This is a genomic window from Prevotella sp. P4-98, from assembly GCF_002251405.1.
GTDB lineage: Bacteria > Bacteroidota > Bacteroidia > Bacteroidales > Bacteroidaceae > Prevotella.
In genome coordinates, this window is sequence record NZ_NPJC01000006.1 from 1 (window position 1) to 173,801 (window position 173,801).

General features: G+C 45.1%; 135 protein-coding genes and 2 tRNA genes. 55 read left to right on the forward strand and 82 right to left on the reverse strand.

Annotation, left to right across the window (positions count from 1 at the left end):
* Positions 1-948: 948 nt before the first annotated feature.
* Positions 949-1,842 (forward strand): RluA family pseudouridine synthase, encoded by an 894-nt coding sequence (locus CIK96_RS00920; protein WP_094439247.1) that lies wholly within the window; start codon positions 949-951, stop codon positions 1,840-1,842.
* Positions 1,843-1,858: 16 nt separating this feature from the next.
* Entirely contained in the window at positions 1,859-2,026 is a 168-nt protein-coding gene (locus tag CIK96_RS13150) for a hypothetical protein (RefSeq protein WP_158214813.1), read from the forward strand.
* Here CIK96_RS13150 and menA read toward each other — a convergent pair.
* A complete protein-coding gene (menA, locus tag CIK96_RS00925; protein WP_094439098.1) occupies positions 1,995-2,906 on the reverse strand; it encodes a 1,4-dihydroxy-2-naphthoate octaprenyltransferase in 912 nt (303 codons plus the stop codon). The two genes, CIK96_RS13150 and menA, sit on opposite strands and share 32 nt — an antisense overlap.
* 77 nt (positions 2,907-2,983) lie before the next feature.
* Here menA and CIK96_RS00930 point away from each other — a divergent pair, with 77 nt between their 5' ends.
* Positions 2,984-3,625 carry an HD domain-containing protein gene (locus CIK96_RS00930; RefSeq protein ID WP_094435545.1) on the forward strand — a complete coding sequence of 214 codons (642 nt, stop codon included), beginning with the start codon at positions 2,984-2,986 and terminating at the stop codon, positions 3,623-3,625.
* A 60-nt stretch (positions 3,626-3,685) separates the two neighbouring features.
* Here the strand turns inward: CIK96_RS00930 and CIK96_RS00935 are convergent, their stop codons facing one another.
* The 4 genes from CIK96_RS00935 to uvrB all read right to left on the reverse strand — a co-directional run bounded on the left by CIK96_RS00935 (position 3,686) and on the right by uvrB (position 8,957).
* Complete coding sequence (locus CIK96_RS00935) at positions 3,686-6,067, reverse strand: putative porin (protein WP_254047047.1); 2,382 nt, start codon at positions 6,065-6,067, stop codon at positions 3,686-3,688.
* Positions 6,064-6,246, reverse strand: coding sequence for a hypothetical protein (locus tag CIK96_RS00940; protein ID WP_094390272.1), 183 nt, complete (start codon positions 6,244-6,246; stop codon positions 6,064-6,066). Before CIK96_RS00940 ends, CIK96_RS00935 begins: the two co-directional genes overlap by 4 nt.
* A complete protein-coding gene (locus CIK96_RS00945) occupies positions 6,243-6,860 on the reverse strand; it encodes a DUF4468 domain-containing protein (RefSeq protein ID WP_094439102.1) in 618 nt (205 codons plus the stop codon). Before CIK96_RS00945 ends, CIK96_RS00940 begins: the two co-directional genes overlap by 4 nt.
* A gap of 72 nt (positions 6,861-6,932) precedes the next feature.
* Complete coding sequence (gene uvrB / locus CIK96_RS00950) at positions 6,933-8,957, reverse strand: excinuclease ABC subunit UvrB (RefSeq protein ID WP_094390270.1); 2,025 nt, start codon at positions 8,955-8,957, stop codon at positions 6,933-6,935.
* A 130-nt stretch (positions 8,958-9,087) separates the two neighbouring features.
* Here uvrB and CIK96_RS00955 point away from each other — a divergent pair, with 130 nt between their 5' ends.
* The 3 genes from CIK96_RS00955 (at position 9,088) to CIK96_RS00965 (ending at position 10,781) form a co-directional block, all read left to right on the forward strand.
* Positions 9,088-9,915 (forward strand): outer membrane protein assembly factor BamD, encoded by an 828-nt coding sequence (locus CIK96_RS00955; protein WP_094390269.1) that lies wholly within the window; start codon positions 9,088-9,090, stop codon positions 9,913-9,915.
* 64 nt (positions 9,916-9,979) lie between these two features.
* Entirely contained in the window at positions 9,980-10,321 is a 342-nt protein-coding gene (locus CIK96_RS00960) for a DNA-directed RNA polymerase subunit omega (protein WP_094390268.1), read from the forward strand.
* 7 nt (positions 10,322-10,328) lie between these two features.
* A complete protein-coding gene (locus CIK96_RS00965; RefSeq protein ID WP_094439104.1) occupies positions 10,329-10,781 on the forward strand; it encodes a DUF4293 domain-containing protein in 453 nt (150 codons plus the stop codon).
* A 287-nt stretch (positions 10,782-11,068) separates the two neighbouring features.
* On the opposite strand, the gene CIK96_RS00970 is transcribed toward CIK96_RS00965, so the two are convergent.
* On the reverse strand, positions 11,069-13,012 hold the full coding sequence (locus CIK96_RS00970) for a glycoside hydrolase family 97 protein (protein ID WP_094439106.1): 1,944 nt from the start codon (positions 13,010-13,012) through the stop codon (positions 11,069-11,071).
* Positions 13,013-13,175: 163 nt separating this feature from the next.
* Here CIK96_RS00970 and CIK96_RS00975 point away from each other — a divergent pair, with 163 nt between their 5' ends.
* Positions 13,176-14,030: a patatin family protein gene (locus CIK96_RS00975; protein WP_094390265.1), complete on the forward strand. Its 855-nt coding sequence runs from the start codon at positions 13,176-13,178 to the stop codon at positions 14,028-14,030.
* Positions 14,031-14,101: 71 nt separating this feature from the next.
* On the opposite strand, the gene trmD is transcribed toward CIK96_RS00975, so the two are convergent.
* From trmD to trpS, 7 genes are all read right to left on the reverse strand, one after another.
* The gene (gene trmD, locus CIK96_RS00980) at positions 14,102-14,779 is read right to left on the reverse strand and encodes a tRNA (guanosine(37)-N1)-methyltransferase TrmD (protein ID WP_094390264.1); all 678 of its coding nucleotides are present in this window, start codon (positions 14,777-14,779) and stop codon (positions 14,102-14,104) included.
* A gap of 97 nt (positions 14,780-14,876) precedes the next feature.
* Positions 14,877-15,725, reverse strand: a complete 849-nt coding sequence (locus CIK96_RS00985) for a patatin family protein (RefSeq protein WP_094390263.1) — start codon at positions 15,723-15,725, stop codon at positions 14,877-14,879.
* Between the two features lie 4 nt (positions 15,726-15,729).
* The gene (locus tag CIK96_RS00990; RefSeq protein ID WP_144007464.1) at positions 15,730-16,341 is read right to left on the reverse strand and encodes a hypothetical protein; all 612 of its coding nucleotides are present in this window, start codon (positions 16,339-16,341) and stop codon (positions 15,730-15,732) included.
* Positions 16,342-16,349: 8 nt separating this feature from the next.
* A complete protein-coding gene (carB, locus tag CIK96_RS00995) occupies positions 16,350-19,610 on the reverse strand; it encodes a carbamoyl-phosphate synthase (glutamine-hydrolyzing) large subunit (protein WP_094435533.1) in 3,261 nt (1,086 codons plus the stop codon).
* Between the two features lie 54 nt (positions 19,611-19,664).
* Positions 19,665-20,627 (reverse strand): SPFH domain-containing protein, encoded by a 963-nt coding sequence (locus tag CIK96_RS01000; protein ID WP_094390260.1) that lies wholly within the window; start codon positions 20,625-20,627, stop codon positions 19,665-19,667.
* Positions 20,628-20,639: 12 nt separating this feature from the next.
* Entirely contained in the window at positions 20,640-21,104 is a 465-nt protein-coding gene (locus tag CIK96_RS01005; protein ID WP_094390259.1) for an NfeD family protein, read from the reverse strand.
* A gap of 84 nt (positions 21,105-21,188) precedes the next feature.
* Positions 21,189-22,274, reverse strand: a complete 1,086-nt coding sequence (gene trpS / locus CIK96_RS01010; protein WP_094390258.1) for a tryptophan--tRNA ligase — start codon at positions 22,272-22,274, stop codon at positions 21,189-21,191.
* A gap of 298 nt (positions 22,275-22,572) precedes the next feature.
* Between trpS and CIK96_RS01015 the strand changes: the two genes are divergently transcribed.
* The 6 genes from CIK96_RS01015 to CIK96_RS01040 all read left to right on the forward strand — a co-directional run bounded on the left by CIK96_RS01015 (position 22,573) and on the right by CIK96_RS01040 (position 28,488).
* Complete coding sequence (locus CIK96_RS01015) at positions 22,573-23,484, forward strand: M48 family metallopeptidase (protein WP_094435792.1); 912 nt, start codon at positions 22,573-22,575, stop codon at positions 23,482-23,484.
* 32 nt (positions 23,485-23,516) lie between these two features.
* A complete protein-coding gene (locus tag CIK96_RS01020; RefSeq protein ID WP_094390257.1) occupies positions 23,517-24,902 on the forward strand; it encodes an aminopeptidase C in 1,386 nt (461 codons plus the stop codon).
* A 219-nt stretch (positions 24,903-25,121) separates the two neighbouring features.
* Positions 25,122-25,553, forward strand: coding sequence for a lytic transglycosylase domain-containing protein (locus CIK96_RS01025; RefSeq protein WP_094390256.1), 432 nt, complete (start codon positions 25,122-25,124; stop codon positions 25,551-25,553).
* A gap of 274 nt (positions 25,554-25,827) precedes the next feature.
* Complete coding sequence (locus CIK96_RS01030) at positions 25,828-26,391, forward strand: LemA family protein (protein ID WP_094390435.1); 564 nt, start codon at positions 25,828-25,830, stop codon at positions 26,389-26,391.
* Between the two features lie 9 nt (positions 26,392-26,400).
* Positions 26,401-27,414, forward strand: a complete 1,014-nt coding sequence (locus CIK96_RS01035; RefSeq protein WP_094435527.1) for a M48 family metallopeptidase — start codon at positions 26,401-26,403, stop codon at positions 27,412-27,414.
* Positions 27,415-27,615: 201 nt separating this feature from the next.
* Positions 27,616-28,488, forward strand: a complete 873-nt coding sequence (locus CIK96_RS01040; RefSeq protein ID WP_094390437.1) for an aldose 1-epimerase family protein — start codon at positions 27,616-27,618, stop codon at positions 28,486-28,488.
* A 224-nt stretch (positions 28,489-28,712) separates the two neighbouring features.
* On the opposite strand, the gene rsgA is transcribed toward CIK96_RS01040, so the two are convergent.
* Positions 28,713-29,648 (reverse strand): ribosome small subunit-dependent GTPase A, encoded by a 936-nt coding sequence (gene rsgA / locus CIK96_RS01045; protein WP_094390438.1) that lies wholly within the window; start codon positions 29,646-29,648, stop codon positions 28,713-28,715.
* A 4-nt stretch (positions 29,649-29,652) separates the two neighbouring features.
* Positions 29,653-30,213, reverse strand: a complete 561-nt coding sequence (gene frr / locus CIK96_RS01050) for a ribosome recycling factor (RefSeq protein ID WP_094390439.1) — start codon at positions 30,211-30,213, stop codon at positions 29,653-29,655.
* Positions 30,214-30,368: 155 nt separating this feature from the next.
* Here frr and CIK96_RS01055 point away from each other — a divergent pair, with 155 nt between their 5' ends.
* The 3 genes from CIK96_RS01055 to nhaD are packed head-to-tail and all read left to right on the forward strand — an operon-like array spanning position 30,369 to position 35,544.
* On the forward strand, positions 30,369-31,517 hold the full coding sequence (locus CIK96_RS01055; RefSeq protein ID WP_094435525.1) for a glycoside hydrolase family 88 protein: 1,149 nt from the start codon (positions 30,369-30,371) through the stop codon (positions 31,515-31,517).
* Between the two features lie 46 nt (positions 31,518-31,563).
* On the forward strand, positions 31,564-34,176 hold the full coding sequence (locus CIK96_RS01060; protein ID WP_094439110.1) for a glycosyl hydrolase: 2,613 nt from the start codon (positions 31,564-31,566) through the stop codon (positions 34,174-34,176).
* A 36-nt stretch (positions 34,177-34,212) separates the two neighbouring features.
* The gene (gene nhaD / locus CIK96_RS01065; protein ID WP_094439112.1) at positions 34,213-35,544 is read left to right on the forward strand and encodes a sodium:proton antiporter NhaD; all 1,332 of its coding nucleotides are present in this window, start codon (positions 34,213-34,215) and stop codon (positions 35,542-35,544) included.
* 659 nt (positions 35,545-36,203) lie between these two features.
* Here nhaD and CIK96_RS01070 read toward each other — a convergent pair.
* From CIK96_RS01070 to CIK96_RS01100, 7 genes are all read right to left on the reverse strand, one after another.
* A complete protein-coding gene (locus CIK96_RS01070) occupies positions 36,204-39,002 on the reverse strand; it encodes an ATP-binding protein (protein ID WP_094439114.1) in 2,799 nt (932 codons plus the stop codon).
* Positions 39,003-39,004: 2 nt separating this feature from the next.
* Complete coding sequence (locus tag CIK96_RS01075) at positions 39,005-41,827, reverse strand: histidine kinase dimerization/phospho-acceptor domain-containing protein (RefSeq protein WP_094439116.1); 2,823 nt, start codon at positions 41,825-41,827, stop codon at positions 39,005-39,007.
* Between the two features lie 107 nt (positions 41,828-41,934).
* Positions 41,935-42,882 (reverse strand): cysteine synthase A, encoded by a 948-nt coding sequence (gene cysK, locus CIK96_RS01080; protein ID WP_094390445.1) that lies wholly within the window; start codon positions 42,880-42,882, stop codon positions 41,935-41,937.
* A gap of 20 nt (positions 42,883-42,902) precedes the next feature.
* Positions 42,903-44,195, reverse strand: coding sequence for an O-acetylhomoserine aminocarboxypropyltransferase/cysteine synthase family protein (locus CIK96_RS01085; protein WP_094439118.1), 1,293 nt, complete (start codon positions 44,193-44,195; stop codon positions 42,903-42,905).
* 287 nt (positions 44,196-44,482) lie between these two features.
* A complete protein-coding gene (locus CIK96_RS01090; RefSeq protein WP_094390447.1) occupies positions 44,483-45,733 on the reverse strand; it encodes an L-rhamnose isomerase in 1,251 nt (416 codons plus the stop codon).
* A 16-nt stretch (positions 45,734-45,749) separates the two neighbouring features.
* Positions 45,750-47,231, reverse strand: coding sequence for a rhamnulokinase family protein (locus CIK96_RS01095; RefSeq protein ID WP_094439120.1), 1,482 nt, complete (start codon positions 47,229-47,231; stop codon positions 45,750-45,752).
* Between the two features lie 98 nt (positions 47,232-47,329).
* Positions 47,330-48,580, reverse strand: a complete 1,251-nt coding sequence (locus CIK96_RS01100; protein WP_254046336.1) for a glycoside hydrolase family 28 protein — start codon at positions 48,578-48,580, stop codon at positions 47,330-47,332.
* A gap of 275 nt (positions 48,581-48,855) precedes the next feature.
* On the opposite strand from CIK96_RS01100, the gene CIK96_RS01105 reads away from it, so the two are divergent.
* Positions 48,856-52,389, forward strand: coding sequence for a DEAD/DEAH box helicase (locus CIK96_RS01105; RefSeq protein ID WP_094439122.1), 3,534 nt, complete (start codon positions 48,856-48,858; stop codon positions 52,387-52,389).
* Between the two features lie 125 nt (positions 52,390-52,514).
* On the opposite strand, the gene CIK96_RS01110 is transcribed toward CIK96_RS01105, so the two are convergent.
* The 5 genes from CIK96_RS01110 to CIK96_RS01130 form a co-directional block, all read right to left on the reverse strand.
* The gene (locus tag CIK96_RS01110) at positions 52,515-53,993 is read right to left on the reverse strand and encodes an L-fucose/L-arabinose isomerase family protein (protein WP_094390450.1); all 1,479 of its coding nucleotides are present in this window, start codon (positions 53,991-53,993) and stop codon (positions 52,515-52,517) included.
* 62 nt (positions 53,994-54,055) lie between these two features.
* Positions 54,056-55,639, reverse strand: a complete 1,584-nt coding sequence (locus tag CIK96_RS01115) for a ComEC/Rec2 family competence protein (RefSeq protein WP_094439125.1) — start codon at positions 55,637-55,639, stop codon at positions 54,056-54,058.
* Positions 55,640-55,678: 39 nt separating this feature from the next.
* Complete coding sequence (gene glf, locus CIK96_RS01120; RefSeq protein ID WP_094439127.1) at positions 55,679-56,824, reverse strand: UDP-galactopyranose mutase; 1,146 nt, start codon at positions 56,822-56,824, stop codon at positions 55,679-55,681.
* A gap of 370 nt (positions 56,825-57,194) precedes the next feature.
* The gene (locus CIK96_RS01125) at positions 57,195-58,349 is read right to left on the reverse strand and encodes an ROK family protein (RefSeq protein WP_254047048.1); all 1,155 of its coding nucleotides are present in this window, start codon (positions 58,347-58,349) and stop codon (positions 57,195-57,197) included.
* Positions 58,350-58,655: 306 nt separating this feature from the next.
* Positions 58,656-59,933, reverse strand: a complete 1,278-nt coding sequence (locus tag CIK96_RS01130; protein WP_094439131.1) for an ATP-binding protein — start codon at positions 59,931-59,933, stop codon at positions 58,656-58,658.
* Between the two features lie 254 nt (positions 59,934-60,187).
* Between CIK96_RS01130 and CIK96_RS01135 the strand changes: the two genes are divergently transcribed.
* The 7 genes from CIK96_RS01135 to CIK96_RS01170 all read left to right on the forward strand — a co-directional run bounded on the left by CIK96_RS01135 (position 60,188) and on the right by CIK96_RS01170 (position 66,933).
* Entirely contained in the window at positions 60,188-60,976 is a 789-nt protein-coding gene (locus tag CIK96_RS01135; protein ID WP_094439133.1) for a sialate O-acetylesterase, read from the forward strand.
* Between the two features lie 1,365 nt (positions 60,977-62,341).
* The gene (locus CIK96_RS01145) at positions 62,342-63,325 is read left to right on the forward strand and encodes a cellulase family glycosylhydrolase (RefSeq protein WP_094439137.1); all 984 of its coding nucleotides are present in this window, start codon (positions 62,342-62,344) and stop codon (positions 63,323-63,325) included.
* 127 nt (positions 63,326-63,452) lie between these two features.
* The gene (locus CIK96_RS13655; protein ID WP_216820938.1) at positions 63,453-63,557 is read left to right on the forward strand and encodes a DUF4160 domain-containing protein; all 105 of its coding nucleotides are present in this window, start codon (positions 63,453-63,455) and stop codon (positions 63,555-63,557) included.
* Between the two features lie 119 nt (positions 63,558-63,676).
* On the forward strand, positions 63,677-63,907 hold the full coding sequence (locus CIK96_RS01155; protein ID WP_094439139.1) for a DUF2442 domain-containing protein: 231 nt from the start codon (positions 63,677-63,679) through the stop codon (positions 63,905-63,907).
* A 48-nt stretch (positions 63,908-63,955) separates the two neighbouring features.
* Positions 63,956-64,810, forward strand: coding sequence for an ABC transporter permease (locus CIK96_RS01160; RefSeq protein WP_094439142.1), 855 nt, complete (start codon positions 63,956-63,958; stop codon positions 64,808-64,810).
* A 6-nt stretch (positions 64,811-64,816) separates the two neighbouring features.
* On the forward strand, positions 64,817-66,088 hold the full coding sequence (locus tag CIK96_RS01165; protein ID WP_094439144.1) for an ABC transporter ATP-binding protein: 1,272 nt from the start codon (positions 64,817-64,819) through the stop codon (positions 66,086-66,088).
* 2 nt (positions 66,089-66,090) lie between these two features.
* Positions 66,091-66,933, forward strand: coding sequence for a hypothetical protein (locus tag CIK96_RS01170; protein WP_094439146.1), 843 nt, complete (start codon positions 66,091-66,093; stop codon positions 66,931-66,933).
* 29 nt (positions 66,934-66,962) lie between these two features.
* On the opposite strand, the gene CIK96_RS01175 is transcribed toward CIK96_RS01170, so the two are convergent.
* On the reverse strand, positions 66,963-67,889 hold the full coding sequence (locus CIK96_RS01175; protein WP_094439148.1) for a glycosyltransferase family 2 protein: 927 nt from the start codon (positions 67,887-67,889) through the stop codon (positions 66,963-66,965).
* Between the two features lie 800 nt (positions 67,890-68,689).
* Here CIK96_RS01175 and CIK96_RS01180 point away from each other — a divergent pair.
* The gene (locus tag CIK96_RS01180) at positions 68,690-69,238 is read left to right on the forward strand and encodes a Panacea domain-containing protein (protein WP_094439150.1); all 549 of its coding nucleotides are present in this window, start codon (positions 68,690-68,692) and stop codon (positions 69,236-69,238) included.
* Complete coding sequence (locus tag CIK96_RS01185) at positions 69,235-69,690, forward strand: hypothetical protein (protein WP_094439152.1); 456 nt, start codon at positions 69,235-69,237, stop codon at positions 69,688-69,690. Before CIK96_RS01180 ends, CIK96_RS01185 begins: the two co-directional genes overlap by 4 nt.
* 104 nt (positions 69,691-69,794) lie before the next feature.
* Here the strand turns inward: CIK96_RS01185 and CIK96_RS01190 are convergent, their stop codons facing one another.
* Positions 69,795-70,712: an acyltransferase family protein gene (locus CIK96_RS01190; protein WP_094439154.1), complete on the reverse strand. Its 918-nt coding sequence runs from the start codon at positions 70,710-70,712 to the stop codon at positions 69,795-69,797.
* 659 nt (positions 70,713-71,371) lie between these two features.
* Between CIK96_RS01190 and CIK96_RS01195 the strand changes: the two genes are divergently transcribed.
* The 3 genes from CIK96_RS01195 to CIK96_RS01205 all read left to right on the forward strand — a co-directional run bounded on the left by CIK96_RS01195 (position 71,372) and on the right by CIK96_RS01205 (position 74,536).
* Complete coding sequence (locus tag CIK96_RS01195) at positions 71,372-72,625, forward strand: sialate O-acetylesterase (RefSeq protein ID WP_094439156.1); 1,254 nt, start codon at positions 71,372-71,374, stop codon at positions 72,623-72,625.
* 133 nt (positions 72,626-72,758) lie between these two features.
* On the forward strand, positions 72,759-73,550 hold the full coding sequence (locus CIK96_RS01200) for a glycosyltransferase family 2 protein (protein ID WP_094439158.1): 792 nt from the start codon (positions 72,759-72,761) through the stop codon (positions 73,548-73,550).
* Positions 73,551-73,555: 5 nt separating this feature from the next.
* Entirely contained in the window at positions 73,556-74,536 is a 981-nt protein-coding gene (locus tag CIK96_RS01205; RefSeq protein ID WP_094439161.1) for a glycosyltransferase, read from the forward strand.
* 3 nt (positions 74,537-74,539) lie between these two features.
* On the opposite strand, the gene CIK96_RS01210 is transcribed toward CIK96_RS01205, so the two are convergent.
* The 9 genes from CIK96_RS01210 to CIK96_RS01250 form a co-directional block, all read right to left on the reverse strand.
* Positions 74,540-75,493 carry a glycosyltransferase gene (locus CIK96_RS01210; RefSeq protein ID WP_094439163.1) on the reverse strand — a complete coding sequence of 318 codons (954 nt, stop codon included), beginning with the start codon at positions 75,491-75,493 and terminating at the stop codon, positions 74,540-74,542.
* Positions 75,494-75,589: 96 nt separating this feature from the next.
* Positions 75,590-76,765: a glycosyltransferase family 2 protein gene (locus CIK96_RS01215; RefSeq protein WP_094439165.1), complete on the reverse strand. Its 1,176-nt coding sequence runs from the start codon at positions 76,763-76,765 to the stop codon at positions 75,590-75,592.
* Between the two features lie 12 nt (positions 76,766-76,777).
* A complete protein-coding gene (locus tag CIK96_RS01220; RefSeq protein ID WP_158214814.1) occupies positions 76,778-77,881 on the reverse strand; it encodes a glycosyltransferase family 2 protein in 1,104 nt (367 codons plus the stop codon).
* 75 nt (positions 77,882-77,956) lie between these two features.
* The gene (locus CIK96_RS01225; protein WP_094439169.1) at positions 77,957-78,853 is read right to left on the reverse strand and encodes a glycosyltransferase family 2 protein; all 897 of its coding nucleotides are present in this window, start codon (positions 78,851-78,853) and stop codon (positions 77,957-77,959) included.
* A gap of 3 nt (positions 78,854-78,856) precedes the next feature.
* Positions 78,857-80,386: an O-antigen ligase family protein gene (locus tag CIK96_RS01230; RefSeq protein ID WP_094439171.1), complete on the reverse strand. Its 1,530-nt coding sequence runs from the start codon at positions 80,384-80,386 to the stop codon at positions 78,857-78,859.
* 4 nt (positions 80,387-80,390) lie between these two features.
* Entirely contained in the window at positions 80,391-82,574 is a 2,184-nt protein-coding gene (locus tag CIK96_RS01235; protein WP_094439173.1) for a hypothetical protein, read from the reverse strand.
* 17 nt (positions 82,575-82,591) lie between these two features.
* Positions 82,592-83,554, reverse strand: a complete 963-nt coding sequence (locus CIK96_RS01240) for a TolC family protein (RefSeq protein ID WP_094439175.1) — start codon at positions 83,552-83,554, stop codon at positions 82,592-82,594.
* Positions 83,555-83,576: 22 nt separating this feature from the next.
* A complete protein-coding gene (locus CIK96_RS01245; RefSeq protein ID WP_094439177.1) occupies positions 83,577-84,794 on the reverse strand; it encodes a sugar transferase in 1,218 nt (405 codons plus the stop codon).
* A gap of 23 nt (positions 84,795-84,817) precedes the next feature.
* A complete protein-coding gene (locus CIK96_RS01250; protein WP_027449457.1) occupies positions 84,818-85,186 on the reverse strand; it encodes a response regulator transcription factor in 369 nt (122 codons plus the stop codon).
* Positions 85,187-85,424: 238 nt separating this feature from the next.
* On the opposite strand from CIK96_RS01250, the gene CIK96_RS01255 reads away from it, so the two are divergent.
* Positions 85,425-86,915, forward strand: a complete 1,491-nt coding sequence (locus tag CIK96_RS01255) for a xylulokinase (protein ID WP_094435959.1) — start codon at positions 85,425-85,427, stop codon at positions 86,913-86,915.
* Between the two features lie 90 nt (positions 86,916-87,005).
* On the opposite strand, the gene buk is transcribed toward CIK96_RS01255, so the two are convergent.
* The 11 genes from buk to cobU all read right to left on the reverse strand — a co-directional run bounded on the left by buk (position 87,006) and on the right by cobU (position 99,311).
* Entirely contained in the window at positions 87,006-88,073 is a 1,068-nt protein-coding gene (gene buk / locus CIK96_RS01260) for a butyrate kinase (protein WP_094439179.1), read from the reverse strand.
* A gap of 109 nt (positions 88,074-88,182) precedes the next feature.
* Entirely contained in the window at positions 88,183-89,022 is an 840-nt protein-coding gene (locus tag CIK96_RS01265; RefSeq protein ID WP_094439181.1) for a phosphate acyltransferase, read from the reverse strand.
* A gap of 32 nt (positions 89,023-89,054) precedes the next feature.
* Complete coding sequence (locus CIK96_RS01270; RefSeq protein WP_173839786.1) at positions 89,055-90,260, reverse strand: GDP-L-fucose synthase; 1,206 nt, start codon at positions 90,258-90,260, stop codon at positions 89,055-89,057.
* A gap of 65 nt (positions 90,261-90,325) precedes the next feature.
* On the reverse strand, positions 90,326-91,414 hold the full coding sequence (gmd, locus tag CIK96_RS01275) for a GDP-mannose 4,6-dehydratase (RefSeq protein WP_094389416.1): 1,089 nt from the start codon (positions 91,412-91,414) through the stop codon (positions 90,326-90,328).
* 84 nt (positions 91,415-91,498) lie between these two features.
* The gene (locus CIK96_RS01280) at positions 91,499-92,566 is read right to left on the reverse strand and encodes a mannose-1-phosphate guanylyltransferase (RefSeq protein WP_094389415.1); all 1,068 of its coding nucleotides are present in this window, start codon (positions 92,564-92,566) and stop codon (positions 91,499-91,501) included.
* A gap of 117 nt (positions 92,567-92,683) precedes the next feature.
* The gene (locus CIK96_RS01285) at positions 92,684-93,313 is read right to left on the reverse strand and encodes a DedA family protein (protein ID WP_094389414.1); all 630 of its coding nucleotides are present in this window, start codon (positions 93,311-93,313) and stop codon (positions 92,684-92,686) included.
* Entirely contained in the window at positions 93,310-94,743 is a 1,434-nt protein-coding gene (locus CIK96_RS01290) for a lipopolysaccharide assembly protein LapB (RefSeq protein ID WP_094439183.1), read from the reverse strand. Before CIK96_RS01290 ends, CIK96_RS01285 begins: the two co-directional genes overlap by 4 nt.
* 17 nt (positions 94,744-94,760) lie before the next feature.
* Complete coding sequence (locus CIK96_RS01295) at positions 94,761-96,467, reverse strand: glutamine--tRNA ligase/YqeY domain fusion protein (RefSeq protein ID WP_094439185.1); 1,707 nt, start codon at positions 96,465-96,467, stop codon at positions 94,761-94,763.
* Positions 96,468-96,876: 409 nt separating this feature from the next.
* Positions 96,877-97,737, reverse strand: coding sequence for an adenosylcobinamide-GDP ribazoletransferase (locus tag CIK96_RS01300; RefSeq protein ID WP_094439187.1), 861 nt, complete (start codon positions 97,735-97,737; stop codon positions 96,877-96,879).
* Positions 97,738-97,758: 21 nt separating this feature from the next.
* Positions 97,759-98,808, reverse strand: a complete 1,050-nt coding sequence (gene cobT, locus CIK96_RS01305; protein ID WP_094389410.1) for a nicotinate-nucleotide--dimethylbenzimidazole phosphoribosyltransferase — start codon at positions 98,806-98,808, stop codon at positions 97,759-97,761.
* Complete coding sequence (gene cobU, locus CIK96_RS01310; protein WP_094439189.1) at positions 98,805-99,311, reverse strand: bifunctional adenosylcobinamide kinase/adenosylcobinamide-phosphate guanylyltransferase; 507 nt, start codon at positions 99,309-99,311, stop codon at positions 98,805-98,807. The genes cobT and cobU overlap by 4 nt, the downstream gene beginning before the upstream one ends.
* A 174-nt stretch (positions 99,312-99,485) precedes the next feature.
* On the opposite strand from cobU, the gene CIK96_RS01315 reads away from it, so the two are divergent.
* The 10 genes from CIK96_RS01315 (at position 99,486) to CIK96_RS01360 (ending at position 113,427) form a co-directional block, all read left to right on the forward strand.
* Positions 99,486-100,634: an OmpA family protein gene (locus CIK96_RS01315; protein ID WP_094439191.1), complete on the forward strand. Its 1,149-nt coding sequence runs from the start codon at positions 99,486-99,488 to the stop codon at positions 100,632-100,634.
* A gap of 462 nt (positions 100,635-101,096) precedes the next feature.
* The gene (locus tag CIK96_RS01320) at positions 101,097-103,616 is read left to right on the forward strand and encodes a glycosyl hydrolase 115 family protein (protein ID WP_094439194.1); all 2,520 of its coding nucleotides are present in this window, start codon (positions 101,097-101,099) and stop codon (positions 103,614-103,616) included.
* Positions 103,617-103,930: 314 nt separating this feature from the next.
* Entirely contained in the window at positions 103,931-105,715 is a 1,785-nt protein-coding gene (ilvD, locus tag CIK96_RS01325) for a dihydroxy-acid dehydratase (RefSeq protein WP_094389406.1), read from the forward strand.
* 55 nt (positions 105,716-105,770) lie between these two features.
* On the forward strand, positions 105,771-107,480 hold the full coding sequence (ilvB, locus tag CIK96_RS01330) for a biosynthetic-type acetolactate synthase large subunit (protein ID WP_173839787.1): 1,710 nt from the start codon (positions 105,771-105,773) through the stop codon (positions 107,478-107,480).
* 54 nt (positions 107,481-107,534) lie between these two features.
* Positions 107,535-108,077 (forward strand): acetolactate synthase small subunit, encoded by a 543-nt coding sequence (gene ilvN / locus CIK96_RS01335; RefSeq protein ID WP_094435986.1) that lies wholly within the window; start codon positions 107,535-107,537, stop codon positions 108,075-108,077.
* 81 nt (positions 108,078-108,158) lie between these two features.
* On the forward strand, positions 108,159-108,944 hold the full coding sequence (locus tag CIK96_RS01340; RefSeq protein ID WP_094389403.1) for an acyl-[acyl-carrier-protein] thioesterase: 786 nt from the start codon (positions 108,159-108,161) through the stop codon (positions 108,942-108,944).
* Positions 108,945-109,117: 173 nt separating this feature from the next.
* The gene (gene ilvC / locus CIK96_RS01345) at positions 109,118-110,167 is read left to right on the forward strand and encodes a ketol-acid reductoisomerase (RefSeq protein ID WP_094439199.1); all 1,050 of its coding nucleotides are present in this window, start codon (positions 109,118-109,120) and stop codon (positions 110,165-110,167) included.
* A gap of 223 nt (positions 110,168-110,390) precedes the next feature.
* Positions 110,391-111,695, forward strand: coding sequence for an NCS2 family permease (locus CIK96_RS01350; RefSeq protein ID WP_094439251.1), 1,305 nt, complete (start codon positions 110,391-110,393; stop codon positions 111,693-111,695).
* A gap of 59 nt (positions 111,696-111,754) precedes the next feature.
* Positions 111,755-112,531, forward strand: a complete 777-nt coding sequence (locus tag CIK96_RS01355) for a dihydroorotate dehydrogenase electron transfer subunit (RefSeq protein WP_094439253.1) — start codon at positions 111,755-111,757, stop codon at positions 112,529-112,531.
* Positions 112,519-113,427, forward strand: a complete 909-nt coding sequence (locus tag CIK96_RS01360; protein ID WP_094389401.1) for a dihydroorotate dehydrogenase — start codon at positions 112,519-112,521, stop codon at positions 113,425-113,427. The genes CIK96_RS01355 and CIK96_RS01360 overlap by 13 nt, the downstream gene beginning before the upstream one ends.
* Before the next feature lie 34 nt (positions 113,428-113,461).
* On the opposite strand, the gene CIK96_RS01365 is transcribed toward CIK96_RS01360, so the two are convergent.
* From CIK96_RS01365 to CIK96_RS01380, 4 genes are all read right to left on the reverse strand, one after another.
* Complete coding sequence (locus CIK96_RS01365; protein ID WP_094439201.1) at positions 113,462-115,357, reverse strand: ATP-dependent DNA helicase RecQ; 1,896 nt, start codon at positions 115,355-115,357, stop codon at positions 113,462-113,464.
* A 64-nt stretch (positions 115,358-115,421) separates the two neighbouring features.
* Complete coding sequence (recJ, locus tag CIK96_RS01370) at positions 115,422-117,158, reverse strand: single-stranded-DNA-specific exonuclease RecJ (RefSeq protein ID WP_094389399.1); 1,737 nt, start codon at positions 117,156-117,158, stop codon at positions 115,422-115,424.
* A 154-nt stretch (positions 117,159-117,312) separates the two neighbouring features.
* Entirely contained in the window at positions 117,313-118,512 is a 1,200-nt protein-coding gene (locus tag CIK96_RS01375; RefSeq protein ID WP_094439204.1) for an aminopeptidase C, read from the reverse strand.
* A 41-nt stretch (positions 118,513-118,553) separates the two neighbouring features.
* Positions 118,554-119,954, reverse strand: a complete 1,401-nt coding sequence (locus CIK96_RS01380) for an aminopeptidase P family protein (protein WP_094439206.1) — start codon at positions 119,952-119,954, stop codon at positions 118,554-118,556.
* A 124-nt stretch (positions 119,955-120,078) separates the two neighbouring features.
* On the opposite strand from CIK96_RS01380, the gene CIK96_RS01385 reads away from it, so the two are divergent.
* Genes CIK96_RS01385 through aat form a run of 3 tightly spaced genes read left to right on the forward strand, consistent with a single transcriptional unit; the run spans position 120,079 to position 123,341 of the window.
* A complete protein-coding gene (locus tag CIK96_RS01385) occupies positions 120,079-120,381 on the forward strand; it encodes an ATP-dependent Clp protease adaptor ClpS (RefSeq protein WP_094389396.1) in 303 nt (100 codons plus the stop codon).
* Positions 120,382-120,398: 17 nt separating this feature from the next.
* Entirely contained in the window at positions 120,399-122,681 is a 2,283-nt protein-coding gene (locus tag CIK96_RS01390) for an AAA family ATPase (protein ID WP_254046359.1), read from the forward strand.
* Between the two features lie 12 nt (positions 122,682-122,693).
* On the forward strand, positions 122,694-123,341 hold the full coding sequence (aat, locus tag CIK96_RS01395) for a leucyl/phenylalanyl-tRNA--protein transferase (protein WP_094439211.1): 648 nt from the start codon (positions 122,694-122,696) through the stop codon (positions 123,339-123,341).
* A 15-nt stretch (positions 123,342-123,356) separates the two neighbouring features.
* On the opposite strand, the gene CIK96_RS01400 is transcribed toward aat, so the two are convergent.
* The 4 genes from CIK96_RS01400 to CIK96_RS01415 form a co-directional block, all read right to left on the reverse strand.
* Complete coding sequence (locus CIK96_RS01400; RefSeq protein WP_094389393.1) at positions 123,357-125,528, reverse strand: HAMP domain-containing sensor histidine kinase; 2,172 nt, start codon at positions 125,526-125,528, stop codon at positions 123,357-123,359.
* Positions 125,525-127,693 carry an ATP-binding protein gene (locus tag CIK96_RS01405; protein ID WP_158214815.1) on the reverse strand — a complete coding sequence of 723 codons (2,169 nt, stop codon included), beginning with the start codon at positions 127,691-127,693 and terminating at the stop codon, positions 125,525-125,527. Before CIK96_RS01405 ends, CIK96_RS01400 begins: the two co-directional genes overlap by 4 nt.
* A gap of 206 nt (positions 127,694-127,899) precedes the next feature.
* Entirely contained in the window at positions 127,900-128,973 is a 1,074-nt protein-coding gene (locus tag CIK96_RS01410) for an AI-2E family transporter (RefSeq protein WP_094436004.1), read from the reverse strand.
* A gap of 3 nt (positions 128,974-128,976) precedes the next feature.
* The gene (locus CIK96_RS01415) at positions 128,977-130,875 is read right to left on the reverse strand and encodes a cation-translocating P-type ATPase (protein ID WP_094439213.1); all 1,899 of its coding nucleotides are present in this window, start codon (positions 130,873-130,875) and stop codon (positions 128,977-128,979) included.
* Positions 130,876-131,184: 309 nt separating this feature from the next.
* On the opposite strand from CIK96_RS01415, the gene CIK96_RS01420 reads away from it, so the two are divergent.
* Both CIK96_RS01420 and CIK96_RS01425 read left to right on the forward strand, forming a co-directional pair.
* Positions 131,185-131,258: transfer RNA gene (locus tag CIK96_RS01420), tRNA-Arg, on the forward strand.
* Between the two features lie 270 nt (positions 131,259-131,528).
* Positions 131,529-131,602, forward strand: a tRNA-Arg gene (locus CIK96_RS01425).
* A gap of 1,835 nt (positions 131,603-133,437) precedes the next feature.
* On the opposite strand, the gene CIK96_RS01430 is transcribed toward CIK96_RS01425, so the two are convergent.
* The 13 genes from CIK96_RS01430 to CIK96_RS01490 form a co-directional block, all read right to left on the reverse strand.
* Positions 133,438-134,205 (reverse strand): LytTR family DNA-binding domain-containing protein, encoded by a 768-nt coding sequence (locus CIK96_RS01430; protein ID WP_094436012.1) that lies wholly within the window; start codon positions 134,203-134,205, stop codon positions 133,438-133,440.
* Positions 134,206-134,446: 241 nt separating this feature from the next.
* Positions 134,447-135,415, reverse strand: coding sequence for a serine/threonine-protein kinase (locus CIK96_RS01435; protein ID WP_094439215.1), 969 nt, complete (start codon positions 135,413-135,415; stop codon positions 134,447-134,449).
* 36 nt (positions 135,416-135,451) lie between these two features.
* Positions 135,452-136,021 (reverse strand): hypothetical protein, encoded by a 570-nt coding sequence (locus CIK96_RS01440; RefSeq protein ID WP_094389434.1) that lies wholly within the window; start codon positions 136,019-136,021, stop codon positions 135,452-135,454.
* A gap of 35 nt (positions 136,022-136,056) precedes the next feature.
* Positions 136,057-137,703 carry a leucine-rich repeat domain-containing protein gene (locus CIK96_RS01445; RefSeq protein WP_094436016.1) on the reverse strand — a complete coding sequence of 549 codons (1,647 nt, stop codon included), beginning with the start codon at positions 137,701-137,703 and terminating at the stop codon, positions 136,057-136,059.
* Positions 137,704-137,706: 3 nt separating this feature from the next.
* Complete coding sequence (locus tag CIK96_RS01450) at positions 137,707-138,702, reverse strand: hypothetical protein (RefSeq protein ID WP_094389436.1); 996 nt, start codon at positions 138,700-138,702, stop codon at positions 137,707-137,709.
* A gap of 1 nt (position 138,703) precedes the next feature.
* On the reverse strand, positions 138,704-139,765 hold the full coding sequence (locus tag CIK96_RS01455; RefSeq protein ID WP_094436018.1) for a hypothetical protein: 1,062 nt from the start codon (positions 139,763-139,765) through the stop codon (positions 138,704-138,706).
* 56 nt (positions 139,766-139,821) lie between these two features.
* Positions 139,822-140,718: a fimbrillin family protein gene (locus CIK96_RS01460; protein ID WP_094436020.1), complete on the reverse strand. Its 897-nt coding sequence runs from the start codon at positions 140,716-140,718 to the stop codon at positions 139,822-139,824.
* 48 nt (positions 140,719-140,766) lie between these two features.
* Complete coding sequence (locus CIK96_RS01465) at positions 140,767-144,318, reverse strand: fimbrillin family protein (RefSeq protein WP_094439217.1); 3,552 nt, start codon at positions 144,316-144,318, stop codon at positions 140,767-140,769.
* An 83-nt stretch (positions 144,319-144,401) separates the two neighbouring features.
* A complete protein-coding gene (locus CIK96_RS01470) occupies positions 144,402-145,319 on the reverse strand; it encodes a fimbrillin family protein (RefSeq protein ID WP_094439219.1) in 918 nt (305 codons plus the stop codon).
* 579 nt (positions 145,320-145,898) lie between these two features.
* Entirely contained in the window at positions 145,899-148,010 is a 2,112-nt protein-coding gene (locus CIK96_RS01475; RefSeq protein WP_094439221.1) for a prolyl oligopeptidase family protein, read from the reverse strand.
* A gap of 59 nt (positions 148,011-148,069) precedes the next feature.
* The gene (locus CIK96_RS01480; protein ID WP_094439255.1) at positions 148,070-148,540 is read right to left on the reverse strand and encodes a PaaI family thioesterase; all 471 of its coding nucleotides are present in this window, start codon (positions 148,538-148,540) and stop codon (positions 148,070-148,072) included.
* 35 nt (positions 148,541-148,575) lie between these two features.
* Entirely contained in the window at positions 148,576-149,613 is a 1,038-nt protein-coding gene (locus CIK96_RS01485) for an alcohol dehydrogenase (RefSeq protein ID WP_094439223.1), read from the reverse strand.
* 32 nt (positions 149,614-149,645) lie between these two features.
* Positions 149,646-151,625: an alpha-L-arabinofuranosidase C-terminal domain-containing protein gene (locus CIK96_RS01490; protein ID WP_094439225.1), complete on the reverse strand. Its 1,980-nt coding sequence runs from the start codon at positions 151,623-151,625 to the stop codon at positions 149,646-149,648.
* Positions 151,626-151,957: 332 nt separating this feature from the next.
* Here CIK96_RS01490 and CIK96_RS01495 point away from each other — a divergent pair, with 332 nt between their 5' ends.
* Positions 151,958-152,662 carry a tRNA1(Val) (adenine(37)-N6)-methyltransferase gene (locus tag CIK96_RS01495; protein ID WP_094436033.1) on the forward strand — a complete coding sequence of 235 codons (705 nt, stop codon included), beginning with the start codon at positions 151,958-151,960 and terminating at the stop codon, positions 152,660-152,662.
* Between the two features lie 47 nt (positions 152,663-152,709).
* Here CIK96_RS01495 and CIK96_RS01500 read toward each other — a convergent pair whose 3' ends face one another.
* The 8 genes from CIK96_RS01500 to CIK96_RS01535 form a co-directional block, all read right to left on the reverse strand.
* Entirely contained in the window at positions 152,710-153,957 is a 1,248-nt protein-coding gene (locus CIK96_RS01500; protein ID WP_094439227.1) for an ABC transporter permease, read from the reverse strand.
* Positions 153,958-153,997: 40 nt separating this feature from the next.
* Positions 153,998-155,203, reverse strand: a complete 1,206-nt coding sequence (locus CIK96_RS01505) for a pyridoxal phosphate-dependent aminotransferase (protein ID WP_094389446.1) — start codon at positions 155,201-155,203, stop codon at positions 153,998-154,000.
* A 133-nt stretch (positions 155,204-155,336) separates the two neighbouring features.
* Positions 155,337-156,107, reverse strand: a complete 771-nt coding sequence (gene trmB / locus CIK96_RS01510; RefSeq protein WP_094389467.1) for a tRNA (guanosine(46)-N7)-methyltransferase TrmB — start codon at positions 156,105-156,107, stop codon at positions 155,337-155,339.
* A gap of 10 nt (positions 156,108-156,117) precedes the next feature.
* Complete coding sequence (locus CIK96_RS01515; protein ID WP_094439229.1) at positions 156,118-156,771, reverse strand: DUF975 family protein; 654 nt, start codon at positions 156,769-156,771, stop codon at positions 156,118-156,120.
* Between the two features lie 141 nt (positions 156,772-156,912).
* Positions 156,913-157,962, reverse strand: a complete 1,050-nt coding sequence (locus CIK96_RS01520; RefSeq protein WP_256387341.1) for a branched-chain amino acid aminotransferase — start codon at positions 157,960-157,962, stop codon at positions 156,913-156,915.
* 69 nt (positions 157,963-158,031) lie between these two features.
* On the reverse strand, positions 158,032-158,226 hold the full coding sequence (xseB, locus tag CIK96_RS01525) for an exodeoxyribonuclease VII small subunit (RefSeq protein WP_094389449.1): 195 nt from the start codon (positions 158,224-158,226) through the stop codon (positions 158,032-158,034).
* Positions 158,223-159,392, reverse strand: a complete 1,170-nt coding sequence (xseA, locus tag CIK96_RS01530) for an exodeoxyribonuclease VII large subunit (protein WP_094439231.1) — start codon at positions 159,390-159,392, stop codon at positions 158,223-158,225. Before xseA ends, xseB begins: the two co-directional genes overlap by 4 nt.
* A gap of 4 nt (positions 159,393-159,396) precedes the next feature.
* Entirely contained in the window at positions 159,397-160,836 is a 1,440-nt protein-coding gene (locus CIK96_RS01535; protein ID WP_094439234.1) for a S8 family serine peptidase, read from the reverse strand.
* A gap of 521 nt (positions 160,837-161,357) precedes the next feature.
* On the opposite strand from CIK96_RS01535, the gene CIK96_RS01540 reads away from it, so the two are divergent.
* Genes CIK96_RS01540 through CIK96_RS01575 form a run of 8 tightly spaced genes read left to right on the forward strand, consistent with a single transcriptional unit; the run spans position 161,358 to position 168,612 of the window.
* A complete protein-coding gene (locus tag CIK96_RS01540; protein ID WP_094439237.1) occupies positions 161,358-162,713 on the forward strand; it encodes an MATE family efflux transporter in 1,356 nt (451 codons plus the stop codon).
* Positions 162,700-163,326 (forward strand): AAA family ATPase, encoded by a 627-nt coding sequence (locus CIK96_RS01545; RefSeq protein ID WP_094389453.1) that lies wholly within the window; start codon positions 162,700-162,702, stop codon positions 163,324-163,326. Before CIK96_RS01540 ends, CIK96_RS01545 begins: the two co-directional genes overlap by 14 nt.
* A gap of 13 nt (positions 163,327-163,339) precedes the next feature.
* On the forward strand, positions 163,340-163,837 hold the full coding sequence (locus CIK96_RS01550; protein ID WP_094389454.1) for a metallophosphoesterase: 498 nt from the start codon (positions 163,340-163,342) through the stop codon (positions 163,835-163,837).
* 20 nt (positions 163,838-163,857) lie between these two features.
* Positions 163,858-164,994: a dTDP-glucose 4,6-dehydratase gene (locus CIK96_RS01555; protein WP_094389455.1), complete on the forward strand. Its 1,137-nt coding sequence runs from the start codon at positions 163,858-163,860 to the stop codon at positions 164,992-164,994.
* Positions 164,995-165,014: 20 nt separating this feature from the next.
* The gene (purT, locus tag CIK96_RS01560) at positions 165,015-166,202 is read left to right on the forward strand and encodes a formate-dependent phosphoribosylglycinamide formyltransferase (protein WP_094389456.1); all 1,188 of its coding nucleotides are present in this window, start codon (positions 165,015-165,017) and stop codon (positions 166,200-166,202) included.
* On the forward strand, positions 166,183-166,596 hold the full coding sequence (locus CIK96_RS01565; protein WP_094447328.1) for an FdtA/QdtA family cupin domain-containing protein: 414 nt from the start codon (positions 166,183-166,185) through the stop codon (positions 166,594-166,596). The genes purT and CIK96_RS01565 overlap by 20 nt, the downstream gene beginning before the upstream one ends.
* Positions 166,584-167,522, forward strand: a complete 939-nt coding sequence (locus tag CIK96_RS01570) for a GNAT family N-acetyltransferase (protein ID WP_094439239.1) — start codon at positions 166,584-166,586, stop codon at positions 167,520-167,522. Before CIK96_RS01565 ends, CIK96_RS01570 begins: the two co-directional genes overlap by 13 nt.
* Positions 167,497-168,612, forward strand: a complete 1,116-nt coding sequence (locus CIK96_RS01575) for a DegT/DnrJ/EryC1/StrS aminotransferase family protein (RefSeq protein ID WP_173815659.1) — start codon at positions 167,497-167,499, stop codon at positions 168,610-168,612. Before CIK96_RS01570 ends, CIK96_RS01575 begins: the two co-directional genes overlap by 26 nt.
* 43 nt (positions 168,613-168,655) lie before the next feature.
* Here the strand turns inward: CIK96_RS01575 and CIK96_RS01580 are convergent, their stop codons facing one another.
* Genes CIK96_RS01580 through CIK96_RS01595 form a run of 4 tightly spaced genes read right to left on the reverse strand, consistent with a single transcriptional unit; the run spans position 168,656 to position 172,259 of the window.
* Positions 168,656-169,249 carry an LUD domain-containing protein gene (locus tag CIK96_RS01580; RefSeq protein WP_094389459.1) on the reverse strand — a complete coding sequence of 198 codons (594 nt, stop codon included), beginning with the start codon at positions 169,247-169,249 and terminating at the stop codon, positions 168,656-168,658.
* A gap of 21 nt (positions 169,250-169,270) precedes the next feature.
* Positions 169,271-170,638 carry a lactate utilization protein B gene (locus tag CIK96_RS01585; protein WP_094389460.1) on the reverse strand — a complete coding sequence of 456 codons (1,368 nt, stop codon included), beginning with the start codon at positions 170,636-170,638 and terminating at the stop codon, positions 169,271-169,273.
* Between the two features lie 36 nt (positions 170,639-170,674).
* On the reverse strand, positions 170,675-171,412 hold the full coding sequence (locus CIK96_RS01590) for a (Fe-S)-binding protein (protein ID WP_094439241.1): 738 nt from the start codon (positions 171,410-171,412) through the stop codon (positions 170,675-170,677).
* A 31-nt stretch (positions 171,413-171,443) separates the two neighbouring features.
* A complete protein-coding gene (locus CIK96_RS01595) occupies positions 171,444-172,259 on the reverse strand; it encodes an SGNH/GDSL hydrolase family protein (protein WP_094439243.1) in 816 nt (271 codons plus the stop codon).
* A gap of 146 nt (positions 172,260-172,405) precedes the next feature.
* Between CIK96_RS01595 and CIK96_RS01600 the strand changes: the two genes are divergently transcribed.
* Complete coding sequence (locus CIK96_RS01600; protein ID WP_094439245.1) at positions 172,406-173,128, forward strand: Bax inhibitor-1/YccA family protein; 723 nt, start codon at positions 172,406-172,408, stop codon at positions 173,126-173,128.
* The last annotated feature ends 673 nt before the right edge of the window (positions 173,129-173,801 follow it).

Sequence of the window (173,801 nt, forward strand, 5' to 3'; positions counted from 1 at the left end):
TTGCCTTCATGGGATTTTTCACTCCGCCTACGGGCGAGATCAGCGTGTCGGTATTGTGGTTTGTGGCACAGTGTCTGATATTCTCCGGCAGCCTTATCGGAGTGGATTGCGTGATAGACCAACGGCTGGGCAAACACAGTTAGTTTGAGGTTTTGGTGGATTTTCTTAATCATATACTTTGTCGGAAAGCAGGGACGTGCGATGCGCCTCTGCTTTTTTAATGTCACACGAAAAATATTTTTGTTAAAGATTATTTTTTGAGATTTTCGTTAAGATTTACCATAGGTTATTTTTCTCGCGACTCGGCAAAGAATAAATTTTTAGATTTATTCTCTGCTCTCGCTGCTCCAAAAATTCGAGCATCTCCGATGCGATCCCCATTAAAATTCTTCCCAAAAGCGAGGTACTCGAGCGCATTTAGTCGAGGATTTTAGTTAAAAGATTTTTGTTTTCAACCAACCAGTATTTACTTTTGTCCTTACAGGACGTAGTTTAATATGCTACATCATGTCCGCAGGGCGTTGCCCTGGGCTAAGGAAGCCATTGGGCTTTCAGCCCGCCACAGCTTGTCGTTATTAGCACTCCGCCCTTGCTTGGCGTTATAACCATTTGTTGGGGTACTAACGCCCCGAATGGGGCAACATCTTCATAGCCCAGGGTAACACCCTGGGTGTGTATGGTTATTTTACCAAACGTCCTGTAAGGACAAAAGTAACAAACATGTTTTTATCCACGGAACGCAGAAATTTTCCTCTCCCTTTTTAATGTCACACGGATATTCTGGAGCAGCGAAGACAGAGTGAAAGCTCGGTTTCACTATGTTGAGTCGCGACAGAATAAGCCAAAGGTAAATCAGAAACGTTGGTGCTCCCTTTTTTTATTGTCGCTCGGAAAAACTCAAATATATTTGGTTTTTCACTCTCTTATTCGTACCTTTGCAATATGACAATGAAATATAATCCTTATAATCAGCAGGGCGATTATGCCCATTATACGGTGAAGAAGGAACAGCCACTACTGGAATTTCTACTCGATACCGTGGAACAGAGTCGCAACAAAATCAAACTGACACTGCAGGGCAGGGGAGTGAGAGTGGACCGGAAAACCGTCACCCAGTTCGACTTCCTGCTGAAACCAGGCATGAAAGTGGCAGTCAGTCGCACCAAACGCAACCAAACGCAGTTTAAGAGCCGATGGCTGAAAATAGTATATGAGGACCGATGGATTATCGTGATAGAAAAGAATATCGGCATACTCTCGATGGCAGCAGGACACAGTTCGCTGAACGTGAAAACGGTGCTCGACGACTATTTCAGGAAGAGTCACCAGAAATGTACTGCACACGTGGTGCATCGCCTCGACCGCGATACCAGCGGACTGATGGTATATGCCAAGGATATCGAGACAGAACAGGTTCTGGAACACAACTGGCACGATATCGTCTTCGACAGACGCTATGTGGCTGTGGTCAGCGGAGAGATGAAGGACGACAGCGGTACGGTGGCAAACTGGCTGAAAGACAATAAGGCGTATGTCACCTACTCATCGCCTGTGGATAACGGCGGAAAATATGCCGTGACACATTTCAAGGTGTTGCAGCGCACCACCGACCATACCCTCGCTGAGTTTAAACTGGAAACAGGACGCAAGAACCAAATCCGTGTGCATACGGCAGACATGGGACATCCCGTGTGTGGCGACGTGAAATACGGCAACGGCGACAATCCGCTCCACAGACTCTGCCTCCATGCCTATATGTTGTGCATGGTGCATCCCGTCACACGCGAACGGATGGAGTTTGAAACACCCATCCCCGCCTCATTCCGATCATTGTTTAAGTAATTGCTGAATAGAAACCATGCAAATATATATCATACTGTTGGTCATGATTATCATCGGCTTTGTGATAGTCAAGCGCATAGCAGGCTGTCTGCTGAAAACCCTTGTGACACTGGTGTTGCTGGCGATACTGGCGTGCCTCTACTTCTTCTGCTTCAAAGAAGGAGCAACCCCACCGACACCATGATGCCGTAGAGCAGCATGTTGCGGGCGGTCTCCCCCAGACACTCGTTGAGGCGACGACCATGATTGATGTGGCGCAGCTTCAACCAGGTGAACACATGGAGCACCAGATAGATCAGGGGCAGGAAGAAGGCGAGGGGATGACCCTGATACCAGAACACGATCCCCAACAGGCAGCTCGCCACGCCCAACAGCAGGTAGAGGTGCTCTGTCCAAAGCGGACCGATGCGCACCACAAGGGTGACCTTGCCGACGCGCCGGTCGTTGTCGCGGTCGCGATAGTTGTTGACGATGAGCAGACTGTCGATGACCAGTCCGCAGGCAACGGATGCTATAGCGACAGCAGGCGTGACGGTATGCAACTGGATATAGTAGGTGATGCAGACGGGGACGATGCCGAAGAAGAGCAACACGAGGATGTCGCCCAAGCCCAGGTAGGACAGGTGGGTGGTGTAGAGAAAACAAAAGGCTACGCAGCAGATGCCGACCAGAATCATTTCGAGACCGCCGAAGATGATAAGGGGCAGACCTGCCACACACGCCACGCATGTAGTTAGGGCGATGGCACGCTTCATGGCATCGAGAGACACCCAGCCCTGGGTGCAGGCACGCAAAGGACCGAGACGGGTGGCGCTGTCGTCGTTGCCATGGGCATAGTCGAAGAAGTCGTTGATGAGATTGGCGTCGATCTGCATGACCAATGCAAACAGCAGGCACAGGGATGCCGACAGCCAGTTGAAGACATCGTCACCATAGGCTTGGGCATCGACATACGCCAAGGCGCAACCTATCATGACGGGTACGGCGGCACCGGTGAGGGTCTTAGGACGGACTGCCAACAGCCAGGCCTTCCAGGAGTTTTGTTTGATATTCTCTTCGTTCATTATATGTTTTTTTGTCTGTAAAGTCTTGCAAAAGTACAGATTATTGCGTACATTTGCAAAAAATAAGCCCATTTTCTATGAACAACAATAATCCCAGTCTTGATTTGATTGATTTTGTGGAGACACAGATCCTCCCACGGTATGCTGATTTCGACCGTGCCCACGGCATGGAACACGTCACGAGAGTGGTGAGACGGTCGCTGGCGCTGGCGAAAACTACAGGTGCGGATATCAACATGGCGTATGTCGTGGCGGCATACCACGACCTCGGACTGTCGGGACCTCGCGCCGTGCATCATCTGACGAGTGGCAAGATACTGATGCAGGACGCCCGACTGAAACGATGGTTCTCGCCCGATCAGCTGAAAATCATGAAGGAGGCGGTGGAGGATCACCGCGCCTCTGCCTCACATGCCCCACGGAGCATCTACGGAAAGATTGTGGCAGAAGCAGACCGCGACCTTGCCCCTGAGGTGGTGTTCCGACGGGTGATACAGTTTGGGCTGGACAACTACCCGGACATTGACCGCGAAGGACAATGGAAGCGATTCAAATCGCACCTGGAAAACAAATATGCGGCAACGGGATATATACGACTCTGGATACAAGGGTCGGAAAACGAGCGCAACCTCAAGGCGCTGCGCGAAATACTGGTCAATCCGAAACAGTTGCGCCAATGGTTTGAACAGTGTTATGAACAAACCATTGGCGCTGAGTGACGGTATCTCTGGCAGGTAGGGTGATGCGAGGATTTCCTGTCGGTTAACCCCGATTGAGGTTTAGTTGTAGAAATTCCAGGAAACACCGATACGCAGTACTTTTCCGTTTTGTGGATAGTGGGGTGCAAGGAACATCATCTTGTTGCCCATACCCTTGTTGACATGGCTCATCATGACGAAGAAACGGGTGCGCTTCAGGTGCATGTTGGCATAGACGTCAACAAAAGGATAGCCGCCCAGTTCCACACGCGACCCGACATTCTTCTGTACGGCAAACTGGCCGATCTGAGGCAGATAGTCGGGCGCGTAGTATTTGGTGAAGAAGGTGGCATCGGCACCCAGTTCTACGGTCAACTGCTTCACGACCAGGAATTTGAAAAAGAGGTTGGTGAAGATATTGACAGTGGGCACGGGAAGCACGTCCTTGTTGCTCGAATTCTGATAAGTCACGATGTTCTCCCAATGCAAGGGTCCCAACTTGAAGTTCTGACGCAGTTGGGCTGTCAGGAGGTTGATGTTGCCACCCTCCTGATAGACACCGCCCTGCAGCCCTGTGAAGTTATGTTTTTCGTCGATGGCATACTCCATGCCGAAGTAGGTGTCGTTTTTGATCTCTTCGACAGCCACACGCAACTGGGTGTGGGTCTTGTCGATGGTGAAGATGCCTTCGATGCCGGAACGGATCTCCTTACTCATATCGCCGTTGTCCCACCACAGGTGTTTGGAGTGGTACTGGCGCTGGAAGAAGGTTGGCGTGATGCGGTCGAAATGGGCTTTGGCAGCCAGTCGCACAGTATCGCCAAACAAGGGGAAATTGACGTCGGTATTGAAATTAAGACTCACAGAACCAGCGTTGCTGCCCGTCAGGAAGAACTCACCGTCGAGGTTGTAATGGAGGGTGCGCCCCTGGGTCTTCGACAGCTGTCCGCCCACACTCACCAGACCTTCTGACCAACTGCGCATATAGTAGCCTTCGTCACCCTCCTGCAACAGGTCGGGCATCTGGTATTTACGATGGTCGTAGCTGACGAAGGCCTTGAGGCCGGCCTTGGCATACTTGTTGAAGCCCTCCATCAGCGCTACGGCAAAGGTATTCTTGACAGAGAGGTATTTCGTCTGGTCGTAGATGGAGTCGTTGCCATAGATGCCACGGTCATCATATTTATAATAGGTGTTGGCATAATAGCCGGCAGGAGAGGCATACGCCTGATTGATGCGACTGAAGCTATTGATGTCGAGGGTGTGGATGAAACTGGTGACGGGTACGTAGATGCGCTTGGTGTTGGCGTCGAGCGAATCCTTCCGGTGTTGCACAGCCAGCAAGCTGTCTGCCATCTGCTGGGAGGTGACCTGAATACGGGTGGAGTCTGGATCGGCAGGTTTCTCGCCAGTCTTGGGCAGATCGCCTGCGATGCGGGCTCCGTCGGGTCTGCCCGTGGCAACAGGATCGGTGGTGCGCCTGTTGTTGCGGCGCTTGTTGCCGTTAGCATCGTCACCATCCTGATTGTTGCGGAGGTTGTCGCGCTGCTTCCTGTCTTGGGCTGACGCCTTGGCAAACGCCCTGGCTTTCTTTTCCGCTTCGGTCAGCGCCACGCGCTTGTAGAAGCCGATATTGTAGCGATGGGAGAGAAACAGGTGGTTGGAATTGTTGCGGTTCCAGTTTTTAGAGAGCACCGTCGGTATCTCGTTCTCACTAAACTGGTCGTCGTAGCTCTCAGGGTGGGTGATATAGTTGTCGTCGGTGATACCGCCGTTCTCAGCCGCCTTGCGATGGTAGGTAGAGAACAGGGCATGCATCTGATATTTGTCGCCGATATACGAGGCAAAGAGCGATGCACCGAAGTGGGAGGTGCTTTGGTTCTGATAGTAACCTCTGGCATAGTGGTAGTCGAGGTCGAAACCGATGCCCAACCGCTTGTTGGCATTGACAGCAAATTTAGCGTCGATATGGTCTTCACCGTTCTGCTTGTCGCCACAGTTGTCGTAGCTTAGATTGGTGAACGGCGACAGCGTGTTGACAAACTGAAACGCATCGGGCTCCTTCATGGTGAAGTCGTAAGGCTGGGTGAAGAAGAACTCCGAGGTCTTCGGGCGATCCATGATGATACGGCTGATGCGCGGCGTATAGTTGTTGCCGAGGGTATTGTACTCGCCAAACACACCCGTGTTGAAGATGGAGTTCTGGTAGAGGTGGGGCAGGGTGTCGGTAACAGCCGGAGTGACATCGCCATAGCGTCTGTCAACCGTCCAGGTATGGACACCCATGGGGATCTCTTTGTCTGCCACGGAATCCCGATGGTTGGGATTGAAACTGCGGGTGGAGTTATCGTCGGTCACGTTGAAGCCGTCGCCCGTATCGGTGATGCGGGTGGGATTGCTCTGCGCCACGATGTTGAGGGTCATGCTCAGGGTGCATGCCAGCGTGATGATAAACTTGTTCAAAACTGTAGGTCTTTATCTTTATCTTTTTTGAAGAGGCGCAATGCCACTTCTACAAATTTGAAACCCATAGCCACCATGATAACGATGGTTCCGGCATCGTTTCCTTTATAATAAAGATACATGCCGATGATGGCTCCGAAAATGAAGATGGTGTTGAGTATGTTTTTTAGTGTTCTCATTGGAGTAATCCTTCTATTTGTTCAAAAAGGTAATCTTTTCTGTCGATAGTACATTTGCGGAATTTGCCGCTGTGTCGATACAGCTTGGTGTTCTTCTTGTTGACTGCCACACGGTCGGTAATCCAGTCTTCGGCGCTGATGCGGATGGGGGTGCGCTCCTCATCGTAATTATAGCGGATGTTGGACAGGGTGAGGGTGGCTTTGCCGTTGGCACACTGGGCTTTGATGGTGTAGAAGAAACGGGTCTGGTCGAGCACAAGGGCTGTCTTCTGGAAGACGAGCCACTCTTCCAGTTTGACGTCAATCTCATAGGTGGCGGTGTCGGCCTTGATGAGTTGGCTGTTGATCTGCTGGGGTTCGCGAGTCACGCCTTGCAGGTATTTTCCAAGGATGTTGTAAATCTGAAAAGCAGTCTTGCCCGGAGCGTCAAAGGTCTTGGTAAAAGTCACCTTGCCGTTCACTTCGGGAACTGCACCCTTGAGGTATTTCTCCATCGGATTCGTTTTGACAACGGCAACTTTCTCCTCCTTCTTTTCGGGTTCTTCCCAGGTGTTTTGCGCTGTGGCGGTCAGGGTCATTGCCATGACGACACACATCAATATACATTTCTTCATCTGTCTCGTTCTCTTTTATAATGGTGCAAAAGTACGAAATATCGTGCGAATGACCTAAAAAAATGTGATAATTTATTTTAATTCCAGTTCCTTTTGCAATCTGATAATCTCGTCGCGGTATTGCGCTGCCTGAAGGAAGTCCAGTTCTTTGGCGGCTGCCTTCATCAGTCGGGTGGTCTCTGCAATGCTCTTTTCCAGTTGTTCTTTCGTCATGTGAAGAATGATGGGGTCGGCGGCAAAGGCAGCGGATGCGACAGGTTCGGCATAGGCTTTGTAGCCCTTCTGTTCCGTACCCTCTGTCTCCTGGCGCAGGTCGCTCTGCTTCAGATTCTTCTTGATCTGTTGCGGGGTGATGCCGTGTTCCTCGTTGTAGTGCATCTGCTTCATGCGGCGGCGCAGCGTCTCGTCGATGGTCAGTTGCATGGATGCCGTGATGCGGTCTGCATACATGATGACTTTGCCGTTGACGTTACGGGCGGCACGGCCTGCCGTCTGGGTGAGTGAGCGGTGTGAACGAAGGAATCCCTCTTTGTCGGCATCGATGATGGCAACGAGCGATACTTCCGGGAGGTCGAGACCCTCACGGAGCAGGTTGACGCCTACCAAGACATCGAAGGTGCCGTTGCGCAGGTCTTCGAGTATCTTGATGCGGTCGAGCGTGGCCACTTCGCTATGGATATAGGCGGTTTGAATGCCGTGGTTGAGCAAGAAGGTGCTGAGCTCCTCTGCCATGCGCTTGGTGAGCGTTGTCACCAATACGCGTTCCTTGCGTTGGATGCGCTGCTGGATCTCTTCCATCAGGTCGTCAATCTGATTTTCGGTGGGTCTTACCTCAATCTCTGGGTCAAGCAGTCCGGTGGGTCTGATCAGCTGTTCGACGACGACACCCTCCGCCTGTTGGAGTTCATAGTCGGCTGGTGTTGCAGATACATAGATGACCTGATGGGTCATGGCTTGAAACTCATCGAAGGTCAGCGGACGGTTGTCGAAGGCGGCAGGAAGACGGAAACCAAATTCCACCAGATTGCGCTTTCGGGCGCGGTCGCCACCATACATGGCACTGATCTGCGGCACACTGACATGGCTTTCGTCAATCACCATCAGGTAGTCTTCGGGGAAGAAATCAAGCAGACAGTAGGGGCGCTCGCCCGCTTGTCTTCCGTCAAAATATCTCGAGTAGTTCTCGATACCCGAGCAATGGCCCAGCTCCTTGATCATCTCCATGTCGTATTCCACACGCTCTTTGATGCGCTGCGCCTTGATATCGTCGCCCAATTCCTCAAAATAGGCTATCTGCTTCATGAGGTCGTCCTGAATATGACGGACGGCGATGGAGGTCTGCTCTTCAGTAGTCATAAAGAGGTTGGCTGGGTAGAGCTTGTATTCGTCAAAGGAAGACAGCCGATCCATGGTCATGGCGTCCAGTTCCTCGATGGCATCAATCTCATCGTCCCAGAAGGTGATGCGCAGAATGACTTCGTTGTATGCCATGGCAATATCTACCGTGTCGCCTTTGACCCTGAAACAACCGCGTTTCAGTTCTATATCGTTGCGCACATAAAGTGCAGAGACGAGTCGGCGAAGGAGTGCATTGCGGTCTAATATCTGACCTTTGTGAACCTCTATCACGTTTTCCTGCATGGCAACAGGACTTCCCATACCATAGATGCAACTGACAGAAGAGACGATGACCACATCCTTTCGGCCAGAGAGTAATGCGCTGACAGCCCTCAGACGCAGTCGGTCGATCTCTTCGTTGATGGCGAGGTCTTTCTCGATATACGTATCAGTAGATGGCAGATAGGCTTCCGGCTGATAGTAGTCGTAATAGCTCACGTAGTATTCTACGGCATTGTGTGGGAAGAAACCCCGCATCTCTTCGTAGAGCTGGGCTGCTAATGTCTTGTTGTGTGACAGGATGAGGGTGGGCTTGTTGACATTGGCAATGACATTGGCCACGGTAAAGGTCTTTCCTGATCCTGTTACACCCAACAATACCTGAGCGGCATCGCCACGGGTGATACCGTCGGTCAGCTGGCGGATTGCCTCTGGCTGGTCACCCGTCGGTCGGTAGTTGGAGGTCAGTTCAAACTTCATAGAAATGCAAAATTACATATTTTCCTCGTAAAAAAAGTTATTGCAGCGCACTAATTGCTAAAAATCGTTTGAAAACCTTTGCTTTTCGGTAGAAAATGAGTAATTTTGCACGTCAAATCAAAGTATGAGAATGAACAAGAAGTCAATCATTATCTTCTGTATGGCTGCTCTGATGTGCAGTTGTGCCGCAGAGTTTAACAATGTCTATAAGTCACCAGACAATGATTATAAGTATGAATTTGCCAAGCAATGCTTTGCAGAAGGCAAGTTTCAACAGGCCATTTCGTTGCTGCAGGATGTGGTAACTTTCAGAAAAGGTACTGATACCGCAGAAGAGAGCCTCTATCTTTTGGCACTGTCACAATATTGCAACCACGACTTTGAAGCTGCCAGCGCTACCTTTAAGAAATATTATGCCACCTATCCAAAAGGTGTATTTGCAGAGCAGGCTGCCTTCAATGTGGGACAGTCGCTCTACGAAAGCACTCCTGAACCACGACTCGACCAGACGCCTACAGTAGGCGCTATCAATGCCTATCAGCAGTTCTTGGATGTGTTCCCTGATTCTAAATTGAGGGCAGAGGCACAGCAGCGCCTGTTCGACCTGCAGGACAATCTCGTGAAGAAAGAGTATCTCTCGGCTGAACTGTATTACAACCTCGGGGGATATTTCGGAAATATCAATGCCAATACAGAGAGTAACTATGAAGCATGTATCATTACCGCGCAGAATGCGTTGAAAACATACCCATATACCAAGTTGCGCGAAGAGTTTGCGGTACTTATCATGCGTAGCAAGTTTGACCTCGCAGAAAATTCCTCTGAAGAGAAAAAACTGGAGCGCTATCGCGATGCAGAGGATGAATGTTATGGATTTCTCAATGAGTATCCCGATTCTAAAGAAGCATCTCGTGCCAACAAGTATATTGCCAAGTGCAAGAAGATCACTGGCGATTGATGTTCCATCAGCAATAAACAGTAAGATAGTATTAACAGCGTAAAATAGTTTAAGATAAATATCAATGGATTACAAGAAATCAAAAGCACCGGTTAACACCGTTACCCGTAACATCATGGATCTCTGTGACGAGACAGGAAACCTTTATGAGAGTGTTGCTATCATCGCGAAGCGTGCCAACCAGATTAGCGTTCAGATCAAAGAAGACCTGTCGAAGAAACTGGCTGAGTTTGCCTCATATAACGACTCACTCGAGGAAGTGTTTGAAAACCGTGAGCAGATTGAAATCTCACGCTACTACGAGAAACTTCCGAAACCTACACTGCTCGCTACACAGGAGTTTGTAGATGGCGAAATCTACTGGCGTGATCCTGCTCGCGAACAGAATAGCGAAGAACTGAACTAATACAGTCATGATACAGCGTAAGCAGACCGTCTTTCTCTTCTTGGCTGCCGTGATGAGCGTCTTGGCATTGTGTTTCCCATTGGCTACTGTAAGTGCCGATGGATTTACTCTGCACCGTGTCTATAGCTTGTGGATGACAACTCCGAGTGGAGCGCTCAGCTACTTGCCGTGGCCATTGTTTATGGTCATGCTGTTGGCAGCATCACTGAGTGTCTATACCATCTTCCGCTATACGCAGCGCACTCTGCAGGCGAGCTTCTGCCTGATTAACATCATGCTCCATGTGATATGGTATGTGGCACTGGCTGTGCTCAGCAAGTTCCTGGCTCCTAATGCAGCAGATTTCCATGTTAATATTGCTGCTGTGTTCCCTGCTATTGCCATTATACTTTGTTTTATGGCGCGTCAGGGTATTCTCTCCGATGAACGTAAGGTTAGGGCAGCTGATCGCATCCGCTGATTCCCACCTTATTAATATATAACACGATGGATGGCTTTTCTTATGAAGGTCATCCATCGTGTTTTTTGTCTAAAAGGGTGATAAAGAGTGTCAAGGCGGGACAAAAGTGACAGTTATGCTATTTCGAGTAGTGTCATGATTGTTGCATGTTGCCTTATTTGTTTGATGACAAAGGCAAGGCAAGACAGTAGTGATTGTTGAAGCACTTTTACTTTGGACTGCAAAAAGAAGAGTTCGGTGGAAGCAATGATTCCATCGAACTCTTATCTCTTGATGATAGCTATATGTCAGCGGATGATGGCGGTCCATCCTCCACCCGGAGCCATATAGATGGGCAGACGGCTCTTGTCATCTACTTCAATGCGTTGATGTTGGTAGTCGGTTGCTTCGCGATCAGCATTGATGCCATCGGCAAAGATGTCGGCTGTGGCGCGGTGATCGCCAAGGAACGAACAGTCTATAGTCAGATGGCGTGCTGTCCAGTTGGTCATGGCTGCTACATACCAGGTGTTACCTTTGCGACGGGCAACTACAGCATATTCGCCCATCTCACCGGCCAGGGCGACTGTCTCGTCGAAGACGGTAGGAACGGCAGCAATGAAATCGGTACATTCTTGATTCTGCATGTATTTTGAAGGACTGTCAGCCAACATCTGGAGTGGAGCGTCAAACAGGGTGTACATAGCCATTTGATGAACACGGGTGCCTTGACTCATGGGATGGTCGTTGTTGCCGAAGAACTGTGATCGAACGGCATTGACCATAGCGCCTGGAGTATAGTCAAACGGACCAGGCAACGCACGGAGGTAGGGGATGGTGACGTCGTACATGGGTTGGTCGTGGAGTGGACCGTCACCGACACGTGGTTCCCATTTCGAGTTCTCCAGACCTTTCACTCCTTCGAAATTGACGATATTGGGATATGCTATCTGTACGCCGAAAGGACGCATGCCGTGAAGGTCGAGCAAAAGGTGATGGCGTGCTGCACATGCGGCTACTTCATAGACAGACTGGATGACACGTTGGTCGTCACGGTCGAAGAAGTCAACCTTGAAGCCTTTCACACCCATATCACCATAGTGTTTCATAATCTCTTCCATCTTTTCATGACCTCTTTGAATGAGGTTGCGCCATGACGACCAGAGAATGACACCGACACCCTGTTGACGGGCATAGTCGATGATGCCTGCCATATCCATCTTGTCAGAGAAGTGGAGTAGGTCTTCGGGATCACTCCATCCTTCATCAATGATGATGTATTCGAGTTTGTTCTTGCGGGCAAAGTCAATGAAGTATTTATAAGTCTCCGTATTGATGCCGGCACGGAAATCGACACCTGTCAGGTTGGTGTTGTTCCACCAGTCCCATGCTACCTTCCCGGGTTTAATCCATGAGGTGTCTGTCAGGCGGCATACAGGACCAAGGCGGCGTGCAATGTCGTTGCCCAATAGTTCACGGTCTGAGTCGCTGATCACAACGATGCGCCATGGCAGGCGACTTACGTTTTCGGCAATATGTTCTGCACGTTGTGTGGGTACAAGATTCAGACGATTGTAACCGCCTATCTCCTCTTCTAATGGCAGGGGAGGAAATGCTGCCTGAAGACTATTGCCTTTCCCCTTTTTGAGATACATGCCGGGATAGTTTTCTACGTCTGCCTCCATCACAACGGCTTTGCGCTTTTCTGGGAGACAGATGGCTGTGGGAGTGATAGCAAGTGAGTCTGCAAACATCTGAGAGAGACGCTGACGGTCGTAGTATGACTCAAACGAGTAGCACCAGCGCTCTCCTGCACGATTGTCGTTGACGTAAGGGATGAATGCTTCATAGTCTGCAGCGAAACGAAATTCTGCGGTCTCGTTGACTACCTTTGCCAAGGGTTTGGTGGGGACGATGCGATAGGCTGCTGCATCATTGAACACACGAAACTCGACAATCAGACCATTGCATACCATTTGCAGTAGGCCATAGTTGCCGGAAGACTTCCTCACGTTTGACGAACGAGTCTTCTTTACCTTGACGTTCTGTCCGAAATCCATGATGTCGGTTTTCAGTCCGATTGCGGATGGTTGCAGTATGACGGTATTATCCTTTCGGATATCCCATTGTAGTTGGTTGTCGGTGCACACATTGACGGTAATCAGTCCGTTGGGCGAACTGACGGAATAAGTCTTGGCGCTGACGGTCATTGTTGCCAGTGTTAGGCAGAGAGAAACGAGAATCTTTTTCATATCTTATAGAAATTGGTTTTCAGTATGCGCAAAGTTACGAAAAATAATCGATAGATATGCCATTTTTCAATGTTTTTATAGTTGTGATTTGTCTGTTAACTCAAAAAATACTACTTTTGCAGCCGAAATAAGATTGTATGAACAACGATAACGGGAGAGAAATATGAAAATAACCGCTAAAACAGGATTGGTATTGGAAGGTGGAGGAATGCGTGGCGTATTCACTTCGGGTGTTCTTGATGCCTTTATGAAACATGAGATATGGTTTCCATATGTTGTGGCAGTATCGGCGGGTGCCTGTAATGGATTGTCGTATATGAGCCATCAAGCACGAAGGGCACGTTACTCCAATATTGATATGTTGAAGAAATATGATTATATTTCGCTTAAGAAACTCATCAAAGATGGTACGATATTCGATGCAAACATTCTTTATGATCGTTTTCCAAATGAGATTGTGCCTTACGATTATGATACCTATGAACATAATCCAGCTGTGTTTGAAGCCGTCACCACAAATTGTTTGACGGGAAGGGCGGAATATCTCTCCGAGCGTTACGACCACCAGCGTCTTACACAGATTGTCAAGGCGAGTTCTTCTTTGCCTTTTGTGGCACAGATTACTAAGGTTGATGGAATACCGATGCTTGACGGAGGTATTGTAGATAGTATTCCGGTTGTGCGTTCCATGGATACTGGACATACTGAACATGTGGTGATATTGACGAGAAACCGTGGCTATCGCTCGTCGGAACCTGATTTGAAGGTGCCGCGTTTTGTATATTCTCGTTATCCCAGACTGCGTGTGGCATTGAGTCGTCGTGTTGCGGAATACAATCGCCAGTTGGAACTTATCGAACGTATGGAGGATTGGGGAGAGATCATGGTCATACGTCCAGAACGACCCATGGAGGTGGGAAGAGTAACACGTGATGTGGAAAAACTGGAACGGCTCTATGAGGAGGGCTTTATGCTTGGTGAACGCTTTGTCAATCAGGAACAATTGACTGGAGTATAACAATTCCATCTGACTTTGCATCTTGTTGATTGCAAAATCAGATGGAAATTATTTTGTAGGGGCTGTTTGGATTATTCGCCCAATAGGTCGGGGCGGAGACGGCGTGTGCGTTCTAAGGCCTGTTCCAATTCCCATTCTTTGATTTTGGCCTCGTTACCGCTAAGCAGAATCTCTGGTACTTTCCAACCTTTATAGTCGGCAGGGCGAGTATAGATTGGGGCTGCCAATAGATCATCCTGGAAACAGTCAGACAGAGCACTCTGTTCGTCACCAATCACGCCAGGCACTACACGTACAACAGCATCGGCAATGATGGCAGCTGCCAGTTCGCCTCCTGTCAGCACGTAATCGCCAACAGATATTTCCCTTGTGATGAGATGGTCGCGAACGCGCTGGTCAATACCTTTATAGTGACCGCAGAGGATGATAAGGTTGCCTTTCAATGATAGGTCGTTGGCAATATGTTGATTGAACTGCTCACCATCGGGTGAGGTAAATATCACCTCGTCGTAATCACGCTCAGCCTTCAGGGCAGTAATACATCGGTCAATAGGCTCACACTGCATGACCATTCCGGCAGAACCGCCATACGGATAGTCATCCACACGACGCCATTTGTCGAGCGTGTAGTCACGCAGGTTGTGCAGGCGGATTTCCGCCAGCCCTTTCTTTTCGGCACGTGCAAGAATGCTTTCGTGAACAAAGCCCTCAATCATTTCGGGTAATACACTGATAATGTCGATTCTCATATTCTACTGTTTCCTTCTAATTGATATTCTTTTATTCTGATTGCGCTATACACTAATTGTAATCGTCTGTATAGTGCGTATTGATGCAGAGGGGTATTTAACGGTAATATTCCTTGATGGCATCCAACTGCTTGTAACCTACTTCGCGTCCCAGTTCATAAACCAGTTGCATGCGTTTGGGGTCATGGCAGAGATGGCCAATGGGAATCTTGCCTTCCGGACGAATGACAAGGCATCGACCTTCCTTTTCTGCTTGTGTCACATAGTCCAATTGACTGTTATACATCAGATGGCGCTGATCCATGGCTTCTATCATATTGGGATAATGACGGAGTGCCAAACGCATGAGAGGCATCAGAGCGTTATGAGACTTGCGATAGCCTGCTGGTTGGGTTAGGATGACGATGTTACGTTTATAACCCTGACTCTCGTAATAGGCCAAAGGAATGGAGTCGCTGACACCACCGTCGAGCAGTTGGTGATTGCCGATAGAAACAACTCTTGAAACCATAGGCATGGAGGCAGAGGCACGTATCCACTCCAATGTTTCATAATCAATATGGTCTAATTGATGATAGACTGCTTTTCCTGTTGTTACATCTGTGCAGACCACAGTAAACTCAATGGGATTGTTGGCGAATGTCTCTGAATCGAAGATGTCGTAGTCGTGGGGAACGATATGGTAGGCAAATTCGGCATTGAAATAGTCGCCAGAGCGGAAGAGTGAATGCCAACCGCTGTAGCGCCTGTCTTTGGCGAATCGTTTGTTATAACGGATGGCGCGTCCTGGTTGCTGTGACTTATAGTTGCAACCGAATGCTGCGCCAGCAGATACGCCGATGATACCGTCGGGCTTAATGCCTGCTTCCATCATCACATCGATGACGCCAGCAGTCCATAGTCCGCGCATTGCACCGCCTTCAAGTACCAATCCTTTTTTCTCCATTGTCTTATCTGTTGTCGATAATTCCGTAATTGCTGTATTGCTGACGGGGGAATACAAATGCTTGATCGCTGATACCACCCGTTTTGAAATTGGTTATTTTTATTGTAGTGTGGAAAAAGCCTACCTTCACACGGATGCTGATGGGATTTCGTGTGTGGTGGTCGAGCAGTACATCAGCCTCTTTGATGCCCTTAACGCCCTTTTTTGCCTTTAGTGTGATGACATAACCACGCTTGTCGTTAGCAATATGGTAGTTGTAGTTGTCGGGCTTGAATGTGAATTTTGAGGCATATTTATCGCGTGATTCATCGTCAGAACGATAGATGGTAACGGTTCTCTTCTTCCGATCTACACGGGTGTAGGTGATTTGGTCGTTCCATGCTGTGTAGCGGTCTTCTACAAATTTACTGCTTTTCCCTTTGGTCCAGATAGTTCCTTGGGCTTTGTAGATGCCTATGATATTGACACTATAGCTTAAACGTGAACCTTGAGGACCATAAACCTTTTGATAGGCCTCGTTGAACATACGCCGCGCTTGACGTGAATTAGGAGACTCCTGTGCATGAAGCCCTATTGTGAACAACATGCACAGGAGTATGAGATAATATCTAATCATATTTGTTATTAAGCATTGTATTCCTGCCAACTCTTGATCTTGATGTCTTCAAGTCGGAGGGCAGTGAAGGCTTCAATGAAGGCTTTTGCCAGACGCACATTGGTCATCAAGGGGATGTTGTGGTCGATGGCGCCGCGACGAATGCGATAACCATTGGTCAATTCGCGCTTGGTGTGGTTCTTGGGAACGTTGACAATCAAGTCGAATTTGTGGTCAGCAATCATCTGCATGATATTGTTGTCGCCTTCCTCATCGGGCCAGTTGACGGCAGTGGCTTTCACACCATTCTCATTGAAAAACTTGGCTGTGCCTGGTGTGGCATATACCTCGTAACCCTTCTTGACGAGTTGCTTGGCTGGTTCGAGCAATGAAACCTTACCCTTTGCGGCTCCTGAAGAGATGAGAACGCTCTTCTTGGGAAGACGGTAGCCAGTGGCGATGAGTGCGTTGAGCAAAGCCTCGTTGAGGTCATCGCCCAGACAGCCTACCTCACCGGTAGAGCTCATATCAACACCGAGTACGGGATCGGCATTCTGCAGACGGGCAAATGAGAACTGTGATGCCTTGACACCGATGTGGTCGATGTCGAACTCGCTCTTGGCTGGACGAGAATAGGGAGCATCAAGCATAATCTTGGTTGCTGTCTCGATGAAGTTGCGCTTCAGAATCTTCGATACAAAGGGGAATGAGCGTGATGCACGCAGGTTACATTCGATAACCTTCACCTCACGGTTCTTGGCAAGGAACTGGATGTTGAATGGTCCGCTGATGTTGAGTTCCTGTGCAATCTTGCGGGAAATCTTCTTAATCTGGCGGATAGTTGAGAAATAGATATGCTGTGCGGGGAATACCATGGTTGCGTCACCAGAGTGGACACCGGCATATTCCACATGCTCAGAGATGGCATATTCAATAACCTCACCCTTGTCGGCAACAGCATCAAACTCAATCTCTTTGGTTTCCTGCATGAACTGGCTTACCACTACGGGGAACTCCTTGGATACTTCGGTTGCCATATTCAAGAAACGATGCAATTCTTCATCGTCGTAACATACGTTCATGGCTGCACCTGAGAGTACATAGGATGGACGTACCAGTACGGGATAACCAACTTCATCTACAAACTCCTTGACATCGTCGAACGAAGTCAGAGCGCGCCAACGTGGCTGGTCAATTCCTAGTTTATCGAGCATGGCAGAGAACTTGTCGCGGTTCTCTGCACGGTCAATATCAACTGGAGAGGTGCCCAATACAGGAACGCCCTGACGGTAGAGCTTCATTGCCAAGTTGTTTGGAATCTGTCCACCTACAGAGACGATGACACCGCGTGGCATTTCAAGATCGATGACGTCAAGAACACGCTCTAACGACAGTTCGTCGAAATAGAGGCGGTCACACATGTCGTAGTCGGTCGATACGGTTTCGGGGTTGTAGTTGATCATGATCGACTTGTAGCCGAGTTTGCGTGCAGTGTTGATTGCATTAACCGAACACCAGTCGAACTCTACGCTTGAACCGATGCGATAGGCGCCAGAACCGAGAACGATTACAGATTTCTCGTTCTTATAATAGCTGATGTCGTGTGCGGTCTTGTATGCTTTGCCGTCGGGGGTAGCAAATGCTGGTGTGTGTGTATAGGTGAAATACAAGTAGTTGGTCAGTTCTGGATGTTCAGATGCTACAGTAGGGATGCGTTTTACCGAAGGCATGATACCCATCTGTTTGCGGATCTCACGTACTTTGAGGTTTTCCTTCTCCATATTGCCACTCTGTGGCTTGAGTACGAAACGTGCAATCTGAAAGTCTGAGAATCCTGCCTGTTTCACTTCAAGCATAAGGGCGGCGGGTACGTCTTCTACGGCATTGTATTCCATCAACTGATGTTTCAGGTCAACAATATGCTTCAATCGTTCAAGGAACCATACGTCAATCTTGGTCAATTCCTCGATACGCTTGATAGTATATCCTTCTTCCATGGCCTGTGCGATGGCAAAGATACGGAGGTCTGTTGGGTTTGCCAATGCATCGTCGAGGTCATCGAAGCGTGTGTGGTCATTGCCTACAAATCCGTGCATACCCTGTCCAATCATGCGGAGTCCCTTTTGGATCATCTCTTCAAATGAACGTCCGATGCTCATAATCTCACCGACCGACTTCATGGATGAACCGAGGTGGCGTGATACGCCAGCAAATTTGGTAAGGTCCCAGCGTGGAATCTTACAAATCATATAGTCGAGGCTTGGAGCCACGTATGCTGATGATGTTGTTCCCATCTCGCCAATCTGATCGAGCGTGTAGCCCAAAGCAATCTTGGCAGCTACGAAGGCTAGGGGATAGCCCGTTGCTTTTGAAGCAAGTGCAGATGAACGGCTCAGACGTGCATTGATTTCAATGATGCGGTAGTCGTTAGTTTCTGCATTGAAGGCAAACTGGATGTTACACTCACCTACGATATTCAAGTGGCGTACACATTTAGTAGTGATATCCTGCAACATCTTCACCTGTTGCTCGGTCAATGAGCAGGTAGGAGCCACTACGATAGATTCACCAGTATGGATGCCCAGAGGGTCGAAGTTTTCCATTGAAGCTACGGTGAAACAGTGGTCGTTGGCATCGCGGATGCACTCGAACTCAATTTCCTTCCATCCTTTCAAACTCTCTTCTACGAGAATCTGTGGTGCGAAGGTGAATGCGCTTTCTGCCAGAGATATGAATGTTTTCTCGTCAGGGCAGATACCACTGCCCAGTCCGCCTAATGCGTAGGCAGAACGTACCATTACGGGGAATCCGATATTATGGGCTGCCTTGAGCGCATCGTCCATGTTTTCTACAGCGTGGCTCACGGGTACCTTCATGTCAATCTCTGCCAGTTTCTTGACGAAGAGGTCGCGGTCTTCGGTGTTCATAATGGCTTCTACGCTTGTGCCGAGCACTTCTACACCATATTCTTTAAGAACACCAGACAGATAGAGTTCGGTACCGCAGTTGAGGGCTGTCTGACCGCCGAATGCCAACAGGATGCCATCAGGACGTTCTTTCTTGATGATTTCTGTTACGAAATACGTATTGACGGGTTGAAAATACACTTTGTCGGCAACGCCTTCCGAGGTTTGGATAGTGGCAATGTTTGGATTTACCAGAACCGATGATATACCTTCTTCGCGCAGGGCTTTGAGTGCCTGTGAGCCTGAGTAGTCGAACTCTCCGGCTTGTCCGATTTTCAGGGCACCCGAACCGAGCACGAGTACCTTTTTGAGTTGTTTCTTCATATCTCTTTTATAGGGTTGTTTGTTTTTGCTCTATATATTATATTAAGGTGTTGGTTATTCTGTGGTCTTAAACAAGTCCTTTATACCTCCTATGCTTCCCAGGAGATTTGTGGCTTCGTATGGCAGATAGACAGTCTTGGTCTTGTCGCCATTTGCCAGCTCTTGCATCATTTGGATATATTTCTGTGCCAACAGATAGTTGGCAGGGTTAGTGCTCTTTCCTACGGCTTCGGTGATAAGTTCGATGGCCTTTGCTTCTGCTTCTGCTTTGCGGATGCGTGCCTGTGCTTCACCTTCTGCATGGAGAATGGCTTGCTGCTTCTGTGCTTCGGCACGGTTCACCATAGCGGTTTTCTCACCTTCTGATGCAAGAATCTCCGCAGCTTTTTCACCCTCTGAAGTCAGAATCTGTGCACGTTTGTTTCGTTCTGCCTGCATCTGTTTCTCCATGGCATTGAGCACACTTGTTGGTGGTGTGATGTCTTGGAGTTCTACGCGATTGACTTTTACACCCCATTTGTCGGTGGCATCGTCGAGTACGGCGCGAAGCTTGGTATTGATTGTGTCGCGTGAGGTGAGTGTCTCGTCCAGTTCCAGTTCACCAATGATATTACGGAGTGTGGTCTGTGTGAGTTTCTCGATAGCGTTGGGCAGGTTTGATATTTCATAGACAGCCTTGAAGGGATCAACAATCTGGAAGTAGAGTAGCGCGTTGATCTCCATCTGGATGTTATCTTTCGTAATTACGTTCTGTGATGGAAAATCATAAACCTGTTCACGGAGGTCAATATTGTCAGAGTAGGCATAGCGTCCACGTGTCAGCACGACGATGGCTTTGGCACGGTCAATGAATGGTATGATAACGTTGATGCCTGGTTTGAGTGTCGCATAGTAACGACCGAGACGTTCGATGATTTTTGTTTCCGACTGTGGAATGATAACCAGCGCCATCTTGGCGAAGACTACTACGCAGATGATGATGGCGATGAGCACATAGGTGAAAAAAGATGCTTCCATAATGTCTTGGTTTTATTCGTTTATACTTGTTGTTGATTCCACTTGGATGATGGTGCTTTTCCGATCCGTAACCTTTACGGTAGATCCTGCTGTGATGTCGGTGGCGCTATTGCTGACAGCTTTCCATACATCACCGTCAATGGCAACTCTTCCGTAGCCTCCCGTCTTGATGGTTTCTGTGACACGTCCTATTCGTCCGATAAGTGCATCGGCATTGCTAGGACGGTTGGGCTCGTTCTTGTGCAGATAGCGTAATGCTATCGGGCGCACAAAGAAGATGCTGGCCAACGCTACTGCTGCAAAGATTGCCAATTGCCAATAGATGTTCAATCCTATTGCAGCTCCAATAGCCGACGCCACAGCTCCTATGGAGAAACAGATGATAAAGAAATCACCAGACGATAATTCGAGTATGAGACAAATAACGGCCGCGATGGCCCATACCTGCCATACGTTGTTCATGATGTAATCTGCCATAACCCAATCGTTTTTTATGTTGCTGTATTATAATCTCTTTGGTGTCTGTTTTGTGTCGGCTATAGTCTCGGCCTATCAGAGTCCTTAACCCTTGAAACGTTCTGACTGCTGACGGATGAGTTCGGTATCGTCGAAGTAGTTGATCTGCATGGCAGAACGTACCTCACACATGGTCTGAGCTGCTGTCTCGCGCGCCTTTTCAGTACCCTTTTTCAGAATATTGTAGATCTCAGGAATATCCTGCTCGAATTCATGACGACGTTGGCGGATGGGCTCCATAAATTTATTGAGCACATTGTTGAGGAACTTTTTGGTTGTTCCGTCGCCGATACCACCTTTCACATATTGTGCCTTGAGTTCTTCAAGAGTCTTAAATTCTGGCCAGAACTCAGCAAAGTCTTCATCGCTACTGAAAGCTTCGAGGTAGGTGAAAACAGCATTTCCTTCAAGATGTCCCGGTTCGTCCAAGCTCATACGTGGCTCTCCGTTAGACATCTTCTTCACCTTCTTCCATACATCAGCAGCAGAGTCGCTGAGGTAGATGCAGTTTCCAAGTGATTTCGACATTTTCTCTTTACCATCGGTGCCGGGCAGACGACGTGCTGTTGCGTTTTCGGGCAACATGATTTCTGGTTCTACCAGTACCGGTGCATAAGTCTGGTTGAAGCGACGCACCAATTCGCGAGTCACTTCCAACATGGGTTCCTGGTCTTCTCCGGCAGGAACGGTAGTAGCTTTGAAGAGCGTGATATCTGCTGCTTGGCTGACAGGATAGCAGAAGAATCCGAGGGGAATGTTTGCCTCGAAGTTGCGCATCTTGATTTCTGTCTTCACAGTTGGGTTGCGCTGTACGCGACTTACGCTGATGAGATTCATCAGGTAGGTGGTCAATTCTGCCAGTTCTGGTATTTGACTTTGGATAAACAAGGTGCATTTCTCAGGGTCGAGTCCTGCTGAAAGGTAGTCGAGGGCCACCTCGATGATATTTTGTCTGATTTTCTCTGGATTGTCAGCATTGTCTGTCAGTGCCTGAACATCTGCCATGAATACGAACATCTTGTCGTAGCCTCCGGCATTTTGCAGTTCAACACGTCTGCGCAGCGAGCCAATGTAATGGCCTAAGTGCAGTTTTCCTGTAGGACGGTCGCCCGTCAGAATAATCTTTCCCATAATAGTTTTCTGAATTTCAGCACAAAGGTACAGCTTTTTTCTGAATCATGCAACAAATACGGTCTTATTCCCTATTTTATTTTATAGGTATGCGTATTTATGCGTTTTTGATACGCTGTAATATTTCCCCGTAGGGATCGTGCTGTTTTAGTAGTATAATAATGGTTTTTGAAGTGCTTTTTATGTAAATATTATGATGTTTTTCCTTTGTAAATAGCTAAAGTACAAAAAAAGTAGTATCTTTGCATTTGATATCAATTTAATGTCTATAAGAAAGAAGATACTAAGAATACAAAAAATGAATAAAGCTAAATTGATTGTTTTGATAGTTGCCGTAGCCGTACTGGCCAGTTGTGGAACCACCACGACGGTACCTATCACAGGACGAAAACAACACATGATGGTGAGCGACGAAAAAGTGCTCAGCCTCAGTAATCAACAGTATGCGGAATACATGAAAACCGCCAAACCTTCCACGAATGTGGCAAATACCAACATGGTGAAGCGAGTGGGGCAGAACCTTGCAAATGCCGTTGTGGCTTATCTCAACGCCAACGGCCTTTCCAGTGAGGTTGCCAACTACAAGTGGGAGTTCAATCTCGTACAAGACAAGCAGGTTAATGCTTTCTGTATGCCCGGTGGTAAGATTGTGGTCTATGAAGGACTGTTGCCTGTCACTCAAGACGAGACTTCGCTTGCGATAGTTCTCGGACATGAAATAGCCCATGCGGTGGCCAAGCACTCTGCCGAGCAGATGAGTACGCTCATCAGACAACAATATGGCGCACAAGCCCTCAGCGTTTTGATGCAAGGTGCAGGTGCCAGTAGCGGACTGCAGAATATAGCCGGAACGGTTTTCGGACTTGGAGCCAAGGGAGCAAGTGCGAAATATTCGCGCAACCACGAGAGTGAGGCCGACCATCTCGGTATTATCTTTGCAGCCATGGCAGGCTATGATCCACAGAAAGCTGTGGATTTTTGGAAACGCATGTCGCAAGCTACTGGTGGAGGCTCGAAATCATGGCTCAGCACTCACCCTACCGATGCCACACGTATAGCACAGATACAGGCCTGGATGCCTGAGGCTATGAAGTATTATAAGCCCCAAGCTGTTGTTTCCACAAACAAGAAAAATACTGTGCAAACCAAAAAGAAGAATACTACTACGCAAAAAAAGAAATCAATAACCAAAAAAGCAAGACACAAATGAAAATAACTACTCGACACTTCGTCAAATCAGCAATGGCAACAACCGCAGCCATGTTACTCGTCATCAATGCCGAGGCGCAAAATGCCGGTGGTATCTCTCCGCAGATGATGCAGCAATTTGAAAAGCAACATCAGGCAAATCCTGCCAGTCGTGCGCTGCAAAATGCAGTAGCTGTCAATTCTATCGACGGCTTGGCTGTCAACAAAGCCAATGCAGGAGCCTTCGATACCTATTTTAGTGTGGAGACACCCAGTCAGTCTATCACCAATCAAAAGTCAAGTGGAAGATGTTGGATGTTTAGCGGATTCAATGTGCTGCGTGGCAATTTTGCCAAACGCACAGACTCGTTGACCGTTTCGCTCTCGCAAAACTATCTGTTCTTCTACGACCAGCTTGAAAAGGCAAACTTGATGCTTCAAGGCGTGATAGATCATGCGAAGAAACCATTTGAAGACCAGCGCGTGCAGTTCTTCTTCCAAAGTCCTATCAATGACGGAGGAACATTCTGTGGTGTGGCAGACTTGGTAGAAAAGTACGGCCTTGTGCCCAGTAGTGTTCAACCTGAAAGCTTCTCGGCAGAAAATACGGCAAAGATGGCCTCTATCGTCAAGTCCAAACTGCGTGAACATGGTTTGAAACTGCGCCAGATGGTAGCAGATGGCAAGAAAACAGCCGATGTGCAGAAAGCTAAGGTAACCGCCCTTTCTGAAATCTACAATATCCTTGCCCTTACACTTGGTGAACCCGTCAAGGAGTTTGACTATGCTTTCAAAGGCAAGGACGGACGAGCAAAGACTCCTGTTAAACACTATACTCCAAAGACATTCGCAGAGGAAGTGGTTGGTGGACCTATCAATGGCACTTTTATCATGGTGATGAACGATCCGCGTCGTCCTTATTATAAGACCTATGAGGTGGAATACGACCGCCATACCTATGATGGGCACAACTGGAAGTACCTCAACTTGCCTATGGATGAGATAGAACAGCTCGCTGTAGCATCGCTCAAAGACGGTCGTAAACTCTATTCCAGCTATGATGTAGGCAAGCAACTTGACCGCAAACGTGGCTATGCCGATACAGAGAATTTCGACTATGCCTCTCTCTTCGGTACTTCATTCACCATGGACAAAGCCCAGCGCATTTCCACATTCGACAGTGGCTCTACCCATGCCATGACACTTACTGCCGTGGATCTTGATGCCAACGGAAAGGCCACAAAGTGGAAAGTTGAAAACTCCTGGGGAGGTGATTGGGGACAGAAAGGATGCCTCATTATGACCGACAGATGGTTCCGCGAATACATGTTCCGACTCGTAGTCAATAAGAAATATGTGAGCGAGAAACTCCTGAAAGACTATAATCAGAAACCCATCATGGTGATGCCAGAAGATCCACTCTTTCAGCAGGATAATTGATGATTTGTTAACATGCATAATTGGGGGCGAAAGCCCCCTTTTTTTATGCATTTCCATCTGTGAATAGCAGTTGATTTATGTTAATTAATTGATAATCAACGTCTCATTTCGGAGTAAAGTTTGGTAGTTCCAAAAAATAGTCGTACCTTTGTGCCCGTTAACAATAGTGTGACGGTTGAATGTCTCGTGGTGAGACGGTCATGCTTAACAGGATTATTTATGACAAAGATTGCTAGAAATGTATTGATTACATTGGCCATCATGATGGCCTGTTCCATCAATGCTTCGGCAGGAACGAAGAACAATGAACGCTCGTTTGACTGGACTCCTGTTATCAGCGCGATTATTCAGGTAGAAAGTCAAGGTAATCCTAAAGCCGTAAGTGGTAAGTCGTGCGGCATCATGCAGATTACACCTATCTGCGTTAAGGAATGCAATCGCATCCTGCAGATGAGGCAGAGCAAAAAGCGCTACACAATGAACGACCGATTCAATGCAAAGAAATCGAAAGAGATGTTTCTTCTCATACAGTCGTTCTACAACAAGGCAAACAACGTGGAGTATGCCATTCGTGCATGGAATGGAGGTCACAACTACTCGAAGCGAGCCACTCAAAACTATTATGAGAAAGTGTTGCGCCAGATGAATTAGACTATTATTTAAAGTCACTCTACAGAATCCGATTGACAGATTTCTCCTCGTAAAGGAAACTGCCAGTCGGATTTTTCCGTTTTCTCTCTTTGGAATACGAAGGTCCCATGTACCACCCATCTTTCTCCTATATAAATTTGCTGTATCTCCTATAAATTATCAGTAAAGATGTAAACAAAGCTTAATTTTTTTGTCAATCTGCAACTTTGGCAGTATCTTTGATGTCTATAATAGAAAAGAATTATATTCATTTAATAGATTAATAGAAAAAACTATGAGTACAACACTTGTTATTATCTTGGCAGTGGTAGGAATTGCATTGATTCTTATCTTCTTCTACAACAATCTCGTGAAACTGCGTAACAACCGTATCAACGCCTTTGCCAATATCGATGTACAACTCAAACAACGATTTGACCTCATACCGCAACTCGTGGCAACGGTTAAGGGATATGCAACCCACGAGAAGGAACTCCTGCAGCGTGTAACCGAAGCCCGTTCTGCTGCCATGGGCGCACAGACCATCAACGACAAGGTGCAGGCAGACAACCAGCTCTCTGCCGCTTTGTCAGGTTTGAAAGTTTCCCTTGAGGCTTATCCTGACCTTAAGGCCAATCAGAACTTCCTGCAACTGCAAGGTGAGATTTCGGATATCGAGAACAAACTTGCAGCATCACGCCGTTATTTCAACTCAGCCACTCGTGAACTCAACAATGCCGTACAGACATTCCCAGGCAATATCATCGCCGGCATGTTTGGCTTCCATGCTGAACCCATGTTTGAAGTACCCCAGGAACAACGTGCGCAGTTTGAGAAAGCTCCCGAAATCAAATTCTAAGTGAGAACGATGAGATACGTTGGTATTCAGACACAAATCCAGCGCAACAATTTTTATACCCTCTTGTTGCTCTTGCTGTTTCCCGCCATTCTTTTAGGGATGGTATGGATCTTTCTGGCATTGGTCAGCTATTTCGGCACATATTATTATGACGAATATGGCAATATGGTCAATGTCTTCGATGCAGCAGTAGTCAACGACTATTTCCTACAAACCATTCCTTGGGTCATTGGCGGTGTGGCCGTATGGTTTCTCATTGCCTATTGCTTCAACTCGTCTATGGTCAGACAAGCCACAGGCGCACGCCCTTTAGAGCGCAGGGAGAATCCGCGGGTATATAATATTGTGGAAAACCTCTGTATTGCAGGAGGTATGGACATGCCAAAAGTGTGTGTGGTTGACGATCCGCAGCTCAATGCCTTTGCCAGCGGTATCGACCGCAAGAGCTATACGGTCACCGTCACCACCGGACTGCTGAAGGTACTCAACGACGAGGAACTGGCTGGTGTGATAGGTCACGAACTGACCCATATCCGCAACCATGATACCCGCTTGCTTATCACGAGCATCATCTTCGTAGGTATAGTATCGGCTGTGATGAGCATGGTGATGCATGTCATACAAAACATATTCTGGTTTGGCGGCGGCAACCGTCATGTAAGTAGTGACGACGACAATAAGAACAGCGGACTCTCCGTCATCATCGTGCTGCTCATCGGCCTGCTTTGCTCAGCCATTGCCTATGTCTTTGTACTGCTGACCCGTTTTGCCATTTCGCGCAAACGTGAGTTTATGGCAGATGCCGGTGGTGCCGAACTGTGCCAGAATCCCCTGGCCTTGGCTTCCGCCTTGCGTAAAATTTCCAATAATCCAGGCCTCGGACGTGTGGAGCGTGAAGATGTAGCCCAACTCTTCATTATCCATCCCCGTCGTCACGCACAGAGTGTGATGAGTATGATTAACGGCCTCTTTGCCACACACCCCAGCACCGAAGAACGAATCCGATTGCTCGAACAGTTCTGATAGCGGAATCTTCCCGCGAACCATCGGTTATCGGTTACAACCGCAGTGTAGAGATTGTCCTTTGTGACATCCTACGCTGCGGTTGTTGTTTCGTTAATTTACACTAAAAGACTTACAGAAAGTTTGTCAATATCAAAAGTTTTTGCTACTTTCGTCATTCCAAACGAATAATGAAACATATCTAAAACAAATAACAACAATATGGTAGAACTTAAAAACGAACGGATAGCCATCAAGGTGGCACCGCTGGGAGCCGAACTCCAAAGCATCACAGACAACAACGGAAGAGAATACCTCTGGCAGGCAGATCCTGATTTCTGGCCGAGACATTCACCCATACTGTTTCCTATTGTTTGCAGCGTCAACAACGATACCTATACCGTTGATGGCAAGCAATATCATTTGCCACGTCATGGATTTGCCCGTGATACCGAGTTTACGCTGGTGAGACAATCCAAAGACCGCGTGACGTATGCCCTTCATGACAGTGAAGAGACCCTGAAGGTCTATCCCTATCATTTCAATCTCGCCATCAGCTATCGTCTTGATGGCAACAAGGTTGTTGTGACTTGGCATGTGGAGAATACTGACACCCAGGAGATCCATTTCCAGATTGGCGGTCATCCAGCTTTCAATGTGCCAGGCATGAAGAAAGGCGACGAACTGAAAGGTACCCTTGTATTGGACAACGCTCAGCCGATGACCAATCTGAAGAGTTTTGCCGATGGTAGTCATGAGATGACAGAGATTCCTGCAGAGACCGATCAAGGTGTGATTCGTTTCAACGATGAATATTTCAAGGACGACTCCGTTAAGTTCCATCGTTGCCAGACCCATCGTGTGTCTTTGCTCGACACCGACGGTCGTCCTGCTGTAACGCTCGACTACAAATGTCCGGTGATGGCTTTCTGGAGTCCCTATCAGAAAAAAGCCCCGTTTGTATGTCTTGAACCATGGTATGGATTGGGTGACCCACGCGGATGGGAAGGTGAATTTAAGGACAAAGTCTTAATGAACCATCTGCAGCCCGGTGCTTCATTCATGTCACAATACACCATTACAATAGGTGAGTAAAATGTGATATTTCAATATACCGTCAGTAGCTGTAGCCTCTGGGGTGCAGCGACTGATGCTTTTTGGGATGCATGCCTGCTTCATCCCAAAGAACCAAGTCGTTAGTCAGTACTCTAAAACCTTAAAAACACGACACTCCATTGGAATATCGTGCTTCGATAGGTGTCATCTGGTGTTTGTCTGTAAGCGAGTGGGGGCAGAAGGCTTCTCGATAGCGAGTGGAGTCAGAAGGCTTCGCGATAGCGATTCTCATCCTTATCGTCAAGCATAGAGAGATAACTCTGATAACGGCTTTGCGCAATGTAGTGATCCTCTACCGCCTTGATAACGGCACATCCCGGCTCATGGGTATGTGTGCAGTCGCTGAATCGACACTGTTTGGAGTACTCGAAGATTTCTTTGAAATAACTGGTGAGCTCTTTGCGCTCCATGTCGAAGGTGCCGAACCCTTTGATGCCCGGTGTGTCGATAAGCCAACCGCTCTGATCGGGCAGACGGAGCATCTCGCTGAAGGTAGTGGTGTGCATACCCGTGTTGTGTGCATCGCTGATTTCTGCTGTGCGCAGATTGACATCCGGAAGGATGCAGTTGATGAGGGTTGATTTTCCTACGCCGCTGTTGCCGCTGAGCAGGGTAATCTTTCCAGTGAGCTTTTCGGTTAGTGCAGCTACCCCGTCACCTGTTGCAGCCGAAATGGCATGACACTCATAGCCCACAGTTTCATAGAGGCTGATCATCATCTGCTGGTAATGCAGTTCATCGTCAGCCAAGGTGTCGGTCTTGTTGAATGTCAATATCACAGGCACCCGATAGGCCTCTGCCGAAGCCAGGAAACGGTCGATGAAGGTAGTGCTTGTCTCCGGTCGTGCCACGGTAATGACCAGTAGAGCCTGATCCACATTGGCAGCGAGGATGTGGCTTTGTTTGGAGAGATTGATAGACTTGCGGATGATATAGTTGCGTCGGTCTTCAATCTCGGTGATGAAGGCAGTGCCTTCCTGATTGGTGATGATTTCCACGCGGTCACCCACCGCCACCGGATTGGTGGAGCGAATCCCCCGTAGTCGGAAATTTCCTTTGATTTTACAGTCAACAGTTGGTCCATCGTCCGTAAGAACGGTGTACCAACTGCCGGTGTTTTTTATGACGAGTCCTTTCACGGGCTTATACTGTCATGATTTCCTTGTTCTTGGCCTCCATCAAGTCGTCGAGCTTTTTGATGAACTTGTCGTGCAATTTCTGCAAGTCGTTCTCGGCATCCTTCTCCAGGTCTTCTGAGAGTCCGTCTTTGATAGCCTTCTTCAGTTTGTCTTTGATGTCGGCACGCACGTTGCGCACTTCCACCTTGGCTCTTTCAGCAATCTTGTTACACTGCTTCACCAAGTCGCGACGACGCTCTTCGGTAGGCTGTGGGATACCCAGACGGATGATTTCACCGTTGTTCTCTGGTGTGATGCCCACATCCGAGTCCATGATGGCTTTCTCTATTTCGCGAATCTGCTTTTTGTCCCAAGGCTTGATAGCTATGGTGCGGGCATCGGGTGTAGAGATGTTAGCTACTTGGTTCAAGGGTACTTTCGAACCATAGGATTCTACACGCACGCCATCGAGGATGGCGACGTTGGCGCGACCGGCACGCACGCGGCTCAGTTCTTCTTCTAGAAACATGGTTGCCATCTCCATGCGCTCTTCGGCTGCGGATAATGTCTGCTTAACGTCTATCATATTATATACTGTTATCGTTTGTTTCGACAAAGATACGGAGAAATTCCGAAATGACAAACAATATAGGAAATAAAATTTTGTATTTCGATTATAATGTCGTACCTTTGAACCTTGAAAACAAACAAAACTACTGATAAAACCAATTTAACATGAGAATGAAACGATGTACCACAGGGGTGGTCTGTGTCTTCCTGGCACTGACTGCCGCACAGTCCCGTACCTGCGAAAAAGCAGAAACAATGCAGGTTTTGCGTCGCGTCAACAACTATTTCATGGGACGCTATGCCGACCCGACGTTGCCTACTATGGTGAAACGCAGCCGCACGAGCAATCTATGGACCCGTGCCGTATATTATGAAGGACTGATGGCGCTCTACGAGATAGATCCCGATGCGCGCTATGCCGACTATACCGACCGCTGGGCAGCGTCCCATCAGTGGACTCCCCGCTATGGTGTGACCACGTGCAATGCCGACGACCAGTGTTGCGGTCAGACCTACCTGATGCGCTATCTGCAGGTTGGAGGCGATGAGAAGATCAGTAAGGTGAGAGAGAATCTCGACCTGCAGATGAAAACCTACAATCCTAAAGCCAACAATGCGCTCTATGGCTGGTGGACATGGATTGATGCTATTCAGATGGCCATGCCGCTCTATTTCCAGATGACAGCCATCACCCACGATCAACGTTACCAGCAACATGCCATGATGATGTATCGTTGGAGCAGAAACATGCTGGCAGGCGGACTCTTCAATGCCAAAGACGGATTGTGGTGGCGCGATGCCGACTATGTGGCGCCCTATCATGAGCCGGATGGTAAACCCTGCTATTGGTCGAGAGGCAACGGATGGGTCTATGCCGCATTGGTGCGCTGCATGCAACAGGTGTCGCCGAAAGACAAGGTCTATAAGGAACTGAAAAAAGATTTCCTGGCCATGAGCCGCGCCTTGCTCAACTGTCAGCGTGAGGATGGCTTTTGGAATCCCAGTCTGGTGTCCACCCATTATGCCATGCCCGAAACAAGCGGTACTGCGCTTTTCCTCTATGGCATGGCATGGGGCATACGCCAGGGACTCCTTGACGAACGTAAATATGAGCCGGCATGCCGTCGGGCATGGCAGGGGATGGTGCAACAGGCGGTTCACAAGGATGGCTTCCTCGGATGGATGCAAGGCACGGGCAAAGATCCTTCTGCCGGTCAGCCTTTGAGTTACGACCGCGTACCCGATTTTGAAGACTACGGCACCGGATGCTTCCTCCTTGGCGGAGTGGAGTATTACCGCATGATCACCAGGGACGAATAAAACCCGTTTGTGATATGAACGATGTATATGATTAAGGTGTGAAACAATGAAAACAAAATATATCCTACTGCTGATCGCCATGATGACTGCCATTGGCACGACCGCACAGACATGGCCTTCACCCAAACCCGAAGCACGTCCAGGCACCCGATGGTGGTGGCTGGGATCTGCCGTTGACCACCAGGGACTGGAATGGAACCTTGGCGAGTATGCCCGTGTGGGCATTGGGGCAGTGGAAATCACACCGCTCTATGGTGTGAAGGGCAACGAAGCCCATGAACTCCCATTTCTCTCTCTGCAGTGGATGGCGGCATTGCGCGATGTGCAGCAGATTGCCGCCGCCCATCATATCGAGGTAGATATGAACTGCGGAACAGGATGGCCCTTCGGAGGTCCTGAGGTCACGATAGACGAGGCAGCCTGCAAGGCCGTGTTCGTTGACAGCATGATCACCTCCGACAAGCGCCCGTCCGACCAGCACCGACTGGCAGTGCCTGCCAAGGAGCGCCCCTATGCCCAATGGCAATGCACCAGAGTATATCCCACCAGTCAACCACGCCAGTGGCGCGTCATCAGCGTCTATGCCTCACGCACGCGTCAGAAGGTGAAACGCGCTGCACCCGGTGGTGAAGGACTCGTCATCGACCATTTTGACCGTCAGGCGGTGGCACATTATCTCAATAGGTTCACCCAAGCGTTTGAATACACCAAGACTCCTTATCCCCATACCTTCTTCAACGACTCCTATGAGGTGTATAAGGCCAACTGGACCCCTTCGCTCTTCGACGAATTTCTCAAACGCCGTGGCTACGACTTGCGCGACCATCTGCCCGAACTTCTTGACGGTGGTGACGGTAATAAGGCGCTCCACGACTATCGTGAGACGTTGAGCGACCTGCTCTATGAGAACTTCACCCAGCAGTGGGTGGCGTGGGCACACCGCCATGGGGTATTGGTGAGAAACCAAGCCCACGGTTCTCCTGCCAATCTGCTCGATCTTTATGCCGCCGTAGATATACCAGAGATAGAAGGCTTCGGACGCTCCGAGTTTGGCATCCGCGGACTGCGCAGAGACCCCGGCATGACCCTCAAGAACTACAGCGATGTGTCGATGCTGAAATACGCATCGTCGGCAGCACATGTGATGGGAAAGCCGCTGACCAGCAGCGAGACGCTCACTTGGTTGACCGAACACTTCCGCACCTCATTGTCGCAGATGAAGCCTGACATCGACCTGATGTTCTCATGCGGCATCAACCACATCTTCTTTCATGGTAGTTGCTACACCCCGGAGCATGATCCATGGCCCGGATGGAAATTCTATGCATCGGTCGATATGAGTCCCACCAACAGCATTTGGCGCGATGCCCCTTTCTTGATGCAGTATATCGAACGCTGCCAGTCGTTCCTGCAAATGGGACAGCCCGACAATGATTTTCTGGTCTATCTGCCCGTCCATGACATGTGGCGCATCCGCGGTTCTCGCAATGATGATGCTAAGTCGGAGAGCAAAGACCGCAGGGGCGGGGAAGACCTCCTCATGCAGTTCGACATCCATACCATGGACGAGAAATGTCCGCAGTTTATCCGGAGCATCCTCCGCATCGACAGCCTCGGCTACGATTGCGACTATATCAGCGACCGCCAACTGGCACAGGTCAAGGTCGATGGCGGACAGCTCGTCACCCCTGGCGGCACACGCTACAGGGGAATAATCATCCCCACAGGTACCACCGTTGACGACAGACTTCAGAGCCTGTTACAGAACCTCACACCTTATATTATTTATGGTGAAGACCGACAGGCGATGGCGCATCTTGCCAAACCCGAACCATGGCGAATGAATCCCGGTGTGCGTATGATCAGAAGAAAGACCGACGACGGCTACATCTATTTCGTTGTCAATCTCTCGCCCCGCGACTGTCGCTTAAACGCATCATGTCTCTCCGTACCTACGCAACACATCGTCTGCTACAATCCCATGACGGGCGACGTGAACCGTCTGCCTATGGTTGCCGACGCTCCTGTCGTCTGTCTTCAGTCGGGAGAGAGCATCATCCTGCAAACAGGAACAGCTGCCGACCGTCCCCTGTCAACAGGCCAATACGGTATGACAGTAGCGACAGAGACCCTGCCGCTGGACGGCCCCTGGACCCTGTCGTTCCTCGGCGAGACGCCACGCGTCAGCGAAACCTACACCATGCCGACTCCGCAGACCTGGGAGACGCTTGGCGAATCCGCCTCTGTGACCATGGGCACTGGAGTCTATGAGACCGCCTTCTGCCTGACCAGAAAGCAAGCCGCCCAGGCCTGCATCATCTCGCTGGGCGAAGTCTATGAGTCGGCACGCGTATATATCAACGGCAAGTTCATCGGCTGTGCATGGGCAGCACCCTTCCAGCTCGACTGCCGCGACGCCTTGCGCAAGGGCAAGAACACCCTGCGCATTGAAGTGACCAATCTGCCAGCCAACCGCATACGCGATCTCGATAGACGTGGTGTGGAATGGCGAAAATTCAAGGAAATCAACTTCGTGGATATCAACTATAAGAAGACACGCTACGACGGATGGCAACTGATGCGAAGCGGACTGCAGGGCGCACCCCTGTTGCACTTCTATTCCCAAACCCCTTCCGCCTGGCCTTCAAAAGAGGAATAAACAATATAAAACAATAAATAGAACTATTACATCAAAATGAGTACAATTACAATGTTCATCATCGTCGCCTTTGTTGCAGGCTACCTCTGTATAGCCCTTGAAAGTCTGACGAAAATCAACAAGGCAGCCATTGCTCTGCTCATGTGTGTGGTCTGCTGGACCCTGCTGATGGTATCACCTGGAGCATACTATCCCGATGTAGCCTCTGACGGCGTACTCCACCACATCTCCGAAGTGATCGAACACCATCTGGGCGATGCCGCAGGCACCCTCTTTTTCCTAATGGGCGCCATGACCATCGTAGAGATAGTCGATAGCAACGGCGGATTCAATTTTGTGCGCGACATCATGAAGACACGCTCCAAGCGCAAACTCCTGTGGCGTGTGGCTATTGCCACCTTCTTCCTCTCTTCCATCCTCGACAACCTCACCGCCTCCATCGTCATGATCATGGTACTCCGCAAACTGGTACAGTCGCGTGAAGAGCGTCTCATCTATGCCGCATTGATCATTATCTCCGCCAACTCAGGAGGCGCATTCTCGCCCATTGGCGACGTTACCACCATTATGCTGTGGATCAAGGGAGTGATCACCACTCAGGGCATCCTTACTGAAATCTTCATCCCCTCGTTGGTATCGATGTTGGTGCCCGCCTTCATCCTGCAATATTCGTTGAGTGGAAAGTTTGATAAAGAGCAGAACCTCGTCACCGCCGAAATCAGCCAGTTCACCAAGGTGCAACGCAACATCATCTTCTGGCTCGGCGTAGGCGGTTTGGTCTTTGTGCCCATCTTCAAGAGCATCACCCATCTTCCTCCGTTCATGGGCATCCTCCTCGTGCTCGGCGTACTGTGGACCGTGACCGAGATCTTCCATCACAATACTAGCGAAGACGACACTATGGCAAAGCGCGTCAGCGACCTCCTGTCGCGCATCGACCTCTCCACCATCATGTTCTTCCTCGGCATCCTCATGGCAGTAGCCGTGCTGCAGGAGATCGGCGTCCTCACCGCCTTGGGCACCGGACTCAACGAAGTCTTTGTCGGCAACTACTATGTCATCAACGGCATCATCGGTGTCCTCTCCAGCATAGTCGATAACGTGCCCCTGGTAGCAGGCTGTATGGGTATGTATCCCGTAGCCGAGACAGGTGCCATGGCCATCGACGGCTTATTCTGGCAGTTGCTCGCCTACTGTGCCGGAGTAGGCGGTTCGATGCTCATCATCGGTTCTGCAGCCGGTGTTGTTGTCATGGGCTTAGAGAAAATCACTTTTGGTTGGTACTTGAAGCGCATCACGTGGATTGCCTTCGTCGGCTATCTTGCAGGCATTGTGACCTATTGGTTGCAACAGGCATTGCTGGCATAACTTCCAGCCCATAAGTCCACACTGTCCAATGCTGATGTTGGATGATTCCTCATCAGTTGCTGTAGCCAATGTGGTGCAGCGTCTGATGAGGTTTATTTATGATTTTCAAAAATATTCGACCACTCGACCACCGCTGAGGCATAATGCGCTATTGCGCAATGCTTTAAGTGGTGGTCGATGACTTTATATTTACGTGTTTCGACCACACTTCGACCACCAGAGAATATCTTGCCCATGTTTATCAGGACTTTTGCCGATGCCTGATAAAAATATTATCCAACGTTTGATAAAGGTATTATCCAACGTTTGATAAAGGTGTTATCTAACGTTTGATAAAGGTGTTATCTAACGTTTGATAAAGGTGTTTTCCAACGTTGATAAAGGTGTTTTCCAACGTTGATAAAGGTGTTTTCCAACGTTGATAAAGGTGTTTTCCAACGTTTAGCAAGTGTATTGTCTAATGTTGGCAAAGATATTGCCAACACATGGGATTGATGTTGACAAAGAGTTCGCTTGTATGTGTGGCCGATAATCTAATAATCTACTGCTCTATAATAATCTCTATGTTAGTAAGTTACGTGGATACGTGGTCGAGTGGTTGAAATATTGTGAAAAACTATAACTTTGGTATATGAGAACGGGGTGAAGCGCCCTTACCTCTATTCCTTTTCAATAACCTCCACAGGAATCCAGAACCAGAATTTAGAACCATTATCCACTTCGCTCTCTACGCCGATGTCGCCATGGCAGGCGGTGACGATGGACTTACAGATGGAGAGGCCGAGGCCTGTGCCCTGCACAAACTCGTTGAGCTTGACGAAACGATCGAAAACTGCTTTTTGTTTGTCGTGGGGTATGCCCGTTCCGGTGTCTTCGCAGAAGGCATAGATGCCCATCTGACCGTTGCGCTTCTCCAGGCGATAGCCTACCCAGATGCTGCCCTTCTTCGTGTATTTCAATGCGTTGCTCACAAAATTGCTGAATATCTGGCGCACGCGACCGATGTCGATCGATACTCTGAGCTTCTTCAGGGGTTTGGAGGTGACAAAGCGCAGATGGTGGCGCTGCACGCGGATCTCGATGGACTGACAGAGGTATTCAAACTCTTCGGCAAAGTCAACTTCGGCGGGCTTGACGTCCATCGGGTTGTCGTTGATGGTGGAGGCTTCGAGGATGCCGTTGATGAGACGCACCAGGATGTCGCAATGGGTGCGGATGATGTGGACAAAGCGTTCACGCTCCCCGGCTGATTCTGCATATTTCAGCATGTCGGAGAAGCCTACAATGGAGTTGAGGGGCGTGCGCAGTTCGTGGGTCATCTGGGCGAGGAAGACGCTCTTCTGCTGGGCGCTGTTCTTGGTTTTCTCGCTGATCTCGCCCACTTCTTTCTTGATATTCTCCAGTCTGGTGATGTCGTGGAGCATGCCGCTGTAGCCCAGGGTGGATCCGTCGTCGCCTTTGCGCAGGCGACCGTAGATGTCGTGGGCGCACGGACCTTTGCTGAATGCGGAGGAGTTGAGCTGCCGCTTCACGTGGAATGGTCCTTGGAAGAGGCCGATGCTCTCGTCGCTGATCGTGTATTCGTCGTAGAGTTCCGGGGGCAGCTGTCTGAGGTATTTCTCAAACTCGATGACGTAGTCTGCATGTTTCAGCGTGTGGGAATAGTAGATCATCTTATTGCGTAGATCGAGCTCCCACATCGTCCAGTCGGAGTGATTCAACATGAATTTCAGTCGCTTCTCGTTATAGTCGATGTATCGCTGGAGCGTATCACATTCGTGCTGACACATGATGAGATGGTGGTAGGTGTCGCTCTGGGCTTTGATGTCGTAAGCCATGAGGAGGTAGTTGGAGACACGGCCGAAGTAGTCGAAGAGTGGGACGACGTTGTATTCCACGCATGCCTCGCGACCCTGGTCGCTGTCTGCGGGGGCAAGGTGGCAGAGGAAGATGGGGTCGTGGCGACTCTCGTTGAAGGCGTCGGCAAACATCGGCATGTCGAAAAGTGAAGTCTTCTGCAGCAATCGTGCGTTTTTCGCATCAGCTTTACAGATGCGTTTCATCTCTTCGTTGCTGTTTTCTATCCATCCGTTTTGGTTATAGACTGCCATGGCCACCTTTGAGAATTGGAAGAACTGCAGGAACTTCCGCTCCATCTTGTTGGCTTCGTGGATCAGTCCTACGTTGTGGGTCTTATCGACTATGGTGGCATAGATGTTTACTGGCTGTCCGTAGGCATCCTGCTCGACGGCGAAGTGGCCGCGCAGGTGTTTCCATATCGGCTTGTCTTTAGTGCCGGCATTCCATCGTCCACTCAGTTCCACGTGTTTGTCCATGCTGCCGTCTCTCAGCTGTTCGAGCCGTCTCACCCAGTTGTTGCGTTCGGCAGGGTGGAGGCGCTGGCTGAAGTCGAACCACGACATACCCTCGTCGGGCAGCAGACTGCCGTACTGATTGACCAGTATGCGCGAGGTAAGGTCGTACTGAAATACGTAGTGGTAGCCCATCTGCAGGGCACGCGTCATCATGGCATCGAGTTCGCTGTTGCGCTGGCTCTTGGCGCGCACCCTCCCTCTCGCTATGCGGGTGCCCATATAGCACATCAGGGCAAACATCACCGCGCCAATCATCAGATACCCCCACATGGGGATGGTTTTCTTACGGATGCGCTCTGGATGCAGCCATTTGTCGTTGATGAGTGCCACCCGTCCGCGCTGTTTCAGTTGGGAATAGACATAGTCGATGTCTGCGATGAGTTTCGTATCGCGTCCGATGACGTGGATCTCGCTGACGGGTATGCCCACATCGTTGAGGATGAATCCCGACTTGTCCATATTGAGTTGTCTGATTTTCCATTTCAGCGGTTCTTCACCCCATACGTAGTATTTGAAGTCGTGTGCCAATACGCCCATAAGGGCTGTCGTGGGCGACTGAAATTCCAATTGGCTGAGATAGGATGAGTCTTCTTCAAGAAAATAATGTTCCGTATAGTCGGCTGGTTTCAATACCGTACCGGCTTCCACCAGTTCTTTGAGTGAACTGTTGGACGATGTTGTGCCGCAGGTGACTGCCACGATGCGGTTGTAGTTGATGATGTTGCGGGTATAGCAAAAAGGCGGTTTCCTGTAGCGTCCGACATTGGCAAGAATCAGGTCTGCATCGCCACGTTCGAAGGTCTTGAGGGCATTGGCCCACTCTTTCAGTACGAATTTATAAGGGATGTCGAGTTGGTCTAATATTTCTGTCATGATCTCAACATTGGTGCCGGCAGGCCTGCCCGTGTCGTCTTGGAATTCATAGGGCGGCTTGTCCCAGTCGCCCACAATGATGACGGGGTGGGCAGCGTCGTATCGGCGCTGGTACTGCGTCTTCTGTCGCGGTGCGTCTCCCCATGCCGTGCTGACGGTCAGCAGGGCAGCAATCAATGTCATGATATGTCTCAGAAAACTAACTTTCATGGTTAAATGAACTTCTTACGTTTGATAAGTGATGCCTGACAGGGAATGCTGACCCATACGATGGTGCCCTGTCCTGATTCAGAACTGATTTCCAGTGTGCCGTTCATCATCTCTGCCAGTTGCTTGCAGACGGGCAGACTGATGCCGATACGCTCGTCGATGCTGCCGCCGGTATGCTGCTTGATGAGTTGGAGTTCGCGGTCGCTGATGCCGTCGCTGGTATCTTCTACGGAGATGATGAGACGGCGACCGATATAGTCGAAACGCACTCTGACAAAACCGTGCTTCGTGTTGAAGGCGGCATTGCTGATGAGCGATGTGAGCAGATGGGCTATGTTGTAGCCGTCGATATTGAGAACCAGTTGGTCGTAGGGTATTTCCATGATGAAATTGACACCGTTGGGGTGTGCCATGTCCCATCCCCGCTGACAGTTTGTCTTGAAGAGTTCGGTAAACTCAGTGGGTGTCGGGCTGATCTTCACCATGTCGGAGTCGATGCGCGAATAGAAGAGTATCTCGTCTATCAGTCGCAGGAGGTGGTCGGAATTGTCGAGTATCTCTTTGGTGAATACATGCTCGTCCTCTGGGGTGATGTCGGTAGAGAGCATTTCGGCAAATCCCACAACGGCGGTCAGCGGTGTGCGTATCTCGTAACACATATTCTTGAGGAAGCTGTTTTTGGCATGCTCAATCTCGCGAGCGGTGCTGTAGGCTTCGTCCAGACGCAGTTGGTTGGCTTTCAGTTCGCTGATGTCGTAGCAGATGCCAAAATAGGCGTCTTTCTCTTCAATATCATCATGAACAGGTGTCATGCAGAATCTGAGCCACAACGGGTTCTCGCCCGAACGGATGACGGTCATCACCTCCATGCAGAAAGGTTCCTGCGAACGGTTGTCCATCTTGCTCAACAGGTGCATGACGCGTTTCTGCGAACGCTCGTGAACCAATGTCATGCAACGGGTCTGGGTCAGTTCGTACTGCACATGGCTGAGATTGTCTTTGACACACAGCGTATGGGTTTCTGGAGAATAGCGCACTATGCGCATGCCGCTGACCTTCAAGAGGTAGTTGGTATGGTCGATATAGTTGTCGAGCTGATGCTGCAGGTCTCGTTTCCTTGCCAATTTATCTTTCCATTGCTTCTTGATCTCGATGTGCTGGCGGATGTCCTCTACGACCACCAACAGATTGTTGGCGTGCTCGTTGGCTTCGTCGCAAGCCACCATCATGTGAATCTCAAAGATCTGTGTGCCGCTCTGGTTGATGATATGGCCCAGCTCCTTGCTGGTGAGATGATTGTCGAAGTCCACCTTCCGACACATCGATACACCGTCCAACGCTTCGATGTGATCCTCTTCGAGTTCGAAAAGTGTACGGAAAGAGGGCGACTGGCGGATGATGTCTTTCTTGTCGCACTGGAAGAGGCTGCATGCCTTTTCGTTGATATTGGTGAGCTGTCCTTCTGCGTTGAACACGATGATGCCGATCGTCGAACTGTCGAAGATGGTCTTGTAGCGAATGAGTCGCTCTTCGGCATCCTGCTCCATGCGGAGTTCGTCGGTAATGTCTTTCTTCGTGCCAAGAATGACAATAGGGTTGCCTTTCTTGTTGCGCTGCAGGACGGAGAGCTGTATCTGGAAGTCGTGTTCCTGATTGTCGCCTGTTTCGGCATCCATCGCCTTGATGTCAAGCGATACCTGTTCGTCGGTGATGCTCCCGTCTATGAGTTGCTCGATGACACGCATCAGACGGTTGAAGTCGCCAGTGTAGTAGCGGTGGGAGAATTCTTCAGCAGGATAGGTGATATAGTTCATGCTGTCGCGATCATACCAGTTGAAGGACTCGGTGTGGACGTTGTAGGTCCACATTCTTACGCCGCTGGCTTCAAGAATCAGCGACATACGCTGGTTCTTCAAGTCGTAGGACTTGGCAAGCTGCCTGTCTTTGCGACGGAAGTAGTATAGGCTATACAGCAATGGTATGGTCAGCAGTGTGGCAATGCCCATCAGCCACCATGCCCATGCCGGCATCTGCCATTCGCCACGATCGGGGTAGAACCATTTGTTCTGCAGCGGTTCGAAGCGGTCTTCGGAATTGAGCAGGGTATAGACACTGTCTATCTGGTTTAGTAATTGCTGGTTGTGGGATACAAAACGCGCCTCACCCAGGGGGATATCGACATCGGTAATCTGGATGTTGTCGAGGTCGTACGTCCGCTTCAGATACTCCAGCGACGGCTTGTACCAGATGACCTGCCCCTGTTCGGTATCGCTCACTCTGAGAATGGCCTCGTTGATGTCTTTCACGGGGATGGCATTCGCTCCCCATTCGTAGTCAATCATCAGGCGATGCACCATGCCGCTGTCGAGGACAGTGACCCGCTGCTTGCTCAGGTCGCTGAACGTATGGATGTTGACGGGTTTGTCGATTGGTGTTGCCAGACTCATGGTGATGAGTGATATGGAGTTGCGGCTATAATGGCCGAAGCGACTGAAGAATCCTGTTGATCTGACAACGATAAGGTCGGCATTGTCATGGTTGAGGTCTGCCTGGTTTTGTGTGGCTGGCTTTAATACAATGGTATAAGGGATTTTGAGCTTCTCAAAGATCATCTTAATGACCTCGATGTTGTAGCCGTCGGGCTTGCCCTGCTCGTTAAGAAAGGAATAGGGGTACATATCCCAACAGTCTTCATAGATCAGCGGATGTTCGTTGGTGTATGTTCTTGTATGATTGTTGGAAGACGAAGCATTGGCAGCCATAGTGCTGAAAAGGACTATGGCTACCAATGTATATATGAACCTTTTGTTTGGTTTTCTTTGCATCTGTTGCTGAGAATATCTTTATAGTTATTCAGCCACAAAGATAACCAAAATAGGTTACATTACAAAATTTTATTATTCTTTTTTATCAAATAACGTCAATATGAAGCTTATAGTGGGTATTCGTCGAAAGCATAGAGCACAGTAGAGAGGTATCGTTCACCGGTATCGGGCAATAGGGTGACAATGGTTTTCCCTGCGTTCTCCGGGCGCTTGGCCAATACCGAGGCGGCATAGGCTGCTGCTCCAGAAGAAATGCCTACCAGAAGACCGTCCTGCTGTGCCAGTTCGCGACCTGTGCGGATGGCATCGTCGTTGTCGATGTCGAGCACTTCGTCTATCAGCGAGGCATCATAGGTCTTGGGCACGAAACCTGCACCAATGCCTTGAATCTTATGTGGACCGCTCTGACCACCGTTGAGAACAGGCGAAGAGAGGGGCTCTACGGCAACAATCTTTACGTTGGGATTCTGCTCCTTGAGGTATTTGGCAATACCGCTGACGGTTCCTCCTGTGCCTACACCGGCTACGAAGATATCTACCTTTCCATCGGTGTCCTGCCAGATCTCAGGACCAGTTGTGGCATAGTGGCGTGCTGGATTGGCACCGTTTTCAAACTGCTGCAGGATGACACTGCCTGGTATGCTGTCGCGCAGTTCTTCGGCGGCCTTGATGGCTCCTGCCATACCGTCCTTGCCACTGGTCAGCCGAACCTCGGCTCCGTATGCCTTCACCAGATTGCGGCGTTCGATGCTCATTGTTTCGGGCATGGTGAGGATCAGTTTGTAGCCTTTTACTGCCGATACCAATGCAAGGCCTACACCAGTATTGCCACTGGTCGGCTCAATGATGGTTGCACCGGGTTTGAGGATTCCCCGCTGTTCGGCATCTTCTATCATCGCCAATGCGATGCGGTCTTTTACACTGCCGCCAGGATTGAAATATTCCACCTTGGCAATGATGGGGGTCTGCAGTCCATGGGAAGCAGAGAACTTAGTGAGTTCGAGTAATGGGGTATGGCCGATCAGTTCGGTCAGTTGTTTTGCGATTCTTGCCATAGTTATTTAGAATTTACGGTTTATATTTTGTCGAATGCATGGGATAGGTCGTCGATGATGTCGTCGATATGTTCTGTACCGATGCTCAAGCGGATGGTGCTGGGGGTGATGTGCTGCTGTGCCAGTTCTTCGGGACTCATCTGTGAGTGTGTGGTGGTATAGGGGTGGATGACCAGACTCTTCACGTCGGCAACGTTGGCGAGGAGGGAGAAAATCTCCAGTGAGTCGATAAACTTCCATGCGTCTTTCTCGTCACCCTTGATCTCGAAGGTGAAGATGCTGCCACCGCCTTGAGGGAAATAGCGCTTGTAGAGCTCGTGGTCGGGGTGTGAGGCGAGCGAAGGATGGTTGACCTTAGCCACCTTGGGATGCTTGCTGAGGAATTCTACCACTTTCAGCGCGTTCTCTACATGGCGTTCTACGCGCAGACTCAGCGTCTCCAGACCTTGCAACAGGATGAAGGCATTGAAGGGAGAGATCGTGGCACCGGTGTCACGAAGAATGACGGCACGGATGCGGGTGACGAAGGCTGCTGCTCCTGCAACATCAGCAAATACTGCACCATGGTATGAGGGATCCGGCTTGGCCAGTGTGGGATATTTATCGGCATTGGCTTTCCAGTCGAATTTTCCACCGTCAACGATCACGCCGCCAAGACTTGAACCATGTCCGCCGATGAATTTGGTGGCTGAGTGAACGACGATGTCGGCTCCATGTTCGATAGGACGGATGAGGTATGGGGTGCCGAAGGTGTTGTCAATGATGAGGGGGATGTTATGGCGGTGTGCCACTTCTGCTACTGCTTCGATATTGGTGACATCGGCATTGGGGTTGCCAAAGGTTTCGGCATATACTGCCTTGGTATTGGGCTGAATGGCAGCTTCAAGTGCATCAAGGTCGTTTACATTGACAATCGTGTTTGTCACACCTTGGTTGGCAAGTGTATGGGTGATGAGATTGAACGAACCACCATAGAGGTTATCGGCAGCAACGATGTGGTCACCGTTCAATACGATGTTTTGCAGTGCGTAGGTTACGGCAGCTGCTCCACTGGCTACAGCCAGTCCTGCCACACCGCCTTCCAATGCGGCAACGCGGTCTTCGAAGACTCCTTGGGTTGAATTGGTCAGTCGGCCGTAGATGTTTCCTGCGTCACGCAGACCGAAACGGTCGGCAGCATGTTGTGAGTTGCGGAACACGTATGATGTAGTCTGGTAGATGGGTACGGCACGTGCATCGGTTGCTGGATCGGGTTGCTCTTGACCTACATGCAGTTGGAGTGTCTCGAAGTGAAGTTTCTTGTTGTTGCTCATAACTTGTTTCCTTTCTTTTTAGTTTGTGTTTATATTGTTTTTTATTTTGTGTCGTTCTCTGTAACAGGTGATGGAATGTTATGCTGTCGCTTCATCCTGTTTGTCTGATTGACGTTGCAAAGGTACGGCGAAATCTGCATACTCGAAATACCCTATATGGGGCATTCCGCATACCATGTTTGTGGTATTCTTCAAAAACAGCCTATATAAATAAGGTGAAACCGCCTCACTCTGATGCAGGGGGAGGCGGTTTGGGGTGATTTTTCGTGTTATCTCTGTGACAAATATCAGCGTTTTGATGTCACGTCTTTCTCGTATTGTTGCACGCAGGCCATATACTCTTCACCTACGGGTACGTTGTTCTTCATGTTGAAATAGTCGAATACTGCACCAAAAGGCATTGATTTGGCTTCTTCCATCAGGGCAAGGCGCTCGAAGTACTGGCCGTTGTCTTCATACTCACGGAGAAGGGCTTTGGGTTCAAGCAGTGCCTGGAGAATACATTTCTGTGTGGCGCGAGTGCCTACGATATAGGCGCCGATGCGATTGATGGAGGCATCGAAATAGTCGAGGCCGACGTGTGCACGGTCGAGCGCGTCTGAGCGAACCAGTTCTTTGAAGAGATCGAGCGTCTGATCGTTCATGATGGTCACGTGGTCTGAATCCCAACGTACAGGACGGCTGACATGGAGCATCAGTTCGGGCACGTACATGAGAAGGGTCGATACAAAGTCGCTAACGTTCTCGGTCTGTTCGTAGTGACCGGTGTCGAGGGTGTACATCTGTTTGCGGGTAGCACAGTAGGCGGTATAGAAGTCGTGTGATCCTACAGTATATGATTCCAGTCCGATACCGAAGAGTTTGGCTTCGAAGCAGTTTTTCACTCCATCGAGTTTCTCTGCCATGATTTGGTCGAGCGAGTCAGCCAACAGTTCACGGTATTTCTTACGCTGTACAGGAACATCCTTGCTACCGTCATGAACCCAGATGTTCATGATGCAGGGGTCGCCCTGTGCCTTGCCCATGGCATCGGCAATACGGCGACAGCGCTTGGTGTGCTCTATCCAGAAGTCGCGAATGGCTTGGTCGGGGTTAGACAGCGAGAGACTGCCGCTCTTGGGATGTGAGAATGATGTGGAGTTGAAGTCGAGCTTCATATTGTTGGCTTTTGCCCAGTCTATCCAACTCTGGAAATGTTCTACACCGCATTGGTCACGGTCAACGAACTTTCCACCGAAGTCACCATAGATTTCATGGAGGTTGAGACGATGGTTTCCTGCTATCAGGGTTTTTACAAATTCGATGTCCTTTCTGACCTCGTCAATGTTTCGGGCTCTTCCTGGATAGTTTCCCGTGGTCTGTATGCCACCGCTCAAGGCATCGTTGCGCTCAAATCCCACTACATCGTCAGCTTGCCAGCAATGTAGTGAAATCTGTTGCTTTTCGAGTAGTGCAATAGCCTCGTCTGTATCTACACCGATGGCAGCGTAGCGCTCTTTCGCTACGGCATAAGCCTTTTCTATCAGATCTGTTTTCATTGTTTTGTTAGTTTTATTATTGTTGTTTTGTAATTTTCAAGAATTTCGAGAATGCGGCATCCCATGCGTCTTTGTCTTTAGGTTCGTAGCGTTGCATCTCGATGGAATCGGCTATGATGCGTCTCATCTCCCAGATAGTAGTCACACCTCCTGTTGCTTGGGCTTGCATCATGATGTTGCCGATGGCTGTACCTTCCTGCGGTCCTGCTATAACGGGAATGCCTATGGCATTGGCTGTCATCTGATTCAGATGCTTGTTGAGTGATCCTCCGCCGATGATGTGGAGCACGTGGATAGGACTTGTCGCAAAGTCTTTCAGCCATCCGAATACCTGTCGGTAGCGAAGTGCCAGAGAATCGAAGATACAACGGCAGATCTCTGCTGGGGTTTGCGGTATGGGCTGGTTGGTGTTGTGGCAATACTCCTGTATGGCTGTGGTCATACTTGAAGGGTTGGCAAACGAGGTGTCGTCGGGATTGATGAGCGAACGGAACGGCGTCTCTTTCATAGCCAATGCCTGCAGTTGGGCGTGCCCCATCTGTCTGACCTCTTCACCCCATTCCTTTCTGCAGCGTTCGTAGAGCCACATGCCACAGATATTTTTGAGGAAACGTGTCGTATGTTCTATACCGCCTTCATTGGTGAAGTTGTATGCCTGACTTTGTTCGTTGATAATGGCCTCTGGTGTTTCTATACCCATCAGACTCCAGGTACCGCTGGAAAGATAGGCAAAGTGCTTGTCAGTGGCTGGTACGGCTGCCACGGCACTGGCGGTATCATGTCCAGCTACTGCCACTACGGGTATGGATCCCAGTCCAGTGAGGTGCTGTACCTCTTCTGTCAAATGGCCTACGATAGTGCCTGGTTCTACGATGTCGCCAAACTGATTACGTTGTAATGCCACAGTTTCTAACAGTGCGGGGTCGAGGTCTCCAGTCCTTGGGTTCAACATTTGTGATGTCGATGCGATGGTACGTTCACAGATGTTTGTTCCTGTCAACATCCATGTTAGGGCATCTGGAATGAAGAGAATCTTTTTGGCGTGACTTAGCGCTACATTGCCTTCCTGTCGCATGGCATAGAGTTGGAACAACGAGTTGAAATTCATGAATTGTGTTCCTGTTGTCTCATATACCTGTTGTCTGCTGCACACTTGCTCCAAGTATTCCTCCATGCGTCCTATAGTATATGGATCGCGATAGGATAGGGGATTGCGCATGATGGCATCATCTTCGCCCACGAGTACGAAATCCACACCCCATGTGTCGATGCCTATGCTGACGATGTTGAGTTGTCGTTTGGCAGCAGTTGTGAGTCCCTTGATGATTTCCTGATAAAGGGCGAAGATGTCCCAATAGACATGTCCGCCAGTAGTGATGAGCGGATTGTCGAAGCGTGTCAGTTCCTCTTGTTGTAGTTTGCCGTTGGCAATGGCACCGATGATGGTGCGTCCGCTTGTTGCTCCGAGGTCAACGGCAAAGTGGTATTGTTGTTGCATTGTCTTTGGTTTCTTGAGTCAGTAGATGGTATGACGGTTTTCTTAAAAGAAAGACGGATGACCGCTGTTTCTGTCATAGGTCATCCGTCGTTTTTTTGTTAGAATGTCATGGGTTTCCCGTCAAATGTGAAATCATCAAGGATGTATTTGTCGGATGGCTTCACATCGAACATATCTGGTGTTTCTACCTTTATGCGTTGCATGGAGATGTTGTTGCATCGGGATGGAGGCAGATCACGGTCTCCTTTTTGGAAGAACTGTGTCCATGGGTGGATGAATAGGAACCGACGGCAATAGCCTGTAATGTCTTCTACCGTCACATATTCATAGTGCTGAGGGGTGTCGAGTCGCATCTTGAGCCACAGCACGCGGTTGGCATTGTCGGTATGGCAACGGCGCAGTATGATGTTGCGGTCGTGGAGAGATTCTGATCCTAGCGTCAGACATCCATGAACAGTACCATAGTGGCAGTCTTCTATAAGAATGCGTTCACATGGACCGTTGGTGGAGTCACGGTCGGCCCATGTTCCCTTTCCGCCTTTCAATACCACGGCATCGTCACACACATTCATATAGCAACCACTAACTAAAATATCGGTGCAGGCATCAATGTCAATGGCGTCTGAACTGGGGGCACCGCGTTTCGGATCTGGAGGATAGATGCCACTTGTAGGAGCATAGATATAACAATCGAGGTAGCGCACGTGGTCGCTTTTGTAGATGTGGTTGGTCCAGAAGGGACTATTGATAAGTCGCACATCCTGAATGGTAACGTTGCGGCAGTTGGATAGATAGGTCAGTCGTGGGCGTTGCTCATCCTTGTTGGTGCATTTGGCATTCCATGACCGACGTGTCCAGAATGCCTGCCAGTAGCGCAGACCATTACCGTCGATAGTGCCGTTACCTGTGATAGTGAAACCGTCGAGTCCGTCAGCATTGATGAGGGCAGGGAAGTATTTGCAGGTTTCTCCTTCTATGCGGGTGGTCAGTACAGGGAAATCGATGATGTTGTCTGAACCTTTCAACTTTCCTCCTTGTTTTATATGCAGATGTGTGCCTTGACGGAAAAAAAGAGCACCGGTGAGGAATGTGCCCTCAGGTACAACTACCACACCGCCTCCTTCCTTGGCGGCCTTGTCTATGACCTTTTGCAAGGCTGTTGTTTGTACGATAGTACTGTCGTTGTTCACGCCGTAGTCAGTAACCATATACTGTCTGCCGAGTGTTTCCGGATTGATCTTTGTTTTGTTTGTAAACCATGCGTCCATGACTGTTCCGTCAGGCCATGTGGCTGGTGTGGCTTTCTTTTTGGCTTCAACTGTTATAGTGGTCAGAAACAGTGTGACCATGATGATGCACTTAAAGACACCGGATGGGTAAATGTTTTTCTTGTTTGTCATTTTGTTTATGTAGTTTGTTTTAGTAGATAATCTATTACATCCTTAGGGGGATTTTGTGATGTGTTTGCAAAAATAAGCAATTCTTTTGAAACAACCAAGCGAAAGGCTACCTTTTCTATTTCGTTTTTGTTTCCTTGTGTCATGATATCCTGTCAATTTGTAGGACGTGTGAGATAGATTTTGTATCTTTGCACGTCGAAGGATATGAAAGAAATGCCAAAATTATGAAATATAAGGTATATAGTCAGAAAAAATGGGAACGAAAGGTAGGGCAAAACCATACAGCAGTAAAAACCATAGGTCCGGATACTGCTTCATCGTTCTATCTGCTGCTAGAAAAGGCATGCACTACTGCCGACCCCGTCAATGTCAGATATGATATGGTCAGAGATGTGTTCCGACGTGTTGTGGAACAGGGCATTGCTGACTGCCGCATCGCCTTTGTGGGAGCATTTGCAAAATTAGACTATTGTATCAAGGAATATCAGATACCATATCGGGTGGCATCGCTCATACAGTTGACGCGAAAAGAACTCTTCCCTGAATATAACAGAAAGGGCATTCTTACGGAGTCGAAGCTGGCAGATGCTTTTCCTCATAACCTCAAGGCAACTGCATTGTTGGTCTATCATATCTGTGGAAAGAAACCGTTGCCGGAATCGTTAAAGCGGTATTTCCCCATTGCTGACAGAAAAACCACTTGGGGAAAATTCGATGAGCGTGTCATGCGTGTAGTTGTCGAACGGTGGGACGATGATTATATCTGGGCAACGGAAGAGATAAACAACAGTACGCTGAAGATTTGCTATGGTAAAGACAATAGAATATTGACGCGTGAGGGAAAGTTTGATTGGGGCTATTTGAAAGATGCTTTATGGGATGGAGCACAGCTCAATCTGGTGCGTCTCCGTAAGGACGATAGGGGTGAAATATATTATCCAGAATTAATAATCCTAGAACCTGACTATCTGGTCAATATCACCAATATTGCCAACTGTTTCACCACTTATGCAGAGTCAGCTGTCGTCAACCTCATCAATAAAATCAAACCACAGTCTAATACACTTGCCATCCATCTCGGCCTTCTGGCTGGTCGTATGCTTGACGATACCATTCATGGTCGCCATGTGTCTGTTGACGAGAGTGTCCGTGAGTTCGTTAAAGATAATGTGTTGGCGCTGATAGCCTGTAGCGAGGTTAGGCAGGGTTTCGCACAGTTTAAAAATGATGCTGCCGTGCAACAGCGGAATATCGATAAACTCATTGGGCATGATTTGCCTCAGGCTATTGGTGAATATAACAGTAATGATGTCATGCTCGAACCGACTTTCTTCAGCGATGTGCTCGGCATACAAGGTCGTTTCGACCTGCTCTATGAAAAGGATGGGGCATATACCATTATAGAGCAGAAATCAGGAAAAGGCGAGTTTGTTGGCTATAATACTCCTGGTTATGATCCCGATGTGCCACGAGCTCGTGAATGCCATGCTGTACAGATTATCCTGTATCGTGCACTTTTTCAGTATCAGTTCAATAAATATGCCGAACAACTCAAACATCTGATGCTGCTCTATTCCAAGTATGAAAAAGGTCTGCTCATGGTACCGCAAAGTCCCGAACTGCTGTTGCGTGCCATTAAGATACGTAATATGATCGCATGGTCGGAAATTATGTATGCCCAAGAAGGTATGGATATCCTAACCCAACTCACCCCCGATAAGCTAAACAGCAAAAAGTCGACTACAGGATTGTGGGAGAGATATACACGGCAAGAACTATCGGACTTGCTTGATCCCATTGGACGAGCTACAGATCTTGAACGTGCTTACTATCTTCGATTCATGCGATTTATCGAGAATGAGACTCTCCTCTCAAAAGTGGGTAACCGAGAAAAAGAGGACTCTGGGTTTGCCAATATCTGGCATGCCACTCTTGAAGATAAAAAAGCGGCAGGAAATATTTTTGATAGCCTCAGTATCGATAGTATGGAGAGTCATCAAATAGGTGTTTGTAGTGTCACTTTCAAGTTCAACGACACGGAGTCGGCTGATGCAACCAATTTCCGTGTGGGCGATATCGTTATCCTCTATCGTTATGAGAAAGAACAGGTGCCTGATGCCTGCCAGCAGATGATTATCAGGGCGAACATCGAGGATATTGGTGAGCAACAGATACGTCTTCGACTTCGTTATGCCCAGAATGCCAGAATCTTTGATGACCATCAAGATGATTGGTGGGCGATAGAACATGATATGTTTGAATCATCTTCCAATGCATTATATAGCGGTATGCATAGTTTTCTTTCTGCGACCAAAAGTCGGCGTGATCTGATTCTATTGCAACGCGATCCTAAGATTGATACTTCGTGTGTGTTGAAAGGCAACTATGGTAACTTCAATACCTTGACTCTTCGTGCAAAGCAAGCACGCGACCTCTTCTTGATTATAGGACCGCCAGGAACTGGAAAAACTTCCTATGGACTCGTCAATCTCCTCAAGGAAGAATTGTTGGAAGAAGGTACCAGCGTGCTGTTGTTGTCATATACCAATAGAGCGGTTGATGAGATATGCAGCAAACTGGTGGAAATACGTGAAGAGAATGCTGATTTCGATTTTATACGTATTGGTAGTGAACTCTCTTGCGCCAAAGAGTATTGTGATTATCTGCTCAGCAATAAAGTCAAGGAGAAAACAGGAAATGCTGTCAAACGGTTGATAGATACTACAAGGGTGTTCTGTGGTACAACAGCGGCATTTAACGCCAGTCTGTCTATCTTCTCTCTCAAACATTTCTCGCTGGCCATTATCGACGAATCGTCACAGATTCTCGAACCACATCTCATAGGATTGCTAAGTGCGCATGATGGTCCTAAGGAAGCTATAGATCGCATCGTAATGATTGGTGACCACAAACAGTTGCCCGCTGTTGTGCAACAATCGGAAAGAGAGTCGGCTGTCAGCGAAACCATACTACATGAAATTCATCTCACAGACTGTCGTAATTCGTTGTTTGAACGCTTGCTGGCTCATTTCAAGACCGCAGGTGGTTATGATTCACGATTTGTCTATATGCTTACCAAACAGGGACGTATGCATCGTGATATTGCCGATTTTCCAAACCATGCCTTCTATGGTGACAAACTCGATGTAGTGCCGCTCGGCCATCAGTTGTTGCCACAGCTCCAAGTGAAGTCCGATAATGGTATTGTCAAGATGTTGGCAACACATCGTATCGCTTTCGTGGCAGCAGAACGTCCACGTCTGTCTCCATCGGTAAAAACAAATGCTATTGAGGCACGGATGATTGCTGCAACGGTTTTTCAGATCTATAAACTGACGGAACATTCGTTTTCTATAGAAGCGACTGTTGGCGTCATCGTACCCTATAGAAACCAAATTTCAACTGTGCGTAATGCAATCGATCAGTACGGTATCTCCGTCCTTCACGATATTACCATCGATACGGTGGAACGTTATCAAGGTAGTCAACGCGATTATATCGTTTATGGTTTTACTGTTCATCAGCCCTATCAACTCAACTTCTTGACCAATAATGTTTTTGAAGAGAATGGCGTGATTATCGACCGCAAACTCAATGTGGCTATGACTCGTGCTCGGTTGAATCTGATTATGGTTGGCAATCCTGCTTTGCTCAGCATGAACCATACCTTCAGTCAGTTGATGGAGTATGTGCGTGGAAAAGGTGGTTATATTGATGTGAAACCAAATGACTATTGTCTGGGACGTTTCCAAATATAGAAATGATTTCTATTTTATAGGCCTTTCTGTAGATGTGGGCTTAAAGATTGGAAATAAAGAAAACGGCTGCCATCCGATATGGAGGCAGCCGTTGCTGATTTTATTTGGGAAATGTTACTTTCGTATTATGCCCATGGATTCTCTGTGGGATAAGGCAGAGACTTAGGCTGGTTGTAAGCGATATCCTTCACGCCGAGATACTTGAATACCTCGAAGAGGGTCTTGCCAACGTGGTCGAAGGCAACGGCTCCGTGGTGAGGATAACCCTTCTGGATGAGGACGTGACGATAGAAACGACCCATTTCGCGAATACCGAAGATACCGATACCACCGAATGAACGTGTGGGAACGTCAAGTACTTCACCTTCTGCAATGTAGCTGCGAAGGTTGCCCTCTGAGTCGCACTGCAGACGATAGAATGTGATGGGGCTTGCAGCGATGTCGCCTTCCAGGGTACCACGTGTGAAGTCGGGTTTGCAGCCGTTCTCCAACAGACGGTTCTGGATGAGCTGGAACTTGATGGCGCGGTTTGCACACATCTTGCACTGAGGAGTGTTACCACAGTGGAAGCCCATGAAGGTATCGGTCAGTTTGTAGTCGTATTTCTTCACGATGTCCTCGTCGTAGATGTACTGAGGTACAGAATTGTTGATGTCGAGCAGAGTAACGGTATCGTCAGAAGCACACATACCGATGTACTCAGAGAGTGCACCATAGATGTCAACCTCACATGCTACGGGAATACCGCGGCTGGCGAGACGGCTGTTGACATAGCAAGGCTCGAAACCGAACTGGCTTGGGAATGCAGGCCAGCACTTGTCGGCAAATGCAACATACTTGCGTGAACCCTTGTGAGCTTCAGCCCAATCGAGCAGAGTCAACTCGAACTGTGCCATACGACGGCTGAGGTCTGCATAGTAGCGACCTTCACCCATTTCCTTAGCCATATCCTCGCAAACGGCATCGATGCGTGGGTCGTTCGCGTGCTCCTTATAGGCAACGAGCAGGTCGAGCTCAGAGTTCTCTTCAATCTCAACACCCAGTTCGTAGAGACCCTTGATAGGAGCGTTGCAGGCGAAGAAGTCCTGAGGACGTGGACCGAAGGTGATAATCTTCAAACCTTTCAAACCAATGATGGTACGAGCAACGGGAACGAAGTCTGCCATCATCTTGGCAACTTCTTCTGCAGTACCTACAGGATACTCAGGGATATAGCCCTTCAAGTGGCGCATGCCAAGGTTGTAAGAGCAGTTGAGCATACCGCAGTAAGCATCACCACGGCCATTGATCATGTCGCCGTCGCCTTCTGCTGCTGCGACAAACATGCAAGGACCGTCGAAGTTCTTAGCAATCAAAGTTTCAGGAGTCTCAGGACCGAAGTTGCCGAGGAATACAACCAATGCGTTGCAACCAGCAGTTTTTACTTCTTCAATGGCCTTGAGCATATCTTGTTCGTTCTCTACTGTTGTCTGGCAGTTGAAAACTTCGCCTTTGTAGGCTTTAACGATGTTCTCACGACGCTGTGTTGACAACGCAATGGGGAAACAATCACGGCTAACGGCTACGATGCCGAGCTTGACTTGAGGAATGTTGTTACTTGTCATAATGAATTTGTTGTTTAGTACTAATATTGTTTTTTTTGTTTTATGGTTACAAAAGTACACAATTATTTGATAATACAATGCATTTTAAGATATTTTATATATAAAATAAATGCAAATCCCATGAGTATGTAAATAAATAGTGTCAAAACCACACTAAAAGGCTCAAAATTGAGGTGGCTGTATGGTATTTCTGTGACTAATTGAAGTAGGTGGTTCATGGTTTTTACCACGAACGAAAGGGCCAAGACAAATAGGTCGGATAGCCACGGAAACCATATTGTTGTCAGGGCGAGGATGGTGAGGATAATGGTTAGGGTGGCAAGGGGTATAAGAAAGAAGTTTGCCAACAAGGCGCAGGGGTTGAAAACTCCGAAGTGATAAGCCACCAAAGGGGCCGTTCCTATTTGTGCTGCAAGGGATACAAGGGTTATGCCCCATATCCATTTGACTATCCGATGGTTCATGAGCCATTCGATGGGGATGGCTTTTCGAAAAAGACTGTTTCCTAATAGTATTGCGCATACGGCAACGTAGGAGAGTTGGAAGCTGACGTCGTATATTGCTAATGGATTGATTATTAGCATGACAATGGCTGTGAATGATAATGTGTTGATAGGGGCAGAGTCACGATAGCCAACAGAAAGCAAGGCATAGACAGATATCATGAATGCCGAACGTGTGACACTTGGCGATAGTCCTACCAGTAAGGCATAGGCCCATAATGTGGTCACGATGATGGCTTGGGAAATGAGTTCTGCTTTTCGCCAGTTCATCAAAAGGTTGATGATGAAGAAAATGATGGTTAGGTGCATGCCGCTCAGCGCGAGGATATGGGAGGCTCCAGCCTGAGTATAGGTGGTTTTGACGGTAGGAGAGAGGTCGGAGCGGTCGCCTAATGTCATGGCTTTGATGACTCCTTCTGTTGCTTTGTCCAGTTTCCATTCTTGGATATGCTTGAGCAGGATGCTGCGATAGGTCATGAAGCGCAGCCGTAGGCGTTCGATGCGTGAGAGGTGGCTGATATCCACAATTCCCCAGTCCCAATCAAAGGGGCGTACGTATGCTTCGCCTGTGAATCCTCTGCTTGCCATAAATCGTTGATAGTCGAAGGTGCTGTGGTTTTGGTTTTTAGAATGATTTTGTTGTTTCAAATGATCAGAAGCGATCTTGTTAGAGTCTTGGCGTGTTGTAGAATGGTGTAAATTGGATGTTTTGTTTCTAATCTCATGGATGTGTGTTGTCAGAATCAGTCCGTCGCCAACGGATATTTCTTGGCTGTCGTTGCTTTTGGCAATATGGCAACGTACCTTTTGTCGGGAGTTTGCCAGTAATACATCAACCGTCATGGTCTTTGTTTTCTCTATCGGTTCGTCAATTACTACAGCTTGCCATTCTGCAGGATATTCCGGCCAACAGACTTTCATGTTGTTTTCTTGGTATTGTCGTATGATGCAACCGAACAGCGTTACACATATTAATATAGTAGTGGTCTGCCAACGGGGATGATAACGGAGGAAGAGTGTTATGATAAGTATTCCCGCCATTGCGGCGAAAACCACTATTGGGGCTTTTATCCACTCGCCTATGACGATGCCGACTATCAAAGCAATGGCTACGGGAAGTAATGGTGCTTCTATTCTCAACATTATGTAGCCGTTGTTTTTGAGTTTTGTAGTTAGATGTTGCTATTCTCTTTCAGAGGCAAATAGTGGCAAGTTCATGACTTTCTCCACGATAGGTGCCATGTCGTAGTATTTGTATTCTGCCAAACGACCACCGAACATCACATTGGCTTCTTGTTTTGCCAGCGTTTCGTATTGTAGGTAAACAGCAGTATTTGCTTGGTCGTTGATGGGGTAGTAGGGCTCCATGTCATCTTTCCATTCTGTGGAATACTCTTTGGAAATAACTGTTTTGGGCAGGTCATATACGGCCTGTCCGAACATCTCGAAGTGCTTATGCTCAATAATTCTGGTGTATGGTACGTCGCGTTCGGTATAGTTTATTACGGCATTACCTTGGTGGTTGGGAGTGTCTAAGGTCTGATGTTCAAACCGTACGGTACGATAGTTGAGCTTTCCGAATCGGAAGTCGTAGAATTCATCGATTCTTCCGGTAAAGAGAACTTTGTCCGCTTGCGCTTCCCAATTTTCGCGATTTTCAAAGAAGTCTGCGTTGACTTGGGTGTCGATGCCTTCAAGCAGACCGTCAATCAGTTTGTTGTATCCTCCGATGGGGATACCTTGATATTTGTCGTTGAAATAATTGTTGTCGTAGGTCAGTCGGATAGGTAGGCGTTTGATGATAAATGCGGGCAGTTCTGTACATTTCCTTCCCCATTGTTTCTCTGTATATCCTTTGATGAGTTTCTCGTAGATGTCTCGGCCTACAAGCAATTGTGCCTGTTCTTCCAGATTACGAGGTTCTGTCACTCCGTCGGCTTTCATCTTTTCTATGGCTTGCTGTTTCTGCTCGTCGATAATGTTTAAAGCCTCTTCAGGTGTGTTGATTCCCCACATTTCGTGGAAGGTATTCATATTGAAAGGCAGGTTGTAGAGCTTGCCTTGGTAGTTGGCAATAGGTGAATTGGTGTATCTGTTGAATTCTACAAATGAGTTGACGAAATCCCATACCTTCTTGTTGGATGTATGGAAGATATGTGCTCCATATTTGTGGACATTGATGCCTTCTATATTTTCGCAATAGACGTTTCCACCCAGTTGTGGGCGTTTATCAATCACAAGGCTGCGTTTTCCTTGTTGTTGGGCAAAGTATGCGAAGGTGCATCCATATAGTCCAGCTCCCACAATGAGGTAATCGTATTTCTTCATGCTCTAAGTTTTTTGTATTGATACTGCAAATTTACATGTTCTTTCCCGAAATTCCAAACAATTGTCGGATGAATTGTTATCTTGTGGAGTTTTTCGTCTCAAATCCAAAGTGCGGTTTGTGCTTGTCGTCCAATGGATTGCTCTCTCTATGTCTTCGGGATGCGTTCGGGTTATAACTATCCTTTTTATGTGCGTAGTTCTTCCCAAGTAAGTCCCAAGTAAGTCCCAAGTAAGTCCCAAGTGAGTCCTCAAAAGATGCTCATTTATGGGAGACAGGTGGGAGTGACTTCCCGTCTGCAACGTTTTAGACTATTTGTACAAGTTGACGGCTGCTTGCCGGAAGTTTTTTGTAAACAAAAAAAGTGTTTATTTAGCCTTTGATACTATCATTCAACAGTCTGTGTCTTGCCATGAGGCATGCTCCTGTAATGCCGGCAAGTCCTTTTAGACTTGAAGTCACAATCTGCGAATCTTCATTTACAATATTGAGAGAGAATTTCTTGATGCCCATTCTTGCAGGGAGGGTGAGGTAGTCGCCCGTTGCCGACATTTCGCCGCCGATGACCAGCATTTCAGGATTGAAGATGTTGATGACACCAGCCAGCTGTTTACCAAGTTCGTCAGCGATGTTCTGTAACGTTGCAAGGCTGAGCACATCTTCTTTGTCGATGGCCTCCAGTAGGTCCTTTGGTGTGAGTTCCTCTTTTTTGTTGAGCACTTTATCCGAGAGGATAGAGGTCTTGCCATTTAAGATTTTTTCTGTCAGTTTTCTCTTGAGTGCCCTTCCTGAAACTTCTGTTTCTATGCAACCGATCTTTCCGCAATGGCAGATGATATTATTATTATAGGCTGTCATGTGGCCAAATTCGCCAGAATATCCCGACTTTCCGTAGTAGAGTTTGCCGTCAATAATAATGCCGATGGCTAAGCCCCAACATACGTTGGCAAAAATGACATTCTTCAGTCCTTTGCTTCGTCCCTTGATAAACTCAGCAAATGTCATGCTTCTTGTGTCGTTTTCGATGCAGACGGGAATCTGAATGAGTTTGGTGAGTTTACTGGTCAGCGACTCCTCAAGGAAGGTAAACATGTTGTAGGCATTTCCCTCAAAAGGATTCACACGCTCTGCAATATTCACGCAAATTTGGAGGATTTCTTCTTTAGCGTAAGGAAGTGTAGCAATGAAATCGTTGATAATCTTAGCCATTTGCTCCAGATTCTCTGGAGTATTTTCGTATGTATAAGGAACTCTTATCTTTTCTGTAATCAGATTGCCGCAGAAATCGCTTGCAGCAAGAGCAAGACAGTCCATTTCAGGGTTTACACCAACAAAATAGCCTGCGTTAGGAACAAGATCATAAGCCATAGGAATGCGACCGGAAGAGATGTCTTTTTTTCCGACCTCTCTTACGAGTCCTGCTTTGATGAGTTCGTTGATGGCGCTTGTCGCAGTAGGTAGACTAACGCCAACAGCCTTTGACATTTCTGGAATAGTAAAAGTACCTTGTGATACAAACTGTTCCAAGATTCGACCCTGAACTGATGATTTTTTATTTATGTTCCTAATGTGTTTTAGTAACTCGTCCCTCATATATAAAATTTTTGCTTATACAAAAGTACTCTATTTTGTGTCCCTTTGCAACAGTTTAAGAGTTAATAAAGTTTAATATTGCGAAAAATGCCTCATATTTTGTGTTTTTAAGTATAATATCGGCTATCAAAGCTCTTCATGTTTCTATGTGGATGGATAACAGACTCTCTATTCATTTAAGATAATCGGCACAGATTATTACATCAGTCCTGTTTAAAATGTTCCGTAATTTGTTAGGTGTTATTCTTTTAAACATCCAATGGGAACGACATAAACTCCGTCTTCTCTTCGAATGGCGTATTTTGATACACCGGTGATAACCATTAGAAAAGCTGGGGATTTCATCTTGCTGGAATCAATCTTTGATGCAAGAGAAAGCAGATTCTTTGCACCATCATTGATGTTTTTCTCTCCACCGAGTTTGATCTCGATGAGTCCGTAACTGCCATCACGCAGATGAATCACGGCATCACATTCCAAACCGTTGCCATCGCGATAGTGATAGACGGTACCATTTAGTGCATCAGCATAAACACGCAGGTCGCGAATGCACATTGATTCAAAAAATAGCCCCATGGTGTTGAGGTCGTTGACCAAGTCCTTTGGTCCGATGCCTAATGCTGCCACTCCTATGGATGGGTCAGAAAAATAACGTGTGTCGGAAGTACGTATAGCAGTTTTGCTTCGCAGATTGGGATTCCATGCTGCAGAATCTTCTAAAACGAAGATTTTTTTTAGCGCATCAATGTAGGATGCTACTGTTATGCGATTGGTGGGTGTTGTGTCGTTGTTTTCAATATCGGCACAAATAGTATTGATGGCTATTTGTGTGCATTGGTTTCTTGCGAGCGAACGCAAGATTCTCTTTGCTTTTTCTGCATCACGATGCACATTGTCAATGCGTGAGATGTCGGTATTGACCACTGCTTCATAGTAGCTATAAGCCATGTCTAAGGCAACTTCTTTATCTACTATTGTTGCTTTGGGCCATCCTCCACGACAGATAAGCCACGCAATGTCATCGATATTATGGTTGTTGGTGGCGAAGATATCAAGGTTTGGATGGTCAAATAAATCTTTTAGACTTACTTCATTGCTGGAATCTCCAGATTCACAAAGACTCATCGTTCTCATTGTTAACCACGAAAAGCGTCCTGTACCAGTGTGATGAATGTTGCTGGTGTCGGCAGGAACTGCTGATCCCGTAAAGATAAATTGTCCCAAACCATCTCGATGGTCAATCTCAAAACGTGCAGCATCCCAAAGTTGTGGGGCAAGTTGCCATTCGTCGATAAGGCGAGGTGTGGCGCCTGCAAGCAGGTTTTTGGGTGAAAGTATGGCCAATTCAATGTTCTGTGCAATGAGTTCTGGGTCGTCCATATAGACCACACTTTGTGCTTGTTGCTCTGCTGTGGTGGTCTTGCCACACCATTTAGGACCTTGTATGAGCACGGCACCAACACTTTTCAGTCTTCTTGATAGTATTTTGTCTGCAATTCTTGCCTTGTATTCTTTCATAATTGGATTTCCTTTTTCGGTTGCAAAGTTATTAATAATCTGTGAGATATGCAAATTATTAAATGGCTATTATACAATTTGTGGCATTTTTACTATACCGTTTAAGGGGAATCTACTATACAGTTTGTGGCTATTTTACTATGCAGTTTGTGGAAAAACGGTGATAACATTAGGGGGTGATAATTAAACGATGTCGTTTACTATCAATAAATCTATGGTTTACTTAAGGGAAAGAGAAAGCAGATGAGAAGGGAATGAAATTCTACGTTTCTGCAATATGTTGGATGCAAGGCGAGTCAGACATGTATGACTATACAAAAGTTGATTACAAACAAAAGTTGAATCAGTTTAGTATCGATATCAATAAAGATATAAAGGTAATTACTCATCAAAAGCAAGATATCAAGATAGTATCTTATCAAACGAATATGTTAGCTTTGTGCAATGAGTTCTGTCAGAATGAATATAGTTTATATGAGACAAGCATACCACAAGCACAGATGGAGTTAGTTCGTGACAATTCTTTCTTTGTTGCTGGAACGCCTACTTATTTTTTGTCTTTTGCCCGGGAACGTATGCATATAAATGCAATAAGCCAAAAACGTGTTGGTTATTATAATGCGGAATCGGTTATAAGCATTATAAGAAATCAAAAACATCGTGGGTTGTATCCAAAGAAAATAATTGCTGAAGGAAGAGAGGTAAAAGTTGTTTTAGATGTACCTTGTCCTCCATTAGTAATAGATACTATAGAAGTTAGCAAAGTAGATTATTATGGGTTTAATGTTGTTACAGCCTCTAATGAATCTATTATTAAAGATGTTGTGGTACATGGAGATACCATTTTGTTGAAATGTTCACAGTTAGTCAAGGGTGCTAAAGTAAGGTATGCTGTAAATGGTCAGAAAGGAAAAAGTGGTTATTTAAGAGGAGCTCGTGGAAATCTTCGTGATAGTCAAGGTCTTGTCAACGCTGCGATAGTCCCCAAAAAGATATACCCAATGCATAATTGGTGTTATCAATTTGACATACTTGTTGAATAGATGGTGTGTTTTTGGATGACATGACAAACCAAGTTACAGGGATTCTATATAACATGGTACGCTTTTGCGTTTTTCTTACTTAATTCTTGTAAGATATTGTTTTTTGGGGGAAGAATCACACTTCTTCTCCGAGGCTTTTGAACGCTTTTCGTATTTCACTTATCACGCATCTGATGTATTTAAGATTTTACTTACCACGATTTCTGCGACAATAAAAATCCATGGAGAACACTATACGAGTTTGACAATAAAAATATCTATAATAAAGTTAAATAGTGTTAAATATCTAATTAAAGCTGCCAAAACTCTTGCATTCCGGGGGTGTCATGTTGTATCTTTGTATTTCAAGCCGAGGATGATTTCTAAAAATAAGAAAGATACCCTTAAACCAAAAATCAAACAAATAATTCAACAATTAAAATACTGATTATGTTTACAAAACCAACAGATTTACATGCCATCAGGTCACGACAGAAAGCCCACGGTTTCTCGTTCGGTTCTCGTTCGGTTCTCGTTGACTTCTCGTTAGGTCCTCGTTCGTCTCTCGTTCGTCTCTCGTTGCTTATTCGTTAGTCTATCGAAGACCGAACGAGAACCGAACGAGGAACAAGCGAAAAACGAACGAAAGAGCAACGAATGTCGATCGAGTAAATAGCGAGAATCTATCGAAAACTCGACGAAATGCCACCATCATGGCTGGTGGTACACCCTTCAGCAACCACAAACCAGCACAATGCCTTTTGTCTCAAATCTGCCGAGGTAGAACCCCGCATTTCCAGTCCACACTGAGCATTTTTACGGCGAATAAAACCATTTCGTCCATTCCGTGGGTCACTATGATTCAACCCTGCAGAAAGCCCTCCACGGGCTTTTAATGCCTTGTTTTCCACCTAAATAACCGAGTTATCCCCCACATAACCAACAGAGATAATCCTCTGTCCACCCCAAAAACAACCTGGAACACACCCAACAGTCCCATCTTCATAGGCTCAACTACAGGTCAAACCATAAAAATCATGCAAAGCCACAGCAGAGTCCTCCATATCACCATTTTGTGCAATATAAGTATAATAACCTTACAATATTAATACAAGACGTGTTTGATATATTTACAGAATGATATTCTTGCATTTGAGTCTAATTAACGTTTCGCTTTCCACATTCTATCCTGTCCCAAGAATAATTGTTGTAATACCAAGGCGATTGCTGACTCCAAAATTTCTTATTGTCAATTACATCAAACAGAAGTATTTATAAGGTAGAATCGTATTAATTGCCCAAAATTTTTTTATTTTCAACCTTTTTCGTAAATTTGCAAAATAGAAATAATAAAAAAGATCACAATCAAGATATTTTTCTGAAACAATGAAGTCAATACTGCTAACCATTCTAATGACCATTCTTGGTGTTGAAGGTCATGCGCAAGAATACTTTCATGTCCAAAAAACACAACTGATTGATGCCGCAGGACAACCTTTTATTATTGCGGGTGTCAACAACCCGCATGCCTGGTTAGGTGAAAAAGCCTATCAAGCACTTGATGATATTGCTGCTACAGGAGCTAACACGCTACGTATCGTATGGCACACAAGGGGGCAAGCCGCAGAATTGGAACGCGTCATAGAGCGTTGCATAGCGCTGAAGATGATTCCGATGGTGGAACTTCACGATGTAACGGGAAACTCGTCGGGCGAACGGCTGCTCGATATGGCGCGATACTATGCTCGTGAAGATGTCAAAACTGTACTGATGCGTTACGAACGCTTTCTGCTCATCAATATTGCAAACGAGTGGGGCGCTCATCGTGTTACCACGAAACATTGGCAGAAAAGCTATGAAAAGGCTATCGCATTACTTCGTGAAGCTGGCTTCAAAACGACGTTGGTTGTTGATGCTCCAGGTTGGGGACAGAATATTTTACCCATATTAAATGGTGGTCAGCAACTTATAGACTGCGACCCTTTGCACAATATTTTATTTTCTGTCCATATGTATGGATCATGGAATGACTCCCAAAAAATTATCAATAAACTGACAGAAGCCAAGAATAAACAATTGCCTTTGATCGTTGGTGAGTTTGGCTACAACTATAACGACGGCAAGAATAATCTCGGTTGTAAGGCCGACCATCGTACAATCCTAAAAACATGTCATCAGTTGGATTATGGTTTTATGCCTTGGTCATGGACAGGAAATAACCAAGAGAATGCTTGGCTTGATATGGTAGATCATCGTGATTGGAAGACGCCGACAGCATGGGGAACTGATGTGATTGAAGGTGCGTATGGCATCCGGCAAACAGCCATTCCCGCTAAAGTGTTTGAGAGTGATAAGGCAAGAGAAAAATAAGGATAAATAATATTGCAAAGCAATTATTTTCTTCATTATTTGGAACTTTGGGTAAATAATTATATCTTTGCATTAAAATACTTGCTTTTATGCTTGAACTGTGTCGTTTTCTGGGAATAATTTCGCCATGTTTGGTGACGATCATAATCCTCCTCATTTTCATGTGAGATATGGAGAATTTGAAGCTATAATAACCATTCGTGACGGTGTCGTAAAAGGTGAGATGCCGTAAAGTTCTTGGAGATGTATTTACTTGGATGAAATTACATCAAGATGAGCTTGATATGAATTGGCAAAGACTGCAGGAAGGCAAATATATCATTAAAATAGGACCATTAAAACTGTAAGATTATGAATACGGATTTGATTAAAGTAGTGAATGTTGATTATATAAAAGACTACATCGTGGACCTGAAATATAGTAATGGTGAGAAGAAACGCGTTGATTTCTTTCCTTTGCTAAAGAGTGGAAAGAAACAAGAACTATTAAATAAAAATAACTTTATACTGTTTGGATTAAATCATTGGACCTTAGAATGGTATAACGGTGTTGACTTTGCACCCGACTTCTTGTACCAGTAAGGTGTATCGGTTTCTTAATGATGAATACTTATAAAAACAAAGACAACAATGAGCGACAAAAACTGGGATTTGATCATTCAAAACAAAAGTAGTTTGTTTCGTTTGGATTTGCATGAAGTATGGCGTTATCGTGACCTATTGAGAATGTATGTAAAGCGTGATATTATCACATTCTACAAACAAACAATTCTTGGTCCGATGTGGTTTTTTATTCAGCCAATCATGACGACCATTATGTTCATGTTTGTATTTGGAGGAATTGCAGGCATTTCAACCGATGGCGTCCCACAGGCTGTGTTTTACCTGGCAGGACTTGTCTGTTGGAATTATTTTGCAGATTGTCTGACGAAGTGCTCTGATACCTTTAATGCCAATCAGCAGATATTTGGTAAGGTCTATTTTCCTCGTTTAATAGTTCCTTTCTCCATAGTTATTTCAAATATGGTGAAAATGGGTATTCAGTTGGTTTTGTTCCTTGTTGTATATGCCTATTATTTCATAGTTTTGGGTACGTTCGAAATAAACTGGACGATAGTGCTTTTTCCAGTTCTTCTATTGATGTTAGCATCTTTAGGATTAGGATTCGGTCTTGTAATATCCTCACTCACTACCAAATATCGTGATCTTCGTTTTCTCATTACTTTTGGTGTACAGCTTTGGATGTATGCCACACCAGTCATCTATCCATTGTCTGTGATGAAGCAGAACTATCCTGATAAGATTTGGGTCATTGTTGCTAATCCGTTGACTGCGATTATAGAAACCTTTAAATACGGTTTTACGGGGGTAGGAGTTTTTGAGTGGAACTACTTATTGTACAGTTTTGTTATGAGTATTGCTGTCCTGTTGTTAGGTATAATAGTCTTCAATCGTGTGCAGAAGAATTTTATGGATGTAATTTGATTTATTATGAGTAGAAAGGTAATAGAATTCGATAATGTCGGAAAACAATATGTTCTTGGCACTATAGGTACAGGTACGTTAAGTCAGGATCTGAATCGTTGGTGGGCTCGTATCCGCGGCAAGGAAGATCCGTTTCTGAAAATTGGTGAGGTTAATGATCGTACCAAGAAAGGAGAAAGCAATTTTGTTTGGGCATTGAAGGATATTAACTTTAGTGTTGATGAAGGTGATGTTGTTGGTATTATTGGCAAAAATGGCGCAGGTAAATCAACCTTGCTGAAGATTCTCTCCAGAGTAACCTCACCGACAGTTGGTACAATAAAGGTGAAAGGTCGCATTGCCTCTCTGCTGGAAGTTGGCACAGGATTTCATCCTGAGATGACCGGTCGTGAGAATATATATATGAATGGTACTATTATGGGTATGACCAAAACAGAGATTGACAGAAAACTTGATGAGATAGTTGATTTCGCTGGAGTGGAAAAATACCTTGATACTCCTGTTAAACGTTATTCTTCTGGTATGATGGTACGTTTGGGCTTTGCCATTGCAGCTCATTTGGAGCCGGAAATTCTTGTCGTAGATGAAGTCCTGGCTGTAGGTGATGCAGAGTTCCAAAAGAAAGCAATCGGCAAGATGCAAGACGTCAGCAAAGGAGAAGGTCGTACTGTTCTCTTTGTTAGTCATAATATGGCAGCAGTTAGAAGCTTGTGTAAGAAGGGGGTAGTGCTGAAAAACGGAAGTGTTGATTTTATAGGAGGTATTAATGAGTCTGTTGATCGTTATTTGCATTTGTATGAGCAGACTGATGCTGCAAATATTATCGAAAATGTGAAATGGACAAAAAGTACTTTAGAAGTTACAAATATAGAGATAAATCAAACAAAGAGTTCTTCTTCTTTAATTAAAAAAGACCAAAGAGCGTTAGATGTACTAATTGAAGGTTCTACGACAGAACGCATGATTTATGACGTAATGGTTATATTGAAAAGTCAAGAAGGTATTCCTATGGCAATGTATTCGTTGGGTCATTATATGGGTAATATTTGTACACAGGAACCGGGTAAATTCTGTATTAAAAGGAAAATTGAATTGCCTGAAATATTGAGTAAAGGAGTTATTCTGGTCGATTTAAATATTCACCATCCTAATGTGGAATATTATATGAAAGCGCCTAATTGTTGTGTTTTAGAATCTGAAGGCTATCAGAAAGACTTTGGAAGAACAATGAATCAAGATAGTTGTGGACTTATTGGATTGCGAGAATATATAGGTTGAATATGGACGATATTATACTTTTGACCGCGTGTATTAATCCTGGAGGAATGCCTTTTACAGTAGTTTCAGACGCTACGCAGAGATTGAATCAGTATTTGCTTGCTCTACAGTTCTATCTTCAAAATACTTCATGCCCGATAGTATTTGTAGATAATTCGAATATGGACAAAACTCCATTTCTTGAGTATGAATCTCAATACGGATCTCGTTTGGAGATATTGTCGTTTGATGGGAATAAAGTTAAAACTCAAGGAAAGGGTTTTGGTGAAATGGAAATCATCGAATATGCTTTAATACATTCCAAATTTAATTTACTTTTAGATAAGCATCGTATAGTAAAGATAACAGGTCGATTAATAGTTCGTAATATCAATAGTTTATTAAAATGCGATAAATGGCATCTTTATCCTTATAAATCCATTGTATGTCATGTCAATTCTGATTTGACATTTGCTGATAGTAGAATTTTTATTTCATTAGGGAGCTTTATGAACTTATTAGTAAAACAGAAAAAATACTTGAATGATACCAAAGGCATATATTTTGAACATCTTCTTTGCCAACAGATAAAGCAACAGAAAACATTCACTTTTTTCCCATTTATAACGGAACCTCATTTTGAGGGCATATCTGGGTCAACAGGGATAAAATATGAGAAACCTAATACCTCGCTGTTATATAAATTGAGATATCTAAACTTTCAGATGGGAGTTCAAAAACAAATCTTTTGTGAGAATGATTCATGCTCTAAAAGGTTATTGTTTCGTGTAATTTGTATGGTGATTACATACATGTCATCCTTACTGATAAAGATATTACAGTATAAAACAAAAGAATTGGCTTGAATATTTATGCATAAGCGACATAAGGAAGGCTAAAACATCTCTTTTATTTTCCTGTATTTCAATTTTATAGTGGTACATAGGTTGCGGATGGTCTCTTTTATGATATAATAATGGGAATATCCACAATCTTTCAAAATTTTATATTTTTTTATGTATAAGGATGGGGATTTGTATAGTAATTGTGACATAGTGTATAACATGTATTCAAATCTGGGAATTGAAATGTTTATGTTTCTGTCAATTAAAAATTTATTCCATTTGGCATGTACATAAAATCGTGCGGAATGCGCTTCAGGTGTATCTGTTTGACATAAAGACCCTTCTCTGGATGTAACACAATAGCCTTTTCGTTTATCTATGGCTATATTTTTTGCATAACCTCCAATTTCATTTGAGAACAAAACGTCATTGTTAACACAGGTAGAGTCAAAATGAATATTATTCTCTTTGATTAGTGACGTTTTAATAATTTTGCACCATGGCTCTGTAAACATATATCTAAAGTATAGTATTCCAAGTGCTTTGTTTGTATTATAGATGTCGTAGAATTCATGGAGGTGGTCAACCCGAAAACTAGGCTTGTATGTTATAGAATCGACACTATTTGCGTTGAAATATATAACATCATAATTGGTGTTTTTATAATCTGTTAAGATATCATTGAAGCAATCGTTAAAGAAATCGTCACAATCTGCAAAAATGATAAATTCTCCTTTTGCCAAAGGGATGGCTATATTGCGTGCATTTCCTGCACCTTTGCTTTCTCCTTCTTTGATATAGATTATATGTGTATTTTTTCTTTCTGTCCCAGGAAAATGACTAAAATCAACTTTCTCGGCAGAACTATTATCATCAACGATAATTATTTCTATGTCTGTCCTGTTGGGAATAGAAGCAAGACAACGCCGAAGTAAATCCGGCGCATTCTTATGTGGTATGATAATTGAATATTTCATAAAAAAGTAATTTATAGTGCAAAGATATATTATTTTATGAACTTATACAAGTTTTTTTGTAAAATAGTGTCACCGTTTATTGAATAATGATACGATATAGTGCTAAAAATAACTAAGTATTTTATGTACAATTGGAATTCGGACAACTAAATCATAGACTAATATTGGTATCAATATTCCTAAAATAAGATATATCCACCAAAAGTATGATACATAATCCTCTGGTAAAGGATGATATGATAATATAATTGTATTTCCGTTCGACAGCATAACTATGAAGTAAGTTATTGTCCGAAAAACGATAAAATGTAAAATCAGAATTGGCATATTATGATTCCCTATATAAACAAGTGCTCGTGAAATTCTCATCTTTACAAGATAGTGTGCAATGCCAAATATCATGAAAAATCCCAAGATAGATGTGCTTGTGTATATATATATATATTGAGCGGTAATCAGGATGTGTTACAGGAGATTTTAAACAAATCGCTAAAATATAAAGAAAGGATATTAATACGGCATACCATGGTATCGGTTTTTCCCAATTTCTGAAGAAATACCCAAATAAGTACATTGTAAATCCCCAATAGATCCAATTGCTCATATGTAAGAATGGTATTCTATTTAAATTCATATACAAAATTAATGAAGATTCTATTATTTAAAAATGAAATGAAAAAAATATGAGCCAAATATGATTTACTTTTATTTGAATATATAATATTTCGTAAAAAACTTATTGTTTTTTTGGAAATATTGATAATATGTATTAATTTTGCAACCGATAAATAGCTATTGAGATGACAAACTTCGATAAACAGAAACTGACAGAGATTGTATTATATATCTTGAATAAAACAAAAGGGTTAGACTACTACCATGTATTCAAGGTTATATATTTTGCTAATATTTCATATTTAGCAAAATATGGCTTTCCTATGGTTTCTGACGAATTCTGTGCATTGCCAGATGGACCTGTACCTTCTGTCCTTTATAATTGTATAAAAGGCGATCCCCAGTGTGATAAAGAATTGCAAGCAATGATAGACAATTGCGTTTCTAAAGGAACTGATGACGCTTATTATATGCTTGAAGCCAAGCGACAGGCAGACGATGAATACCTGTCAAAAGCAGATATTGAAGCTTTGGATAAGTCTATCTTCGAGAATGTAAATCTTCCATACGGTGAGTTACGTGCAAAATCACATGGCGAAGAATGGAAACGTGCTTATGCCCAACAAGGTCGTAAAGTCATGGATATTATTGGTATGGCAAAAGATGGTATGGCGTCCGATGATATGATAGAATATATTAAGGATAATCTGTTGGTGGAGACTGCATTGTCATGACGAAACTCGGAGAATTATTGGGGACTATGGCTGACAAGTTAGCTCAAGATAGTCTTAACATCGGTGATGTTCACCTCCTCAATCTTGATTCAAATAATGGTATTACTCCCAAAGCAGGAGATATTTCCCGCAATAAATTCTTCATCATCCTTGGTTTTGATAATGAAGGAAATGTTATTGGTGGTTTAGTAATAAACTCAAACATCAATAATAATTTGCCAACGTCAGTTACAGACTATCAGTTACCTGTAACAGTTGAACAATTATCATTTTTGGAGCACAACTCATTTATTAACTGTTCAAGGATTATCGTGGCTAAGAGAAGTAAATTCAATAAAAATACTTATCGTGGGGCTATCTCCGATGCTGAAATGATGAAACAGATTATCAATACCGTAAAAGAGAGTCCAACCATAAGCAAAAAGCAACTAAGAGAGTTTGGTATCATATAAGATACTGGCTTCGCCAGATGCTTTATATGAACATCTGGCGAAGTAAATATTGTTTTTGTTTTGACAAATGAATAGTATAAGCTTCTTCGCTTTCGATTTTTCTGTCAAAACTCCCAATCATTTTTACTATATATTGCTGGTGTTCTTTTGACGGAATAGTTATAGTTTCCAAAAACAAAGAATAGAAAGAAACTTTCACAGATTACTATGGGGTTAGAATATGAAAAGGCATAATGTACCATTCTACCTCCACCAAAAATCCTACTGCCAAAGATTGTTAAAACCATGACGAAATATAGAATAAACCACCATCTTGCTGAAATACATTTTATCTTATCTTGCTTGATAAAAGCCGCTCGTCCTAATAAGTACATGATGATAAAATGAATAAGAGAATACCCATTGGCTATATATAGACACTTATTATGAAAACAAAACTCCATCAAAAATTCAATAGAACAAAAGATTATTGAGTATCGCAATAAATAAGTGTTATATTTTTCTACGAAAGTATTTAACATTGGTGAAAGAAATATTAACATAAGATATAGCTGAATAAAATAACTTTCTTTTGAAAAGGCTATGATGCTGTTTATTAAATCCTTGATGGGTAAATTAGCCCCTAATATAATGCCTAATAACCACATTGGTACATACACACCAATCAAAATAACCCATAAGTTCCACAGGGCAGAAAACTTAAGTTTAATACTAAACCAGCCAGAAATTACCAGAAAGCAATTAACACAACAACATGATATCGCTTGAATGAATAGTTGGCAGAAATCTTGTGTGCATAGATCGCTTAATTCTGTATTCGTTGTTACGCCTCCAACAAAAAAATCATTGAAATGTACTATCAGTACTAGACTTGTTGCAATAATTCTAAATAGCTCTATGTTGGAATTTCTGTTTGTTCCATTCTGTTTTAGAGTGGACTTTTTAATAACGGCGTAGTTGACACAGTTATTATTGGTACGCCCGTTGGGGCCATTTTGTGATATTTCTGATTTTATATCCATAGTCTTTGCAGTTTTTTGATTTACATATGTTAGATTTGTAATTTGCAATGCTTATGTAAAAGTAGAAGATGATCGACTTAGATATTTGTCATATCAGGAATTCTACAGATCTTAGTGTTGTATTATCAGGAACAGCTTAATTTGAATTATACGGCAAAGGTACAAAAAAATCTGAGAATCTTACTTTTTTAATCAACAAAATACATGAATTATACTATTTTTGGGGTATACCTTTCTTATAGTTGTAAGTTTCTGCCTGTTATATTTTGCTTGAGAATAAAAATTTGTGTTTTTCTATTTTAAATGCTTGTAAGTTAAAGTTTTATTTTGTATATTTGCGGAGAAAAATGCTTTCGTTCACTAAAAGTGGACGAGTTTGTACTTAAATAAATTAGGTTCACATGAGCCACTTTGTTCTTTGTCTTTATTGAATATAGCTAAAGAGGGACTTTATATTTGTCAATGATATGGTATCTGAGAACATAAAAACAATGAAATGTAATAACTAAATGAAATATAACTTGTTTGTATTCGTTCATCCGTTTGACAGTAAAGATGTGAATTTAAATATTCTCATGCAAAAGTATCAGGAACAAACTATATTTCAAGAGATTCGAGAATGTAAGATGTCTTTTGTGAACTACAAATGAGATGAAAAAATGAATAAAGGATTACTTTTTGTTTTGATACCAATCGTGTTCTCATTTCTGGCTTGTCAGAATCGTAATGATGACAGTAAGGTTGTAGTTTGTGTGCCTGTCTATGGACAGAGCTTGGCGTTAGGTGAAGAAACGCAACGAATTACAAACCTCGATAGTTTGAATGAACTTTATGACTATCGAATAGTTGGTGAGAATCTGAAAAATGAATTTGGCTATTATGACTGCAGTCCAGTCAAAAGAAAGATAAAACGTGTTCTAAAACTATCCAAACGTGATTTTGAAGTATCTGTTTATGGCATGGCAGAGGCTTTGGTGAACGAGTTGGGCAAAGACACCATGGTCTGTGTCTTTGCTGGTGGACAAGGAGCAACACCTATCAATGGTATAAGTAAAGGCACTGCTCCTTATGTGCGTTTTCTCAATGATATTAAGAATGCTAAAGAGAAAGCAGATGAGAAGGGAATGAAATTCTACGTTCCTGCAATATGTTGGATGCAAGGCGAGTCAGACATGTATGACTATACAAAAGTTGATTACAAACAAAAGTTGAATCAGTTTAGTATCGATATCAATAAAGATATAAAGGCAATTACTCATCAAAAGCAAGATATCAAGATAGTATCTTATCAAACGAATATGTTAGCTTTGTGCAATGAGTTCTGTCAGAATGAATATAGTTTATATGAGACAAGCATACCACAAGCACAGATGGAGTTAGTTCGTGACAATTCTTTCTTTGTTGCTGGAACGCCTACTTATTTTTTGTCTTTTGTTCGGGAACGTATGCATATAAATGCAATAAGCCAAAAACGTGTTGGTTATTATAATGCGGAATCGGTTATAAGCATTATAAGAAATCAAAAACATCGTGGGTTGTATCCAAAGAAAATAATTGCTGAAGGAAGAGAGGTAAAAATTGTTTTAGATGTTCCATGTCCTCCATTAGTAATAGATACTATTGAAGTTAGCAAAGTAGATTATTATGGATTTAATATTGTTACCGCCTCTAATGAATCTATTATTAAAGATATTGTGGTACATGGAGATACCGTTTTGTTGAAATGTTCACATTTAGTCAAGGATGCTAAAGTAAGGTATGCTGTAAATGGTCAGAAAGGAAAAAGTGGTTATTTAAGAGGAGCTCATGGAAACCTTCGTGATAGTCAAGGTCTTGTCAACGCTGCGATAGTCCAAAAAAAGATATACCCAATGCATAATTGGTGTTATCAATTTGACATACTTGTTGAATAGATGATGTGTTTTTGGATGACATGACAAACCAAGTTACAGTGATTCTATATAACATGGTACGCTTTTGTGTTTTTCTTACTTAATTCTTGTAAGATATTGTTTTTTTTTCGTATTTTTGCAAAAAAGAAATAAAATGCTTTATTCAATCATTACAATCAACTTTAACAATTGTGATGGTTTGCGTCGCACTATTGAGAGCGTAGTAAACCAAACCAATGCTGACTATGAATATATCGTTATTGATGGTGGCTCAACCGATGGTAGTGTTGATGTTATCCAAAAATACTCTGACAGAATATCCTATTGGGTGTCAGAAAAGGATGATGGAATCTATAATGCTATGAATAAAGGTGTACGGCATGCACATGGTGACTATCTTGTTTTCATGAATTCTGGCGATTGTTTTCATGCACCAGATGTTTTAAGTTCTATAGCCGACTACAAGGAGGACATCATTTGTGGAAAAGTATTAAAGGGGCATTCGACAATACCAAGCGGACATCACAAGTCTACCATCACCCTTGTTGATTTGATGCGTGGCAGCTTACCTCATCAGGCAATGTTTATAAAAAGAGAACTAATGGTAAAGCATCTATATGATGAGAACTACAAGATACTCTCTGATTGGAAATTCTGTATTCAAGCACTTGTTTTTGACAACTGCACATTCCGCAATAGTGATATAATCGTTGCTGACTATGATATCAGCGGCATCAGCACCAACTCTAACGGTCTGCTAGCTAAGGAGCATGAGATCATCCTAAAAGAGTTATTTCCCCAAAGAATCATTGACGACTACAAACGATTGAAATCAGTTGATGACGAGTTGTTTGATCAGGCGCTTCTCTTGACACAGACAGTAGGTGTACGTAGACTTGTAAAAAGATTTTTGAACATTGTATTACGACTAACCCACAAAAAGTAAGCAGTATGGATGTAAGTGTTATTATTCCCGTTTACAATACGGAGAACTATCTGAATGCCTGCGTCGATAGTATTCTACAACAAGCCGCTGTCTCCTTAGAGATTATTCTTGTTGACGACGGCTCTACTGATGCCTCTCCCAAGATTTGCGATAATTATGCTCAGAAGTATGAAAACGTCCATGCAGTCCACATACAGAACTCCGGTCCTGCGACTGCTAAGAACGAGGGTCTCAAACTTGCCCAAGGAAATTATATTGCCCTCACTGACAGTGATGACAAAATGGAACCATTAATGCTTCACAAGATGGTAAGTGCTGGCTACGAGTATGATGCCGACATTGTTTGTTGCAACTACAAACAGATAGATGAACAAGGCAATATTTCGCATCTCACCAGCACTCACCAGCAATATGTTCTGAATCATGAAGAAGGTCTCATCCGTTTATTGTCAAAAGACAAAATCTATTCCCAATGTTGGACCAAGCTTTACAGGCGTCAGATGCTCACAGACAATCATATAGAGAATAATCCAGGTCTGCGTACAGATGAGGACTTTATCTTTAACATCCGCGCTTTTGTTCATGCAAAGACAACTGTAATTATCGATGAACCACTTTATGAATACACCCATCGCGAGAGTTCACTTGCCCATGCCTATTTCAAAAAACACATCAACCAGTATATCGACAATCGTATTCAAAGAGTGAAAGTTACCCAAGATGCTGTTAAGAATGAGTCTGACGATATAAAGCATTGGAGCATCGTTCATATCATCATGTATCACAACGAACTCTTGGGTAAGGTTGCATTGTTCCCCGAATACTATTCAGACAAACGAGTTAAGGAAATTATCAGATTTATCAAGCACAACAAGACCATCCTCAACCAGCATTACGCTCTATGTGGTTTTAGCAAAATTGGGACGATACTGATTACTCTTCTACCATGTTGGATTTATATGAGATATCGGAAGATTAGAGTATAATTATCATTTCAAATAACTAAGAAACAATCTCAGAAAAAGATTGCATCCTAAAGCTTTTGCCACAAACAGCCACAATTTCTCAGTCCCATGAGAAAAATAGATTTCCTTCCATGAAGGAAAATATTTTAAAATTAGCTTTTGAGCAGCCTTTGTATCTGCATTTGGCTCTATCTGCTTTGCTGTAATTAAACGCCTATATAAACGTGTAAATGCCAACACTTTCTCTGTTACCATATCGGGAAACAGTTTAAAACATTCATAAATTGCTGCATGTGCATTGAACAAATCGATATTTTTATCAAAGGAATAATCTCCATATGTATATGAATTAATTCTATTACGTTGATAATAATACAAGCCCTTATCTGAGATAAAGACAGCCCTTGCTTTGATAGCAAATAATGATACGAGAAGCGTATCTTCCGAAATATGACCTACATTAAAACGTACATCATTCCAAAGCTCACGCCTGTAAATCTTGTTCCATGCTGTATATTCTAACGGAGTTCCAGACCACCAATTACGAAATATCTGTTTAGAACCAATTAATAATGCAGATGCGGGTTTGTGATAATCACGAATATCGTCTTCATTAAAATAATTACAATAGGGGTATTGAAGTATATCAACATCTTGATGCTTCAAAAGGTATGTCATGTTAACAGTATATGTTTCTGGTGAAATAAAATCATCAGGGTCAACAAAAGTCAGGAAATCCCCTTTACTCCTTACTAATCCAGCATTTCTAGCGGAACTAACTCCACCGTTTTCTTTATGTATAACAACCACACGGGAATCTTCTTGTGCCCACTTATCACATAATGCACCTGATCCATCCGTTGATCCATCATCAATTAATACCATCTCAATATTTCTATATGATTGCGATAGAACACTCTGGACACATCTGTCCAGATAGGCTTCTACATTGTAGACGGGCGTTATAATACTCAGCATAGTTTTTTATCGATATTATCACAATATTATTTCGTTGCAAAAATACAAAAAAAAAATGAAAAGAAAAATAATTGTATAGTAATTAGGGCTTACTAATTAATTTTCGCCATGAAATTTATGGTGTGAGGTGTGAATGAAATCATTACTTTTGATGTTTATCTTCGTCAGGTTTTGAAGCATACTGCCTGTAAGCCTGAAAAATGAGATGATTTTACCAAAGATAGCTCTTGTGCGGAGATGGCGAGGAATGGCTATCAAAAGGGCTATAATCAACGCAATAAACAATGCCCACCAGCGAAGTCCCCATTGCCAACAGACACAGGTCATTATGACTGCAACAACAGGTATTGTTGCTAAAAGTATAGAACGAGGTATCAGTAGTTGTTGTAGGGTCTTGTCAATATAGTTGATGTTCCCTTTTATAAAAGCCTTGGGTAAATAAGGGAGCATGAACAAAAGACTTTGTATCTGACCAGTCATCCAACGAAGACGCTGGCGACGGAAGTTATCTTGATTAGATACCTTCTCATCATAAACATGGATAGTTGCCTCATACTTGATGAAAATATTTTCTTGCATGAGCATAGCTTCTAATTCGCGGTCTTCTACTGCAGTTTGTAGTTTGGATACATGATTTTTGAACCATTCAAAACGGAAACACATGCCAGAACCGATTAATGCTGACGACATTCCTATTATGTTATGGGCTTTACGGAAAATGGTATTGTTGATTTCTTCACTTGTTCCTTCAAGTGCTGCTATGTCGTTGTCGCTATTCTTTGCGCAACGGTGACATTGAACGAAATCAAAACCTTGGCAACAAACAGCGTTAAGACGCTCAAGGAAATCAGGATGAACCACATTGTCAGCATCTAAAATGACCACATGGTCGTACTGTTTCCTGGTTTCTGAAATAGCATATTGTAATGCTTTTGCTTTACTACTCTTATAGAATATAGGTCGATGGAGCGTGATGGGGAGCGCAAACAAGGCATCGTTGGTGCTCTTTGTCATGTGGTCAGAAATGACAGCAACATCATAATGTGTCTTCGGGTAGGTTTGTTCCAGAAAACTTTTGATGGATGATACTATAACTGCATCTTCATGATAGGCAGGGAATAATACCAAATAGGTGTGTTGTACCTTTGTTATGGTAGTTTTATTTTTTTTGTGATGAAACAAGGATACGATGGCATAGAATAATACATAAATGACAGAAGGCGCTATGAAAATCCATAACGCAAGGTCAATGATATGTATGATAGTCCACATGGTGTACAGAGTTTATCGTTTTGTATGATGAAACTTTTTGTCGAGGTAATCTATAAAATCGGCTATCTTTGAAAGACCAGGAATGGACCTCATGAGTATCAAGGGTGATTTAAGCGAAGAGCGACTCCAATTCTCGTCAACAAGATAGTCTGGTGTTGCTAAAGCAAAGATAAATAGAACAAAGGCAAACAATGCCCACCATTTCAATGCCAATGACATATAGATGAATGGGAGAATAGCGCTCATCATTATAACAAGTCCCATCAACACCATACGAGGCATCAGCATCCATTGTATAATCTTGTCTGCCAAGTCGTATTGGCGAGTCAGTATTGCCCAAGGAAGATGATGGATGTTCTTGAGTAGTGTAATGAACTGGCTTTTTATCCATTGACCACGTTGACGGTTGAAATCTTCTGCATGTTGTGGCTTTTCGTCATAGACATAAAGGTCTTCCACATATTCCACAAATACGTGTTGTTGGAGTAGAATAGACTCTAAATTCTTATCATCCCAATTGGCCTTAAATTGGAGAATTGTAGATTTGAACCATTCGTAATCAAACGCCATTCCTGACATACAAAGACTGGCAGATAACCCCAAACGATTGTGTCCTTTACGGAATATGGTGTTGTTGATTTCTTCAAAAATAGCAGCCATCTGTGATACTTGACTCTTGCTGTTTCTTGAGACACGATGTGCCTGAAGAGCTCTCGTGCCTGCATTCTCGTAGGCGGTATTGATCTTTTCCAGGAAATCAGACTCAATGATGTTGCCAGCTTCAAGAATTATAACGACATCGTAGAGCTTGAATTGGGGCAGATTTGAAATGGCCAATTGGAAATACTTTGCCTTATTGCTTTCTCGGAAATTGGGGGTGAGTAGTGTTATAGGTTGTTGAGCCAAATGGAAATTGGTCATCTCGTTGTTGTGATCTGATATGACAGTGATATCAAATAACCGTTGAGGATAACTCTGACCTAATGCCGAGGCTACTGTTTGCTCTACGTTACTATTGCGGTATGAAGGTATAAGAATGATGAAACGGTTCTGATGTTTCACTTTCTGGGTGTAATGACGCTTTGGCAACATTGCTGCCAAAGTGAAAATCGTCATATATATCACCGTAAATGATATTAGACAGAATAATGTGATGTCACAGAAGTATAAGAGTGTCCAGATGTCCATAATCTAAAGTTTTATATAGTCAACAATGCCATTGATTACGGATAGTGCATGACGCAACTTGCCATGAAGGAGCGATAGCAACATATCCTTGGGTGCTACAATGCCGATTAAATACAATTTTGAGCAGAGCCCCTTGAAACCAGAATAATTCCTCTTGACGAACAGCAAACGGTTGCGTGTAATGTAATACATGCGAAGCGGTGAGCTTTGTCCTGTGGCGCGACTTTCCTTATGAAAGACTGTAACGACAGGGTCATACCAAATCTCATAGCCAGCCCGACGTATCATTATACTCCAGTCTAATTCCTCATAATAAAGGAAGTAACATTCTGGCATCATTCCAACTTGGGCAATAACTTCACGCTTGACCATCATAGCAGCCCCATGGGCATAGGGTGTTGGATGGGCTGTATTATATTGTCCATGATCTTGCTCATCATAGCCGATAGCACTGTTGCGCATGGTGATGGATGACAGGGGAGTGTAGCCTGCAAATTGAATGGGTGCATCGTCCCAAAAGAAACGTATTTTTGGGCATATAGCTCCAATCTTAGAAGATGAGGCAAAACGATTGACCAAGGCTTGAAGATTCACTTTGACTTTGCCCTCACGAAAGAATACTGTATCGTTATTGACAAAAAAAAGAAATTTTCCTTTTGCTGCTCTGATACCGAGATTGTTTCCTCCAGCGAACCCAAGATTCTTATTACTTCTAATTACCCTAACTTGAGGATAACGGTGTTCGATAATAGTGGCTTCATCATCACGGGAAGCATTATCTACCACTATCACCTCTAATGGATAATCATCAAAGGGGATGGTGTCAATTAGCGAACAGGTGTCGTCGAGTCCGTTGTAATTGATAGTGATGATAGATAATAATGCTTCCAATGTCTTGATGTTTTATACGCGCGATGCTTTCTTTTTCTCCAGTTTTAGTCGTTTTCGTTCAGCTTCTTTCTCTAATAATTTGTTTTCCCATTCAGTCCATTCCTTTTCCATATAGGGTAGAGCATAGACTAAACTGAGACCACCATAGTAAATTAAACAGTTGGGGAAATTCAATAGAATTTGGTTGGCATAACCTCCTAATTGCATTGATACAAAGGCGCAACATAATCCAGCACCAATACCTCGCATGGATGGGCTGTTTATCCTGAATAGGACTGTCCAACAAGCTCCACCTAACATGATGAGCATGGTCAATACGAAAGTTATGATACCTATCTTTCCTGTACGTACCCAAATATATACATATTCTGAGTCAGGGGGAATCTCTGTCAAGATACGGTATTTGTTATTGGCAGGTACTTGTTCACGTTCCATACCCAAGCCAATGCCCCAAGGGGCTTCTTTGATATATTTCTTGATAGATTCCTTGTTAACATCACGTACGTTCATGGAAGCATCGTTTTTATCAAATGCCGTGCGCATACGCCTGATGGAATCATTGCTGTTTCCAATATTGGTAAATGCCAAAATGAAAAATGCGAAGACAAATATGACCCCAACAAAAGCTGAGAGTTTGACCGATTTTGCCAAAACAGTATAGAACGCAATGCCTGCGCCAAAACAGACAATAGCTGTACGGGTGCCCGACGGAAACATAGCCCATGTACAGGCAATGCCTGTGATGAGGAAAAAATAACGGTATTTTTTTACTTTGCTGGTTAAGGCAAAAATCAAGAATGCTACAGCCGTAGAGGCAATACCAATTCCGAAACTTGCTGCGTCATTGTGTGTTGAGAAATAACGTATGAGTGTTCCCCATCTGATGACGTGTGTTCGATATCCACGTCCATATAACCATGATCGTTCGCCGTCAGTAAAACCTATATTTTTCTGTTTCCATACCCAGAAAACAGAGAATAAGGATAGTGCTCCCCAAAATATCAAATAATATATGAGAATTTTGGGTTTGTCGATATAGATGATATAGACTAAGAATGCATAGAGAATCTGGAAAGCCATGAGTCGGGCACCGGTGTACCAAGCATAAACATTGATGCCAAGACCACAGGTGTCATTGAAGATTTCCAGGGTACAAAATCCACACCAAATCATCAAAGCATAAAGCATCATGTTTCCAGTACGTTCAAAACATGGAGATTTACGAGCATCGATGATGGCTATGACCAACAAAACAATTTCCAATGCTTCGTTATAAAATGACAGTGGTATGCCAGAGGGTATCCAGTTGTTCTTTGAAAACCATTGTATAAAATAGTTGATAAAGAACAACAGCCAAAATGTTGCTGTACGCCATCGGAATGCCACATAAATGGCAATTACAACCAATGGTAACAGACAAATCAATGCGAACATGCCAATACCAACTGTAACCAATTGGTAGATGGCGGCTGAAAACAGGAGAAAGAGCAATAATGCTCTTCCTCCGTATCTGTCCGTATATGGTGCGAACTTATTCTGCATGTATTTACAGGGCTTTGTTGTTTTCAGTGGCTGTCAATCCTAACTGAGACACACGATATACAAAGTTGTTGAACTTGGTATAAGGTGGCAATTGGCCGACAAACTCTTCTACAGCATAGCGGCTTGCCTCTGTCAGATACATATAGAGTGTGTTCTTGTGATCTTCGTCCAGCATGGCCTCTATTTCTTTCAAGGCTTTCTGATCCACATCCTTCCAGGTGCGGTTGGCACGAGTTACCATGAGGTTGACAGTACCCATGTTTAGCAATGCTGGAGCAATGGAGTTGTCGTTGAGGTTCGGGTACTCGATGATGGCAATCTCATCGGGCAAGATATCTGGGCACAAGTCTTTGATACCGTTTGCCATAATGAATTTGCTGTCTTCTGCCAAGAAATCTTCGTCGTAGGTAAGACGGCGAACTTGCAGACCGATGGATATCCAATAGTTTTCCAATTCCTGAGCGAGATAGCTCCTTCCATTACCTGAGTCGGTAGAGATGAGATTCAACACATTCTGCTGGCCTTCCTTGAAATGGGGAAGCAGTGCCTTGCTCAACTGGCGCAAGGACATATCGGCAATGGTCTTGTTGAAACGGCGATAGCGCAGATTGCTTTCGCGTGGGAAACAACCCATGACGGGTACTTTGGTGATGCGTTCTGAACGCATACGGTCACGAAGTGTACGATCGAGCAATTCGATAACGAAGAAGTATAATGCTGTCAGCATGAACGTCAGAAGGAATGCACCCAACAGAATCATGATACGGTTGGTGGGCTGTGCATTCAAAGGGAACATCGGTGGGTTGAGTACACGGAGTGTGGCGGTACTCATCTGCAAGTTCTTCTGACGCAGGCGTGCTGCATTCAAAGCTTTCAGCATTTCCATATAGTTTCCTTCCACAAATCCTATATGACGCGCTTTGCGGTCCAAGGTGGCACCAATAGGAGAATAGAACAGATATTGGCGATCGAGATTCTGTTGCATGATATCTGTTGCTGACATCTGTGCTTTCACTTTTTCCATTAACAACATCTGATCCAACCATTTGTCAATCATTGGCTGAGCCTTAACACCAGTCTCAGTGCTGTAATTACCAGCTTCAATGTCGTGAGTGAGTTTTCTGACACGTTGTGTGGTGGCTTGGAGTTCTTTCTGTGCTTTTGCCAGTTCTTCTTGCGCCTCATTATTGAGGTCACTGCCTTCACCTCCCATCAGTCGAAGGTTGGAAATACGAGACTGTAAACGTGAAATATCCTTGATTTCGTTGGTGAAACTCTGGTTGGAACGAATCACCTTGGCACGATCACCTAACTGGCGCTCCAAATAGTCCATAATGGCTTTTGAAGTGGTATAGTCCATCAACTGGTCGTTGCGGAAATTCTGCTGTTGGGCTTCCAAAGCACTCAACTGCTTGGTCTGTTCACCATAGTTGATGATGCGTTTCGAAACGTTGTAGCGAATGAGATCATCTTCTGCACCTGTCAGAATACGATAGAGACGAGCAACCTCACGCTCAAAGAACTTGATGACATTGTTGGTTTCACCGAAACGAATCAACTGATATTGGCGAGCGAAGACTTCATTCAAAATGTCCAATGTATTATAAGCAATACCTGCATCGTTGGCAGAATAACCTATATCGATGATATCACTTTTATTTAATTGTACCACTTTTAAGCGTGAGGTGATTTGGTTTACACCGAAATATGGGTGATAGTTAAGTAAGCCAAAGATGTAGTTGTCTTGGGAGGGCTTAACGTATGCTTTTAGGTTGGCATAGGATGCCGATTCGCTGTTGCGGTTAATCAATGCCTTGACTTCTGCAGGAACTTGGGCATCAAGTTCACGGAAGTGTTCGGCTGAGATGTAGTTGTTGTCTTTGTTTGGATTGCCATACATCATACAACGAGCAAACAGACGAAGGGAAACCTCATTGATAGTAGTCTCTGTAGTGATGATGAGCATCAAGTTGTTGATGTTGGTTTGGGGATTGCCACCTGCAACACCCACACCGCCTTCAATATTGTAGCCGGTAATCATACCAGTATAAATAGTGGCATTAGTGTCGTAAACGCGGTCCATGTGGCGGGTAGAGAACCATGCTATGATAAGGGCTATCATGGGGAAGATAACCAAATACCAACGTATCTTATATAAAAATCTGACGATATATCTGAATAAATCCATATTAGTAAGGCGTTATGTTATTTCTTTTTGTTGTTTTTGGCAGCTTCGCGTTCTGCTTTCTTCTGTGCTTCGCGTTCAGCTTTCTCTAACTGGCGATAGCGTTTCTCTTCATTTTTTACTTCTTCTGCAATACGCTTGTCAACAGCTTTGTTCTCCTTAGCAATCTGTTTGTCAGATTTCTGGATGGTATCATCAAGTGTTACGTCTGTTGTGGCATTGGTGATGATTGGTGTACGAGAGAGAATTTCCAAAGTGATGATGTCTGTCATCAGTTGGGTTTGAAGTGATTGGTATTGCTGAACTACGCTCAATTCAAAGCGCTTCGTGCCAGCATATCCTTCAATGCTCATATTGCCATTATGAAACTCTTCTTGGTTCAAGGCACCAGCACCTTGATAGGCTGCGGCACTTTCGCTGGCGGTCTTCAGTGTCACCAAGTTATTGGTGATAGTGACATACAAGATTCCAATTTGTTTTTTCAATTCTTCAAACTGCGCATCCTTGGCCAATTTTGCCTGTTCAGCCTCAATGCGCTTGCGTTTAACAGATGCGCTGAGGTCAAGGATGTCTTCCAATGGAACGGCAACATTGACACCAACATTCCAATAACTCTGCTCGGTTCCTTGAAATTGGTAAAGTGTAGGGCTATAAGCCGAAGAATTGTTTCCCCACATATCGGCCTTACCATAACTATAGCTGGCATGACCTGTGACGTATGAAAAGATATGGCGCTTCTGCTTGGCAACTTCTGCCTGTGCCAGCTCCTGCGCTTTTGCCAACGACAGAATCTGAGGATTCTGTTTGGCGTTTTCATACAACACGGATAATGGTGGTAAATGGAAGGTGGAAAAGTTGAGCGTGTTGTTTTCGCTGGAATCGAAGAATCCAGCGCTAATGCCACTTTCGTCCAACTGAGCATGGGCGGCAGTACCTGCACCAGTTAGAACTAAGAGCAATAGTAGTCTCTTGATTTTTTTCATCTCAATTTAGTTAATCTAATTTTTAAACGTTTTCTTTCTGGATAAATGCAAAGAGTGTACGGAAGATAATCTTCATGTCGAGCATGAAGTTATAGGTCTGTCCATACGTGATGTCAAGTTGTTTGCGCTCTTCGGCAGACATATTGCCGCCTTTGCCGCGCTCTTCTACTTGCCAAAGGCCGGTAAGGCCCGCGGGGGCCATGAAACGGTCAATGCTGGTGTCAACGGTTAGCTTTTCTGCCTCATATAGAGGAAGCGGACGATTGCCAACAATAGACATATCACCTCGAAGGATGTTAAACAACTGTGGAAGTTCGTCAATGCTGTATTTGCGGATGAAACGACCTACCTTAGTGATGCGTGGGTCATTTTCTATCTTAACAAATGCGTTATTATTCTCTTCTTCACGCTTCTTGTTGAATTCGCTTTCTGCTACAACGTAGTTGTCTCCAATGAGCATCACTTCTTCATCGCCAATCATCATGCCGGATTCCATACCCATGGTGAGCATTTCTTGCTCAGCCTCGTCACCCAAAGGTGCTGTAATGCTCTTCTGCTTATCGGCCTCTTCTTTTTGATCAGTATCCTTTTCTGCATACTGGTTATGATCTTTGCTTAATTCCTTTAATCGACGCTCTGCATCTGCATACATGCTACGGAATTTAAGGAAGTTGAATACTGTGTAATTGGTACCTACTCGTTTCGATTTGAATAGAATCGGTCCTTTGCTTTCCAAACGAATGGCAATGGCAGTAAGGATGAATACAGGTGAAAGCAGGATGATAGCAATGCTAGAGAATATAATATCGAAAAGACGTTTCCAAAGTGGAATTTTGAATTTTAAAATTTTGTGTTTGGAGCTTTCGTCATCGAAAAGTATGTTCTCACGATCGGATATGAACTGAATTTTCTTGTTCAATGCCGTAACAGACGCATCACATTCTATGGTATCATTGATACCGCATTTCATATAAATATCACGCTCCTTTGGTGTCATAGCATTGGTAAGGAGAATGATATATACATTGTGGCACTTCTTGCGAAGGTAGGTGATGGCGGTGATGTCTTCGTTGCGGACACTACGTTCGTAAAACACAATAAAATGCTCATTGCGTACGTGAGGCGTACACAATTGAGCAGTATCCTTATAAGCGTTGGTTATACGAACCATCTGCCCTGGGATGTATTTTAGTTTTTCCTGTGTTTTTGGATTGTTTCCTAAGTAAACAACACCTATCATATATTATATGTGATTTCTCAAAATTAGTTTGGTAAAATCTTCTTCACACGAATTTTAAGCTCCATGGGATTGAAAGGCTTAACAATATAGTCTTCTGCACCAATCTCCAATAGGCGAATTCGCTCACTTGTGGAATCTTCACTTGATAACATGATTACTGGGATGTGACGGAACAACTCGTTCTGCTTAATCCACTCCAAAAAATCGTCTCCTCGCATTCCTGGCATACGGATGTCGGAGATAATCAAGTCGGGAGTGTTACCGGCCTGAAGCCATTTTACGCCCTGTAGCCCGTCGGGGAGCCACTGAACATCATAGTCACTCATCAAGTAGATTGAGAGCACCTTTGCGATGGTCTCTTTGTCATCAAGGATTAATATTTTCTTTTTCATTTATGAACTGAACTTTATGTTTTGGTCGTGATTTTTGTTTGGCCATGGCAGGATAGAAGTTGACTTCATTCTGTTTATTAGGCTTCTTTTATGCGCAAAGGTAGGAAAAAAAATTAAAAGTAGCGGTATATTGAGCAAAAAAATGAGAAAAAAAGATGAAAAAAGACGATTTTCTAAAAAAAAATGAAGAACTTTGTAGGCAGAAACGAATTATAAATAAATTATTAACTATTGTATTATGTCAAATAGATACCTATTAGGTTTTGACGTGGGCAGTTCTTCTGTCAAAGCGTCGTTGGTAAATGCCGACACAGGCAAGTGTGTTGCTACTGCTTTTTATCCTGAAAAAGAAGCTCCTATTATGGCTGTAAAAGCTGGATGGGCAGAACAGGATCCTCAGATGTGGTGGGATAATGCCAAATTGAGTTTGAAGAAAATTATGGCTGATGCCCAGGTTAAGGGTGAAGATATCAAGGCTATTGGTATTTCCTATCAGATGCACGGCTTGGTATGTGTAGATAAGAATCTGCAGGCGCTGCGTCCTTCTATTATTTGGTGTGATTCACGTGCAGTACCTTATGGCGAGAAAGCATTCCGTGATTTGGGCGCAGAACAATGTCTTGGTCACTTGTTGAATTCACCAGGTAACTTTACTGCGGCTAAATTGGCATGGGTGAAAGAGAACGAGCCCGACATTTATGAGAAAATTTATAAGGTGATGTTGCCGGGTGATTATATTGCCATGCGTCTCTCAGGTGTTGCCAACACTACTGTAAGTGGATTGAGCGAAGGAATGCTATGGGATTTCAAAAATAACAGAGTTGCTGATTTCTTGACCAAATATTATGGCTTTGATGAGTCGATAATCAGCGATATCGTTCCGACTTTCAGCATTCAGAGTGAAGTTTCGGCAGAAGCTGCTGCAGAGACAGGTTTGGAGGCAGGAACCCCGATAACCTACCGTGCAGGTGATCAACCCAACAATGCATTGTCGCTTAATGTGTTTAATCCTGGAGAAATTGCATCTACAGCCGGAACATCAGGTGTGGTTTATGGTGTGCTTGGAAATGTTAACTACGACAAGAAAAGTCGTGTGAATACATTTGCACACGTCAATCATACTGAAGAACAAACCCGTTTGGGCGTACTGCTGTGCATCAATGGTACAGGTATCCTAAATGCATGGGTTCATCGTAATATAACTCCTGAGGTTGGTTATGCAGAGATGAATGATCTCGCTGCTACTGTTCCTATCGGAAGTGAAGGAGTTACTGTTATTCCTTTTGGAAACGGTGCAGAACGCGTTTTGGAAAACAAGGAAATTGGCTGTTCGTTCAATGGTGTTAATTTTAATAAGCATAATCGTGCACATCTTGTACGTGCTGCACAGGAAGGTATTGTGTTCTCGTTCTGCTATGGTATGGAAATCATGCAACAGATGGGTATGGATATCCACAAGATACATGCTGGTAAGGCTAACATGTTCTTGAGTCCATTGTTCCGTGATACCCTCGCAGGTGTTAGTGGGGCTACTATTGAATTATATGATACAGATGGATCGGTAGGCGCTGCCAAGGGTGCTGGTATCGGTGCCGGTATCTATAAAGACAATAATGAGGCTTTTGCTTCTTTGGATAAACTTCAGGTGATTGAACCGGATGAGGCACACCGCGCAGAGTATCTTGCTGCTTACGCCCGTTGGAAGGATATTCTGAAAAACAATATTTGATTATAGACATTGCTTCATATAGTTTCTCCTCTCTTGTCAATAACAAGAGAGGAGTTTTCTTTTTCTCAGAATCTAACTACTGTGTTGGGGCTATTGGTAAATTTGTGCCTTGCTAGTTCCTTTTAATACAGATAACGCATTGAGAGCTAATGCTTCCATTTCGTTTTCTCCAGGAAAACAATAAACAGGTGCGAGGTAGCCGATTCTGCGACGAAGCTCGTTAGTAATGTAATCACTATGTGCCATGCCCCCTGTCAAAAGAATAGCGTCAACGTTACCGCAAAGTACTGCACCTTCTGCTGCTATTTGTTTTGCTGTGTGGTAAATCATGGCATCTGTAATGAGTTGTGCTTGTTTGTCTCCATTCTTGATGCGTTCTTGTATCTCTTTCATGTTGTTGGTGCCAAGATGTGCGGTAAGTCCTGCTTTTCCTGCTATTCGCTTCAGTAATTGTTTTTCTGTATATTTTCCACTGAAACAGAGGCGGATGAGGTCTGCTGCCGGCAAGGAACCTGCACGCTCTAGCGAGAACGGACCTTCACCGTCGAGAGCATTGTTGGTGTCGATGGCCTTTCCGTGTTCATGTGCTGCTACGGATATGCCTCCTCCTAAGTGGCAGATGATGAGATTGAGGTCTTCGTATCTTTTACCGATTTCTCTTGCGTATCGTCTTGCAATGGCTCGTTGATTAAGAGCATGCCATATACAGATGCGAGGCATGAGCGGACTACCGCTGATACGTGCTAATGGAGAGAGTTCATCGACAACTCCTGGGTCAGCAATAAATGCGCGACAGTTTGGAATTGTGATGGCAATTTCATGGGCTATCAGACAACCAAGATTGCACGCGTGATTGTGCATGACGCATCCGTGTAGTGTGTCGTTGAGCATCTGCTCGTTGATTTCATAAACTCCACCTGCAATAGGCTTAACCAAGCCTCCACGTCCAATGACAGCATCGAATTTTACAGGAATATTGGCGCGGTGCAGTTCTTTGATGACAAGATTGCGTCGGAAATCCTGTTGTTCGGTAATAGCATCGTAGACAGCCAATTCATCGGCAGAGTGGGTGATGCTATGAAGGAGTATTGGCTTTTCGTCTTCATAGACAGCTATCTTTGTCGATGTTGAACCTGGGTTGATGACGAGAATTCGCATAGTTTTTGATAATTAGTTAATGACTTTCTGTACTTATCTCATTCCCTTGTTGTTTTCTTTTTGGCCTTTCTTTTAGAGTGCCGTTTCTGTGGAAAGGACTTGTTTTGAGTTAATCCGGTAGGCTTGATAGGGCGAAGAGAATGCTGTTGAATTTTGCTTCGGCACAGTCGCCACGTGAAGGTACCACGACTGGATGGGAAGCTCCACAAAGCATTCCTGCTGTTTTCGCTCCTGCAAATAGTGTCATGGATTTGTAGAAAACGTTACCTGCCTCTATGTCTGGCATGATGAGCACATCGGTTTCGCCCATCAATGGTGATTGCAGACCTTTAGCCTGTAAGGCTTTTAAAGAACATGCTGTTTTGATGTCTAGAGGACCATCTACGATACAATCACCATAGATACCATCTTTCGCCATCTGACAAATGTCTTTATAGCCGTCAACGAACGGAAAACGCTTACTTGGTTTCTCAGAACAATGAATAAGGGCAATACGTGGTTGACGGATGCCCATGGCATGACATACTTCTGAAGCGTATCTTACCTGTTCGATGCGTTGCTCGTGAGTGGGATATGGAATTACCGCAGCATCGCTAAAGAAGAGCATTTTGTGGTAGGTGGGTATCTCTGCCAATGTGAGGTGGGTTAGGATACGTCCTTCTGGAAGCAGTCCATTTTCCTTGTTAAGTACTGCACGTAGGAGCTGGTCGGTTCCAATGAGTCCTTTCATAAGGACATCGGCTTCTCCGTTTCTTACCATGGCCACGGCCTTGTTGGCTGCTTCTTCTGGTATGTCATCATTTACATAGATAATTTCTGCCAATCCAAGTTGTTCACATTGGTTGAGCGCAGACTTGGTGGCTTCGTCATAGACGCATACGGCAGCAATTTTACGGCATTTTCCATTCTGCTGCAGTTTGTTACGGAGTTCTTCAAAGGATTGAATCATAGGCTTGAGTTATTTTTTTATTGTTAGGATTTCTATATCAGACTTTGCCGGTACCATTCAAAGAGTTTTCTTACTCCATTTTCAATCTCTACGTGATGCGTCCATCCCAGTGAGTGTAGTTTGGAAACATCGATGAGCTTGCGCATGGTTCCGTCAGGTTTTGAGGTGTCGAAAACGATCTCACCATTGAATCCTATGGTTTCCCTTACCAATTCTGAGAGTTCTCTGATGGTGAGTTCTTTTCCTGTTCCTACGTTGATGTGACAGTTGCGGATTTCTCCAAGGGCAGGAATTGCACCACCACGTCCTTCAGAATTGTTTCGATCTACGAGACCATTAGTCTTTGCACCGTAGAAAACAGATGAATATTTTTCTATTCCAATGATGTCTTTGAAATCTACGTTTAGGAGGATGTAAACACTTGCGTCTGCCATGTCTTCACTCCATAGAAATTCGCGTAGTGGAGTGCCAGTTCCCCATAAAACAACCTTGTTGTCGTATATGCCGTAGAATTCTAATGCTTTTAGAATACGTTCGTGGCTATTATTTCCATCGACATTACCTTCTCCGATGAGGGCTCGTAATTTGTCCGTGGGGTTGATGGGTCGTTTATTCATATCTGTCTCGATACTCTTCCAGTCTTGTTCGTGGATGAGTTTTGCCAGATAGATTTTTCGCATCATAGCAGGCATGACGTGACTGTTTTCAAGATGGAAGTTGTCGTTTGGTCCGTAGAGGTTGGTTGGCATCACGGCGATATAATTCGTGCCGTACTGTAGATTATAGCTCTCACACATCTTAAGACCTGCTATTTTGGCAATAGCATATTCCTCGTTGGTGTATTCGAGTGGTGAGGTAAGCAAGACATCTTCCTTCATGGGCTGTGGCGCGTTTTTAGGATAGATGCATGTTGAGCCAAGGAACAGCAGTTTCTTGACTTGGTGTGCATAGGCTTCGCTGATAACGTTGCATTGCATTTTCATGTTCTGCATGATGAAGTCTGCACGGTAGAGGGAATTGGCCATGATGCCACCTACGAAGGCTGCTGCAAGGACAACAGCATCAGGTTGTTCTTGATCGAAGAACTGTTTGACTGCTATTTGGTCAGTCAGATCAAGTTCTTTATGGCTTCGCCCAACGAGATTTGTATAACCCCGTTGCTTGAGATTATTCCAAATGGCTGAGCCTACGAGCCCGTGGTGTCCAGCTACATATATTTTGCTGTTCTTGTCCAACATTGTTGTCTTTGTTTTGACTTTTATCTTGTTTATTTTTACCCCGTTGTGGGGCGCCTTGTTTATAATTATTCTGGGAGCTGTGCTTTAAGGAAGAGTTTTTTGACGAAGGTCATGTCATGGCGAACCATGATTCTGACGAGTTCTTCAAAGGATGTCTTCTGTGGGTTCCATCCCAGTGTGTTTTTGGCTTTTGCTGGATTTCCGAGTAGTTGGTCAACTTCTGCAGGGCGGAAGTATTTAGGATCTACTTCTACAAGAATTTTTCCTGTTTTCTTGTCTATTCCTTTTTCGTCTATACCATCGCCACGCCATTCCAATTCAATACCAGCCTCCTTGAATGCGAGTGTCGCAAACTCACGTACAGTATGGTATTCGCCTGTTGCAATGACAAAATCATCGGGTTGGGGCTGTTGTAGTATAAGCCACATGCATTCGATGTAGTCTTTTGCGTATCCCCAGTCACGGAGTGAGTTGAGGTTTCCGAGATAGAGCTTGTCTTGATAGCCTTGTGCAATGCGTGCGGCAGCAAGTGTTATTTTTCTTGTGACGAATGTTTCACCTCTTCGTTCACTTTCATGATTGAAGAGAATACCGTTACAGCAATACATGCCGTAGGACTCCCGATAGTTTTTCATGATCCAATAGCCATAGAGTTTGGCTACAGAATAGGGTGAACGGGGATAGAATGGAGTTGTTTCGCTTTGCGGAACTTCTTGTACTTTTCCAAATAGTTCTGATGTTGAGGCTTGGTAGATGCGACAGCTTTTTTCCAGTCCGCAAATTCTTACTGCTTCGAGAAGTCTGAGTACTCCTGTTGCATCAACGTCTGCCGTATATTCTGGCACGTCAAATGACACCTTTACATGGCTTTGTGCTGCAAGGTTGTATATTTCCGTAGGTTTTGTTTCACCAATGATTCTGATGAGCGACGAAGAGTCTGTCATGTCTGCCCAATGGAGGTTGACGAGTCGTTTTTTCTTCATATCGCGTACCCATTCATCGAGATAGAGATGTTCAATTCTTCCTGTATTGAATGATGATGAACGTCTTAGGAGTCCATGTACTTCGTAACCTTTCTCGATGAGAAATTCAGCGAGGTACGAACCGTCTTGTCCGGTAATTCCTGTGATGAGGGCTACTTTCTTGTCTTCCATATCTATGTTATTGTGTTAGTCTTGTTTGGTTTAAGGATTATTTTTCTTTCGTGCGAAATAAAATCGCTAGATTTTTAGACTCGGTTAATCCATTTCAGAGAACTGCTTGATGCGTTGTTCTTCTGAGAGTTTGCAGATGAGCAGGGTGTCGTTGTTTTCTGCTACGATATAACCGTCGAGTCCCTGTACTACCACTTTTTTTTCTTGTGTGGTATGGATCATACAGTTGTGTGACTCTACGAGAGTGATATTATTTCCGATGCATGCATTACCATAGATGTCTTTTCTGGTCTGCATTTGCAGCGAACCCCATGTGCCGAGGTCGCTCCATCCGAAGTCTGCAGGACATACGAAAATCTCTTCTGCCTTCTCCATGATGGCATAATCGACGGATATGTTGTCACATTCTGGGAATGTGCGGTCTATTTCCTCCTGTTCTTTTTCTGTTCCGTATATCGGGAGTAGTGACTCGAAGAGTTTGGACATGACGGGTTGATATACGCGGAATGCATTGACGATGGTTGATACATTCCAAATGAATATACCTGCGTTCCAGAAGTAGTAGTTCTTCTTGATATATTGTTTAGCAGTCTCAAGGTCTGGCTTTTCCTTGAACGAGTCCACTCGGAAAATTTCTTTGTTTCGTAAAGAACTGCTTGACAGGTCTGCCTGTATGTATCCGTATCCTGTTTCTGGTCTTGAGGTTTTCATGCCCAGTGTAACGATGGCATCGCTATCAGCCGTAAAATCCAGACACTCGCTTACTACACGTCGGAATTCTACAGGGTCAGTTACGATATGGTCACTTGGTGTGACTACGATATTAGCTTTGGGGTCTTGAGCTTTAATTCGCCAACTGACGTATGCAATACATGGTGCGGTATTGCGCCGACATGGTTCGCAAAGTATATGGTTTGTTGGCATGTCTGGCAGTTGTTGCTGCACCATATGAACATATTTTCGATTTGTGACCACCCATATATTGTCATGGGGGACTACACTTTCGAAGCGGTCTCTTGTGAGTTGGAGCAATGAGCGTCCGACTCCCAATACATCGATGAACTGTTTTGGGGTTTCTTCGGTACTCATAGGCCAGAATCTGCTACCTACTCCTCCTGCCATGATAACGAGATGGTTGTTGTTTCTTGACATAAGCAATTTATACGTTGTTGAAAGTTTAAGAAAACGTGGCAAATATACGGAAAATATTCGGTATTAAGAAATATTTACGTCTATTTTATCTGCCTTTTTACAAGAATCTTTGTTTTTTTACTTTTTTCTTGATTTTTTTAGCAACGAACGCACGATGAAATAGCCAATGGCAAGTATCATGATGGCAAGTATGCCAATTTTTATATATTCGGCATATTCTGTGATTTTATCGTTTAGTTGCTCTTCAGGTACAACGCTGTGGAGGTACCATCCCAGGAGTGCGAGGATAGAATGCCATGCTGCTGCTCCTACTGTAGTATAGAGCAAGAATTTCCAGTAGTTCATCTTGGCGAGTCCTGCAGGGATGGAAATAAGGTGTCTGATGCCAGGTATGAGTCTTCCTGTGAGAGTTGCTACTACGCCGTGGTCGTCGAAGTAGCGTTCGCTTTTCTCTACTTTCTCTTGATTGAGTAGGCATAGTTTTCCCCATTTGCTGTTGGCGAAACGATAGATTACCGGTCTTCCTACGTAGTATGCCACAAGATAGTTGATGGATGCTCCGAAGTCAGCTCCGATTGTAGCGAATAGTATGACAAGGAAAACATCAAGATTTCCTCCTGCAGCATGGTAGGCTGCTGGTGTAACTACGAATTCTGATGGTACGGGTACGACCGTGCTTTCGAGTAGCATGAGGAAGAATATGGTGCCATAGTTGAGGTTGGCAAGGAGTGATGTAATAAAGTTCACTGTTGTTTGCTTTTATGAATCTGTTTATATGCGAAATCGTAATAGTCCTTCGTGGCCATATTCTCGGGAAAGTATGCCCCGAGTATCATGCGCAGTTCGATGGGGTTTCGTTCTGCTGCCAGACGGAGATAATAGAGAAAGTCTTCAGCTTGGTTAAGTCTGAGTGAGCATAGTGCGAGAAGTGAAAGTCCTTCTGTGCAATTTTCATCGATGACTGGCAATTTCTCTTTGAGTAGTTGGAGACACTCTTTATATCTTTGACAGTCTGTTAGGGAGATAGCAATTCTTATGAGTGTATGCATCTGGTCTGTTGACAGTTCGAGAGCTTTGTTGAAATATCTATCAGCTGCTTCGTACTGTTTCTCAGTTTGTAGGATATGTGCCCGAGCCACGTAGAGGTCTGTTTTGTTTTCTCCTTTTTCTTCTGCTTTATCCAAAAGTTTTTTTGCCTCTTCGTTATTCCCAAGTGCACCTTGGCAGAGTGCCATTTGATGATAGATAGCTCCTTCGTATTCTCTGGCATTCCCGCTTTCCTTGAGTGCTTTTTCCAACCATTCCAATGCTTCCTTAAACTCATTGGTGTTGATGAGGCAGGTGGCAAGTTGAATATATCCGCTACAATCATATTGTGCATGACTGAGGGCGGTCTTGAAGAATTTTACAGCCTCTTCCCAGTTGCCTTTTCCCATTAATGCAGATGCCTTGATGCCATGTGGAACGGGATCGTCAGGGTCAATGGCAATTGCATATTCGCTGCTATTGATGGCTTCATCGAATTTGTTTTGTGAGAGTTGTGCTTCAGCCAGTACTTTCCAGTATTTCTTGTCGAAAGGATATTTGTCGGCAAGTTCTGTGAATATGCTTTCACATTCTTCGAGTTTCCATGTACCGTAGAGTGCTCTTCCCAATAGTTCTTTATAGTCGTCGTCCTTGACGTCACAATATCTCATCATCCATGTATATCCTCTTTCGTATTCTCCATAGTCGAGATAGAGGTTTGCTACGTCTTTGATGAACCATCCGTTGTCATCATTGGTGATTTCGTGGAATTTTGCTTCAAGGAGCTTTTCTGCCTCTTCTATCTTGTATTGGTAAATGAGTAGTTCGGCTTTGATGTAGATATAGTCGGGATCGTCTTCGGCTTCAATCATACTGACGTAGTATTCTGCCTCTTTGAGGTTGTCGTTCTGGAGTGCATTTCTTGCCATGAAGACATTGGGCAGGGTGGCGTTTGGGAAGAGGTCTATAGCGTTTTGTGCCACTTCCATGGCTTTGTCCATTTGGTCTGTCAACCGATAGTAGTCTGCAATGTCTATGAGGTCGTCTGCATCAAAGAAGGGCGGCATCCCTTTGGATGCTGCCTCTTCGTATGCTTTGAGCATTTCTCTGAACTCTGGGTCGTTGAAGAATTTGTCGTCAGTCAATAGCATTTAAATTGCCTTGTTTCTTATTTGTTTTTCTTTGCCCAGTTGTCTTTTAATCCTACTGTACGGTTGAAGACAAGGTGTCCGGGTTTAGAATCTTCATCGGGTGTGAAATAGCCGATACGTTGGAACTGCAGGAAGTCTCCAGGTTGTTTCTCTTCAAGGAATTTCTCTACATAACAGTTGTTGAGCACGGTGAGAGATTCTGGGTTGAGAAGTTCGCGGAAGTCGCGTTCATCAGCACCAGGGTTTTCTACGGAGAACAGTCTGTCGTAGAGTCTTACTTCTGCTTTGATGCAGTGGCCGGCACTTACCCAATGGAGTGTGCCTTTGACCTTTCTGTCTGCTCCCGCCATTCCGCTCTTGCTTTCTGGATCGTACTCTGCATAGATTTCTTCAATCTCTCCTGCTTCGTTTTTCTTGCATCCTGTGCAGGCGATGATGTATGCGTTTTTGAGTCTCACCTCTTTTCCTGGTGTCATACGGAAGAATTTCTTGGGTGCATCTTCCATGAAGTCTTCGCGCTCAATCCAAAGTTCGCGGCTGAAGGTGATGTTGTGTGTACCGTCTGCCTCGTTCTCTGGGTTATTGATAGCTGTGAGTTCTTCTGTCTGTCCTTCAGGATAGTTGGTGATGATAAGCTTTACAGGGTTGAGCACGGCAGACACTCTGCATGCTTTTTTGTTAAGGTCTTCACGTACAGCTGCTTCAAGGAGAGCGTAGTCGTTGAGTGCGTCAAACTTAGTGTATCCGATGGAGTTGATGAAGTTTCTGATACTTTGTGCAGAGTATCCTCTTCTTCTCATTCCGCAAACGGTTGGCATTCGTGGATCATTCCATCCGCTGACGAGGTTTTCGTCAACGAGTGCTTTAAGTTTGCGTTTTGACATGACGGTATAAGTGAGGTTGAGTCTGTTGAACTCAATCTGTCTTGGGCGGTATTCTGTCTGCCCTTCTTTTTCTTGCAGGAAGTCCACGAATTTGTCGTAGAGTGGGCGGTGAGGCACGAATTCGAGGGTACAGATGGAGTGTGTAACCCCTTCAAAATAGTCGCTCTGTCCGTGTGCGAAGTCGTACATGGGGTATGCATGCCATTTTGTTCCTGTTCTGTGGTGAGGAATCTGAATGATTCTGTAGATGATGGGGTCGCGGAAGTGCATGTTGGGGTTTGCCATGTCGAGTTTGGCTCTGAGCACCATAGAACCCTCTACGGCTTCCGGCGTATTCATTTGTTTGAAGAGCTTGAGGTTCTCCTCTATGGGTCTGTCGCGGAACGGACTTGGCTGTCCAGGCTGTGTGGGCGTTCCTTTCTGTTCTGCAATTTGTTCAGATGTCTGTTCGTCCACGTATGCCATTCCTTTTTCTATGAGCCAAATGGCGAATTCCCACAGTTTATCGAAGTAGTCGGATGCATAATACACATTTCCCCAGTTAAATCCGAGCCACTTGATGTCGTTCATGATGTTTTCGACATACTCTGTGTTTTCTTTAGTGGGGTTGGTGTCATCGAATCGGAGGTTGCAAATTCCGTTGTATTTTTCTGCTACTCCGAAGTCCATGCAGATGGCCTTGGCGTGTCCGATGTGTATGTATCCGTTAGGTTCCGGTGGGAATCGTGTCTGTATGCGTTTGCCATTTTTGCCCTCTGCGAGGTCGTTTTCTACAATCTGTTCAACGAAGCTAATGCTTTTTTTCTCTTCGTTCTCTGTTGTTGTTTTCTCTTCAGTCATATTATGTGATACGTTTTTGTTTTCTTTTTGTTGGAGCAGTCTATGCTACATGTGTGATATAGTGATGTTTGTTAGCTTGACGGCTATAGTTTGCCCTTCGTTTGCAAAGATACAATAGAAATCTCTAAAATCTCAAGAAAAGCGGTAAAAAATGTGGAATTAGGTCGAAAACATGTTATATATCATATAAAAATATTTGTGTTAGTTAAAAAAAAGAAGTACCTTTGCAGACGTTATCCTGAATACAATCTTTTTACCTTAAAAGGACTAATACCTGTTTCGTGATGTCTCTGCTGTGAAGTTGGGACATCGCTTTTTTTTTGTATTGGCAAGATGACGTTATGTGGGTGAGTATATTGTTAATACAGGGGCATTTGAATATTTTTTCCTGTTCCGAGATGTTGGGCCATTATAATGTGGCTGCGAAAGTGAGGTAAAACGAGAGTTCTGTTAAAAGGAATGTGGCTCCGCAGCAATCGCCCGTATATCCCTGCAATTTGCGGTTCATCAGCAGATAGAGCAGATAGAATACAATACACGGAACGGCAACCAGCACTTCTATCGATGAAAATGGAACGGCAAACCATTGGTTCATCATCCAGCCCCAACCTACTAAGGGCATTAGTCCGGTGAGAGCCAGTCGGAGACCAGCCTGGAGTCCGTATTTTACATAAACGGTTTTAGATTTAGCCTCTTCCTCTTTACGGGCATAGGGTAGAAACATGATGAGTTGACCGCTTACCATCTTACAAAATGGGTCGGCTGCAAGAATTGTCGAAGCAAGAAGAAGTGTTGAAGCGGAATCGGCATTATCCAAAGCGAAGGAAGGCGTGAGGGTGGTTATTTCATGATCTCCGATGGCGAGAAGTGTAGTGGCGAGTAGTGCAAAATAAAGAATCAGTCCCAAAACTCCGTATGTGCCTATATGTGAGTCTTTCATGATGGAAAGGATGCGTTCACGGTTGTAACCACCTCCGAAACCGTCAAGAAAGTCTGCAAGACCATCTTCGTGGAGCGCCCCTGTGGTGAGGATTCGTGCGATGATGGCTAATAATACCGCTACGGGCAAGGTGAACCATGCGCTTGTTATATAGAATGTTAGAGCCATGATTCCGCCTGTGAGCCATCCGGCCAAAGGCCAGTATTCCACAACGTGCTGATAACATGCTTTGGAGGGTGAACACAGTCGCCAGAAAGGCAGCCGGGTGAAGAAGATGAGTGCTGCCATAGGAGTCTCCCACCATTTTGTTTGGTCTATGCGAAGTCTCATGATTGTTGTTTTTTTCGATGGTTAGAAATATTTGGTGATGTGTGCATTATCGAAATTATTCATCTCCTGCATCATCCGTACGCTACTCTCCAAAATGCCAAAGGAACAAAGTGCTCCTGTGCCTTCTCCCAGTCTCAGACCAAGATTCAATAGTGGCTGCACTCCCATACTGTCAAGCAGAAGTTTGTGGCCGCTTTCGTCACCACAATGGGCAAATACCATGTATTGTTTGGCTTGTGGGTAGAGTTTGCTTGCGGCCAAGGCACATGCAGACATGATGAATCCGTCTATTAATATAATAAGGTGTAATTCTGCCGCACGCAACATGGCTCCAATGGCTGCCACCATTTCGAATCCGCCGAAATAACGTATTACCTCCCATGCATCCTCTTCCTGACCTCCATTGGCTTTGAATCTGTTTACTGCCTCGTTCAGTACCTCGTATTTATGATTGATGCCCGCTGTATTGAGTCCTGCGCCAGCTCCGATGCAGGTGTTGAGTGGCAGATGGGCAAACAGGCTCATCCATATGCTGCTTGGCGATGTGTTGGCGATGCCCATTTCTCCTATAGAAATCACCTGGCAACCTTCTTTCTGACAGCAATCCACCATGTCGCGGCCTATGCCGAGTGCTTGTTCCATTTCTTCCTGACTCATGGCCGCTTCATGCAAGAAATTGTTAGTGCCCCAAGCGATTTTGCGTGGAATGATACCTTCTATAGATGAAAGGTCGTAATCCACTCCGACGTCGATAATCTTCAAGTCGAAACCGTATTGTCGGCAGAACATATTGACTCCGCCTCCGCCACGTGTGAAGTTTATCATCTGTTGCCAAGTCACTTCGCGTGGCGAGACGCTTACTCTTTCGCGCTCAATACCATGGTCTGCACCAAATAGCAAGTGACTGGGATGATGCAGGGTGGGCGATAGTGTCTGTTCTATCAAGCATATCTGTAATGCGAGTTCTTCCAAGCGGCCCAATGAGCCTTTGGGTTTGTTAAGATTGTCGATTTTCGACTGAATGGTAGGACGAAGTGAATCGTCGAGAGGATAAATATTAAATGTTGTCATTTGATTTTTACTGAAATTCCACTAACCATCAGAATTACCTCGTCGGCCTTTGAAGCCACATATTGGTTGAACCATCCCAGTAGATCTGTAAATTTGCGTTGCACGGCATTGGCACTTACTCCACCCGATCCAATTTCGTTGGTTACGAAAATGAATGTGGCATTTTGACTCACCAAGCGGTCAAATTCCTGTTTCAGTTTGTCGAGCACTACGTCAACCTCCTCTGCTTCGCAGAAGAAATTAGTGGCCCAAAGCGTCAGGCAGTCCACCAAAACCACACGTCCTGAAAAATCGTGACGACTCAGTGCGCGTTCCTCTTCTATATTAGTCCATTGTGGTCCACGACGCTCCTGATGGCGACGTACACGCTCGCGAAACTCATCGTCCCAAATATGGGCTGTGGCCAGATAAACAGGGTTTTCGCTGAGTGTTAACGCCAATTGCTCTGCTTTTTCACTTTTTCCAGACCGTTGGCCTCCGGTGATAAGGATTATTCTGCTCATAAAATGCAAAATTAAAATAAATTCTTCAATAAATTGTTCTTTTCGATGGAAAAATTTGTCTATTCGTAGAGTTTTCTTAGGAAATGTTTGGTAGTTATTTTTTTTTTTTGTTACTTTGCAGCTCGAAACTTAAGTAATTAAACGTTACAACATATTATATAATCATTAAAAACGATGAAAAAAGTATTTTTAATGCTTGCCGTAGCAGCTTTTTCTGCACAGGCAATCTCTGCTCAGACTGTAGAGGAAAGTGAGAATCAGGACAACTGGTATGTAGGTATCAAGGCTGGTGCGAGTGCAAAGGCCACAGGTGTTTCAGTATTCAACAACATTAACCCTTCTGCCGGAATTCGTGTAGGCCGCTGGTTTACTCCAGTATTCGGTCTCGCCGTTGAAAGCGACGCTTATGCCCGTACACGTGGATTCGGTAGCTACAGTACATTGGTTCGTGCGCTCAACACTTCAGTACTCGGTACTACAAACTTCAGCAATTGGTTTGGCGGATACAAAGGCGAGCCTCGCAACTTTGAGGTAATCGGTGTTTATGGACTCGGTTGGGGTCACGCTTTCGGTACCTCTAACGAGCGTGAAGGTCAGGACAACGATGTACTGACATCTAAGATTGGTCTTGATTTCGCTTTCAACCTTGGCGCAAACAAGGCTTGGCAGCTCTATATTGAACCAAACCTCGTGTATGGTCTCAATGCAGATGGTCAGGACATCAAGTACAACTTCGGTGCCGCAGCCTTCGGAGTTAACGTTGGTTTGAACTATAAGTTCGGTAACACCAATGGTACTCACAATTTCAAAATCGCACAGCTCCGTGACCAGGCCGAAATCGATGGTCTGAATGCCAAGATTAACGAGCTCCGTGCTGAAAATGCTAACAAGGACAACAAGATTGCTGCTGATGGCCGTACCATCGCTGACCTTCAGGCTCAGCTCGCTGCTGAAAAGAGCAAGCAGCCTGAGGTGAAAGTCGTTAAGGAAAACAATACTCAGCTCCAGCCAATCGTCATCTTCGGTCAGGGCAAGAGCACCATCGACGCAGCTCAGTATGCAAGCATCGAAATGGTTGCTAAGTACATGCGTAATCACAAGAATTCTAAGATTATCGTTCGTGGCTACGCTTCACCAGAAGGAAGTGCAGAAATCAACGAGAAGATTTCTATCGCACGTGCTAACGCTGTGAAGAACGCTCTTGTTAAGCGTTACAAGATTGCGGCCAGCCGCATCACTACTGAGGGTCTCGGTGCAACCGACAAACTCTCAGAGGAGATTGACTTCAACCGCGTAGCTATGTTCTTCGATACTACTAAGTAATAAGAACTCAGCATTTAGCGACAAATAAACAGTCCGTCTTGTGGAGTATTTTCTGCAAGACGGATTTCTTTGATTATAACTTTGAGACATCTGTACTTCTGTCGCTTTCTGAATAGTGAAATGCCTAAAGTATTACCCTAGAACGTCCTTTCTTCTTCCCAACTATCTCCTATTATTGTCCCAAATCTGATGGGACTTACTTGGGATTTACTTAGGACTTACTTATGACTCGGTTTTTAGGAATATTATGCCTTTCTATGAATGGGTCAATCCCGAATGCATCCCGAATGCATCCCGAATGCATCCCGAATGCATCCCGAATGAAAATATAGTGAAGGCCTCATTAAAAAACGACTGAAATCTCGCATGCAAAACTTTGTTTGTTTAAAATGACGGACAACGTTATCATTTTTGAGAAATAATGTGTAACTTTGCATCCGAACTTAAAAACAATATACACTTATGACAACTATTCAAATCATCAAAACAACATTATTGGCTTTTGTTGCCCTCTTTGGAATGCAAACCATAAAGGCTGCAGAGCGATTTGTGAATTTCAATCAAGGAGACCTGCTCCTTAACCCACAAAAGCAAGTAACCATCACAACGGATGAAGTAGATTTTAAAGCCGTTGATATTGCCGTACATGCTTTGGCAGCAGACTTCGGGCGAGTAACAGGACAAGATGCCGTGCTTCAACATCAGGCAGATGCAAAGATTATAGTGGGAACTATAGGGCACTCTAAATTTATTGACCAACTCGCAAAGAAAAAACTTATCGATGCAACACAACTTAAAGGAAAACGCGAGAAGTTTATCATCACAACCGTAGGAAAACAACTCATTATTGCAGGAAGCGACAGAAGAGGTACTGTCTATGGAATCTATGAACTTTCTGCACAGATGGGTGTGTCGCCTTGGTACTATTGGGCTGACGTGCCTACTGAAAGACATGACGAGATCTATGTCAACCGAGGAATATATACTGACGGAGAACCGGCTGTTGCTTACCGAGGAATCTTCCTCAACGATGAAGCACCGTGTCTTTCTACATGGATTAAAAATACATTTGGTACTAATTATGCAGACCACCATTTCTATGAGCGCGTCTTTGAACTTGTGCTCCGACTGAAAGGAAACATGATGTGGCCTGCCATGTGGATGTGGTCGTTCTATGCAGACGATCCTGCCAACGAGAAAACGGCCAACGATATGGGTATTGTCATGAGTACCTCACATCATGAACCAATGGCAAGAAACCATCAGGAATATGCACGTAAAAGAGCAGAGTGGGGACCATGGAACTATAATACCAATAAAACAAAGTTGCAGCAGTTCTTCCGTGAAGGCATCGAGCGCATGAAAGGAACCGAGCAGCTCGTAACCATAGGAATGAGAGGCGATGGCGACGAAGCCATGAGCGACGAAGCCGATACGCGACTCATGCAGCAGATTATTGCAGACCAGCGAAAGATTATTGCAGACGTAACAGGAAAGAAAGCAAGTGAAACGCCCCAAGTCTGGGCGCTCTATAAAGAGGTGCTTGACTATTATGACAAAGGAATGAAAGTTCCTGAAGACGTTATTCTTCTCCTTTGTGACGATAACTGGGGAAATGTGCGTAGAGTACCGAATGCACAAGAACGCAAGCATAAAGGAGGATGGGGACTCTATTACCACGTGGATTATGTGGGAGCACCGAGAAATTCTAAATGGCTCAACGTCACTCCTATGCAGAATATGTGGGAGCAACTCACTTTAGCCTACGAAAACGGAATACAGGCGATGTGGATTCTCAATGTTGGCGACCTTAAGCCAATGGAATTTCCCATCTCTATGTTTATGGATATGGCTTGGAATCCAAGAAAATACGATGTCAACAATATCACAGAGCATGCCCGCCAGTTCTGTCTTCAACAGTTTGGAGCAAAACAGGCAGACGAAGCAGCCCGTCTGCTCAATATCGTCTGCAAACTCAACGGACGATGCACGGCAGAAATGATGGATGCGAATACCTATAATATAAATACAGGTGAATGGAAACAAGTGGTCGATGAATACGCAACTCTTGAGCGCGATGCACTCAGACAGTATCTCACACTCGACGAGAACCAGCGCGATGCTTATCAGCAAATCATACTCTTCCCGATACAAGCCATGGGTAATATCCATCAAATGTATTATGCGCAAGCCATGAACCGTAAACTCTTCAAAGAGGGAAATCCTGATTGTAATCTTTGGGCAGATCGCGTAGAACAGGCGTTTAAGCGCGATTCTACACTTTGTGCTGATTATAACCTCAAAATGGCAGGTGGAAAATGGAATGGAATGATGATTCAGAAACATATCGGTTACACTTCATGGAACGATGACTTCCCGGCAGACAGGATGCCAGAAGTGAAACGCATTGAAAATCCGACAAACGGAGGATATGTGTTTACAGAAGCAAATGGAGTGGTAGTCATGGAAGCAGAACACTACTATGCCGCATCTGATGCATCAGAAGCAAAATGGACTATCATACCAGACATGGGACGCACAAGAAGCGGAGTTACCCTAATGCCTTATACCAAAGGTGTGGAAGGGGCAAGCCTGACCTATCGATTCCGTATGCCAAACGGAGTGAAGAGTCCACTCAAAATACACATCGTAGTGAAATCCACCCTCGACTATCTTAACAAAGGCGGACTTACTTATAGTGTGCAACTCGATCAAGGAGAGGTTCAAACAGTCAACTTCAACCACAATCTCAATGAGAAAAAGGAAAATATCTATTCCATCTATTACCCAACCGTGGCAAGAAGAGTAGTGGAAAGTATTGTTACACTCCCAGTAGTAGAAGGCGAATTCCATACCCTGACAATCAAACCTAACGATCCTGCCATCGTCTTCGAAAAAATCGTCGTTGACGCAGGAGGATACAAACCGTCGTACCTCTTCATGAATGAAAGTACATGCAAAATTGATGCAAGTCAAAAATAAAGCGGCTCTATGAAATTATGTCAAAAAAGTGCATAAATCATACAGAGATTAAATGTATCTTTGCACTCAGAAAACATACATAGGTACGAATCAAAGGTAAAGAGATTGTTAAGGAAACGAAAGCGAGCCGATGGAAACTACGGCTCGCTTTTTTCTGTAATTCACTATGAAACTTTCAATTTATAAGCAAAAACCGAAAAACCTCTAATGTTTCGTTGGTGATTAGGCGAAAAAAGTGTAACTTTGCAACTCAATATGGTGAGATGGTGGAGAAAATCCACATAAAAAGGAATAAACAAACAAACTAAATAGATATGAAACACCAATTACGCAGTGCAGTATGCACAGAAGGAAGAAGAATGGCTGGAGCCAGAGCTCTTTGGGTGGCTACAGGAATGAAACATGAGCAATTTGGAAAACCGATCATTGCCGTTGTCAATTCGTTCACCCAGTTTGTACCCGGACATACGCATCTGCACGAAATAGGACAAATCGTAAGGGAAGAAATAGAGAAAATGGGATGCTATGCTGCCGAATTCAATACAATTGCTATTGATGACGGAATTGCAATGGGACATGACGGTATGCTCTATTCTTTGCCCTCAAGAGATATTATTGCCGACTCGGTAGAGTATATGGTCAATGCACATAAAGCAGATGCAATGATCTGCATCTCAAATTGTGATAAAGTGACTCCTGGAATGCTCATGGCTTCCATGCGACTCAATATCCCTACAGTATTCTGTTCCGGTGGACCTATGGAAGCTGGAAAATGGAGAGGTGAAAATGCAGACCTTATTACTGCCATGATCAAAGGAGCTGATAATTCTATAAGCGATGAAGAACTGCAGCAAATAGAACAATGTGCATGTCCAGGATGCGGTAGCTGCTCTGGAATGTTTACTGCAAATTCCATGAACTCGCTGACAGAAGCCATAGGACTCTCATTGCCAGGAAATGGAACAATCCTCGCTACACATGAACGACGCATAGAACTCTTCAGAAAGGCAGCAAGACAGATTGTAAAGAATGCTTTGGCCTATTACGAAGATGGAGACGAGAGCGTTCTGCCTAGAAATATCGCAACCAGAAAAGCGTTCCTCAATGCCATGACACTCGATATTGCTATGGGAGGATCTACCAATACAGTACTTCATCTGTTGGCTGTGGCACAAGAGGCTGGCGCAGATTTTACAATCAAGGATATTGATGCATTGAGTCGCAAAACTCCTTGCTTGTGTAAACTTGCTCCAAATACGCAAAAGTATAGCGTTCAGGAATGTAATAGAGCAGGAGGAATCCTCGGAATACTCAACGAACTCAATAAAGGTGGACTCATTGACGGAACAGCGGCGCGTGTGGATGGAATGACACTCGATGAAGCAATGAAGAAATATGATGTTGCCAATCAACCTGAAATCTATTTCTCAGCACCGGGACAACGTTTCAGTACAAAGATGGGTTCTCAAAACGAGCAATATCCGACTCTCGATGTTGATCGTGAGAATGGATGCATACGTGATATTGAACATGCCTATACCAAAGATGGAGGATTGGCTGTACTCTTCGGAAATATAGCTCAGGATGGATGCGTTGTGAAAACAGCAGGTGTCGATGAGGCTCTTTGGCATTTTGAAGGTCCCGCTGTGGTCTTCGACTCACAGGATGATGCCTGCGAGGGAATTCTCGGAGGAAAAGTCAAAAAAGGTGATTGTGTAGTCATCACACACGAGGGTCCGAAGGGTGGTCCTGGAATGCAGGAAATGCTCTATCCTACATCATACATTAAGAGCATGCACATGGGTAAAGAGTGTGCACTTATTACCGACGGACGATTCAGCGGAGGCACGTCAGGATTAAGCATCGGACACATTTCTCCTGAGGCCGCTGCAGGTGGAAATATTGGAAAGATAAAGGATGGAGACATCATAGAAATAGATATTCCAAACCGCAGAATCAACGTGAAACTTTCAGAAAAGGAGCTTGCTGCAAGACCACAACAGCCGTTGAAGAGAAACAGACAAGTGTCGAAAGCCCTTCGCGCCTATGCGCAGAGCGTTTCATCGGCAGATAAAGGTGGAGTGAGAATAATCGACTGAAAATAACGGCAAAGGAAGCCGCGACGATGATTAAATGAAAGAAATAGAGAATAGTATGGAAAAAATAAAAGGAAGTGAAGCGTTGATGCTTGCATTAAAGAATGAAGGGGTAACAACAATCTTTGGTTACCCTGGAGGTTCTATCATGCCTGTCTATGATGCACTCTACGACTATACAAGAGGTGAAAAAAAAGCCTTTGATCATATTCTTGTCAGACACGAACAAGGAGCTGCGCATGCTGCAGAAGGCTATGCAAGGGTTAGCGGAGAGGTTGGAGTATGCTTGGTCACAAGTGGACCAGGTGCAACAAACACGCTGACTGGTGTGGCTGATGCTATGCTCGACTCAACTCCTATTGTGGTTATTGCCGGACAGGTTCCTATCGGAGCGTTGGGAACCGATGCCTTCCAAGAGGTGGATCTTGTGGGATTGGCTCAGCCCATCTCGAAATGGAGCTATCAAATCAGACATGCGGAGGATATTGCATGGGCGGTAAGTCGCGCATTCTATATTGCAAGAAGCGGAAGACCTGGACCTGTCGTACTCGACTTTCCTAAAAACGCACAAACGGAAGACGTCGAGTTTGTACCTCAAAAAGTTGACTATGTTCGCTCGTATGTGGCTTATCCTAAACTCAACAAAGAGGCGGTGGCAGAAGCCGCTCGTATGATTAACGAAGCAAAACGTCCCCTTGCCTTGGTTGGACAAGGCGTAGAACTCGGACATGCTCAGCAAGAACTGCTGAATTTCTTGGAAAAAACCGATATTCCTGCAGGACGTACCATGCTTGGACTTAGTGCTTTGCCTTCCAATCATCCGCTTAATGTTGGTATGTTGGGAATGCATGGAAACTATGCTGTCAATCTGAAAGAACAGGAATGTGATGTTCTTATTGCCATCGGAATGCGATTCAGCGACCGTGTAACGGGTAATCTAAAAACATATGCCAAACAGGCAAAAATCATTCACCTCGATATTGACAAAAGTGAAATTGACAAGAATGTGAAAGCTGATGTGGCTATCATTGCCGACTGCAAAGAATCTCTTCCGGCATTGACGGCTCTTGTTAATAAAGCCAATCATAAAGAATGGCGCGATTCTTTCCTGCCACTTCATGAGCAGGAACGCAAGCGAGTGATAGAACCCGCCATACATCCTACAGAAGGCCCTCTTCTGATGGGTGAAGTCGTGAATGCTGTGGCAGAAAATACTCCAGATGATGCTGTCCTTGTAACCGATGTGGGTCAAAACCAGCTCTTTGCAACCCGCTATTTTAAATATCATCACAAAAGAAGTATCTGTACAAGTGGTGGACTTGGAACTATGGGGTATGGAATGCCTGCCGCTATAGGAGCAACTTTTGGAGCTCTTGGCCGTATGGTTTGTTGTTTTATGGGTGACGGAGGATTCCAAATGTGCATAGAAGAATTGGGTACGATTATGGAACAGCAAGCCCCAGTAAAGATGATTCTCATGAATAATCATTATCTTGGAAATGTACGCCAGTGGCAGGATATGTTCTGGCACAGAAGACAATCGTTTACCAAAATGATGAATCCGTGCTACGAACTCATCGCGCAAGGATACGGCATCCCTTATGAGGCAGTTACAGACCGTGCACGTTTGGCACAAGCTATAAAGAAAATGGCAGAAACTGACGGACCTTATATTCTGGAATGTGCTATTCTGGAAGATGATAATGTGTTACCGATGACACCTCCGGGACTTAGTGTCGATGATATGATGCTCGACGTTCAGGTTTAATAAAAACAAGTAAGCGAACGTTCTCCAAATGTAAACAGAATAAAAGGAAATAAGATGAACGATAAAACATTATATACATTGTTGGTCTATTCAGAGAATATTGCTGGTATTCTCAACCAGATAACTGCTGTGTTTACTCGAAGACAAGTTAATATCGAAAGTTTGAATGTATCGCCCTCAAGTATTGAAGGCGTTCACAAATATACTATTACAGCCTGGAGTGATGAAGACCAAATTACTAAGATTACTAAGCAAATTGAAAAGAAAATAGATGTGGTGAAGGCTAACTATTTTACAGACGATCAGCTGTTTATACGAGAAACCGCATTCTATAAACTTTCAACGGAAATGGTATTCGGAAATCCAGAAATCTGCCAGGTTATTCGACGCTCAGATGCTAGTATTACTGAGGTTAATCCTACCTATGTTATCGTGATGAAATTCGGTATTACTGAAGATATCCTTAAATTGTATCATACACTCAACGACTATGGATGTGTATTGCAATATACGAGAAGTGGACGTATTGCGGTGACCCGATCAACACAAGAACAGGTTAGTGAATTCCTTGATGAAAGAGAAAATAATCATGTTTAGAAACCGCATTTGCAGATAATAATGCAAATAACGAGAGGCAAAATACATAATTATTGGTAGATCATTAAAAGAGATATATTGATGGACAGTCAAGATAATAAGACTATAGGAAAGATTGGAAGATATCAGTTCCTTGCAGAACCTTTCCATTGTGATTATAGTGGCCGTTTGTTTATGGGACATCTTGGAAATCATTTACTTAATGCAGCAGACTTTCATTCTACCGACCGAGGGTTCGGTATGCGCTATCTGATGAAAGCAAAGCGAGCATGGGTATTGTCCCGATTAGCAATAGAAATGGAAGAAATGCCATTTCAATACACACCATTCACAGTTGAGACATGGGTGGAGGGTGCAATGCGCTATTTCACACAGCGAAACTTTGCCGTTAGCGGTAAAGATGAACAGGGAAATCAAAAAATATATGGCTATGGACGCTCTATATGGGCAATGATTGATGTTGATAACCGCCAACCTACTGATATACTTGCTGTCAACGACGGAGCTATCCAACAATGGATAGAAACAGAAAAGGAATGTCCGATAGATAAAGGAGGAAGGGTGAAAATGACCAATCAAGCACAATATGTGCGTACCATAGACACCTATTATAATGATGTAGATATCAACGGACACGTCAACTCTGTGAAATATATAGAACATGTTCTTGATTTATGGCCTATTGACTGGTATCGGACACACCGAATCAAACGCTTTGAAATAGCATATGTGGCTGAGGCACATGCAGGTGACAAACTTTCGTTCTATCGAGAGAATGGTGCGGATGAAAACGAATTCTGCATACGAATTTGCAAAGACGATGGCATAGAAGTATGTAGAAGTAAAGTTAAATTTGTAAAAGATTGAAAGAAAATTTGGTTGTTTGGTGATAATTTGTTATCTTTGCAGCCAGAAAAGAAATAGTTAATCCATTGGCGTCGCTTCGAGTAAGCGAGGTGTTGGACCAACAAGACGACTGCTCTCGTGAGGGCGGGCATGGTTCAAGTGGACATGTACAACACATTAAACAATTTGCATATATGGCAGAAATGAATTTTGGTGGCGTAGTAGAAACAGTTGTCACCAGCAAAGAATTCTCACTCGAGAAAGCACGTGAAGTTTTGAAAGATGAAGTAATCGCAGTTATTGGCTACGGTATTCAGGGACCTGGACAGGCTTGTAACCTGCGCGACAATGGTTTCAATGTCATTGTTGGACAGCGTCAGGGTAAAACTTATGACAAGGCCGTTGCTGATGGTTGGGTACCAGGCCAGACCCTTTTCTCTATTGAAGAGGCTGCTGAAAAGGGTACTATCCTTTGCATGTTGCTTTCAGATGCAGGTCAGATTCAGGTATGGCCTAATATTAAGAAATATCTGAAACCCGGTAAGACATTATATTATAGTCATGGTTTTGCAATCAACTGGAGCGACCGCACTGGTGTGGTTCCACCAAAAGATGTTGATGTAATCATGGTTGCACCTAAGGGATCTGGTACTTCTCTTCGTACCATGTTCTGTGAAGGTCGCGGTCTGAACTGTTCATATGCAGTATATCAGGATGCAAGTGGTAAGGCAAAAGAGAAGACCATCGCATTCGGTATTGGTATTGGAGCTGGTTATCTCTTTGAGACAACATTCCAACGTGAAGCTACTAGTGACTTGACTGGTGAGCGCGGTTCACTGATGGGTGCTATACAGGGACTTCTTCTTGCTCAGTATGAAGTATTGCGCGAGAACGGACATACTCCTTCAGAAGCATTCAATGAGACAGTTGAAGAACTTACCCAAAGCCTTGGCCCGTTGTTCGGTGAAAAGGGTATGGATTGGATGTATGCTAACTGCTCTACAACCGCACAGCGTGGTGCTCTCGATTGGGCTCCTCGTTTCCATGATGCAATAAAACCTGTTATGGAGTGGCTCTACTATTCTGTTAAGACTGGTAATGAAGCACAGATTTCAATTGATGCTAACTCAAAGCCTGATTATCGTGCCGGCTTGGAGAAAGAGCTTGAAGCTATGCGCAATCAGGAAATGTGGCGTGCAGGTGTGACTGTTCGCAAACTCCGTCCTGAAAACCAGGAAGACTAAGAGGTCATTCTTTTAGAATAGAAAGAATTTATTTGATATTGGACCGTTACCCTCGACCAAGGGTAACGGTTTTTTTCCATCTGAAGATGAGCGCATAAGATAAATGTCTTTTATTGGTATCTTAGTTAAGAAAAGCTCATCTATAGCATTATATCTCAAAATAATTCATTAACTTTGCATGCAGTTTTTAAATGATACTCTAACAAAAACAATTTTTAAGATAATGAATACGCTCAATCGTCTCTTTGGATTTAATCCTGCAACAATGTCGCTGAAAAAAGAACTGCTCGGTGGCATTACTACCTTCCTTACAATGGCTTATATTCTTGCCGTACAACCGTCTATACTCAGCAATGCAGGAATGGATGCAGGAGCTGTTTTCACAGCAACGGTGCTCTCCTCTTTGGTAGCTACCATCGTTATGGCTCTTTATGCTAAATTGCCTTTTGCACTGGCCCCTGCAATGGGACTGAATGCATTTTTTGTCTATACCATTGTCTTGAAGATGGGATATTCTTGGCAATTCGGACTTACGGCCGTTTTTATTGAAGGCGTAATTTTTATTCTTTTGACCATTGCAGGCCTACGTAACAAGATTGTTTATGCCATGCCAATACAACTTAGAAAGGCAATATCACCAGGTATCGGGTTGTTTATTGCTTTTATAGGTCTTCAACAGGCTGGCATTATTGTTCATAGTGACGCAACACTTGTTACACTTGGCGATCTTCATACAACGCCAGTTTTAGTCGCTCTTTTCGGTATTGTTATTAGTGCAGTTCTTATGGTGAGAAATGTTACTGGAGGATTGTTGATAGGCATTCTTGCAACAACAGCCATCGGAATTCCTTTGGGAGTAACAGATGTGCAACATGTTAAAACAATTGTAGATACTCCACCGAGTCTTGCCCCTGTATTCTGTAAAATGGATTGGCAGAATATCTTCACACCTGATATGGCGATTTGTGTGTTTACTCTCCTGTTTATGGATATGTTCGACACATTAGGTACACTTATCGGTGTAGGTAATAGAACAGGATTTGTAGAAAAAGACGGAACGATGCACGGCATGAACAGAGCTTTTTTTGCTGATGCTGTTGGAACAACGTTTGGTGCAATCGTTGGAACATCTACAGTCTCGACCTATGTAGAGAGTGCTGCAGGTGTGAACGTTGGTGGTCGTAGCGGACTTACTGCTATGACAACTGCCGTTTGTTTTATGCTTGCGCTTTTCTTTGCCCCTTTGTTCCTCTTGATTCCCTCTCAGGCAACAGCACCGGCAATGATTATGGTTGGAGTCTTTATGATGGTTGGCGTCCGTGATATTGATTTTCATGATTATGCGAAAGCAATTCCTTGTTTTATCTGCATTATTATGATGTCTCTATGTTACAGTATTTCCGATGGTATTCTTCTTGGACTCATCACTTGGGTTATGGTACATGCATTTAGTGGTAAATACCGTGATTTGTCAATAGGTTCTGTTATCCTTGCCCTTCTGTTTATAATGAAGTATATGTTCTTATAAGCGATTTAGTTCAGGAAATGTTAGTAGAACATGACGAAAACTATAAAATAATGATGAATATGAAAAAAATTATATGTGATCTTGTGGTGAAGAGTGTTGATCACATCAGTTCGAAACATGTGCTGATTAAATTGACACACGAAGAACCTTTACCTGAAATGTTTCCCGGACAATTTGTCGAAGTAAGTATGGAAGGTGTTGATGGCGTTTTGCTTCGCCGTCCAATCTCAATTAATTTTGTAGATAGAACGAATAATGAACTCTGGCTTATGGTGGCAATGGTCGGCAAGGGCACACGCTACTTAGGACAGGTACAAGTGGGGGATGTTGTCAATTGCGTATTGCCTCTGGGTAATAGTTTTACTATGCCCAATAAGTCCTCAGAACGCCTGCTTCTTGTAGGTGGAGGAGTGGGAGTGGCTCCATTGTTATATATGGGTGCAGAAATGAAACGCTTGGGAGTAGAACCGACATTTCTGCTTGGTGCACGTTCCAAGGGAGACTTGTTAGAATTAGATCTTTTCAGTCATTATGGCCGTGTTTGTATTACAACGGAAGATGGAACTGAAGGAGAAAAAGGGTTTGTAACCAATCACTCGATTTTAAAGAAAGAAACATTTGATAGAATAGTTACCTGTGGTCCTAAACCCATGATGATGGCTGTGGCACGATATGCTTCTCAAGCAAATGTTGAGTGTGAAGCGTCATTGGAGAATATGATGGCGTGCGGTCTTGGAGCTTGTCTCTGTTGTGTAGAGAAAACAGTAAAGGGTAATCTTTGTGTCTGCAAAGATGGTCCTGTATTTAATGTAAAACAATTGTTATGGCAGATCTGAAAGTGAATATAGGCCATCTGGCACTTAAAAATCCAGTAATGACGGCCTCGGGAACATTTGGCTATGGATTAGAGTTTGCAGACTTTATTCCCCTTGACGGTTTAGGAGGATTCATCGTTAAAGGTACCACGTTGAAAGCACGTGAAGGTAATGATTATCCGCGTATGGCAGAAACTCCCAGTGGTATGCTCAATTGTGTAGGATTGCAAAATAAGGGTGTGGATTATTTCTGCCAGCACATCTATCCCCAACTTAAGGATATAAATACTAACGTCATTGTAAATGTTAGCGGTTCGTCACCAGACGATTATGCAGAATGTGCTTCGCGCATTGACGCTCTTGACAATATTCCAGCAATAGAACTCAATATTTCTTGTCCCAATGTCAAGGATGGAGGAATGGCTTTTGGCGTAACTTGCGCTGGGGCAGAGAGTGTGGTAAAAGCTGTACGTGAACGTTATCATAAAACGTTAATAGTGAAACTTTCGCCTAATGTTACAAATATAGCCGACATTGCTCGTGCTTGTGAAGCACAGGGCGCAGACAGTGTTTCGCTTATTAATACATTGATGGGAATGGCCATTGATATAGAAAAACGTCGTCCTGTACTCAGTATCGGTACTGGTGGCTTGAGCGGTCCTGCGGTTAAACCTGTTGCATTACGTATGGTGTGGCAAGTTGCTCGTGCGGTTAAAATTCCTGTTGTTGGACTTGGTGGTATAATGAATGCCCATGATGCTATTGAATTTCTTATGGCAGGTGCCACAGCTATTGAGATAGGAACAGCAAACTTTATAGATCCATCAGTTACCATAAAGGTACGTGATGGCATTGATCGTTGGCTTGATGATCATGGATGTCATTCTGTCCGTGAAATTATAGGTTGCCTCGATTGATACTTCTTTACTGGTAGATATTCTACATTGCCTCTTAAAGGCTTATTTGAACCGAATCGCTTTTTACGAGCTCTTCAAGAACAAGATAACGGAGAGCTCGTGAAAAGATTTCGGTAGGAATGTGTAGCGCTCGGAGTTCTACAAGCAGATGAGGCTTCTTATCGGAGAGAAATTGAAGTATTTGCTTTTGCGCTGCTTGAACATCATCATCGCTAATAGTAACACACACATCACATTGACCACATGTTTTCTCTTGCTTTTCTCCAAAGTAAGAAAGCAACTGCTGTGAACGGCAATGAGTGTTATCCTGTAGATAATGGATCATTGCTTCTATGCGTTGGCTGAATTGTTTGCGACGGTTTTCATAAACTTCTGCAGGAAACAACAAATGTTTGCTGTCTTCTCGTCTCTGCAGGTAGCGGAGAAAAGGCAACTGGCTAGGAGGTATGTATTGTATGATGTGCTTGCGCGACAGTTGCAACAGAATGTCGTGTACTTCAGTTCGGTCAATATTGCTGATTGATGCCAGATGAGCTTCATTAATATAGGCATATTCAGAAAACATCCCAGAAAAGTTACGTAACATGACAACAATCAGACGATCCTCGTTGGGCGTATTGCCAGTCAGCCGGTATAGTTCGTCTCTTTCTACGACGAACATCACTCTAGAGGCATTCTCACGTTCTGCAGTGAATTCTAAATAGCCGGCTCTTTGCAGAATTTGTAGGGCAGAATGTACCTGAACAGGAAAATGGTTGAATTTATAGCAGAAATCTTGTAGGTTGAATTCATGGGAAACACCATTACCGTCTCCTAATGCTATTTGAAAATAGAATGCTATATGGTCGTAAACTTTCCGGATATAATCCTTGTCAGGGAATGTGTCAGCTACACGCTTGCGGAGTTTGACGATATCTTGTTGCCCATAGAGTAGAATAGCTTGGGCAGGTTTCCCGTCGCGTCCTGCGCGTCCAGCTTCTTGAAAGTAAGCTTCAATAGAGTCTGGGCAGTCGTAGTGAAGCACCAGTCGGACATCTGCTTTATCAATGCCCATGCCGAAAGCATTCGTGGCAACAATAATTCTGGTGCGGTCTGCCTGCCAGTCGTTTTGTCGCTTGTCTTTTTCCTCTGTATCAAGTCCAGCATGGTAGTATGTCGCACTGAATCCTTCTTGGGTAAGTAGTTCTGCTATTTCTCGAGCATGTTTCCGGCTCCGGACATATACGATGGAAGAGGCTGTTGATGTGTGTAGAGCTTCTATAAGTTCATGTCGCTTGTCCATAGCTTCTCTGACGATATAGCTGAGATTCTTACGTTCAAATGACATTTGAAACACATTGAATGTGCCACCTTTGTCGTCAGGTCGCTGTAATTTGTCTTTGATATCTTCAACTACAGCTGGTGTCGCTGTTGCCGTAAGAGCCAGAATAGGCACATCAGGTAAAAGAACACGAATGCTTGAAATGTTGAGGTAGCTTGGACGAAAATCATATCCCCATTGGCTGATGCAATGTGCTTCATCTACAGTGATGAAGCTAATTTGCATATGTCTTAGTTTTGTGATAAACAGTTGGCTTGCCAGGCGTTCTGGTGAGATGTAAAGTAACCGAGTGCCTCCTAATATGCAATTGTCGAGAATGCGTAACACATCATCATGGCTCATGCTGGAATTGACGGCAGCCGCCAAGATGCCACGTCGTCTCAGATGATTGACTTGGTCTTTCATCAGTGCGATGAGTGGAGTGATAACTATACAGACTCCCTCACGACAGAGTGCTGGTACCTGAAATGTGATAGACTTACCTCCACCCGTAGGCATAAGGCCAAGCGTGTCATGACCTTCTCCAATGGATTGAATGATGTCTCGTTGGATTCCGCGGAAATCATCATATCCCCAATAACGTTTGAGAATCTGTTGGTATTTGTCCATCTTATGGTCTTTTCTGTTTGCCAGTCTGCAAGTTTTCTTATCACTTATAGGCAGTACGCTTTCTTTATTTAGGAGATTCCGGTGTCTCGCTGGGACGGATGTCGGTTATCTGCAATTGGATATCCCCGCGTTTATAGGCATTTTCTTCGATGGTATAAACAATGTCAAACGAGCGCTTAGACTTGATGTATCTGGCATCTGCGCTTTGTCCGAAGGCAATTCCATTCATGACAACTGCCGATTTCGAATCTACCAGTTCAAGTTTGATGTGTTCTTGATGGCGGCCCACAACTTTCGATGTTCCATAGTCATAGACGTTGCGTGTAAGAAAGAGAGGCTTCTCGTTGGCAGGTCCGTGAGGGGCAAGTTTTCGCAAATCGCCGTGTAGGCGTTTGGTGATGTCCTTAAAGTCGATTTCTTCGTCGATGTCAAGTGTTGGCAACGTTTGTTCTGGTAGAATATGTTGTTTGACGTATTCCTGGAAACGACGACGGAATTCAGGGATGTTCTCCTGTCTCAGGGTGAGTCCTACTGCGTAGGTGTGACCACCGAAGTTCTCAAGGATATCTCTGCAGTTTTTGATGGCATCATAGATGTCGAATCCTGCTACGGAACGTGCAGATCCTGTCGCGATGCCATCTATAATGGTGAGAACGACAGTTGGCCGATAGTATATTTCCGTCAAGCGTGAGGCAACGATGCCTACAACTCCTTTTTTCCATCCTTCATCGTACAGCACGATAGACGACATGTGTTGCTGACTTTCCAAGCGAGCCACGATTTCATTGGCCTCTATGGTCATCTGCTTGTCTATGTCCTTTCGCTGCTCGTTGTATTCGTTAATGCGATTAGCTTCTGTCAGTGCACGTTGGAGATCGCGTTCTACAAGCAGTTCCACAGCTTCCTTTCCGTTTTGCATTCTTCCACTTGCGTTGATGCGTGGACCGATTTTGAAAACAATGTCGCTCATGGTTAACTCTCGTCCGGTCAATCCACAAATATTGATAATGGCCTTGAGACCAATAGATGGGTTGATGTTGAGTTGTTTCAGTCCATGAAATGCCAGAATGCGATTCTCGCCGGTTACAGGCACGAGGTCTGCCGCAATGCTGACTGCGCATAAATCGAGTAGAGGAGTCAGTCTTGAGAATGGAATACCGTTATTTTTTGCGAATGCCTGCATCAGCTTGAAACCTACGCCGCATCCGCAAAGATGCTTGAACGGATAGGACGAGTCGGTGCGTTTAGGGTTGAGTATAGCCACAGCTGGAGGCAGAATCTCATCTGGCACATGGTGGTCGCAGATGATGAAATCTATACCTTGTTGTTTGGCATAGGTAATCTCCTCAATGGCCTTGATGCCACAGTCAAGTACAATGATGAGTTTAACTCCTGTTTCCTTGGCATAGTCTATTCCTTTGTAGCTTACTCCGTATCCTTCTTCTTCTCGGTTAGGGATGTAATAGTCGATGTTGGAATAAAACTGCATAAGAAATTTATAGACGAGTGCCACTGCTGTGCATCCGTCCACGTCATAGTCACCATACACCATGATGCGTTCCTTGCGTCCCATTGCATCGTTGAGCCTATCTACGGCCACATCCATATCGTTCATCAGAAAAGGATCGATGAGTTCGTTCATCATCGGTCTGAAGAAACGTTTTGCTGCCGATTCAGTTTTGATGCCTCTGCTGATAAGCAAATCTGCAACAATGGGACTCATGTTGATTTTCTCGGCCAGTTCTTTAATTGCTTGTTGCCGTTCTGGTGTAGGAGGTTCGTAATTCCATTGGTAGTGCATTTATATATTGTTCTTATTTTTTCTTTATTTCAGATACTATCGGCTTTACAATAGCCAATATGCGGTGTAAAGTTACAAAGAAAAAACAAGAAATCGGAACATACCATGGAAAAAATCATGGTATGTTCCGATTTTACATATAAAAGGTCATTTATTAGATGCCGAGTTTTTTGCGGATATCCTTAGGAATAGCGTTTTTGTTAACGGTGTAATCCATCGTGTTTGCTGCGATAAAGGTTTTAGTCATATACCAAATTCCTTTATATTCGCCAGTTTCTCCCCATGAGTTCTTAACCATATAGTATTCGCGTCCGTTTTGGTCTTTGGCAATACCGAAGATGAGCATGCCGTGGTCATCGGTGAGCTCCCAGTTGTCGAAACGCTCTTGACGCATTTTCTGTGTTGCTTTAACTTCGGGTACGGTGCATCCGAGTGAGTCGATGAGATTGCGTTTTTTCTGGGCAGTCATCTTGAGCCAGCGTGCCATGTCGCTTCCCTGAAGGCTCTCAGTCTTCTTGGTGTCGATGGCATAAGCCAATCCATTGCGTGTGAATCCTTCTTCTGAAACGTCTCCGCCCCATGCTACAGTGTAGCCGTTCATAATGGCATTATCAATGATTTTCATCATTTCGTCCATAGGTACGTTGTAGCTCAGAGGATTGCGCCAGTTGTCCTGTACTTCAACAGCATAAGCGGTATAGAAAGGATGGTGAGTGAAAGAAGTTATGCTAACGTAGTCGTTCCAGTCGAGGCCGAGTGAAGCAGCAAAACTCTTTGGAGTGTATTTTTTGCCTTGGTAGGTGAATTCTTCCGGACATTTGCCAAGATATGCATCGAGAATGCCCTGCAGTCCAACTTTCCACTGGTTAGAGATTTTCTTAGCATTGCTTTTTGATACGGCAGCCACGTATGGTTCAAGCAGCGAGAAGAACTCGTTGAAGTTGTTGAGAGAGTCACCATAGAGTGAACCAGGGAAAGGCATGGCCTCTTCTGGACAGATTCCGTAGTTCTGGAGCACGTAATGCACATCATAAGCTGATCCGCCTTGTGCAAACTGGCAGTCTCCGTGCAGTCTTACAACCTGTATGGCACGGTCCATGTAGTCCTTGTTGGCCACAAAACTCTCACAGAGGTCATAGGTCTTACCTGTCTTTTTCAGAATTTCTGCCTCAAAGTACGAAAGAGTAGAATAGGCCCAGCACGTACCCGAACGGTTCTGGTCCTTGATAGATGTAATAGGATTCTCCTTGACAACGGTGAATACCGGTTTGTTTTTGTTCTCAGTCTTTTTTTCCTGAGCCTGAGCACCAATGGCAAGAATTGCCATTATTGCGATAATGAATGTTTTCTTCATAATTAGTTCTCTTTTTTTATTTATTTGTTGCTTGTTCGTTTTTATTTGTTTCCTGCCATTATTTCTTCTATTTCTGCGGGATGGTATGGAATACGTTTGCTTCCCAAGAAACGGCATCCGTCATTGGTTATCAGTACATCATCTTCGATGCGTATTCCTCCAAAGTCCTTGTAAGTTTCAAGCATATCGAAATTGAGGAAGTCTTTGCAGTGTCCGTTAGCTTTCCATTCATCAATGAGATGTGGGATGAAATAGATTCCCGGTTCGTCTGTAACGACGAATCCTTCTTGCAACCGTCTTCCCATTCTTAGGCAGTTGGTGCCGAATTGTTCCAGATTGGGTCTTGTCTCATCGTCAAATCCGACATAGATTTGTCCGATGCTTTCCATGTCATGTACGTCCATACCCATCATGTGCCCAAGTCCGTGGGGGAGGAACATGGCGTGTGCTCCTGCTGCAATAGCTTCATCAATGTCTCCCTTCATCAAACCGATTTCTTTCAGGCTTTCAGCCATTTTACGGCATACGGCAAAGTGTACTTCCTTGTACTTAACTCCTGGTTTGGCTACTTCCAATACATAATCATGGCAAGCTTCTACGATGCTGTAGATTTCCAGTTGCCGCTGGGTGAATTTTCCGTTGACAGGCATTGTTCTTGTATGGTCAGAACAATAGTCATCCAGTTCACATCCTGCGTCACAGATGACAAGTCTTCCGTCTTGCAGTATTGCATCTGATGGATTGCCATGCATGATTTCACCGTGTTGGGTATAGATGGTGGCAAAACTTGTGTCCTGGGCCATTGAACGGGCTATTCCGTCAACTTGTCCTCCAACGTAACGTTCTGTTGTTCCTGCTTTTGTCAGACGTTGCGCGGTGGTGTGCATTTCGTAGCCGATATTGCAGGCGCGGTCAATGGCAGCAATCTCTTGTTCTTCCTTGGTCGAACGCATTTTTACCACTGCATGAATCAATGGTAGAGATGCAGCATCCTTTTGTTGTGAGGGGTGGATGCCCAACAAATCCATGATTTGTATTTTGGTATCGTGTCGATAGGGTGGCAGAAAGTGGATGGTGCGTTTCTTTGCTAATGCCTCGTGACAAACGTGTGAGAGTTCTTTCATCGGTCCTGTGATGCTGACGCCCACAGCATCTGCCAAAACCTTCACGCTATCTACGAATCCCATCCATACGATGTCTTCAATGTCAATATCGTCACCATAGAGCATTTCTGTGTCGTTGTCCACGTCAATTACTCCTACCAGTCCGTCGCGGTGTTGTCCAAAGTAATAGAGGAACGTAGAGTCCTGACGCATTGGTGCATGGCAGTTGGCAGGTGAGTTGTAGGGTGATTCATTGTTTCCGAAGAGTACAATGACTCCGTTGCCTACCAGCTTTTTCAATTCGGCTCTTCGCCTGATGTAAGTTTCTTTGTCAAACATAGTAGTAACTTATTAATATCTTGACCACAAAATTACTACAAATAAACCAAAAGGCAAAATATTTGCATCTTATTTTGCTGAAAATGATTACCTTTGCACTATAGTATTACATTTTACGTGGATTATGGCTCAAGAAAAAACTCAATCAACAATGCGCGTGCGCCTCAATATGAAGGAGCCGGGACGTTATAAGGTGATTTGTCATAACGATGATTTCACAACGATGGATTTTGTGGTAATGATGCTGATGGACGTGTTCTTTAAGTCTGCTGATGAGGCAGAACGACTCATGTTGGCCATTCATCGTACAGGTCAGGCTGTGGTGGGCGTCTATCCGCTTGATATTGCGCGTTCCAAGGTTGACAAAGCCATGCGTCTTGCCCGTGCCAAAGGTTTTCCTCTGACCTTGAGTTATATTCCTGAATGATCAAACGATAATTAGCAATGAGAATAACAACCACGATGAATAGGGCCATCCAGCAAGCCTGTGAACTTGCTCATCGGTCTTCCCATGAATTTCTGATGCCTGAACATGTGCTGTTGGCTCTATGCCAAATAGCACCGTCTTTTGTTAATGTATTGAAGCAATCTTTAGATTGTCAGCCTGGTGAATTGGCTGAAGATGTTGAAAAATGGTTAGCTTCTCAAGAAAAAGCCCCAAAGCCAGTAGATTTGGAACTGTCGTCTTCTATGCGTCGGATTTTCACGATATGCAAAGGAGAAAATGCTGATCGTGTGTTGTGTGTGACTTCCTTTATTGAAGCCATGATGCGTGATGCTGAGTGTATGGGGACCTATCTGTTGACCAAACATATCAAAGTCACGGAAGTGTTTCTTCTGTTATCTCTTCATGAATATTGCGATGCAAAGGATTCTTATGTTGCTGAAGAAGAACTTGACGATGACTTGGATGACTTAGAAGACGATGACTTGGATGATGATGACTTGGAGGACGATGATGAGATGATGGGAGGTCCTTCTGATTTTGCTTCGTCATCAGATTGGAAACAATGGACCACTGATATTACAGCAGAAGCCACTGATCATCTGCCCATTATCGGTCGCGAGGCAGAACTTGACCGTACCATAGAGGTGCTTTGCCGTATGGAGAAGAACAATCCGCTCCATATCGGTGAGCCTGGGGTGGGTAAGACCGCTCTGATTTATGGTTTGGCACAACGCATCGCCAAAGGTCATGTGCCTTATAGGTTGCAAAAGGCCCACATATATTCTATTGAAATGGGACAGTTGATGGCTGGTGCACAGTTTCGAGGCGAGTTTGAAAAGCGCCTCAAGGATGTTCTGGACGGTGCTACAGCCCAAGGTAACAGTGTGATCTATCTCGATGAGATTCATTTGATGATGGGTGGTGAACAAGCGCAATCTGATAGTATCAGTGCTTTTGATGTCATGAAACCCTATCTTGATCGGGGTAAACTCCGTTTTATAGGTTCAACAACCTATGAAGCCTTCAATCGTACCCTTGCCAAGTCGAAGGCCGTTACTCGTCGTTTCCAGCAGATTGACATTAAGGAACCGTCTGTAGAGGACACCCTTCGTATTGTAGAAGCATTGTTACCAACCTTTCAGAACTATCACAATGTAATCTACCGGAAGGATGCTTGGACGTATGCTGTTGAGAGTTCGGCTCGGTTGATAACAAATCGCCAGTTGCCCGACAAAGCCATTGACATTATTGATGAGGCAGGTGCTTATCTTGAAGTCCACCCGCGTAATCGTCTGCATAACTATGTGACAAAGAGCCTGGTTGATGAAATATTAAATAAGGTTTGCCGTATTGATGCCGATGCCTTGAAAGAGGCCGATAATAATTCGTTGAAAGACCTTGTCACACAGATGAAGAGTCAGATCTATGGTCAAGATAAGGCCATTGAGCGTCTGACAGATGCAGTGATGATGGCCAAGGCTGGTCTTACCGATTCTGACAAACCGATGGCCTCATTGCTCTTTGTGGGGCCCACTGGTGTTGGTAAGACAGAGGTTGCCCGTGTGCTTGCTCGTCAGTTGGGCGTGGAATTGGTGCGTTTCGATATGTCTGAATATGCGGAGAAGCATACCGTTGCCAAACTTATTGGTTCGCCTGCCGGTTATGTGGGGTATGATGATGGTGGTCTGCTTACTTCGGCCATTCGTAAGACGCCCAACTGTGTGCTTCTGCTTGATGAGATTGAGAAAGCCCATAGCGACATTTATAATATTCTACTTCAAGTAATGGACTATGCCCGCCTGACAGATAACCGAGGTCAGCAGGCGGATTTCCATCATGTTATCATTATTATGACTTCTAATGCAGGAGCGCAGTATGCTTCACAGGCCAGCGTTGGCTTCACGGGGCATGTGTCCCGTGGTGAGGCTATGCGGCAACAGGTGAAGAGGGTGTTCAAGCCTGAATTCATCAACCGCCTGACCGATATTGTGACTTTTCGTGATATGGACAAGACAATGGCAACGCTTATCCTTCGTAAGAAACTTGCCCTCCTTTCTGACAAGCTTGGCCAGCGCCAGGTGAAACTAACTGTTTCTCAGCAGGCCTTCGACCGTCTGCTTACACTTGGCTTTACACCGGAATACGGTGCTCGTGAGATGGATCGAGTGATTGGCAACAATATCAAACCGTTGTTGATGCGTGCCTTGTTGTTTGGTTCTCTCAGCAAGGGTGGAATAGCCACTGTGGACTGTAAGGATGGTGTTTTTGTTGTTAAATGATTTGGAGCAGTTATGATTTATCGACTTGACAACAATCTCTGGTTTCCTGATCCACACCGTGGTGATGATGACGGACTCTTTGCCATTGGTGGTGACCTCAGTGTTGATCGCCTGTTACTTGCTTATAGTAACGGCATCTTCCCTTGGTACAGTTTTCGTGATTATGACGAGATTCAATGGTGGTGTCCGATGGACCGTTATGTGATTTTACCTCATGAGATTCATATTAGTCACTCCATGCGTTCGCTGTTAAATAAAAATATTTACCATGTGACGTTTAATCAAGATTTTCAAGCTGTTATAGATAATTGTAGCGAACTGCGAATTGAAGAGAAAGGTGCATGGCTTGGTCCTCAGATGATAGCTGCGTTTTCCGAATTGCATCGTCAGGGGTTTGCCGCCAGTGTGGAGGTGTGGGATGGGGATGAACAACTCGTTGGCGGACTGTATGGAGTTTGTCTTGGTCGTTGTTTTATGGGTGAGAGTATGTTCTCGTTGGCCCCATCTGCCTCCAAGGTGGCACTCATCGCTTTAGCACAACTGATGGAGAAGAATGGCGGACTGATGATCGATTGCCAGTTTGAAACTCCGCATCTCCGTTCCATGGGTGGTCGTCACATTTCTTACGATGATTATCTTGCCATGTTGCGTCAGGAGTAAGTATCCTTTGAAGGATCAGACCTCTGCCGCTTTTCCTTCTGGTTTCCCAAAGAAAAAACAAAAACGTGCGCCGTTGGTATAGTCGGGATCGAGGTACACATCACCTCCTAATTTATGGGCAATGGTGCGACAGATTTCCAGTCCGAGACCTGATCCAGGTTTAAATTGATCCAGTTTTCCGAAGCGTTCGAAGATGGTTTCTTGCTTGTCTTGCGGAATGCCCACACCTGTGTCAGTTACTGTGATGAAGGTTTGTCCTTTCTGGTTCTTCGAACAGTTTACCTGTATGCTGCCTGCTGTTGTGTTCTTGATAGCATTATTCAGCAGGTGTGTCACAACCTGTTTCACCCGCATTCCGTCAGTTTCAATCTTTTCGCTTTCTGCCAGTTGGGTGTTGAATGTTAACATCACCCCTTCTGCCACGTGACTGCGTGCTTCTTCTACGGCATCCCGACACACACCATTGATGTCTGCCGGTTCTATTATCAATTGATATTTTCCACTCTCTATGGAGGTCAGATCAAGGATATTATTGATTAGGTTGCTCAATTGCTCTGAGTTTTCTGTGATTCTATAGGTTAGGTCCGATTTCTCTTCATCGCTGATGTTGAAACTGGGGTCGGTAAGCACTTGCGAGAAACCTACGATGGCGTTGAGTGGTGTTCTTATTTCGTGGCTCATATTTTGTATGAAGAGTGTCTTTTGTTGGTCGGCATGTTGTGCTTCTTTATTGGCGATGTTGAGTTCGGCCAATGTATGGGTCAGATTTTTAGAGAGTTTGGACAGTCGTCGCTCCATTTTTTTGTTAGCTTTCAGATAGATGATCGTGCCAACAATGAGCAGCAGGGCAATAGCCGCCATGGCTACCATGATCAGTTTTTGCATGTTGTATTGTCGTTTCTGCAGTTCTACCAGTTTCTTCTGACTGTCGATGGAAACGCCCAGTTTGTTAGACTTGAGTTTTTGGTTCTGTAGTGCGAGCAGGTTACGACCGTTCTGCATCTCTGCCAATTTCTTGAGTCTGTCCGCATTGCTTATCTCAAGGTTGTTGCTGGCCAGTTGCAGTTGGGCCAGTTGCAGTTGTAGCTTTGCCATTTCGTTGGCAGCCTTTTGCTTGTCGATGTCAGCAATCTGCATGGCAAAGCTGTTTCTCATGCCTGCAAGGTCTGTGAGGATGTTGGTGTTGCCTCCGTTTTGTGTGAGTCTTACAATTTTGTTCATGACTTTTGCCGCCTTGTCATATTGTCCGTTGTATGAATAGTAGGCATAGGAGCTGTATTTTCTGAGCAGTCCAGACAGTTTGTTCTTGTATTCCTGATATTTCACAGAATCCTGATTGGAAATGGCGTATAATGAGTTCAATAAAATAAGGTATTCTGTTGCGATAATAGGGACAGTATTCAATCTCTTGAAATATTCCTGATAGCTTTTCTTGAAGTTGGCGTAATCACCTGTCATGAAGTGGCCAATAGCTTTGTAGCCGTAGAGTCCAGCTTTTGTAGGTTCTGAATAACAGTAGCGGATGCCCTCATTTGCTGCGTTGACGACTTCTTGGAATCGTCCTAAACGTATGTTACCATCGCAGATGTGAGGATAGATTGTTGACCGCTCCTGTTTCTGCATGTGTTCCTGTGAGAATTGTAGTGCTGTTTCGTAGTAGAAAATGGCATGTGCATATTCCCCTCTTACCATCAGCATATTTCCCAATGCCACATAGCCTGCTTGAATGCCGTATGGGTGTTTGTGTTTTGTGGCAAACTGGATGTCTTTCTGCATCAGTTCTTTCGCCTCGTCGAATCTGTCTTCAGACAGGAGGTAGTTTGCCATAGTTGTAGAAGTGTAGAAATAATACTGCAGATAGTTGTATTCCTGTGCTTTCTTTCTTACCTGCTGACTTGCTTTCCAAACGGCAGGGAAATTGTGCTGTTTTGTTATTTGGTATTTCAGAGGAACGAGAAGAGCAAGGATTTCTGCCTTGTGGTCTTTTAGCCTGATGGCTTTTCTCCTTAGTGAGTCAGCCTGTTCCAGACAGATATGGTTCTTTCTGTTGTAGTTGGCTCTGAGGTATAGTGGGTACAGGCTGTCGTTGATCTTGAATGGATTGTTCTGTCCTTGTGTGGGCAAAGCCAAGCCAAACAGCAGGATGATCAGCAGGGTGTATATTGTAGTTCTTTTTGTCTGTTTCATGCGTTGTAGGGAATATTGAAGTAGAAACGTGCACCATTGGTGTATTGGCGGTCGATGTTGATTTCACCATTAAGTTTTTTTGCAATGGTGCGACAGATGTCGAGACCGAGTCCGGAACCTTGTTTTTTGTCGTCGAGTTTCTTGTAACGTTGGAATATCTCATCCATCCGTTCGACAGGAATGCCGATTCCTGTGTCTGTGACAGTAAAAGAGATCATATCGGTATTTTCTATCTTTTTGCAAGACAGTATGATGCTGCCTTTTTCTGTGTTCTTTTCAGCATTTGTCAATAGATTGATGAGCACCTGTTGCACACGCTTGCGGTCTGTTACGGCTTCGAAATCTTCATTCAACTCTGTTTCGAATGTCAGCGTCACGCCTCCTGCCAATCTGTGTCTGACGGTTTCCATGGTTTCCCGACAGAGTTCGTTGACCTTTACAATTTCTTTGGTCATGACGAAGTTACCACTCTGCAGGTTAGTCAGGTCGAGAATGTCATTGACCAAGGTGGTGAGCAGTTCTGAGTTTGTTGTGATATATTGTGTCAGTTCCTGACTTTCTGCTTCTGACAGTTCGTTGCCCATGGTGACGAGTACGTTAGAGAATCCCACGATGGCATTGAGTGGTGTTCTTATCTCGTGACTCATGTTCTGTATGAAGCGTGTCTTAGTCAGTTCCGATTCACTGGCTCTGAGTTTGGCGGTATTCAGTAGCGAGATGCTCTCTCGCAGTTTTCTAATGCCCTGTTTCAACTGTCTTCCGTGTCTCCATCGTATGATAGCATAGAGTGTGAAGCTGATGGCGATGAGTACGACAAAGGTCAGACAAAGTGCCATTCCCTCTTTCTTGAGGCGGTATTGTTCTGCTTCCGCCTGTCGTGTTTTGTTTTCTTGTTCAAGCTTGTTTTGCAGTCTTTGCGATTCCAGTTGTTGGTTCTGGTAGTTTAGCTTGTTTCTGTCAGCCTGCAGTTGTGCGAGTTGTGCATTGTCCTGTGATTTGTTGAGTTCGAGGGTTGATTTGTTGAGTGAGAGTTGTGCGTTGGCCATGGCCAGTTGGGTGTTTTGATAGTCCATCTGCTGCACCTCTCTTTCATGTTGCTGTATGTTGGACATGTTTTTTACGATACGATCATCGTTTTGAACCAGTTCGCCGGCGTAATCTCCATAAACATCAATGAGCATCCATTGGTTTTTGACCGCTTTGGCGTAGTCCCCTTTGTATTTATAGTATGCCACAGCCAGTCTGTACCCTTCCAGTTCGCTTTCCTCTTTGAGTCTCTTGATGGTTTCCAACACCTCCTGGTCTTTTCCGTCGAGCATTTTCTTGAATGTTTCCACAGCTTCTTTCACGTCGCCGTGCAGATCACGGTCGTATGCTTCATGTTGTTTCAGATAGTTATATTCTTTCCTGAAATCATCATACCTTCCCAGCATGAAGAGTGCGTAACATTCCTGTAGTTTAATGTCAAACCGGTTGTAGTCCGACTTACATTCGGCCCATGCTTCCTTCACTTCCTGGAGTGTTTCTCTAAAGCTTTGAGTCTTTCTTAGACAATTGCAGATGTTTGCATAAGTGTCTGTGAAATTGGAAGGTATATTGTGGTCTTTCGAGTATTTGATATACTCGCGGTAATTGTCGATAGCTCTCGCATATTCTCCTCGGTATTGTTGTATGGTTGCCAGTGAATAGTAGCTGTCTCGAATGCCTATGAGATGGTTGTTTTTCTCTGCGATTTTTCTTTGTTCCAGAGCTATCGTATAGGCTTCGAGGTATCTTTTTTCCCTGATATAATAGTTGGTGAGGTTGGCTGCTGCGAAATAGTAGTAGGTCCATTTTTCGTATGCAGTAGCCTTATCCATCAGTTTTTTTGCTTCGCGTTCCACAGCGGGCATATTGTCTTCCTGATAGTAGTTGTACAGCAAGAGGATGGTCATTGCCGTGATTTCGCCATTTCGGTCTCCTATGGCTTTAGCTCTTTCTATGATGGTATCTGCGAGAATTTTTCCTGCCAGCGTTTTTCGTTCTTTGTAGGCCTTTTCGTAGAGTTTGAAGAGACCGTCATCCATGCGGTATTGGTTGTTTTGTGCCGACAAAGCCACTGTGTATATGATGAAGAACACAGTGACAATGGCTCGCACAATATGTTGTTGTAATCCTTTCCCCATTGTTAAAAACAATCTTTTTATTTTGTTGTGTCGTTTGTTTGTTGTTGTATCCTCTAATATCGATGTGTTCTGTAATTTTTTTGTATTATTCTTAATATGTTGTCTTTGTATGTCTATGACCGTATGATATTCTTTGCCATAAACCATGGTCTTTTGCATGCAAAAGTACGAACAAAATGGGATAATGACAAATAATTATCTGATTTTTATCCTTTTTTGACAATGTATTTTTGGTAATAGGTGATGAGCAATGTGGTGAGAGGCAGGGCGATTACCATACCCAACATGCCCAACAGCGACCCCCAAATAGACAGTGAGAGTAGGATGATGGCTGAGTTGAGGCCCATGACCTTACCCATGATGCGTGGGGTGAGAATGGTGTCTTGAATGATCTGAACCACCGCAAACACGATGAGTGCCATGAGTAACACAATCCAGAAGTTTTCTCCTGAGTCTGCCGCTTTGACGATGGCAAGCAGTACCGTTGGTACGAAACCTACAATTTGCAGGTAGGGTACCATGTTGAGCAGGCCGATGAGCATGCCCAAACCTACCGCCATGGGGAAGTCGATGATGAGGAATCCGATGCTGAACAGCACACCTACGCAGAATGCCACGCAGGCCTGTCCGCGGAAATATTTGTTCATACCGTCCTCTACGTCGTGTACCAGTTGCACGGCAAAGGCTCTGTAGCGTTGTGGCAACAGGTCGGGCCATCCTGTGGTCAGTCTCTCATAGTCGATGAGGATAAACAGGGTGTATAGGAATACCATAGTGACCGAGAGCAGACTGCTTACCGCCCCGATACTTTGGGTGATGATGGCCCATATCTTGGGCATGGCCTCTCTCATGGCTTGCATGAATCCCTCTTGCGTGACCATGGCTTTGACCTCATCGCCGGTAAGGTGACGATGCAGGTATTCCTGTATCTGACTTGGTATGTTGTTGAAGGTGGCATTGGTCTCTATATAATGGAGCACCAGATCCTTCACTCTTATTCCTTCTTCCACCATGGGTGGTATGATGAGCCAGAAAGCGAGTGACACAATGCCTCCTGCCACAAGAAAGGCACAAAGGATGCCGAGAATGCGGAAGTGCAGCCTGCATTTGTACTGAAAGAATTTGACCAGCGGGAAGAGCAGGTAGGCAATGAGCCATGCCAGGAAGAAAGGCAGCAGCACTCCGCTGAGGCGGCGCAGCAGGAGGATGATACCTGCCAGTACGGCTACGAAGAGTACGCCACGGATAAAGGTGTCGAAGGTGATTTCTTTGCGTTCCATTTGTTATGCTTGTTTCGTGAATGACGGAATGACGGTATTGCTTCGTTTCAGTCGCAGACTGTTGAGCACTACGCTGACGCTCGAACAGGCCATCAGGGCAGATGCCCACATCGGGGTGATCTGCCAGTGTGCGCCAAAGGCGTAAGGCAGTCCGGCTGCCAGTGGGATGCACACCATATTATATATAAATGCCCAGAAGAGGTTCTGACGGATCATTGCCACCGTGCGTCTTGACAATCGGATAGCATCAGGGATGCGCCTGAGGTCGTCGCCCATGAGTGTGACTTGCGCCACGTCCATCGCCACATCGGTGCCGCGTCCCATGGCAATGCTCACATCGGCACGTGCCAATGCCTGCGAGTCGTTGATGCCGTCTCCCACCATGGCCACGTGTCTGCCTTCTTGTTGCAGGGCCTTTACCGCATCGTCTTTGTCTTGTGGTAATACCTGCCATTTGTAGTGGCTGATACCTGCCTCCTGTGCCCAGTGTCTGACGCGTTCTTCTTTGTCGCCACTCATCATGTAGAGGGTGATGCCCATTTTATGTAACTCCTCCACGGCTTCACGGGCAAAGGGCTTGAGTTGTTCGCCTTGACCATCGGGTGAGGGGAGAGTCATGGTTCCTGTTTTATCTACTACCATGCTGTCCACGTTGCGCAACAGTTCCAATGCGGTGGCATCCTTGATCAGTATGCCGGCTTCTGCCGCCTTGCCTATTCCCACCATGAGGGCGGTTGGCGTGGCAAGTCCCATGGCGCATGGACACGCTATGACCAGTACGGATACGGCAGAAATGACAGCCTGCGGCAGACAGTTGCTGCCTCCGATAAGATACCAGAGCAGGAAGGTTGCTACGGCAATGAGTCCCACGGCTGGCACGAATACCGCAGCCACGTGATCCACAACACGCTGTACGGGCGCTTTGGAACCTTGTGCTTCTTCCACCATGCGAATCATCTGCGACAGAACGGTCTGTTGACCCACCTCTTCTGCCTTGAAGCGGAACGTGCCTTCTTTCACGATGGTACCTGCCAGCACCTTGTCGCCGGGGGCTTTTTCCACAGCCACAGCTTCACCTGTAATCATGCTCTCGTCGATGCTGGTGCGGCAGTCTGGGATAATGGTGCCATCTACGGGTACTTTTTCGCCAGGTCTCACTTCTATCGTGTCACCCTGTTGCAGGGCTGCCAGCATCACATCGCTTACCGTGTCATCTACAACGAGGTGGGCGGTCTTTGGAGTGAGTCCCATCAGGGCGCGGATTGCTGAGGCTGTGTTGTGCTTGGCACGCTCTTCCAGGAGTCTGCCTGTCAGCACAAAACTGATAATCATGACCGATGCATCGTAATAGGTGTGCCACGCCATGCCTCGTGCTCCCCAGAAGCTATCGCCCCAAAAGGTGTTGAAGCTGCTGAAGACAAACGAAATACCGGTGGAGAGTGCCACAAGGGTGTCCATATTGGCGGAACGGTGCAGGAGTTGTCGAGCCGCATTGCAGTAGAAACTCCGTCCGCAGTAACACAGATTGAGCAGCGCGATGACGAGCATCACTTGGTTTTCCGTATTGCGGTTTCCCATCGGAATATAACCCATTGCCACCAACATGACCATGAGGGCAAAGCCCCACGAGAGCAGGGCCTGTCGCAGGATTCGCTGCCATGATCTTCGCTCAATGGCTTCTACGTTGCGGTCTTGTTCCACAACAAGGTCGTAGCCCACTTGCGCCAGCGATGCCTGTAGTTGTTCTGGTGACGTGCGGTGTTCGTCATATTCCACCAATACTGTACGTGCAGGCAGGTTGACAGCAGCGTCTGTCACCCCTTCTGTGGTTTTGAGTTTTTTTTCCACACTTGCTGCACATCCTGCACACATCATTCCCAATACGGCAAATGTCTTCTTCATGCTTGCAAAGGTAGAATATTTTCGTGAGACAGCCAACGGATTTCTTCTAATTGTAATCTATCATACCTAAATTCATATATATAAATCAAGAGGCAAGGGTGGGGCACAGCGTTTTTTGTCTCGCAGTTGTTGAGGATCATTTTGCATAATTGTCTCTCTCTCCTTTGAAAAACAGGTGTAAAAAGGCTAAGAAATGGCAGGAAAACCAAGGAAAATGCACCTTTTTTGAAAAAAAATCCCAAAAAGTTTGGTCGAGTGAAAAAAACATAGTACCTTTGCACTCGCAATTCAGAAATGAGGCACCCGAGAGGTTCCGTAGCTCAACTGAATAGAGCATCTGACTACGGATCAGAAGGTTGTGGGTTTGAATCCCGCCGGAATCACAAAGAGAATCAGCAATGGTTCTCTTTTTTTTGTTTCTGTTTTGTTTCTGTGCGGTTTATGTCTTGAAGACGTCGTACACATCTCTATTCAGTCAGATGTTATGGTTTCAATACGGAAGATGCAATGAATCAGCTACTTGTCCGTGCGCATCTGGACAGGAATCAAACCTATAAATAAAAACTGGCAAAATTCAAAGGCAAAAAAGTTTGGTAGTCTGAAAAAAATATAGTACCTTTGCATCCGCAATTGAGAAATGAGGCGCCACGAGAGGTTCCGTAGCTCAACTGAATAGAGCATCTGACTACGGATCAGAAGGTTGTGGGTTTGAATCCCGCCGGAATCACAAAGAGAATCAGCAATGGTTCTCTTTTTTTTTTTTTCTGTGCGCTCAGCATGGGCATTGCCTAACGCCTGAAAGAAGTGGATCTCGGATGAATCACGGGCAACGGAATTTGTTCTAAGTAACACGACGGGATTGCAGAACTTATCCGTGTGTTGATTCACGATGCTATCAAGCTCCGTTCCTATCATCGCTGACGTTCCCACCACCATCGCATCCTCTAAAGAAGATGAGCACATAAATGTAGCATGATTGCTGATTTCGGTAATGTTCGGCGGCCGGAGGGAAAGCCAATTAAGAGTTATTCTCGATTTTACACTTGCTTTTCTCGTTTCAATCCAGGAAAATAACAATAAACGAGTAACGCTGATACTAAAGACGAGAAGAATTGCAGATAAGTAAACTCATGCAACAGACAATCAATCTCTATTAAAAAACAACTCAAGGTGAAGCGTTGATAGGTTTCTGATCACAAGACTTCATTATTTCTAATCACATAAAAGGGCTGGACTCTCACAGGAGACTCCTGCCCTTTGCTGTGATAGGTAGTGAAAATGCTACTTTCTGTAAATGTTTGTGTTATTTTTGATGCATTTTGTCTGTAAATCTGTTTGGACTGTTGTAGATTGGTGTCCCATTCTTACTGGTTAGCTGTATTTAATTTCTGTATGTATTTGATATACAGTTTGTTATACTGCTTTTAGATGTGTATCTGACGGTCTTGGCTGTATGTTATGACACGGGTAAAAATGACCTGGCTGTGTTTTGGTTCAGGGGGTGATAGTATGTGGTAGGGTGTAAAGGGCTTCGCCAGGTACTTATAGGTTCGCGCGCGAGCAGTTTCAGATTTTGTGTTGTTAAAAAGAGACTATTACAGCCATTTGTTTTGTCTTGAGCTTAGGGTGTACTGCCTGATGGGTTGATTTGCAGCACGCGCCATGTAAATGGCCAAAAACGGGTATAATAGTTGGTGATTGTGGTCTGTAGTTTGTTTTGTTTGCTTCTCGTCCCCGTTTCGATTTGTTCTCGTCGTCTTTTCGTCGTCTTCTCGTTGTCATTTCGCTGTTTTCTCGTTCGGTATTCGTTATGTCCTCGATCGGCTAACGAATAACGAACGAAAGCACAACGAGAGACGAACGAGGAACGAACGAGAAGTCAACGAGAAGCGAACGATAATTGCTTGGTTGGCGAGTGAATTTTGTGGTCAAATGTATAAAACAATTACCTTGTATACTATTTTGTTGTGTTGAGATATATGAATGGTGTAATGTCGCACGGAAATTTTTCTTATCCACGGAACACACAGAGGACACGGAAACGATTCTAGTTGAAGATTATTCTAAAGATTTTGTTTTAGATTTACCTATAGGTTATTTTTGTCACGACTCGGTAAAGAATAAATTTTTGGATTTATTCTCTGCTCTCGCTGCTCCAAAAATTTGAACCGTAGGCGATCCATAATAAAATTCTTTCCAGAAGCGAGGTGCTCGAGCGCATTTTGGTCAGAGATTTTAGGTAAAGATTCACTGCTGTCCAAAGAAAAAATCTTGGACATGATTTAAATTGATTGTATTACATCAATGAGTTATACGAATTTGATTTTTTCGAGATTTGGAAACAGGGGGACTGGTTCCTGTTCCACTTGCCAACTGTTAAATCCGTGAAAACATTGCTGTGTATGTGCGATTAGCTTTCCAAAAACTGTAATATTGTTATATTGTCACGCCTGAATCGCAAAAAATCGTTTTTGGAAACTGTTAACTGTTATCTGTTATTTGTAACGCTTAGGAATGATGACATAGACCCCCTGACAAGTTCTTTTTGTCGGCAATAGTGGTTCAAATGGTGTTAAACCGACTGATGAGTTTCTTGCGATAGAGCCGCGCCACCTTGACATTATTAATATGGTCGAAGGGTGGATAGAGGCGACAGACATTGTCGCACACTTCCATCAAACAGTTGATATTGATGACAAAGCGCTGGCTCACCTGTACAAAACAAGGATCGAGGGCGAGCAATGTTTCACAGTTGACGTTACGTTTCAGGCGTATGGGTTCTTCACATCCCGACACAACGACTTCCCAGATTCGCTGGTCACTATTGTAGTAAAAGAGTCCGATGTCGGCAATGGAAACCACTCGAAAGTCAGAGAAGTTGGTATTGAAAATCAGTTTTTCGCGGTCGCGCCGTACAGTACTGTTGATGTCGGCAGGATTGTTGTCAGGCGCCTTCTGGTTGGAGGATTCGATATGGAGGCGTAAGCGCTGAATCATCGCCGAGAGTTCGTCGCGGTCAACGGGTTTGAGTAGAAAGTCGAATGCCTCGTTACGAAACGAAGAAAGCATCGAGTCCTTATGTCCGGTGTACATCACCACCCGGCAGCGTCCTTGCGTCAGACGTTTCACCTCGCGGATGAAATCCACACCCGACATGCCCGGCAGTTCTACATCAAGAAAGACGAGGTCAGGAGAAGCTGCCTTGATCAGTCCTTCTGCCACCATGGTGTTGCAGGCACTACCCACAACTTCGATATCGTCATATTCCAAGAGCATGCGACTCAAAGTTTCGATGGAGAGAATCTCGTTGTCTATAATAATTGTTTTCATAAGTATCTAATTTGTAGAATAATAGTTTAAATTCGTAAAATATTTACTTTATAGTGCTTTCAAGTGTCTCGGAACCGTAAGCATAGCGCTGCATCCATTATTATTATGAATATCGAAACGAATCTTTGAGTTTTTGTTTTCTTCGTTGATAATCGCCATAGTGTGGCGGATGATATTCAGACCAATTCGTGCCTTGGTATTGTTGTAGGCACGGATGTCAAACCCAGGGCCTGTTCCTGCTTTATTTACCCCAAAGCTGATAGTCGATTACCTTATTGTCGTTGGGCTGAATGCTGTCGCTTGCCGAAGATGCAGGTTCTTGGGCATTCTTCTCCAGATGATAATAGCTCCCGGCCAGGGCTGCCAACAGGGCGATGATGAGGGCACAGAGCAGGAGCAAGGCGTGGCGGTAACGGGGCGTACAGGACAGGCGCTGGCGCAGTTGGACGATATTCTGCGGACGGCTTTGCGGGTCGCGGCAACTACAGATTTCTGCCATCTTGCTGAGCGCCTTATCGCCCGTAGCCTTGGCCATGTCGCCCAGAACCATGCCCAGAGAATAAATATCGGCACGCGGTTCAGCCTTGGCAGCTGGTAGCATCTGTTCGGGAGCAATATAGCCCGAAGTTCCGGCTGGCGATTTCAATACGCAGAAAGAATCGCTATCCGAGAGACCGAAATCGATGAGTTTCACGTTCTGCCCGTTATGTGTAATCATGATGTTGGAAGGCTTCAGATCGCGATGAATCATCTGTTTGTTGTGCATGTATTCCAGCGCATCCATCAGCTGTCCTGCTATCTTGCGGGCGAGTTCTGCCGAGAGGGCATTCTTCTTGATGAGCTGCTCCAGATTATCGCCGTCAATATATTCCATCACCACTACCGTGCCCAGGTTGTCAACCTTTTCCAGGTCGATGGTACGGCAGATATTGGGATGTTCCAGCTGCTGACCTATTTCAAACTCCTTGGCGAGTGCCTGGCGGTAAATAGGGGTGTAGAGAAAATCGTTCTTGAGACATTTCAACATGAAACGCTTGCCGTATTTGGTGGCTGTAAAGATGCGTGTATGGCCCGAAATAGACACGTAGCATTGGTGGAGATTGCTGAATGCATCCTCCACAGGCAAGGGGTTTGAATTGTTCATCTCCTTGCTGATATCCTCGGTAAATCCCGATGTCGTTTTCTTCTTCTTTTCTTCAGTTTCTTCCATGCTCACGGATTCCTCTTTTTCTTGATTACTGTTATTTTATTTCTCGTTGATGCTGATGACGGTAAGTCCGCCGTTTCTGCCGGCTACGAACGAGGCTGTACGCTCGCCGCCACGCTCGATGTAGGGCAGGAAGAGGGGCTGCTCCTTGATGAAACAGCCTGTTACGAAGCGGTCGCCAGGCTGCAGTTTGCTGTTCTCTGATTTCTCTATTTCATAGGTGCTGTCGCCCAGATAGCGGAGCTGCAGCAGACGGTTGGGACTCCAACCGATAGAAACAAGAGTACCTTCTTGTAAATCGCTACTTACCAGCTGGCTTGCCTTGAAGAAAGAACTGTTGTACTTGGTGCTGGTCTTGAGCCAATGGGTAAATTCCATGTAGTTCTTATGCCCGATGTATTGGGAAAGCACATCGAGGGTTACCATGCGCGGCTTATGATTGTCGCTCACGTATCCATAGAGTCGTTTGAGGGTGGATGGAGAAATAGTTCCACATGTTTTCTTCTCCAGATAGAGTGAAAACTCTTCGAAGTCGGTTGTCGTGGCAAGAATCTTGCCATATTTCTGTTCTACGAGCGATTTGAGCTCTTCTATTTCTGGTGTTGTCATAATTTATTCTTTAACAGTATGAATGTTCGACAATTTTATTCTTCAACGATATGGGTGAATTTGCCCCATATCTTATGGTTCTGATACCCCTTTTTCATGCCTGCAGGAATGTGGACCACGCAGGTGGTGAAGAGGTTGGTTGCCTTGTTGGAGAAGGCGTTTTCTTCGCAGTAAGGTATCATGGAAGCAGAAACATAGAGGTCGGTAAGCGGACTTTCATCGAAAGCGTAGTTGCTGATATGTTCGGTTTTTACTCCTAGATATACTTTCGTGAGCTTCCTGCAGCCTTGGAAAACGCCCGTAGGAATCAGCTTGATGCCTGCCCCGAGATGTATTTCCTTTATCTGGCTGTCCATGAAGGCACCTTGCCCTAAGGTTTCAACGTTGTCTGACAGATAAAACGTCTCGATGCTGCATTCCTTGAAGGCGTAGGCGCCAATGGAGGTAAAGGTGGAAGGAAGGGTGTATTTGCCCTTCTTGCCCATCGGAAACCAGACGATTTTGTTGCCTTCTGCATTCAGCAGCACGCCGTCCAGACTTTGGTAGTTTGCGTTGGCAGACGAAACCGTAAGGGCTTCGAGCGCCGTGCATCCGCTGGAAGGGAGAATGCTGTCTGCTGAGGCAGGAATCTCTATCTCGCGGAGCGAAGTGCAATCGGCAAACGCATCTTTCCCGATGGTGGTTGCATCGGCTGGGAGAACTACGTGGGTGAGCTTCTCGCAACCGGCAAATGTGCCTTGCACAATCTGGTTTTCTGCAGCTTCGTGATGATAAGGACCTACCATTCCGCCTGCTGCGAGGTGAACGTCGGTAAGGACTATATCTGAGAGCTTGCCTGGGGTGGATGCATTATTATTGTCGCGCCCCATCATCAATCTCAGACAACTGAGGTCTTCGCCGTTCAGGGTTCCGGCTATGGTCAGCTGGGTATAATCGTAAAGATGGTTGCCCATCAGCTGGGTCAGTTCGCCAGTTTCGTTTAGCGTAATGGCGTCGCTCGTATTATATTTGATGGCGGTTCCTATGGTTTCTCCTACCGTATTCCGGGCGAAAGGCTGAAACTCGTAGTGGGCATTCCGCTCCAGATTTCCGATACGCAACTTGATCTTGCCCTCCTTTCCGTCAAAGTTTTCTAAGATGTATTTCTGCTTGTTCTCCGGCTCGCCGGTCTGATAAACGTAGCATCCGGTTTCGGTCATCGGTTCGCCGCCATCATCGGTTATTTCGTAACTTACGAAAGCGCTCATCGGTCCGTGGCTCAAGAGCGTGGCCGATGTAAGTTTCGGACTCATATTGGGTAGAGTGGTGAAACTCATCATGTTGCTGGTTGTGGTTATTCGGCCGTTGTTGCCCTGCAGCATATAATAATAGGTAGTGCCCGCTTTGAGCCCCGTCAGAACCAGCGAGACGTCAGCTCCCTGGGCATGAACCTCGCTGGTATTGAGGTCCATGCTCTCCGAAGTGCCGTATCTGAACAGAAGTTTCGGCATTTCTGTTTCTCCCTCTATGGTAGCTGATCCGTTGAGGGTAGCCTCTGTTCGGGTGATATGGGTCGCCTCTGTGGTTATCAGATGCGGCTCCAGATAGGCAGGCTTATCGCTATTGCTGCACCCTGCCATCATCATGTTTCCTATCAGGAGGGCAAGAAATCTGATGTTGCGTAATATGCTTTTTATGTTCATTTCTTACTTCTTTTGTTTTCCTATTTTAATACCTATGCCGATGCTGCCCTGCCATTGTTTTCCGGCGATGGTGATGGCTGAGGCTGCGATGCTCACTCTGTTGAACGAGGCGAGCACACCCAGCTGGGCTGCGAAGCCTTTGTGGGTAAGGTCTTCGTTGAGCAGGTATCCGCCTCCGCTGCTCTCGGTCTGTTGCCAGGCTGTAGCGGCTTTGCCGTAGCCTACGCCTTCGAAGAGACAGAAGCCATGCGTGATGTGGTGGATGGCTCCAGCGGTAAAGGTGTAGTTCTGGTGGCGTGTACTGCCTGTATAATAAGGTTTGATGCTGCTGCCCGGCGTTAAACCTTCTTTGTTGCAGGTTCCCTCTGTGCTGCCTATGCTCTTGAGGTTGCTGCTGGCATGGATAAAGAAGCCGTGGCGGCGCATCAGGGCGAAGAAGAGACCATAGGACGGTCCGTCTTCATGAAGGGATAGCGTGGCGAGCGTGTAGAGGGCGAGTGGCATCTTCTTACGTACTTGTGGGATGGCAATCGTATCTATTACCGTCTTTACCTCTACGATGGTGTCGTGCTTCTCCTGGATGATAGGAGTAGGCTTGGGCAGTTTCAGTTTCAGCTCGTAGGTCATTCTGTTTTCCAGCGGTTCGCTGAACCGGTAATCGCGGAGCACGCCCCATTCCGGATGCTTGATGGTAAGCAGTTTGGAGCCTTTAGGAAGATAGAGCCAGATTTCGCCCACTTTATCTTTTCGCGATACGATTCCGAGCGGGGTGGAGAAGGCAAAGTCGGAGGGTGCTTCTACCTTCACCAGGGCACAAGGGTCATCGTTGAGGTCGCGCACGGGGGTGATAAAGGCACTCACGTCGTTGGGCAACAGACGGAAACCTGCTACCGAAAACTCTTGTGCCTGGACGGATGCCGACCACAGGCTTAATATGAATAAGAGTATCGTGAGTCTAAAACCACCAACTCTTAACTTCTCACTCCTAACTGCCATCATATTATTCTAAATTAAAGTCTTGTATACTGATTACATCGTCTCCGCTATGTACGGTTCCTGCCGGTTGCCAGGTACGCACGTGGATGAGCGGCATGGACGGGTTGCGGAAATCCCAGATCAGAAAGAGATAGCCGTCGTCTGCGTAGCGGTCGCTCTTGTATTGTTGTCTTAGGGTGACGCTGTAAATGCCGTCCATCGTAGGATGGCGCATGATGCGGAATCCCGAGAATTTCAGGTCTATCTTTTGGTTGACTGTAAATACCTTCGCCAGTCTTGAAATATAGTCTTTCTTCGAGTGAATGGCGTAGGTTACTTTTGCTTCAGCCTGACACTTGTTGTCGTTGGCTACAGGTTTTACCACGTTTCCTACGATGATGAGTGCCTTGTCGCTAAACACCTGTTTCAGAAAATCAAGATCCTTGGTGGTATAGGCTGTGCGGAAATGTTCGCAGTAGTTGAGGATGGTGTGGCGGCGTCTGGCATCGGTCTCTGTGAGTTTGCCCTGCATGATTTTCAAGGCTTCCTTGTAGAAAGGATTCGACTGCGCCATCGTCTTGAGATCTACCTGCGAAAGATGGCTGGTCTTTCCTGCTTTTGATGCCTTCGCTTGCCTGCTTGCCTGTTCTTCCGGTTGGTAATCAGTCGCACTCTTCGTGCCTTCTTCCGTCTCTCCGTTCATCAGCATCTGCGCCTGCTGCCTGTTGGCTTCCGGAACCGCATATTTACTGTCTTCTGTGAATACTACCATACCCTGACGGTCGATAAATCCCTCTCTCTTAGAGTTTTGCTCGCGGAACCGGAGCTGCCCGTTGCGGAAACGGGTGTCTAGCAGACAGCCACGCAAAGGGATGGTAAACAGCTCGTTACCGTCTGCATCTTCTACCACGTATCGCTTGCCTTTCGCGCCGTTGTCCTGTTCTACAAGTTCCAGTCCTTCGTTCACTCCGTATCGGATTTCCTGACAGTCGCCTTTATAAACGGCAGAGGGCAGCAGCCACAAGGCTGCCACCCATCCTCCGAGAAGGAATGCTAGAAGGGATAATATCAATACCGTCTTCTTCATTTATAATTCTCTGTATTCTTATCATTCATAGCCCTTCGGGAGAAAGGCTTTCTTATTTATTTCCCCCAGTTCTGAATCTCGCCGCCTATCTCTATCTTCACCTGGTCTGGGTTGTCAGAAATAATGAAGTTGACAAGATGTTCGGTTCCGGGTTTAAACCAGAATCTGCTCTCGAAGAGATAACTTACACCTTTCATTACTACTTCGATGAGTGGTCTTCGGTTTTCTATGCGTTGAGGCACGATGATGGCCGAGTAGATGTAGTCGCTCTCCTGATGGGCGATGATGCTCTGCTGGGTTCCTTTCACATAACGGGTTGCTACGCCTGCCTGAAGGTCGATGGTGGCTGTAGGTACCGTGCTGTGGATGGTTACCTGGGCATGGGTAGGCATGTCTCCCTCAAAGTCTTCGCCCTTGATCAGGCGTATCTTGAGCTTGCTCATGATGTGCTTGAAGTTGAGGCTGATAGGGGAGTTGGATGCCTGGATGTCCTTGCTGGTGGCAAAGAGCAGGTCGCTTGCCTCGTAACCGCCGGGTGCAGTTGCCGTCTTCGGGGTACTCTGGTCGAGGGCTACGCTGAAAGGCTGGTCTGTCGTGCTGCTTACGCCCTGTATGTATGGGTAGTAAGCGTAGGCGTTGTAGGTGCCTTCGTCCCAATAGAGGGTGCGGGCGGCTTCCCATTTGCTGCCATCGTAGGTGAGCGCTTCGTTGTTCACGAGATTGCCGCCTATTTCGAGTGGAGCCTTGCTTTCTGCCACGTAGAGACCTATCTTGTCGTTTGACTCGAAACTGGTTGCCGTGGCACGGCTCTGGCCGGGATAGTTTACGGCAAAAGTCATCGGTGTAGATTGGGCATCCTTGAAGCGGGAGGTTGTTTCCACCTCCTCGCTACATGAAACCATTCCTAATATAGCCAACGCAAAACTGGCGTGTTTTATTATATGTTTCTTCATTTTTTTTTGTTTTAATGGTCCATATTCTGATTTACCTTGCTCTCGCTCTTAGCGATGCTTTCTAACCTTTGCCATTTTCAGCGGACTGCCTTTATGGAAGACTGGAGCATGCTGGTAGGTTCCGGATGTGCGTTGGTCGCCATTGCCGCCGAAAGCACGGCTTTGTACGATTCCCGCATCCCGCTTGTCGTTCTTCACGAAATCTTCGAAACTGTAGGTTTCTCCGGCATAAGCCTTGATGCGCTTCACGATACTCTCACGGCTGATGGTGCTGTAGTAAGGAATATCGTTGTTCATGCAGGAGTTCGGCTCCGAACGGAAGACGCCTCGATTGTGCATGTAGCCTCCCTCGTAAATATCCACGATGTCGCTATATCGGTCGTCGAAAATCAGATGACTCCAGCCTACGCTATGTATCTTGCCGGTAAGTTCCAGGTTATCAAACCAACCGAGTGACTTGGCTGCTTTGAATTCAAAAACGTGTTCGCAGCAGGTGCAGTCGCAGAAGTCGATGAAGGCGTTGTGATAAATGTACTCATCGCCCAACTTTCCGAATCCGTGTCCGCCTGCCTCATGCTGGATTACGCCACGGGTATCGAGTGGATAGTCGTAGGTACTCTGCGGACAGAAGGCAATAGCCGAACCATCTTCCCACATCTGGCAGATGCCGCCGTAATCGGTAGAATTAGGAACGATGATAATCAGCGTCTGATTCAGATTGCCCTTGTTGACGGTTGGAGCGCCCAGAGCATAATCGAATACTTCGTCATAATCTGCCTTTAATCCTACGCCACCGGTAAAGGTGGTATTGAATCGGTTGTAGCGGATGGTGTTCACGGTTCCTACGCCCGATTCCGTAGAAAGCGGAATGGCGGTATAGACGTTGAAGTAATCACGGTAAGTCTTGTAAGGCTCAATACCGAAGAAATACTCCACTTCCTGCTTGATATCCTTCAGATATTTGCCGCTGGCAATATCTTTTGCGCTAAAGCCGTCGCCGAGCAGAACGATGTTGATTCCACCATTATTGCCCTTGGTAGCCTTCTGTAGGGTAATCCATTCGTCCTCTCCATATTCATAACCATACTGCGAAACGCTACATTCGTGGGTATAGTCTTTGTCTTTCAGGCGGAATACCACCTTTCCATCACGGCTATCGGCATTCTTAGCCATTCCCTTGATGGTCAAAGTAACTTCTGTTTTCTTGTTGCCGCTGGCAGGAGAAACCTCACACCAGTCTGGCTTGCTGGCTACTTCCCATTCGCCCTCGGCGTTAATCACCAGTTTCTGCTTGTGCTCCGTGCTCAAGGCGCAGGCTACAGATGGTCGGCAAACGAGCTCGTGGTGAGCTGCAATACGCTTGAAGTCGCACCAGCCTGGTGCAGCCTGGTACTGGGAAATGGCAGATTCAGGTACTTCGAGAGTGAAGTTATCCTTGGCTACGCCTTCAAAGGCACCAGTTTGTACGCAAGCAGGCAAATCTCCTTTACAGACAATACTATTTATTCCGTAACAACCTTGGAAAGCTCCACCATCTTCAGTCCAACTTGATTCCCAACGAATATTCTCTAGACTTTCTGGAAAAATAAGTCCTTCGAGACTGCGACAATGTGCAAAAGCTCCTGCGCCAATAGATTGAATGCCTTCTGGAAATTCGAGAGTACCCATTAAACGCCAATTATAAGCAAATGCTTTTTCACCAATGACACTAATATTCTTAGGTAATTTTAGTTCACCTGAAAAATCATTGTTGCTAAAGACATTGTTGTTGATGATTCGTAAATCTTTAGGCAGCGATAGTTCTCCTTTGAAATGACAATCACCGAATGCAGAGTTTCCTATAGAGGTAATACCATTTGGCAAGGTTAAGGTTCCATCAAAACCGCATCCGGTAAAACATTCATTAGGAATGATTTTTATTTTTTGAGGAATAGTTAAGGTACCTGTTAAATTCTTGCATAAGAAGAAAGAATGTTCTCCCAATTTTTCCAAGTTGTTTGGTAATTTTAAATTTCCATAAAAACCTTTGCAGTTGTCGAAAGCATATCCTCGTATTTCTTTTACTCCTTCTGGTATATTCAGTTCTCCTACAAAACCACAACCTGCGAAAGTTCCACAAGAGTAGTCGATATCTTCATGGTTGCCTTGGTCATCATTTCCTATATATATGAGAGTTGATGGTAATGACAATGAGCCCGTCAATGATTTACACCCAGTAAAAGCACCTTGTTGAATATCTACAACACCTTCTGGAATATTTAAAGATCCTGATAGATATCCACATTTAAAAAAGGCTCTTGTTCCGATAGATTTTAATCTATCTGGTAAAACAATATATGTTAGGCTACTTTTACCTTCTCCTCTATTTCCCGAAAAAGCAAAGTGTGGTATTTGATCATCTTTGTTGACACACTCACTCCATCCGTCATTTACGTGTTCATTTGTACCAATGATTCTTACATCTTTAAGATTCAAGGCCTGCAAAATGTCCATAGAATCTCTCATAAAATAGAAATCCTTGGCATTAATCTCACCTGTAATCTTCAGATTCTTAATTTTGGTATAGTCCTTATTAGCCGCAGTAATGGCATTCTTCAAACCTCCAGGAGTAGAGTTGATAACAATATACTCCTTTGCTGTTGCATCATGGCTCACGAGATCATTCTCCCAAGGAGTAATGCTTTCGCTTACCAAAGTCAGTTTGTAAGCGCCGCTTCCTGCCTGCTTATCTACCTTGATGCCGAAGTTCATCATCTTGCCAGCCACATAGGTAAGTGCCTCGTTCTTAACAAATTTATAAGGTACGCCGCCGATGGTGATGCTGAAGAGAGTTGTGCCGGCTGACACGGTTTGAGGAACCACGATGGTGCGCCACTCGTCGTTAGTACGAGATGGGATGGTCATGGTGTTCTCTACAGCACCTGCAGTCTTGATTTCGCCAGTAGAAAGGTTGATGCTTGCCTTGCGGGCTACGTTGGCTGTCAGAACAATCTTCTCCAGATTCGCCCATTCGCCCTCGGCAAAACCGGAACCCTGGATCAGGGTAACGCGGGCATTAGACATGCGATGCGCCATAGGCAAACGGATTACGCTGGTGGTAGGAGCCACATCAGACACCTTGCCCCAGAGAAAATCACTCGCTTCGTAGCCACCCATTTCGCCATTCTCGGTAGCCTTGCTCTGGTCTTTCTGAACTTCAAACTGATAATCTTCGATGCTCTCTGGGTTGGCAAACGGATAGTAACCATACACATCAATATGCGTATGCTTGTCTTTCCAGAAAAGGTCATAAGCGGAGTTCCACTTATAGTTAGGCTCATCGAAAGTGTGGCGCACATTATCGCCACGGTTGCCGTTTACCTTCAGGGTTCCAGGCTTGTTTCCCTCGTAATCTACGATGTAAACGCCCATCACGTCGCCGTTGCAGAAACCGTTGTCGTTGACGCGGGTTACGGCAAGCTGGTCGATATCGCCAGAAAGCCGGATGCGGTTGCTGTCGTGCTGCTCGGTCTTGTCGCCGAAGAAGTCTTCGCTACAGCCCGTCAGGAGCATGGCTCCTGCCGCAAGCAGATATAATAGGGAATGTTTTACTTTTTTCATAAATAATTCTTTTTGGGTAGATGGCCTTTCTCAGTAAGAAAGATCATCTCGTATTATTTCTAGATAGAAAATCGTCTGTTCTGTTATTCAGCTGTTCCGCCATAGTCAATACCGTCGTCTTCCCACTTGCTGATATTTACATTCACGCCGTTGCTGGTCTTGCTGAGCGTAACGGTAAACTTATACTTCTTGCCAGCCTCGAAAGCGGAAAACTGGGATGACTTAGGGAGATTGAAATCTCTGCCGTCAACATTTACGGTAATGAGATTTCCATCGCCTACGGCTTGCGGAATGATGAGCGCCATGTAGCTGTTGCCTTCTTCCTTGAGCGGAATGAGGGCTGTATCATCACCCTGGGCTGTTACGGCACCTGTAGAAAGATTGGCTGTAGCCTGTGTCTTCAGACGGTTGATCTTTACGCTAATCTTGGCTGCAGCAAGCGAAGCCTCTGTAAATCCGTTTCCTGCCACGAGGTTGATGATTATCTGGCTCAACACGTGCTTGGCTTCTATCTTCACGGCGCTTTCTGTAGGAGCCGCATCTGTAGTCTTGCCTATCAGAAGTTCGCTAGCCTTGTATTTTTCCGTTGTGCTCTGGTCAGCATTTACGGTCCAAGGCATCGCCTCTATGTTGCTGATAGTGGCTGTATATGGATAATAAATGTAGAAATCGGCGTGGGTGCTGTTGTCTTTCCAGTAGGTTGGAGTTGCAGCCTTCCAGGTTCCATCATAAGTAAATTTCGTGTTGTCTATATAGTTACCTGTCGTTTGAAGTGTTGCGGCAGAGCCATCGGCTTGATGGTTGACAACAAACAATCCTATCTGGTCTCCCGTTTCAAAAGCCAAATCAGTAGCACGGGTTATCGAAGTGCTGATGTTGATAGGTACTTTTGCTGAAGGGGGTGGACTAGGTGTAGGGTCTAATTCTGAACCTCCACCGGAACATGCGGTTAATGCGAGGAGCATGTTCCCTACGATTGCTAAATACTTCTTCTGTTTCATGATTTCTTCGTTTTATATGATTACTTTTTCATAGGTGTATCTGGAACAGCTAGTTTCATTTACTTTGCAAAGGTAGGAAAAGAAGTGGTATTATACAAGTTCATAATGGTTCATATATGGAAAAGGTGTTAAACAACATGTTTTTAGGGGAGCGGAAACTGGGGAACTGGTTCCAGTTCCACTTGCCAACTGTTAAATCCGTGAAAGCATTGCTGTGTATGTACGATTTGCTTTCCAAAACTGTAATACTGTAAGCTGTAAGGATTGTAACGCCAAAAAACGTTTTTGGAAACTGTCAACTGTCAAACTGTAACGCTTGGAATTGACATTGGTTTTGCTCTTATGATGTCGGAAATGTACGATTTTTATCCATACACAATGTTAGGAAAGTGATAATATATTGTTATTAAATCTACCTGATTATGGTACTCAAAGAACGTTTTCGTTAAGCCAGATGAGCAGACCCGAACTCGTTCGAGGTCTGCCATGGCGAGAAAACGAAGGATGAAATCCAATCTCCACCTTCACAGTTGAATGTTTCAAAAATAATCACCGCAGGATAGATGCGGTAAACAGACGTTACTTCATCTTCACACCCATTTCATGAAGCAAGAAACCGAAGATGTCTGCCTGCTCTTCCATCTGTTTGGCAAGAGGCTTTCCACTGCCATGTCCTGCCTTGCTGTCGATACGAATCAATACAGGCGACTTGCCACTCTGACACTCCTGCAGACGGGCTGCAAACTTGAACGAATGGGCAGGAACAACACGGTCGTCATGGTCGGCTGTCGTGACAAGAGTGGAAGGATAGCTCACACCTGGCTTCAAAGTATGGAGGGGGGAATAGCCCTTGAGATACTCAAACATCTCAGGACTGTCGGCACTCGTACCGTAATCGGGAGCCCAGTTCCAACCGATGGTGAACTTATGATAGCGCAGCATATCCATCACTCCCACTGCTGGGATGCAGACACGGTATAGGTCGGGACGCTGAGTCATACAAGCTCCTACCAGCAAGCCTCCATTGCTACCGCCATAGATGGCAAGATGGTTGGAATCGGTATATTTCTCGCTGATGAGCCACTCGGCTGCTGAGATGAAATCGTCAAACACATTCTGCTTCTGCAGTTTTGTACCTGCCAAATGCCATGACTCACCATACTCACCGCCACCACGGAGCGCTGCATAGGCATAGATGCCGCCATTCTCCAAGAAGGGAATGCGCATGGGTGAGAACGATGGGGGATAGCAAATGTTGAAACCTCCATAGCCATAGAGCATGACGGGATTCTTGCCGTTGCGCTTGAGACCTTTACGGTAGGTGAGGAACAGAGGCACCTTGGTGCCGTCCTTGCTGGTACAGAACACCATCTCTGTGGTATAGTCGTTAAGACGGACGTTGACCTTGGGCTGACTTTCTACCTGACTCTTGCCTGTGGCAGAATCGAAACGATAGATGGTGGTAGGAACGGTATAGGAGGTGAAACTGAAGAAGCACTCGTCCTGTTTGCGGCTGCCGCTGAATGAGGCGCTACCAAAGGTTGGCAACTCAATGCGGCTGAGACGCTCTCCCTTGACAGAATAGAGCCATGCCTCGGTACAGTTGTCTTTAGAGTAGGTAAGAATCATGCGGTCAGCGGGCAGAAAAAGCACATCCTGAAGCACACCGTCTTGCTCACCTACCACTTCATGCCAGTCGGTCATGCCGGGTTTACGCACGTCAGCCACCATCAAACGGTAGCGTGGAGCACCTTGGTTGGTGAGGATATAGATGGAATCGCCGATCATCTCTACAGGCGAATAGGTCTTACTGGCGTCTGCTGTCATCTGGATAAACTGCGAGTCTGCCACACGGAGGTCGCGCACATAGAGGTTGTAGCCTTGGTCCATGCCAGACTCGGTAAGAAACATCAGCGTCTCCTCGTCGTTGAGTCCTACACCGTAGAAGCGCAGGGGTTGTGCCGGGTTTTGATAGAACAGCACATCATCGCTCTGAGGGGTGCCGATGCGGTGGTAATAAACTTTCTGTACCTCGTTCTTCGCTGAGGTCTCAAGGCCCTTCTCAGGTGCATCGTAGGCACTGTAATAGAAACCGTCGCCTCGCCATGTGGCATTGGTGAATTTTGCCCATACGATATGGTCGTCAAGGAGTTTTCCGGTTGCCACATCCTTGACATAGATTTCTTCCCAGTCGCTGCCGCTACGCGAAATGACGTAGGCAAAATAGCGTCCGTCGTTGGAGAAGGAAATGCCCTTTACCGCAACGGTTCCGTCGGTGCTGAGACTGTTTGGATCGAGAAAGACGCGCTGTTCACCACCCAACTGGTCCATCTGATAGAGCACCGACTGGTTTTGCAGTCCGTTGTTGCGATAAACGTACCATTTGCCATTCTTTTTGAATGGGGCATAGACTTTCTCGTAGTTGACAACCTGGCGCAACCGTTTAAGATATTTGGCGCGCTGTGGAATCTTGGCCAGATAGGCATTGGTCACTGCGTTTTCTGCTTCGACCCATGCTGCCGTTGCTGCGCTGGTGTCGTTTTCGAGTGGACGATAGGGGTCAGACACCTTCACTCCGAAATACTCGTCGATGGTATTGTCGGTAGGTGGCGTAGGATAATGCAGCTGTTGTGCATGAACGGCAGCGGCAGTCAAAGAGAGTGCCGATGCGCAAAGAATCTGTTTTATCATAGTTGTTTCGTTTTGTTGTTCCCGGATATGTTTTTCTAAACGTGCTCAGCGGTGGATTTTCATTCCTCCACTTCGCAGGGTTTGAAGTGCATGTCTCTTTCGGCTTTTTCTCTCGGAAATGCAAAATAGGTACATGTGGCTTCTGTGCATATTTTGCCAGAAGAGTCGGCGAGTGTGGCATCGATGATGATGATATTTCGCTTCTGCTCGCGGATATGGGCTCGCACGGTCACCTCTGAATCGTCGGTTGATACGGGGTGCTTATAGTGTGTCTCCATCTTTGAGGTAACACCTGCTGTTTGTAATTTGCGAGTGACGACCCATCCGCACACCTCATCGAGAAGTAATGCCTGGATGCCGCCGTGCAACGTATTGAGCCACCCTTGGTAGTTGGCAGACGGATGCCATTTGCTGACGATATCGTCTCCGTCTTCGTAAAAGCAGAGGTGAAGACCGAAGGGGTTTTCGGGGGCGCAACCGATGCAGTTGTAACCTTTTAATCCGGTCCAAGGATTTGTGATTTTCTTCATGTCCATGTTATCTGTGTTGTTTTTTAATCTTGCTTTTAATCGTTATAAATGGCAATCTTGATGACGTTGTCTTCCTTGTTTTCGAAGATGCGATAAGCCTCTTCGATGCGACTGAGCGGGAAACGGTGGGTGATGAGCGGGGTGGTGTCTATCTTGCCTTGTGCGATCAGTTGGAGCACCTCGGCACAGTCGCAACCATCTACACCACCTGTTTTGAAGGTGAGGTTCTTGCCATACATGTCGGGTAACGGCAGCAGTTGCGGCTTATCGTAGAGGGCCTCAATGGAGACGATGGCATTGGGACGGGCACACTGCCAGGCCAGTTGGAAGGTGTCGGGCCCTCCTGCCACTTCCAACACGCGGTCGGCGCCTCCATGAAGGCTGTGGGCGGCTGTGAAGTCGCAACACTCCTCGGGGGTGGTGACCAACACATCGGGATAGTTGTTGCGGATGAACCGGCGTCGTTCTTCTGACTGTTCACAGACGATGATATTCTTCGGATGCTTGAGCATGACGCAGAGTAGGGTGCATATTCCCGTGGGACCTGCTCCGATGATGAGGACGGTGTCGTCGGGACTTATCTCGCTGATGCGTGCCGCCCAGAAGCCTGTGGCGAGGATGTCGCCAACAAACAGCGCTTGGTCGTCGGTCACACTGTCGGGGATGCGGTTGAGGCCTTGTGACGCCAGTGGAACACGCACGTATTCTGCCTGTCCACCGTCAATGCGACAGCCTAATGCCCATCCGCCGTGGGGCGAGGTGCAGTTGTTGACATAACCGTGACGACAATAAAAGCAGTCACCGCAGAAGGTTTCTACATTGACCGTCACGCGGTCGCCGACGCTGACACCCTTTACCTCGCTTCCCGTCTCTTCTACAATGCCCACCATCTCGTGGCCCACGGTTATGCCTGGTACGGCACGGGGTACGCTGCCATGCTTGATGTGCAGGTCGCTGGTACAGATACTGCCTAAGGTGACGCGCACGATGGCATCGGTGGGGGATTGGATTGAAGGGCGTGGCTTGTCGGTCATGGCAAACTTGCCTTTTTCAATATAGGTAAATGCTTTCATATCGTCTGATTGCTATTGAGGGGTATGCTGTGTTATTCTGCAGTTTCGTAGAGTCGGAAACTCTTGGCTGGTATGATGTCGTCGATGACGACGGAGCCCTTGACGGTTTTTGCAGCGAGTTTGCCTGCAACAGGACAGATGAGGTCGGGATTGTCGAGGGTGTTCTCTTCGTCCATCTCGGTGTGGCAGAGTGTCAGCGTATGCACGTCATTGGCTGATTTTCTGTCTTGCAAGCGGATGCTGACCGGTTGGGGCTGATTGCTGGTGTTGATGACCTTCACGATAATGGTGTGCTTGGCTTTGTCGGCAACAGCACTGGCGAAGAGACCATCCTGTCCGTCTTGTCCTGCCACCGGTTTGCCGTTCATCGTAAGGCGCAACGCATGCGTGCCTTTGTGTGTGGCATACATCTGCTGGACGTAATAACTCGTGGTCTTAAACATGCGCGTATTGTCGTACCAAATCATGTCAGGGCGCCACTGCCATCCTTCAATATGGGCGAAGAGGGGAGCGTAGGTGGCCATGTGAACGATGTCGGCATTTCGCTCGAGATCGGTCATGAAGGCTGCCTCATAGAGTGACGTTTCGTAGTGGTTCCATTTCTTTCCTTTTCCATGGCAGGCGTATTCACCCGCAAAGACCTTAGGACCACGACGGTCGTAGGTCTCATAGCGCAGTCCGTTGTGAAGGAACCATTGTTCGTCGCGGTAGTAATGCTCATCCACCAAATCGGCTTTCTGGCGACGCATTTCTGCCCAGCCTCGGTCAAACTCTCCACCCTCTGGATAGGGACCGCTTGAACCTACTATCTTGATGTTGGGATAGTGCTTACGGATGGCAGTTACAAATGGTTTTAAGCGCTCGTAATACATTGAGTCCCATTGCTCGTTACCTATTCCGATGAACTTTAGGTTGAATGGTTCAGGATGGCCCATTTCTGCGCGTTGGCGACCCCATGTGGTGGTTGTGTCGCCATTGGCAAACTCTATGAGATCGAGTGCATCCTGGATATAGGGATCGAGTTGGTCAACAGGCTGGTGGGCATTGGCATCGTTCCAGTTTTGATACTGGCACGCCATGCCCACATTGAGTACAGGTAATGGTTCGGCACCAATATCTTCAGAGAGTTGGAAATACTCGAAGAATCCCAGACCGCCACTTTGGAAATAGTCGGGATAGTAACGATGTTCAAAGGTAAACTCCCATCTGTTGCGGTTCAGCGGACGGTTTTCCACGGGACCGATGGTATTCTTCCATTGATAGCGGTTGGCAAGTTCTTCGCCCTCAACGATACATCCGCCAGGGAATCGGAATACCCCCGGATGAATATCGGCAAGTGCCTGTCCAAGGTCGCGTCGCATACCGTTGGTTCTGTTGCGGAAAGTGTTAACGGGGAAGAGGCTGATATGTTCGAGCGACACGGGTTGCTGACCTTCCAGGAAGATGCGCAGTCGCGCTTTGTTGTCGGTTTTGGGTGAATGAATCTTCACCTCATAGCGCTTCCATCCATTGGAGTTGATGTCGATATGTGCCGTGGCGAAATCCTGTCGTTCCTCAAGCGTACCTTCATCGATGAGTTGCACTTTGATACGCGCCTCCCCGTTGGGCGCTTTTGCCCATACGGAGAAGCGGTAGTCTTCGCCTTTCAGCACTCCGATGCCGAAATATCCCTCGTTGACGAGTCCTGACCGGCGCTCGCGGTGTCCGGGATAAGCGAGTGTGACGTAGTGTGGGCAACGTTCGAAAGGCCCGTCGTTTTCCACAGTGACATGACCGAAGGTCTGCCACCCCATGAGTGGCTGTGGAAACTCGAAGGATCGGTTTTTGACGAGTTCGCCATAGAGTCCACCGTCGGCAGCATAGTTGATGTCTTCAAAGAAAAGTCCGTACATGGTGGATTGTATGGGAGCCACAGTTTTCTTGGTGTTTACCTGCAGCACATGTGATTGTGCCTGTGTGTTACAGGCAAAGGTCAAAGCCACCATTGTGGTCGCCACCATTTTCAAATTCATAGTCATAGTGTTGTTAGTGTTTCGTTAGTATTCGTTAGTACTTGTTTTAAGGTGTAAAGGTACGAATAAGCGAGCAAAATGCAAAAGAAATGCTCGCATTTCTTTTCGTTTTCGAGCGAAAGTACCTTCGCAACTATGTTGCAGAGGTACGAATAAGCGAGCAAAATGCAAAAGAAAAGCTCGCATTTCTTTTCGTTTTCGAGCGAAAGTACCTTCGCAACTATGTTGCAGAGGTACGAATAAGCGAGCAGCGAGCGTATTAAATTAAGGTCAATATGATGGCGTTATCGATGGATTTTCGTAATTTTGCAACGTTATAAAGCAAGAACGTTATGAAAGACAGATTTAGTTTTCGTCAGTTTGATGTCGTACAAGAAGGTTGCGCCATGAAGGTTGGAACCGATGGTGTTCTGCTTGGTTCTTGGGCCAATGGAGGTCATCGTATCCTCGATGTGGGATGTGGCACAGGTCTCATTGCCTTGATGATGGCACAGCGTTTTCCTGCTGCCGAGATTGATGCCATTGACATTGACCATGATGCTTTTGAAACAGCACATCGTAATGTGGAGCAGTCGCCCTTTAGCGACCGCATCATCGTTGCAAGAGCAAAAGTGCAGGAATGGCAACCTATTCATCGCTGCGTTCATGATGCTCAGACCTTACCGCTTTATGACGCTATTGTATGTAATCCGCCGTTTTTTATCAACTCGCTACAATGTCCTGATAATAAGCGTACTGTGGCACGACACGCGGAAACGTTGACCTTTTCCGAACTGATGGCGTCGGCTGAGAGGCTTATGGCGGAAGAAGGGGAAATATCTGTTGTGATTCCTGTTGAGGTAAAGTCGCTAATGGACGAAGCTGCTATTTTAGTCGGACTGTTCCCCCACAGAATCTGTATGTTTCGTACCACCGATCGGAAACCGCCTCGTCGTGTATTGTTGTCTTATACGAAGAAGCCAAGACGGATGGAGTCTGAAGAAATGGTGTTGGGCGATGAAACCTATCGTCGATTGACCGGATATTTCTATCTATAGCGTCAAGTAACTGTTGTAGAAACGGGAAATAGAAATGATGCAAAGGCTTACTCGTAGCGCATGGAACGTGCCGGATGGATGCGTGATATGAGTACGGTAGGTATTAAAAGTACGACCATAGTAACCAATAGCGTGGCAGCATTAAGAGCTACTATCAACGGGATGTTTAATTCCATGGGAGCTTCGCTGACATAATAGTTGGCAGGGTCAAGTGTGACGAAACCAGTCTTTTGTTGGAGTACGACAAGGCCTATGCCCAGAATATTTCCCCACAACATGCCTTGTCCCACGATGAAGACAGCAAACCACAGGAAGGTATAGCGAATAGATTTTGTCTGAGCTCCAAGTGCTTTCAATAGGCCTATCATCTGTGTGCGTTCGAGGATGATGATGAGCAGACCGCTTATCATCGTGAAGCATGCAACGCACACCATGAGTATCAGAATAACCCATACGTTCATGTCGAGCAATGAAAGCCAGGAAAAGATTTGTGGATACGATTCGTAGATGGTGTGGGAGGTGAGGATTTCACCATAATGGTCGGTATGGCGGTTGATGCGCTGTACGACGCGGTCGGCAGTTGCGTTGAGATTGTTAAAATCCTCAACAAGCAGTTCTGCGCCACTACATTGGTCTTTCTCCCAATTATTGAGACGAACGGCTGTGGGGAGATCTGTGAAGCACATGACTTCATCAAACTGGCTCATATTAGAGGCATAGATGGCAGCAATGGTAAACTTTCTGGCGCGTACATTATCATAGCTGATGAAATAGGCGGCGATGCGGTCGTTGACCTTCAAATTGAGCTTGTTGGCCATCTGTTGCGATATGACCAGTTGGTAACTGCTCTTTTCGCTGGAGAATTTGGGCAGGGTGCCAGCAGTAAGGTTGCTGTTGAGAAATGTGACATCGTAATCGCTTCCGACGCCCTTGAGCGCAATACCCATGAAATCTGCGTCAGTCTTGAGAATGCCTTGGCTCAAAGCATAACGTTCTACATGTTTGACGCCCGGTATGTGCTTGATGGCATTTGCCAACGAGTCATCAATGCAGATTGGGGCGGGCATGGGAGACTGTGATGATAAGAAATTTTCCACTCGGATATGGCTGCCGAAGCCCACCACTTTGTCGCGAATGGTGTGTTTGAATCCCAACACTACCGAAACCGTGACAATCATAACCGCTAAACCGATGGCGATGCCTATCATGGCAATACGAATAGCTGGGCGGCTCACTTTACGGCGGTCGCCTTTGTCGCTATAGATGCGTTTTGCTATGAAAAGTGGGAAATTCATGGTTTTTATCTAAATACCTTAAATGGTGGCAGACCGAATATTACTGTTCATCAACGCGACCAGGGTAAGCCTCCAATGCCTTACGCAATACGAGGAGCGCTCGCTCAAGGTTTTCTTTCTTCAGCACGTAGGCAATACGCACCTGATTGATGCCAGCACCAGGCGTGGTGTAGAAACCAGCGGCAGGAGCCATCATCACAGTTTCACCTTCGTAGGTGAACTCTTCCAAACACCAACGGCAAAATTCTTCTGCATTGTCAACGGGGAGCTTTGCTACGGTATAGAAAGCTCCCATGGGGATGGGCGAATAGACACCAGGAATGCGGTTGAGTCCGTCAATCAGACACTTACGTCGTTCGACATATTCGTCATAGACATCGCGGTAGTACTCTTCAGGAGCATCGAGTGAAGCCTCTGCTACAATCTGTCCGATGAGAGGAGGAGAGAGGCGTGCCTGACAGAACTTCATGACTGCCTTGCGCACTTCTGCATTTTTGGTGATGAGCGCACCGATGCGAATACCACATTCTGAATAGCGTTTAGAAACCGAGTCGATGAGGATGACATTCTGCTCGATGCCCTCAAGATGGCAAGCGGAAATATAGGGTGAACCGGTATAAATATATTCACGATAAACCTCATCGGAAAAGAGATAGAGGTCGTATTTCTTCACAAGGTCACGGATTTGCTGCATCTCACGACGTGTATAAAGATAACCCGTCGGGTTGTTGGGATTGCAAATCATGATGGCGCGTGTGCGGTCGTTGATGAGTTCTTCAAATTTCTCTACCTTAGGCAAGGAGAAACCTTCCTCGATCGTTGTGGCGATGGTGCGAATCTTTGCACCGGCAGAAATGGCAAACGCCATATAGTTGGCATAAGCCGGTTCGGGTACGATAATCTCGTCGCCAGGATTGAGGCACGACATGAATGCAAACAAAACAGCTTCGGAACCGCCAGAGGTGATGATGATGTCGTCTGCCGATACGTTGATGTGGTATTTGGCATAATAGCCCACCAATTTCTCGCGATAACTGAGGTAACCCTGAGATGGTGAGTATTCGAGAATGCTTCTATCCACTTTCTTCAATGCGTCGAGTCCTACCTGCGGTGTAGGCAGGTCAGGCTGTCCGATGTTGAGGTGATAGACCTTGGTTCCCCGTTTTTTTGCTGCTGCGGCCAATGGAGCGAGTTTTCTGATAGGTGACTCGGGCATCTCCAGTCCGCGAACTGATATTTCTGGCATTGTTTTCTTTTTTTCGTTTCAAAGTGCAAAGGTACTGTAAACCAACTGAACTACAAAGAAAAACGTCGATTTTCTTTGTCTTTGCTGTGATTGACTTACCTTGTGGCTAATGGCATAGAAATCCTATTGTCATTTATTTGCTTGTTTCCAAACTGCTGCGCTTATCGCGGTGGAAAGAACGGTAGTCGTCTAATGGTATTTCAACATCGGGCTCCACGAGTTCGCCTTGCTGAGGAAGATGGAACTTCATGTAGCGGATATTGAGGCCACGGGCAATCCATTGTGCTTCGTAGAAAGTCTGGATGGACAGAATTTTGCGAGTCTCCTCATCGATACCGTCGGTATGATAGAGATCTTCGGTGCGGAAGAGCAGGGGCAGACGGTTTGCCTCGACCATGTAGGTGGTATAGGTGAAGAGGAAGTTGGAGTCGGTCTTCAAGTGGATGAGACCTCCGTCAACGAGAAAATGGCGGTAGCGGTTCATGAAATAAGTACTGGTGAGCCGTTTGCGTGGATTTTTCATCTGGGGGTCGCTGAAGGTAAGCCAGATCTCCTGAACCTCGTCTTTGGCAAAGAAACGGTCGATGATCTCGATATTGGTGCGTAGGAAGGCCACGTTGGACAGCCCTGCTGTAAGTGCTTCTTTTGCTCCTTTATGCATGCGTGCTCCTTTGATGTCAACACCGATGAAGTTGACCTGTGGGTAGAGGCGTGCCAGTTCTACGGTATATTCACCCTTACCGCAACCCAGTTCGAGGACGATGGGATTGTCGTTATGAAAATATTGTTCGCGCCAATGTCCCTTCATTTCGAAAGGTACATTCTCGATGACTGAGAATGGATATTGGAAGACGTTGCTGAACGTCTCCATTTCTGCAAATTTCTGTAGTTTTCCTTTTCCCATGTAGTATGGATTATATTGTTTCGATGGTAATGGTATCATCTGAAAACTCTTGGTCGTCGGCTTTCAGGTCGGCATAGAAATGGGCATGTGCCACTTCCATGTATGGAGCTAAGAAAAGATAACCGATTCCCAAGGTGAGGATGCAGAGCAATGCCCATCCAAGGAAACTCAGGTCGAGTACGAAGAGGCGCCATTTGTTGCCTTGCATCAGTCGCATGCTTTCCTCAATGGCCTCGTTGTAAGCCAAGTCAGGACGGTCGACAAGGACAAATTCGGTCATGGCATAGGAGTAGCTCTTGACGATGCCTGGTATGATAAGCAACAAAGACCATAATAAGGTATAGATACCTTTGAGGAGTATTGTCAAGAAGATGCGTGTGAAATCGTGATAACCCTTAGTCAGGTTTCCGTAGTTTACTTTCATGTCACGTGATACTTCCAAAAAGGTGATGGTCACGCCCCATGACATAGGGATGAGTAAAAGAGAAAAGATGTTGCTGGTAAGCGATGATGTTATTTCTGATGTAGTAGGCATCAGCAATCCTGTGCCACAGCTTACAGTACCACCGATAAGGAGATATATGAGGACAAGAATGGCGCTCTCGCCCCATTTGTGTTCAAGACTGCTAATGGCTCTCTCTTTACAATTTACGATGTATCCCATTTTTTTTCTTTGTGTTATGTTTTATGATAATGTCGGGCCGAGAATGTTCACGGCCCGACGGAGATTTTATGAACAAGGATGGATGTAATAAACATCCTTTCAGCTGAAGTGCTGCCTAAGCAGACTTTAGCGTGAATGATATTATTCGATGACTACAGTAGTCCATCCGTGCTTGTCTTCTGCAATACCATACTGGATGTCGCGCAGATGGTTGAAGAGTTTCTCAGACCAAGGACCTGGTTTGTCGCCGAAGGAATAAACCTTGCCTGTGTCGAGGTCATCAATATGGCTGATGGGACTGATAACTGCTGCTGTTCCACAAGCACCTGCCTCTTCGAATGTCTCCAACTCCTCTTCGGGAATCTGACGGCGCTCAACCTTCATGCCTAAATCCTCGGCCAACTGCATGAGTGAACGGTTGGTGATAGAGGGAAGAATAGAGGTTGACTTCGGAGTGACGTAGGTGTTGTTCTTGATGCCGAAGAAGTTGGCGGCACCACACTCGTCAATGTATTTCTTCTCTTTAGCATCGAGATAGAATTCGCAGGCGTAACCCTTCTCGTGTGCCAGATTGTTGGCAAAGAGGGATGCAGCATAGTTGCCACCCACCTTGTATTTTCCTGTGCCAAGAGGAGCAGAACGGTCGTAGTCGCGTATAATGACGTAGGGGTTGGCAGAGAAACCACCCTTGAAATATGGGCCTACGGGAGTTACGAAAATCAGGAAACAGTATTCTTTTGAAGGATGTACACCAACCTGTGCACTGGTACCGATGAGCAATGGACGGATGTAGAGTGTTGCGCCACTCTCATAGGTAGGAATCCATTCCTGATTGAGACGTACCACCTTTTTGACCATTTCGGTGAAGAGTTCGGTGGGAAGTTCGGGCATGAGAATACCGCGACAAGTGCTCTGCAGACGCTCGGCATTGTCCTTCACACGGAAGATGCGTACCTTTCCGTCTGGACAGCGGTAAGCCTTCAGACCTTCAAAGGCCTCTTGTCCGTAGTGCAGACAGGTGGCAGCCATGTGCAGGTTGAGATACTCGTCGGAGCAAACCTCTATTTCGCCCCACTTACCGTCACGATAGTAACAGCGTACATTGTAGTCGGTCTTGATGTAACCGAAAGGCAGATTAGCCCAATCTAATTGTTTCATATCTTTATATGTTTGACAGTTGTGCTTGCAAATTTAATCATTTTTGTTAAGTTTTGCAATAATTTCGATGCTTTTGTTGCTCAAAATGCTCATCTTTATCGATTATTTCTCGGCTTGGGTGAGTTTATCTATCTCCTTTTCCGTTTCGGTGAGCCGTTTCTTGCAAAGCGTGATGAGTTCTTGGGCTTCTTTCATGTGGGCGGTAATCTGGTCGATGTCCAGTTGGCCGCCCTCCATTTTACGGACGATTTCCTGAAGCCGTGCAAAGGCTTCTTCATATTTTTGGGGATGATTCATTGTATGATGGATTTGATGGTTCCTTGTTTCAGTCGTGTCTCTATCTCGTCACCGGATTTAACGTCTTGGGGGCTCTTGACAATCTGTCCGTTGTGGAGCGTGATACTGTAACCGCGTTGGAGAAGTAACTGTGGGTCGTAGCCTTCCAGTTTGAGTTGGATGCGCTCCAGGCTGTGGTGTGCTTCTGTCATAAGGCGTTGCGCCAGATGAGGTAGAAGCGTGGTGATATGTTCCAGTTGCAGTCGATGGCGCTGCAGTCGGTCTAGTGCATAATGTGCAATGACATTTTCTGCATCAGCCACCTGTTGTAAGGTGTTGCAAAGGTGGGTTATCAGTAGTGTGGCTGCGGCTGTTGGAGTCTTTACTCTGGTATGGCTCACCATGTCGAGCACACATTCGTCGCGGTCGTGACCGATACCTGTGATGATGGGCAACGGGAAGTTGGCAACGTTCTCTGCCAACGGAAGGGTGTCGAAACCGCTCATGTCGCTGGTAGCTCCTCCACCGCGGATGATGACTACCGCATCGAAGTCGTCGATACGGTTATTGATGAGGTTGAGTGCCTGGATGACACTTTGTTCTACGCGTTCGCCTTGCATGATGGCAGGGAAGAGCTCGGTGTGGAATTGAAGGTTGTATTCGTTGTCGAGCAATTGCCGACAGAAGTCTCCGTAGCCTGCTGCCGATTCTGCCGAGATAACGGCAATGCGCTGAGCAAAGGGAGACAGACGTAGTTCGCGTTGGAGGTCGAAAACTCCTTGGACTTTCAATGTCTTGATAATTTCTTGTCGGCGACGTGCTAAATCTCCGATGGTGTAGGTAGGGTCAATATCGCTGACAATCCAGGAAAAGCCATAGGCTTCGTGGAATTGTGGATAGACTCGCAACAGTACTTTCATGCCAGCGCGTAACGGTTGTCCTGTGGCTCGAAGAAACGTAGCATGGAGTAGTGTCCAGGTCTGTCGCCAACATTTGGCAGATGCTTTGGCAATGGGCGAATTGGAGCGCTCGTCTTTTTCTACCAGTTCCATATAGCAATGTCCATTGCGCTCACGACATTCTGCCAATTCTGCCTCTACCCAATACTCATCGGGTAAGGCGTTGCTGACGGCTTCGTGGACTAATGCGTTGAGTGCATATAGTGAGAAATGGTGGCTTTGCTCCATAATTCTATTCCGTTTGGGATGGCTGATCAGATTTCTGTTGGATGCGCCCTACCATATAGGCTCGCCAAAAGTTTGGAAGTCCGTAGCCGGTGATGTTGTCGGGGTGTTCGCTATTGCGACTGGTCTGACGAATGAGTTGTATAATCTGCCTCGCGGTCAGTTTCGGTAAGGCTTGCCACAAACAGGCGGTCAGGCCGCAAATGATGGGTGAGGCAAAGGAGGTGCCCATATCCTGGGCAATGGTTCCACGTCCTGTAACAATGGTTGCGGGACTTCCGATGGCCACAACATCTGGTTTGATGCGTCCGTCTTGTGTGGGACCTACTGCGCTGAAAGGAGCGTTTCCGAGTTCCTCCGTAACAGCGCCTACGGTGAGACAGTCCTCAGCATCAGCAGGAAAGGTAAGTTTCTTCCAGCCTCCCATACCCGTATTGCCCGATGAATTGACAAGGATAATACCTTTTCCGATGACCATTGATGCAGTACGGCTGATGAATGTTGAGTGGCCGTCGAGTTGCCAGAGTTGATGTGACCCGATACCGTGGTCGTATTGATGATAGCCAAGGGATGAGTTGATGAGATCGCATCCTACCGAATCGGCAAATTCTACTGCCATTGCCCAATAGTCTTCCTCTACTTCTTGTTCTGACTGCGGGTCTTCGCAGCGCAGAAGCCAATAAGAAGCCTGAGGGGCTGTTCCTATATAATAATAAGGTGTATTGATGGCCATGGTGGATAGAACGCGTGTGCCGTGGTCAGTCTCATAGAAGACCGACGGTGAGTTTGGAAATACGAAATCACGTGTGCCTTTGATGTCAACCTTCGAGAAGGCAGGTATGCGATTGACGTTTTTGAATCCTCCGTCTAAGACTGCAATCGTCAGTCCTTCACCACGATAGCCGATGTCGTGAAGTCTTTGGCCGTTGGTGGTCTGAATCTGATCTGCTGCGCGACCGTACATGGTGTCGGGAATAGAGTCGTTAGGTAGAAAAGAATCGTGGAATTTTGTTCGGATGGCAGTCGGCTCGATGGAGTCGGGGGCTTGCCATACGTTTCGGCAATTGCTGACAAAGGGAAGATGGCGGATGCGCTGGATGTCGGAAGTGTCGCGCATTTCAACAAGAACGGTGTTGTTCCATCGGCTTTGTCCGATAACGGCGGTCTGGCGGTTTTCGATTGCTCTAATATAATGTGGACTGACTGGAAGATCGGTAGAATCGATGGCAAGTCCTTGGCGCTTACGGCGTTCAATGCTTCGACGGGAAAGAAAACGTGACGGATGGTCGATGGAGTAGGGTGATTTGTTTTTGTCTGTCAACGTGATACGGTAGATATAAGCCGGACACACCTTGTTTCTGATCCGCTTGGCGCTGGCCTGTGTTGTTGCTGCCGTTGTGGTGATGCAACATATTACCGTTAACAATGTCAACAGAGTGATTCGCATGTTTCAATCCTATTTTCTTTTAGGTTGCGAAGTTACGAAGAAATGGGGAAACTGCCAAAAAAATGTTCGTTTTTCCGTTGAAGACGTCGCTTGTTGGTTGCCTTTGGATTGTTTTGTCGCTTTTCGACATAGTAAAAAAATGAATTGCTCTTTCTTAAGTGTGAATGGATATTATACTTTAGAGTGGCTTTTGGGTTGTCTTATTGCTTTCGGGATGTGTTCGGGATGTGTTCGGGATGCAGGTGTTCGTAGAGAATAAGCAAGACAGATGTTTGTTCACAAAACTTAAAAAATGTATTTTCCCTCTGCCTTCGCTGCTCCAAAATTTGCCTTTGGCTTATTTTGTCGCGACTCAACAGAGTAAAAATGTATTGTTACTCTGCTTTCGCTGCTCCAAAATTTGCCTTTGGCTTATTATGTCGCGACTCAACAGAGTAAAAATGTATTGTTACTCTGCTTTCGCTGCTCCAAAATTTGGTATTCTGCTCGAATTGCACTATCTTTGCACAAAATATAAACGAATGGATAATAGACAAGCGACCCTTGAACTTGGAACCAAACCTGTAGGACAATTGCTTATGCAATATGCGCTACCTGCCATTGTGGCAATGACCGCCTCCAGTCTCTACAATATGGTTGACTCCATATTCATAGGACAAGGTGTAGGAGCTATGGCTATTTCGGGATTGGCAATCACATTTCCTTTTATGAACCTGTCGGGAGCGGTAGGAGCTGCCATTGGTGTGGGAGCGTCCACCTATCTCTCTGTGAAACTTGGACAGAAAGACTATAAGACCGCAGAGCTGCTTTTGGGAAATGCTATCGTTCTGAAAATTATTACGGGAATCCTATTCGGAGCCGTATGCCTCTTGTTCCTTGACCCTATCCTTTATTTCTTCGGTGCAACAGAGAACACTATAGGATATGCACGTGAATATATGCAGATTATCTTAGTGGGAAATGTGGCAACGCATCTGTATTTCGGACTTAATGCCTTGCTGAGGGCAGCTTCGAAACCCAAACAGGCCATGTATGCAACCATATTTACGGTTGTTATCAACACGATTCTGGACCCCATATTCATCTGGGTATTTGATATGGGCATACGAGGAGCAGCATTGGCAACAATTTTAGCACAGATGCTGGCACTATGTTGGCAACTGTCCATCTTCTCCAATCCTAAAGAAATGCTCCACTTTAAAAGGGGAACATATCGGTTGAGAGCGGATATCATCAAGAATATTCTGGCTATTGGTATTTCTCCTTTCTCCATGAATGCTTGTGCTTGTATTGTGGTTATCTTCATCAATACAGCATTGGTACGCTACGGTGGGGATATGGCCGTTGGAGCCTATGGAATCGCTAATAGAATTGCCTTTATCTTTGTGATGATTGTTATGGGAATCAAGCAGGGATTGCAGCCCATTGCTGGATATAATTATGGTGCACAACTCCATAGCAGACTCATACACGTAGTAAGATTGGCAATGCTTGCTGCAACAGTAGTGGTTGTGGCAGGATGGGTTACAGGACAACTGTTGCCATACTATTGCGCCAGACTCTTTACTTCTGACCAAACACTCATCAATCATTCCATACAAGCTATTAGGGTTAATATGCTCCTATTCCCCTTGATAGGATACCAGATGGTGGTCACCTGTTTCTTCCAATCGATAGGAAAAGCAAAAATCAGCATGCTTCTCTCCTTGTCGAGACAAATGCTATTCCTCGTGCCACTACTCATTATCCTACCACCGATATTTAAAATAGACGGAGTATGGGCTGCACTACCTGCTAGTGATGGAATTGCATTTATTGTGACGTGGGTGACAATGGAAACCTATAAGAAAAAACTTAGAACAAATGCTCAACAATAAAATCATCATCAACGTAGGCCGACAACTCGGTAGTGGCGGACACGACATCGCACGTATGCTCGCCATGGATTTCAATGCGAAATACTACGATAAAGAATTGCTTAACCTGGCTGCCAAGGAAAGTGGATTCTGCGAAAAATTCTTCGAACAGAATGATGAACAACGTGGATTTCTGCGAACACTCTTTCATCTGCATGCACCTCACATGGGGGATAATAACATGTACAGCAACGACTTCTCGCAAGAGAATCTCTTCAAATTTCAAAGCGATGCTATAAGAAAGGCAGCACAAGAGTCTTCGTGCGTCTTTGTTGGAAGATGTGCTGACTATGTGCTGCGTGATTACCCTAATGTCGTCAACGTGTTTGTTACTGCAGATATGGATTTTCGCATAGACCAAGTGATGCATAAACAAAATATAGGAAGGGAGGAAGCACGAAAATTCATTGAAAACGGTGAGTCAAAACGTGCTGCATACTATAATTATTATACCGGAAAGAAATGGGGACATGCTTCGTCTTATGATCTCTGTATCGACTCTTCAAAACTTGGATTGCAAGCAACGGAACACATCATTGCTGACTTCATAAGAAAATATCTCGACCTCGATTGAAACAAAAAGAAATATGAAGAGAATCGGAATCATCAGTGACACACATTCTTATTGGGATGATAAATATCTTACCTATTTCGAAGAGTGTGACGAAATATGGCACGCTGGAGATATTGGCTCGGTAGAAGTGGCAGAAAAATTAGCGGCTTTCAGACCGTTACGGGCTGTTTGCGGAAACTGCGACGGAGGAGACCTAAGACTGATGTACCCTGAAGTGCTGAGATGGAAATGTGAAGATGTGGAAGTGCTTATGAAACATATAGGTGGGTATCCTGGCAACTATGATGCCAGCATAAGAGGACAAATCTATGCCTCACCGCCACAATTGTTTATCAGTGGACATTCACACATCCTTAAAGTGAAATACGATAAGACACTTCGTCTCTTACACATCAATCCTGGTGCTGCCGGACAACAAGGTTGGCACAAGGAACGCACACTGGTCAGACTGACCATAGATAAAAATGAATTTAAAGACTGTGAGGTCATCACTCTTGGTCATCATTTATAAACCATAGGAAGCAGATAGATATGAAAACAATCGTCATTACTGGTGGCGCAGGCTTTATAGGAAGCCATGTAGTGCGCCTGTTCGTGAACAAGTATCCTGAGTATCACATCATCAACCTCGATAAACTCACTTATGCAGGTAATCTGGCCAATCTTAAAGATGTGGAAGATAAACCTAACTATGAGTTTGTGAAAATGGACATCTGCGACTTCGACGCCTTCTATAAACTCATGCAAGAAAAGCATGTCGATGGCATCATTCATCTTGCCGCAGAAAGTCACGTGGATCGCTCTATCAAAGACCCATTTACATTTGCACAAACCAATGTGATGGGAACACTCGCGCTACTTCAGGCTGCAAAACTCTATTGGGAGTCATTGCCCGAAAAATATGAAGGAAAACGATTCTATCACATTTCTACCGACGAAGTGTATGGAGCTCTTGAACTGACACATCCAGAGGGTATCAAACCACCATATACTACAACAGCTTCGTCTGCACAGCACCATCTGGCTTACGGAGAACAGTTCTTCCTCGAAACAACAAAGTATAACCCACACTCTCCATATTCTGCATCGAAGGCAAGTTCTGACCATTTCGTTAGAGCTTTCCACGATACATACGGAATGCCTATAGTGGTGACAAACTGTTCTAATAACTACGGACCCTATCAGTTCCCGGAGAAGTTGATTCCTTTGTTTATTAACAATATACGTCATCGCAAACCATTGCCCGTATATGGAAAAGGTGAAAATGTACGCGATTGGCTCTTCGTGGAAGATCATGCAAAAGCTATTGATCTGATCTTCCATAAAGGAAAAATAGCTGATACCTATAATATCGGAGGATTTAACGAGTGGAAGAATATCGATATTATCAAGGTGGTGATTAAAACCGTTGACAGATTGCTCGGACGTAAAGAAGGAGAAGATATGGATCTCATTACTTTCGTAACAGACCGAGCTGGACATGACCTGCGCTATGCTATTGACTCTACAAAATTGCAGAAAGAACTCGGATGGGAACCTTCATTACAGTTTGAAGAGGGTATAGAGAAAACGGTACGCTGGTATCTCGACAATCAGGACTGGCTCGATAATGTGACCTCGGGAGACTATCAGAAATACTATGACAATATGTATTCACAACAATCATAATTTTAACAGTAACATTATTAATGAAGAAAGTATTACTACTTGGAAGCGGAGAACTTGGTAAAGAGTTCGTAATTGCCGCAAAGCGTGCAGGTGCCTACGTGGTGGCATGCGATCGTTATGACAATGCTCCTGCCATGCAAGTGGCAGATGAGCGAGAGATTTTCTCTATGCTGGATGGTGATGCCCTTACGGCTGTCGTCAATAAGCATAAACCAGATCTTATCGTTCCTGAGATTGAAGCAATCCGTACAGAACGTCTTTTTGATTTTGAAAAACAAGGCATTCAAGTTGTACCTTCTGCTCGCGCCGTGAATTTTACTATGAACAGACGCGCTATCCGCGATCTGGCCTCACGCGAATTGGGTCTTCGTACTGCCAAGTATTTTTACGCTAAAACATTTGATGAATTTAAAAAAGCTGCAGACGAAATCGGATTCCCATGTGTGGTAAAACCACTAATGTCATCTTCTGGACATGGACAAAGCTATGTACACAATGATGACGAACTTGAACAGGCTTTTAAAGATGCTATGGAAGGTAGTCGTGGAGATGTAAAAGAGGTGATTATTGAGGAATTTATTGATTTTGAATCTGAATTCACTCTTCTTACTGTGACACAGAAAAACGCTCCAACAATATTCTGCCCACCTATCGGACACGTACAAAAGAGCGGAGATTATCGCGAGTCATGGCAACCCTATAAAATATCAGAACAGGCTCTTGCACAAGCTCAGCATATGGCTGACCAAGTGACTAAAGCGCTGACAGGATACGGAATATGGGGCGTGGAATTCTTCCTGACCAAACAAGGAGAAGTCATTTTCTCTGAATTGAGCCCTCGCCCACATGACACGGGAATGGTAACTCTCGGACATACAACAAACCTATCGGAGTTTGAACTTCATTTCAGAGCTATCATGGGCTTGCCTATCGCCGATATTAGACTGGAACATGCAGGCGCTTCTGCGGTAGTCCTTTCGCCTATAGAAAAGAAAGGTCCACTTGATTACAACCTCGTCGATGCACTAAAAGAGGAATGCACACGAGTGCGTATCTTCGGAAAACCAGAAGCTCATCCGGGAAGACGCATGGGTGTGGTCCTATGCTATGGTGATACTGATGCCGATACTGATGCCTTGCGCAATAAAGCTAAACGATTGGCAAAGACTGTGCTGGGAACAGATCCTTATGCAAAAATTGAACACTAAACTGATTACTCTTCCAAAAATTGCCGATTCAAGGGGAAACCTCACCGTTGCAGAGGCTTTCGATAACGTGCCCTTTGATATAAAAAGGGTTTATTGGTTGTATGAAGTCCCAGAAAACGGCAGTAGGGGAGGACATGCACATCGCCGGCTCCAGCAACTTCTTGTTGCTGTGAGTGGCGCTTGTCATGTCACACTCGATAATGGCTACGAACGAAAAACGATACTTCTCAATAATCCCTATCAAGGATTGTTCATTGATAAGACACTATGGGTGACTCTTGATCAATTTTCACCAGGTGCCGTTTGTTTGGTTTTAGCATCAGAAGGTTATAATGCCGCAGATTATATTGATGATTACAACGAGTTTTTGAAGTATGTGAAATGTTCCAAATAACTCCTTACCATTCATCTGAATACGAAAAATGGAATGCTTTTGTGGAGCGTTCGAAAAATGCTACGTTCCTTTTTGACAGACATTATATGGATTATCATGCTGATCGTTTTCAGGATGCCTCATTGATGTTTTATCTTGAAGGAAGACTGGTCGCTTTGTTACCTGCCCACAAAGACGGAGATACGCTTTGCTCACATAATGGATTGACGTACGGTGGATTGATAATGGATGAAAAGGCTACTGCAGAAAGAATATCTGTGTTGTTTGCAGAAATGAATGATTACCTGCGAAACCAAGGATTTAGGACAGTCTTCTATAAACCAGTACCATGGATCTATCATCAGTATGCTGCAGAAGAGGATCTTTATGCTTTGTATAATGTATGTAAAGCTCAACTCGTGGGACGTGATGTGGCTGCTGTCGCCTGCACAAATCATTTGCTACCATGGAGGAATATCCGTAAACAAGGAGCTAAAAAAGCAATTCAACATGGTTGTGTTATTCGTGAGGGGGAAAACTATTCTGATTTTTGGGATATTCTGACTGAGAATCTACAGACAAAATATGGCGTATCTCCTGTTCATACGTTAGATGAAATACATTTGCTTCATCATCTTTTTCCAAAACAAATCAGACTTTTTGTGGCAGAGATTAATGGTCGTGTCATGGGAGGAACTGTTTTGTACATGACTCGAAATGTAGTTCATGTGCAGTATATATCTGCTTCTGCTGAAGGCAAACGTTTACACGTACTTGATTGCCTTTTCGATTTCCTTCTGGAAAATCTTCCGCAAGAATGCCACTATTTTGATTTCGGAAAATCAACAGCAACAGACAGTTGCCTGTTGAATGCTTCCTTGGCTTATCAAAAAGAAGGATTTGGGGCGAGAAGCATTTGTTATGATACGTACCAATGGAATCTTTGATATGAAATATTGCGATTTGAAATTATTGTCTGACCATAGAAAAGAGCAATTACATGATGCCATAGATTCTGTTTTACAGAGTGGGTGGTATCTACGAGGGGAAGCAACAGAACGCTTTGAAAGACATTATGCCCGTTATATTGGAACGCGATATTGTGTGGGCTGTGGCAATGGACTTGATGCTTTGTGGCTGATTCTTCGTGCATATAAAGAAATGGGAGTGATAAACGAAGGAGACGAGGTGATCGTACCTGCCAATACGTATATTGCTTCTTTATTGGCTATTACAGAGAATCGACTCGTTCCTGTTCTTGTTGAACCAAATCTCGAAACGTTGCAAATTGATGAAAGTCAGATAGAAAAGGCGATTACCAGACGAACACGTGCCGTTATGATCGTGCATCTATATGGTTCGTGTGCTTATAGTAAACGTATTGCTGAAATCTGTAAGAAATACGAGCTGAAATTAGTGGAGGATAATGCGCAGGCTCATGGATGTGAATGGAATGGTATAAAAACAGGGGCATTGGGAGATGCAGCAGGACATAGTTTTTATCCAACAAAAAATCTTGGAGCATTAGGTGATGCTGGAGCTGTTACAACCAATGACGAACAATTGGCGGAAATAATCAGAGAATTAGGGAATTATGGTAGTTCCCAGAAGTATTTGTTTGAACGCTGTGGAAGAAATTCGAGAATAGATGAAATACAAGCGGCTGTTCTTGATGTGAAACTGTCATGGTTGGATTCGGATAATCAGAGCAGACGAAATATTGCTAACATCTACGATAAACTGATTAACAATCCATTGATTCGAACAGCAAAAATGTCTTCTCGGGCTGTCTATCATATCTATCCTCTATTTTGTGAAAAACGAAATGAACTTCAGACATATTTGAAAGAACATGATGTGGAAACGGTAATCCATTATCCAGTTCCCCCACATCTACAGAAGTGTTATCCTGCATTAAAACGTTCATTCCCTATAACGGAGCTGATTCATCAGCAGGAATTAAGTCTGCCTTGTTATCCAATGATGAAAGAAAAAGAGGCAGACCATATTGCCCGCCTCTTGAATGATTTTTTTTGACCCTCATTAGCTCATTAGGAGGGAGTATCCATTGATGCAAACATCAATCTGGCATCAGAAGAATAGTAACGCTTCGTGCTGCTTGAGCTCCCATTACCAATACCTGGGCAATATCTGCTGTCTTTGATGGACCGCTAATAAAGGTACCGTAACCATCATATTTCGAGTCGAATGCAATCTGCTTGTAGGCTTCGTGCATGTTGTTTACAATCTGAGACTTACGAAGTAGAATGACGATATTCTCGGAGATGAAACAAACGGCTTTTTCTTTCATTTGCTGAGGAATCCAAATGCATCCGTTTTCTGCCACACCAAACATTCCTCGTATTATACCCACGTCAGTCCCGTTGAGAGCTTGAGCATTCTCTATTGTGTCGGGATTTCGTGTGGCGATGGTAATCTCGGAGAGGTTGGAGGCAATCTCTTTGGCATCAGGATAGAGTTCTTTGACCAGAGCATTAATATCTTGATTCTCTTTTACTTCTATGATGTTGCCACCAACATTCTTGCTCATTTCTATAAATTGCGAAAGTGGTTCTTTATAAGTAATGGGCGTGATGTCACTTAGATCGGGCATTTCAAAACGTTCATGAATATTTGAACGATACTTCTTAAGTATATCTTCCTTGTTGCTCATAATCTGTTGTATGATAGGGTGTTATTTGTCTAATTCCTTAATTAACTCATGGAAAGGCTTCTTGGGAAATTGCATCATTTTATGACCTTCTGCCCATGGATTCAGACCATTGTTAAGAACAAACGATGGAAGAATATTGGCCCATGAGGCCATGCCCGTGGCAAGGTTGTAAAGCCATGAATGGTTGTAAAGTGCAGTCATACCTTTACACATTAACTTCTTCTGTGGATTGGCTGTGCCGAATTCATCTAACTGCTGACGCCAAAGGTATATCTGATCTCCAAGGTTTACTTTGACAGGACATACTGACTGACAACTGTTGCAGAGCGTACAAGCTGATACATTGCCTGAATGTTTCTTACTGTCACGAAGCATACCAAGGTTGATTCCTATAGGACCTGGAATGAAATAACTGTAGGAATAACCACCGCTACGGCGATAAACAGGGCAGGTGTTCATACATGAACCACAGCGGATACATTTCAAAGATTCCCAATGGGTAGGATTGCCTATCCACTCCGAACGGCCATTATCAACTAAGATAATGTGCATATTGTCAGCTGTAGGACGAGCTTTACGGAAGTGGCTGGTGTATGTTGTTGTGGGTTGGCCTGTTCCTGCACGGCAGAGCATGCGCTGGAAAACGGCAAGACAATCGTAATTGGGGATGACTTTCTCTAATCCGATTGCGGCAATATGTAGTTTCGGACAGGAAGTGGACATGTCTGCATTACCTTCGTTGGTACACACCACTATATCACCAGTTTCGGCTATACCGAAATTGGCACCTGTCATGCCTGCATCTGCAGTAAGAAACTCATTGCGCAAACTCAATCGGGCACAATAGGTTAGATACGTGGGATCGTGGTTTCCTTTCTCTGAATTGAGCTTTTCTTCAAACAATTCACCTACGTCGTTGTGATTCAGGTGAATAGCGGGCATTACGATATGACTCGGCTTCTGACCTTTCAATTGGATAATGCGCTCACCAAGGTCGGTTTCTACTACTTCTATGCCACGTGCTTCCAAATAGGGATTCATCTCGCATTCTTCCGTGAGCATTGATTTTGATTTCACCATCTTCTTAACATGGTGGCTGCTCAAGATATCATAGACGATCTCATTGAATTCATTGGCATCTTTCGCCCAATGTACAATAACTCCGTTCTTCTCAGCATTGGTGGCAAACTGATCTAGATATTCGTCAAGATGGGTCAAGGTGTGACGCTTGATAGCTGAAGCTTTCTCACGTAATTGCTCCCATTCTTCAAGTCCATAGGCCATCTTGTCGCGTTTGGTGCGAACTGACCAAAATGTGGCGTCGTGCCACTTTGCATATTCTTGGTTTTTTAAGAATTCTTTGGCTGCTTTTGAATGTGATGTACTCATAGTGCATGCGTTTTAATAGGAATACATAAAGTCTTGTTAAAGGCCTGAGGCAAGAATCTCAATAACGTGTTTGAATTGTATGTCTTTGCCTTGTTTACGGGCAATTCCGGCCATGTGCATCAAACAAGAACAGTCGGCACCGGTAATATATTTCGCACCGGTCGCAATATGACGTTCAACTTTGTCTATGCCCATTTGCGTTGACACTGCGGTCTCTTCTACGGAGAACATTCCTCCGAAGCCACAACATTCATCTGGACGGTCAGGCTCTACAACATCAATTCCTTGTACTAATTGAAGAAGGTCTTTGATTTTGTTGAATGGAGCGACGTGCTCTTCTGATGGGGAAGAAAGGCCCAGTTCACGTACACCATGACAGGAGTTGTGGAGGCTTACCTTGTGTGGGAATGTTCCTAAGGGCTGATTGACCTTGACTACGTCGTGAAGGAATTCTACAACGTCCATAATCTTGTCAGACGTCTGACATTCGTGCTTTCCTTTCAACAACCTTGGGTAGTTGAGCTTAATGAACGCGGTACATGATACACTGGGAGCTACGACGTAATCAAACTCCTTAAACTTGTCTTCAAACTTTTTGGCTAAAGGAACGGCTTCGTTTTCAAAACCGGCATTGGCCATGGGCTGTCCGCAACAGGTCTGCTTGAGTGGATAGGTGACATCCAGATTTAGATGGCGCAACAGTTTGTAAGTTGCAACACCAACTTCCGGATAAACGGCATCTACATAGCAGGGGATGAATAGTCCGATTTTCATAAAAGAATTGTGCTTGTTTATTATTGTTTGTTTAGTATGTGCAAGGGAGAGTACTCAGTTGGTAAAGAAGAGTTTGAGCCATTCGACGATGACCCGCATCATTGGGATGCAGTCTGTCAACCTCCTTGTCCTTAAAGTATGTAGTATATTCGTCCATCATGGGGAATAGACCACAAAGTGAGTTGAGATCGATAACAGGAACGGCCCAGATATTACCGGCTTCTTTTACTGATTCTACATAACGCTGAAAGGGCTCACCACAGAGGTTGTAATAATCTTCTGTAGGTTGCCAATTCTTTTCATTACGATAAAAACCTGCCCGATGAATTGGAGTGAGTAATACTATCTGTTTGGTAGGGTAGGTGCGCTTCAATTTGTCGAGGGCGATGTTTATTCGTCCACGATAGGTCGATTTATCCATTATAGGATACATACGTTTACGAGTTACCATGTGCTTGGGCTCGTGTATGCCTGCCATGACTTGTTCTTCTTTGATGTCATACCACTCTCCAATGGGAACACCGGCATTGAAGTCGTTGGTACCGATGAAAATGATGATGGCGTCAACCGAATCACCATGTTCTTGATGCAACTTTTCTGTTTGGGTGGGAATGTTGTCCCATTGACGACCGCTGACACCATATATATAAGGTGTAATACCGAGCCAGTCCTCTAGAAAATTCCAAAACTTCAATTTAGAACCATCGTTGTTGGGGTCAGTAATTGAATCACCAAAATAAGCCACGCGCTTATGCGCCCATGGATGAGGGAAGCTAATGGTCTGAGCATTGACTTCATGAGCCAGTGCAAGGATGAAATACAGCGCAAAAAAAATATATCGTTTCATTATTTTATTAAATTATGGATTATTTAACTGCAAAAGTAGAAAAAAATGAAGAAACTACCAACTTCCTTTGTTTTTTTTAATATTATTGATGCTGCAATTAGCGAAAAAAATGACTAACTTTGCAAACGAATAAATACAAAACGAATATGAATAACAATTATTTTGAAAATGATCGCGTCGCATATCAGCGACAATGGGAAGTTTCTTCGGCCTTTCCTGCTCTGATGCGTAAAGTCTATACATGGATGGTTTTTGCCTTGGCAATTACAGGATTCACAGCATATGCCGTAGCTACAAGTCCTGGTGTACTCATGACAATTTATTCCAACCCAATGTTGTTGTGGGGAATGGTAATTGCTCAACTTGCCATTGTTATAGGAGTAAGTGCTGCCATAAACAGATTGTCGCTTACATCAGCCACACTTTTGTTTATACTATATTCCGTTATCAACGGAGCTATGTTCTCTAGTATATTCGTTATCTATACAGCATCGTCTATTGCTTCTACTTTCTTGGTTACGGCAGGAACATTTGCTGTCATGGCAGTTGTTGGTTATACGACAAAGAAAGATCTTACATCATTAGGACGCTTGGCGATGATGGCTCTCGTGGGAATAATCATTGCCACACTCGTAAACGTATTCTTCCTTAAAAGCACAGGAGTGGAACTCTTCATCACCTATGCCGGAGTATTAATATTTGTAGGATTGGTAGCATACGATTCCCAAAAAATAAAAATAATGCTTGCACAAGCTCCAGATGCTGGAGAATCAGCGCAAAAAATAGCTTTACTCGGAGCATTGTCACTCTATCTCGATTTTATTAATCTTTTCTTATATCTTCTCCGTATTTTTGGAAAAAGAGAATAAAAAGATAATATCTAATAGATCCCACTTTAAAACAGGTCTGACCTTTTAAAGTGGGATCTTTGTTTTTCTTCACTTAAATTCTATCAAGACTATATAAGTCTAATTTTCATGATAGTCCCCACTAAGATCCAATATCGTTCGCTAAAAAAGGGACTTGCATCGGACTTATATCAAACTTACTTGGGAAACATTACAATAATTCGATAGACGCTTTTGATAAGAATGAAGTTCTCACGTATCCCGAACACATCCCGAACACATCCCGAACACAGCCTAAGAGAAAAACTTATCCATTGCCTCCTTCTGCTCCAATTTTCTTTTATTTAACCTCCAAATGTTAAGCCACTTCACGAACCTATTCCAATGTACAAAACGTACGGCAAAAGTTTAAGAGTGCATATATATAATAAGGTGTAGAAAAATATGATGTAAAAGAAATGGAAAAATGATGCGTATAAATGAAAAAAAACATGGATTTTCTTTGGTGGTATCGAAAAAGTGCGTACCTTTGCATTCGCTTTCACCACAAAACTGGTGACAAGCACTGAAGGAAGAGTTCTTTGAAAGATTTACATAAAACAGAGAAGTAGTAGTACAAGAAGCGAGACTTACTTTTTATGAGTACAGTCTTGGGTGAATTTACGAACCGTCGATTTTTAGGAATCAAGGTGCT

Bases quoted from the DNA above. Each gene is read 5' to 3' on its own strand.
- CIK96_RS01060 (WP_094439110.1), top strand. From the start codon at position 31,564: ATGAAAACAAAATATATCCTACTGCTGATCGCCATGATGACTGCCATT.
- nhaD (WP_094439112.1), top strand. From the start codon at position 34,213: ATGAGTACAATTACAATGTTCATCATCGTCGCCTTTGTTGCAGGCTAC.
- CIK96_RS01085 (WP_094439118.1), bottom strand. From the start codon at position 44,195: ATGAGCAACAACAAGAAACTTCACTTCGAGACACTCCAACTGCATGTA.
- CIK96_RS01585 (WP_094389460.1), bottom strand. From the start codon at position 170,638: ATGAGTACATCACATTCAAAAGCAGCCAAAGAATTCTTAAAAAACCAA.
- trpS (WP_094390258.1), bottom strand. From the start codon at position 22,274: ATGGGAAAGATTATTCTGACGGGCGACCGTCCTACAGGAAAACTGCAC.
- CIK96_RS01580 (WP_094389459.1), bottom strand. From the start codon at position 169,249: ATGAGCAACAAGGAAGATATACTTAAGAAGTATCGTTCAAATATTCAT.
- CIK96_RS01190 (WP_094439154.1), bottom strand. From the start codon at position 70,712: ATGGATATAAAATCAGAAATATCACAAAATGGCCCCAACGGGCGTACC.
- CIK96_RS01550 (WP_094389454.1), top strand. From the start codon at position 163,340: ATGAAGAGAATCGGAATCATCAGTGACACACATTCTTATTGGGATGAT.
- CIK96_RS01145 (WP_094439137.1), top strand. From the start codon at position 62,342: ATGAAGTCAATACTGCTAACCATTCTAATGACCATTCTTGGTGTTGAA.
- CIK96_RS01025 (WP_094390256.1), top strand. From the start codon at position 25,122: ATGACAAAGATTGCTAGAAATGTATTGATTACATTGGCCATCATGATG.
- CIK96_RS01300 (WP_094439187.1), bottom strand. From the start codon at position 97,737: ATGAGACTTCGCATAGACCAAACAAAATGGTGGGAGACTCCTATGGCA.
- CIK96_RS01110 (WP_094390450.1), bottom strand. From the start codon at position 53,993: ATGACAAGTAACAACATTCCTCAAGTCAAGCTCGGCATCGTAGCCGTT.
- CIK96_RS01070 (WP_094439114.1), bottom strand. From the start codon at position 39,002: ATGAAAGTTAGTTTTCTGAGACATATCATGACATTGATTGCTGCCCTG.
- CIK96_RS00940 (WP_094390272.1), bottom strand. From the start codon at position 6,246: ATGAGAACACTAAAAAACATACTCAACACCATCTTCATTTTCGGAGCC.
- CIK96_RS00930 (WP_094435545.1), top strand. From the start codon at position 2,984: ATGAACAACAATAATCCCAGTCTTGATTTGATTGATTTTGTGGAGACA.
- CIK96_RS01035 (WP_094435527.1), top strand. From the start codon at position 26,401: ATGAGATACGTTGGTATTCAGACACAAATCCAGCGCAACAATTTTTAT.
- CIK96_RS01155 (WP_094439139.1), top strand. From the start codon at position 63,677: ATGAATACGGATTTGATTAAAGTAGTGAATGTTGATTATATAAAAGAC.
- CIK96_RS01160 (WP_094439142.1), top strand. From the start codon at position 63,956: ATGAGCGACAAAAACTGGGATTTGATCATTCAAAACAAAAGTAGTTTG.
- frr (WP_094390439.1), bottom strand. From the start codon at position 30,213: ATGATAGACGTTAAGCAGACATTATCCGCAGCCGAAGAGCGCATGGAG.
- CIK96_RS01135 (WP_094439133.1), top strand. From the start codon at position 60,188: ATGAAATTCTACGTTTCTGCAATATGTTGGATGCAAGGCGAGTCAGAC.
- CIK96_RS00970 (WP_094439106.1), bottom strand. From the start codon at position 13,012: ATGAAAAAGATTCTCGTTTCTCTCTGCCTAACACTGGCAACAATGACC.
- CIK96_RS01130 (WP_094439131.1), bottom strand. From the start codon at position 59,933: ATGAAAGAATACAAGGCAAGAATTGCAGACAAAATACTATCAAGAAGA.
- CIK96_RS01555 (WP_094389455.1), top strand. From the start codon at position 163,858: ATGAAAACAATCGTCATTACTGGTGGCGCAGGCTTTATAGGAAGCCAT.
- cysK (WP_094390445.1), bottom strand. From the start codon at position 42,882: ATGGCAAGAATCGCAAAACAACTGACCGAACTGATCGGCCATACCCCA.
- CIK96_RS01270 (WP_173839786.1), bottom strand. From the start codon at position 90,260: ATGTTGGACAAGAACAGCAAAATATATGTAGCTGGACACCACGGGCTC.
- CIK96_RS01320 (WP_094439194.1), top strand. From the start codon at position 101,097: ATGACAACTATTCAAATCATCAAAACAACATTATTGGCTTTTGTTGCC.
- CIK96_RS01280 (WP_094389415.1), bottom strand. From the start codon at position 92,566: ATGTCAAGAAACAACAACCATCTCGTTATCATGGCAGGAGGAGTAGGT.
- CIK96_RS01115 (WP_094439125.1), bottom strand. From the start codon at position 55,639: ATGTTGAGAATAGAAGCACCATTACTTCCCGTAGCCATTGCTTTGATA.
- xseB (WP_094389449.1), bottom strand. From the start codon at position 158,226: ATGAATCATCCCCAAAAATATGAAGAAGCCTTTGCACGGCTTCAGGAA.
- CIK96_RS01375 (WP_094439204.1), bottom strand. From the start codon at position 118,512: ATGAAGAAAACATTCATTATCGCAATAATGGCAATTCTTGCCATTGGT.
- CIK96_RS01505 (WP_094389446.1), bottom strand. From the start codon at position 155,203: ATGCCAGAAATATCAGTTCGCGGACTGGAGATGCCCGAGTCACCTATC.
- CIK96_RS01595 (WP_094439243.1), bottom strand. From the start codon at position 172,259: ATGAAACGATATATTTTTTTTGCGCTGTATTTCATCCTTGCACTGGCT.
- CIK96_RS01390 (WP_254046359.1), top strand. From the start codon at position 120,399: ATGAGAATAACAACCACGATGAATAGGGCCATCCAGCAAGCCTGTGAA.
- CIK96_RS00955 (WP_094390269.1), top strand. From the start codon at position 9,088: ATGAACAAGAAGTCAATCATTATCTTCTGTATGGCTGCTCTGATGTGC.
- CIK96_RS01255 (WP_094435959.1), top strand. From the start codon at position 85,425: ATGTCAAATAGATACCTATTAGGTTTTGACGTGGGCAGTTCTTCTGTC.
- CIK96_RS01250 (WP_027449457.1), bottom strand. From the start codon at position 85,186: ATGAAAAAGAAAATATTAATCCTTGATGACAAAGAGACCATCGCAAAG.
- CIK96_RS01265 (WP_094439181.1), bottom strand. From the start codon at position 89,022: ATGATTCAATCCTTTGAAGAACTCCGTAACAAACTGCAGCAGAATGGA.
- CIK96_RS01200 (WP_094439158.1), top strand. From the start codon at position 72,759: ATGCTTTATTCAATCATTACAATCAACTTTAACAATTGTGATGGTTTG.
- CIK96_RS01230 (WP_094439171.1), bottom strand. From the start codon at position 80,386: ATGCAGAATAAGTTCGCACCATATACGGACAGATACGGAGGAAGAGCA.
- CIK96_RS01445 (WP_094436016.1), bottom strand. From the start codon at position 137,703: ATGAACATAAAAAGCATATTACGCAACATCAGATTTCTTGCCCTCCTG.
- CIK96_RS01470 (WP_094439219.1), bottom strand. From the start codon at position 145,319: ATGAAACAGAAGAAGTATTTAGCAATCGTAGGGAACATGCTCCTCGCA.
- CIK96_RS01020 (WP_094390257.1), top strand. From the start codon at position 23,517: ATGGCAACAACCGCAGCCATGTTACTCGTCATCAATGCCGAGGCGCAA.
- CIK96_RS13655 (WP_216820938.1), top strand. From the start codon at position 63,453: ATGTTTGGTGACGATCATAATCCTCCTCATTTTCATGTGAGATATGGA.
- CIK96_RS01515 (WP_094439229.1), bottom strand. From the start codon at position 156,771: ATGGGATACATCGTAAATTGTAAAGAGAGAGCCATTAGCAGTCTTGAA.
- CIK96_RS01245 (WP_094439177.1), bottom strand. From the start codon at position 84,794: ATGATAGGTGTTGTTTACTTAGGAAACAATCCAAAAACACAGGAAAAA.
- ilvN (WP_094435986.1), top strand. From the start codon at position 107,535: ATGAACGATAAAACATTATATACATTGTTGGTCTATTCAGAGAATATT.
- CIK96_RS01460 (WP_094436020.1), bottom strand. From the start codon at position 140,718: ATGAAGAAACATATAATAAAACACGCCAGTTTTGCGTTGGCTATATTA.
- CIK96_RS01170 (WP_094439146.1), top strand. From the start codon at position 66,091: ATGGACGATATTATACTTTTGACCGCGTGTATTAATCCTGGAGGAATG.
- CIK96_RS01030 (WP_094390435.1), top strand. From the start codon at position 25,828: ATGAGTACAACACTTGTTATTATCTTGGCAGTGGTAGGAATTGCATTG.
- CIK96_RS01430 (WP_094436012.1), bottom strand. From the start codon at position 134,205: ATGAAAACAATTATTATAGACAACGAGATTCTCTCCATCGAAACTTTG.
- CIK96_RS01415 (WP_094439213.1), bottom strand. From the start codon at position 130,875: ATGAAGAAGACATTTGCCGTATTGGGAATGATGTGTGCAGGATGTGCA.
- CIK96_RS01365 (WP_094439201.1), bottom strand. From the start codon at position 115,357: ATGGACAAATACCAACAGATTCTCAAACGTTATTGGGGATATGATGAT.
- CIK96_RS01380 (WP_094439206.1), bottom strand. From the start codon at position 119,954: ATGTTTGACAAAGAAACTTACATCAGGCGAAGAGCCGAATTGAAAAAG.
- CIK96_RS01055 (WP_094435525.1), top strand. From the start codon at position 30,369: ATGAAACGATGTACCACAGGGGTGGTCTGTGTCTTCCTGGCACTGACT.
- glf (WP_094439127.1), bottom strand. From the start codon at position 56,824: ATGAAGAAATACGATTACCTCATTGTGGGAGCTGGACTATATGGATGC.
- CIK96_RS01575 (WP_173815659.1), top strand. From the start codon at position 167,497: ATGATACGTACCAATGGAATCTTTGATATGAAATATTGCGATTTGAAA.
- buk (WP_094439179.1), bottom strand. From the start codon at position 88,073: ATGCGAATTCTCGTCATCAACCCAGGTTCAACATCGACAAAGATAGCT.
- CIK96_RS01195 (WP_094439156.1), top strand. From the start codon at position 71,372: ATGAATAAAGGATTACTTTTTGTTTTGATACCAATCGTGTTCTCATTT.
- cobT (WP_094389410.1), bottom strand. From the start codon at position 98,808: ATGACAACATTTAATATTTATCCTCTCGACGATTCACTTCGTCCTACC.
- CIK96_RS01545 (WP_094389453.1), top strand. From the start codon at position 162,700: ATGCTCAACAATAAAATCATCATCAACGTAGGCCGACAACTCGGTAGT.
- cobU (WP_094439189.1), bottom strand. From the start codon at position 99,311: ATGAGCAGAATAATCCTTATCACCGGAGGCCAACGGTCTGGAAAAAGT.
- CIK96_RS01455 (WP_094436018.1), bottom strand. From the start codon at position 139,765: ATGAAGAAGACGGTATTGATATTATCCCTTCTAGCATTCCTTCTCGGA.
- CIK96_RS01400 (WP_094389393.1), bottom strand. From the start codon at position 125,528: ATGAAACAGACAAAAAGAACTACAATATACACCCTGCTGATCATCCTG.
- CIK96_RS00945 (WP_094439102.1), bottom strand. From the start codon at position 6,860: ATGAAGAAATGTATATTGATGTGTGTCGTCATGGCAATGACCCTGACC.
- CIK96_RS00960 (WP_094390268.1), top strand. From the start codon at position 9,980: ATGGATTACAAGAAATCAAAAGCACCGGTTAACACCGTTACCCGTAAC.
- CIK96_RS01075 (WP_094439116.1), bottom strand. From the start codon at position 41,827: ATGCAAAGAAAACCAAACAAAAGGTTCATATATACATTGGTAGCCATA.
- CIK96_RS01385 (WP_094389396.1), top strand. From the start codon at position 120,079: ATGGCTCAAGAAAAAACTCAATCAACAATGCGCGTGCGCCTCAATATG.
- CIK96_RS01500 (WP_094439227.1), bottom strand. From the start codon at position 153,957: ATGAATTTCCCACTTTTCATAGCAAAACGCATCTATAGCGACAAAGGC.
- CIK96_RS01180 (WP_094439150.1), top strand. From the start codon at position 68,690: ATGACAAACTTCGATAAACAGAAACTGACAGAGATTGTATTATATATC.
- CIK96_RS01405 (WP_158214815.1), bottom strand. From the start codon at position 127,693: ATGGGGAAAGGATTACAACAACATATTGTGCGAGCCATTGTCACTGTG.
- CIK96_RS01495 (WP_094436033.1), top strand. From the start codon at position 151,958: ATGAAAGACAGATTTAGTTTTCGTCAGTTTGATGTCGTACAAGAAGGT.
- CIK96_RS01600 (WP_094439245.1), top strand. From the start codon at position 172,406: ATGAATAACAATTATTTTGAAAATGATCGCGTCGCATATCAGCGACAA.
- CIK96_RS01185 (WP_094439152.1), top strand. From the start codon at position 69,235: ATGACGAAACTCGGAGAATTATTGGGGACTATGGCTGACAAGTTAGCT.
- CIK96_RS00975 (WP_094390265.1), top strand. From the start codon at position 13,176: ATGAAAATAACCGCTAAAACAGGATTGGTATTGGAAGGTGGAGGAATG.
- CIK96_RS01215 (WP_094439165.1), bottom strand. From the start codon at position 76,765: ATGTGGACTATCATACATATCATTGACCTTGCGTTATGGATTTTCATA.
- CIK96_RS01565 (WP_094447328.1), top strand. From the start codon at position 166,183: ATGCAAAAATTGAACACTAAACTGATTACTCTTCCAAAAATTGCCGAT.
- CIK96_RS01295 (WP_094439185.1), bottom strand. From the start codon at position 96,467: ATGACTGAAGAGAAAACAACAACAGAGAACGAAGAGAAAAAAAGCATT.
- CIK96_RS01450 (WP_094389436.1), bottom strand. From the start codon at position 138,702: ATGATGGCAGTTAGGAGTGAGAAGTTAAGAGTTGGTGGTTTTAGACTC.
- CIK96_RS01290 (WP_094439183.1), bottom strand. From the start codon at position 94,743: ATGCTATTGACTGACGACAAATTCTTCAACGACCCAGAGTTCAGAGAA.
- CIK96_RS01590 (WP_094439241.1), bottom strand. From the start codon at position 171,412: ATGAAAATCGGACTATTCATCCCCTGCTATGTAGATGCCGTTTATCCG.
- CIK96_RS01475 (WP_094439221.1), bottom strand. From the start codon at position 148,010: ATGATAAAACAGATTCTTTGCGCATCGGCACTCTCTTTGACTGCCGCT.
- CIK96_RS01220 (WP_158214814.1), bottom strand. From the start codon at position 77,881: ATGACGATTTTCACTTTGGCAGCAATGTTGCCAAAGCGTCATTACACC.
- CIK96_RS01540 (WP_094439237.1), top strand. From the start codon at position 161,358: ATGGATAATAGACAAGCGACCCTTGAACTTGGAACCAAACCTGTAGGA.
- trmB (WP_094389467.1), bottom strand. From the start codon at position 156,107: ATGGGAAAAGGAAAACTACAGAAATTTGCAGAAATGGAGACGTTCAGC.
- CIK96_RS01535 (WP_094439234.1), bottom strand. From the start codon at position 160,836: ATGCGAATCACTCTGTTGACATTGTTAACGGTAATATGTTGCATCACC.
- CIK96_RS01040 (WP_094390437.1), top strand. From the start codon at position 27,616: ATGGTAGAACTTAAAAACGAACGGATAGCCATCAAGGTGGCACCGCTG.
- CIK96_RS01435 (WP_094439215.1), bottom strand. From the start codon at position 135,415: ATGGAAGAAACTGAAGAAAAGAAGAAGAAAACGACATCGGGATTTACC.
- ilvD (WP_094389406.1), top strand. From the start codon at position 103,931: ATGAAACACCAATTACGCAGTGCAGTATGCACAGAAGGAAGAAGAATG.
- xseA (WP_094439231.1), bottom strand. From the start codon at position 159,392: ATGGAGCAAAGCCACCATTTCTCACTATATGCACTCAACGCATTAGTC.
- CIK96_RS00920 (WP_094439247.1), top strand. From the start codon at position 949: ATGAAATATAATCCTTATAATCAGCAGGGCGATTATGCCCATTATACG.
- CIK96_RS01205 (WP_094439161.1), top strand. From the start codon at position 73,556: ATGGATGTAAGTGTTATTATTCCCGTTTACAATACGGAGAACTATCTG.
- ilvC (WP_094439199.1), top strand. From the start codon at position 109,118: ATGGCAGAAATGAATTTTGGTGGCGTAGTAGAAACAGTTGTCACCAGC.
- purT (WP_094389456.1), top strand. From the start codon at position 165,015: ATGAAGAAAGTATTACTACTTGGAAGCGGAGAACTTGGTAAAGAGTTC.
- uvrB (WP_094390270.1), bottom strand. From the start codon at position 8,957: ATGAAGTTTGAACTGACCTCCAACTACCGACCGACGGGTGACCAGCCA.
- ilvB (WP_173839787.1), top strand. From the start codon at position 105,771: ATGGAAAAAATAAAAGGAAGTGAAGCGTTGATGCTTGCATTAAAGAAT.
- CIK96_RS13150 (WP_158214813.1), top strand. From the start codon at position 1,859: ATGCAAATATATATCATACTGTTGGTCATGATTATCATCGGCTTTGTG.
- CIK96_RS01175 (WP_094439148.1), bottom strand. From the start codon at position 67,889: ATGAAATATTCAATTATCATACCACATAAGAATGCGCCGGATTTACTT.
- CIK96_RS01490 (WP_094439225.1), bottom strand. From the start codon at position 151,625: ATGAATTTGAAAATGGTGGCGACCACAATGGTGGCTTTGACCTTTGCC.
- CIK96_RS01165 (WP_094439144.1), top strand. From the start codon at position 64,817: ATGAGTAGAAAGGTAATAGAATTCGATAATGTCGGAAAACAATATGTT.
- aat (WP_094439211.1), top strand. From the start codon at position 122,694: ATGATTTATCGACTTGACAACAATCTCTGGTTTCCTGATCCACACCGT.
- CIK96_RS00985 (WP_094390263.1), bottom strand. From the start codon at position 15,725: ATGGAGAAAAAAGGATTGGTACTTGAAGGCGGTGCAATGCGCGGACTA.
- CIK96_RS01350 (WP_094439251.1), top strand. From the start codon at position 110,391: ATGAATACGCTCAATCGTCTCTTTGGATTTAATCCTGCAACAATGTCG.
- CIK96_RS01440 (WP_094389434.1), bottom strand. From the start codon at position 136,021: ATGACAACACCAGAAATAGAAGAGCTCAAATCGCTCGTAGAACAGAAA.
- CIK96_RS01240 (WP_094439175.1), bottom strand. From the start codon at position 83,554: ATGAAAAAAATCAAGAGACTACTATTGCTCTTAGTTCTAACTGGTGCA.
- trmD (WP_094390264.1), bottom strand. From the start codon at position 14,779: ATGAGAATCGACATTATCAGTGTATTACCCGAAATGATTGAGGGCTTT.
- CIK96_RS00990 (WP_144007464.1), bottom strand. From the start codon at position 16,341: ATGATTAGATATTATCTCATACTCCTGTGCATGTTGTTCACAATAGGG.
- gmd (WP_094389416.1), bottom strand. From the start codon at position 91,414: ATGGAAGACAAGAAAGTAGCCCTCATCACAGGAATTACCGGACAAGAC.
- CIK96_RS01095 (WP_094439120.1), bottom strand. From the start codon at position 47,231: ATGCAACAACAATACCACTTTGCCGTTGACCTCGGAGCAACAAGCGGA.
- recJ (WP_094389399.1), bottom strand. From the start codon at position 117,158: ATGCACTACCAATGGAATTACGAACCTCCTACACCAGAACGGCAACAA.
- CIK96_RS00965 (WP_094439104.1), top strand. From the start codon at position 10,329: ATGATACAGCGTAAGCAGACCGTCTTTCTCTTCTTGGCTGCCGTGATG.
- CIK96_RS01235 (WP_094439173.1), bottom strand. From the start codon at position 82,574: ATGGATTTATTCAGATATATCGTCAGATTTTTATATAAGATACGTTGG.
- CIK96_RS01360 (WP_094389401.1), top strand. From the start codon at position 112,519: ATGGCAGATCTGAAAGTGAATATAGGCCATCTGGCACTTAAAAATCCA.
- carB (WP_094435533.1), bottom strand. From the start codon at position 19,610: ATGAAGAAACAACTCAAAAAGGTACTCGTGCTCGGTTCGGGTGCCCTG.
- CIK96_RS01005 (WP_094390259.1), bottom strand. From the start codon at position 21,104: ATGGCAGATTACATCATGAACAACGTATGGCAGGTATGGGCCATCGCG.
- CIK96_RS01100 (WP_254046336.1), bottom strand. From the start codon at position 48,580: ATGGTCACACTGTTTCTGACCACTATAACAGTTGAAGCCAAAAAGAAA.
- CIK96_RS01340 (WP_094389403.1), top strand. From the start codon at position 108,159: ATGGACAGTCAAGATAATAAGACTATAGGAAAGATTGGAAGATATCAG.
- CIK96_RS01090 (WP_094390447.1), bottom strand. From the start codon at position 45,733: ATGAAAACAGATCTGATAGAAAAGGCTTATGCCGTAGCGAAAGAGCGC.
- CIK96_RS01105 (WP_094439122.1), top strand. From the start codon at position 48,856: ATGAAATATAAGGTATATAGTCAGAAAAAATGGGAACGAAAGGTAGGG.
- CIK96_RS01015 (WP_094435792.1), top strand. From the start codon at position 22,573: ATGAATAAAGCTAAATTGATTGTTTTGATAGTTGCCGTAGCCGTACTG.
- CIK96_RS01210 (WP_094439163.1), bottom strand. From the start codon at position 75,493: ATGCTGAGTATTATAACGCCCGTCTACAATGTAGAAGCCTATCTGGAC.
- CIK96_RS01000 (WP_094390260.1), bottom strand. From the start codon at position 20,627: ATGGAAGCATCTTTTTTCACCTATGTGCTCATCGCCATCATCATCTGC.
- CIK96_RS01480 (WP_094439255.1), bottom strand. From the start codon at position 148,540: ATGAAGAAAATCACAAATCCTTGGACCGGATTAAAAGGTTACAACTGC.
- CIK96_RS01570 (WP_094439239.1), top strand. From the start codon at position 166,584: ATGTTCCAAATAACTCCTTACCATTCATCTGAATACGAAAAATGGAAT.
- CIK96_RS01410 (WP_094436004.1), bottom strand. From the start codon at position 128,973: ATGGAACGCAAAGAAATCACCTTCGACACCTTTATCCGTGGCGTACTC.
- menA (WP_094439098.1), bottom strand. From the start codon at position 2,906: ATGAACGAAGAGAATATCAAACAAAACTCCTGGAAGGCCTGGCTGTTG.
- CIK96_RS01355 (WP_094439253.1), top strand. From the start codon at position 111,755: ATGAAAAAAATTATATGTGATCTTGTGGTGAAGAGTGTTGATCACATC.
- CIK96_RS01465 (WP_094439217.1), bottom strand. From the start codon at position 144,318: ATGAAAAAAGTAAAACATTCCCTATTATATCTGCTTGCGGCAGGAGCC.
- CIK96_RS01315 (WP_094439191.1), top strand. From the start codon at position 99,486: ATGAAAAAAGTATTTTTAATGCTTGCCGTAGCAGCTTTTTCTGCACAG.
- CIK96_RS01485 (WP_094439223.1), bottom strand. From the start codon at position 149,613: ATGAAAGCATTTACCTATATTGAAAAAGGCAAGTTTGCCATGACCGAC.